This is a genomic window from Streptomyces indicus, assembly GCF_900100315.1.
In the GTDB taxonomy this organism is placed as follows: Bacteria; Actinomycetota; Actinomycetes; order Streptomycetales; family Streptomycetaceae; genus Streptomyces; species Streptomyces indicus.
In genome coordinates this window covers 229,978-404,776 of the sequence record NZ_FNFF01000006.1, presented here as the reverse complement: position 1 = coordinate 404,776, position 174,799 = coordinate 229,978, and the positions used below count along the sequence as shown (strand labels likewise).

Sequence of the window (174,799 nt, the reverse complement as noted above, 5' to 3'; positions counted from 1 at the left end):
GAGGGGTTAAGGCTCCCAGTAGACGACTGGGTTGATAGGCCGGATGTGGAAGCCCTGTAAGGGGTGGAGCTGACCGGTACTAATAGGCCGAGGGCTTGTCCTCAGTTGCTCGCGTCCACTGTGTTGGTTCTGAAACCACGAACAACCCCGCCCAGGTCACGGGTGGTGCGGTTGTCAGTTTCATAGTGTTTCGGTGGTCATAGCGTGAGGGAAACGCCCGGTTACATTCCGAACCCGGAAGCTAAGCCTCACAGCGCCGATGGTACTGCAGGGGGGACCCTGTGGGAGAGTAGGACGCCGCCGAACTAAATTTGATAAGAAGACGCTGGTCCCCGAGTTTCGGCTCGGGGGCCAGCGTCTTTTTGTTTTGTGTCACTTGCCGTTCACGTTGCCCCGGGAGCATCCGCGGCATGGGGACAAGTGCACTGCTCAAGGCCGCAGGGATCGGGCTCGGTGACGAGGTGGTCGTGCCGGCCTACGGAAACGTCGAGCTCGCCGAAGCCGTGGTGTCCGTCGGAGCGCTGCCGGTGTTCGCGGACATCGACCCCGACACGTACTGCCTGGACGGTGATGCCGTCACCGCCGCCATAGGGCCGCACACCGCGGCCATCGTCGCCGTGCGGCGGTTCGGGGGCGCTGCGGGGCTGGACCGGGTGCGTGAAGTCGGCGTCGGCAAGGGGCTGTTGGTGTTGCAGGAGCCCGACCGTGAGGGTGCAGCCGTCGAGCGCGGGGAAGTTGAGGAGCGGCGGGCGCAGGCCGCGTATCTGACCGCCCGGCTCAGGGGTGTGGACACTCCGGTGGACAGCGAGGGGCACACGTATGAGCAGTACGTGGTGCGCGTGCCCGGGAACGGGCGGCCCGACCGGGATGCCTTCGCTCGCGCCGTACGGGCCAAGGGAGTTCGGTGTTCCGTGCCGGTGAAGACGCCGGTGCACCGGCTGCCCGAGTACCGGCGCGACCTTCAGTTGCCGGCCACCGAGCGGGCCGCCGACGAGACGTTGGCGCTGCACATCGGCGGGCTCGGGCGGCGGGATCTTCAGCGGGTCGTGTCCGCGTGCAATGCGCTGGGCGGTCTGCTGGTGCCCGCCTTTTGAAGGGCGCTCAGGGCAGGGCGGCCAGGAACGCGCGGGTCGCGGGCGACGGGTTGAACCTGCTCCAGGCCACGTACTCCACGCGCCGCGGGCCGTCGATCACCGACAGGACGCGGACGCCGGGGTGGGCGCGGGCGAGGGGTGCGGGGAGCAGGGCGACGGCCAGGCCGCGGCTGACGATGCGGAGCATCAGTTCCGCGGACATCAGCTCGTAGGCGACCTCGCGCTCCAACTCCGCGGCTTCGAAGGCCAGATCGCTCTGGGCGCGGCCCTGTGAGCCGACGGGGAAGTCGGCGAACGGGGAGTCGGCGAGGCGGCGGAGCGTGACCTTCTTCTGGTCCGCCAGCGGGTGGTCGGGGGAGACCACCGCGACGAGTTTCTCGCGGGTGAGTTCGCGGGCTTCCACGCCCTGCGGTTCGCGGCTGTCGGGCAGGCCGAGGAAGGCCACGTCGAGCTCGCCGGCCGCCACCTGGGCGCTCATGGCGTCGCTCGCCCCCATGTGCAGGCTGACGCCGACCTGTGGGTGCTGCTCCCGGTAGTGCTGAAGGACGGTGGGGATGTCGACGGCTGTGACGGTCGGGATGATGCCCACCTTGAGGCGGCCGCGGACCTCGCCCACCGCTGCGGCGGCCTCCGCCACGGCGAGCTCGGCGGCCTCGACGCACTGCCGGGCCCGTACGAGGAAAGCCTCGCCCGCCGGGGTCAGTTCCACGCGGCGGCTGGTGCGGGCGAAGAGCTGGACGCCCAACTCCTTTTCCAGGGAGCCGATCTGGTGACTGAGTGCCGACTGGGCGACGAAGCACTGGCGGGCGGCGCGGGTGAAGTTGCGGGTCTCGGCCACGGCGAGTGCGTAGCGGAGTTGTCTGAGCTCCATGGGTTCCATCGTGCCGTAGATCTATCGTGTTGCGCGATCGGTGCGATGAAAACCATGTGTTGGACCGATCGATGGGTGCGGGCCGAGACTCTCCGTATGACCACAGTGATGAGTCCTTCGCCGGTGGAGCCGGCGGCGTCCGCGGCGCGTACCGCGGCGGCGGCCGGCACCTTCGCCCTGATCCTCGCCACCGCGCTCGCGCCCATGGCGTGGGGCACGACCTACGCGGTGACGACCGAGTTCCTGCCCGCCGATCACCCCCTGTTCGCCGCCCTGTTGAGGTCACTGCCCGGTGGGCTGCTGCTTGTGCTGCTCACGCGCGTGCTGCCCAGCGGCGCGTGGTGGTGGAAGGCCGCGGTGCTCGGCGTGCTGAACATCGGGGCCTTCTATCCGCTCCTGTTCCTGACGGCCGAGCTGCTGCCCGGCGGCGTCGCGGCCACGCTCGGCGCGGTGCAGCCGTTGATCGTGGCCGGTCTCGCGGTCGGGGTGATGCGGGAGCGGCCCAGCTTCTGGCGTATCGGATGGGCCGTCGCGGGTGCCGCCGGCGTCGGGATGGTCGTGCTCGGTCCGGCCGCCGGGCTCGGGCTCGCCGGGGTCGCCGCCGGGTTGCTCGGTACGGCGTCCATGGCGCTCGGTGTGGTCCTCACCAAGCACTGGCGGGCGCCTGAAGGGGTCGGGCCCATGGCGATGACCGGCTGGCAGCTCACCGCAGGCGGACTCTTCCTCCTGCCGCTCACCCTCCTGTTCGAGGGTGCGCCGCCGCAGATCGACGGCTCGGCGGTGCTCGGCTACCTGTGGCTCGGGACGGTCGGCGGCTTCATCGCCCACACCCTCTGGCTGCGCGGCATCGGCCGGCTGCCGGTCACCGCGACCGCGCTGCTCATCCTGCTGTCGCCGTTGGTGGCCGCCGTCATCGGAGCCTTCGTGCTCGACGAGTCCTTCACCGCGGTGCAGCTCGTGGGCCTGGTGCTCGCGTTGGGCGCGCTGGTCGCCGGTCAGCTCAGCCCGGGACGCCGTACGGCCCGGGAGCCCGGTCCTGGACGCCGGCCGGCCCGGCAGAGCTGACGCCGGTCCAGGGACATCACCCGCTGAAGAAGGGAACAGACAGATGAAGATCGCAGTCATCGGTGCCACCGGGATGGTCGGCAGCCGGGTCACCGCCGAAGCCGTACGGCGGGGTCACGTCGTCACCGCGGTGTCGCGCAGTGCGCCCGAGGAACTGCCCGCCGGTGCGGAGTGGGTGGGCGCGGATGCCGGGGAGCCCGAGACGCTGCGGCCGGTGGTCTCGTCCGCCGATGCCGCGGTGCTCGCCGTACGGCCGTCGCCCGGAGCCGAGTCGGTGCTCGCGCCCCTCACCGCCAAGCTCCTCGACGTAGCCGTCGGGACGCCGCTCCTGATCGTGGGCGGTGCGGGGCCGCTGCGCAGCCCGGACCCGTCCCGCGGCCTCGTGCTCGACGACCCGGTGTACGTGCCTGCCCAGTACCGGGCCATCGCGCAGGCCAGCACGGATCAACTGCTGGCTTGCACCGGCCACTTCAGCACCGACTGGACCTACCTCAGCCCGCCCGCGCTGCTCGCACCCGGCGAGCGCACCGGCACGTACCGGCGGGGCGGTGACACGCTGCTCGTCGCACCGGACGGGCGTTCGCACATCAGCGCCGAGGACCTGGCCGTCGCGGTGCTCGACGAGCTCGAGGAGCCCTCGGGCACCCGGCACCTGACGGTCGCCTACTGAGCCCGCCAAACCGTAGGGCGCCCGCAGAGCTCCGTAAGGCGACAGGTCGTCAAGTCGTCTTCTTCGGGTGGGACTTGAAGAACTCCCAGATCAGGTCCGTGGCGTTCACCGCTGCCTCGCGCTCGGCCATGTCGGACTTGCCCTGCGGCCAGGCGTGCCCCATCTCCGGCATCCGGTACGCCACCACCTCGGAGCCGTCACCGCAGCCCGCCGTGGTGCGGGTGATCTTCTGCGGCAGCTTCGCGGGCGGCTGCTCCTTGCACTTCAGGCGCTCCTGCCAGATGGTGAGGCCCGCGTTGAAGGTCGGGTACCACTTGTCCTCGGCACCGATGAAGGTGATCACCGAGACAGGGGACTTCGGTACGTACGAGTCCGGGTCGGTGATGCGGCCGCTGTAGCCGCCGCTGACGGGGGCGATGGCGGCGAAGGTGTCCGAGAGCTCGACGGCCAGCTTGAAGGACATGTCGCCGCCGTTGGAGATGCCGGTGGCGTAAGTCCGCTGCGGGTCGGCGCCCCAGGTGTCGACAAGGCTCTTCGTCACTGTACGGATGAAGCCGACGTCGTCCTCGCCGCCGCAGCAGACCAGCGCGTTCATCCCGCCGTTGACGCCCTCGGGGTACACGACGAGGAAGTTCTCCTTGTCGGCCTTCGTCGACATGTCGCTCAGCTTGGCGACGTGGGTGCCGGTGCTCGGGTAGGGGTGCATCACGATCACCAGCGGCAGCTTGGCGCCCTTCTCGTACGAGGGCGGGGCGTGCACGGCGTAGCTGCGGTCCTTGCCCTTCCACTTGACCGTGACGGTGTGGTCGCCGGGGGCCGGCTCGACCCCGGGGGCGCTGGACTTCGGGGACTTCTTCGGGGGAGTGCCGCCCTTTTCGTCGGATCCGGATCCGCAGCCGGCGAGCACCGACGTGAGCGTCAGGAGCGCGGCGGTGACCGCGGCGCGTAAGGAGGGGTTGCCTCGGCTCGACATGGGCGCATGGTGGCAGTGGCGCGGGAGGCGGTCCAGAGGAACGGATGGTTCTGACCAGACCGTGATCCGGGGTATGATTCTTCTCGTTGCCGCGAGGGAAACCTTGCAGGCCAACAGGCCCCTATAGCTCAGTCGGTAGAGCGTCTCCATGGTAAGGAGAAGGTCTGCGGTTCGATTCCGCATGGGGGCTCAGGACAGCAAAGACCCCGCCCGGGTTCGGGCGGGGTCTTTCGCGTGTACGGGGTTCTTTGCGTGTACGGGGTCTGCGGGCCGGTACCGGTACCGGCCCGCAGACTTCAGTCCGTGTGCGGCTCCGGCACCCGCATCGCCAGGATCGCCATGTCGTCGGAGGGCGCGTCGGTCGCGAAGCGCTCCACTGCCCGCATCACCCGCGAGGCGACCGCGCCCGCGGTGAGGCCGGTGCACGTGGTGAGGACGTCCATCAGGCCGTCGTCGCCGAGCATCCGGGTGCCCTCGCGGCGCTCGGTGACCCCGTCCGTGACGCAGAGGAGTACGTCACCGGGCTCGAGCGTCATCGTCTGCTCGTACAGCTCCAGGTCGTCCATCACACCGAGCAGCGGCTGCGGCTCCGCGAACGGTTCGACCGTGCCGTCCTGGCGCAGGCGCAGCGGGAGCGGGTGGCCGGCGCAGACCAGCTTGAGCACCGCCGAGCCGTCCTCCTGCGGCCACAACTCCCCGTAGAGCAGGGTCAGGAAGCGGCTTCGGGCGCCCTCGTCGAGGATGGCCGCATTGAGCCGCTCCAGGACCGCCGGGCCGCCGAAGCCCTCGCGGGCCAGGAGTCTGAGCGCGTGCCGGGCGAGGCCGGTGACCGCGGCGGCCTCCGGGCCCGTGCCGCAGACGTCGCCGATCGCGAAGCCGTACGCGCCGTCGCGGATCGGGAAGAGATCGTAGAAGTCGCCGCCCACCTCATTGCCCTCGCCGGCCGCGCGGTAGATCACCTCGACCTCGACGCCCGGGATCTGCGGGAGGCCGGGCGGGAGCAGGCTGCGCTGGAGGGACTGGCTGATGGCCATGCGCTCCGAGTACAGCCGCGCGTTGTCCAGCGCGAGTGCCGCTCGGCGCGAGAGGTCCTCGGCGAGTTCGAGGATCTCCTGGCGGAAGTGCTCCTCCGAGGGCTTGCCGAGCGTGAGCATGCCGATGACGCGGTTGCGGGCGACCAGGGGCAGGACGACCGTTTCGCCGCCGACCGCGGAGGCCGTCGCCAGCGTCGTGCCGATGCCGGCCGCGAGGCGGGTGGGCTCGCCGAGGCCGAGGCTGCGCATCGAGGTGCGCAGGGCGGCGCGGTGGGCCGCTTCCGACGGCGCGTTCCACACGCGGGCGCCCGGGGTCGGGACCGGGTCCGGCGGATCGATGCGCTGGAGCAGGGCCTTGAGGCCGTCGATCCGGTCCTCGTCCTCGTGCAGGACGTAGGAGAGATACGGCTCCGAGGACTGGTCGGCGATCGTGTAGACCGCGCACCAGGTGGCGAGGGTGGGGACCGTCATTTGGGCCATGAGGGCCAGGGTCTGGTCGCGGTCGAGGGTGCCGGCGAGCAGGTCGGAGGCCTCGACGAGGAAGCTCAACGAGCCGCGGCGCAGGCGCTCCAGCTCGCCGAGGCGCGCGGATTCCACGTTGAGCGCGATGCGGTCGGCGGCGAACTGGAGGCGCAGGGCCTCCTCGTTCGTATAACGGCCCGGCGCTTCTGCCGCGACGCCGAGCGAGCCGGTGAGCCGGCCCTCGACCTTCAGCGGGACGGTGACGACCGAGCGCATCCCCGTGCCGTTCAGCAGGGGAGCGGCGCCCGGGACGACCGTGAGGTCCTCATGGACGGCGGGCATGCGGGCCGATCCGTAGCGTCCCGTGCCGGCCTCGACCGGGACGCGGGCGAACCGCTGGCGGGCGGAGGGCAGTCCGGTCGAGGCGCGGACTTCCAGCTCGGTCTCGTCGTCGGTGGCGAGCAGCAGGAAGGCCGCGTCGCCGTCGAGCATGTCGCGGGCGCGCTCGACCGTGCGCTGAAGGAGGCCGTCGAGGTCGTCGGGCGCGGGGGAGCCGATGAACGAGTCGAAGGGGTCGGCCGTGTTCGCCGTCTCCGGCAGCGAGGCCGCGTCCGGGGCCGGGCCGCGGTGCGGGGTCTGCAGGACGGCGCGCTCCTGGTCCCGTACGAGCAGACAGACCGTGGACGGATCGCCTTCCGAGTCCCGTACGCGCAGATGCGAGGCATAGACGGGGATCACGCGGCCGTCGGAGCCGCGGATGCCGTAACTGCCTTCCCAGCGCGAGAGTTGGAGCGCCTCGGCGATGCCGGTGCCGGTGCCCGGGGTGTGCGGCCAGGCCGCGAAGTCGGTGAGCGGGCGGCCGAGCACCTTCTGCGCCTCGTAGCCGAACAGGCTCTCCGCGTCGTCGCTCCAGGCCGTGATCGCGCCCGCGCTGTCGAGCTGGACGACGGCGACGTGGACGCGCGGGTCGGCGACCGGGAGCAGCTCCACCGGAAGCGCGGGGCCCGCGGTGCGGGTGCCGACCGGGCGCTCGGGCAGGTCGAGCCGGAACCACACCTGCTTGTGCGTGGGCGTGTACTCGACGCCCCAGCGGCTGGCGAGCGCCGCGCACAGCTGGAGGCCGCGGCCGCCCTCGCGGTCCGGACTGCCCAAAGTGCGCAAAGACTGCTGAAGCGGGATCTCCCGCTCCGGATAACGGTCGGCGACCTCGATCCGTACAGCATCTTCACTGCGCAGGCACAGCACGTCTGCGGTGGTGCCGGCGTGCACCACGGCATTGGTGACGAGCTCGCTGGTCAGGACCACCGCGTCGTCGATGATGTCGGTGTGGCCCCAGCCCTGCAGGGTGTCGCGGACGAAGGCGCGGGCACTGGCCACGGAGCGCCCGACGGGCTCGAAGGTGGCGGCCGCTCGCGCGGTGATCACAGCACTCCCTGTCCGCGTATCGGTGTCGGATCCGTCGACGTACACGTTTCCCCTGCCCATCGTGCGGCCGCCCCTCCGGAAGCGCGTCAGCCCGTAGTTTCGTGTGACCACCGCCCAGGCCGGGCGGACCGGGGTGGTTGGACAGCCGGATGCCAGATTACTTACCTTCGCGGTTCATGCGGATGCCGGTTGCCGTGTTTCCGCCCGGAGGGTGCCGACGATGTCTTTCGGCGGTGTACGAAGCTGCCGAAGTGTTATGGCCTGGTTCGGGCAGGGTGAAACACTGGGCAGGCTCTAGGCGACGGCCGGAAGGCCGGTCCGGGTGACCGGAGTGTCCGGCACAGCACGACGAGCAACCGAGCGAGTGGTCGACCCCTGCGGGAGGGACACGGTGGAGTCCGGTACAGCTGCGCGAGGCAAGGCCCCGCGCGCGAAAGGCGCACAGTCCCGTGGCGGCCGCGGCAACGGGACCGTCGAGGTCGACGCCGCGGCCCTGAACAAGCTCGTCGCCGCGCTCGGCGCGATGCGGGACGGCAACTTCCGCAAGCGCCTCACGGTCACGAACGACGGCGTGATGGGCGAGATCGCGGCGCTCTACAACGATGTCGCGGACCGCAATCTGCACCTGACCGGCGAGCTCTCGCGGGTGCGGCGCATGGTCGGCCGTGAGGGCAAGCTCACGGAGCGTCTGGAGAGCGGCGCCTACGAGGGGTCGTGGGCGGCGGCGATCGACGCGTCCAACGCCCTCGTCGACGATCTCGTGCGGCCGGTCTCCGAGGTCGGCCGGGTGCTCTCCGCGGTCGCCGAGGGCGACCTGGAGCAGCGCATGGAACTGCGCGCGCCCGGGCCCGACGGCTCGGTGCATCCGCTGCGCGGCGAGTTCCTGAAGGTCGGCCGTACGGTCAACAACCTGGTCGACCAGCTCTCGCGGTTCACCGACGAGGTCACGCGCGTGGCCAGCGAGGTCGGTACGGAGGGCAAGCTCGGCGGGCAGGCCCGGGTGCGCGGAATGTCCGGTTCATGGAAAGATCTCACGGATTCCGTCAATACCATGGCGTACCGGCTCACCGCGCAGGTGCGTGACATTGCTCTCGTCACCACCGCGGTCGCCAAGGGCGATCTGTCACGCAAGGTGACGGTGCATGTCGCGGGCGAGATGCTCGAGCTCAAAGAGACCGTGAACACCATGGTCGACCAGCTCTCCTCCTTCTCCTCCGAGGTCACGCGCGTGGCCCGCGAGGTGGGTACGGAGGGCGAGCTCGGTGGCCAGGCGCAGGTGCCGGGTGTGGCCGGCGTGTGGAAGGACCTCACCGACTCGGTGAACCTGATGGCCGGCAACCTCACCGCGCAGGTGCGCGGGATCGCCGAGGTCACCACGGCCGTCGCGAACGGTGACCTGTCCCGCAAGGTCACGGTGAGCGCGCGCGGCGAGGTGGCCCAACTCGCCGAGACCATCAACCAGATGACCGAGACGCTCCGCACGTTCGCGGACGAGGTCACACGCGTGGCGCGCGAGGTCGGCTTCGACGGGCAGCTCGGCGGGCAGGCACTGGTGCCGGGCGCGGCGGGCACGTGGAAGGACCTCACCGACTCGGTGAACACAGTCTTCCGCAACCTCACGACCCAGGTACGCGACATCGCGACCGTGACGACCGCGGTTGCCAGCGGTGATCTCTCGCAGAAGGTCACGGTCGACGTGGCCGGCGAGATGCTGGAACTCAAGAACACCGTGAACACGATGGTGGACCAGCTCTCGGCCTTCGGCTCCGAAGTCACGCGCGTGGCACGGGAGATCGGTGTCGAGGGCGAGCTCGGCGGCCAGGCCGAGGTGCCGGGCGCGGCCGGTACGTGGAAGGACCTCACCGACTCGGTGAACACCGCCTTCCGCAACCTCACCGGCCAGGTGCGCAACATCGCCCAGGTCACGACGGCGGTGGCGAACGGAGACCTGTCGCAGAAGGTCACGGTCGACGTCTCCGGCGAGATGCTCCAGCTGAAGAACACCGTGAACACGATGGTGGACCAGCTCTCGAGCTTCGCCGACCAGGTGACCCGTATGGCCAGGGACGTGGGTACGGAGGGCCGGCTCGGCGGTCAGGCACGGGTCGATGGCGTCTCCGGTACGTGGAAGGACCTCACCGACTCCGTCAACTTCATGGCGGGGAACCTGACTTCACAGGTGCGGCAGATCGCCCAGGTCACCACGGCCGTGGCCCGCGGCGACCTCTCGCAGAAGATCGAGGTCGACGCGCGCGGCGAGATCCTGGAGCTCAAGAACACCATCAACACGATGGTCGACCAGCTCTCCGCCTTCGCCGACCAGGTGACGCGCGTGGCCCGCGACGTGGGTACGGAGGGCCGGCTCGGCGGTCAGGCGCAGGTGCCCGGCGTCGCCGGTGTGTGGCGCGATCTGACCGACTCCGTGAACGGCATGGCCGGCAACCTCACCGCCCAGGTCCGCAACATCGCGCAGGTCGCGACCGCGGTGGCCCGCGGTGACCTGTCGCAGAAGATCACGGTGGACGCGCGCGGCGAGATCCTGGAGCTGAAGAACACCCTCAACACGATGGTGGACCAGCTCTCCTCGTTCGCCGAGCAGGTCACGCGGGTGGCCCGCGAGGTGGGCACCGAGGGCATCCTCGGCGGACAGGCCGAGGTCCAGGGTGTGGCAGGCACCTGGAAGGACCTCACGCAGTCCGTGAACTTCATGGCGAACAACCTGACGTCGCAGGTGCGCAACATCGCCGAGGTCACGACCGCGGTCGCCATGGGCGACCTGTCGAAGAAGATCACCGTCGACGCGAAGGGCGAGATCCTCGAACTCGTCACCACCGTCAACACCATGGTCGACCAGCTCTCCAACTTCGCCGAGCAGGTCACGCGGGTGGCCCGCGAGGTGGGCACGGAGGGCCAGCTGGGCGGTCAGGCCCGGGTGCCGGGAGTCACCGGCATCTGGAAGGACCTCAGCGACAACGTGAACCTGATGGCCTCCAACCTGACCAGCCAGGTGCGCAACATCTCGCAGGTCGCGATGGCGGTCGCCAACGGTGACCTGACCCGTACGGTGACGATCGAGGCGCGCGGCGAGGTCGCGCAGCTCGCCGACACCTTCAACACCATGGTGCGGACGCTGAGTTCGTTCGCGGACCAGGTCACCAAGGTGGCGCGCGAGGTGGGCACCGACGGCATCCTGGGCGGCCAGGCCCGCGTACCCGGCGTCGCCGGCACGTGGAAGGACCTCACCGAGTCCGTGAACCAGATGGCCTCCAACCTGACCGGCCAGGTGCGCAACATCGCGATGGTCACGACGGCCATCGCCAAGGGCGATCTCACCAAGAAGATCGACATCGAGGCGCGCGGCGAGATCCTGGAGCTCAAGACCACCATCAACACCATGGTCGACCGGCTCTCCTCCTTCGCCGAGGAGGTCACCCGAGTCGCCCGCGAGGTGGGCACGGAAGGCCAGTTGGGCGGCCAGGCGCGCGTGCGCGACGTGGACGGCACCTGGCGCGACCTCACCGAATCGGTGAACGAGATGGCCGGGAACCTGACCCGGCAGGTGCGCGCGATCGCCGCGGTCGCCACCGCGGTGACCCGCGGTGACCTCAACCTGAAGATCGACGTGGACGCGGCCGGTGAGATCCAGGTCCTGCAGGACAACATCAACACGATGATCGCCAACCTGCGCGACACCACCATCGCCAACAAGGAACAGGACTGGCTCAAGGGCAACCTGGCCCGCATCTCGGGTCTGATGCAGGGCCGCCGCGACCTCGCGGACGTGGCCGGCCTCATCATGAGCGAGCTGACCCCGGTGGTCTCGGCCCAGCACGGCGCGTTCTTCCTGGCCACGCCCACGGACGAGCTGGGCGCGGGCGCGGATGAGGACGCGTACGAGCTGCGCATGATGGGCAGTTACGGCTACTCGATGGGCTCGATGCCCACTTCCTTCAAGCCGGGCGAGACCCTGATCGGCACGGCGGCGAAGGAGAAGCGCACGATCCTCGTCGAGAACGCGCCCTCCGGCTACCTCAAGATCGCCTCCGGGCTCGGGGACGCGCCGCCGGCGCAGGTGATCGTGCTCCCGGTGCTCTTCGAGGGGCAGGTCCTCGGTGTGATCGAGCTGGCGTCCTTCCAGCCGTTCACGCAGATCCAGCGGGACTTCCTCAGCCAGATCGCCGAGATGATCGCGACCAGCGTCAACACCATCTCCGTGAACACCAAGACGGAGGTCCTGCTGAAGCAGTCGCAGGAGCTGACCGAGCAACTGCGCGACCGCTCCGAGGAGTTGGAGAACCGGCAGAAGGCGCTCCAGGCCTCCAACGCCGAGCTGGAGGAGAAGGCCGAGCTGCTCGCCCAGCAGAACCGCGACATCGAGGTCAAGAACACCGAGATCGAAGAGGCCCGCCAGGTCCTCGAGGAGCGCGCCGAGCAGCTCGCCGTCTCGATGCGCTACAAGAGCGAGTTCCTCGCGAACATGTCGCACGAGCTGCGCACCCCGCTCAACTCGCTCCTGATCCTCGCCAAGCTGCTCGCCGACAACGCGGAGGGCAACCTCTCCCCGAAGCAGGTCGAGTTCGCGGAAACGATCCACGGCGCCGGCTCCGACCTGCTCCAGCTGATCAACGACATCCTCGACCTCTCCAAGGTCGAGGCGGGCAAGATGGACGTCTCGCCGACGCGGATCGCGCTCGTGCAGCTCGTGGACTACGTCGAGGCGACGTTCCGGCCGCTCACCGCGGAGAAGGGCCTCGACTTCTCCGTACGGGTCTCTCCGGAGCTGCCCGCGACCCTGCACACGGACGAGCAGCGCCTGCTCCAGGTGCTGCGCAATCTCCTGTCGAACGCGGTGAAGTTCACCGACTCCGGCGCCGTCGAGCTGGTCATCCGGCCCGCGGGCGCCGAGGTCCCGGACGAGATCCGCACCCAGCTCCTGGAGATGGGCACGCTGCGCAGCCCGGACGCGGACATGATCGCGTTCTCGGTCACGGACACCGGTATCGGTATCCCGGGCAGCAAGATGCGGGTCATCTTCGAGGCCTTCAAGCAGGCCGACGGCACCACCAGCCGCAAGTACGGCGGCACGGGCCTCGGTCTGTCGATCAGCCGGCTCATCGCGCGGCTGCTCGGCGGCGAGATCCATGCGGCGAGCGAACCGGGCCGCGGGTCCACGTTCACGCTGTACCTGCCGCTGCACCCCAACGAGCTGCCGCCGCAGGAATACGCCCAACTCGCCACCGCCATCGAGCCGGAGAGCCAGACGGGTCTCCAGGCGCTGCCTCCCGCGCCGGTGGACGAGCCCTTCACCACGAGCGACAACGGCAAGGCCGAGCTGAGCGATCCGGAGCCGGCCGCGACCCAGGGCACGCTGTTCCGGCGCAGGCGCCGCTCGGTGCAGGCCGCCGAGCCGCGGCCCGCGCTGCCCGGCCAGACCGCGGGGCAGAGCGGCCAGGAGCAGTGGGCGGGCGAGGAGCAGCCGGCGCCGCAGCCGCGGCCCAGCTACCGCTTCGGCGGCGAGAAGGTGCTGATCGTCGACGACGACATCCGCAATGTGTTCGCGCTGACCAGCGTGCTCGAACAGCACGGTCTCGCGGTCCTGTACGCGGAGAACGGCCGCGAGGGCATCGAAGTCCTGGAGCAGCACGACGATGTGACGCTCGTTCTGATGGACATCATGATGCCGGAGATGGACGGGTACGCGACGACCACGGCGATCCGGCGGATGCCGCAGTTCGCGGGGCTGCCGATCATCGCGCTCACCGCGAAGGCGATGAAGGGCGACCGCGAGAAGGCGATCGAGTCCGGCGCATCGGACTACGTCACGAAGCCGGTCGACCCCGACCACCTGCTTTCGGTGATGGAGAGCTGGATGGGCGAGGACTGACCGGAAGAGGGCGGTGTCTGTCCGTGCGCGGTGTCCGGCTTGACCGGCAGAGGTGTCTGCCTTGACCGGTCGCGGTGTCCGGCTTGACCGGCCGCGCACGGAAACCGCCCGGAACGGGCGGATGTGGCGGGCGCGACGTGCTGACGGAACGTGTCCGAAGCCGTGTAGAAGTGCGGGATTCGGGGAACCTTCTGGTCTCCCGCTGCGTTTCTGCTACGTGCACAGTGACATCGCGGTGACAGGGTGTGGCGACAGGCGGGGTGCGGCTACCATGACCGGCACAAGGACGGGCGGCGTGACGGAGTCGTCCCCTGGGGCGGCGACCGGTGCTTCCCCGAGCTCACTGAGCAGGGGAGGCCCCAAGCCGGGGCGAGGAGGAGGGGTCATGGTGCAGAAGGCCAAGATCCTCCTGGTCGATGACCGGCCGGAGAATCTGCTGGCGCTCGAGGCCATCCTCTCTGCGCTCGATCAGACCCTGGTGCGGGCATCGTCCGGGGAGGAAGCGCTCAAAGCACTGCTCACGGACGATTTCGCGGTCATTCTGCTGGACGTCCAGATGCCTGGAATGGACGGTTTCGAAACCGCGGCGCACATCAAGCGCCGGGAACGGACCCGGGACATCCCGATCATCTTCCTCACGGCGATCAACCACGGTCCGCACCACACCTTCCGCGGTTACGCGGCGGGCGCGGTGGACTACATCTCCAAGCCGTTCGACCCGTGGGTCCTGCGCGCCAAGGTGTCGGTGTTCGTCGAGCTGTACATGAAGAACTGCCAACTGCGCGAGCAGGCCGCCCTGCTGCGGCTCCAGCTCGAAGGCGGCGGCAAGACGCCCGTCGGCGACAAGGGCGAGCCCGCGGGACTGCTGGCCGAGCTGTCGGCCCGTCTCGCGGCCGTCGAGGAGCAGGCCGAGGCCCTGTCCAAGCAGCTCGACGACGAGTCGGCGGACGCCGCGGCGGTGGCCACGGCGGCCCACCTGGAGCGCAAACTGACCGGACTCCGCCGGGCACTTGACGCCCTGGAGCCGGGCGCGGGACCGGGCACGCCTTCGGTGCCCTCGCAGAACTGAGCGACGCCTCCCTTCCGCACGTCCCGTCACCCGGCACCCGTATGCCTCCGTACCTGCACAGTTGAGCCGGCGTCAGTTCCGCGCCTTTCTGCGCCGACACGAACGGGTGAAGCAGTGGGCACACGTGTCCGCAGGGGTCCGCACCGGTAACCTCACCCCCATGGCCTCACGTCCCTCCGCAGCCAAGAAGCCGCCCGCCAAGAAGGCGGCCGCGCCCAAGAAGGCTCCGGCGAAGAAGGCCGCAGCATCCAAGGCGCCGGCCAAGAAGGCACCCGCCAAGAAGGCGGCGGCCAAGCCGGCCCCGAAGCCCGCGCCGAACCCGACCGGTGGCGTCTACAAGCTCGCCCGCGCCGTCTGGCTCGGCCTCGCGCACGCGGTGGGGGCGACCTTCCGCGGCATAGGGCGTGGCGCCAAGGGACTCGACCCGGCCCACCGCAAGGACGGGCTCGCGCTGCTGCTGCTCGGCCTCGCGCTGATCGTCGCGGCCGGTACGTGGTCCCAACTCCGCGGTCCCGTGGGCGATCTGGTCGAGCTCCTGGTCACCGGTGCGTTCGGCCGGCTCGACCTGCTGGTGCCGCTGCTGCTCGGCGGCATGGCCGTACGGCTCATCCGCCACCCCGAGCAGCCCGAGGCCAACGGCCGTATCGTCATCGGGCTTTCGGCCCTCGTCATCGGCGTGCTCGGACAGGTGCACATCGCGTGCGGGGCGCCCGGGCGCGGTGAGGGCACCGAGGCCATAAGGGACGCCGGAGGGCTCATCGGCTGGGGTGCGTCCCGGCCGCTGATCTTCACCATGGGCGAGGTGCTCGCCGTACCGATGCTCGTGCTGCTCACGGTGTTCGGACTCCTGGTGGTCACCGCGACACCGGTGAACGCGATCCCGCAGCGGCTCAGGCTGCTCGGCCAGAAGCTCGGCATCATCCAGCCCGACCCCGTCGCCGCCGAGTTCGCCGAGGGCACCGAGGACGACGCGCGCTACGACGAGCAGTGGCGCGAGGCCGTGCCCGCGTCCCGCGGCCGCCGCAGGCAGGCGCCCGCCCCCGAGTCGTACGACCCGGACAAGGCCGAGGAGGAGGCGCTCACCAAGCGCCGCCGGCCGCGCCGCACCACCGTGCAGCCCGAGATGGAGCCCTCGCTCGACGCGATCGACGTGGCGGCCGCCGCGGCCGCCGCCCTCGACGGCGCCGTCCTGCACGGCATGCCGCCCTCGCCGATCGTCGCCGACCTCACCCAGGGCGTCACCGTGGAGCGCCCCGAGCCCACGCCGACGCCGCTGCCGGGCGCGCGGATCCAGGGCACGGGCCGGACTCCGGACCCGGCTCCGGCCGCTGCCCCGGCTCAGGCTCCGGCCGGGGAGAAGAGCACGGGAATCTCCGTGCCCGACCTCACCAAGCCCGCCCGCGAAGAGCCCCGCGATCTGCCGCCGCGCGCCGAGCAGCTCCAGCTCTCCGGCGACATCACGTACGCGCTGCCCTCGCTCGACCTCCTGGAGCGCGGCGGCCCCGGCAAGTCGCGCAGCGCCGCGAACGACGCCGTGGTGGCCTCGCTCTCCAACGTCTTCACCGAGTTCAAGGTCGACGCCGAAGTCACCGGCTTCACGCGCGGCCCGACGGTCACGCGCTACGAGGTGGAGCTCGGCCCGGCCGTGAAGGTCGAGAAGATCACCGCCCTGGCCAAGAACATCGCGTACGCCGTGGCCTCGCCGGACGTCCGGATCATCAGCCCGATCCCCGGCAAGTCCGCGGTCGGTATCGAGATCCCGAACACCGACCGCGAGATGGTGAACGTCGGCGACGTGCTGCGCCTCGCGGACGCCGCCGAGGACGACCATCCGATGCTGGTCGCGCTCGGCAAGGACGTCGAGGGCGGCTACGTCATGGCGAACATCGCCAAGATGCCGCACGTCCTCGTCGCCGGCGCCACCGGCTCCGGCAAGTCCTCCTGCATCAACTGCCTGATCACCTCGATCATGATGCGGGCGACCCCCGAGGACGTCCGGATGGTGCTCGTCGACCCCAAGCGCGTGGAGCTCACCGCGTACGAGGGCATCCCGCACCTGATCACGCCGATCATCACCAACCCGAAGCGGGCCGCCGAGGCGCTGCAGTGGGTCGTGCGCGAGATGGACCTGCGCTACGACGACCTCGCGGCGTACGGCTTCCGGCACATCGACGACTTCAACGAGGCCGTACGGAACGGGAAGGTCACCCCGCCGCTCGGCAGCGAGCGGGAGCTCCAGCCGTACCCGTACCTCCTGGTGATCGTCGACGAGCTCGCGGACCTGATGATGGTCGCGCCGCGCGACGTCGAGGACGCGATCGTGCGTATCACCCAGCTGGCCCGCGCCGCCGGCATCCACCTGGTGCTCGCCACCCAGCGGCCCTCGGTGGACGTCGTCACCGGTCTGATCAAGGCCAACGTGCCCTCGCGGCTCGCGTTCGCCACCTCCTCGCTCGCCGACAGCCGCGTCATCCTCGACCAGCCGGGCGCCGAGAAGCTGATCGGCAAGGGCGACGGGCTCTTCCTGCCGATGGGCGCGAACAAGCCGACCCGTATGCAGGGCGCCTTCGTCACCGAGGCCGAGATCGCCGCGGTCGTCCAGCACTGCAAGGACCAGATGGCGCCGGTCTTCCGGGACGACGTCACGGTGGGCACCAAGCAGAAGAAGGAGATCGACGAGGAGATCGGCGACGACCTGGACCTGCTGTGCCAGGCGGCCGAGCTGGTCGTCTCGACCCAGTTCGGGTCCACGTCGATGCTCCAGCGCAAGCTCCGGGTCGGGTTCGCGAAGGCGGGGCGCCTGATGGACCTGATGGAGTCGCGGAACATCGTCGGGCCCAGCGAGGGCTCGAAGGCGCGGGACGTTCTGGTCAAGCCGGACGAACTGGATGGAGTGCTCGCGGTGATCCGCGGGGAGGCTCACCCGTAAGGGATCGGGAAGCAACCGTTTCTCTTCCGGCCACGTCAAGTTGGAAGGGGGGAAGGCAACCTGTCCCACCATCAGGATGTCCGGTCATGGCGAATGTCCGGCCAGCCTGATGGCGTACAAAGTGCTCCCGCCCGGTTGCCCCACCCTTTCGCACCCCCCCTAGACTGAACGTCCAGCAGGTGGCTACACGCTCGAAAGGCGCCCCCGTGTCCATCGGCAACTCCCCAGAAGACGACCGTCCTTCGTTCGCGGACGACGACGACCGTCCCTCGATCGGCCGAGCCCTGCAGCTCGCCCGCATCGAGGCGCGACTCACGGTCGACGAGGTCAGCGCGGCGACCCGCGTCCGCGTTCCGATCGTGCACGCGATCGAACAGGACGACTTCTCGCGCTGCGGTGGCGATGTCTACGCACGAGGGCATATCCGCACCATCGCGCGGGCCGTCGGCGTCGACCCCGCCCCGCTGCTCGCGCAGTTCACCGAGGAGCGCGGCGGCCGTCCCGCCCCCACTCCCGCAGCGCCGCTGTTCGAGGCCGAGCGCATCCGGCCCGAGCCGCGCCGGCCCAACTGGACCGCGGCCATGGTCGCCGCCATCGTCGCCGTGATCGGCTTCGTCGGCTTCACCATGTTCAGCGACTCCGACAAGGGCACCAAGACCTCCGTCGCCGAGGGCACCGCCACGCCCCCGGCCACCAAGCCGGAGTCGAAGCCCTCGCCCACCAAGCCCGCCGACCCCAAGCCGGACCCGGCCGACAGCGCCATCGCCGGTGCGCCCAAGGACAAGGTCACCGTCCTGATCAGCGCCGACGAGGGCAAGAGCTGGATCTCCGTCAAGGACCACAGCGGCCAGACGATGTTCGACGGCCTGGTCGAAGAGGGCCAGACCAAGACCTTCACCGACGACGAGCGCATCGACCTGGTGCTCGGCAACGCGGGAGCCATAAAGCTCTTCGTGAACGGCAAGGAGGTCAAGGACGACTTCCAGCAGGGCCAGGTCGAGCGTCTCTCCTACACCAAGGAGGACAAGGGAGCCGACCCCGAGGTCGGCTGACCTTCCTGCCTCTGACGCCCCGCCGGGTACGGAACCGGCGGGGCGTCGTGCTGTGTGGACGCGGGTCTTCGGCCTCGCGGGAAGCGGTGCCCGGCCTCACGGGAAGCGGTGCCCGGCCTCGCGGCGAGGGGTGTCAGAGGAACCAGATACTCTGGACGTTATGCCCGAACGCCGTACCGTCGCCCTTGTCACTCTTGGCTGCGCCCGTAACGAGGTGGACTCGGAGGAGCTCGCAGGCCGCTTGGAGGCGGACGGCTGGGAGCTCGTCGAGGACGCCTCGGACGCCGACGTCGCCGTCGTCAACACCTGCGGATTCGTCGACGCCGCCAAGAAGGACTCCGTCGACGCCCTCCTCGAGGCCAACGACCTCAAGGACCACGGAAAGACCCAGGCCGTCGTCGCGGTCGGCTGCATGGCCGAGCGGTACGGCAAGGAGCTCGCCGAGGCCCTGCCCGAGGCCGACGGTGTGCTCGGCTTCGACGACTACGCGGACATCTCCAACCGTCTGAACGTCATCCTGAGCGGCGGCAGCGTCGAGGCGCACACCCCGCGCGACCGCCGCAAGCTGCTGCCCATCACTCCCGCCGAGCGCCAAGCCGCCGCCGAGGGCACCGCCCTGCCCGGGCACGACCAGGCCCCCGAGGACCTGCCGGACGGGCTCGCTCCGGCCTCCGGTCCGCGCGCGCCCCTGCGCCGCCGCATGGGCACGTCCCCCGTCGCCTCCGTGAAGTTGGCCTCGGGCTGCGACCGCCGCTGCTCGTTCTGCGCGATCCCGTCCTTCCGCGGCTCCTTCATCTCGCGCCGCCCCAGCGATGTCCTGAACGAGACGCGCTGGCTGGCCGAGCAGGGCGTCAAGGAGATCATGCTGGTCTCCGAGAACAACACCTCGTACGGCAAGGACCTCGGCGACATCCGGCTCCTGGAGTCGCTGCTGCCCGAGCTCGCCGGCGTCGACGGGATCGAGCGGGTGCGCGTCAGCTACCTGCAGCCCGCCGAGATGCGCCCCGGCCTGATCGACGTGCTGACCTCCACCGAGAAGGTCGCCCCGTACTTCGACCTCTCCTTCCAGCACTCCGCGCCGAACGTGCTGCGCGCGATGCGCCGCTTCGGCGACACCGACCGCTTCCTTGAGCTGCTCGACCAGATCCGCTCCAAGGCGCCGACGGCCGGTGTCCGGTCCAACTTCATCGTCGGCTTCCCCGGCGAGACCGAGGCCGATGTGGACGAGCTGGAGCGTTTCCTCACCGGTGCGCGCCTGGACGCCATCGGTGTGTTCGGGTACTCCGACGAGGAGGGCACCGAGGCCGCCACGTACGAGAACAAGCTGGACGAGGACGTCGTCGCCCAGCGTCTCGCGCGGATCTCGCAGCTGGCCGAGGAGCTCACTCACCAGCGCGCCGACGAGCGCATGGGGGAGACCCTGCGCGTCCTCGTCGAATCCGTCGACGACGAGGACGGTGCGACCGGCCGCGGTGCGCACCAGGCCCCGGAGACCGACGGACAGGTGGTGTTCACCTCGAATCAAGGCTTGACTGTCGGTCGTATGGTCGAAGCGAAGGTCGTCGGCACCGAAGGCGTCGACCTGGTGGTCGAAAGTCTTGAGGAGGCGGGCAGATGACGGGAGTCCCGGCATCCGCGGCGGGCGGGGCCGGCGGTAAGCCGGTGCCCGGCGGCAAGCTGGGTGCTGCGGCCGTCAATCAGGCCAGCCTCTGGAACATCGCCAACATCCTCACCATGATCCGGCTCCTTCTCGTGCCGGGCTTCGTCGTGCTGATGCTGGCCGACGGCGGATACGACCCCGCCTGGCGCTCGCTGGCCTGGGCGGCCTTCGCGATCGCCATGATCACGGACCTGTTCGACGGGCACCTGGCCCGTACGTACAACCTCGTCACCGACTTCGGGAAGATCGCCGACCCGATCGCCGACAAGGCGATCATGGGCGCCGCGCTGATCTGCCTCTCCTCGCTCGGCGATCTGCCGTGGTGGGTGACCGGCGTGATCCTCGGCCGGGAACTCGGCATCACGCTCCTTCGTTTCATCGTCATCCGGTACGGGGTCATCCCCGCAAGCCGCGGCGGCAAGATGAAGACGCTCGCGCAGGGCACGGCCGTGGGCATGTACGTGCTCGCGCTGACCGGGCCGCTGGCCACGCTGCGGTTCTGGGTGATGGCCATAGCCGTCGTGCTCACCGTGGTGACCGGACTCGACTACGTGCGGCAGGCGATCGTGCTGCGGCGCGAAGGCCTCGCCAAGGAGCGGGCCGAGGCGCCGGCGCGGGAGCGGACCGGGTCGTGACGTCCGGGGCTGCCGCGCGTGCCGTGGCGGTCGAGGCCGCCTTGCTGGCCGCAGAGCTGCAACAGCTGCTCGTCTCACGGAATGAAACGGTGGCGGTCGCGGAATCGCTGACCGGCGGTATGGTCGCGGCAGAGCTCACGGCCGTGCCGGGCGCCTCCAAGGTCCTGCGCGGCTCCGTCACCGCGTATGCCACCGAGATCAAGCACTCGGTGCTCGGGGTGGACGGGACTCTGCTTGCCGAGCGCGGCGCGGTCGATCCCGAGGTCGCACGGCAGATGGCCCTCGGGGTGCGCCGGCTGCTCGGCGCGGACTGGGGGATCGCCACCACGGGCGTCGCCGGACCCGATCCCCAGGACGGGCAGCCGGTGGGCACGGTGTTCGTGGCCGTCGCCGGACCGGGCGGCGGGACGCCCCTCGGGCCCGGGCGACAGAGCTTCGCCGGACCGGGCGAAGAGATCACGGAACCGGACGAACCCACCGGGCGCACCGGTCCGGAACATGGGAAAGTCGCTGCTCTGAGGTTGAACGGCGACCGTACGGAAATTCGTATGGAGAGTGTACGCAGCGTGCTCGGACTGCTCGTGAGCGAACTGACCGGGAATGCGCGGGCACAGGATACGGAACAGAACGGGGGGAATTGATGTTTGCAGCCCTGAGTGAACACGACATCGCTCCCCGCACGGCCGCCCCGCGAGGCGGTACGGTGGGGCGTGAAGGATGCGGCTACGCGGTCCGAGGAGGGAGCCACCGATGATTCTGCTCCGTCGCCTGCTGGGTGACGTGCTGCGTCGGCAGCGCCAGCGCCAGGGCCGTACTCTGCGCGAAGTCTCCTCGTCCGCCCGAGTCTCGCTCGGCTATCTCTCCGAGGTGGAGCGGGGGCAGAAGGAGGCTTCCTCCGAGCTGCTGTCCGCGATCTGCGACGCGTTGGACGTACGGATGTCCGAGCTCATGCGCGAGGTCAGCGACGAGCTGTCCCTCGCCGAGCTGGCCGAGTCGGCCGCCGCGGGGGAGACCGCGCGCGAGCCGGTGCCTGCGGGAGTGCGTCCCATGCTGGGTTCCGTATCCGTGGCCGGTGTGCCGCCGGAACGGGTCACCATCAAGGCGCCCGCCGAGGCGGTGGACGTGGTCGCCGCCTGACGAGCTGTCGCTGAACCCCGGCCGGGGTTACCGGCCGGGGTTTTTGCGTGCGCCGGGGTACTCGTGCGCCCGGGTACTGGTGAGCACGCGTGGTGTGAGGACTTTGGTCCCGGGTAGGCGGGACCTTCGAAATGCCCTCATTTGTTACCGCGTGCCAAGGTGGAGGGTGCTGGACTTCCGTACCGAGAGGTGGCGAGCAAACGCATGTACGTCGTGAAGAGCCCGTTGTCCGATGCCGATCTCAAGGTCGTCTCCGAAGCGCTCCAGGGTGCGCTGGTGGACCTGGTGGACCTGTCGCTCGTGGCCAAGCAGATCCACTGGAACGTGGTCGGACCGCGCTTCCGCTCCGTCCATCTGCAGCTCGACGAGGTCGTGGACACCGCCCGGCTGCACTCCGACACGGTGGCCGAGCGCGCCTCGACCCTCGGCGTCTCGCCCGACGGGCGGGCCGCGACCGTGGCGCAGACCAGTGGCATCAGCGGGGTGCCCGAGGGCTGGGTCAAGGACGTCGACGCCGTACGCACGCTGGTGGACGCGCTCGGCGCCGTGATCACGCGCATGCGCGAGCGGGTGGAGGCGACGGGTGAGGCGGACCCGGTCAGCCAGGACATCTTCATCGGGATCACCGCGGATCTGGAGAAGCACCACTGGATGTTCCAGGCGGAGAACGGCTGAGTCGGATCCGCTCGGCGGTGGGAGGCCCTGGACCGGATGGTCCGGGGCCTCCTGCTTGTCCAGGGGGTACTCGTTTCCGGCTGTCCGGGTGCGTGGGGGTGCGGCGTGGGATCGTCGATGCATGGGTTCTGGGCTTTCGGCGCGGCTTGCGGCGGTCGTGGATGCGTTGCCGATCGAGGCGGGGATGAGGGTGCTCGAGATCGGGTGCGGGCCGGGGGCTGCCGCGCGGGAGGTGGCCCGGCGGGTCGGCGCGAAGGGGAGCGTGCTCGCGATCGACCGGTCCGCCACCGCTGTCGCGCAGGCCGAGGCCGCCTGTGCCGCGGAGATCGCCGCGGGGTGGCTGAGGGTGCGGCAGGCGGCCGTCGAGGAGTTCGAGGCGGCCGAGGGCGAGGGGCCGTTCGATCTGGTCTTCGCGGTACGTGTGGGGGCGTTGGACGGGCGGTATCCCGAGGCCGGGCGGCGGGCTCTGGAGCGGATCGCCGCGGTGCTCGCGCCCGGTGGGCGGGTGTTCGTGGACGGCGGGGATCCCTTGCGGGAGCTGGTCGTACGGGAGTGAGGCGGGCGGTCCGTAGGGGACGGGTGCGGGCGGCGCGTGCGGCAGGGCGCGGGCGGTCCGGCAGGGTCCTGGATGCGGGGCGGGGGCGGGCGGCGGAGACTGGGGCGGAGGGAGCGGTGGCTTCGGCTCCGCGTGCGCCCGCGCACGTCCGGGGCGCCGATGCGCCCTCCCGGCGGGTGATCGTCGGTGCATACCGTCGAGGTGGACGCCCGGGTCGGGAGGTGGTGCGGTGGCCGCTGGGTTCGTGTCGAGGATTCCGCGCGGTGTGCTCATGGCGGCGGCCGTCGCCGGGGGCGTGCTGTGGTGGTGGGCGGTGGGCCGCCTGGTGTTCGCCCCGGGCCGGGCCGGCGTGGTGGAGGCGTCCATAGCCGCCGGCGGATGGGGGCTGAGTCTGCTGCCGGTGCACACCGTGCCGTGGGCGCGTGCGGTGGGGCCGCGGCGGGTGCGGGCCGCCTATAGGGCGAGGGCGCGGCGCGAGGCGGCCTGGCGCAGGGCCGCGGGGGCGGTACGGGAAGGGCGGGGCAGGGTCACCAAGGCATGGCGACGCCGCCGTTCGGGCGGAGGATCTGGCCCGTCGTGAACGAGGCCGCGTCCGAGGCCAGGTGCAGCACCGCGTGGGCGATCTCCTCGGGCAGACCGACCCGGCCGAGCGGGGACATCTTCGACATCAGGGCCTCGGTGTGGGCCTGGACCTCGCTGTTGTTGTGGCGCAGGGTCATCGGGGTGCGGATCCAGCCGGGGGCGACGGCGTTGACCCGGATGCCGTGCCGGCCGATCTCGGTCGCGAGCGTCTTGGTCAGCTGGACCACCGCGGCCTTCGCGGCTCCGTAGCAGAGCAGGCCGGGGCCGCCGGTGTCGACGGCGCCCGAGGCCATCGTGATGATGCTGCCCTTCGTGCCGTTCGCGATCATCACGCGGGCGGCCTCCTGGCAGGCGTACAGGATGCCCTTGAAGTTGATGGCGAGGACGCGGTCGAGGTCCTCGTCGCTGGTCTCCAGGACCGGGCTGCTGTGCATGACGCCGGCGACCGCGGCCAGGATGTCGGGCTGTGCCTCGACGATCGCCGCCCTGACCTGGGTGCGGTCCGTGACGTCGAGGACGTGGACATGGGCCGTGCCGCCCTCGGCTTTGACGGCCGTCGCGGTCTCGTGCAGGCCGTCCGCGTCACGGTCGGCGCCGTGTACGACGGCGCCCGCGCGGGCGAGCAGCAGCGCGCTTTCGCGGCCGATTCCGCTGGCGGCTCCCGTGACGAACGCGGTGCGGCCGGTGAGGTCGTACGCCTGGATGACGGGCATGGAAGGACCGTACGGAGGTTTCTGACGGGTCGTCAATTAGTCGTACGGGATTGGCTTCGGGCCGCGGTGGTACGAGGTGCGCTCAGGGGGTCGGGCCCGACTGGCAGCGCGGGCACCAGTACGTGGGGCGGTCGCGGCTGCCGTCGCCCTGCTGTGCGGTGCGGATCGGGGTGCCGCAGCGCAGGCAGGGGCGCGGGGCGCGGCCGTAGACGTAGAGGCGCTGGTCCTGGCGGTTGGTCGTGGTGCGCATCGGCCGGTCGCGGTTGGCGTCGAGCACGCGGTGGGCGGCGGCGACCAGGCGGGGTGTGAGGTCCGCGGGGAGGTCTCCCACGGGGGTCCAGGGCGTCACGGACGCCATGAAGCACAGCTCGCTCTTGTAGATGTTGCCGATGCCGGCGAGATTGCGCTGGTCGAGCAGGGCCTCGCCGAGTTCGCGGGCGGGGTCCGCGAGGAGGTTGGCCAGCGCCTTGTCCGGGTCCCAGTCGGGGCCGAGCAGGTCGGGTCCCAGGTGGCCGACGGCCTTGTCCTCGTCGGCGGTGCGCAGGAGCTCGAGGACGGGCAGGCGGTAGCCGACGGCGGTGTGGTGCTCGTTGCCGAGGATTGCGCGGATCTGGTGGGCGGCGCCGCCGCTCCAGCGTTCACCGGCTCGGAAGACCCGCCACGAACCGTCCATGCGCAGGTGGGAGTGGAGGGTGAGACCGCCCTCGATGCGCGTGAGGAGATGCTTGCCGCGGGGCGTGACGTCCAGGACCTCGCGGCCGGTGAGGTCGGCCGTGGCGTACTTCGGGACGCGCAGGTCGCTGCGGGTCAGTGCGCTGCCGGCCAGGGCCGTGTGCAGACGCTTGGCTGCTTGGTGGACGGTGTCGCCTTCGGGCATGGGTCAATTGTGGGGTGGCGGGGGAACCTGTGCTGTGTTCCCCCGCCACCCCGCCACCCCGGCGGTCGTGGCTCACAGGCTCCGGGCGGTGATGTTCCCGTACGAGGTGGTGGCCTGGACGGTCAGGTCCGGGGTGTCGGCGGTGTTCTTCAGCGCATTGTCGATCCGTCCGTAGCCCGTGCCCGCGTCGAGCGTGGCGGAGCTGCCCTGGGCCGCGGTGAGCGTGATGTCACCGTGTTCCGTGCGGAGTTCGAAGGCGCCGGCGACCGCTTCCGCGATCTCGATGTGACCCTTCTGTGTACTGATCTGTGCAGGCCCGCCGAGGCGGCCGACCGTCACGTCGCCGGCCTGGAGGGTGATCCGGGCGGCCGCGGTCTCGTCGAGCTTGACGGTGCCGTGGGCGCCCTCGAAGGTGACGTCGCCGAGCCGGCCGACGCCGCGGAGCTCCGAGCTGGCGGCCTTCGCGTCGATGCGGGACCCGGCGGGCAGCTGGACGGTCACCTCGACCGAGCCGGAGTTGCCGATGACCCGATTCTGCGCGGGCTCGGCCTCGATGCGCAGGACGCCGTCCTCGAAGGAGACGGTGGTCTGCTCGGCGGCCTTGGTGTCGCGGCTGTTGGAGGGGTTCGCCGGGCGGACCTCGACCGTGGTGTCGGTGCGGTCGGCGGCGATGAACTGGACGCGGCCCGCGGGGATGTCGAGGACGGCGGAGATCGGGGCGGGGGTGTCGAACGTGTTCATCGTGGTCTCCCGTGGTGAGGGCCGCCGCCTCGGCGGCCGGCTGCTGATTCCGGCTTCCTTGTTTCTGACGGGAGAAACGCTACGTTGCGTTCGAGGGGGTGGCAATGATCTGTTCTCGCTCAACTGGCGTTATCGCAGGTGGGAGTTGGGAAATTGTTGCAATGAATGAGGATCGAATGCAACGTGCGAAGCGATGGGCGTTGCAATGAACTTAAGGTGAACGCTATGGTCGGCCACAAGGCGGTTGCCGCGTAAGGAAGTTGGGTGCGAAGGAGGGCGCGATGCCGGGCGGAAGGCTCTCGCAGCAGGAGCGGCAGCAGATCGCGGCCGGTCTCGCCGGAGGGCTCGCGTACGCGGAGATCGCCCGGCGGCTGCAGCGGCCCACCTCGACGGTGACGCGCGAAGTGCTGCGCAACGGCGGACCCGCGGCCTACCGCGCCGAGACCGCCCACCGGGCCACCGAGCGCCGGGCCAGCAGACGGCGGGAGCCTGCGCCGCAGGGCGCGGTGCCCGCGCAGGGCCGGGGGCCGGGGCGCGGTCCGGACCATGCCGGCGGGGCGGTGCGGGCGTACGAGGAGGCGTTCGCCGCGCTGCTGATGCAGCAGGGTCTGCCGAGGATGGCGGCCCGCGTCCTGACCTGCCTGTACACCGCCGACGAGGGCGGTCTCACCGCGGCCCAGCTCGTACGGCGGCTCCAGGTCAGTGCGGCGTCGGTCTCGAAGGCGGTCGCCTTTCTGGAGGGGCAGGGGCTGGTCCGGCGCGAGCGTGCGGAGGGCCGGCGCGAGCGGTACAGCGCCGACGACGACGTCTGGTACCAGTCGACCCTCGCCGCGGCCCGCTCCAGCCTCCAACTCGCGGAAACGGCACGGCAGGGCGTGCACATCCTCGGCCCCGGCAGCCCGGCCGCGGTGCGCCTGGAGAACATCGCGCGGTTCGTCGACTTCATCGGCGAGAGCATCCAGCGCGCGGCCGAGCAGGCCAAGGATGTCCTGCGCACGAGCCCGCGCGGGGCAGGGGAGGCGACGCCCGGGCCCTCACCGCAGGGACCGAGGCGCAGGGGGTGAGGGCTTCAGGCTTAGGCCTGGACATGTAGAGGGGTGCCTCCCGTTGAGCCCCGGGGCGCGGCTCGTCAGGCGCGCAGGCACAGCCCCCGAGGTGTGGCCACGAAACCGGCCTCCTCAGGCGCGCAGGCGCAGCCCCCGAGGTGTGGCCACGAAACCGGCCTCCTCCAGGAGGCGGCCCAGCGGGGAGGTCAGCGACGAAGCGCCGTTGATCCGCTCCACGGTGACCGTGCCCAGCGTGCCCGCCTTCGCCGCGTCCGCGAGGGCGGCAGCGGCGGACTGGAGGCGGGTGTCGTCGGGGGCCGGTGGCTGCTCCGGATCGGTGGGCCAGGCGAGCAGGGTCTTGCCGCCGCGCTCCATGTAGAGCGTCAGCTCCCCGTCGACCAGGACGACCATGGAGCCCGCCTTGCGGCCCGGCTTGTGGCCCGCGCCGGTGGGCGGCTCGGGCCAACTCAGCGCCGCACCATAGGCGTTCGCCGGGTCGGCCGCCGCGAGGACCACCGCCTGCCCGGTCTCGGACTCCAGGCCGCGCTCACGCGCCGTGGCCACCGCGCGCAGCCGGTCCACCGCACCGTCCATCGCGAACTGGGCCGCGCCGAGCCCCTCCACCACGTACCCCCTGCGCGCCTGCCCGCTGTCCTCGAAGGCGGACAGGATGCGGTAGACCGCGGAGAAGCCGCCCTCCACCCCCTCGGCGGCGACCGCGCCGCGGGTCACGACGCCGTGGCGGTCCAGGAGCGTACGGGCCAGGGCATGCGCGCGGACCGTCGGGTCGGGCTCGCGGGCCGGGATCAGGGACCAGCGTCCCGCGACCGTGGGCGGGCCGGTACGGGAGACGGCCCGCGCCCCGCCGACGAGCGCCCCGCCCGCCAGCGCTCCGTAACGGCCGCGCGGGACCGCGCGCTTGGCGCGGTGGGCGGTGGCACCGGCGGTGCGGCCCGAGCCGAGCAGGGCGCGCAGCGGGGCCAGCGTGTCGTTCGTCAGCCGGCCCGACCAGGCCAGCTCCCAGAGGGCGTCGGCCAGTTGGGGGTCGGTGGCCTCGGGGTGGGTGGTGGCCCGCACCTGGTCGGCGATCTGGCGGAAGAACAGCCCGTAGCCACCGGAGAGGGCGGTCATGACGGACTCCTGGAGCGCGGTGAGCTCCATGGGGTGCGGGTCGGGGAGCAGCAGCGGGGCCGCGTCCGCGAGGTAGAGGGAGATCCAGCCGTCCTTGCCGGGCAGCGCGCCCGCGCCCGCCCACACCACCTCGCCGGTGGTGGTGAGCTCGTCGAGGAGGGCGGGGTGGTAGCCCTGGACGCGGGAGGGCAGGACCAGCTTCTCCAGGGCGGAGGCCGGGACCGAGGCGCCCTGGAGCTGCTCGATCGCGCGGACGAGGCCGTCCGTGCCGCGCAGGCCGTGCCCGCCGAGGTGCTGCCACTGCGGCAGGAAGCCGGCGAGGGCCGCGGGCGGCACCGGTTCGAGCTCCTGGCGCAGGGCGGCCAGGGAGCGGCGGCGCAGGCGGCGCAGAACGGTGGCGTCGCACCACTCCTGGCCGATTCCGGCCGGGTGGAACTCGCCTTGTACGACACGGCCGTTCGCCGCGAGCCGGTGCAGCGCGCCCTCGGTGACCGCGATGCCCAGACCGAAGCGCGCGGCCGCCGTGGCGGAGGTGAACGGGCCGTGGGTGCGGGCGTATCGGGCGAGGAGGTCGCCGAGCGGGTCCTTGACGGGCTCGGTGAAGGCCTCCGGTACGCCGACGGGCAGCGCGGTGCCGAGGGCGTCGCGCAGGCGGCCCGCGTCCTCGACGGCGGCCCAGTGGTCGGCTCCCGCGATACGGACGCGGATCGCGCGGCGGGCGGCGGCCAGGTCCTCGGGCCAGGCGGGGTCGGCCCCGCGCTCGGCCAGCTCCTCGGTCGTCAGCGGTCCTAGCAGCCGCAGCAGGTCGGCCACGCCTTCGGCGTCCTTGACCCGCCGGTCCTCCGTGCGCCACTGGAGCTCCTGCTCGAGCTCGGCGAGCACCTCGGCGTCCAGGAGCTCGCGCAGCTCGGCCTGGCCGAGCAGTTCGGCGAGCAGCCGGGAGTCCAGGGACAGGGCCGCCGCGCGCCGCTCGGCGAGGGGGGAGTCCCCCTCGTACAGGAACTGCGCCACGTATCCGAACAGCAGCGAGCGCGCGAACGGGGAGGGCTCGGGCGTGGTGACCTCGACCAGGCGGACCCGGCGGGACTCGATGTCGCCCATCAGCTCGGTGAGGCCCGGCACGTCGAACACGTCCTGGAGGCATTCGCGCACGGCTTCGAGGACAATCGGGAAGGAGCCGAACTCGCTCGCGACTTCGAGGAGTTGGGCCGCGCGCTGGCGCTGCTGCCACAGCGGGGTGCGGCGGCCGGGGTTGCGGCGGGGCAGGAGCAGCGCGCGGGCGGCGCACTCGCGGAAGCGCGAGGCGAACAGGGCCGAGCCGCCGACCTGGTCCGTCACCACCTGGTTGACCTCGCCCTTGTCGAAGGCGACATCGGCGGCGCCGACCGGGGCCTGCTCGCTGTCGAACTCCGTGCCGAGCTTCGTCGGCTCCTGGTCGAGCAGGTCCATGCCCATCAGGTCGGCGTCGGGCAGGCGAAGCACGATGCCGTCGTCGGCGTGCATGACCTGGGCGTCCATGCCGTACTTCTCGGTGAGCTTGGCGCCCAGCGCGAGCGCCCAGGGGGCGTGCACCTGAGCGCCGAAGGGGGAGTGGACGACCACGCGCCAGTCGCCGAGCTCGTCGCGGAAGCGCTCGACCACGATGGTGCGGTCGTCGGGGACATGGCCGCAGGCCTTGCGCTGTTCGTCGAGGTACGCCAGCACATTGCCCGCGGCCCACTGGTCGAGGCCCGCTTCGGCGAGCCGGGCGCGGGCGTCGTCGGCGCTCAGCCCGCCGATCTCGCGCAGGAACGCGCCCACCGCACGCCCGAGTTCGAGCGGGCGGCCCAGCTGGTCGCCCTTCCAGAACGGGAGCCGGCCGGGGACCCCGGGGGCGGGGGAGACCAGGACCCGGTCGCGGGTGATGTCCTCGATGCGCCACGAACTGGTGCCGAGCGTGAACACATCGCCCACGCGCGACTCGTAGACCATCTCCTCGTCGAGCTCGCCGACCCGGCCGCCGCCCTTCTTCGGGTCGGAACCGGCGAGGAAGACGCCGAAGAGCCCGCGGTCGGGGATGGTGCCGCCGGAGGTCACGGCGAGGCGCTGGGCTCCGGGGCGGCCCGTCACCGTACCGGCCACGCGGTCCCAGACCACGCGGGGTCGGAGCTCGGCGAAGGCATCCGAGGGGTAGCGGCCCGCGAGCATGTCGAGGACGGCCGTGAAGGCCGACTCCGGGAGCGAGGCGAAGGGGGCCGCGCGGCGGACGACCGCAAGGAGGTCGTCCACCTGCCAGGTGTCCAACGCGACCATGGCGACGAGCTGTTGGGCCAGCACGTCCAGCGGGTTGGCGGGGACGCGCAGGGACTCGATGCCGCCGGTGCGCATCCGCTCGGTGACCACGGCGGCCTGCACGAGGTCGCCGCGGTACTTCGGGAAGACCACGCCGGTGGAGACGGCACCCACCTGGTGGCCCGCGCGGCCGACGCGCTGGAGCCCGGAGGCGACGGAGGGCGGGGACTCGACCTGGACGACGAGATCCACCGCGCCCATGTCGATGCCGAGTTCGAGGGATGAGGTCGCGACCACGGCGGGCAGGCGGCCGGCTTTGAGGTCCTCCTCGACCAGGGCGCGCTGTTCCTTCGATACGGAGCCGTGGTGGGCGCGGGCGAGGATCGGCGGGGCGCCCTGTGCAGCCCCCGAGCCGCCCATCAGCTCGGCCGGGGAATGCGCCTCGGGGATGGTCTCGCCGGTGGCCCTCTCGTACGCGATCTCGTTCAGCCGGTTGCACAGGCGCTCGGCGAGGCGGCGGGAGTTGGCGAACACGATCGTGGACCGGTGGGCCTGGACGAGGTCGGCGATCTTCTCCTCGACATGCGGCCAGATGGAGGGGCGGTCGGCCTGGCCGCCGCCGTCCGTGTCGGTGACCGGTGAGCCCGCGAGCTCGCCCATGTCCTCGACGGGGACGACCACCGAGAGGTCGAACTCCTTGCCGGAGGGCGGCTGCACGATCTCCACGCGGCGCTGCGGGGAGAGGTAACGGGCCACCTCGTCCACCGGCCGTACGGTCGCGGAGAGCCCGATACGGCGGGCCGGACGCGGCAGCAGCTCGTCCAACCGCTCCAGGGACAGGGCGAGATGGGCGCCGCGCTTGGTGCCGGCCACCGCGTGCACCTCGTCGAGGATGACGGTCTCGATGCCGGTCAGGGCCTCGCGGGTGGCCGAGGTGAGCATGAGGAACAGGGACTCAGGGGTGGTGATCAGGATGTCCGGCGGACGGGTGGTGAGCGCGCGGCGCTCGGCGGCCGGGGTGTCCCCGGAGCGGATCCCGACCTTGATCTCCGGCTCGGGCAGGCCGAGGCGCACGGACTCCTGGCGGATGCCGGTGAGCGGGCTGCGCAGATTGCGCTCGACGTCGACGGCCAGGGCCTTGAGCGGGGACACGTACAGGACCCGGCAGCGCTTCTTCGTGTCGGCGGGCGGCGGGGTGCTGGCCAGGGAGTCGAGGGCGGAGAGGAAGGCGGCGAGCGTCTTGCCGGAACCGGTCGGCGCGACCACGAGCACGTCCGAGCCCTCCGCGATGGCCCGCCAGGCGCCCTCCTGGGCGGCCGTGGGCGCGGAGAAGGCCCCCGTGAACCAGCTGCGGGTCGCGGGGGAGAACGAGTCGAGCGCTTTCCCGGTCATGCAGCCATCGTGCACCGTGGCACTGACAATCGGCGGCGGGGTGCGTGCGCGGGCGGGGTTCGGGTGCGATGCGGGTGCTGGATTCGGGCCGTGGACGCGGGTGCCGATGGGGTGAGCTGTCGGGGTGCGGTCACCAGCCAGGGCCTGGCCAGTGGCCTGTCGGGGTGCGGTCACCAGCCAGGGCCTGGCCAGTGCCCTGTCGGGGTGCGGTCACCACCCCGCCAGGGCCTGGCCAGTGCTCGGTCAGGGCCCGGCCAAGGCCCTGTCACGTGCGTTCTGGTTGCGGCGTGGATTCGGGTGCGGGGTCGCGCGCCGGGTGCGGTGCGGGGTGCCGCGGCTTCGTGCCGCGTCCGCGGTCCATCTCGCGCCATTCCGGCCGCAGTCCGGCCAGGTTCGTGGTCAGGAAGTACGCGGCGCCGCAGACGATCAGGACCGGCGCGAGGCCGGTCGCCCCGACCGCCGCGCCGGCGAGCAGTCCGCCGAGCGGGATGCCGGCCCAGGCCAGTGAATCGCCCAGCGCATTGACCCGGCCGAGCATGCGGCGCGGCACGCGCTCGATGAGGAGGGCGCCGAGCACCGGGTTGATGAACCCCGCGCCGAAACCGCTGATGGCGAACACGGCCAGGACCGCGCCCAGCGGGGCGTCGAAGGCAAGGATCAGGAAGCGCGGAGCGCCCACGAGCAGGAAGCCGACGACGATGGTCACCCGGCGCCGCAGCCGGTGCGCGGCCATCGCGGCGATCAGGCTCCCGGCCACCGCAGTGGCCCCCATGACGCTGCCCACCAGGCCGATCGCCGTCGGCCCGCGCCCCGACTCCTCGGCCCAGACGGGGATGAGCACCGTACTGATCGCCGCGTCGAAGAGGTTGGTGATGCTCACCATGACGATGAGGCTCAGCATCAGGCGGTCGCCGCGGAGGAAGGCCAGGCCCTCGCCGAAGCGGCCCCAGTAGCCCGGCTCCGCCGCTGCCTGGCCCTCGCCTGCCCGGGCGGGGTCCACCGCGGGCGCGCGCCCCATCCCGCGGGGCAGCGCGAGGCCGATGATCACCGATCCGAGCGCGAAGCAGACCGCGTTGACGGCGAGCCCGGTGAGCGGGCCGAGCAGGGCCACGACCGCGCCGCCGGCCGCCGGGCCGATCGTGGAGGCCAGCCGTTCGATCACGCCGGACAGGCCGGTGGCCCGTTCCATCGGTACCGCGGCGCGCTCGGCGGCCTCCGGCACCATGACCTCCTTCGCGAGATCCCCCGGTCCGCGGGCGGCCCCGATCAGCGCCACCAGGGCCAGCAGCACCGGGAACGACAGCAGACCGAGGGCGTGCAGGAGGGGCACGAGAGCCGCTGCGGCGGCGCTGGCGAGGTCCGTGGTCCAGGACACGGCCCGGGGTCCGATGCGGTCCACCAGCGGTCCGGTGAACGCCTTGACCAGCACGTACGGCAGCATTTCGCAGAACGCGACCAGGCCGGTGCGCGTCGCGCTGCCGGTCGTCACGAGCACGAACCAGGGCAGGGCCACGACCGAGATACGGGTCCCCGTCAGCGATACGGCCATGGCGGCGAGGACTCCGGCGAGCGGGCGCACGGACGGGCGGGCGGGTATGTCGCCGTCGGTGTCCGGGGCGGCCGGGGTGTTCGAGGCGCCCGGGGTGTCCGGGGTGTCCGAGGCGCCCAGGGTGTCCGGGGTCTCTGGCGCGCCCGGGGCGCTCGGGGCGTCTGGGGTGACCGTGCCAGGCCGAGTGCCGTCCCGGGCTTCTCCCCGGCCGCGGCCCCTCACGACTCCTCCACCGGCGCCGCCGTGTCCAGCTCCGGCAGGATCTGCGTGATCACGCTGACCCGCTCCGCGCCTTCCGGCGCGCTCGCGGCCTGCTCGGGGTCGTCCCGCCGGTAGCGGCCGAGGACCTCCTCCAACTCCCGGCGCAATGTGCTGGTTTCCTCGGGGGTCAGCCGCAGGATCCAGTCGCTCATGTCGAAGGTGCCCCGCCAGGCGTGCGGCATCGTGTGCAGCTCGTTCAGCGTCTGCTGGGTGCGCAGGGTATAGGTGGCCGTGATCGCCTGCAGATAGGCGAGGGCCGCTTCGGGTTCCCGGTCCGCGAGCCCCCGGTCGTTCAGGACGGTCGTCCGGTGGACCGCCCGCCACCAGCGCTCCCGCGCATTGCCCCGGGCGGTGTCCTCCTCGACGAAGCCGGCCGCGCCGAGCTGGCGCAGGTGGTAGCTGGCGGTGCCGGAGTTGACGCCGAGGCGCTCCGCGAGACGCGTGGCCGTCGACGGCCCGTGCTTGCGCAGCAGCCCGACCAGCTGCACGCGTACGGGGTGGGCGAGGGCGCGCAGGCCCTTCGCGTCCAGGACGACCGTGCCCTCCTCGCCTGCACGGCCGGCCAGGGTCTTGGTCGCTTCGTTCGCCTGCTGCTTCGCGTCCGTCATAGGACCACCGTAGACCGCAAAGAGTTCTTCGCAAAGAGTTCTTCGCGAAGGAATGTTTGCGAAGGGTTCTTCGTGGTCTTGCCGTGGACGCCGCCGCGCCGACCGGACCTGCGAGAATGGCGGCATGGCCGAGGGGGAGTGGGCGAGGTTCTGGCAGCACGAGCATCTGCCCGGGGTCGACCTGCTCAAGGCGCGCTACGTGCGCCACACCTTCACCCGGCACAGCCATGAGGGCTATGTGTTCGGGGCGGTCAGCGGCGGGGTCGAGGACGTGTTCATGCCCGACGGGACCGTGCACGCCGGCCCCGGCAGCGTCATCCTGATCAACCCCGAAGTGCCGCACTCCGCGCGGGCCGGGGTGCCCGAGGGGTGGGTCTACTCGACGCTCTACCCCTCCGCCGAAGTCGTCGCGAGGATCGCCGAGGAGACGACCACCTTGCGCGGGACGCCGGGTTTCGGCGAGGTGGACGTGCACGATCCGGAAGGCGCCCATCTCATACGGGAGGTGCACCGCGCCGCCGAGGAGGGCAACGCCCTCGCCGCGGACACCGTCCTCAAGGTCCTGGTCGCCCGGCTGCTGCGGCGGCACGGCAGCGCGCTGCCCGCCCGCGCCAGGCGCTCGGCGGGGGCGCGCAACGCGCTGCGCGCCCGGGCCGTCCTCGAGGAGCGGATGACCGAGCCGCCCACGCTCGAAGCGCTGGCGGCCGAGCTCGGGACCAGCCCGTTCGCGCTGCTCCGTGCCTTCAAGCAGCAGTACGGGATGCCGCCGCACAGCTGGCTCACCAACGCGCGGGTGCGCCGGGCCCGTGAGCTGCTCGACACGGGGACGGCGCCCGCCGAGGCCGCCGCCGCCGTCGGGTTCACGGACCAGCCGCACCTCAACCGGCACTTCAGCCGGATCGTGGGGGTGCCGCCGGGGGCGTACCAGCGAGGCCGCGGAGCTCCGTACGAGATCGGCCGTCCGGTCCGCGAGGCCGGGGGCGCGCGCGGTGCCGAGGTCGGGCGAGCCAGCGGCGTCGAGCCGGGCCGCGGCGCCGACGGTACGGGCTCCGCCGCCCGCAAGAACGTACAAGACCGGAGCGAAACCCTCCACGTACCGTCGAGGACGTGGCAGAACAGCAGACATCCGCACCATCCGCACCTATACGTGCCGAAGGAAGAGCCCCCGAGGGGGTGACGCCGGCCGCCGCGAAAGCCGACTCCGCCGTCGTACGCGACGCGCTGGGCGTCGGCTTCGCCGTCGGGCTCTCCGGCTTCGCCTTCGGCGTGACCTCGGCGAGCAACGGCCTGAGCCTGCTCCAGACCTGCGCGCTCAGCCTTCTCGTGTTCACCGGCGCCTCGCAGTTCGCGCTCGTCGGCGCGCTCGCGGGCGGCGGGAACCCGTTGACCGCCGCGGCGGGTGCCTTCTTCCTCGGCGTACGCAACGCGTTCTACGGGCTCCGGCTGTCGCAGCTGCTGCAACTTCCGCGCTGGGTCCGCCCGTTCGCGGCCCAGTGGGTGATCGACGAGACCACCGCGGTGACGCTCGCGCAGCCCACGCGGCGGGCGCGCCGGATCGGCTTCGTCGTCACCGGCCTCACCCTGTACGTGCTGTGGAACCTCACCACACTGCTCGGTGCCGTCGGCGCGGAAGCCATCGGCGACACCGACGCGTGGGGCCTGGACGCGGCCGGCCCGGCCACCTTCCTCGCCCTGCTCGCGCCCATGCTGCGCACGGCGACCGAGCGGGCCGTCGCCGCCCTCGCGGTGGTGCTCGGCCTCGGACTCCTTCCGGTGCTGCCCAACGGGGTGCCCGTGCTGGTGGCCGCCCTGGCGGCGCCGCTGGTGCTGTTCGTGCAGGGGCGGCGCAAGGACGATGTGCCTGGCGGCTCCGCATCCCGCAACTCCCAGGAAGGAACCGACCGTTGAACATCTGGATCGCGATCGCGGTGACCGCGGTCGGCTGCTACGCCGTCAAGCTGCTCGGACTGCTCGTCCCCGTCGGCGTGCTCGAGAAGCCCCTGGTGAAGAAGATGGCCGCGCTGCTGCCCGTGGCGCTGCTCGCGGCGCTCACGGCGCAGCAGACCTTCGCCGAGGGGCAGGAGCTGATCCTCGACGCGAAGGCGGCGGGCCTCCTCGCGGCGGCGGTGGCCTTCGTGCTGCGGGCCCCGTTCCTGCTGATCATCGGCGCCGCGGTGATCGTGACGGCGGGGGTGCGGGCGATCGGGGGCTGACGCGGGCGACCGAGGGCTGGCGCGGGGGACGCCATGGTCCGGGCTGGGCCCGTCAGTCCAGCGATCTCCCATGCGCCCGCAGCGTCCGCAGCGCCTCGATCGTCACGATCGGGCGCCACTCCAGGGCCGTGCCCGGGGCCCACTGCTTCCAGGAGACCGGCCAGCCGCCGTCCGCCTCCTGCTCACTCGCGAGGTGGTCGAGCGAGCGCTCCATCTCCTCGTCGGTGAACCAGGCGCGCGCGAGCGAGTTCGGCACCCGCGCGTAGTCGTGCGGGAAGTGGTGCTCGCCCGGCGCGTACCCGGCCGCCACCGGGTAGTCGTCCTTGCGGCGCGGATCGAGGACCGCGAGGCGCTGTTCGCGCACGAGCCGGCCCAGCCGGTCCGCCGCGGCCTGGGCGCGCGAGCGGTCGGGTGCGCCGTCCAGGAACGCGACGGCCGCGTGGATCTCGTACGGATGCGACTTGTCGAGGGCTTCGACGGCCGCCCAGCAGTAGTCGGTGGCCCGGAACAGCCAGGCGTGCCAGACCTGGTTGCGGTGCAGCAGACCCACCACGGGGCCGGTGGCGAGCAGGTCGCTCGGCGGGTTGTCGATCACCGGCACGAACGGGGCGTACGGGTAACCGCGTTGGCTCGGGTGGATCGCGGGCAGCGCGCCCTCGGGGGTCGAGACCGCGGACAGGTAGCGGCAGACCCGCTCCACGCGCTGGCCGCCGCAGCGGCCGATCGCGTCCAGGACGCGCAGCGCGTGGGCGGTGTGCAGGGGCTGGCTCACGGGGCCGCGCAGGTCGGGTTCGAGCGCGTGGCCGTAGCCGTCGTCGTCCGTCCGGTAGGCGGCGAGCGCGGCCTCGACGGGTTCGGCGGCGGCGCCGAGGAAGTGGTACGCGAAGCGGCGCTGCTCCAGGACCCGCGCCGTGAGCCAGATGAACTGCTCGGCGCGGGCGAGTGCGGACCGGTGCGGTGACGGTTCTGCGGCGGAACGCTGTGACGGTTCTGCGGCGGAACGGCCGGTGCGGGAACGGTCCGCGGGCGAGGGGGCGGGGGCCTGCCCCGGGGCTACGGATTCAGCCATGCACGGCACCGTAGGCCGGAAAGCGCTCCCCGCAAGGAGTTCGGGCCAAGGCCCACCCGCACGGGCTGGATACTGGAGTCATGCGGTTGACGGTCTTCTGGGAGCGGATGGCGGAGCATTTCGGTGCGGGGTACGCCGAGACGTTCGCGCGCGATCATGTGATGTCCGAGCTCGGCGGGCGGACGGTGCACGAGGCACTGGACGCGGGCTGGGAGGCGAAGGACGTGTGGCGGGCCGTCTGCACGGCGATGGGGGTGCCGGCGGAGTCGCGCTGAGCGAGGCCGGCCGACGCCCGCAGGGGCGTGCCGGGTCGAACCCCGTTCCGTCCGTCTGTACTGTCGCGGCTCACACCCGGGGAGCGCGCATGTGGTGGCAGATTCCGCTCGGCGTCGCCGCCGGGCTCCTCGTGTGCTGGCTGCTGCTCCTGGCCGCCCTCGCGTCCGCGCGTCCCAGGGGCGGTCTCCTGACCGAGGCCGTACGCCTGCTGCCCGACCTGCTGCGCCTGGTGTCCCGCCTGGCACGGGACAGCAGACTGCCGCCGGGAACGCGCCGGCTGCTGTGGCTGCTGGCCGCCTATCTCGCCTTCCCCGTCGACCTGGTGCCCGACTTCATCCCCGTCCTCGGCTACGCGGACGACGCCCTCGCCATCGCCCTCGTCCTGCGCGCGGTCGTCCGCAGGGCGGGGGACGAAGCACTGCGGCGGCACTGGCCCGGCACCCCGGACGGCCTGGACGTCGTCCGGCGGCTGTGCCGTAGGTGACGCGAGGGTCGGCGTGCGGCGCTGCATGTGACGCGAGGCGCCACCGGGCGCTGTGCCGAATGTGACACGGGCGTCACCCGCCCACCTGCCCGAACGAGCCGCAGGTAGGCAAGACTGACCCCGTGGCAGCCACCGAAGACACCGCAGCAGCGCAGGACTCTGGACCGCCCGCGACCGTGCCGCCCGAGGCACCGTCGGGGCGGGGCGAGCGCATGCCGCGCTGGCTGCCGCGCGCGATGGTGCTCGCCCTGGCCCTCATCGCCGTGTTCCAGCTGGGCAGTTGGGCCTTCCACCAGCTCACCGGGCTGCTGATCAACGTCCTGATCGCGTTCTTCCTCGCGCTCGCCGTCGAGCCCGCGGTCAGCTGGATGGCGCACCACGGCATGCGCCGGGGCGCCGCGACCGGTGTGGTCTTCCTCGGCGTGATCGTGGCCGGCGCCGGGTTCATCACCCTGCTCGGTTCGATGCTCGCCGGCCAGATCGTCGACATGGTCGAGGACTTCCCCAAGTACCTCGACTCGGTGATCAGCTGGATCAACACCACGTTCCACACCGAGCTCTCACGCGTCGAACTCCAGGACAGCCTCGTCCACTCGGACTGGCTGCAGAAGTACGTGCAGAACAGCGCGACGGGCGTGCTCGACGTCTCCGCCCAGGTGCTCGGCGGCCTCTTCCGGCTCCTGACGATCCTGCTGTTCTCGTTCTACTTCGCCGCCGACGGACCGCGCCTGCGCCGTGCGCTGTGCTCGGTGCTCCCGCCCGCCAAGCAGGCGGAGGTGCTGCGCGCCTGGGAGATCGCCGTCGACAAGACCGGCGGCTACCTCTACTCGCGCGGTCTGATGGCGCTGATCTCCGGCGTCGCGCACTACATCCTGCTCGTCTTCCTCGACGTGCCCTACGCACCGGCGCTCGCGGTGTGGGTGGGTGTGATCTCGCAGTTCATCCCCACCATCGGCACGTATCTGGCCGGCGCCCTGCCGATGCTGATCGCGTTCACCGTGGACCCCTGGTACGCGCTGTGGGTGCTCATCTTCGTCGTGGTCTACCAGCAGTTCGAGAACTATCTGCTCCAGCCCAAGCTCACCGCCAAGACCGTGGACATCCACCCGGCGGTCGCGTTCGGCTCGGTGGTGGCGGGCACCGCGCTGCTCGGTGCGGTCGGCGCCCTGATCGCCATCCCCGCGGTCGCCACGTTGCAGGCCTTCCTCGGCGCGTACGTGAAGCGGTACGACGTGACGGACGACCCGCGCGTGCACGGCCACCGGCGCCGGGGCGGGCCGCCGCTGGCCCGGCTGCGCAAGGCGCTGCGCGGGGAGCACACCGGGACGCCCGTGGACCGTACGGACACCGGCAACGAGGCCGCGGCCAAGGCCGCCGGGCCCTCGGGCGCGGCGGCCGGGGACGAGGCGGGTCCGGCCGGGGACGAGCCGGGTCCGGCCGCCGGGAACTCCGACGACCGGACCTGACCTGACCTGACCCAGCTGCACCTGACCCGACCGGACCGACCTGACCGGACCCGATGAGTCCGGTCGGACCCGGCCCGCGCACCATCCGCCCTCAGCGCCGCTCCAGCTCCACCCGCGGCAGCACCCGGCGCAGCCAGACCGGCAGCCACCACGCCCGCCTGCCGAAGAGCTGCATCACGGCCGGCACGATCAGGCAGCGGATCACCACCGCGTCGAGCAGGATCGCGACCGCGAGCCCGAGCCCGAACTGCTGGAGCATCCGGTCGGGGCTCAGCATGAACGCCGCGAAGACCACGATCATGATGGCCGCCGCGGCCGTGATCACCTTGCCGGTCGCGGCGAGGCCCTCGCGTACGGCCGCCTGCGGGTCCTTCGTGCGCTCCCACTCCTCGTGGATCCGGGAGAGCAGGAACACCTCGTAGTCCATCGACAGACCGAAGACGATCGCGAAGATCATCACGGGGATGAAGGCCTCGATCGGCCCCGGCTCGACGCCGAACCAGCCGTGCTGGAAGACCAGCGTGATCGCGCCCAGCGCCGCACCGATGCTCACCAGGTTGAGCAGCGCGGCCTTGAGCGGGATCAGGACGCTGCGGAAGACGACCAGGAGCAGCAGCGCAGACAGGCCCACCACGATCGCGACGAACAGTGGCATCCGGTCGGACACCGTGGACGCGAAGTCCTCGGTGGCGGCGGTCGATCCGCCGACCAGGAGCCGCGCCCCGGTCTCGTCCTCCAGCGGCGGCAGTACGTCGCCGCGCAACTCCTTCACCAGGGCCGAGGTGGCCTCGTCCTGAGGGGCCGACTCGGGGAAGACAAGCAGCGTGCCCGCCTCGCCGTCCTCGGACGGGATCGGCGCGCTGACGGCGGCCACGCCCGGGGTGTCCGCGAGCGCGGTGCGCACGGGGCCGAGGTCCGCGGCGCCCTCGGACACCACGAACAGCGGCCCGTTGAAGCCCGGTCCGAAACCGTCGGCGAGCATGTCGTACGCCTGGCGGCTGGAGGTGGTCTCCGCGTCGTTGCCCGCGTCGGCGAAACCGAGCCGCATGCCGGCGGCCGGTGCCGCGAGCGCGCCGAGCGCGACCACGGAGACGAGCAGCGCCGTCCACGGCCTGCGCTGCACACCCGTGGCCCAGCGCCGCCAGGCCGCACCCTCCACGCGCTGCGACTTCTCCGCACGCTTGGCGACCTGACGCCGGATCCGGGCGCCGAACACACCGAGCAGCGCGGGCAGCAGGGTCAGGGACGCGGCCATCGTCACCAGGACAGTCAGAGCCACCGCGAGCGCGACGCCCTGCAAGGACCCGAGGCCGAGCGCGACCAGACCCATCAGCGCGATGATCACCGTGCAACCGGCGAAGAAGACCGTACGGCCGGCCGCGTCCAGGGCGGAGCGCGTGGCCTGCTCGGGGCCGGCGCCGCGCAGCAGTTCGGAGCGGTAGCGCGAGAAGATCAGCAGGGCGTAGTCGATGCCGACGCCGAGACCGACCAGCATCATGATCGGCGGCGTGAAGTCGGCGACGTTCGCGAAGTGCGAGGCGAGCGCGATCAGTCCGATCGAGGAGCCCACCGCGAACAGTGCGGTCACCACCGGCAGGCTCGCCGCGACCAGCGACCCGAACAGGAACACCAGGATCACCAGCGCGCCGAGAATCCCCGCACCCTCGGCCGCACCGCCGCCCGCCTCCTCGGCGCCGCGCGCGGCATCCCCGCCGACGGCGGCCCGGATCCCGTCCCCGTCAAGGGACTTGGCGGCGTCGATGATCGCGGCGACATGCTCCTTCGGTACGTTCTCGGCCGCGCCGTCGAGCGTGACGGTCGCGTAGCCGACGGTGCCGTCACGGGAGACGGCCGAGGTGTCCTCGTACGGCGAGAGCACACCGGTCACGCTCGGCAGGTCCTCCACCGTGCCGAGCACCTCCTCGACCCGGTCGCGTACGCCGCTCCCGCGGATGCCCTCGCCGCCCTCGGACTCGACCACGATCTGCACGGACGCGTCGGCCTGCGCGGCGCCGTGCCGCTCCAGGACGCTCTGCGCGGCCTGGGAATCGGTGCCGGGCAGCGAGAAGTCGTTGTGGTACGCGCTGCCCACCGCCGTGGAGAGGCCGGTGATGCCGGCGACGAGCACGACCCAGAGGATCAGGGCCCGCCACCGGTGACGGTACGAGAAGGCGGCGAGCCGCTCGAAGACGCTCGACCGCCTGGCCGGGCGGGCGCGGGGGCCGGTGGACGTATCGGTGGACATGGCGTCACTCCTGTAGGGGTTCGGAACTCCGGCCTGTGGCAGCGGAGTTCCGGTCGGAATCGGCGACAGGTATCAGGGGTCGAAATCGGCGGCCGGAATCAGAGATACGAGGGGCGTGTCACGCGGCCCCGGAACGTGCGCCACATCCACGCCTGGACGACCACGAGCAGCGGCGTCACGACGAGCAGCGCGGGCACGAGCACATCGACGGAGGTGCCGGCCGACTCCGTGAGGGGCAGACCGAGACCGGCGAGCAGGGGCAGGGCCGCCATCAGGGCGGCCGTCAGCGCGAAGGAGTGCCAGGGGCGGGCCGCGCGGCCGACGAGGACCCGGGCGCGGGCGTACGGGTCGCCGGTCAGGCGCAGCACCGCGAACCCGAGCCCGTGCACGGCGAAGAGACCGGCCACCGCCAGCGCCGTGAGCACCGCGACGGGACCGCTCGCGGGGGTGTCCGGCGAGCCGCTGAACAGTCCGGCGAGCAGCCAGCCCCAGGACAGGGCGAGGACCCAACTGCCGCCGGTCACCGCCGTATCGCAGACGAGACGCCAGCCGCGCCCGCCCCCGCTCCCGTCCGGACCCGGACCGCTGCGGACGTCACCGCCCTGTCCTGGACCGCCGCCCACCCGGCCGCGCATCCACAGGCCCATGTCGCGCACGATCCAGCCCGCGAGCAGGGCCACGACGACCGGGAACTGGCCGCTCAGGAGCTCGCCCTCCAGGTCGGGGAAGCAGCCGATGAGCAGCCCGGCCGTGGCGACCAGCCAGACCTCGTTGCCGAGGAAGAACGGCGCGAACGAGGCGATCACCAGGCGCCGTTCGCGGTCCGAACGGCCCAGGTAGGGGGCGAGCATGCCGGTGCCGATGTCGGAGCCGGCGAGCACGAAGTAGGCGGCGGCGAAGAAGCCGAGCAGAGCGATGGCGAGGGTGTCCACGGCGGGTCTCCAGGGCCTCTAGTAGCGGGCGGCGGGCAGGGCGTCGGCGGGGTTCGAGGCCTCGCGTTCGTCCAGGCCCAGGTCGGTCTCGACGGGGCCGCGGCGGGCGTGGCGCACGATCAGCCAGAAGTTGAGGGCGGCGAGCAGCGCGAAGAGCGAGGTGAAGACGATCAGGGAGATCCGCATCGAGCCCGGCGAGACCTGCGAGACGGCGTCCTCGGTCTTCAACAGGCCGTACACGACCCAGGGTTGGCGCCCGGCCTCGCGGAACACCCAGCCGCTGATCATCGCGAGGTACGGCAGCGGCACGGCGGCCATCAGGACCACATGCCAGAGCCGGAAACGGAAGACGACCTTGCGGAACGCGGCGAGTACCGCGCCGGCGATGCAGAGGTACATCATCAGCGCGAAGGCGAGCAGCATCAGGATTCCGGCAGTGCGCGTGAGCGCCTCGGAGGGCACGTAGTCACCGGGCCCGAAACGCTCCACCATGTCGGCCTGGAGCTTGGCGATCTCAGCGGCCTTCGCGCTGAACACGGCCTCCTTCATCGGCTGCATCCCGACGAACTGAAGCCCGCCGAACGTCGCGGTCACGAACAGCGCGGGCAGCGACAGGAACACCCCGATGCGCAGGCTCTTGCCGAAGAACTCCCACTCGGCCGAGCGCTTGAAGAGGTGGTACGCGGAGACGCCCGCCATGAAGAACCCGGCCGTGAGCAGGGCGCCGCCCATCACGTGCCCGAAGGCGAGCAGGGCGGACGGGTTGGTGAACACCTCGACCGTGTTGTCGAGGACGAGCCGGCCGTTCTCCTCGCGGTGGCCGACGGGGTTGTTGAGGAACCCGTTGGCGACGAGGATCCAGTACGCCGAGGCGTACGCGGTGAGCGTGACGCCCCAGATCAGCGCCAGGTGCACCCACTTGTTGAAGCGGTGCCAGCCGAAGATCCACAGTCCCAGGAACGTGGACTCGACGAAGAAGGCGATGACGGTCTCGAGGGCGAGCGAGGAGCCGAACACGTCTCCCGCGTGATGCGTGAGCCCGCTCCAGCTGAGCCCGAACTGGAACTCCATGACCAGGCCGGTCACGATCCCGACCGCGTAGTTGATCACGTACAGCTGGCCCCAGAAGCGCACCATGCGCGCGTACAGGGGCTTGCCGCTCGCGGTCGCGGCGGTCTGGAGGCAGGCCACGACCGTCGCGAGGCCCAGGGTGAGCGCGACGAACAGGAAGTGGCCGCCTGCGGTCAGCGCGAACTGGAGGCGGGCGAGATCGAGGGTTTCCGGGTTCACGCTGCCAGAGTCGGCGTACGACTACGGGCGGGGCGTCGGCCCGGGGTGGTCAGTGGGTGTACATCCTGGGTTGTGGGGTGGGGGGAGGGTGTACTACGGGAGTTGTGGCGGGGGACGGCGTCCTACGGGCGTCGCGGCGGGGAGGGTGTCCTATGGGGACCACGGCGGGGGCGGGGTGGCGGCGGAGGTGTTCGTGGGCGGCTCGGGGGTGGGCGGTGTCGGCGGCGTTGTCAGTGGGGGCCGATAGCCTTGGCAGGGCCGGTGGGCCCCCGGGAGGGAGGGGTCTGTCCGGGCGGTACGTACCGTGGCGCGCGGCTCGCGACCGCGGCCGCCGCCTCAGGCCAGCCACCCCGGCGTGATCATCCCCGACTCATAGGCCAGGATCACCAGTTGGGCCCGGTCCCGTACATCCAGCTTGGTCATGATCCGGCTGACGTGCGTCTTGGCCGTGGCCGGGGACAGGACCAGCCGCTGGGCGATCTCGTCGTTGGACAGGCCCGCGCCGACCAGACCCATCACCTCGCGCTCGCGGTCGGTGAGCGCGTTCAGGCGCGGGCTCGGGTCGGGCTGCTTGGTGCGGCCCGCGAACTCCGCGATCAGACGGCGCGTCACCGCCGGCGCGATCAGCGCGTCGCCGCGCGCCACCACGCGTACCCCGTGCAGCAGCTCCATCGGCTCGGTGTCCTTGACCAGGAAGCCCGAGGCGCCCGCACGCAGCGCCCCGTACACGTAGTCGTCCATGTCGAAGGTCGTCAGGATCACCACCCGCACCCCTTCGAGCGCGGGATCGGCGGTGATCCGCGCGGTCGCCTCCAGACCGTCGAGCACGGGCATACGGATGTCCATGAGGACGACGTCCGGGCGCAGCCGGCGGGCGAGCGCGCAGGCCTGCTCGCCGTCCGAGGCCTCGCCGACGACCTCGATGTCCTCCTCGTCGTCGAGCATCGAGCGGAAGCCCGCGCGCACCAGCGTCTGGTCGTCGGCGAGCAGGACGCGGATCGCGTCGGGCGCCGCCGGGAACGCGTCGGATGCCGCCGGGTCCGGTGCCTGGTTCATGCCGCCCCTCCCTTTGCCTCGTTCATTCCGCCCCCTGGTGCCTCGTACGGCAGCCGGGCCGTGACCCGGAAGCCGTCCGCTGTGTTCTCGGTGGCCAGTTCGCCGCCGAAGGCCCTGGCCCGCTCGGCCATCCCCCGGATCCCGCTGCCCTCGCCGATCCCGTCGGGCGCGCCCACGCCGTCGTCCTCGACCGACAGGCGCAGCGCGTCCTCGCCGTAGTCGAGCGTGACGGCCGCGGAGGCCGCCTGTGCGTGGCGGGTCACGTTGGTGAGCGACTCCTGCACGATCCGGTACGCGGCCAGGTCGAGCGGTGGGGGCAGCGGGCGCGGGGCGCCCTGCGTCTTCGCCGCCACGTCGAGCCCGGCGCTCCTTGCGCGGTCGAGGAGTTCGGGCAGCTGAGCCAGGCCCGAGGCCGGCGCCGTCGGGGCCGCCTCGCCCGCGCCGCGCAGCATCCCCAGCGTGGAGCGCAGCTCGCGCAGCGCGTCCTTGCTGGTGGACTTCACGGCTTCGAGGGCTTCCTGCGCGGATACGAGGGCGGCCGCGGGGTCGTCGCCGGCCTGCTTCTTGCTCAGCCGGTGCAGTGCGGCGCTGGACTGGACGTTGATCAGGGAGATGCTGTGCCCGAGCACGTCGTGCACCTCACGCGCGATCCGCAGCCGCTCCTCGGTCGCGCTCTGCTGCGCCCGCGCCTCCTGTTCGCGTTCGGCGGCCAGGGCACGGGCGCGCACCTCCTCCAGGTAGGCGGCGCGGGTGCGCTGCGCGCGGGCGAGCACCAGGATGCTGAGCAGCCAGCCCGCCAGCATCATGAACTGGGCGTCGTCCACGTGCCGTCCGGACTGCCGCCCGTGCACCTCCCCGTACACGATCATCAGCATCACGCCGATGCCGAAGGCGACCGCCGTGGCGAACCTGCCCTCGGCCGCGGTGGTGTACAGCGCGATCACGAACACGACGAGCAGCGGGCCGTCGTACACGCTGATCGGGTAGTACACGGCGCAGACGGCGAGGGTGAACAGCGCGACGGCGACGGGCCAGCGGCGCCGGAAGTACAGCGCACCGCAGCCGACCGCGATCAGCGCCCAGCCGAGTGCGGTCTGCCAGGGCGTCTCGCTCCTGTCCCGCATCGACCAGAGCGTCCCCCCGACCACGACCAGGGCGACCGCCACCACGACGGCGACGTCCTTGCCGCGCTCCGACAGGCGGTCGGTGGTGAGCCGGGGCGGGGAGTGGGCCATGGGTCGAGGATATTCGGGTGGCGCGGGGGCGGGGGGGTCGCGGGGGACGGCCCGGTCCGCCGCAGCTCGCGGAAGGGCTCGGGGCGGGGTGGTCCCGGGCCAGGGCGGCTCAGGGCTGGGAAGCGGCGACCTTGATGCCGAATCCGATCAGGACGACACCCGTGACCCGGTCCATGGCGCGCCGCACCGCGGGCCTCTCGAAGAACGCGCGGGCCTTGGCCAGGACCAGGACGTAGCCGCCGAGCCAGGTGAGGGTGAGGGCCGCGTGGACGAGGACCAGGAGGGCCATGCCCAGGTGCGGCGGCAGGCCGGCCGGCGCGAGGGTGGGCAGCAGGCCGGTGTAGAAGACGGCGATCTTCGGGTTGAAGAGGTTGCTGACCAGGCCGGTGCGCCACGGGTTGCCCGCCGGGGCCGGGGAGTTCACCGCCGCCGGGTCGGTCGTGGAGCGTCCGCGGCGGCTCTGCAGCAGGGCCTGGACCCCCAGGTACCCGAGGTAGACCGCACCGGCGAGCTTGACGATCGTGTACGCGGTCGCGGACGCCGCGAGCACCGCGGCCAGGCCCACCACGGCGAGCGCGCCCCAGACGAGCAGCCCCGCCGTGATGCCCCCGACCGTGCGCAGACCGTCCCGCCAGCCCGACACCAGGGACCGCCGTGTCACCACCGCCATGTCGGGGCCGGGCACCATCGTCAGGACGGCGAGCACACCGGTGGCCGCGAGCAGCTGAACGAACATGGCGCCAGTCTGACACCCGGACGGACCCTGCCCTTTCGGGTTCGCACTCGCGGCCTCGGACCGGGTTCCGCAAGAGCCCGGCGTGCCGCGTGGTGCGCTTGACATGAAAATCGAACATCCATTCTCATGGATGTCCTGGCCTCTCTGCAGGCCCGTGATTCCGGGGATTTCCTGGGGTTTCCCCGGGAGGGCCCGGCGATCCGGGCGAGGTCGCCCCCGGAGTTATCCACAGGCTGGACGGGCGTCGGGGCGGATTGTCAGTGGCAGGCGATAGCGTCTTTGACGTGAAGCGATCGACTCAAGCAAATCGGGTGGAACCCATGGCAGGAACCGACCGCGAGAAGGCGCTCGACGCCGCGCTCGCACAGATTGAACGCCAATTCGGCAAGGGCGCAGTGATGCGCATGGGCGAGCGTTCGCAGGAGCCCATCGAGGTCATCCCGACCGGGTCGACCGCGCTGGACGTGGCCCTCGGCGTGGGCGGTCTCCCGCGCGGCCGCGTCGTGGAGATCTACGGGCCGGAGTCCTCCGGTAAGACCACGCTGACCCTGCACGCGGTGGCGAATGCGCAGAAGGCCGGCGGCCAGGTCGCGTTCGTGGACGCGGAGCACGCCCTCGACCCCGAGTACGCGAAGAAGCTCGGCGTCGACATCGACAACCTCATCCTGTCCCAGCCGGACAACGGTGAGCAGGCCCTCGAGATCGTCGACATGCTGGTCCGCTCCGGCGCGCTCGACCTGATCGTCATCGACTCCGTCGCCGCCCTCGTGCCGCGCGCGGAGATCGAGGGCGAGATGGGCGACAGCCACGTGGGTCTGCAGGCCCGCCTCATGTCGCAGGCGCTCCGGAAGATCACCTCGGCGCTCAACCAGTCCAAGACCACCGCCATCTTCATCAACCAGCTCCGCGAGAAGATCGGCGTCATGTTCGGCTCGCCGGAGACCACGACCGGTGGCCGTGCGCTGAAGTTCTACGCCTCGGTGCGTATCGACATCCGCCGCATCGAGACCCTGAAGGACGGCACGGACGCGGTGGGCAACCGCACCCGCTGCAAGGTCGTCAAGAACAAGGTCGCGCCGCCGTTCAAGCAGGCCGAGTTCGACATCCTCTACGGCCAGGGCATCTCCCGCGAGGGCGGCCTGATCGACATGGGCGTGGAGCACGGCTTCGTGCGCAAGGCCGGCGCCTGGTACACGTACGAGGGCGACCAGCTCGGCCAGGGCAAGGAGAATGCGCGCAACTTCCTGAAGGACAACCCCGACCTCGCCAACGAGATCGAGAAGAAGATCAAGGAGAAGCTCGGCGTCGGTGTGCGGCCGGCCCCGGAGGCCGAGCCCGGCGCGGACGCCGCCGGTCCGGCCGCGGATGCCGACAAGGACGCGGCCGCCAAGACGGTCCCCGCCCCGGCGGCCAAGGCCAAGGCGACCAAGGCCGCGGCGGCCAAGAGCTGATCCGTGGTACGTCGCACCGAGTGGCCCGAGGAGTCGGGCGACGCGTGGTCCGGGGGAGCGGGCGGCGCCGACTCCGGGCCGCCGCCTGAACCTCGGGGGCGCGGGCGCCGCGGGGGCGGACGCCGGCGCGGGTTCGGGGACGCGAGCGAGCCCCGGGAGGCCTTCGGGGACGGGGGCGGGTCTCCCGACGGGTTCGGTGACGAGGACAGCGGTTCCCCCGCTCCGTCGAGGGCCGGGGAGGGGGAGCCGCGTGCGCAGGGCCGCAGGCGGCGGGGGGCCGGCTCCGGTGCCGAGAGCCGGCCGCCGGAGCGGGAGGCCGACCCGGCCGAGCGGGCGCGCAACATCTGCCTGCGGCTGCTCACCGGCACCCCGCGCACCCGCAAGCAGCTCGCCGATGCCCTGCGCAAGAAGGAGATCCCCGACGAGGTGGCGGACGAGGTCCTTTCCCGCTTCGAAGAGGTCGGGCTGATCAATGACTCGGCGTTCGCCGACGCCTGGGTGGAGTCACGGCACCACGGCCGCGGCCTCGCCCGGCGCGCGCTGGCGCGCGAGCTGCGCACGCGCGGGGTCGACTCCGTGACGATCGACGAGGCGGTCGGGCAGCTCGACTCCGAGCAGGAGGAGGAGACGGCCCGCGAACTGGTCGCCCGCAAGCTGCGCGCGACCCGTGGTCTCGACCGCGACAAGCGCATCCGCCGCCTCGCGGGGATGCTCGCCCGCAAGGGCTATCCGGAAGGGATGGCGTTGCGGGTGGTGCGGCGGGCGCTGGAGGAAGAGGGGGAGGACGTGGACGAGTTGGGGTTCGGGGCGTTCTGACGGGCGGGGCCGGCCCCCGGTCCCGGCCCAACCCGGGGCGGTCGGCCCGTGTCCGAGCACGGGCCGGACCTAGTGCCCGATCGGTTTCGTCACCGGATCGGGGACCGTGGACGCGTCGACCACCGGGAGGCCCGCCGCACGCCATGCCTGGAAGCCGCCGATCAGATCGGCGGCCCGGTGCAGGCCCAGGTGGAGCAGGGAGTGGACGGCGAGGCTGGAGGCGTAGCCCTCGTTGCAGAAGATCACAAGGCGCTGGTCGTGGCCGGTGACGGCCTCGGCACGGTGCGAGCCCTGGGGGTCGAGGCGCCATTCGAGTTCGTTGCGCTCGATCACCAGGGCGCCGGGGACCAGGCCGTCGCGCTCGCGCAGCTCCGCGTAGCGGGTGTCCACGAGCAGCAACTCGCCCGCCCGGAAACCCTCGTAGGCCTCCTGCGGCGTGATCCGCTCCAGTCCCGCGCGCACGCGGGCCAGCCGGTCGTCGATGGAGACAGGCCCGAGGGTCTCCGGGCGGCCGGGCTCCTGCGGCAGTCCGGCGCTCACTGCCAGTCCTCCGGCTGCTCGACGTCCTCCAGGCGCAGCACCGGCCCGGTGCGGCTGTAGCGGCGGATCAGCGGGAGCGGCGGGTAGTAGGCGTGCACCGAGACGGCGTGCTGCGCGGTGGACTCGTTGAGCACCTCGTGGACGTGGTGCTGCCCGAAGGCGCGGCCCTCGCCCGCCGCCAACACCCGTTCCCTGTCGAGGTCTTCGGCCAGTTCCAGGGACTTCCAGGCGGAGGTGGGGATGCGGGCCGCGAGGGAGTTCTCCTTGAGCGTGCCCGCCGCCGTGGCGAAGGCGCCGATCGACTCGGCATGGTCGTGCCAGCCGGTGCCGGTGCCGGGCGGCCAGCCGATCAGCCAGGCCTCGCTGCCGCCGGGGCCTTCGAGCCGCAGCCAGGTGCGGCCCTCGGGGTCGAGCGGGAGCGAGGCGATCAGCTCGGCGTCGGCGGCGCTGCGCGTGACGAAGTCGAGCAGTTGGGCCGCGGTCGGTGCCGGGGCGGTCTCGGGTTCGGCGTCGGTGGCAGGGGCTGCCTGAGGAGAGGCAGGGGCCGCCTGAGCAGAGGCAGGTGTGGGTGCGGGTGCAGACACGGGTACCGTCCTGAAGGTTCGCGAGGGTGCGCGCCGACACCGCCTTCAGGCGGGGCGCGCGGGGAAGAGGCGAATCAGCAGGTTCCGGTACAGACGCAGCCTGCATAGCGGACCAGGTCCAGATGGACCCTCCGCCAGGTTGCAGACCACGTTCCGTCATGGCCGGAGTACACCATGGCTCCGGCGGAGGGTCAATCGCCGTCCGCAGCGCGGACGGCCGGGTGCGCATCGGCCGCGGACCCGCCCCGCTCGTCCGCGGTCAAAGCCTCCGCACCCTCCGCGCCCACCGCACCCTCCGCCGCGCGCCGCGCACCCGAAGGCGGGGCGGGCTTGCCGCCGCGCGCCGCGTCCGCCGCTGCGTACAACTCGGCGGGACGTACGCCACTGAGCGCCGTCACCAGATGTCCGTCCGGGCGGACGAGCAGCACGGTGTGCGCGACCGCGCCGGGATAGCCCTCCGCGACGAGCAGTTCGGCCGGCGCCGGCAGCGCCGTGACCGCGGCCGCGAGCCGCGGCATGACCCCCGCGGTCAGCCAGTGCCGCCGGTCCCACACCCCGGTGCCGGGCGCGACCAGGACGACCAGCATCCGGCCGCGCCCCAGCCGGTCCCGCAGCGCGGCCAGGGAACCGTCCGGCGCGGTCACCGGCACGTCCGCGACCGGCGCCCCCGGCTCCGTGCCCACGGACACCTGGGAGTCGGAGGGTTCCTCGGGTGCGAGCGGGGAGCGGTCGTAGGAGGGCAGCGAGCCCAGCGGTCCGCGCCCGAGGTGCCCGTCCGTGAGCAGCGCGTCGTGCCCGCGCGCCGTCCCCGGCACGTACGCCCTGAGCCCACCGCCGCCGCGCAGTATCGGCAGCGCCTGGTCCGCGGCGCGCAGCCGGGCCGCGACCGCCGTGCGCCGCTCGGCCTGGTAGCTGTCGAGCAGCAGCTCGGACTCGCCGTGGTCACGGCACAGGGCCAGCTTCCAGGCGAGGTTGTCCGCGTCCCGCAGTCCCTCGTCCACCCCCTGCGTACCGAGCGCGCCCAGCAGATGCGCCGCGTCTCCGGCGAGGAAGCAGCGGCCCGCGCGCCAGCGCCGCGCCAGGCGGTGGTGCACGGTGTGCACGCCGGTGTCGAGCAGCTCGTACGGAGGTGTCGTACCGCACCAGCCCGCCAAGGTGTCCCGTACGAGCGTCACCAGGCGTTCCGGTGTGACCAGTTCGCTGCGGGCGGGCAGCAGCCAGTCGAGGCGCCAGACCCCGTCCGGCAGCGGGCGTGCCGTGATCTCGGCCGGGGCGCCGCGCCACGGGGCCATCCGGTGCAGCAAGGCCTCGCCGGGCCAGGGCAGTTCGGCGCGCAGGGCAGCGACCGCGTGCCGTTCCACTGCCGTACGGCCCGGGAAGCGGATGTCGAGCAGCTTGCGCACGGTGGAACGCGGACCGTCGCAGCCGATCAGATAACTGCCGCGCCACCACGTGCCCTTGGGGCCGCGGGTGTGCGCGGTGACCCCGCCGGCGTCCTGCTCGATCGAGTCGAGCCGGCTGTCGGTGGCCACCCTGACCAGGCGCTCCTCCTCGACGGCGGCGCGCAGCGCGCCGGTGAGGGTGTGCTGGGCCAGGTGCACCGGGCCGGGCGCGGACTCGTCGAAGGCGACATGCCGCAGCTCCTGCTTGCGGCGCAGCGAACGCCATCCGGTCCACCGGTCGTCGCTGAGCGTGATCCCCGTCAGCCGTTCGGTGAGGGCGGCCGTGTCCGGGCGCAGGACCACGGTGCGGGCGGGGCGCTGCTCGTCCTTGCCCGGGCCCTCGTCCAGGACGACGCACGGAACTCCGTGCCGGGCCAGGGCCAGGGCCGACGTCAGGCCCACGGGCCCGGCACCGACGATGATCACCGGGTCCACGGTGCGGCGCCTCCTGCCGTGCGGGTGCTGTGCGACGTACAAGACAGGGCAGTTGGCGCAGGGTGCACGATCACAGAACGTATGCAACCGACTGCATGCCTTCCTAGTCAAGCTGCCGCCCGCGGGGGCGCGGAACGCTTCCCTTCGGCGCCCCGCTCGTGTACGCGGCCGGGCCTGCCCGGTGTGACATCGGCCCTGGTGCTCACAGCGCGTGACCTGGCAGGATCGCGCCCATGCCACGCACACTCCCGCGCATCAGCAGGCGCCGCGCCCTTCAGGGGGCGGCCGCCGGCCTCGTGGTGTTCGGGCTCCTGCTGTGGTGGCTCGTGCCCTTCGGCGAGGACAGGCCCGGCGGGCGGATCGTCTTCAGCACGGGCGGGCGCGGCGGCGTCTACGAGGACTACGGCAACCTGCTCCAGCGGGCGGCCGCCGACGACCTGCCCGACCTGGACATCGACCTGCGCACCAGCAAGGGCTCCAAGGAGAACGTCGAGCGCGTGGCGGCCGGCCGGGCCGACTTCACCATCGCGGCGGCCGACGCGGTGGAGCAGTACAAGCTGAGCGGCCGGCCGGGCGCGGACCGGCTGCGCGGCTGCGCACGGCTCTACGACGACTACGTCCATCTCGTCGTCGCGGCCGGGTCGGGGATCGACAAGGCCTCCGACCTGAAGGGCAAGCGGGTCGTGGTCGGACCCGAGGGCTCCGGCGTACGGATCATCGCGGACCGCGTCCTGGAAGCCGCGGGACTCGACCCCGACAAGGACATCGAGCCCTTCGAGGTCGCCTCGCAGGAAGGGGACGACCTGCTGGAGAAGGGCGACGTCGACGCGTTCTTCTGGTCGGGGGGCCTGACCACGCCGTTCGTCAAGGAACTGTCCGAGCGGACGGGCATCCGCCTGGTGCCGCTCGGCGACGTCGTCGGCGCCCTGCACGCGCGCGGCGGCCCCTCGGACTACTACCGGGCCTCGGTGATGCCCGCCGACGCCTACCCGGCCGCCCAGCACGGTCCGGTCGAGACGATCGCCGTGGCGAACCTGCTGGTCACGACCGACCGCACGGACGACAGCCTCACGGAGTGGCTGACCCGGGTCGTCATAGACCACCGGGACGGCATCGGCAGCTCGGTGCACGCGGCCCAAGTCGTGGACCTGCGCACGGCGTTGTACACGGATCCGCTCGCGCTGCACGACGGGGCGCGCAGGTACTACCGCTCCGTGAAGCCCTGAGCTCCGTACAGCCCTGAGCTCAGTGAAGCCCTGAGCCCGGCTCGGCACCCGTACGTCTCCCGTACGTGTCCTGTACGTCTCAGGCCTCCGGCCCGGTGCGCGGCACCGTCACCGTCACCTTCAGGCCGTGGGGTTCGTTCGGCGCGTACGAGAGGGCACCGCCGCACGACGTGAGCAGCGCCTTGGTGATCGAGAGGCCGAGGCCCGAGCCCTTGATGTTCTGGTGGCGGTTGCTGCGCCAGAAGCGGTCCCCGATCCGGTTCAGCTCCTCGTCCGTGAGGCCCGGCCCGCCGTCCGCGACCTCGACCGTCGTCGTGCTGCCGTTGGCGGCGACCGTGACCGTGACCTGTTCGCCGGCGGGCGTGAACTTCAGGGCGTTGTCGATCACCGCGTCCAGCGCGCTGGAGAGCGTCACGGGGTCCGCCCAGGCCGTCGCGGCCCGCAGCCCCTCGGTGCGTAGCGCCACGCCCTTGTCCTCGGCCAGCGGACCCCAGGCCGCGACCCGTTCCGCGACCAGGTCGCCGATGTCCGTCAGGGCGGGCTCCGCGCCCGCGTGCTCGGCCAGGGCGAGGTCGAGCAGGTCGTCGAGGACCTGGGCGAGCCGCTTGCCCTCCGTCCGTACGGAGGCGATCTCCTCGTTGCCCTCCGGGAGTTCGAGCGCGAGCAGCTCGATGCGCAGCAGGAGCGCGGACAGCGGGTTGCGGAGCTGGTGCGAGGCGTCCGCGACGAACGCGCGCTGCTGTTCGAGCACGTCCTCGACGTTGTCCGCCATCTCGTTGAACGAGCGTGCGAGGCGCCGCAGTTCGGGCGGCCCGCCGGCCACGGCGACCCGTGACTTGAGGCGGCCCGTGGCGATGTCGTGGGTGGTCGCGTCGAGTTCCCGTACGGGGCGCAGCACCCAGCCCGTCAGGCGCAGGGCCGCGCCGATCGCCAGGAACATCGCCGCCGCCTCGCCGACCGCGATGAGCAGCCAGCCGCGCAGGATCTCCGAACGCATCTTGCCGGTGGGGGAGTCGGTGAGGACCACGGCGATCACGTCACCGTCGCGCACGACCGGGGCGGCGACGTACAGGCGGCGGTCCTGCCAGGGCCAGATCTGCTCGGGGTCCTGGTTGCTGTGGCTGTAGAGCGCGTCCTCGAAGGCCTCACGGCCCTCGCCCTGACCGGGCACGTTCCAGTCGTTCGACCGGGCCATGACGTCGTGGTCGCGGTAGAACACGCCGGCCCGAATCCCGTAGACCTCGTGGTAACGCCTGAGGTCGCGCTCCAGGGTCTTCTGGCGCTCGCCCTGCACACCGGACTCCGGTGAGCGTTCCGTGACGAACTGGGCGAGTCCGGCGAAGCGGGTGGCGTCCTCGATCCGGTCCACGACCACTTTCTGCTGCTGTGCCGCCGCGAGGCTCACCGCGAGCGGGAACCCCAGGGCGAGCAGGATCGCCGCCATGAGCACGATGAGCAGCGGCAGCAGACGCGTACGCACGAACCGGTCCTACGCGGCGGGGGCGACGAGCCGGTACCCGACGCCGCGCACCGTCTCGATCAGCGAGGGCATCCGCAGCTTCGAGCGCAGCGAGGCCACATGCACCTCCAGGGTGCGGCCCGTGCCCTCCCAGCTGGTCTGCCAGACCTCGCTGATGATCTGCTCCCGGCGGAAGACCACACCGGGGCGCTGCGCGAGCAGCGCGAGCAGGTCGAACTCCTTGCGGGTCAGCTGCACCGCCTCGCCCAGGACCGTGACCGTGCGCGTCGGCAGCTCCACGTGGACGTCGCCGAGCGTGATGCGGGTCTCGATCGGACCGGTCGAGTCCTCCTGGTTGGTGCGCCGGCTCACCGCGTGGATCCGGGCGAGCAACTCCCCGGTGTCGTACGGCTTCACGACATAGTCGTCCGCGCCGAGGTTGAGGCCGTGGATGCGGCTCCTTATGTCGCCACGGGCCGTCACCATGATCACCGGGGTCGCGCTGCGCTTGCGGATCTTCCCGCAGACCTCGTAGCCGTCCTGGTCGGGGAGGCCGAGGTCGAGCAGGACCACCCCGAAGGGCGGTCTGTCCGTGGGCAGCAGGGCGCGCAGCGCCTCCTCGCCGTTGCGGGCGTGGGTCACGTCGAAGCCGTGGCGGGCGAGCACGGCGGACAGCGCCGCGGCGACGTGGTCGTCGTCCTCGACGAGCAACAGCCTCATTCGGTCCACCTCCTCTTCACCCGGTGCTTATGCACTCAGGCAGTCACGCCGATACACGGTGACGGCGTCAAGGCGGTTCCTGTTACATGCGGGTTCCGTTATCCAGCCGGTACGCGCAAGGGGCGTCCCCTTCACGCAGAGTGTCCGGTTGCGGCCGGATCGTTATGCTCAATTTCCCCTCAGATGTAATGACGCTGGTCTTACGGCGTTACTACTGTCCTCCCAACCGAGGAGGACGGAGCAAGAACCCCCATGGCCGAAGTATCGGTGACCAAGGACGCCGCACCGGCGGCGGACGAACTGGTCGTGCTGAAGAACGTCAACAAGCACTTCGGCGCGTTGCATGTGCTCCAGGACATCGACCTGACCATCGCCCGCGGTGAGGTCGTCGTCGTGATCGGGCCCTCGGGCTCGGGCAAGTCGACGCTGTGCCGGGCCATCAACCGCCTGGAGGGCATCGACTCGGGGAGCATCACGCTCGACGGCAAGCCGCTGCCCGCCGAGGGCAAGGAGCTCGCACGCCTGCGCGCCGACGTCGGCATGGTCTTCCAGTCCTTCAACCTCTTCGCCCACAAGACCGTTCTGGAGAACGTCACGCTGGGCCAGATCAAGGTCCGCAAGAAGTCGAAGGCCGAGGCCGAGGAGAAGGCCCGCGCCCTGCTCGACCGCGTCGGCGTCGGCACCCAGGCGGACAAGTACCCGGCCCAGCTCTCCGGCGGCCAGCAGCAGCGTGTGGCGATCGCCCGCGCCCTGGCCATGGAGCCGAAGGTGATGCTCTTCGACGAGCCGACCTCCGCGCTCGACCCGGAGATGATCAACGAGGTGCTCGAGGTCATGCAGCAGCTCGCGCGGGACGGCATGACCATGGTCGTCGTCACGCACGAGATGGGCTTCGCCCGCTCGGCCGCGAACCGCGTCGTGTTCATGGCGGACGGACAGATCGTCGAGCAGGCGACCCCGGACAAGTTCTTCACCGCACCCAAGAGCGACCGCGCCAAGGACTTCCTGTCGAAGATCCTGCACCACTGAGCTCTTGCATCACGGGCTGCTGCAACTCACCGAAAAGCAAAGGATGTTCATCATGAAGCTCCGTAAAGCCGGTATCGCCACCGTCTCCGTCCTCGCGCTCGCGCTGACCGCCACCGCCTGTGGCGACGACAAGAAGGAAGGCGGCTCGGGCTCCGAGGGCGGCGGGAAGTCGATCAAGATCGGCATCAAGTTCGACCAGCCGGGCATCGGCCAGAAGACGCCGGACGGGTTCGCCGGCTTCGATGTCGACGTCGCCACGTTCGTCGCCAAGGAGCTCGGTTACTCCGAGGACCAGATCGAGTTCGTCCAGACGCCGAGCGCCGACCGCGAGAACGCGCTCAAGAACGGGGATGTCGAGTTCATCGCCGCCTCGTACTCGATCAACGACGAGCGCGAGAAGCTCGTCGACTTCGCCGGTCCCTACCTGCTGGCCCACCAGGATCTGCTCGTCAAGGCCGACTCCGACATCGCCGAGGGCACCGACCTCAACGGCAAGAAGCTGTGCTCGGTGGCCGGTTCGACCTCCGCGCAGAACGTGAAGAAGGAGATCGCCCCGAAGGCGCAGCTCCAGGAGCGCGGCACGTACTCCGAGTGCCTCGAGGGTCTGGCAGGTGGCTCCATCGACGCCCTCACCACCGACGACTCGATCCTCGCGGGCTACGCCGCGCAGGACCAGTACAAGGGCAAGTTCAAGCTCGCCGGCCTCAAGCTGAGCAACGAGAACTACGGCATCGGTGTCAAGGAAGGCAACAAGGACCTCAAGGACAAGATCAACAAGGCCCTCGAGAAGATGGTCGCCGACGGTGCCTGGGAAGAGGCCGTCAAGAAGAACCTCGGCCCTGCCGGCTACAAGAACGAGCCGGCCCCGAAGATCGGCGTCATCGTCAAGTAACCCTTGACCAGCGGCCTTTGAGGACCTGACCGGGTGTTGGCCCGGATCCCGCGGCCGCGGCTCTTCGATGGCGCGCCACCTGGTTTCCGGGTGGCGCGCCAGGCCAACGACACGCGGAAGCGCGGGAGATCGTGTTCGACTTTCTTGAAGGCTACGACCTGCTCGGGGCGTTCTGGACGACGGTCCAACTGACCGTATTCTCCGGAATCATCGCCTTGGTATGGGGCACCATCCTGGCCGGTATGCGGGTCAGTCCCGTACCGCTCATGCGCGGTTTCGGAACCGCCTATGTCAACGTGGTGCGGAACATTCCACTGACCGTCATCATCGTTTTCTGCTCGCTCGGGCTCGCCGAGATCTTCGGCATCACGCTGGGCGCCCCGAACGACTTCAAGCTTCAGGGATTCCGTCTCGCGGTACTCGGCCTGAGCGCCTACACGGCCGCGTTCGTCTGTGAGGCACTGCGCTCCGGCATCAACACCGTGCCGATCGGGCAGGCGGAGGCAGCGCGTGCCATCGGTCTGAACTTCCGGCAGGTGCTCACGCTGGTGGTGCTTCCGCAGGCGTTCCGTTCCGTGGTGGGCCCGCTCGCCAACGTTCTGATCGCCCTGACGAAGAACACCACGGTCGCGGCCGCGATCGGTGTGGCCGAGGCCGGGCTCCTGATGAAGGAGATCGTCGAGACGGAGGCGCAGCTCTATGCGACCGCCGCGATCATCGCGCTCGGGTTCGTGATTCTCACCCTGCCGACGGGTCTCTTCCTCGGCTGGATAGGCAAGCGTGTGGCGGTGAAGCGATGAGCTCCGTTCTGTACGACATCCCCGGCCCGAAGGCCAAGCGCCGCAACCTCCTGTTCTCGGTCGTCTTCCTGGTCCTGCTCGGTCTGCTCGCCTGGTGGGCGATCGACCTCATGGGCGACAAGGACCAGTGGGTGTGGGCCAAGTGGAAGCCGTTCATCACGGCCGAGCCCTGGACCACCTATCTGCTGCCGGCTCTGGCCAACACGCTCAAGGCCGCCGGCCTCTCGATGGTCATCGCCCTGCCGCTCGGCGCGCTGCTCGGCATCGCGCGTCTCTCCGACCACCGCTGGGTGCGGATCCCCGTCGGAGCGGTCGTCGAGTTCTTCCGGGCCATCCCGGTCCTGATCATGATGGTCTTCGCCTCCGCGTTCTACGTGCAGTCGACGGACATCAGCTCCGACGACCGCCCGATGTACGCGGTCATCACCGGCCTGGTCCTGTACAACGCTTCGGTGCTCGCGGAGATCGTCCGGGCCGGCATCCTGTCCTTGCCGAAGGGGCAGACGGAAGCGGCCAAGGCGATCGGGCTGCGCAAGGGCCAGACCATGCGGACCATCCTGCTGCCGCAGGCGGTGACCGCGATGCTCCCGGCGATCGTCAGCCAGCTCGTGGTGATCCTGAAGGACACGGCACTCGGTGGCGCCGTGCTCAACTTCACCGAGCTCCTGAACTCCCGGGGAACCATCGCCGGGTACTACGGCAACCCGATCCAGACCTTCGCCGTCATCGCGGTGATCTACGTGCTCCTCAACTTCACCCTGACCACGTTCGCGTCCTGGCTCGAGAAGCGCCTGCGCCGCGGCAAGCGGAGCACCGGTGCGGTGCTCGGGGCGGGTGCGGTCGAGGACGTCGCCGGGGCCGGTGCGGGCACGGCCGGCATTCCCGCCGCGAAGGTCCGCGGCTCGTTCTCGGACGGCAGTGGCGGGACCGTATAGCCGACAGCACGCTCACGGAACGGAGGGCAGCGGTCACCACCGCTGCCCTCCGTTCTGTTACCACTGAGGCGCAGGCCCCCCGCCCAGCCTCGTAAACTGGATGACCGGCCGTCGTCCGCAGGTGGCGGCCGACGCAGCCCCCGGACCCCTCCGGCCCCGGTTCCGGACCTGTCCGGAGTCGGCTCAGGACCCCCGTAGACCCTCGTTTGGACTGATCTCTGGCATGTCGGCAACCCCGCGCACGTACGAAGTGAAGACCTACGGCTGTCAGATGAACGTGCACGACAGCGAGCGGCTCTCCGGGCTCCTGGAGGACGCCGGCTACGTGCGCGCGCCCGAGGGCGGTGACGGGGACGCGGACGTCGTCGTGTTCAACACGTGTGCGGTACGGGAGAACGCCGACAACCGCCTCTACGGCAACCTCGGCCGCCTCGCCCCGAAGAAGGCCTCGCGCCCCGGCATGCAGATCGCCGTCGGCGGCTGCCTCGCGCAGAAGGACCGCGACACCATCGTCCAGCGGGCCCCGTGGGTCGACGTGGTCTTCGGCACGCACAACATCGGCAAGCTGCCGGTCCTCCTGGAGCGCGCCCGCGTCCAGGAAGAGGCGCAGGTCGAGATCGCCGAGTCGCTCGAAGCCTTCCCGTCCACGCTGCCCACCCGCCGTGAGAGCGCGTACGCGGCCTGGGTGTCGATCTCCGTGGGCTGCAACAACACCTGCACGTTCTGCATCGTCCCGGCCCTGCGCGGCAAGGAGAAGGACCGCAGGACCGGCGACATCCTCGCGGAGATCGAGGCCCTGGTCGCCGAGGGCGTCTCGGAGATCACGCTGCTCGGGCAGAACGTCAACGCGTACGGGTCCGACATCGGCGACCGCGAGGCGTTCAGCAAGCTCCTGCGCGCCTGCGGGAACATCGAGGGCCTGGAGCGCGTCCGGTTCACCTCGCCGCACCCGCGCGACTTCACGGACGACGTGATCGCGGCGATGGCCGAGACGCCGAACGTGATGCCGCAGCTGCACATGCCGCTCCAGTCGGGCTCGGACCCGATCCTCAAGGCGATGCGCCGCTCGTACCGCCAGGAGCGCTTCCTCGGGATCATCGAGAAGGTGCGGGCCGCGATGCCGGACGCCGCGATCTCCACGGACATCATCGTGGGCTTCCCCGGCGAGACCGAGGAGGACTTCGAGCAGACGATGCACGTGGTGCGCGAGGCGCGGTTCACGAACGCGTTCACGTTCCAGTACTCCAAGCGACCCGGGACGCCCGCCGCCGAGATGGAGGGGCAGGTCCCGAAGGAGGTCGTCCAGGAGCGCTACATGCGGCTGGTCGCGCTCCAGGACGAGATCTCGTGGGACGAGAACAAGAAGCAGGTCGGGCGCACCCTCGACCTGATGGTGGCCGAGGGCGAGGGCCGCAAGGACGACGCCACGCACCGTCTGTCGGGCCGTGCGCCCGACAACCGGCTCGTGCACTTCACGAAGCCGGACGAGGAGGTCCGTCCCGGCGACGTGGTGACGGTCGAGATCACGTACGCGGCCCCGCACCACCTGCTGGCCGAGGGGCCGGCGCTCAAGGTGCGCCGTACGCGGGCGGGCGACGCGTGGGAGAAGCGGAACGCGGCGCCGGCGGCGAAGCCGGCGGGTGTGATGCTGGGGCTGCCGACGATCGGCGCCCCGGCGCCGTCGGCTGCTCCCGCGGGGTCGGGGTGCGGCTGCGACTGAGGGTGCCTTTGTCTGGCCCCTGCGGGTGGGCACCCCAGTGGGGCTGCGCCCCCTGTGCGTAGGCGGGGGCTTTGCCCTCCGTACCCAGGTGGGCGCTGTCCCTCCTGCACCTAGGCGGGGGCTTCGCCCCCCCCTGCACCCCCCCTTTGGGGCTTCGCCCCTTGCCCCCGATCGCGCCTGAACGGCGCTCGTCCTCAAACGCCGGACGGGCTGGAGGGTGCTCCACGCCCTGACAGGTGCCGGACGGGCTGGGGAGCGCACGCTCTGGCAGGTGCCGGACGGGCTGGAGGGTGCCCACGCTCTGGCAGGTGCCGCACGGCTTGGAGCCCCATCGGCTGAACTTAGAGCCGAGTCAGCCGGTACCCTGCCGATCATGCTCGTCGCCGCAGCCGTCTGTCCCTGTCCGCCTCTGCTCGTGCCCGCCGTGGCGGCCGGGGCGGCCCATGAGCTCGATGCGGTGCGGGCCGCCTGCGCGGACGCGCTCGGCGTGCTGGCCGCCGCGCGGCCGGACCGTCTGATCGTCGTCGGCCCGGCCGAACAGAGCGGGCGCGGGCCGCACCCGCAGGGGAGCACCGGGACCTTCGAGGGCTTCGGCGTGGACGTCGCCGTGCAGCTGGGGAGCGGCGCGGCCGGGGACGGGCGGCTGCCGGTCTCGCTGTCCGTGGCCGCCTGGCTCCTGGAGCAGGCGCGGTGGGCCGGGCCCGTCGAGGGGCTCGGCGTCGGCGAGCCGCTCGCGCCCGAGCGCTGCTTCGAGGTCGGTGCCGAACTGGCCGTCCAGGCCGAGCGCGTGTCACTGCTCGTGATGGGGGACGGCAGCGCGTGCCGGACGCTGAAGGCGCCGGGGTATCTGGACGAGCGCGCCGAGCCCTTCGACGCCGCGGTGGCCCGGGCGCTGGGCGCGGCGGACGTGCAGGCACTCAAGGATCTGGACGCGGAGCTCGCGTACGAACTGAAGGCCGCGGGCCGCGCGCCCTGGCAGGTGCTCGCGGGCGCCGCGGAGGGCGCGGGCCTGAGCGGCACACTGCTCCACGACGAGGCGCCGTACGGCGTGGGATACCTGGTCGCGGCCTGGTCCTGAACGCGCACTTGCTGCCTTACGCGCGCCACTTCCCGTACGAGCCCCGCTTCCCGCACGCACGCCATGACCCGTACGCGTGCCCATCCCGTACGCACGCACCCTCGTAACCGCCCGCACCGGCGGTCCACCGCTCCGCACGAGGACGGCCGTGAGGCATCCGCCCCACGGCCGTCCGTCCGGTCCTCGCCTCGTCAGGAGGCCGGCGGCGTCGGCGTCCCGCCGGCAGCCGGAGGCGTACCGGGACCTTGCCCGCCTGAGCCGGGACCTTGCCCACCCGAACCGGGACCCTGACCGCCCGAAGCCGGTGCCTGACCCTGAGGTCCGGAACCCTGGCCCTGGGGCCCGGGACCCTGACCCTGCGCGGGCCCCGGCCCCGTGTCCGATTCCGCGGCCAGCCGGCCCAAGGCGTCCTTCGCCTTGCCGGTGCCCGTCTGGATCTTGTCGCTGTACTTGCCCTTGGTCTTCTCGTCCACGGCCTTCGCGGCCTTGTCGAGTCCCTGCTCGATCTTGTCCCCGTGCTCCTTGGCAAGGTCGTTGACCTTGCCCTTCGCCGGGGCGAGCTTGGCCTTCAGCGTGTCAAGGAGGCCCATGGCGCACCTTCTTCTTCGGACCGCCGCGGCGGTCGGCTACTTGCGGGCGCTGTCCCCGGCCTCGTTGTCCGCCGCCTGGTCGGCCGACTGCTGCTTCGGGATCTCCACCGACTCGGCGGCGGTCTCCTCGGCCTTCGGCTCAGCCGGCTCCGGCGCGGCCTCGGCGCTCGCCTCGGCCTCGGGCTCGGCCGTCAGGGTGGCCGTGGAACCCTCGGCCGTTGACGCGGTCTCGGTCTCCTTGCCCTTGCGACGGAACCGTGCAAAAACGCCCATTTCCACTCCAAAAGTACTCGTGTGAGCGAAATTCCGCGCCGCCCGGTGCGTCTCCTTGCGACTCCCGGGTCTCCAGTCCTCGAAAACCGGCGGCCGAAACCTCGCAACAGGCAACGAAGGGGGGCCCGATGTGTCACTGCGGCTTCCCGTAGCTCGTTCGAGGACTTGTCCGGCGCCTGCGAGACTGGTCGGGTGAGTAGCGCAGCAGCCACGCCCAGTTCAGGGCCCCGTGTCATCGCCGTCGTCGGGCCCACCGCGGCCGGCAAGTCGGACCTCGGGGTCTTCCTCGCACGCGAACTCGGCGGCGAAGTCGTCAACGCGGACTCGATGCAGCTCTACCGTGGGATGGACATCGGCACCGCCAAGCTGACGCTCGAGGAGCGCGCGGGCATCCCGCACCACCTCCTGGACATCTGGGACGTGACCGAGGCGGCCAGCGTCGCCGAGTACCAGAAGCTGGCCCGCGCCGAGATCGACCGGCTGCTCGCCGAGGGCCGCTGGCCCGTCCTCGTCGGCGGGTCCGGCCTCTACGTGCGCGGCGCCGTGGACCAGCTCGAGTTCCCCGGTACGGACCCGGCGGTCCGCGCCCGCCTGGAGGAGGAGCTCGCCCTGCGCGGCTCCGGCGCCCTGCACGCCCGGCTCGCCGCCGCCGACCCCGAGGCCGGGAAGGCGATCCTGCCCAGCAACGGCCGGCGCATCGTGCGCGCCCTGGAGGTCATCGAGATCACCGGACAGCCGTTCACCGCGAACCTGCCCGGGCATGACTCGGTCTACGACACGATCCAGATCGGCGTGGACGTGGCCCGGCCCGAGCTGGACGAGCGGATCGCGCTGCGCGTGGACCGCATGTGGGAGGCGGGTCTCGTCGAGGAGGTGCGCGCCCTGGAGGCCCAAGGCCTGCGGGAAGGCCGTACGGCTTCGCGGGCGCTGGGCTACCAGCAGGTGCTCGCCGCCTTCGCGGGGGAGTGCACCGAGGAGGAGGCCCGCGCCGAGACGGTGCGCGCCACCAAGCGCTTCGCGCGCCGCCAGGACTCCTGGTTCCGCCGGGACCCGCGCGTGACCTGGCTCAGCGGTGCCGCCGCCGACCGCGGGGAACTCCCGGACCGGGCAATGGCGTTGGTCGAACGAGCGGTTACAGCCTGATCACGTGATGGCATCGGGACGCTCCGGCGGTCATCGGGGCCTCGGCGCCCGTGCCATCATCGAGCTTCGATCGACCGTGGAGTCCAGTTGGGAGGGCGCGTGGCGATGGAGGCCGGCCCTCGCGACACCGCACATGAGGAGCAGGGGCAGCTGAGCCCCGAGGGTCATGCCGGGCTGCCCGGACAGGGCGGCGACGACCTGCCCGGCCCGGGTGCGGACGAGCCCGCGGACCGCGCGGCGGAACTGCACGCCGAGGACGGCGTGGTGGTCCCCGACGGCCCCGACCCCGAGGAGGAGGCCGCCGCCCTGGCCGGCTCCGAGGTCGAGGTCGAGCTGCGCCCCCAGCGCAAGCTGCGCATCTGGCAGATCGCCCCGATCGTGGTCCTCGCCACGCTCGGTTCGCTGATGTTCGCCTTCCCCCTCGCCTTCGAGTTCGGCGACGGCGGCGCGGTGGTCGCCATGCTCGGACTGCTGATCAGCTGCTGCGCCGCGGGCTGGGGCGTGATGGCCGCCCGCCGGGTCGGGCACACGTGGCCCGGCCTGCCGGCCCGGGGTTCCGGCCACCGCCCGGACTGGCGGGTCGTCCTTGCGTACACCGCCGTGGTCGGGGTGCTCGCCGTCCTCGCCGTGTGGCGGGTCGCCCGGCTGCGCTGACGCGGCCGTGGACACAGGTGGCCACCCGTGCCCGCAAGGACAAACGGCCCACCCCGTACGATCGAGGAATGAGCATCGCCTTCCTCAAGGGCCACGGCACGCAGAACGACTTCGTGATCGTGCCCGACCCGGACAATGCCGTGCAGCTGAGCCCGAGCGCGGTCGCCGTGCTCTGCGACCGGCGGGCCGGGCTCGGCGGCGACGGCCTGCTGCACGTGGTGCGCTCGGCCGCGCACCCCGAGGCCGCGCACATGGCGGGCGAGGCCGAGTGGTTCATGGACTACCGCAACGGTGACGGGTCCGTCGCCGAGATGTGCGGCAACGGCGTCCGCGTCTTCGCCCACTACCTCCAGCGCGCGGGCCACGTGGAGGCCGGCGACCTCGCCGTCGCCACCCGCGGGGGCGTCAAGCGCGTGCACATCGACAAGTCCGGCGACATCACCGTGTCCATGGGCAAGGCGGTCCTCCCGGAGGACCGGGCCACGGTCACCGTCGGCGAGCACAGCTGGCCCACGTACAACGTGAACATGGGCAACCCGCACGCGGTCGCCTTCGTCGACGACCTGGACCAGGCCGGCGATCTGTTCACGGCCCCCGCCACCGCACCCGCCGGGGTCTACCCCGAGGGCGTGAACGTGGAGTTCGTCGTGGACCGCGGCGAGCGCCACGTCGCGATGCGCGTGCACGAGCGCGGGGTCGGCGAGACACGCTCCTGCGGTACGGGGGCCTGCGCGGTGGCCGTCGCCACGGCGCGGCGCGACGGGCTCGACCCGGCCAGGACCGGTTCCCCCGTGACGTACACGATCGACCTGCCCGGCGGCCGTCTGGCCATCACCGAGCGGGCCGACGGAGAGATCGAGATGACAGGGCCGGCGGTGATCGTGGCCGAAGGTGAGATCAGTTCCGAATGGTTCGAAACCCTTGATGCGTGAACCTTCGCTCGAATGGGTGATCCGTTTCACGCTCGGCGAGAGCCGGTGAGCAGCGCGTGATGGGGTCGGTAGCATCAAGCACCGGCTCGGACGACGCGATACCGGGATCAGCGTCCACACCAAGGATGCGTCGTCCCGCTCACGAGGGTGCCGGTCGACGCAGCCGGAGGTGGCGAGGATGAGTGCAGAGGCGACAGGCCCCACGAATCCGGGATTGCCCCGCAGGCGTGGCAGGTCCCGGCTCGATCTGCGCCGCCTCGGCCGGGCCGCCCTGCGCGGCTCCGCCTCCCGCGACCGCCTCCCCGACGCCATCGGCCACGTGGTGGAGGCGCACCGCGCCCACCACCCCGACGCCTCGCAGGAGCAGCTGGACGCGCTGCGCCGCGCGTATGTGCTCGCCGAGTCCTCGCACCGCGGACAGATGCGCAAGAGCGGCGAGCCGTACATCACGCACCCGCTCGCGGTGACCCTGATCCTCGCCCAACTCGGCGCGGAGACCACCACGTTGGTGGCCTCGCTGCTGCACGACACGGTCGAGGACACCGAGGTCACGCTCGACCAGGTGCGCACCGAGTTCGGCGACGAGGTCTGCTATCTCGTCGACGGCGTCACCAAGCTGGAGAAGGTGGACTACGGGGCCGCCGCCGAGCCCGAGACCTTCCGCAAGATGCTCGTCGCGACGGGCAACGACGTGCGGGTCATGTCCATCAAGCTTGCCGACCGCCTGCACAACATGCGCACCCTCGGCGTGATGCGCCCCGAGAAGCAGGCCCGTATCGCCAAGGTCACGCGGGACGTGCTGATCCCGCTCGCCGAACGGCTGGGCGTCCAGGCCCTCAAGACCGAGCTCGAAGACCTCGTCTTCGCGATCCTGCACCCCGAGGAGTACGCGAAGACCAAGGCGCTGATCGCCGAGAACGAGCGCGGGTCCGACCCCCTCGCGGCCATCGCCGAGGACGTACGGGGCGTGCTGCGCGAGGCCGACATCGAGGCCGAAGTCCTCATCAGGCCACGCCACTTCGTCTCCGTGCACCGCGTACGGATGAAACGCGGCGAGCTGCGCGGCGCCGACTTCGGGCGCCTCCTCGTGCTCGTGAACGAGGACGCGGACTGCTACGGGGTGCTCGGCGAGCTGCACACCTGTTTCACGCCCGTGGTCTCGGAGTTCAAGGACTTCATCGCCGTACCGAAGTTCAACCTGTACCAGTCCCTGCACACCGCCGTGGTCGGACGCGACGGCGGCCAGGTGGCCGAAGTCCTCATCCGTACGCACCAGATGCACAAGGTCGCCGAGGCCGGCGTCGTGGCGCTCGGCAACCCCTACGCCCAGGCCGCCTCGGAGGAGCCCGCCCCCGACGGCGAGCGCGCCGACCCGACCCGGCCCGGCTGGCTCTCCCGGCTGCTCGACTGGCAGCAGGCCGCACCCGACCCCGACACCTTCTGGTCCTCGCTGCGCGAAGAGCTCGCCCAGGACCGCGAGATCACCGTCTACCGCGCCGCCGGCGGCACTTTGGGGCTGCCCGCGGGCGCCAGCTGCATCGACGCCGCCTACGCGCAGCACGGCGAGGGAGCGCACCACTGCATCGGCGCGCGGGTCAACGACCGGCTGGTCGCGCTCAGTACGGTCCTGCGCGACGGCGACACCGTGCAGATCCTGCTCGCGCCCCCCGAGGCCGGCACCGGGCCCGACGCCGAGTGGCTCGACCACGCCCGCACCCCGGCGGCCCGTATCGCGATCAAGGGCTGGCTCGCCGCCCACCCCGACGGGCCCGCCGTCAGCGAGCAGACCGCGCCCCGGCCCGGACTCACCGTCGCGGGCGCCCGGCACAGCGCCGCCAACGCCGTGGTGGACCTGCCCGGCGCCGCCGTGCGCCTGGCCGGGTGCTGTACGCCCGTGCCGCCCGACGCCGTCACGGGGTTCGCCGTACGCGGCAACGTCGTGACGGTGCACCGCGTCGGCTGCCCCGCCGTGGGCCGGATGGCCGCGCTCGGACGCGGGCCCGTGGGGGTGCGCTGGGTGGAGGTGGACTCGGCGCAGTGCCGCGTGACGCTCACCGCCGAGTCCTTCGGCCGGCCGCACCTGCTCGCCGACCTCACCGAGGCCATCGCGATCGAGGGCGTGGCGATCGTCTCGGCCACCGTCGAGCCGCCCACCGAGGGCCGCGTACGCCACACGTACACCCTCCAACTCCCCGACGCGGCACGCCTGCCGGGCCTGATGCGGGCCATGCGCAAGGTCGCGGGTGTGTACGACGTGAGCCGGGCCCAGCACCGGGCCGCCGCCACCTCCTGAACCGCGGGAGCCCGCGGACTCGTACGGCACAACCTCGTTCGGGTGGGTGCGGCGCGCGCCGTCGACGCCGGGCGGCGCCGCGCTGATAGCCGTAATCCATGCTGCTCAAGCCCCGTCTCAAGGCCGCGCTCCTGGCCGCCGCCTCGCTGTCCCTGCTCGCCGCGAGCGCCCCGTCGCCCGCCGCACCGCTCGGCATCGGCGACCCGCTCTTCCCGCACCTCGGCAACCCCGGCTACGACGTCCGCTCGTACGACATCTCCTTCACCTACCGCGGCTCCAACACCGAGCCGCTCGACGCCGTCACCAAGATCGACGCGCTGGCCACCGAGCGTCTGGACCGGATCAACCTGGACTTCGCGCAGGGCGAGGTCCGCGGGGTGGAGGTCAACGGCCGGCCGGCGCGGTTCGTGAGCATGGGCGAGGACCTGGTGGTCACGCCCCGCACCGCCCTGCCGGCCGGCAGCCGGATGCGCGTCACCGTGCGGCACACCAGCGACCCGACGCCGGACGAGAAGTACGAGGGCGGCTGGGTGCGCACCGGCGACGGGCTCGTCATGGCCAACCAGGCCGACGCCGCCCACCTGGTGTTCCCGTGCAACGACCACCCGTCCGACAAGGCGCAGTTCACCTTCCGCGTGACCGCCCCGCGTGAGTACACCGCGGTGGCCAACGGACTCGCAGCGGGCCGCGAGCGCGCCGGCGCCGACACCTCCTGGACCTACCGCACCGTGCACCCCATGGCCACCGAGTTGGCCCAGGTCGCCATCGGACGCTCCACCGTCGTGCACCGCAAGGGCCCGCACGGGCTGCCCGTGCGCGATGTCGTGCCCACCGAGGACCGCGAGACGATGGAGCGCTGGCTGCGCAAGACGCCCGACCAGATCGCCTGGATGGAGCGGAAGGTCGGGCGCTACCCGTTCGAGGCGTACGGGGTGCTCGTCGCCGACGCCGAGACGGGCTTCGAGCTGGAGACGCAGACCCTGTCGCTCTTCGAGCGCTCGCTGTTCACGCGGACCGAGTTCCCCGAGTGGTACGTGGACTCGATCATGGTGCATGAGCTCGCCCACCAGTGGTTCGGCAACAGCGTCAGCCCGCGCACCTGGTCCGACCTGTGGCTGAACGAGGGGCACGCCACCTGGTACGAGGCCCTGTACGCCGAGGAGAAGGCCGGCCAGCCGCTGGCGGACCGGATGCGGGACGCCTACCGGCAGTCCGACCAGTGGCGGGCCATGGGCGGCCCGCCGGCCTCGCCGAAGCGGCCCGCACCGGGACAGAAGATCAGCATCTTCCGGCCGGTGGTGTACGACGGCAGCGCGCTCGTCCTGTACGCGCTGAGGCAGGAGATCGGCAGGGCCGCTTTCGAGCGCCTGGAGCGGCAGTGGGTGGCGCGGCACGCGGACGGCGTGGCCACGACGGCGGACTTCGTGGCGCTGGCGTCGCGGGTGGCGGACCGGGACCTGAGCGGGTTCTTCCAGGCATGGCTGTACGGCGAGAAGACGCCGAAGATGCCCGGGCACCCGCAGTGGCGGGCCGTCACGGCGGGCTGACCTGCGGCGGGGTTGCACGGTGCGGGGCGGGGGAGAATCCGGATGCCGGGGCGGGGGAGCAGCATGGCGCCGGGGTGGGAAAAGCCGGATGACGAGACGTCCCGTGCCGTGCGACCATCGATGCCGTCGACGCCGCACGGCGGACCCGGGAATCCTGGGGCGCCGGGAAGCGTTGACTCCAGCACGGGGACCCGCACAGGACGGGCTTCCGTATCCATTTCGACGTAGAGGATCCAATTGACCTTCTCTTCCCCTTCCCAGGACGCGCAGGACCCGCAGCACGACCACGGCAAGCCCCTCGCGCCGAGCCTCCCCGAAGGACTTCGGGCCGAAGCCCTGATGGAAGAGGACGTCGCCTGGAGCCAGGAGATCGACTCGGAGCGCGACGGTGAGCAGTACGACCGTTCCGAGCGAGCCGCCCTGCGTCGTGTGGCGGGCCTGTCCACCGAGCTCGAGGACGTCACCGAGGTCGAGTACCGCCAGCTCCGCCTGGAGCGCGTGGTCCTCGTCGGCGTGTGGACGTCCGGCACGCTCCAGGACGCGGAGAACTCCCTCGCGGAGCTCGCCGCCCTCGCCGAGACGGCGGGTGCCCTGGTGCTCGACGGTGTCTTCCAGCGGCGCGACAAGCCCGACCCGGCGACCTACATCGGTTCCGGCAAGGCCATGGAGCTGCGCGACATCGTCCTCGAAACCGGAGCCGACACCGTCGTGTGCGACGGTGAGCTCAGCCCCGGCCAGCTCATCCACCTCGAAGACGTCGTCAAGGTCAAGGTGGTCGACCGGACCGCCCTGATCCTCGACATCTTCGCCCAGCACGCCAAGTCCCGAGAGGGCAAGGCGCAGGTCGCGCTCGCGCAGATGCAGTACATGCTGCCGCGGCTGCGCGGCTGGGGTCAGTCGCTGTCCCGTCAGATGGGTGGCGGCGGCGGTGGCGGCATGGCCACGCGTGGTCCCGGTGAGACCAAGATCGAGACGGATCGTCGGCGGATCCGCGAGAAGATGGCGAAGATGCGCCGTGAGATCGCGGAGATGAAGACGGGCCGCGACATCAAGCGCCAGGAGCGCAAGCGCAACAAGGTGCCTTCGGTGGCCATCGCCGGCTACACCAACGCGGGCAAGTCCTCGCTGCTCAACCGTCTGACGGGCGCGGGTGTGCTGGTGGAGAACGCGCTGTTCGCCACCCTCGACCCGACCGTCCGCAAGGCGGAGACGCCGAGCGGCCGGGTGTACACGCTCGCGGACACGGTCGGTTTCGTCCGGCACCTGCCGCACCACCTCGTCGAGGCGTTCCGCTCCACGATGGAGGAGGTCGGCGAGTCCGACCTGATCCTGCACGTGGTGGACGGTTCGCACCCGGCGCCGGAGGAGCAGCTCGCGGCCGTACGCGAAGTGATCCGCGATGTCGGCGCCACCGACGTACCGGAGATCGTCGTCGTCAACAAGGCGGACGCGGCGGACCCGCTGGTGCTCCAGCGCCTGCTGCGCACCGAGCGGCACGCGCTCGCGGTCTCGGCCCGTACGGGCGAGGGCATCGACAAGCTGCTCGCGCTCATCGACGCCGAACTGCCGCGCCCGTCGGTCGAGATCGAGGCCCTGGTGCCTTACACGCAGGGCGCCCTCGTGGCCCGCGCCCACTCCGAGGGCGAGGTCCTCTCCGAGGAACACACGGGCGAGGGCACGCTGCTCAGGGCACTGGTGCACGAGGAGCTGGCGGCGGAACTGTCGACATTCGTCCCGGCCAAGGGCTGAACGCCCGCTTCAATACGCCGATGGCCCGCCTCCCTCGGGGGAGGCGGGCCATCGCCGTATGGGTGGGCTTGTGCGGGGCGAGCTTTTGAGCGAAGGGCGCGCCGGCCGGGGGTCCAGGGGGCGGAGCTCCCGGGTGGGGGCCTTGGGGCGGAGCCCCAAAACACCCCCCCCGCCGCGGAGCGGCGGAGCAGGGTGCCGTCCGGCACAGCGGCACCCTGCTCCCCGTACCCCTAACTGCTGCCGTACTTCTCGCTCATCTGCAAGAACAACTCCTCAGCCCCCGCCCCGAGCTGCGGACCCGCGAGCCAGCCCGCGCTGCCCGCCGGGCCGATCGAGGTGTTCGAGACGAGGTAGGTCTTCTTGTCGGGCTTCACGTGGAACCAGCCGCCCCCGGAGGACCCGGCCGTCATGGTGCAGCCGATGCGGAACATCGTCGGCGCCGAGGGAGTCAGCGACAGACGGACCGGCTTGTCCAGGCACTTGAACATCTGCACACCGTTGAACGGCGGCGCCTGCGGGTAACCCCACGCCCCCATCGTGCCGATCTCCGTCGCGGACGGAGCGTCGAAGTCGACCGGCAGCGCCGCGCCCACGGTCTCCTCCAGGGACTTGCCGCCCTTCTCGGGCTTCACGTGCATCACGGCGTAGTCGTACTCGTACGAGGCACCGGAGGTCGCCGCCGTCGTCCCGTTGATCCACTCACCGGAGGTGGATACCCAGTCGGCCCAGAACTGGCCGTACGGGGCGACCTCGTCCGCCGTCGCGTTCTGCAGCTCGGCCGGCGACTTGCCCTCACGGTTGTACGCGGGGATGAAGGCGATGTTGCGGAACCAGCCGCCCTCCGCGCCCGCGTGCACACAGTGGCCCGCGGTCCACACCAGGTTCGACTTACCAGGGTTGTTGGGGTCCTTGACGATCGTGCCCGAGCAGACCGCCGCGCCCTCGGGGGTGTCGAAGAAGATCTTGCCGACCGGAGCCGCGTGCTTCCAGTACGGCTTCTTCTCCTCCTGCGCCTCGACCGGCGCCGGGTCCGGGTCGGTCACGCCCGCGTCGGAGTCCGTGGCGGCCTTGGTGTCGATCGTCTGGACCGGGTCCTTGGCCTCCTCCATGCGCTCGGGCTTCCAGAGGTCCTTGATGACCGGGTTGACGAAGTCCTCGGCCTCACGCAGCCACTTGTCCTTGTCCCAGTTCTTCCAGCCCCCCTTCTCCCACTCGTCCAGGTCGATGCCGTGCTCCTTGAGCCGGTCGGTGAGGTCGGCGGGGAGCTCAGGCAGCTCGCTGAGACCGCTGTCGCCCTTGTCGGCACCCTGGGACGTGGCCGGCTTGTCGGCCGCCTTCGGGTCCTCCTCGCTGCCGCAGGCCGTCAGGGCCAGGGCCGAGACGAGGCCTATCGCGCCCAGGCGCAAGGCGGTTGGTCGTATCGAACGCATGGTGGTGTGACCCCCGTTGATGTCCGTAGTGCTGTCATGGATGCGCCAGCTGTCATGAATACGTCAGGCTGACGCGCGAAGGTGCCGGTCTCCGGGCACGAGAACCCACTATGCACGGTGAGTTGTGGGTGCCCGACGGCGGGTGCGTGAAGATATCGGCAGGGCGTGCCCGGTGCGAACGCGCCCTGCCGGGACGTCAGTTCGCGAACTTCTCGCTCACCGCGTCGTAGATCCCCTTGGCCTCGTCGCCGAGCCGCGGACCGGCGAGCCAGCCCGCCGTCACCGGGCCGATCGAGGTGTTGGACACCAGGGCGGGCTTGCCGTCCTTGCCGGTCGCGACCCAGCCGCCGCCGGAGGAACCGCCGGTCATGGTGCAGCCGATGCGGTACATCGTCGGGTCCTCGGTGTTCAGCGAGAGCCGGCCCGGCTTGTCGGCGCAGGCGAGCTGGCGCTGGCCGTCGAAGGGCGGGGCGGCCGGGTAGCCGGTGGCGGTCATCGAGTCGATGCCGGACACCGCCGGAGCGTTGAACTCGACCGGCAGGGCGGCGCCCACGGTCTCCTCGAGGGACTTGCCGTTGTCCTTCTCGGGCTTCACGTGCAGCACCGCGAAGTCGTACGGAGCGCCGGCGCCGCCCGTCGGGCCGCCGGTCTCGATCCACTGCTGCGAGGTCTGTGCCCAGTCCGCCCAATAGAGGCCGTGCGGGGCGATCTCCTCACGCGGCGCGCCTTCGAGCTCGGCCGCCGACTTGCCCGCGTTGTTGTACGAGGGCACGAAGGTGATGTTGCGGTACCAGCCGCCCGCCGCGCCCGCGTGCACGCAGTGGCCGGCCGTCCACACCATGTTGGACTTGCCGGGGTTGGCCGGGTCGGTGACGACCGTCGCCGAGCAGACCATGGAGCCCTCGGGGCCGTCGAAGAAGAGCTTGCCGGAGGCGGGGGAGGACTCGGTGTACGGGGTGCTCAGCGCGGCCGCCTCGACCGGCGCCGGGGTCGGGTCCGTCTTGCCCTGATCACCCGAGATGTCGTCCTCGACCGGCTTCGCGGGCTGCTTGTCCGCGTCGCGCATCCGGTCCTCGTCCCACAGATCCTCGATGATCGGATTGACGAAGTCCTCGGCCTCGCGCAGCCAGTCGTCCTTGTTCCACTCCTTCCAGGCCCCGTCCTTCCACTCGTCGAGGTCGATCCCGTGCTCCTTGAGCCGGTCCTTGACGCCGTCGGGGATCTGGATGCCGTCCTGGGCGCTGGAGGACGGAGGCTTGTCGGCCGCGTCGGCTCCGCCGTCGTCGCCGTTGCAGGCGGTGGCGGTCAGCGCGACGGCGGCACAGAGCGCGAGCGCGGACAGGGGAGTGCGACGGCGTGCGGCTCTGCTGCCCGCGCCCCTCCTCGCGCGTACGGCGTGCAGCGGGCGTATGGGTCGCATATCCGGATCTCCCCCTGGTCGGAAGCTGTTCTTGTCGTTCGCTCGGGCCGCGAAGCGGGCGGCATCGGGCGGCAACCACCCTATGCCGGTGCCGTAGGGGACTTCCGACGGATGGGCAACGGTTCCGTCACGGCAAGGATCTTCCGCGCGGCCGTGATCCCCCGCTCGCCGCGTCGTTGGTACGTACGGGGGACTCGCGACAAGCGTTCAACTCCCCTTCTGTCCGCGGACATCTGCGCCTTCCGTGGTACGGGGCCGTCCCGCGATGCGGGGCTGTCCCCTCGTACGGGCAACTCGTCGCCGGGACCCTCCCGTCGTACGGGCACCCGGTGCCGGACCTTCCGGTACCGGGACTTCCCGGTGCCGGGGCCTTCCCGGTCATGGGGCGGTGCACGCGTCCGCGTCCGCACACCGCCGTACCAGGGGAGGACCGAACGCCGTGGCCGTGACCGAGCCGACGGTGAGCGCCGACGCGCCGCCATGGAAGACCGGGGGAGGGCTGCCGCCCGCGCGGCAGGGCTCCTTCGGTGAAGGGGCCGCGGCCCACGGGGCCGAGGGGATCCTGCGGCGGCAGTCGTCGCGGGAGTCCGCGGCGCGTACCTATGCGCGGTCGCTGCCCATCGTGCCGGTGCGGGCCCGCGGCCTGACCATCGAGGGCGCGGACGGCCGGCGGTACCTCGACTGCCTGTCCGGAGCGGGCACCCTGGCGCTCGGGCACAACCACCCCGTGGTGCTCGAGGCGATCCGCGAGGTGCTCGACTCGGGGGCGCCGCTGCACGTCCTCGACCTGGCGACGCCCGTCAAGGACGCCTTCACCACCGAGCTGTTCGCCACGCTGCCGAAGGTGCTGGCCGACCGCGGACGCGTGCAGTTCTGCGGCCCGGCGGGCACCGACGCGGTCGAGGCCGCGCTGAAACTGGTGCGTACGGCGACCGGGCGCAGCGGCATGCTCGCGTTCACCGGCGCCTATCACGGGATGACCGCGGGCGCGCTGGAAGCGTCGGGCGGTGCTCAGGATGTACGGGTCACCAGGCTGCCGTTCCCGCAGGACTACCGCTGCCCCTTCGGCACCGGCGGGGAGCGCGGGGCCGAACTGGCCGCGCGCTGGACCGAGTCGCTGCTCGACGATCCCAAGTCGGGGGTGCCGCTGCCGGCCGGGATGATCGTCGAACCCGTGCAGGGCGAGGGCGGTGTGCTGCCCGCTCCGGACGGCTGGCTGCGGCGGATGCGGGACCTCACCGCCGAGCGGGGGATCCCGCTGATCGCCGACGAGGTGCAGACGGGGGTCGGCCGCACCGGGGCCTTCTGGGCCGTGGAGCACAGCGGGGTCGTGCCCGATGTGATGGTGCTCTCCAAGGCCATCGGCGGCAGCCTCCCGCTCGCCGTCCTCGTCTACCGCGACGACCTCGACGTATGGGAACCGGGCGCCCACGCGGGCACGTTCCGCGGCAACCAGCTGGCGATGGCCGCCGGCGCGGCCACCCTCGCCTACGTACGCGAGAACCAACTCGCCGATCGCGCCGCCTCATTGGGGGAGCGGATGCTCGCGCAACTGGCGGAGCTCGCCCGGTCGTATCCGTGCGTGGGGGACGTGCGCGGGCGGGGGCTGATGATCGGGGTGGAGTTCGTGGACCCCGAGGCGGGGGACGGGGCCGCGGGCGCCGTTCGGGCAGGCGCGAGTGGCGGCGGTGGCGTGAGTGCCGAAGGCGGTGCGGGCGCAGGTACGGGAGGGCCGCTGCCCGCTGCGCCGGGGCTTGCTGCGGCCGTGCAGCGGGCCTGCCTGGAGCGCGGGCTGATCGTCGAACTCGGCGGCCGCCACTCCAGTGTCGTCCGGCTGCTGCCCCCGCTCACCCTCACCGACGAGCAGGCCGTCGCCGTCATGGACCGGCTCGCGGACGCGGTCGGTTCGGTCCGGTCCGGGCACCGCTCGGGTGGCACGGCTGCTCCACCGGTACGGATCGACCTCGGCTCCGCCCGTACGACAGGCGGAGCCGCCACCGGCGCCGTCCGATGACCACCAAGCTTCCACCACCGCACAAGGAAACCCTCGTGAACCGCACACCGACACCAGACGGCCACCCGCACCCCGCCGACCGCGCACCTGGCGCCGCCCCCTGCTCGCTGACGGCGGACCCGGGGGCGCTGCCGCGTCAGAAGTCGGGGCAGGCCGGTGCGGCGGCCGGCGTAACTGGCGCAACCGGCGCGACCGGCGGGGCTGCGGCGACCACTCCGACTGGCGCGGCTACGGCGACCGCCTCGACCGCCCCGACCGCTGTCGCTGCCCCGAGCGCTGCGGCCGCTGCTGCCGCCGTGGCCGAGCGGCCGTGGTCGGTCGACGAGGCCGGACGGCCGGTCCAGGCGCCGCAGCAGACGGAACCGGCCGCCTTCGCCGACGAGTTGGAGCACCCCGACCCGGCCGCCGCGGCGAACGCGGCCGGTGTGGAGAACCTGCTCCGGTGCTGGATCCGCGAACGGGACCTCACGCCGGACCCGAGCGGCCGCGTGCTGCGGATCGCCCTGCCCGCGAGCGGCCTGACCCTGCTCGTCCCCGTCCACTACTGGTCGCCCACCGGCTGGCACCGCCTCGGCGCACCCGCCTTCGCGACCGCCCCCACGGCCGCACCGCCGCTCGACGCCGTGACCTTGGCGGCACTGCTGAGCCGGGAGACGGGGACGGAGGCCGAGCAGGGGCCGGCCGAGGGCGGTACGCCGGCCTCGGGCGGTGCGCCGGATGCGTCCGGCACACCCAGTACACGCGGCACAACCCGCACGTCCGGCGCACTCCTCGCACCCCTCGCACCCAGCACATCCGGCGCGGATGACCGAGCCCCAAGTGCCCCTGCCTGGCGCCCCGTTGGAGACGGCAGCGACCTCGTCGGGCGCGTCGCCGACTCCGTGCGGCGTACGGCGGAATTCCTGAGTGTGCGCCGCCGCGCCGTCTCGGCGGCCCGCACCCCGGAGATCCCCGCACATCCCGACGCGGCCGACCTCTTCCTCCGAGCCGAACAGTCGCTCGTCCTCGGACACCCCCTGCACCCGACGCCCAAGAGCCGCGAAGGGCTCTCCGAAGCGGAGGCCGCGCGCTACTCGCCGGAAGCGCACGGCTCGTTCGCCCTGCACTGGATGGCCGTGGCCCCCTCGGCCCTCGCCGCCGACTCTGCCTGGACCGAGCGCGGTCGCACGGTCCCGGCCGAACAGCTCCTGACCCGTCTCGCCGGACCCGCCGCCAAGCGCGCCGCCTCCGCGCACGCCGCCGAACCTGCCGACGGATACGCACTGTTGCCGCTGCACCCCTGGCAGGCCGGCGAACTGGCGCACCGGCCCGAGGTCGCCGAACTCCTGGAACGCGGCCTGATCAAGGACCTCGGCCCGCTGGGCGACTCCTGGTACCCCACCTCCTCCGTCCGCACCGTCTACCAGCCCGGCGCCCCCGCCATGCTGAAGCTCTCCCTCGGCCTGCGCATCACCAACTCCCGTCGCGAGAACCTGCACAAGGAACTCCACCGGGGCGTGGAGGTCCACCGACTGCTGCGGGCCGGCCTCGCCGCCGAGTGGCAGGCGGCCCACCCCGGGTTCGACATCGTCCGCGACCCCGCCTGGCTGGCGGTGGTCGACGCCGACGGCGCTCCCGTCCCCGGCCTGGACACCGTGGTCCGCAACAACCCCTTCGCCCCCGGCGACGACGTGACCTGCATCGCCGCCCTGGTCTCACCGCGCCCCGTACGCGCCGCGGACCCGCCCGGGCGCCGCACGGCACCCGGAGCCGCCCCCGACGCCGGTGCTCCCATGCGCTCCCGCCTCGCCGAACTCGTCGGCGCCCTCGCCGCACGCACCGGACGCCCCCGCGGCGCCGTGGCCGCCGAGTGGTTCCTGCGCTACCTCGAACAGGTCGTACGCCCCGTCCTCTGGCTCGACGGCGCAGCGGGCATCGCGCTCGAAGCCCACCAGCAGAACACCCTCGTGGTCCTCGACCCCGACGGCTGGCCCGTCGGCGGCCGCTACCGCGACAACCAGGGCTACTACTTCCGAGAGTCCCGCCGTACCGAACTCTCCACCCGCCTCCCCGGAATCGGTGTGCACAGCGACACCTTCGTCTCCGACACCGTCACCGACGAACGGTTCGCCTACTACCTCGGCATCAACAACGTCCTGGGCCTGATCGGCGCCTTCGGCTCACAGCAGCTCGCCGACGAACGGCTGCTGCTCGCCGCCTTCCGCCGCTTCCTCGGCGAGTGCGCGACCGGCCCGGCCGCCCTGCGCAGCCCGCTGCCGGCCCAACTCCTGGAGACCCCGGTGCTGCGCTGCAAGGCCAACCTCCTCACCCGGCTGCACGGCCTCGACGAGCTCGTCGGCCCCGTGGACACCCAGTCCGTCTACGTCACCATCGCCAACCCCCTTCATTCACCCCGTACATGACTCATCGCCTGTGAGAGGAGCGTCACCGTGCCGCCCAGCGACGCGAGCACCAACTCCCAGCCCTCCGCGGCCGGGACCGACTCGGGCTCCGCATCCGAGGACACCCTCGACCTGCGCCTGCCTCCCGAATTCCTCGCCCTCTTCGCTGACGGGAGGGCGGGGTCACGGGACGCGAAGCAGGAGCCGAGCGTCTCGTCCGCCCAGGCGCAGCACCGCGCCGCCCAGGGGAGCGCCCGCCCGCGCCTCACCGACCCCGTGCACGGCTACCCGCCCCTCGAAGACCTCCTCGACGGCGTCTCCGGCTGGGGACCCACTGCCACGCCCGTCGGCGTGTTCCAGCTGGTGCCCGTCCGGATCGAGCGTGATCTCCCGCTGATCAGCCGCTGGATGAACGACCCCGCCGTGGCCGAATTCTGGGAGCTCGACGGCGACGCGTCCGTGACCGCGGACCACCTGCGCCCCCAACTCGACGGCGACGGACGCAGCGTGCCCTGCATGGGCCTGCTCGACGGCACCCCGATGAGCTACTGGGAGATCTACCGGGCCGACCTCGACCCTCTCGCCCGGCACTATCCGGCGCGCCCGCACGACACCGGAATCCATCTGCTCATCGGGGGCGTCACCGACCGGGGCCGGGGCCTGGGCACGTCCCTCCTGCGCGCCGTCGCCGACCTCGTACTCGACCGGCGCCCCTCGTGCACCCGAGTGGTCGCCGAACCGGACCTGCGCAACACCCCTTCTGTGTCAGCCTTCTTGAGCGCAGGATTCCGCCTCGGTGCCGAGATGGAGCTCCCCGGCAAGCGGGCCGCGCTCATGATCCGCGACCGCGCGCTGCGCGACCGGCTCTGACCCCCGCCGCACCGACCTCACCCACCGCACCGTGGCTGCAGCCGACCCGCACCGGCTCCCGCAGCACCACTCCCGAACACATCCCGACACCTCCCGACCGGCCGGATTCCCACCGGCTTTCGTGGATTTCACTTCTGGTACACCGCCCGGGCCGAGGAGGTTCCGCTTCTCGGCCCACGAGATTCCACGAACTTCCTTCACCCGCCCCGGCTCTCCCCACCTCACCCCACCCCGCCCTCCCCGCTTCCGCCCCACCCGAGCCCCACCCCAGGCCCGCACCCGCTTGATTCCGGAGACCCCGTGCAGAATTCCGCCGCCGCCCCCGATTCGGCAGAGCGCCCCTCGCTCTACGACCCGCCGGAGCTGGACCGGGCGGCCTGGCACCTGGCAGGCCGCCGCCTCCTCGCCAAGATGCTGGGCGAGTTCGCGTATGAAGAGATCGTCCAGCCGTCCCCGACCCCGTCCCCGTCCCCCGATCCGGTCCCTTCCGGGGAGCACACGCCCGGCGCCCCGCGCCGCCACACCCTCCGTCTGGACGACGGCCGCCGACTGGCCTTCCGCGCAAGCAGAGGCGCGTACGACTCCTGGCGCGTCGACCCCGACAGCATCGTCCTGACAGGGGAAGCCGACGCCTCCCACAGCAGCGCCCCCGACACCGACACGCCGCACACCCGCGCCTCCGAAGTCCCGTACACCGACCCGATCCGCTTCGTCACCGAAGCCCGCCGCACCCTCGGACTCGACGGTTCCACGCTCGGCCACCTCATCCGCGAGCTGAACGCCACCCTCGCCGCCGACACGCGCCTCGACCACTCCGCGCTGAGCGCCGCCGAGCTCGCCGACCTCGACTACGCCGCGCTCGAAGGCCACCAGACCGGGCATCCGTGGCTCGTCCTCAACAAGGGGCGGCTCGGCTTCTCGGCACGGGACTGCGCCCATTGGGCCCCCGAAGCGCGCCGGACCGCACCGCTGCCATGGCTCGCCGTGAGCCGGGACCTCGCCTCGTACCGCGGCGTCCGCGGCCTGGACACCCCCGACCAGCTCTACACACGCGAACTGGACGCGACCACCCGGGCCGCCTTCGACGAGGTCCTGCGCGGCCGTGGCCTCGACCCGGCGCGCTATCTGCTGCTCCCCGTGCACCCCTGGCAGTGGGACGAGATCGTGCTACCCCTGTTCGCCTCCTCGGTCGCGGCCGGTGACATCGTGCCGCTGCCGGGCGACGGCGACCTGCGGCTGCCCCAGCAGTCGATCCGCACCTTCCTCAACCTGTCGCGCCCCGAGCGCCACACCGTGAAGCTGCCCCTGTCGATCCTCAACACCCTGGTGTGGCGCGGCCTGCCGACCGAGCGCACCGCCGCCGCCCCTGCGGTCACCGCATGGGTGCACGCGCTGCGGGACGGGGACCCCTTCCTGCGCGACGAGACACGCGCCGTCCTGCTCGGCGAGGTCGCCTCCGTCACCGTCGAGCACCCCGTGTACGACGGCCTGGCGGAGGTCCCGTACCAGTACAAGGAGCTCCTCGGAGCCATCTGGCGCGAGCCCCTCGGCCGCCACCTGGACCCGGGCGAACGTGCCCGCACCCTCGCCTCCCTGCTCCACGTCGACCCGCAGGGCCGGGCCTTCACGGCGGAACTCGTCGCGCGCTCGGGGCTCACCCCCGAGGCCTGGCTGCGCCGGCTCCTCGGCGCGCTGCTCCCGCCGCTGCTGCACTTCCTCTACCGCTACGGCACGGTGTTCTCACCGCACGGCGAGAACACGATCGTGGTCTTCGACGAGCGGGACATCCCTGTCCGGCTCGCGGTGAAGGACTTCGTCGACGACGTGAACGTCAGCGCCGAGCCGCTGCCCGAGCACGCCTCGATGCCCGAGGACGTACGCGAGGTGCTGCTCACCGAGCCGCCGGAGTTCCTCACCCAGTTCATCCATTCGGGGCTCTTCATCGGGGTCTTCCGCTATCTCGCGCCGTTGTACGAGCAGCAACTCGGCCTGTCCGAGGGCGACTTCTGGGCTCTCGTACGCGCCGAGATCCTGCGCTACCAGGCACGGTTCCCGCAGCTCAAGGACCGCTTCGAGACCTTCGACCTGCTCGGGGAGCGGATCGCGCGGCTCTGCCTCAACCGCAACCGCCTCCACCTCGACGGCTACCGCGACCGGCCCGAACGCCCGCACGCCGCGGTGCACGGCACGGTGCCCAATCCCCTCCACCGGCCGTAGAGCGGCGGCCCGGCGATGAATGTCAGTGGACCCGTCTAGGGTGGTCGGCCTATGACGAAACCCTCACTCCCCGAACTTCTGCATGCCGCCGTCACAGCTGTCGGCGGCACGGAGCGCCCTGGCCAGGTGGCCATGGCCGAGGCGGTGGCCGAGGCCATCGACGGCGGCTCGCATCTCCTCGTCCAGGCCGGCACCGGCACCGGAAAGTCGCTCGGCTATCTGGTGCCGGCCCTGGCCCACGGGGAGCGCGTGGTCGTGGCGACGGCCACGCTCGCGTTGCAGCGCCAGCTGGTCGAGCGCGATCTGCCGCGCACGGTGGAGGCGCTGCACCCGCTGCTGCGCCGCCAGCCGCAGTACGCGATGCTCAAGGGCCGCTCCAACTACCTGTGTCTGCACCGCCTCCACGAGGGCGCGCCGCAGGACGAGGAGGAGGGTCTCTTCGACCAGTTCGAGGCGGCCGCGCCCACCAGCAAGCTGGGCCAGGACCTGCTGCGGATGCGGGACTGGGCGGACGAGACCGAGACCGGCGACCGCGACGATCTGACCCCGGGCGTGTCCGACCGCGCCTGGAGCCAGGTGTCGGTCTCCTCGCGCGAGTGCCTGGGCGCCACGAAGTGTGCGTACGGGGCGGAGTGCTTCGCGGAGATGGCGCGCGAGCGCGCCAAGCTCGCCGACGTGGTCGTCACCAACCACGCGCTGCTCGCCATCGACGCCATCGAGGGTGCGCCGGTGCTGCCGCAGCACGAGGTCCTGATCGTGGACGAGGCCCATGAGCTGGTCTCGCGGGTCACCGGCGTCGCCACCGGGGAGCTCACGCCGGGCCAGGTGAACCGCGCGGTCAAGCGCGCCGCCAAGCTGGTCGACGAGAAGGTGGCGGACCAGCTGCAGACCGCGGCCGAGGGCTTCGAGCGGCTGATGGAGCTGGCGCTGCCCGGCCGGCTGGAGGAGATCCCCGAGGACCTCGGCTATGCGCTGCTCGCGCTCCGCGACGCCGCGCGCAATGTGATCTCCGCGCTCGGCACGACCCGCGACCGCTCGGTGCAGGACGAGGACGCCGTACGCAAGCAGGCGCTCGCCTCGGTGGAGTCCGTGCACGATGTGGCGGAGCGGATCACCAACGGGTCGGAGTGGGACGTCGTCTGGTACGAGCGGCACGAGCGCTTCGGGGCCTCCCTGCGCGTCGCCCCCATGTCCGTGTCCGGGCTGCTGCGCGAGAAGCTCTTCACCGACCGCTCGGTGACGCTGACCTCGGCCACGCTGAAGCTGGGCGGCGACTTCAACGGGGTGGGCGCCTCGCTCGGCCTCGCCCCCGAGGGCCTGGCGGGCACCGCGGGCTCGGAGTCCGAGGACATGCCGGTCTGGAAGGGCGTGGACGTCGGCTCGCCCTTCGACTACCGCAAGCAGGGAATCCTGTACGTGGCCAAGCACCTCTCACGCCCGGCGCGCGACGGTGACCGGGCCGACATGCTCGACGAGCTCACCGAGCTGATCCAGGCCGCCGGCGGCCGCACGCTCGGGCTGTTCTCCTCGATGCGCGGCGCCCAGCAGGCGGCAGAGGAGCTGCGGACGCGCATCCCCGAGTTCCCGATTCTCCTCCAGGGCGAGGAGACGCTCGGCGAGCTGATCAAGAACTTCGCGGCGGACCCGAAGACCTGCCTGTTCGGCACGCTGTCGCTCTGGCAGGGCGTGGATGTGCCCGGCACGGGCTGCCAGCTGGTGGTCATGGACAAGATCCCGTTCCCGCGGCCCGACGACCCGCTGATGAGTGCGCGGCAGAAGGCGGTGGAGGAGAACGGGGGCAACGGCTTCATGGCCGTGGCCGCCACGCATGCGGCGCTCCTGATGGCGCAGGGCGCGGGGCGCCTCGTGCGCGCCACGGGGGACAAGGGGGTGGTGGCGGTGCTCGACCCGCGCCTGGCCACGGCTCGCTACGGCAGCTATCTCAAGGCGTCGCTGCCGGATTTCTGGTACACGACGGATCGCAATCAGGTGCGGAGGTCGTTGGCGGCGATTGATGCGGCGGCGAAGGTGGTGGAGGCTGCGGAGGAGTAGGGGGTGCGGGGCGGGTCGGGCTGAGGTGGGGCGCCGGCGGGGCTGAAGGGCTGCTCAACACCGGAGGGGCTGAAATGACAGCACAGGGCCCCGGAACCGGCGCAGGTGGTTCCGGGGCCCGGTCTTGGGCGGACGGGGAGACCCGTCGCGGCGGTCAGACGCGGCGGAGCACCGCCACGACCTTGCCGAGGATCGTCGCCTCGTCACCGGGGATCGGCTGGTACGCCGCATTGTGCGGGAGCAGCCAGACGTGCCCGTCCTCGCGCTTGAAGCGCTTCACCGTGGCCTCGCCGTCGAGCATGGCGGCGACGATGTCACCGTTCTCCGCCACGGGCTGGCGGCGGACCGTGACCCAGTCGCCGTCGCAGATCGCGGCCTCGATCATCGAGTCGCCGACGACCTTGAGGACGAACAGCTCACCGTCGCCGACGAGCTGCCGCGGCAGCGGGAAGACGTCCTCGACCGACTCCTCGGCGAGGATCGGGCCACCGGCCGCGATCCGGCCGACCAGCGGGACATAGGACGCGGCCGGCTTGCCCGTGGTGTCCGTGGGCTGGCTGCTGCCCTGGTCGGAGCCGCGCACCTCGTACGCACGCGGACGGTGCGGGTCGCGGCGCAGGAAGCCCTTGCGCTCCAGGGCCATCAGCTGGTGGGCCACCGAGGACGTGCTGGACAGGCCTACGGCCTGGCCGATCTCGCGCATCGACGGCGGGTAGCCACGCCGCTGCACGGAGTCCCTGATCACCTCGATGACCCGGCGCTGGCGGTCGGTGAGGCCCGAACTGTCGGCCCGGATGCCTGGAGGTCGGCCGGGAAGCGAGCGGGCGGGCTTCTGCCCCTCCGGGATCATGCCGGAGTCATTCATGGCGTGCACCGCCTCGAGTCGGCCCTGGGAGCGGTCCTGGGCGGTGATGCTGGCACTGTCTGCGGTGGTGGTCACGGCGGCCCCTTCCGAGATGGTCTCCCTAGTCGGACAACGGTAGTTGCTTTCGAAAGGTTGCGCCAAACACACGTTCGAGTGAAAAACTTTGGATTGCCTGACGCGATCATGTGCTCGGGTGTAATGCCGAGGCTCGAACAAGTGGCAATTCGGCCCATCACGGGAGAATCCACCGCGCGGGCGGGCGTGCCAGGAGTTGTGCACACGCTAGGCGCCCGCGGGATGCCCGCGAGGTATCCGCGAGACGCCCGTGCGGTACCCGCCCGCTACCCGTGAGGGTCACAGTCTGCCATCGGTTGCCGGGTGCGATGCGCTCGGAGTGCGATCGAGTTTTCCGTGGGTGGAGATCGGCCCCTCGTGTCCCCGGGCCTGGATTCCGGGTGTCCCGGGGTGCATCCCGGGTCCTGTTCGACCCGCCTCGAACCGTCGCGTCGGACTGCCCGCCTCGTCGGTCCGCCTGCCCCGTCACGTACCCTCTTCAAGGCCTTCCGTGGAGGACGCGCGGGCGACGCACCGGCGACACTCCGAACGACACGCGATAGTGCCGATATTGCGGCCAAACCCCAGATCTAGTGGTTGGATTGGCGCAGCCGCCCAGAAGTTGTGGTCCCAGGTTCTGTGAGCCTCGGCCATCGCCTATGCTGGGGGTCGCTTCGAGCGGGGCAGCGGTGACCAACCGCGCCTTGTGAGAGGCCGTTCAGTCGTGCTGTGAAGGAGGGTTGGGAGCGATGCACTGTCCCTTCTGCAGGCACCCCGACAGCCGGGTCGTCGACTCTCGTACGACCGACGACGGCACGTCGATCCGCAGGCGCCGGCAGTGCCCGGACTGCACCCGCCGTTTCACCACCGTCGAGACCTGCTCGCTGATGGTGGTCAAGCGCAGCGGCGTGACCGAGCCCTTCAGCCGTACCAAGGTCATCAATGGCGTGCGCAAGGCATGCCAGGGACGGCCCGTCACGGAGGACGCACTCGCCCAGCTCGGCCAGCGGGTCGAGGAGGCGGTGCGCGCCACCGGCAGTGCCGAGCTGACCACCCATGACGTGGGTCTGGCCATACTCGGCCCGTTGCAGGAGCTCGACCTCGTCGCGTACCTGCGCTTCGCGTCCGTCTACCGGGCGTTCGACTCGCTCGAGGACTTCGAGGCCGCCATCACCGAGCTGCGGCATGCGCAGGAGTTTGCCGCCGACGCCGAGGGCGCACCCGAAGCCGAACACGAAGGGCCTCCGGGGGCCGAGATCCCCGTGCCCACCACCGCCGCCGACTGACCGGCGGGCCGGACCTCGGACCCCACCACGGGCCCGGGCCGGCGGCCGATCGGCGGCCAGAAGACCTGTTGCGGGTGGCAGCGCTGCGCTCGCGGCACCAGACACACACCACAGCCTCGGGAAGAACGGGGCACTTTAGGGCGTTTTAGCCCGATATAGGGAGGCGGCATGACCGAGACGACGAGCGGCCCGGCACGAGGTTCCCGCGCCAAGGGATCCAAGGCCAGCAAGGGTCTGCGTATCGAGCGCATCCACACCACCCCCGGCGTGCATCCGTACGACGAGGTCCAGTGGGAGCGCCGTGACGTCGTCATGACCAACTGGCGCGACGGCTCGGTCAACTTCGAGCAGCGTGGCGTCGAGTTCCCCGACTTCTGGTCGGTGAACGCGGTCAACATCGTCACCAGCAAGTACTTCCGCGGCGCCGTCGGCACCCCGCAGCGCGAGACCGGTCTGAAGCAGCTGATCGACCGGATCGTGAAGACGTACCGCAAGGCCGGCGAGGACTACAACTACTTCGCGTCCCCCGCCGACGCCGAGATCTTCGAGCACGAGCTGGCCTACGCCCTCCTGCACCAGATCTTCAGCTTCAACTCCCCGGTGTGGTTCAACGTCGGTACGCCGCAGCCGCAGCAGGTCTCCGCGTGCTTCATCCTGTCCGTCGACGACTCCATGGAGTCGATCCTCGACTGGTACAAGGAAGAGGGCATGATCTTCAAGGGCGGCTCCGGCGCCGGCCTGAACCTCTCCCGTATCCGCTCCTCCAAGGAGCTCCTGTCCAGCGGCGGCAACGCCTCCGGCCCGGTCTCCTTCATGCGCGGCGCCGACGCCTCCGCCGGCACCATCAAGTCCGGTGGCGCCACCCGCCGCGCGGCCAAGATGGTCATCCTCGACGTCGACCACCCCGACATCGAGTCCTTCATCGAGACCAAGGTGAAGGAGGAGGAGAAGATCCGCGCGCTGCGCGACGCGGGCTTCGACATGGACCTGGGCGGCGACGACATCACGTCTGTCCAGTACCAGAACGCCAACAACTCGGTCCGTGTGAACGACGAGTTCATGAAGGCGGTCGAGACCGGCGGCAAGTTCGGCCTGCGCGCCCGCATGACCGGCGAGGTCATCGAGGAGGTCGACGCCAAGTCGCTCTTCCGCAAGATGGCCGAGGCCGCCTGGGCCTGCGCCGACCCCGGCATCCAGTACGACGACACCATCAACGCGTGGCACACCTGCCCGGAGTCCGGCCGTATCAACGGCTCGAACCCGTGCTCCGAGTACATGCACCTGGACAACACCAGCTGCAACCTCGCCTCGCTGAACCTGATGAAGTTCCTCAAGGACGACGGCAAGGGCAACCAGTCCTTCGACTCCGAGCGCTTCGCCAAGGTCGTCGAGCTGGTCATCACCGCGATGGACATCTCCATCTGCTTCGCGGACTTCCCGACGCAGAAGATCGGTGAGAACACCCGCGCCTTCCGCCAGCTGGGCATCGGCTACGCCAACCTCGGCGCCCTGCTCATGGCCACGGGTCACGCGTACGACAGCGACGGCGGCCGCGCCCTCGCCGGTGCCATCACCTCCCTGATGACCGGCACCTCGTACAAGCGCTCCGCCGAGCTGGCCGCGGTCGTCGGCCCGTACGACGGCTACGCCCGCAACGCCACCCCGCACAAGCGCGTCATGAAGCAGCACGCCGACGCCAACGCCAAGGCCGTCCGCATGGACGACCTGGACACCCCGATCTGGGCCGCCGCCACGGAGGCCTGGCAGGACGTGATCCGCCTCGGCGAGAAGAACGGCTTCCGCAACGCGCAGGCCTCCGTCATCGCCCCGACCGGCACCATCGGTCTCGCGATGTCCTGCGACACCACCGGCCTCGAGCCCGACCTCGCGCTGGTCAAGTTCAAGAAGCTGGTCGGCGGCGGCTCGATGCAGATCGTCAACGGCACCGTGCCGCAGGCCCTGCGCCGCCTGGGCTACCAGGAGGAGCAGATCGAGGCGATCGTCGCCCACATCGCCGAGCACGGCAATGTCGTCGACGCCCCGGGCCTCAAGCACGAGCACTACGAGGTGTTCGACTGCGCCATGGGCGAGCGCTCCATCTCCGCGATGGGCCACGTCCGCATGATGGCCGCGATCCAGCCGTGGATCTCCGGTGCGCTCTCCAAGACGGTCAACCTGCCGGAGACGGCGACCGTCGAGGACGTCGAAGAGGTCTACTTCGAGGCCTGGAAGATGGGCGTCAAGGCGCTCGCGATCTACCGCGACAACTGCAAGGTGGGCCAGCCCCTCTCCGCCAAGAAGAAGGACGCCACCGAGGCGGAGAAGGCCGAGGTCACCGAGAAGGCCGAGGAGACCATCCGCGCCGCGGTCGAGAAGGTCGTCGAGTACCGCCCGGTCCGCAAGCGTCTGCCCAAGGGCCGTCCGGGCATCACCACCTCGTTCACGGTCGGTGGCGCCGAGGGCTACATGACCGCCAACTCCTACCCGGACGACGGTCTCGGCGAGGTCTTCCTGAAGATGTCGAAGCAGGGCTCGACCCTCGCCGGCATGATGGACGCCTTCTCGATCGCCGTCTCGGTCGGCCTCCAGTACGGCGTGCCGCTGGAGACGTACGTCTCGAAGTTCACCAACATGCGCTTCGAGCCGGCCGGCATGACGGACGACCCGGACGTGCGGATGGCGCAGTCGATCGTCGACTACATCTTCCGCCGCCTGGCGCTGGACTTCCTGCCGTTCGAGACCCGTTCGGCGCTCGGCATCCACTCGGCCGAGGAGCGTCAGCGTCACCTGGAGACCGGTTCGTACGAGCCGACCGACGACGAGGTGGACGTCGAGGGCCTGGCCCAGTCGGCGCCGCGCGCCCAGGAGCTGAAGGCCGTCGAGACCCCGAAGGCGGCCGAGGTCCCGGCCCCGAAGCAGGCGCACACCAGCGCCGAGCTGGTCGAGATGCAGCTGGGCATCCAGGCCGACGCCCCGCTCTGCTTCTCCTGCGGTACGAAGATGCAGCGCGCCGGCTCGTGCTACATCTGCGAGGGCTGCGGCTCCACCAGCGGCTGCAGCTGAAATCAGGCGGAATTGCATCGGATGCAACATCCGACGTAGTCCGCGCACGTAGCTGACCAGCAGCTCACGAAGGGGACCGACCTTGGGTCGGTCCCCTTCGTCATGCTCGCTACCTGGGGTGCGTAACCAACTCAACGATGTTGCGTTAGATGCAACATGAGCGGAGGGGCGGATCTGCCAGGTGCTGCGCACCTGGTTCTTGCAGATGGAGTGGCGCATCTCGACCTCGAGACGGCCGTGTTCAACGCGATGTTGGAGGGCTGGGCAAGGCAACAGGCAACCAGGTTCCTGAGCTCCGATGGAACCATCCAGCCAAGAATCTCCCTGGTCAGACGGTTCGCTTCGTTCACCAACGAGTATCCATGGCAATGGGATTCTGCGGACGTTGAGGAATTCATTAACCACCTACGAGCGCGAAGGCCGTCATTCGCTGTCTCCACTGGTCGCGGGTACCAGAACATCCTTCGGCTTTTCTGTGAGTACGTGACAGACGCTCGCTATGGGTGGCCGAGAAAATGCTATGAGCACTTCGGGGAGGCTCCGGTTCAGATCCTCCATGAGTGGAACACTGTTACGCACTCAAGCGACTACGAAGGATCGCCTGGACGTCGACCGTTGACATACGATGAAGTGCAGGGGTTGTTCGATGCCGCCGATGGTCGTGTCGAAGAAATTCGCAAGCGGAGACGCAAGGGCGCCCTGGCTGCGATGAGGGACTCGATCCTCCTCAAGTCCGTGTACGCATACGGCTTGCGCAGGCGAGAGGCCGCGGGCCTGGATGTGGCCGATCTGCGACGTAACGCGAGGATGCCGGACTACGGCCGATTCGGAGCCCTGTTTGTGCGCTACGGAAAATCGAGCAAGGGCGGTCCTCCCAAAAGGCGAACTGTCCTAACTGTTCCGGAGTTTGACTGGATCGTAGACGCTTTGGATCAGTACGTAGATGAAGTTCGGCCTCTCTTTCAACCAGGAAAGCATCCTGCGCTATGGATTACGGAGAGGAGGGGCAGAATCTCATTGAGACGTGTGGATGAGGCCTTCGAAACCGCCCGGAAGGTTGCCGGCATTCCGGAGGAACTTGACTTGCATTGTCTACGGCACAGCTATGTCACGCATTTGCTGGAATTCGACTACCCCGAGAGATTCGTTCAGGACCAGGTCGGGCACGAGTACGCCTCGACCACAGCAATCTACTCGGGAGTTTCAGACGAATATCGAAATCGACTACTGCACAGGTCGCTCAAGGGACGGCATTCAGCTCTCTGGGGGCATTGCTTTGATTAAGAAGATGGGTATCCAGTGGAACCTTCGCCGACTGATGGCCTCTCAAGACATGTTCCAAACCTCGGACTTGGTGCCACTGTTAGCCGAGCGAGGAATCCATCTTTCTAGAGAGCAAGTGTTCCGCCTGGTAACGCAGCCTCCTCAGAGGCTGTCCATGGATACGCTCGCGGCGCTCTGTGACGTCCTTTCTTGTACCCCAAACGACCTGATTGAGGTCCAAGCGACTTACACGGAAGTCCGTAAGACGGTGAGCGAACAGACTGGAGCTATTCCTCCGCCGGTTCGCCGTACCAACATCCGTAGGCCTGGTAGCTGATGTCCAGGCGGTCCAGGTCGGCTGCATTGGATCGAGTAGTCACGGTGATGGTGAGGCAACTTCCCGGGCTGGACAAAGACGCCGCATTGGAAGCGCTGGTGGCGTCGAGATGCCATGGTTGGCGCGGCTTGAAGGAGCTAGATGAGCATCTGGCGGAGCATCCAGGGGCTTTGAAGGACGGCTCCTCACGAGTTCCCAAAGCCGTGTTCCGCCTGACGCGCACTCTGCATGCGGGCGGACGGCGAGATGTGGTGCTTACTCCTTGCGGGAGTTGCGGCACCACGACTCGTGTCTTGCCGCACCTGGATCAAAGTCGGGCTCGGATCTGCGAGCCGTGCTACACCCGCGCTAATCCCCGGGAATGTATCCGCTGTGGCAACTGGGGGCGGATTATGGCCCGTCGGCCCGACGGCGAGATCTGTCACAACTGCTACAACGCAGACACGGCGAATCTCAAGGCATGTGCCACCTGTGGGCACCGCCGGCCGGCAGCGCGCCGACTCCCTGACGGAAAAGTCCTTTGTCAGCGCTGTGCGCCAATGCCTCTCCATACATGCTCGGTTTGCGGTACCACGGCCCCAGCGTGGGCGATTACCCAGGACGGGGCGATGTGTAGAAAGTGCTACCGAACCCCGGGACGGCTATGTGGAAAGTGCGAGCGGGTTCTCCCTGTTGCACGTCGCGCCACGGCCAACTCTCCGGACATCTGCATCAACTGTTACAGGGGCCCCACCCGAGTGTGCTCGGTATGCGCAAGGCGCCGACCGTGCAATCTCGATCGTACTACCAGGCAACCCACGTGTGCCGGCTGCCATGCGCGTCCGAGAAGGGGATGCGCGCGCTGCGGTCGAACGCGGGAGGTGCAAGCGCTCTGGCCCCTCGGGCCCGTATGCAATACGTGCTACCAGTGGGTGCGAAAGAATCCAGGTTCCTGTTCAACTTGTGGCACTTACCGGGCGCTGGTTGGTGTAACCGAAGAGGGCGCTGCTGCGTGCGGGCCATGCTCGGGAGAGGACATTGAATACACTTGTCGCACGTGCGGCCGAGCTGGTTATCTCTATGTCCAGGGAAGTTGTGACCGTTGTGTCTTACGTGTCCGAGTTCGAGATCTCCTCGCGAGGCCGGATGGAACGCTAAGTGAACAGCTGCGCGGAGTTGTTGCCGCCCTCGACGGGGTACCGCACCCAGATCGAACCCTCCGCTGGCTACGTGGCAGTCGAGCAGCGGAATTGCTCATCTCGATTGCCCAGAACGAGGGTGAGGTTACTCACCACCTCCTGGATGGGATGACTCCCGGACCCGCGCTGAACTTCCTTCGCGGACTTCTAGTTCACGCCGGTGCTCTACCGGAGCGGGACGAGTACCTTGAGCGCATCGGCCCATGGCTCAATGGCGTCCTTGAAGATTGCCCGGTACATCACGTACGTCTCGTCCGCCCCTTCGTGCAGTGGCACGTCTTACTCCGGGCGCGGAGAAACTCGAATCGGCATGGCTTCACGGATGCTGCGGGCGCCGCGACGCGGTACCGAATCCGCGTGGCTCTCCGCTTCCTGCAGTGGCTAGACGAGCGATCTGTGCCGTTCGAAGAGTTGAGTCAGGCGGTTCTCGATGAGTGGCTGCATTCCAACGGTAGTCGGCGGTCCGTAAATGAAGTGCGACACTTCTTGGGGTGGGCAGCAAGTCGCAGGCTGGTTGGTCAGATAACTGTTCCGACGGTTCCGCAAAGGCAGCCCGAGAATTTTCTCCATGAAGCGGATTACGCTGACCAGTTACGCCGCTGTGTGAGCGATTCCGAGATCCCGATCGACGTTCGCGTCCTCGGATCACTTGTTCTGCTATTTGGTGTCCCGATCAAGAATGTTTTGAGCCTGTCGACCGAAGACGTGATGCGTAAGGTTGATGGAACTTACGTCAAACTCGGTGGGAAGCCGCTCCTCTTGCCGCCCCGGCTGGCGATCCTGTTGCATGGGCTGGCTGGTTCGGACCTACGTCGCGCATCGATTGGTCGAGCAGAAAGCGAGCGGTACCTGTTTCCTGGCATGGTCCCAGGACGTCCCGCCACAGCCACGTCCTATGTTCGGAGATTGAATAGCTACGGGGTGCGTATCAGGCCGGCTCGCAACTCCGCTCGATTGGCGTTGGCGACAGACCTGCCGGCGTCGGTGATCGCGGACCTATTTGGCATGCATATCGGAACGGCCGTGAGGTGGGTGCAGTACGCGAAGAGGGACTGGCTGGACTACGTAGCAGAACGTGCAGGTGCGAGGGACGGTAAGGCTAGCGCCCACGAGATAGTGGCACCGAATGAGTTGCCGCCTCAGGCGGGGTAGCCGATCTCTGATACGTCTTCAGCCAGGCGGAAAGCAGATGACAACGCCCGCCCCCCTGGTCGAACATCGTTCTGTGATCCCAGACCTGCAGAGCTTCGCCCTCCGTGTCGTTGTCCCCGACCAGGTGGTCCCCGGAAGCGCAGTGGAAGTACGCCCCCACATTGGAGGGCGGGACGTAGTGGCTGAGGTATTCGACGAAGGACCGGGCTCAGACCCCCACTACCTCCTCTTCCCTGGAGGACCGCTTCATGCCCACCCGTCTCCGCGCGAGGTTCGTTTGGCAGAGGCAACGTGCACTGAAGGGTGCTGTGGTGCCCTGTATGTCACGATCCGCCGTGATGGCGACCAGGTCATTTGGGGTCCATGGCGAAATCCCGATGAAGATGAGGTCGGTCTGCCGGAGTTCAGATTTGACGCTGGGCGCTACCAAGCAGAGGTTGAGCGCGCAACGCTGGACCGCTCCTGGGAATGGCCGGCCAGGACTGTCGCCCGTCTCCTCGAAGAACAGCTTCGGCAGTGCACTGCCTGGCTCGAGCGCTGGGAGTGTGAACTCGGCAGCGTGTCTGCCTGGCTCTGGGAGCCGGATCAGATCAATCTCTTCCTATTCCACCCGGGCCGAGATGCCGTCAAGGATGGCCGTCCGTGGCTCCAGTTTCAGCTGACCTTGGACGTTTCCGGGGACGAACCGGCGGTCCAGGCTGATGAGTTGGTGGCAGAGCTCACGGCGTTCGACCCGCGAGCGGTCGCTGATGTCTGCGGTGGTTCAAAGGAGTTTGCCCGTCAGCTCGGCTACCCCTGGCCGCCAGGGCGCAGGCCGTGAGCTCGGGGAATACAACGCTCCAGGAATAAGTGCCCTCCGCCAGTACGAGGCACCGCTGAGCGGTACTTGAGCAGTAAGTGACTGAAGGGGACCGGCTATGGGCCGGTCCCCTTCGGCATGTGCGGGGAAACTCCTTGCGGCAGCCCGGCCGCCCTGTCAGGCTGCCGGGCATGATCAAGAGAAACGAGCTCCTCTTCCGCCGGTGAGCGAGACGACCGGGAGGGAAGCTCCCGGAGCACGCGTCCCGCTGTACGAGCGCATCCTGGCCCTGCATCTGGAGGAGCCGGACGGACCGCTTCCGCGTCCCATGCGCCGCGCTCTCGAACGACGCCATCCCCGCCACCCGGAGCCGGAGGCCCCCGAGGCGGGCCACCGCAGGACCGGCGCGGATGTGGCCGTGCTGCTCGACGAGCACTTCGCCCGACCAGGGGCCCGCCCCGGCGACCTGCTGCACGCGTTGCACACGCGGTACCTCCCGATCCATCCCGACGAGCACATCCGCGCGGCGGCCGAGCGCGCCGACCCGGAGCTGGTGCGTGCCACGGCGCGGTGGCTGGTCCGGCGCGGGGGCGACCACTGCGCGCTCGCCGTCGGCCTCGCGCTCCTCGCCGTGGCGGGGACCGAGGACGACACCTCGCTGATCAGGACCTGCGGCCTGCTCTCCAGCTGGTACGGGGCCCTGGCGGCCCACGCGTTGGAGCGGCTGCCCGGCAGCGCCGAGCACCTGCTCTGGCTGGCGGAACGGGTCGAGGAGTGGGGCCATGTCTACGTGGTCGAAGCGCTCTGCGGCCTGGGCGAGGACCCGGTGGTCCGGCCGTGGCTGCTGCGCCGAGCCTGCCGCGGCGACGTACTCGACGGTTACATCGTCGGTCCCGTCGCCCGTGCCGCCCGTATCCACGAGGTGATCACCCGGCCGGACGCGGACGCCGAAGTCGTCGAGCACACAGGGCAGTTGCTCCAGACGATGACCGAGTGCGCCGGCATGGGCATGACCCTGAGCCACTATCCCCACGCCGAGACGGTGCTGGCCGCGCACCTGCGGCACCTGGAGCGCGCGCGGCCCGGTGCCCGGGCCTTCACCACCGTCGCCTGGCTGGTGAGAGGTCTCGCCGGAGCGCTGGACGCGGAGGCGGTACGGCCCGTGGAGCGCTGGCGGCCGTATGCGCAGGGGTATGCCGCGCTGCTCGACCGCGCGGACTGGTGCGAGGCGGCCAGGCAGGCGCGTATCGCCCAAGACCCGGAGATCACCTGGCTGTTGGAGAGGGAATGGGGGCGGCGGCTGCGGGCGTTCGCCAGCCTGTGAGGCGGCGAGGGGCCGACCGATGGCCGGCCCCTCGCCGCCTGCCCTCAGACCGCGGCCCCCATCGCCAGCGCGAACGCCGCCGGGTCGAGGTCGAACCCCTTGAAGGACGGGCGGAGTTGCCAGGTGTGGTTCCCGCCGTCGCGGGTGAACTCGGCGAGCACCGCGGAGGTGCAGCGCGGGATGGCGGCGAAGTCGAAATGGGCCAGGTCGGTGTGGCCCTCGCGCAGCCGGACCGCCGCATTGAGCGTCTCGCCGAACGTGAGGTCGCCCTGGGTCTGCTGGATGGCCACCCCCAGGACCACCCGGACATACGTCTCGCTGAGGCGGTCCAGCTCCAGGACCATCACCTCGTCGTAGCCGAAGCCCTGCCCGGTCTTGCTGTCGCGGTTGAGCGTGATGGTGCCGTCGGGGGAGCGGCTGCCGAAGTGGACCAGATAGGCGGGCTTCCCCTGCGGATCCGACGCGTCGTAGACCGCGGTCACCAGGTCGAGGTCGTGCTGCGGGCGGCCCGCCGGCGCCGGGTCCCACTTGAGGCCGGCCTCCACCTTGGTCAGGCCCTTGCTGAAACTGCTGCTCATGAGCGCTCCCCTGAAATATTCCGCTGGGGACACGCTACGACGTGCCGGTGACAACTGGCGCGCCGGTGAGCCCAGTTGGGCCGCCGGACCGTGCTCAGTGCGGAATCCTGCGGGGCGGCCGGGTCTGCGTGAGCTCGTCCCTGAAGCGGCCGATCTCGGAGTGCACCTGGCGCATGAGATGCGTGTGCTCGATGCGGTCCAAGTAGAGGCAGCGACGGGCCAGGCCTTCGAGTCCGAAGACGAAGCAGAGGGCCATCAGCGGGTTGATGAACAGCTCGCTGCCCCGCGTGCGTTCGGTGAAGTGCACATTGCCGAACACCCCTTGGACTGCGGCCGCGATCGAGCCGTTGACGATGCTGGGGTGGTCGGGGGTGTGGTCGTGGGCGTGCACGGCGGCGTCGACGAAGAGGGCGCCCTCCCGTGTCGTACGGGAAAGGGAGAACGCACCGTAATAGGCGCCGTCGCGCTCCAGGGCCGCGATGTTCTCCAGGACCAGGCCGTGGCTGACGCCGTGATACGCGTCCACGCCGAAGCCGACCGACACGACGAGGCGCTCGACCTCCGCGATGCCGGCGAGGGCGGCCACGCTGGTCATGTCCTCCTCGGGCGTGCCGAGTCCGGCCTCGTCGCCACGCATGAGGATGTCCGTACCGCCGTCGACGAGGACGACCGTGTCGATCCCGTACGCGTCGATGACCGCGCGGTACGCGGCGCGCAGGGGCTGGACTCCCGTGCGCTCGAAGGCATGCACCGTGCTGGGAAAGCCGTGCAGGTCGAGCCAGGAGGCCAGGGTGCGTTCGGGGAAGTACGTGTGGTGCGGGGCGGATTCCGGGGTCACGCGCACCACGTCGTCCGCGAGCCAGTCGTCCGCCGGCAGACCGGCGAGGGAGCTGAACGTCAGGTTGGCCAGGTGGACTTGGCGGCCCTGGGCGAGCAGCGACAGGGCGATCGGCAGGCCCGCGTAGATGTCGAACCCGCCGCCGGCGCCCGCGACCAGGATGCGCTCCGCGTTCTCCAGGCGGCCGAACAGCGGGTGATCATGCAGTGCGGTCATGGCGGTCATTGTGCGGGTGACTCCCGTGTGAGTGCTCCTTCGCGGAGAGTGACCCGTGCCACGCCGGGCGCCGTACTATGGCGCGGTGCTGGTCAAGTGGATGCGCTGCACCGTGACGGACCGCAGGGGGTTCGAGCAGGGGCAGCGGCGGTGGGCGGGGCTTCTGGGGGAGCCGGGGTTTCGGGGACAGGGCGGGGGATGGAGCACACGGCGGGGCGATGTCGTGCACCTCTTCGCGTTCTGGGAGAGCCGGTCGTTCTACGACTCGTTCATGGCCCGCTCCCATGACCGGCTCGCCTCCGCGCAGGCCGGCACGTACACAGACCTGCGCGTCAAGCTGTTCGACTACCGCTTCGACGTGAAGACCGGCTTCGAACCGCGGTTCACCGACGCGGACTTGGTGCGGATCGCGCACTGCCGGGTGCGCGAGGAGTCCATGGACCACTTCGCGCTCATGCAGCAGAAGGTGTGGAATCCGGCGATGGCCGGATCGCCCGGCATGGTGCGCGGGCTGTTCGCCGAGGCGCCGGGCAGCGAGGTCCTGGTCCTGTCGATGTGGCAGTCCGAGGCCGAGCACGGCAAGTACCGGGTGGAGCGGGTGGAGCGCCTCTCGCTGCGGGCGCAGACCGAGAAGGATCTGATCGGGCTCGACGGGGACATCGTCAAGCTGCTGCCGCAGTGGACGGTCTGAGGGCGCGCCCCTGCGTGGTCCGAGGTGGCCGGGTCGGGTGAGTAGGCGACCCAGAGTCACCCCACCCCGTTGGCCCGCGCCCGCTCCCTCAACGTGCCCGGCTCCAGGCCGAGTTGGAGCTCGGCCGTCTCGATGATCAGCTCCCCGAGTTCCACGTCCTCGGGCAGCGCCGCGCCGTCCTCGGCGTCGGTGTTGGCGTAGGAGCCCATGCCATCGATGGCGACGAGCAGGTGCACCGCCGCCCGCAGCGGACCCGCGGCGGTGGTGAAGCCGCCCTCCTCGATGAGGCCGGTCAGCGCCGTGCGCGTGACGGTCTCCTGCTCGGCCACCGCCCGGCGCAGCGGCTGCTTGAAACGGCTGAGGTGGCGTGCGTTGAGCCACAGCCGGCTGAGGTCGATGTGCTCGCCGCCCGTCAGGCGTACGACGAAGAGCGCGATGCGGTCGACCGGGGCGAGGGTCTTCTCGTCCTCCGGCAGCAGCGCCGCGCGCTCCTGCGCCGCCGCGTACGCGAAGGCCTCGGCGACGAGGTCGTCCGCCGCCGGGAAGTAGTGGCCGATCAGGCCCGGACGCACGCCGAGCTCGTCGGCGACCCGGCGCAGCGTCACCAGCTCCAGGCCGAAGGCCAGGGCGATGTGCGCTGCCGTGCGGACGATTTCCAGGCGCCGCTCCTGCGGAGGCTTGCGGATCCGCTTCGGCCGTTCCGCCGGGGGTCTTGACGTCATACCGCGAACCCTATTGGATGAGCGCTCAACAGCTATTGGGTGTGCGACCAATAAAGGTCGGTGTGCCGCCGCAGAGCTGGACCTGCCGTACTCCCGAGAGGCCGAGATGACCAGAGAGCACCACGAACGTGCAGGTCAGCCCGAGAAGCGGGGCATCGACCTGGTCGCCGACGAGGAGCGCACCGGGCGCCCGCGGCAGCTCTTCGCCGTCTGGGCCGCCCCGAACGTGAGCTATCTCAGCTTCGCCGTGGGCGCCACGCTGATCCTCATGGGCCTGTCCCTGCCGCAGGCGACCGGCGTGATCCTCGCCGGGAACCTGCTGTGGATCGTCACCGGAGTCGTGGCGGCGAGCGGCCCGGCGGCCGGGACCAGCGGTTCGGTGATCTCGCGTGCGTTCTACGGGGTGATCGGCAACAAACTGGTCCTGATCGTGACCGGCTGGCTGATCGCCTCCGCGTATCTCGCCCTGAACTGGTCCGCGGCCTCGGTCGCCGGCATCGGCCTGACCCGGCAGTGGGGGATACCCGGCTCCGCCGCCGTGGACGCCGTCGTCATCTGCCTGATCGCGGCCGTCACGCTGCTCGTCGCGATCTACGGGTACGCCACCATCGTCCGCCTCTACGCCGCGCTCAGCGTGCTGCTCACCCTGGTCTTCGTGGTGGTCACGGGGTACGTGCTCGGCGCGGTGGACTGGTCGTACGCCCCCGAGGCCCCGCTGCACGGCACCGCGCTCGCCGCCGCACTCGGCGCCGGGTTCACCCTCATCGGGTCCACCGCCCTCTCGTACAGCAACAGCCCCGACCTCGCCCGCTATCTGCCGCGCACCAGCTCGCTCCCCGCCATCGCGGGCTGGACGGCCTTCGGCGCGTACCTGCCGAGCGTGGTCTTCACCTCCGTGGGCGCCCTCGCCGCCACCACCCTCGACATGGCCGACCCGCAGGCGGCCCTGGAGTCGGTGCTGCCCGGCTGGTTCATCCCGGTCTTCGTGATCGCCGTCGTCCTCAACACCGTGGCGAACAACGGCATGACGGCCTACAGCGCGAGTCTGTCCATCCAGTCGGTGGGGGTGCGCCTCGCCCGTATCCCGGCCGTCCTGGTGATCGGCGCCATCGGCACCGCGATGACGCTCTACGCGATCCTCGTCTTCGACTTCTTGACCAGCGTCAACACCATGCTCCAGCTGGTGGTCGCCCTCACGGGACCGGCGATGGCGATCGCGGTCACGGACCTCGCCCTGCGCCGCAACCGCTACCGCGGGGAACTGCTGCTCCGGCAGGAGCGCGGCGGCCCGTACTGGTATCGCGGCGGTCTGCACTGGGCCGGTCTGCTCGCACTTCTCGCGGGCTGCCTCGCCTCGGTGATGTGGGTCGGCACGACCTTCTGGACCGGGCCGCTCGCGATGGCCATGGGCGGGGTCGACCTGGCGATTCCGGCGGGGATGGGGGTCGCCGCGCTCGTCTACTGGGGCGTCGCCCGGGCCCTCGGGAGCATTCCCCGGGCGGGGGACGGGGGTTCCGCGTCCGAAGGCTCACCGGATGACCGTCCGCACCACAGCACCTCGCACGACAGCAACGGGAAAGGCAGCAACCTGTGTACGCCGACGTCATCCTGACGGCCGCCCGCATCGAGCCCCTCACCGAGCCGTGCGGCGGCGGGAGTTCCGGGTCGCCGGCCGCCGACGCGCTCGCGATCAGCGCCGGGCGGATCACCCGGGTCGGCACCGCCGAGGAGCTCGCGGACCTGCGCGGTCCCGCCACCGAGGTGCACGAGTTCCCCGGCGCCACCGTGCTGCCCGGCCTCGTCGACGTGCACACGCACCCGGTCTGGGGGGCCGTCGAGACCGGACGCAGTGTCGATCTGTCGACCGCGTACACCGTCGAGGCCGTGCTCGACCGGCTCGCCGAAGCCGTGGACCGTACGCCGGCGGACGGCTGGGTCACCGGCATCGACCTGGACCTCGCGGTCTTCGACGAGCTCGGCGGCGAGCCGAGCGGTGCGTTCCTCGGCGAGCGTTTCCCCGGCCGTCCGGTCTCGCTGATGACCAAGGACGCGCACGCGCTGGTGATCAGCCCGCGGGCCGTCGAACGCGCGGGCCTGACCGGCGCGGAGACCTTCTCCGACGCCTCGTGCGTGGTCGTCGGATCCGACGGCCGGCCCACCGGGTACATCCTCGAACTCCAGGCGATGGACCGGGTGTTCGCGCACTACCCGGAGGTGCCCCTGGCCACCGCGGCGCGCTATGTACGCGAGCAGTTGGAGCGCTTCGCCCGCAGCGGGCTCACCGGAGTGCACGCCCTCGACTTCACCGAACCCTCGGAGGACGTGTACCGCCTCATCGAGGAAGAGGGCGACCTGCCCGTACGGGTGCGCTGCTCCCCGCTCGTACCCGCCGACTCCACCCCCGACGTGTGGCAGCGCATCGCCGACCAGCAGCAGTTGCGGGGGCGGCGCTGGCACGTCGAGGGAGCCAAGTTCATGCTCGACGGGACCGCGGACAACGGCACCGCGTGGTTCGACCGCCCCGACTGCCACGGCGAGAACCGCGAACCGCTCTGGCGCGACCTCGACGCCTACCGCGCGGCCGTCCGCTTCTTCACCGCACGCGGCATCCCCACCGCCACGCACGCGATCGGGGACCAGGCGGTACGGCATGCGCTCGACGTCCTGGAGGAGGCGGGCCCGGCGGGCCGCGCCCCGCACCGGATCGAGCATCTGGAGTCCCTGCCGGACGATCTCGTCGGGCGGTTCGCGCGGCTCGGTGTGGTGGCGAGCCTGCAGCCCGTGCACGGCACGCGGCACACCCGCGCCGACGGCACCGACACCTGGTCGCGCCGCATCGGACCGGACCGCGCGGCACGCGGCTGGCGCACCCGCGATCTGCTGGCGGCCGGTGCCGTCGTGGCGCTCGGCTCGGACTGGCCGATCGGACCGGGGGACCCGCGGACCGGGCTGGCCGACTGCCAGTTGCGCCGGCCCGTGGAGGAGCCGGACACCGCTCCCGTACAGCCGGAACAGGCGCTCACCGCGCGTGCCGCGTACACCGGGATGACGTGGGCGGCGGCCGAGGCCGCGGGCGCGCGGCACGAACTCGGCCGCATCGCGCCCGGTTACCTCGCGGACCTCACCGTGTTCGCGGCCGATCCGCTCGCCCTCGACCCCGAGGCGCAGGCCGGCAACGCCGTGCTCGCGACGGTGGTCGGCGGGTGTGTGCGGTCGTACGTCTGAGGCAGGCCGTGCCCGCCCCCTTGCCGACGCCCCCCCGTGCCGGCCGGTACCCCTTTGTCGCCGCCCCAGTGCCGACGCCCTTCTTTCCGACCCGACACCCCGCCCGAGGAAGTTCCGATGGAAGCCCCGATGACCGTCATCCCGCGTCCGGCCCACCGTCTCCACATCGCCCTGCACGAGTCCGACCCGCACGCGCGGGGCGTGGCCCGGGGTGAGCAGTTGAGGGCGGGCATCCCTGCCGCGCTCGACGTGTACGCCCGTCTCTTCGCGCTCGGCGGGATCACTTGGGAGGGCATCCGGCAGGACGCCGAGCGCGCCCTCGACGTCATCGGGGCCTTCCGCCCCGAGGCGCGCGCGGAGATCGCCGGCATCGCGCACGGGGCCGGCGTGGAGGAGTGGCAGCTCGGGGCGCTCAACGCCCGGACCGAGATCCTCGCCCGCTCCACGGCCGTGCCGCCCGGCGAGTGCTCGACGCTCGTCCGCCGCACCCCGGGCGCCGCCTTCGGCGCACAGACCTGGGACTGGCACGTCGAACTGTCCGCGTACTGGCACACGCTGGAGTCCCCGGGGACCCACCACGCGTTCGCGGGCCTCACCGAGCACGGCATCCTCGCCAAGATCGGCATCAACAGCGCGGGACTCGCCCTGCACTTCAACATTCTCGGCCACATACGCGACGGCATCGGCGGCGTGCCCATGCACGTGCTGGCCGCCGTCGTCCTGTCCGAGGCGGGCAGCGTCGCCGAGGCCGTCGAGCTCGTGCGCTCCGCGCCGCTCGCCTCCTCCGGCTCCTTCGCGCTGTTCGACGCCGCCGGGGACGCGGTGCTCCTGGACATCAGCCCGGCCGGCGTCCACGAGATCGGGCCCGACGGTCAGGGCATGCTGCTGCGCACGAACCACTTCCTCACCCCGTCCCTCACGTCCGGCGAGAAGACCTGGCTCTACCAGCCCGACTCGGAGCAGCGGCGCGCCTTCCTCGCGGCGCGGTGCGAGCGGGCCGGCCGCATGCCCGGCCAACTGCCCGCCGACACCGACGCATTGGCGTCCCTTCTCGTCACCGGCGAGGGCGAACCGCCCGTCACGTGTGTGCCCGACCTGTCCCTGCCGCTGGGGCAGCGGTGGGCGAGCCTGGCCACGGTCACCCTGGACCCGGCGACGCGCACGGCGCGCGTCCTGGACGGCACTCCCGCCGACATCGGCGCGGTGCGGTGGCGCACGCTGACGGCGGAACCGGCCGCCCGCTGACAGCCGGGCCAGCCGCCCGCTGTCCGTCGGTCCCGTCGCCCGCTGACCGCGTGCGTGGTCGTCCACTGACCGTCCGCGCGGTCGTCCGTCGGTCATCCGCGCGTCTGCCCGGAGGCTCATCCGACCGTCCGGCAGGCGTGCTGATCGCGCGGTTGTCAGTGCGGCGATCTAGGGTTTCGGCATGGCACGACCTCGGCGCATCGTTCTCGTCCGGCACGGCGAATCGGAGGGCAATGCCGACGACACGGTGTACGAGCGCGAGCCCGACCATGCGCTGATGCTCACCGAGCGGGGGTGGCGGCAGGCCGAGGAGACGGGGGAGCGGCTGCGCGAGCTGTTCGGCGAGGAGCGCGTGAGCGTGTACGTCTCGCCGTACCGCCGTACGCACGAGACCTTCGCCGCCTTCGGCCTCGACCCCGCGCGCGTCCGGGTGCGCGAGGAGCCGCGGCTGCGCGAACAGGACTGGGGGAACTGGCAGGACAGGGACGACGTCAGGCTGCAGAAGGCATACCGCGACGCGTACGGACACTTCTTCTACCGGTTCGCGCAGGGCGAGTCCGGGGCGGATGTGTACGACCGGGTGGGCGCCTTCCTGGAGAGCCTCTACCGCAGCTTCGAGGACCCGGAGCACCCGCCGAACGTGCTGCTGGTGACGCACGGGCTGACCATGCGGCTGTTCTGCATGCGCTGGTTCCACTGGTCGGTCGCCGAGTTCGAGGCGCTGTGCAATCCGGGCAACGCGGAGATGCGGATCCTGACGCTGGGGGAGGACGGGAAGTACAGCCTGGACCGGCCGTTCGAGCGGTGGCGCGAGCCGGAGTCGTACGACCGGGGGCGGCCGCGCCGGTGCCCGTGAGCTGGGGTGGCCGGAGGGGTGAGCCGGGCCCCATTTGTGCTCGCCAATTTATTCGAGGCGTATGACCGGATTCGTTAGAGTGGGGGCGCGATGATCGCTGAATCCTCCTCACTTGCCGCGGAGTCCGCCGCCCCCCGCCTCGCCCGCGCGCTCGCCAGCCTGCGGGGCCTGACCGTGGGAGACGCCCTCGGTTCGCAGTACTTCGTGCCCGACAACTATCCGCTGCTCAAGCACCGCGAGGTCCCCGCAGGACCCTGGCAGTGGACCGACGACACCGAGATGGCCTGCTCCGTCGTGGCCGTCCTGGCCGCGCACCAGCGCATCGACCAGGACGCGCTCGCGCAGTCCTTCGCCCACCACCACGACTTCGACCGCGGCTACGGGCCCGCGGTGAACCGCATGCTGCGCCTGATCCGCGAGGGCGGCGACTGGCGCGAGCTCGCCTCCGGCCTGTTCCAGGGACAGGGGTCCTGGGGCAACGGAGCGGCGATGCGGATCGCCCCGCTCGGCGCCTGGTACGCCGACGACCCCGAGCAGGCCACGCACCAGGCCGAGATCTCCTCGTACACCACGCATCAGCACCGCGAAGCGGTCGTCGGCGCGATGGCCGTGGCCGCGGCCGCCGCCCTCGTGGCCGGGGCGAAGGAGCCGCTGACCGGCGAGGCGCTGCTCGACGGAGTGATCGCCCTGGTGCCCCGCAGCGCGGTCGGGGCCGGGCTGCGGCGGGCCCGCGACATGCTCGACTACAGCGACGCGAGCACCGTCGCCGCGGTGCTCGGCAGCGGCCGGCGCACCTCGGCGCACGACACGGTGCCGTTCGCGCTGTGGTCGGCGGCCCGTGGGCTCGGCGACTTCGCGACGACGTTCTGGACCACGGCCCAGGTCGGCGGCGATGTGGACACCACCTGCGCCATCGCGGGCGGCGTCGTGGCGGCCGCGCCGGCGGGTGCGCCGCCGGCGGACTGGGACGGGCAGACGGAGGGCTGGCCGGACTGGATGCCGACGGCTGTCTGAGGCGGCCGGGTGAGGTGGCCAGGCGTGGCGGCCGCTTCGCGGCTGAGCGGGCGACAAGTCGACAGACCGACCTCGCGTCCGGCCCCCGGCGAGTGGCTTCCGCGGCCGTCTGTCACGGTCCTGCCACAGAGCCCCCGCATCTGGCGTCCGGCAGGCAGACGTGTGCTGCCCTGGGGCTACTCTGACGGCCCACACCGCCCGATGATCTTCGGCTTCGCGCCGGACTCCTGAGCTCGTGATGCTCGACGGGCGGGTGCCGACGAGACACCGGTCCAGGGCCTCACGTCAGGTCAAGACCGGTCGGGAGGGGGTCCCGTGTCCGATACACCGTCCACGTCCGAAGCGCCCGAGCCGGAGCCTGATCCGGAGCCGGGGAAGCAGGGAGAGCCGGGGAAGCAGGGGAAGAAGGAGCCTGAGCCGCACGCGGCAGGCCGGCCGACCGCCGCCGAGCAGGGCACACCAGGCCGGCCGCAAGAGCCGCCCCGCCCCGCAGCACACGGCGCCGATGACGTCGTACGGGAAGAGGCCCGCGCCGGCGGGACCGGCGGGACCGGCGGGAGCGAACCGCAGGATGCCGTGCCGCCGCCGCGCACGATCGCCGAGGCCGCCACCGCCTGGGGCCACCCCGCACCGTCGCGCGCCGGCGCGACTGCGGGCACCGCCACGGCGACCCGCGGCGCCACCGCGCACCGCACCGGGCCGCGCGCCGGCTCGTCCGCCCGCGTACACCCGAACCACTGGGCCACGCACGAACGTCCGCCCTCGGTCTTCGACGGCATCACCGCCCCCGACCCCGCCCCCGTCCGCACCGCGACCCTCGTCGCCGCGCTCGCCGCCGGAGTCCTGAGCGCCCTGCTGCTGGCCGACGGCGTGGGCGTGAACCTGCTGATCGTCGCCGTACCGCTAGCCCTCGCCGCGTACTTCGCCGCGCAGGCCGCGGGCCGGCTGCCCCGCGGATGGACGCTGGCGTGGGCGGCCGGGGGCGTGGCGCTGCTCGCCGTACCGGCGTTGCGCGACGCGGGCTGGCCCTCGTTCCTGGCCATGGCCGCCGCCTTCGGCCTCGGCTCGCTCGCGCTGCACGGCGCGCGCCGCTGGCCGGGCGTGCTGCTCAACCCGTTCGGCCTCGTCGGCGCCGTCGGGCCCGGCACCGTCTGGGCCTGGCGCGGCATCCGGGCGCGGGCCGGCGGTTCGCGCGGGTCGCTCGCGCCGATCGTGCGCGCGGTCGCCGTGGCGGCCGTGCTCCTGCTCGTGTTCGGCGGGCTGTTCGCCGCCGCCGACTCGACGTTCGCCGACCTGCTCGGCAGCCTCATTCCCGATGCGGAGATGGCGGACGGGCCGCTGCGCTTCCTGTTCTTCCTGCTCGGTGTGCTCGGCGCCGTCGCGGCCGCCTACACCGCGGCCGCCCCGCTGCGCTGGGACAAGATCGAGGTCAGGCCGGGACGCGCCCGCGGCCGGGTGGAATGGGCCCTTCCGCTGGTCGTGCTCACTCTGCTCTTCGCCGTCTTCAACGCCATCCAGCTCACCGTCCTGTTCGGCGGGTACGAAGCCGCGCTCAAGGACGGCCTGACCTACTCCGAGTACGCGCGGCAGGGTTTCTGGCAGCTCCTGTTCGCCACCCTGCTCACGCTCGGCGTGATCGCCCTGGCGCTGCGCTGGGCGCCGCGCGAGGGGCCGCGCGACCGTGCGCTGGTGCGGGCCGTGCTCGGGACGCTGTGCGTCATGACGCTGATCGTCGTGGCGTCCGCGCTGCGCCGGATGCAGATGTACGTGGACGCGTACGGCATGACGCGGCTGCGGATCTCGGTCACGGCCATGGAGCTGTGGCTCGGCCTGGTGATCGTCCTGATCATGGCCGCGGGCGTGTGGGGCGCCCGCTGGCTGCCGCGCGCCGTCGTGGCGAGCGCGGCCGGAGGAGTTCTGGTCTTCGGCCTGCTGTCGCCGGACGGCATGGTCGCCGAGCAGAACGTCCAGCGCTACCTCGACACCAGGCACCTGGACCTCGACTACGCCTCAGGGCTCTCCGCCGACGCGGTCCCCGCGCTCGACCGACTGCCCGAGCCCGTGCGCAGTTGTGTGCTCGCGCCCCTGGCGGACGCGCTGGGCGAGGACAAGGCGCCCTGGTACGCGACGAGTTACGGGGAGGCGAAGGCCCGCTCGACCCTCGAGGAGCGGCCGCCGCGCGAGGACGTGGACTGCTCCGACCTGGACGTGATCGACACGGGCGGTACGGACCGCCTGGGGTACTAGGGGTACTAGATCACTAGGGGTACTGAGCGGTGCAGCTGCTGTATTGAACGGCGCACCTGCCGTGCTGAACGGTGCGTACGAGGCCGGGGTGCCCTTGTCGACAAGGGCACCCCGGCCTCGTACGAGAAGAAGCCCTGCGGCCTCGACGGTTGCGTCAGTGGGCCATGGGTGTGCCCGTGCCGCTCAGGGCCTCCAGGTCGCTCTTGCGGACCCTGATCACCACGATCGCCGTGATCAGCGCGAGCACCGCCATGGCGACCGCCGGGATGAATCCGGTGGCGATGCCCTCCGCGAGGATCTCCTTGGCCCAGGGCGAATCCTTGGGCAGCTCACCGGTCTTGGCGAAGGCGGCCTGCTGCTCGGGGGTCGCGTGGGCCATGAAGTCGGCCATCTGCTCCTTGCCCTCCTCGCGGCTCGCCGTGCCGAAGACGGTGGTGAGGATCGCGAGGCCGAGGGAACCGCCCACCTGCTGCGTGGCGTTGAGCAGACCGGAGGCCGCGCCCGCCTCGTGCTGGGCGACACCGGAGACGGCGGTCAGGGTGAGGGTGACGAAGTTGAGCCCCATGCCGAAGCCGAAGAGCAGCATCGGGCCGAGGACCCCGCCGAGATACGAGCTGTCGGTGTCGATCAGCGTCAGCCAGCCGAGGCCCACGATCACGAAGGACGAACCCACGACCATGAAGGGCTTCGGGCCCAACTTGGGGAGCAGCGCCTGCGACAGACCGGCGCCGAACACGATGGCCACCGTCACGGGCAGGAACTTCAGACCGGCCTCGATGGGGGTGTCCCCGAGCACGTTCTGCACGAAGAGCACGATGTAGAAGAACATGCCGAACATCGCCGCCGCGAGGCTGAGCATGATCACGTACGTGCCCGAGCGGTTGCGGTCGCGGAACATCTTCAGCGGTGTGATCGGGTCCTTGGCCTTCGTCTCGATGAAGATGAAGAGCGCGAGCAGGACCACGGCGGCGCCGAACGAGGCGATGGTCAGGCCGTCCTTCCAGCCGTCGCCGGCCGCGCGGATGAAGCCGTAGACGAGCGCGGCCATGCCGAGGGTCGAGGTGATCGCGCCGGCGATGTCGAAGCGGCCGGGGTGGCGCTCCGACTCCTGGATGTACTTCGGCGTGAGCACCGCGATCAGGACACCGATCGGCACGTTGACGAACAGCACCCAGCGCCAGTCCAGCCACTCGGTGAGCATGCCGCCGGCGAGCAGGCCGACCGCGCCACCGCCTGCGGAGACCGCGGCGAAGACGCCGAACGCCTTGTTGCGCTCGGGGCCTTCGGGGAACGTGCTCGTGATCAGCGCGAGCGAGGTGGGCGAGGCGATCGCGCCGCCGACGCCCTGCAGGGCACGGGCCGCGAGCAGCTGCCAGGGCTCCTGGGCGAAGCCGCCGAGCAGGGAGGCGAGCGTGAACAGCACGATGCCGCACATGAACACCCGGCGGCGGCCGAGGATGTCGCCCGCGCGCCCGCCGAGCAGCAGCAGACCGCCGAAGGTGAGGGTGTAGGCGCTGACGACCCAGGTCAGGTCGGTGGTCGAGAACTTCAGCGCGTCCTGGATGTGGGGGAGCGCGATGTTCACGATGGTGGCATCGAGGACGACCATCAGCTGGCAGGCCGCGATGATGAAGAGGGCGATCCCGGCGTGGGGTGACTTGGCGGTGGGAGCGCCGGGGCCCGGATCCGGTTCCGCGACGCGTAGGTCCTCGTGTGGCTGTGTCACTGATGCTCCCGTGGGCTTCTTAGTGAACGGCACCGTTCACTAGGGCGACCCTAGCGATCCCGACTTCTTGAACACAAGGAAATTCTTGGGGAGTTGAGGCAAAGCGCAGGCAATGGCGGTCGGTGCCGGGCGAGTAGTTGAACGCGGCGCGGATTGGTGACGTTCGGCCCGTCGCGGCCCGGGCGCTCGCCTGCGATGCTGGAGAGACCCCCGCTGTACCGGAAGTGGAGATTCCCCCTCGGTGCGCCCCCACGCGCCGACTCCGCTCCCCGGTGCGACGCGACCGGTCTCAACGGAGAGATGAACATGGCTACTTCGCGCTGGACGGCCGCTCCCGCCCAGTCCTCCGTCCCCGCCCCGGCCTCGCTGCGCACCCAGGTGGTGGCCCCGCGCCGCCGTGGTGCCGTACTCGAGCGCGCCATCCTGGACGCCGCGCTCGAACAGCTCAGCACGGTCGGCTGGAACGGCCTCACGATGGAGGGCGTCGCCGCCGGCGCCCAGACCGGCAAGGCCGCTGTGTACCGGCGCTGGCCCTCGAAGGAGGACCTGGTCGCCGACGCGCTGGAGGCGGGCATGCCCCCGATGTCGCAGGCGCCCGACACGGGCAGCGTCCGCGAGGACCTGCTCACGCTGTGCCTGACGATGCGCGACGCGATGTACTCGCGCCCCGGCCACGCCCTTCGCGCGGTCCTTCACGAATGCGACGGCACAGTGGCCGAGCGCTTCCAGTCGGTGATCTTCGGGCGCGTGGTGCAGCCCGCCATCGATGCCATAAGGGAGGTCCTCAGTCGAGGTGTGGGCAGGGGAGAGGTGCGCCGAGGGGCCGTCAACGATCATGTCTGCGAGGCCGTTCCGGCGATGATGATGTACCGCGCCAAGGTGTACGGCAGCGAATGGCCGCCCGCCGAGATCGCCCGGATGATCGACGAACTGATGGTTCCGCTGGTGCGCCGCGAGGCGTGAGCGGGGCGGTCCTGGGTGGGTGACGGTTGTGGTCCCGGGCGGGTGAGGGCTGCGGTCCCGGGTGGGTGACGGTTGAGGTCTCGTCCGGGAGGGCGGGGCGGGGCTGTCGCCCCGGGCCCTGGCAGGCGTACGCTGGCACCGCCATGCCGTACGAAGCACCCACCCACACCGTAGAGCGCTCGATCCGGGCGAAGACCGGCGCGAAGATCATCGCCGGGATCGATGAGGTAGGACGCGGTGCCTGGGCGGGTCCCGTCACGGTCTGCGCCGCGATCACCGGACTGCGCCGCCCGCCCGAGGGCCTCACCGACTCCAAGCTGCTCACCGTCAAGCGCCGCGGCGAACTCGCCGAGGAGCTCAGCGGCTGGGTCACCGCCCACGCGCTCGGCCACTCCTCACCGCAGGAGATCGACGACCTGGGCATGACGGCCGCGCTGCGGCTGGCCGCCGTCCGGGCGCTCGACGCTCTTCCGGTACGGCCCGACGCGGTGATCCTCGACGGCAAGCACGACTACCTCGGTGCGCCCTGGCAGGTCCGCACGGTCATCAAGGGCGACCAGTCCTGTGTGGCCGTGGCCGCCGCGTCCGTGCTCGCCAAGGTGGAACGCGACGCGCTGATGGCCGAACTGGGCGCGGCCTGCGCCGAGTTCGGCTTCGAGGCGAACGCGGGCTATCCCTCGCCGGTGCACAAGGCGGCCCTGGAGGAGCAGGGGCCGACCGAGCACCACCGCCTGTCGTGGTCGTATCTCGACGCGCTGCCCAAGTGGCGGCACCTCAAGAAACACCGGGTCCCCGTGCTCGGCGTCCCCGTACAGGAAATCGAGGGGCAACTCGGGTTCGATTTCTGACACCATGCCGCTCGCCCGTGCGATCGCCGCGTCGGCCGGTTTGACCGGTTGCCTCGCTGGTCGCACTTATGTGCCACCCGCCGTTACGGTTCGTACCGGCGTTTGATAGACATCCAGTCATGCCTCTCCTTCCCGAGGAGCCTCAGATTCACGAGAGTGTCCAGGGTCCCCGCGCTACGTCGGCCGCCGGCCGCACCGCGCCGACCCCTCGTCCCGTACCCGGTCCGCGTCCCGCGGCCGCCCCGCGCCCCGGACGTCCGGGCCCCGGCCCCGCCCGGCCCGCCCCGCCCGCGCAGCGCACCCCGCGCGAGCCGGCCAAGCCCGCCCCCGCGCCGGCCGCCGCCGCTTCGGCGCCGCAGATCCAGCTGATCCCGGCCTCTGTCGAGGGTGCTCTCGACGCGGCCGAGGAGGCGGTGGACCTGCTGCTCGACTCGGGCCGCGCGCCCGGCGACGTGCTGGTTCTGACCACCGGTGAGCAGCACCCGTGGGCCGCCCACGAGTTGAGCTTCGGCGACGCCGCCTACTGGGCCCAGCACGATGCGGGCGACGACGTGTTCTACGCCGCGTCCGCCGACGCCGGCCGCGCCGCGGTCCGCCCCGTCGTGGTCGTCGCGCTCAACGGCGGCACCGACGAGCAGGCAGCCACGGCACTGCCGCTGGCGCTGAGCCGCGCGGGCACGCTGCTGATCGTGTGCGGCGACCCGCAGCGGATCAACTCGGCGCTGGGCGCCGGGGTCTGAGCCGGATCCGGGCTTCAGACCCGGACACCGGCCCGCTCGCTGCTCCCGGCTGCTGCGGACTTCGGTCCCGGTGCTGGTTCCGTGATCTCCCCGCGAAGTGAAGGGCCCACCCCTGAGGGTGGGCCCGGCAATCCGGTGGGGACAGGGCGCGAAGCGGGGCGGCTTCGGTCAGAGTGAAGCCGCCCGGCGCAGGAACTCCACGCCGCCATGGCCGTTGGCCGTGTACGCGGTCTCGGCGCCGTTGGCCGAGTGGGGCCCGTGTCCGCCGTTGACCACGGAGTTCACGGCGCTCGCCCGGCCGGCGTTCGGCTGACGGCCCCCGCGGCCCTCGCCGAGCACCTGCCAGCCGCAGGCCGTCAGCGTGATGTACGCGCCGCAGCGCAGCCCGTGCAGGGTGCAGGCGTCGCGCAGCCCCCACATCCAGGCGCCGTCCTCCTCGGTCCAGCCCTCGCCGCCGTCCCGGCAGTAGAGGAGCACCGCGGTGTGCACCGGCGTACGGCGGCGCAGGTCGTGCGGGATCACGCGGCGCAGCTGGGCCAGGAGCGCGTTGCGGAACACCCAGCCGTCGACCGGCGTGGAGCGGCGGGCGAACGATGCGCTCGCCCTGACCCGTTCCTCCTGGTCGAGCACGGCGACCACGGCGGTCTCACGGGTGGGCCGGTGCCGTTCGTACAAGCCTCGAACGACATCGCGCGGATCGCGCAGCAGCGGGATGCCCGCGGCGGCCCACTCGGCGGGCTCGAGCAGCCGCCCCAAGGGGCTTGACGCGTCGGCGGGCGGTGACACTGACGCGAGTCTCGTCGGATCGGTGGACGGAGCGAATCCGAAGGTCACGGTCCTCCCTTCGGCTGTGCACCCGCAAGGGCGGGCGACGTCGGACGTGCGGGAGCGCACCGCGGCACAGCACTGCCGGATACAAAGGAGCCGTGCGGGAGCGCTCCAATTCTCGCCGCCCCATCGGCCGCTAGGCAACGAGCAATTGACGATGCTGACCGAAATCAGCGGGTCCGCCGTCAATATCCCTTCCCCTCTCGGCGCACCCCGATGCCCCCGCCGACGCTTACCGCAGGTAAGGCGGATGAGGTGGCCGATTGTCAGTGGTGTCCGGTTGCATGGAGGGATGCACGACGAAGAGCGCGACCCGACCGAAGCGGCCCCGACGTCCGCCGCCCCGCCCGCCGGCTCCCCGGACGAGGGTGAACGGGCGTCCCAGGGCCCGGCGTCCCAGGACTCGGCCTCCCAGGACTCAGCCTCCCAGGACCCGGAGAGTCTGCGCGCCGAGGCCGACGCCGTCCTCGCCGAACTCGTCGGCGACCGCGGCAGATCCGCCCGCCTGCGCGAGGACCAGTGGCAGGCGGTGGCGGCCCTGGTCAGGGACCGGCGCCGGGCCCTCGTCGTGCAGCGCACCGGCTGGGGCAAGTCCGCCGTCTACTTCGTCGCCACCGCACTTCTGCGGCGGCGCGGCGCAGGTCCGACGGTGATCATCTCGCCGCTGCTCGCCCTGATGCGCAACCAGGTGGAGGCCGCGGCCCGCGCGGGCATCCGCGCCCACACGATCAACTCCGCCAATCCGGAGGAGTGGGAGGCCATCTACGGCGAGGTGGAGCGCGGCGAGACCGACGTCCTCCTCGTCAGTCCGGAGCGGCTCAATGCGGTGGACTTCCGCGAGCAGGTCCTGCCCCGCCTGGCCGCCACCACGGGCCTGCTCGTGGTCGACGAGGCGCACTGCATCTCCGACTGGGGCCACGACTTCCGCCCCGACTACCGCCGGCTGCGCGCGATGCTCACCGAACTGCCCGCGGGCGTACCGGTCCTGGCCACGACCGCCACGGCCAACGCGCGCGTGACGGCCGATGTGGCCGAGCAGTTGGGCACGGGCGGCGGCGAGGCCCTCGTGCTGCGCGGACCGCTCGACCGCGAGAGCCTGCGCCTGGGGGTGGTCCGGCTGCCGGACGCCGCGCACCGCCTGGCCTGGCTGGCCGAGCACCTCGACGAGCTGCCGGGTTCCGGCATCGTCTACTGCCTCACCGTCGCCGCCGCCGAGGAGGCCACGGCCTTCCTGCGGGCCCGCGGCTTCGCGGTCTCCTCGTACACCGGCCGTACGGAGAACGCGGACCGGCTCCAGGCCGAGGACGACCTCCTGAAGAACCGCGTCAAGGCCCTCGTCGCCACCTCGGCGCTCGGCATGGGCTTCGACAAGCCGGACCTGGGCTTCGTGGTGCACCTCGGCTCGCCCTCCTCGCCCATCGCGTACTACCAGCAGGTCGGCCGCGCGGGCCGCGGCGTCGACCACGCCGACGTGCTGCTGCTGCCCGGCAAGGAGGACGAGGCGATCTGGCGCTACTTCGCCGATACGGCCTTTCCGCCCGAGGAGCAGGTGCGGCAGACGCTGGGCGCACTCGCCGCGGCGGGCCGCCCCCTGTCCGTGCCCGCCCTGGAAGCCGTCGTCGACCTGCGGCGCACCCGGCTCGAGACGATGCTCAAGGTGCTCGACGTGGACGGTGCCGTGCGGCGCGTGAAGGGCGGCTGGACCGCCACGGGCGCCGACTGGATGTACGACGCGGAGCGGTACGCGTGGGTCGCGAAGCAGCGCGCGGCCGAGCAGCAGGCGATGCGGGACTACGTGACCACGTCGATGTGCCGCATGGAGTTCCTGCGCCGCCAGCTCGACGACGAGGGCGCGGCCTCCTGCGGGCGGTGCGACAACTGCGCGGGGCCGTGGGTGGATTCGGCCGTCTCCGGGGACGCGCTCGCGGGCGCGGCCAAGGAACTGGACCGTCCGGGCGTGGAGGTCGAGCCGCGCAAGATGTGGCCCACGGGCATGGCGGCGCTCGGCGTCGATCTCAAGGGCCGGATTCCCGCAGGGGAGCAGTGCTCCACCGGGCGCGCCCTGGGCCGGCTCTCCGACATCGGCTGGGGCAACCGGCTGCGCCCGCTCCTCTCCGAGCAGGCCGCCGACGGACCGGTGCCGGACGATGTGCTGCGCGCCGCCGTCGCCGTGCTCGCCGACTGGGCGCGCTCGCCCGGAGGTTGGGCCCCCGGCGTCGCGGACGCCGTCGCCCGCCCGGTCGGCATCGTCGCCGTGCCGTCCCTGAGCCGCCCGCAGCTGGTCGGCTCGCTCGCCGAGGGCCTCGCGACGATCGGGCGGCTGCCGCTGCTCGGCACGCTCACGTACACCCGCGGCGAGAACGTCGTACGGCGCAGCAACTCGGCACAGCGCCTCAAGGCGCTCACCGACGCCTTCACGGTGGGCAACGAACTCGCGGCCGCGCTCGCACAGGCCGAAGGCCCCGTGCTGCTCGTGGACGACTACACGGACTCCGGCTGGACGCTCGCCGTCGCGGCGCGCCTGTTGCGGCGTGCGGGGAGCGGGGACGTGTTGCCGTTGGTGTTGGCGACGGCGGGGTGAGGGGGGCTCTGCTGCGGTCGTGACGGGGGGGCGGTCGTGTCCGTGGTCGTGACGGGGGCGGTCGTGTCTGTGGTCGTGACGGGAGGCGGTCGTGTCCGCGGCCGCAGCGGGCCCCGTGGCCGTGTGGGGTGCCGTCGTCTCGTGGTCGTGACGCGATGCCGCGCGCCGGAGTCGTGACGCACCGTCGCGCGCCGAAGTCGTGACGGCAGGCCATCGGGCCGCAGTCGGCCGGCGCTCGGCTCGGCAATTGACATGCTCCTAACCGGAGTTATCCACAGGGAAAACCGGAATCGGTTGATCCGGTGCACTCTCGTCGCATGACGCAACGCAACGAATCAGCTGCAGCCGGTCACATTCCGATGCCCTCCGTCACTCTGCGCAGCCCGGACGAACTGGCAGATGCCCTCCCGTACTTCATGGGTTTCCACCCCTCCGACAGCCTGGTCCTCGTGGCCCTCCAGGGGGACCGCGGACTCTTCGCGGGCCGGGTGCGGCTCGGCATCCCCGAAGCGGAGGAGGACTGGGAGTTCATCGGGCGCGAGCTGCCCCGCTGCCTCGTCCAGGAGGTGGAGCGGCGCACGGGCGGTACGCCGCCCGACGGGGTCGTGGCATATCTGTGCCGCGAACCCGGCCCGGGCGACAGCGGACGCCAGGTCATGGAAGGCCTGCGCCCGCTGGCCGACGCCCTGCTGGCCTCCTGCCGCGACCTGGGGCTGCGCGTCCTGGAAGCGCTCTGCCTCTCCGGCGGCCGCTTCTGGTCCTACGTGTGCACGGGAGCCGGAGAGGCCTGCTGCCCGCCGGACGGACGGCCCATGCTGATGCCCGGCACCTCGGTCATGGCGGCGTCGGCCACCTTCGCGGGGATCCAAGTCCGGGGCACACAGCAGGAGATGGAGGCGCGCCTGACCCCTCCGGCGGGCGCTTCGGCCGCCGCCCAGGAGGAGGCGATCGACGACGCCGTGGCCGAGGCCCTGCCCCGGCTCCTGGACGAGGAGCGGAGGCTGGGCCTCGCGGCCGACACCCTCGTGACCATCGGCGACCTTGTCGCGCGCCTGCGGGAGAACCCGCCGCCGGCGGCGCGCGCACGGAGCGCGGACGAGTGGGACGACCGCCTGCTCACGGACGCCGAGGCGGCCCGCGTCCTCGTCGGCCTTCAGGACCTCCAGACCCGCGACCGGGCCACGCTCTGGATGGAGGGCTCGCAGGCCGCCGCGGCCCTCCGCCTCTGGCGCGCCCTGGCCCGGCGCTGTGCCGGGGTCTACAGGCCGTACGGCGGTGCGGTCCGCACCCTGGCGGGCTGGGCCGCCTGGTCACTGGGGGATGTGACGGAGGCGCGGCTCTCCCTGGAGATGGCGCTGACCGTCGACCCGGACTGCGTCCTGGCCGAGATGCTCTACCAGGCGGCGGGGTCCGGCATGGCGCTGGAGCGGATGCGGGAAGCGCTGCGCAGCGGCGTCGCGGAGTATCCGGCCCTGCGGCTTCCGGCGCGTGTGTGGCCGCCGGTGGACGTGCCCGACGGCGGCACGGACGCGGTGCAGGGGGAGTTGTTCGCGTTGCGGGACGTCGGGGAGGGCGTGGGGGCCGGACCGGCGGCCGAGGGCGAGCGCAGGGCTGAGTCGGCGGTCGACCGGTCTGAACCGGGTGAGCCGGCGCCCGGCGCGGCCCAGCCAGGAGAGGAGGCGGTGGGGCCGGTCACCGACGCGGCGAGCGGGAGCAGCCCTTCAGCGGTGAGCGGTCGGGGTACGGGTGCGTGGGCCGTCGGGCGGCCCGGACCGCGAGGTGGTCGGCCGACGGGCCGGGCGGGCGATGACGGCCGGCCGAAGCCCCGGCCCGCGAAGGCCGTCCCGCGCCAGCGCAGGCGGTCGCCCGGGGAGGCCCCCGAGGTGGGGGAGCGCGGGGCAGGAGGCGAAGCGTGACCGGCGGGTTCGCGACGGTACGGCTGCGCGGGGCGGGCCTGCCGCAGCCCCTCGCGTCCCCCGTCCCGTGCTCCGCCAGGCGCCACCCGGGTGCCCCGGCGCCCCGGATCGGCTCCGTTACCGGGCGGACCGGCCGTGACCCGGGCCGCCGCGGGCCCGTTCACCTGAGTGGCGGGGGTCGTTCGTCCGCCGGCGTCCCCTCGGCCGCGGGTCAACGGCCTTGCCGGGCACGCCGGTTCCGGGGTGCGCCGCCGCTGCCGCGGCAGGCACCGCCCGGTGCCGCCACCGTGCCCCGTGCCGCGCCGGACCGGAGCAAGCGAGGAAGAAGGGCCGTCATGTCCTCATCCGTGCCGTCTGCCACGACACGGGCGGAGCACGTCGCCGCCGCCTCCCGCCGCCCGCATCCGCTGCCGCGCCCGTCGGGCGGAGAAGCCACCGCGCAGCCCGCCGGACGCGCCGTACGGCAACTTCCGCCCGTGCACGCCTCGTTGATCTGCGTCGCCCTGCCCGGCTTGGCCATCTCGGCGGAGCACGGACAGCTGACCGGTCACGGCCTCGAGGGCATCTACCAGGCCGGCCGAAGGCTCCTGTCCCGCTGTCACGTACGGGTCGCGGGCCGGGAACCGCTCGCGGTCCAGGGCCGGTTGATCGCGTCCGGCCGTGCCCGCTTCGTCGCCGTGGTGCGTCATGTCGACCCGTCGAACCCCGACCCGGTCGTCACCGTGGAGCGCATCCGCGACGCCGGCGGCACCGAGCGGATCACCCTGCACAGCGCGGCCACGCGACCCCTGCGGCTTCCCGTCGAGGTGTCGCTCGCCACCGACCTCGCCGAGCTCGGAGCCGTCGCCTCGGGGGCGCCCGGGCCCGAACTGCCCGCGAGCGTCTACGACTCGGGCCTGCGCTGGTCATCGGATACCGGGCAGCACACCGTGGTCGCGGCCGACCCGCCGCCGCAGGACGCGCTGGCCTCCGCCGGGCTGCTGCGCTGGGACGTCGAGCTGCCCGCGGGCGGCAGCCACAGCATCGAGCTGTCCGTACGCCAGGACGGCGCGAGCCCGCTCAGGCCTGCGGGCAGGGGCGCGCACGCCCCGTTCCCACCGGTTCGCGCCGAGGGCGACGACCCGCGCGTGCCCGGCCTCCTGAGCACCTCCCTCGACGATCTCCAGGCGCTGCTCCTGCGCGACCCCGCCCACCCGGCCGACCTCCATCCCGCGGCCGGCGCCCCTTGGCGCTGCGGACTCGCGCCGGCCGAGGCGCTGGCGGTGGCCCGCATGACCCTCCCGCTGGGCACGCGGCTGGCCGCCGGCACCCTGCGCACCCTCGCCCGCACCCAGCTGGGCGGCGACGGACCGGACGCCGGCCTGATCCCCGGTCCGCTGCGGGACGCGGGACCGCACCTGCCGCCGAGCAGCACGGGCGTGGAAGCCACCCTGCTCTTCCCCGTCCTGCTCGCCGAGGCGCGGCGCTGGGGTCTGCCGGACCAGGAGGCGCGCGACCTGCTGCCCACCGCGGAGCGCTGTCTGCGCTGGCTGCGCTCGGCCGTCGGAGGCGGCGGCTATCTCGCCGACCCCGCCCCGGGAGGCCTGCTGCGCTGCGAGACCCAGGCCCACGCGCATCGCGCGGCGCTGCTCGGGGCGGACCTGCTCGAGCTGTACGGGCGGCCCGGTGCGCCGCAATGGCGGGACTGGGCGGGGGAGTTGAGAGCGGCGTTCCGGCGCGAGTTCTGGATCGAGGACCGCGGCGGGGGCCGTCCCGCGGCCGCCCGCACCGCGGACGGACGGCTCGTCCCGCACCTCGGGAGCGCGGCCGCGCACCTCCTCGACACGGGTCTGCTCGGAGGCGGCGCAATGGCTCCCGGGCTGCTTGACCCGGTCCGCACCGAGCAGCTGGCCCGACTCTTCGGCTCACCCGCACTCGACTCGGGGTGGGGGCTGCGCAGCCTCGGGGTGAAGGAGGCGGGCCACAACCCCTTCGGACACCGGGGCGGTGCCGTCCGCGTCCATGATTCGGCGGTGGCCGTCGCCGGACTCGCCGCGGCCGGCTTCGAGAAGGAGGCCGGGGCGCTCATGGCCGGCGTACTCGCCGCGGCCGAGCACTTCGGCGGCCGCCTCCCCGAGATGTACGCCGGTGAGCAGCGGGTGGCGGGCGGCGCACCCCTGCCGCACCCGGCCGCCTGCCGCCCCGCGGCGGCATCCGCGACGGCGGTCATCCACGTGATTCTCACCCAGGTGGGCATCCGCCCCGACGCCGTGGCCGGCACGGTCTCGCTCGTCCCGATGGGCAGCGCACCGTTGGGCGAGCTGAGCCTGACGGGCCTGCGCGTCGCCGAGTCCCCGTTCGCCGTACGCATCAGCCGCCTCGGCCTCGCCATGATCGAGGAGGCGGGGGAGGGACTGCAGCTGGGGGTGAGGACCGGGAGGGGGTGAGGACGGGGAGGGGTGAGGACCGGGAGGGGGTGAGGACGGGGAGGGGTGAGGACCGGGAGGGGGCGAGAGCCCGTTCTGCCTCGGGTCTGCGCTGCACGGCACGGAGAGGGCCCCCGCCCGCCAAGGGCCTGCGCTGTACGGGACGGCGCGGCAGGGCACGGACTGGGCCACCCGCGCTGCACCGCCCGGCCGCGCTGCCCGTCCCGAGCCGCGCTGCGCCCCGAGCCGCGCTGCGCCCCGAGCCGGGCTGCCCGCCCCTCGCGCCGCTGCCTGCGACAGCTCAACGCTGAGGAGGTGGCCTCCGGTCCCGCCCTCGACCACCGCCGCATCTCCGAAGGAGGCGCAGCTGAACCAGCTGTTTATCGTCAGCCAGACGACTATGATCGCGGCATGTCGCCCTACGACCCGTCGGCCTACCCGTCCTTCGCCGTCACCGTCGACCTGGTCGTGCTGACCGTGCGTCGCCACTCGCTGTGCGCGCTGACGGTGCGCCGCGGGGAGCCGCCCTTCCAGGGGCGGTGGGCGCTGCCCGGCGGATTCGTGAAGGCGGACGAGGATCTCGCGGCCGCCGCGGCCCGCGAGCTCGTCGAGGAGACCGGGCTGTGCGTCCACGATCCCGCGGCTTCCGAGGCGCAGGGCAACGGCGCGCACCTCGAGCAGCTCGCCACCTACGGAGACCCGCAGCGCGACCCCCGCATGCGGGTGGTCAGCGTGGCCCACCTCGCGCTCGCCCCCGACCTGCCGGCCCCGCGGGCGGGCGGCGACGCCAACAGCGCACGCTGGTCGCCCGTCGAGACCTTCCTCGGCAAGGACGGCGACCAGGGCGCCCTCGCCTTCGACCACTCGAAGATCCTCGAGGACGGGGTGGAGCGGGCCCGCTCGAAGATCGAGTACTCCTCGCTGGCCACGGCGTTCTGTACGCCGGAGTTCACCGTCGGGGAGCTGCGCCGGGTCTATGAGGCGGTCTGGGGCGTGGCGCTCGACCCGCGCAACTTCCACCGCAAGGTCACCGGCACCCCCGGCTTCCTGGTCCCCACGGGCGGCACCACCACGCGCCAGGGCGGCCGCCCGGCCCAGCTCTTCCGCGCGGGCGGGGCCACGCTCCTCAACCCGCCCATGCTGCGCCCCGAGGTCTGACCACCGGCCCACGACCTCACCGACCCACGACCCCACCGACCCACGACCCTGTCGACTCGCCGAGCCCACCGCCCCATCGAGCCGTCCGCCCCACCCGGCCTTCCGCCCCACCGACCCGTCAACCCAGCCGGGCCGCAGCCGGGCCGACCCGCTGCTCGCCCGTGGCGACGCGCATCGCAGCCCCGTGCGCCGCCCCGCGCGCCCGACGTCCGGCCCACCTCGGCCGCGTATGCGACGCTCCTCAACTCGCCCGCCCGGCCCCCCAGTCCGACCGGACGCTTCTCTCCCCGTATCCGCCCGCCCGTACACGCGAGCGATACGAGCCGTACGCGCGACCGAACTGAGCCGACACCGCTCCCCAACCCTGCCCAAAAACGGCCAATTATCCCGATATCGTGCTGAAGGTACCCAGGGCCACGACCGCCCCCCGCCCCCGCGCGCGAGAGAAGCGATGATCCAGGCCACCGGACTGACCAGCAACGCGAAGAAGGGTCTGCCGCCCACGATCGACGACGTGTCGTTCGAGGCGCGCTCCGGCCGGGTCACGGCGCTGCTCGGCGCCGTGCCCGCCGAGACCACCGAAGTGCTCCGGCTGATGCTCCAACTCCGGCCCGGGCGCGGCGTCACGTACTTCCGCGGCCGCCCGCTCAGCCGCATCGCGCACCCTTCGCGCGAGGTCGGCGTCCTGCTCGGTGATGTCCCCGGCCACCCGGCGCGAACGGTCCGCGGACAGCTCCGGATGCTGTGCGCCGCCGCCGGCGTCCCCGTCACGCGCGCGGACGAAGTCCTCGAAGTGGTCGGCCTGGTGAGCCTGCGCGAAGAACGCCTCGGCACGCTCTCGCGCGGCATGGACCGCCGGCTCGGCCTCGCCTGCGCCCTGCTCGCCGACCCGCACACCCTCGTCCTGAACGCCCCTGCCGAGTCGCTCTCCGCCCGCGAGGCCGCCTGGCTGCACGCGATGCTGCGCGCGCACGCGGAACAGGGCGGCACGGTCCTGTTCACCACGTCGGACCCCAAGGAGGCGGCGCGCGCGGCCGACCGCGTCGTCACACTCGAACAGGGCTGTGTCGTCGCCGACCAGGACGCGGCCGAGTTCGCCCGCACGCGTCTGCGCCCCCGCGTGGCCGTCCGTTCCCCGCACGCCGCCCGCCTCCGGGCGCTCCTCACCAAGGAGGCGCGGGTCGCACGGCGTTCCGTGGAGATCGTCCGCGAGGACGGCAACCGCCTCTCCGTCTACGGCAGCACCACGGCCGCCGTGGGCGAGACCGCGTACAAGCACGGCGTCCTGCTCCACCAACTCGCCGACGAAATGGGCGACTCGGGCCCGCCCGCCCCGCCGCACACCGCCGCCCCGCCGCACACCGCCGACCGGCAGCCGCCCCTGGCCGCGGAACCGCCCGCCAGGGAGCAGCAGCAGCCCGCCGGCGCAGAGCGCCCCGCCGGAGCCGCCCTCGCCGCAGAGACCGACCCCGTACCCCCCGCGGCACGTGGCGCCTCTGCCCACGGCACCACGGCCCGTACTCCCGAAGGCCCCGCCCTCCACTCGACCGACCGAGCCGCGGCACACGGCACCGACGCGTACCCCACCGACGCGAAACCCGCCGACGAACGCCGCCCCGACAAGACGGCCCCCGCCGACGCCACCGGCGTCAACACCGCACCCCAGAAGGCTACTTCACCGCCCCTGCACCCGCTCCCGCCCCCCATCACCGTCCACCCCGGCCGTGCCCCCCTCCGGCCGCTGCGGTACGAACTCCGCCGCGCCTGCGGCATCCCCACCGGCTACCTCACCGTGGCGCTGGTGCTTGCGGTCTCCGCGCTGCTCTCCCTGCTTCTGGCCCGCAGCGGTCACACCCCGCTGCCGCGCCTGCTGGCCGCCTGGCCGTACGAACTCCCGCTGCCTCCCGCCGCCCTGGGCGCGGGCCTGCTCGGTGCGCTGTCGTTCGGCGACGAGTTCAAGCACCCGGCGCTCGCCGCCGACCGCGGCACCGTGCCGCGCCGTCTCGGCCTGCTCCTCGCCAAGCTCGTCGTCAGCGCCGCGACCGCCCTGCTCGTCGCGGCCCTCGTGCTGGCCTCCGACGCCGCGCTCCTGCACGTCGTCTACGGCGAGGAAGTGACCCGCCTGCCCGCCGACTGGCCTTCCGTGACAGCGAGTTGGGTCTGCCTGGTCACCGGCTGCTCCTGGGCCGGACTGCTCGCCGCGGGCGTCTTCCGCTCCACCGCCGCCGGCCTCGCGGCCCTGGTCGCCGTACCGGTGGTGTGCGTGCCCCTCGTGCAGAAGGCCCTGGAGGGCCCCGCCGTGCGCACCACCGCAGGTCTGGCCGGCCGGCTGCGCGATCTCGCCCTGGTCCAGTGGCCGGCCGGCACCGAGCGCTATGTCGCGGGCGCGGTGCGCATGCTCGCCCAACCCATCGCGTTCACGCTGGCGTTGAGCCTGATCGCGCTCATGGCGGCCTACTTGCTCACGTCGATGCGCAGCCGCGTACGCGGCAGTTAGTACGCGGCTCCGGCAGTACGCGGCTCCGACCGTGCCGGACCCCACCCCACCCCACCGAACTGCCGCCTCCAGTAGCAGAACAGAACGGTCTTTCAGCCCGATCGACCTACAACACCCAGGTAATGCCGCTTTCTTTACGATAAGGCGTCAATTGCGGCACCGTAAGCGATCACCCTTTCGTGTGCTTTTCACCAAAGACCTCAAGGGGGTTGGGGACCGCGCCGACAAAGGATCCGTGAGTACCCTTGCGCACACCATGATGACCGCCGCCCGCTCCGCCGACTCAGGCCTCGCAGGACCGGGCGAACTCGACCGCTACCCGTACGCGGAGACCCCCGGCGTCGACCGCGTCCCCGCACCGGCCTGGGAGGGCCACGAGCAGGAGCTCGGACGCGTCGGCCGCCGCGCCGCCGGCAGCCGCGGACGCGGCCTGCACGGCCAACTCGTCCAGCAGCTCGGCCAGATGATCGTCTCCGGCGACCTCGGCGCGGACCGCCCCCTGGTCCCCGAGGAGATCGGCCAGCGCTTCGAGGTGTCCCGCACCGTCGTCCGCGAATCCCTGCGCGTCCTCGAGGCCAAGGGCCTCGTCAGCGCCCGCCCCAACGTCGGCACGCGCGTGCGGCCGGTCAGCGACTGGAACCTGCTCGACCCGGACATCATCGAGTGGCGCGCCTTCGGCCCGCAGCGCGACGACCAGCGCCGCGAGCTGACCGAGCTGCGCTGGACGATCGAGCCGCTCGCCGCCCGCCTCGCCGCGGGCCACGGCCGCGACGAGGTGCAGCAGCGCCTCGCCGACATGGTGGAGATCATGGGCCACGCGCTCGGCCAGGGCGACGCGCTGACGTTCTCGCGCGCCGACGCCGAGTTCCATTCGCTGCTCATCCAGCTCGCGGGCAACCGCATGCTCGAGCACCTGTCCGGCATCGTGTCGGCCGCCCTCCAGGTCTCCGGCGGACCGGTCACCGGGTGCGACCGCCCCTCCGAGGCCTCGCTCGCGCACCACGGCCGGATCGCCGACGCCCTCGCGGCCGGCGACGGAACCGCCGCCGAGAACGCGATGCGGCAGCTGCTCACCGTGCACCCGGACGTGGAGCGCGTGGTGCCCGCACCGCGCGAGCACTGATCCGTAGCGCTGCTTTCTTGCGGCTGTTTCCTCGTGCAGTCGTCGGGCCCGGGCCGGTTCGCACCGGGCCCGGCGACTGGTTTGTGTGGGCCTATGTCCGCTTCTAAGCGTTATCAGTAGTTACGCGGTGTGACTCGGGCCACGAAGATTGGGCGTAACGCTCCTCGTGGCAGCGCGATGACCTAAGAGGTGACTGCCGAGGAGGGAATACAGCAGCCGGTTCCGGCGCTGTGTGAGCTCCGCGGATCGCCCGCCCCGCCGTCGGCCAATCCCCAGCCGGCGGACGTCGGCTCCGCTTCCACCGTGGACGGGGCCGGAAGCCGTTTCCATCGTTCCGAGAGGTTGTTCGTGTCGGCCAGCACATCCCGTACGCTCCCGCCGGAGATCGCCGAGTCCGCATCTGTGATGGCGCTCATCGAGCGGGGAAAGGCTGAGGGGCAGATCGCCGGCGACGACGTGCGTCGGGCCTTCGAAGCTGACCAGATTCCGGCCACTCAGTGGAAGAACGTTCTGCGCAGCCTCAACCAGATCCTCGAGGAAGAGGGTGTGACGCTGATGGTCAGTGCCGCGGAGTCGCCGAAGCGCACCCGCAAGAGCGTCGCAGCGAAGAGTCCGGCCAAGCGCACCGCCACCAAGACCGTCGCCGCCAAGGCCCCGGTGAAGAAGACCACGGCCGCCGCGACCGCGGCCCCGGCCGCCGAGGTCGAGGCCTCCGTCGAGGACGAGACGGCGTCGGCCCCTGCCAAGAAGGCCGCCGCCAAGAAGACGGCCGCGAAGAAGACCGCCGCGAAGAAGACGGCGGCCAAGAAGACCACCGCCAAGAAGACCGCGGCGAAGAAGGACGACGAGCTGCTCGACGGCGACGAGCCGATCGAGGAGCCGACCGCCGGCAAGGGCGAGGACGAGGAGGCCGACGGCGAGGCCAAGGGCTTCGTCCTGTCCGACGAGGACGAGGACGACGCACCGGCCCAGCAGGTCGCCGTCGCCGGCGCCACCGCCGACCCGGTCAAGGACTACCTCAAGCAGATCGGCAAGGTCCCGCTGCTCAACGCCGAGCAGGAGGTCGAGCTCGCCAAGCGCATCGAGGCCGGCCTGTTCGCCGAGGACAAGCTCGCCAACGCGGACAAGCTCGCGCCGAAGCTCAAGCGCGAGCTGGAGATCATCGCCGAGGACGGCCGCCGTGCCAAGAACCACCTGCTCGAGGCCAACCTCCGACTCGTCGTCTCGCTCGCCAAGCGCTACACCGGCCGCGGCATGCTCTTCCTGGACCTGATCCAGGAAGGCAACCTCGGTCTGATCCGCGCGGTCGAGAAGTTCGACTACACCAAGGGCTACAAGTTCTCCACGTACGCCACCTGGTGGATCCGTCAGGCGATCACCCGCGCCATGGCCGACCAGGCCCGCACCATCCGTATCCCGGTGCACATGGTCGAGGTCATCAACAAGCTCGCGCGCGTCCAGCGCCAGATGCTCCAGGACCTGGGCCGCGAGCCCACCCCGGAGGAGCTGGCCAAGGAGCTCGACATGACCCCCGAGAAGGTCATCGAGGTCCAGAAGTACGGTCGCGAGCCCATCTCGCTGCACACGCCGCTCGGCGAGGACGGCGACAGCGAGTTCGGTGACCTCATCGAGGACTCCGAGGCGGTCGTCCCGGCCGACGCGGTCTCCTTCACGCTCCTCCAGGAGCAGCTGCACTCCGTCCTCGACACGCTCTCCGAGCGCGAGGCCGGCGTGGTCTCGATGCGCTTCGGTCTCACCGACGGTCAGCCGAAGACCCTCGACGAGATCGGCAAGGTCTACGGCGTGACGCGTGAGCGCATCCGCCAGATCGAGTCGAAGACCATGTCGAAGCTGCGCCACCCGTCGCGTTCGCAGGTCCTGCGCGACTACCTCGACTAGGCCGCCCGGCCAGGTCGTTTCACGGCAGTACGGCCACGAGCCCGGTACTCCCGCCCAGCGGGGGCTGCCGGGCTCGTCGCATGTCCGGGCCCAGGCCGGTTCCTTGATCGTCCGGGTCGCGGCGTTCGTCGTACTGTCTGACGCTGTGCGTACCCGTGACCACGCAGAGTCAAGGAGCGCGCATGCGTCGACCCCTGAACAGGCGGCTGCGGGCCGCTGCCGTCCTGATCGCCGCGGCCGTGGCCGCGCCGCTGGCCGTACCCTCGCCGGCGGCCGCCGACGGTGTCGTGATCGGCGGCAGTCCCGTCCAGGTGTCGGACAGTCCCTGGGCGGTGGCGCTGGCCAGCCGTGACCGGTTCGGGGGTACGCGTGCGGGTCAGTTCTGCGGGGGTGCCGTGGTCGCGCCGACCATCGTGCTCACGGCCGCGCACTGTCTCAGCATGGAGGTGCTCGGCGCCCCGCTGGAGACGGTCGACGACCTGCACGTCATCGCCGGGCGCAACGACCTCAAGGCGGCCGGCGGCCGCGAGGTGGCGGTGCGCGACGTCTGGGTGAACGAGGAGTACGACTCCTTCACCAACGCGGGCGACCTCGCGATCCTCACGCTCGACAAACCGCTGCCCGCCGACCATGTGATCCCGATGGCCCCGGCGGGCGACCGCGCGTACGACGCGGGCACGGCGGCCCGGGTCTACGGCTGGGGCGACACCACGGGCCAGGGCGACTACGCGCGCTCGCTGCGGGCGGCCCGGGTGCGGGTCCTGTCCGACGCGGCCTGCGAGGCGGCGTATCCCGGAAACGCGGACGGGACGTATCTGCGCGGCGTGATGCTCTGCGCGGGCGAGATGGAGGGCGGCAGAGACGCCTGCCAGGGGGACAGCGGCGGTCCGCTCGTGGCCCGCGGCCGGCTCATCGGACTGGTGTCCTGGGGGAGCGGCTGCGGACAGGCGGGCAGCCCCGGCGTCTATACGCGCATCAGCGAGGTCGTGGCGCGGTTCACGGCCCCCTAGCGGGCCCGGGGCGCGGTGAGGCGCCCCGAGATACGGCGACGGGCGGGCAACCCCTGTGGGGGTTGCCCGCCCGTCGTCATGACCGGCCTGGCCGGCGCTGGCTCGTCGTGGATGCGAGGTGTCAGCGTTCTTCGGTGCAGGATCCTTGCGCGGTCAGCGCAGGAGCGTCAGCGCTCTTCGCTGTCCGCCGTCGCCGGGACGGCCGTGAGCCGCTCCGTCTCATCCTGTATCTCAGCGGCGATCTTCTTGAGTTCCGGCTCGAACTTGCGACCGTGGTGGGCGCAGAAGAGCAGCTCACCGCCGCTCAGGAGTACGACGCGCAGATAGGCCTGGGCGCCGCAGCGGTCGCATCGGTCAGCGGCCGTCAGCGGGGTCGCGGGGGTCAGAACAGTAGTCACGTCGCCTCTTCTCTAGCTCGACGAGCTGTCGTACCAGGGTCAACATCCAACCAGCCCGAAAACGTTCCCGCTCGGGGCTTTTCCTCGAAAATTTCTTCTCGAACTTCTCGGGGAGCGGTTGGCTGCAACCGGGTGGCGGCGAAGGTGCCGTATTGCTGGCTTGCGGCTTACGGGTTCGCTTGTCTGCCGAGTTGCTTGTCGTGTCCTGTAGTCGGTTGTTCGGCTGGCCTGCCTGGTCCTTCCCGGCCTGGCTGGTCGGGTTGTTCATGAGGACGTGCCCGGAGCCTAAATGGTTCATGCCTGGTTGGGAACGTGATATCCGCATCACCCCTTCGAGGGATCGAACAGGTATGCGACTCTGCACTAGTCTGTCGTCAGGCGAGGGTGGCGTGACAACGGCTCTACCAGGCCTCGGTACCCTCTGACGCGGCACCTGGTGCCGGACCCTTGCATCGGGGCCCCAACTGAAATTCAGCGAGGAGCGAAACGCGTGACCGCCGAAACGTCCGTGACGTCCACAGCGCTGCTGAGCGGAGCAGACCGGGACGGATCCAACTACACCGCGCGGCACCTCCTCGTCCTCGAGGGACTCGAAGCGGTCCGCAAGCGCCCCGGCATGTACATCGGCTCCACCGACAGCCGCGGCCTGATGCACTGCCTCTGGGAGATCATCGACAACTCGGTCGACGAGGCCCTCGGCGGCCACTGCGACCGCATCGAGGTGATCCTGCACGGCGACGGGTCCGTGGAGGTCCGGGACAACGGGCGCGGCATCCCGGTCGACGTCGAGCCCAAGACGGGCCTGTCCGGTGTCGAGGTCGTCATGACCAAGCTGCACGCGGGCGGCAAGTTCGGCGGCGGCTCCTACGCGGCCTCCGGCGGTCTGCACGGCGTGGGCGCCTCCGTGGTGAACGCCCTCTCGGCGCGGCTCGACGTCGAGGTCGACCGCTCCACCGTGCACTCGATCAGCTTCCGCCGCGGCGTCCCGGGCGCCTTCGCGGGCGAGGGCCCCGACGCGAAGTTCACCCCTGGCAGCGGTCTGACCAAGGGCAAGCGCGTCCCGAAGGGCCGTACCGGCACCCGTATCCGCTACTGGTCGGACACCCAGATCTTCCTCAAGGACGCCAAGCTCTCCCTGGAGAACCTGCACCAGCGCGCCCGCCAGACCGCCTTCCTCGTCCCCGGCCTGACCATCGTGGTGCGCGACGAGCGCGACCTCGACGGCGTGGGCAAGAGCGAGGAGACCTTCCGCTTCGACGGCGGCATCAGCGAGTTCTGCGAGTTCCTCGCGCCGGACAAGCCGATCTGCGACGTGCTGCGGCTGACCGGCTCGGGCACCTTCAAGGAGACCGTGCCGGTGCTCGACGAGGTCGGGCACATGACGCCGACCGAGGTCACCCGCGAGCTGGGCGTGGACGTCGCGCTGCGCTGGGGCACGGGCTACGACACGACGGTGAAGTCCTTCGTCAACATCATCGCCACCCCCAAGGGCGGCACCCACGTCACCGGCTTCGAGCGCTCGATCACCAAGACGCTCAACGAGGTGCTGCGCTCCGCCAAGCTGCTGCGCGTGGCCGAGGACGACATCGTCAAGGACGACGCCCTGGAGGGCCTGACCGCGGTCGTCACGGTCCGCCTCGCCGAGCCGCAGTTCGAGGGCCAGACCAAGGAGGTGCTCGGCACCTCGGCGGCCAACCGGATCGTGGCCAATGTGGTGGCCAAGGAGCTCAAGGCCTTCCTGACCTCCACCAAGCGCGACGCCAAGGCCCAGGCCCGCGCCGTCATGGACAAGGCCGTGGCCGCCGCCCGTACGCGCATCGCCGCCCGCCAGCACAAGGAGGCGCAGCGCCGTAAGACCGCGCTCGAGTCCTCCTCGCTGCCGGCCAAGCTCGCCGACTGCCGCAGTGACGACGTGGAGCGCAGCGAGCTCTTCATCGTCGAGGGGGACTCGGCGCTCGGCACCGCCAAGCTGGCGCGGAACTCCGAGTTCCAGGCGCTCCTGCCGATCCGCGGCAAGATCCTCAACGTTCAGAAGGCGTCCGTCTCGGACATGCTGAAGAACGCCGAGTGCGGCGCGATCATCCAGGTCATAGGAGCAGGGTCCGGACGGACCTTCGACGTGGACGCCGCGCGCTACGGCAAGATCATCCTGCTCGTCGATGCCGATGTGGACGGCGCGCACATCCGCACGCTGCTGCTGACCCTCTTCCAGCGGTACATGCGGCCGATGGTCGAGGCGGGCCGGATCTTCGCCGCCGTGCCGCCGCTGCACCGGATCGAGCTGATCCAGCCGAAGAAGGGCCAGGACAAGTACGTCTACACGTACTCGGACAACGAGCTGCGGCAGACGATCCTGGAGTTCCAGCGCAAGGGCATCCGCTACAAGGACTCGATCCAGCGCTACAAGGGCCTCGGCGAGATGGACGCGGACCAGCTGGCGGAGACCACGATGGACCCGCGCCACCGCACCCTGCGCCGGATCAACATCGGCGAGCTGGAGGCCGCGGAGCAGGTGTTCGACCTCCTGATGGGCAACGACGTGGCGCCCCGCAAGGAGTTCATCACCAGCTCGGCGGCCACCCTCGACCGGTCCCGTATCGACGCCTGACCGGGACCGGGATGTACGGGATAGCCGAGCGGCTGTGGCGGCTGCTCCGGGGGCCGCTTCAGTGGCGGCTCATGTGGCTCGTGCACGCGAAGTTCACCGTGGGGGTCACCGGTGTGGTGCGCGACGAGCAGGGCCGTGTGCTGCTGCTCCGGCACCGCATGTGGCCCCGCGACCGGTGCTGGGGGCTGCCCACCGGGCACGCGGCCCGCGGTGAGGACTTCCCGGGCACCGTCGTGCGCGAGGTCAAGGAGGAGACCGGCCTCGACGTGCTCCCCGGGCAGCTCGTCATGCTGAACAGCGGCTTCCGGCTGCGGCTCGAAGTGGCGTACGAGGCGGTGCTCGCCGGCGGCACCCTGAAGATCGACTCCTTCGAGATCCTCGAAGCCGGGTGGTTCGAGCCGGAGGCGCTTCCCGACGCGCTCATGCCTCTGCACCGCGACCTGATCCATCGGCGGGTGAGTGTCTGAGCGCGGGGACGGGCGCCTGAGCGCGGCGCCACGCGTGCACCTGTGAGCGGTCTCCAGTGAGCGGCCTCCACCCCAGGGTGGAGGCCGCTTCTCCATCTTGTTTCCACCCCTGCTCCGATCCTCTGACCTGGGCATTTCCCTACCTTCGAAGGCGTAGGGAAGCCCGTCCGGCCAAACTCGGAGGAAACCATGTCGGAGATCGTCAACGGACTGCTGATCGTCGCGGTCGTCGCCGTCCTCGTCCTGCACCAGTTCAAGGCACGGCAGCTGGCCGAGGAGCGGCGCTGGTGGGTGGTGCCCGTGGTGCTCGCTTTCGTGGCCGCGCGCAAGCCGGACCTGCTCGGCGACGGGAACACCACGGCGGCCGCCGCGCTGCTCGCCGTGGAACTGGTCCTGTCGCTGGCCGCCGGCGCGCTGTTCGCCCGTACGACCCGGGTCTGGCGCGCGGAGGACGGTGCCGTGCGGACCAAGGCCACCAAGCTCACGCTCGCCGTGTGGGCGGGCGGGATCGTCGTACGGGTCGCCCTGTACGGCATCTCCGGGGCCTTCGGCGTCCACCAGGGCTCCGCCGCCCTCATGCTCGGGCTGGCCGCGATGCTGCTTGCGCGCGCGGGCGTCCTGCAGTGGCGCACCCGCGCGTACCGTGAGGTGGTCGGCTACCCGCGGCCCGCGTGGAAGGACCACATGTGACCCGGAACGGTTGGCTGCGCTGGCCCTCGCGGGAGGCACTCGCCCGCGAGCGGCCGGGGCGGCAGCGCACCGCCCTCTTCTGGACCGGCCGGGCCGCGCTCGCCGGGCTCGTGCTGTGGAAGGTGATCACCGAAGCGGACCCGGTGACGTGGCGCAGCGCCGCGGACGTGGCCGTGCTCCTGGCGTGCGTGCTCGGCTGGCTGCTGTTGCTGCGCACCACGCGGGACCACCGCCTGGTGCCCTCCCTCGCCCTGCTGGCCGCCCTGTTCGGCGGTGCGGCCGGCGCCCAGGCCGCCGGGCTCACCACCGTCGGCATGGTGGTCTGGTGCGGCGCGATCGTGCTCGCGCTCAAGCGGCTGCCGCTGCTCGCCGGCCTGGTGGCGGCGCTCGCCGGGTACGCCGGGTTCGTCCCCGTCGCCGACGGCTCCTGGGCCGACACCGCGCTCACCGGAGCCACGTTCTGCCTCGTCGGGTACGTGCTGCGGCTGGACGCCGAAGGCCGGGGCAGGGAGCGGCAGTTGATCGAGCAGGAGCGGGCCGCGCTCGCCGCCGAGGCCGAGTCCGCCGCGCTCACCGAGCGCGCCAGGATCGCCCGCGAGATCCACGACGTCCTCGCCCACAGTCTCTCCGCGCAGCTCGTGCACCTGGAGGCCGCCCGGCTGCTGGTCGAACGCGACGCCCCCAAGGACCAGGTGCTCCAGCGGGTGGTCGCGGCCCGCGGGATGGCCCGCGAAGGGCTCGCCGAGACCCGGCAGGCGCTCTCCGCGCTGCGCGGCGACCTCGTGCCCGTGGAGGACTTCCTGCGGGCGCTCGACGGCGTCCAGGTGGAGATCTCAGGCGCCCCGGTCCCGTTGAGCGCCGAGACCTCGCAGACCGTGCGCAGGGTCGCGCAGGAGGCGCTGACCAACGTGCGCAAGCACGCGCCCGGTGCGGCGGTGCGGATGCTCTTCTCGTACGAGGGCGGCGCAGGCGGCACGGACCGCGACGTGCTGCTCGAAGTGCGGGACAGCGGCGGCGTAGGGGCCGAGGGCGAACTGGCCGCGAGCGGCAGCGGCTACGGTCTGCTCGGGATGCGCGAGCGCGCCGAACTGCTCGGCGGCTCCTTGGAGGCGGGACCGGAGGACGACGGAGGATTCGTGGTGCGGTTGCGGGTGCCGGTGTGAGCGGGGCGCGGGGCGGTGCGGCGGGTCGGCCGCAGGGCGGTGCTGAGGATGCGCGGACGGACGGGCCGGTGCCGGCCGGGCAGGGGGAGCGGTGAGCGTGCGGATCGTGGTCGCCGACGACCAGACCGTGGTGCGCGAGGGCATCGTGATGCTGCTCGGGCTGCTGCCGGGCATGGAGGTCGTGGGTGCGGCCGCGGACGGCGAGGAGGCCGTGCGCCTGGCCGCCGAACTCGCCCCGGACGTGGTCCTCATGGACCTGCGGATGCCGCGCTTGGACGGGGTGGAGGCGACCCGCCGTATCCGCTCCGAACACCCCGGCACCCAGGTCGTGGTGCTCACCACCTACGCCGACGACGCCTCGCTGTTCCCCGCCTTGAAGGCCGGCGCGCGCGGCTACCTCACCAAGGACGCGGGCGCGGACGAGATCGTACGGGCCGTCGAAGCGGTGATGTCCGGTGACGCAGGGCTCGCACCGCAGGTCCAACTCCGGCTCTTGGAACGGCTGTCCGAACCGCAGCCCGCGCCGCGGCCTCCCGGCGGACCGCCCGCCGAGCTCCCCGACGGACTCACCGCACGCGAGGCCGAGGTGCTCGCCCACATCGCCGACGGCCTGACGAACACCGAGATCGCCCGCACCCTCCAGGTCTCGACCGCCACCGTGAAGACCCACATCAACAACCTCTTCGCCAAGGCCGGCCTCAAGGACCGTACGCAGGCGGTGCGTTACGCCTACCGGCACGGGCTCGCCGAACCGCCCCGCCGCTGAGGGCCGCCCCGCTGCCGGGCGCCTGCTGTCAGGCATCTGCCGTCGGGCACCTGCCGTCGGGTCGCGCCGACTGCCGGGGCACATCCACCGCGAAGCCGCCCCGGCCACCAGGGCACACCCGGCCCACCAGGGGTCACTTCGCACACGCTTCACCTGATGGAGTGAACAGATCGGGCAGAAGTGTCCGGGATCTTCCCGGTCCGCCCATCCTTGGGCACGCGGCCAAACGGGCGGCGGACAAGGAGAGTTCGGTGGAGAAGCACGACGGGGGGCGGAGCGCACAGATCCGGTTCGACGACCCCTGGTACGACGCACTGGCCTCGGGCTGGGGCGAGCTGGACAGCACCGGCGCCCCCGCTTCCGCGCCCGGACCGCCCGCGCCGAGGGCGGCGGAGCAGCGGGCCGACGCGGCCGGTATCTATCTGGAGGTGCAGCAGAGCGCCGCCTTCCAGGAGGTGCGCAGCCGCTACCGCCGCTTCGTGTTCCCCGCGACGGTCGCCTTCTTCACCTGGTACGTGGCCTATGTCGTCGCCGCCACCATGGCGCCGGACCTGATGGCACAGCCGGTTGCGGGCGCGGTCAACGTCGCGATGGTCGCAGGACTCGGGCAGTTCCTCACCACGTTCGCGCTGACCTGGGCCTACGCCCGCCATGCCCGGCTGCGCAGGGACCGCGCCGCACTCGATCTGCGCTGGGACACCCAGGAGCTCACGCGGGGGGTCGGGCGTTGACCGGCGACCACCAGACTCTGGCGCTGCTGCTGTTCAGCGCGTTCATCGCGGTCACCCTCGGCATCACCACGTGGGTCAGCCGCAACCGGCACGGCAGCGCGGAGGAGTTCTACGCGGGCGGACGGCTGTTCTCGCCGATGGAGAACGGTTTCGCCATCGCGGGCGACTACATGTCCGCCGCCTCCTTCCTCGGCATCTCCGGCCTCATCGCCCTCTACGGCTACGACGGCGTGCTCTACTCCATCGGCTTCCTCGTCGCCTGGCTCGTGGTCCTGCTGCTGGTGGCCGAACTCGTGCGCAACTGCGGCCGGTTCACCCTCGCCGACGTGGTCGCGGCCCGGATGAGCGAGCGGCCCGTACGGATCGCCGCCGGCACCTCCTCCGTCACCGTCTCCGTGCTCTACCTCGTGGCCCAGATGGTCGGCGCGGGCAGCCTCGTCGCGCTGCTGCTCGGCGGCACGAGCGAGGCGGCGCAGTCCTGGACGGTGATCGGCGTGGGCGCGCTCATGGTGGTCTACGTGTCCCTGGGCGGCATGCGCGCCACCACCTGGATCCAGATCGTGAAGGCCGTGCTCCTGATGGGCGGCGCGATCACGCTCACCATCCTCGTGCTGCTGCACTTCCACGGCGACTTCAACCAGATGCTCAACACCGCGGCCGACAAGAGCGGTCACGGCAAGGACTTCCTCGCGCCCGGCCTGCGCTACGGCGGGGACCTGACCTCGCAGCTGGACTTCATCAGCCTCGGCCTGGCGCTGGTCCTCGGCACGGCGGGCCTGCCGCACATCCTGTCGCGCTTCTACACCGTGCCCACCGCGCGGGCCGCCCGCCGGTCCGTCGTCTGGTCCATCGGCCTGATCGGCAGCTTCTACCTGATGACGATCGTCCTGGGCTTCGGCGCCGCGGCCATCGTCGGCACCGACGAGGTCCGGGCCTCCAACGCCTCGGGCAACACGGCGATCCCGCTGCTCTCGCTCATCCTGGGCGGCGGCGCGGGCTCCACGGGGGGAACGGTTCTCTTCGCCTTCGTCGCCGCCATCGCCTTCGCCACGATCCTCGCGGTCGTCGCGGGCATCACCCTCGCCTCCTCGGCCTCGGTCGCGCACGACCTGTACGCCTCGCTGAAGCGCAGGCACGCCAAGCAGCGCAGCGAGGTCGCCGTAGCCCGGATCGCGGCGGTGGGCATCGGCCTCGCAGCCATCGGACTCGGCCTGCTGGCACGGGACTTGAACGTGGCGTTCCTGGTCGGCCTCGCCTTCGCGGTGGCGGCCTCGGCGAACCTTCCGGTGCTCCTGTACTCGCTGTTCTGGCGCGGCTTCACCACCCGGGGCGCCGTCTGGTCCGTCTACGGCGGGCTGATCCCCGCGATGCTCCTGGTGATCTTCTCGCCGGTCGTCTCGGGCTCCCCGACCGCCATGTTCCCGGGCGTGGACTTCCACCTCTTCCCGCTGGAGAACCCCGGGCTGATCTCGATCCCGCTCGGCTTCCTCGCGGGCTGGATCGGCACCGTCACCTCACCGCAGGGCCCGGACCCGGCGAAGCACGCGGAGACGGAGGTGCGGTCCCTGACGGGGGCCGGTGCGGTGTAGCCCGGGGGCCGATCCGCGCTACAGGCCGGCGGCCCACTCGTAGCGGTGCCGCCGACGTGCGCTACAGGCCGGCGGCCCACTCGTAGCGGTGCTCCGGCCGCCCCGTGTCCCCGTACCTGAGGCCGAGACGGACCCGGCCCGCCCGCTCCAGGAGCTTCAGATAGCGCTGGGCGGTCTGGCGGCTCAGACCCGTGCGGTCGGCGAGCTCCTGGGCCGAGAGCGGACCCTCGGCGCCCATCAGCGCACGGCGGACCAGCTCGGCCGTCTCGGGGGAGTGGCCCTTGGGCAGCTGCGGTGCGGTGTCGGCCGACAGGGCACCGAAGATCCGGTCCACCTCGGCCTGTTCGGCCTCGCCCCCGCCGTCCAGGGTGCGCCGCAGCGCCGCGTACGCCTCCAACTTGCCGCGCAGCCCCGCGAACGTGAACGGCTTGACCAGGTATTGCAGCGCACCGAGCCGCATCGCGGCCTGCACCGTGGCCACGTCGCGCGCGGCGGTCACCATGATCACGTCGGTGCGGTCCCCGCGCTCGCGCAGCCTGCGGACCACGGAGAGGCCGGTGTCGTCCGGCAGGTAGTGGTCCATGAGGATCAGGTCGACCGGTCCCGCCGCCTCGATCCGCGCCAGCGCCTCGGCGGCGCTGTGCGCCTGCGCGGCCACCTGGAATCCGGGGACCTTCTCGACGTACGCGGCGTTCACCTTCGCCACGCGGAGGTCGTCGTCCACGACCAGGACTCGGATCATCGTGCATCCCCGATCGCTTGCGAGTGGTCGGCTGGGTCGTGGCTGGTGTGGGTGCGGTGGGTGCCGTCGCGGTGGCCGTCGGTGCCGTGGCCGCCGTGGGCGCCCGGACGCAGCGCCTCCGGCAGGACGACCGTGAACTCGGCGCCCCCGTCGGCCGCTTCGCCGACCGCGGCGCTGCCGCCCTGGCGCTCGGCGAGCCGGCGGACCAGCGCGAGGCCGATGCCGCGCCCGCGGTGGGCCGGGGACTCCTTGGTCGACCAGCCCTCCGTGAAGATCAACTCCCGCTGTTCCGGCGGCACTCCGGGCCCCGAGTCCCGAACGCGCAGCACGACCTCGGACCCGGTGGTCCGCACCTCGACCCCGACCTCGGCGCGCAGACTGCCGGTGGCCGCGTCCAGGGCGTTGTCCACGAGATTGCCCGCGATGGTGACCAGGTCCTGCGGGCCGACAAGGCGGTCCGGGAGCTGCGTGCCCTCGCCGAGCCGCAGGGTGACCCCGCGCTCGGCCGCGACGGTCGCCTTGCCGACGAGCAGCGCGGCGAGCAGCGGGTCGTGGATCTTCTCCGTGATCTGTTCGGCGGTCACGCGCTGGGCCCCGGCCGCCTCGCCCACGAACTCCACGGCGTCCTCGTACATCTCGAGTTCCAGGAGCCCGAGCAGCGTGTGCAGATGGTTGGCGTGCTCGTGGTCCTTCGCGCGCAGGGCGTCGATCAGGCCGCGCGTGGAGTCCAGTTCGCGGCCGAGCTGCTCCAGCTCGGTGCGGTCGCGCAGGGTGGCCACGGCGCCGCCGTCGTGCGTGGGCATCCGGTTGGCGACCAGGACGCGCCGGCCCCGTACCGTGACCAGATCCGTACCGGTCACGCGACCGGCGAGCACATCGGTCGTGCGCCCCTCACCGAGTGCTTCGTCCAGCGGCTTGCCCACCGCCTCGCCGTCGAGCCCGAGCAGCCGCTGCGCCTCGTCGTTGAGCAGCCGGATCCGGCCCGCGCGGTCCAGCGCGACCACGCCCTCGCGGATGCCGTGCAGCATCGCCTCACGTTCGGCAAGCAGCGCCGAGATATCGGAGAACGCCAGGTCACGCGTCTGCTTCTGCACGCGGCGCGCGATCAGGTACGCGGCCAGCGCACCGACCGCGAGGGCCCCGCCCGCGTACGCGAAGAGCCCGGGGATCGCGTTGAGGAGCCGCGCGCGGACACTGTCGTACTCGATGCCGACCGACACCGCGCCGACGATCCGGCCGCTCTCGTCGCGCAGCGGCACCTTGCCGCGGGCCGAGCGCCCGAGTGTGCCGCTGTCGATCTCCATGACGTCGCGGCCGGCGAGGGCGTCGCTGGGGTCGGTCGAGACCACCCCGCCGACCTGCTGCGGATTGGCGTGCGACCAGCGCACCCCGCGCCGGTCCATCACCACGATGTACTCGGCGCCCGTCGCCTTCCGGATCCGCTCGGCCTCCTGCTGCACCGGGCCGTCCGCGGTGGGCCGGGTGTGCTGCAGGTCCTCGGCGATCCGCGGCGCCGCGGCGGTGGCCTCCGCGATGGCCAGCGCCCGGCGCATCGCCTGGTCGTCCATCTCCTTGCCGAGCGGCGCGAGGAACAGACCGGTGGCGAGCACGGCCACTCCGGCGGCGATCCCCAGCTGCATCAGGAGCACCTGCGAGAACACCTTGCGCGGCAGACCGAGGCGCGGTCTGCGCAGGCGCCGACGCGTGCTGCCGGAAGCGGAGGGGGTCATGTCTATGACGGTACGGGGGTGCCCGGCCCGCACCGAAACCCGCCGGGGTGCGCTGTGACCGTCCTCACGTATTGTCCTGGCGCCGGGGGCGGGTTGGGATGGCGTCATGCCGAGCCCCAGCCCCAGCCCCAGCCCCAGCCCCAGCCCCAGCCCCAGCCCCAGCCCCAGCCCCAGCCCCAGCCCCAGCCCCAGCCCGAGTCCAAGTCCGAGTCCGAGTCCGGAGCCGAGCCCTCGACCCGCCCCCGCCGTGGTCAGCTCCGGCCTGCGCTTCGCCGGCCGTGTCGCGGTCGTCACCGGAGCCGCGTCCGGCATCGGTGCCGCCACCGCCGAGCGCCTGGCCGCCGAAGGTGCCGCCGTCGTCCTCGCCGATGTCGCCGAGGAGCGCGGCACCGGTCTCGCCGAGCAGCTGTGCGGCAAGGGCGGACGCGCCGCTTTCGTACGGGCCGACGCCGCCGATCCGGCAGACTGGGAGCGGGTGCTCGACGCCGCGCACGCCTTCGGTCCGGTCGGGGTGCTCGTCTCGAACGCCTTCACGGTCGACATCGCCCCCGCGCACGAACTCCCTCTGGAGTCCTGGCAGCGCCAGCTCTCCGTCAACCTCACCGGCGCCTTCCTGGGCTTCAAGGCCGCGCTCCCCGACCTGCGCGCCGAGCGCGGCGCGGTGGTTCTGACCTCATCCGTCCATGCTCACAAGGGAATTCCGGGCCACCCCGCGTACGCGGCCGCCAAAGGCGCGCTGCTCTCGCTCGGCGGCCAGCTCGCCGTCGAATACGGCCCCGAGGTGCGGGTCAACTGCGTCCTGCCGGGCCCGATCATGACCGCCGCATGGGACCGCGTGAGCGAGGAGGACCGGGCGCGCAGCGTGGCCGAGACGGCGGCGGGGCGGTTCGGGACCCCTGAGGAGGTGGCGGCCGCGATCGCGTTCCTCGCGGCGGACGAGGCGGGCTACATCACCGGGGCGAGCCTGGTGGTGGACGGGGGGTGGAGTGTGGTGAAGGGGTCGGCTTGAGCAGTACGTCTCGTGCGGTCGGGGTGGGCGTCGCGCCTGGTGCGGTCGGGGCGGGGCGTCCCTCTCCGGCTGAGGGGGCGTCCGACTTCGGCTGAGGGCGGGCCCCCGCTCCGGCCGGGATCACACCCCGGCCAGCTCCCGGACCGCCACCACGTCCATCCGCGCCGGAGACCCCAGCGCACCCCCGCAGCTCTCCGGGCGCGGCGGCAGGGCGGCGCCCTGCGCGACGGTTACGGACCAGGCGCGGCCGTCCGTGTGGGCGACGGTGGTCTCCCAGCGCGGGGCGGCGTCCGCGTCGGGCGCGGTGACGGTCTCGCTGCGCAGCACGGAGAGCACCCCGGCCCGCTCCTCGCCCACCGCCGTGCGCACCGCGAGCTCAGCGGCCTGGCCCGGCCGGTCCCAGGCGGAGTTGCCTCGGCAGCCGTCGGTCACGACCCGGCCCTCGCGGACCGCCGCGAGGACCTCCTTGACGGCCGCCGAGTCGAGCCGCCCGTAGGCGTATCCGTACGGCAGGACGAGCAGCGTGGGCGAGAAACGGTGGCCGCCGAGGTGCGTGATCTCCCACGTGCCGTTCGCGCCGGCGGCGGCCAGCTCGGCGGCGAGAGGGCGGCCGAGGAGGGCGCAGCACCGGTCGCGCTTGCCGTTGGTGCAGACGAGGGCCAGCGGCTCACCCGTGTGCGCGCCGCCCGTCAACTCGGCGTCGAAGGAGGCGACTTCACCCCGTCCGAGCGCGGCGAAGTCGAGAGTGAGGAGCCGGGCGGGGTCGGTGATGACGGCGGTGTGCAGCCAGGTGCCGGAGTGGGCGCCGGTTTCGTCGGCGCTGTTCGTGCCGTCGGTGCCGGGGCGGACGTGGGCGGCGTACACCCGGCGCTCGGCGGGGGAGTGGCAGTCGGCGTGCCGGCCGGGGCGGCGGATCAGCGCGACCCGGACGCCGGTGCCCGCGGCGGCGGCTTCGAGCGCCGCGCCGAGCGCGGGGTCGAGGTGGCTGGAGGTGAGCGCCTTGGCACCCCAGGGGCCCGGCTGCTCCAGGAGCAGCCAGGTGGTGGCGGTGGCCGCGGTGCCCGCGAGCGGTTCGTCGAGGTCGCGGGAGGCGGTGGCGCACGTACTCACATAGGTGAGCCTAGCCTGGCCGGGAGGAGGCGATCGAGGCACGGTGCGCAGGGGAGACGAGCGGAACGGACAGCAGCCTCCTGCCGAGGAGTTTGTGCAGGTCTCGGCAGGAGGCTGTGAAAATCTTGCCTGGCGTTCGCAAATCGTCGACACGCTCACGTCATGTCGCGCCAGACCTGACGCTGATCAGGCGCGTACCGCCTGCGCCGTGGAGCCCCGTACGACCAGTTCGGGCTCGAACAGGAGCTCCTCCGGCGGCACCGCACTGCCCGCGATCTGCAGCGAGAGCAGCTCCACGGCGGCGCGGCCCATGGCCTCGATCGGCTGGCGGACCGTGGTGAGCGGGGGCTCGGTGCAGTTCATGAACGCCGAGTCGTCGTAACCGACCACCGAGACCTCGCGCGGCACGTCGAGCCCGCGCCGGCGGGCCGCCCGCACCGCGCCGAGCGCCTGCGGGTCGCTCGCGCAGATGAGGCCCGTGACACCGGCGTCGATCAGCCGGGTGGCCGCGGCCTGGCCGCCCTCAAGGGAGAACATGCCGCGCACCACGTGCTCGTCGGGCAGCGAACCGCCGGCCGCCTTGGCCGCGGCCCGCGCCCCGATCAGCTTGCGCTGCGAGGGCATGTGGTCGGCGGGGCCGAGCACGAGTCCGATGCGCTCGTGGCCGAGCGAGGCGAGGTGGCGCCAGCTCTGCTCCACCGCCGAGGCGTCGTCGCAGGAGACGGCCGGGAAGCCGAGGTCCGCGATGGCCGCGTTGATGAGGACGACCGGGATGTTGCGCGCGGCGAGCTGCTTGTAGTGGTCGTGCGGTGCGTCGGCCTGGGCGTACAGACCGCCCGCGAACACCACGCCGGAGACCTGCTGCTGGAGCAGCAGCTCTACGTAATCGGCCTCGGAAACCCCGCCCTTGGTCTGGGTGCACAGGACCGGGGTCAGGCCCTGTTGGGCGAGGGTGCCGCCGATGACCTCGGCGAACGCGGGGAAGATCGGGTTCTGCAGCTCGGGCAGCACGAGGCCCACGAGGCGGGCGCGCTCGCCGCGCAACTGCGTGGGCCTCTCGTACCCGAGCACGTCGAGTGCGGAGAGCACGGACTGCCGGGTGGCCTCGGAGACTCCGGGCTTGTTGTTGAGCACCCGGCTGACCGTGGCCTCGCTGACCCCGACCTTTTTGGCCACTTGAGCAAGTCGTCGCGTCATGGCCGCAAGATTAGCGCAAACCTTGCATTCTGCTTGCGGTGCGTCGGAGTTGACTGAAACCTGGTGCTCAGGGCGGTGCTGTGGGCCGTGCCAGGCGGCGGGCCCGACGACGTAACCAGCGGGCGCGCTCGTTCGCGCGGTCTCGCGGTCTCGCGGTCTCGCGGTCGCGCGGTCTCCCCGTCTCCCGTGCAGGCTTACGCCGTGGCCCGCGTCGGCAGCGGGAGCGGCTGCGGTGGACGGGCCCCGGTGTACTGGCCGCTCGGCCGCATCCGCAGTGGACGCTCCCCGTACTCCTCCAGTGCGTGCGCGATCCAACCTGCGGTGCGGGCCACGGCGAAGACGGTCTCGCCCGCCTCGGGCGGCATCCCGCTCGCGACGGTCAGCACGGCGAGGGCGAGGTCGACGTTGGCGTACAACTCGGTGTGCCGGGCGGTCGTCCGCACCACGTCACGCGCCGCGGCGAGCGCCTCGTGTGCCTCCGGTACTCGCTCCAGCGCACCGAACAGCGCCTGTGCGCGCGGGTCTTCGCGCGGATAGAGGCGGTGGCCGAGTCCCGGGACCCGTCGTCCCGCCTTCAGATGGTCGGCAACGACCGCGGCGGCGCTGCCCCGGTCGAGCACCTCGGTGAGCATCCGGTGCGCGAGCCCGCTGGCGGCCCCGTGCAACGGGCCCTCCAGGACGCCGAGTCCGGCGGAGACCGCGGCATACGGGTGGGCGTGGGCCGAGGCCGCCACCCGCACCGCGAGGGTGGACGCGGCCAGGTCGTGGTCGATCAGGAGCACAAGTGCCTTGTCCAGCGCGCTCATCCACGGTTCGTCGGGGGCGCGGCGGGTCAGGCGCGGCCACAGCCGGCCGGCGAGGGTGTGCTCGTCGCGCGACCAGTCGCCCACGGTGGGCAGGGCGTCGACCAGGGTGGGCACGAGCGCGCGGGCCGTGCCGAGCACGGCCTGTTCGTCGAGGTCGAAGCGGAGCGGGTCGGCGGCGGCCGCGGCGATGGTGGCCACGCGCAGCCGGTCCATGGGGCCGCTGTGCGCGGGCAGGGCCGCCACGGCCCGGCGCGCGGCGCCGACGATCTCCTCGGGTGCGGTGAAGCGGACGTCCTCGCGCAGGACGCCGGTCCACAGCCATTCGGCCACCGGTTCGTACGCGTAGTGCGCGGCCAGTTCGGTCGCGTCCACGCCGCGGAAGTAGTAGCGGTCCTTCTCGATGAGGGTGATCCGGGTCCGCACGGCGAGCTCCCCGCCGCCCGAACTCGCGGCCGCGGCGCGGGTGTTGCGCCGCGCGAGCGCCTCCACCTCCTCGGCGTCGAAGGTCGACCCGCGCCCGCCCGCGCCCCGCCTGCTGCTCAGCAGCCCGCGGCTCACGTACGCGTACACGGTCTCGGCCTTCACGCCGAGCCGCTCGGCCGCCTCCTTGGTGGACAGCCGCCGGCTGCCGTCCTGCTCACCGCTCATGCCCTCACCGTATCGACTCGACTGGACACCATGGACGCCCTGCGCCCTTATATTGATCCAATCAATATTGACACGTAACAAGTCAAGCATGGACAGTCGACTCAAGTTCAGAAGAGGGGAGCAGCACCCATGTCGTTGACCAGTGAGTTCCCGCGCGGTCTCGCGGGCGTGGTCGTCACGCACACCGCACTCGGGGATGTACGGGGCCGCGAGGGCTTTTACCACTACCGCCAGTACTCGGCCGTCGAGTTGGCCGAGCGCCGCACCTTCGAGGACGTATGGCACCTGATGGTGCTGGGCGAACTGCCGGACGCGGCCGCGCTGCGCGAGTTCACCGCGCGGACGGCGGCCCTGCGCGCCCTGCCCGAGGAGGTGCGCGCGGCGCTCCCCGCGATCGCCCGGGCCTCGGCGCTCTCCGGACCGCTGGCGGGGCTGCGCTCGGCGCTGTCCCTCTTCGGCGCGGCGAAGGGCTTCCGCCCGGTGTACGACATCAGGCCGGAGCAGCGGCTCGCGGACACGCTCGCCGCGAGCGCGGTCGTCCCCACCCTGCTCACCGCGCTGCACCGCCTGGGGCAGGGCCTGGAGCCGGTCGAGCCGCGCGCGGACCTCTCGTACGCCGCCAACTACCTCTACATGCTGACCGGTTCGGAGCCGGACCCCGCGCACACCCGGGCGGTCGAGCGCTACCTGATCTCCACGATCGACCACGGATTCAACGCGTCCACCTTCACGGCCCGCGTTATCACGTCGACCGGCGCGGATGTGGCGGCCTGCCTGGTCGGCGCGGTCGGCGCGCTCTCGGGCCCGCTGCACGGCGGTGCACCCAGCCGGGCCCTCGACACCTTGGACGCGATCGGCACCCCGGACCGCATCGACGCGTGGATCAGGGAACGGGTCCTGGCCGGCGACCGCATCATGGGCTTCGGCCACCCCGTCTACCGCACGGAGGACCCGCGCTCGCGCATGCTGCGCGGCATCGCGCAGGAATTCGGCGGCCCGCTGGTCGAGTTCGCGGTGGAGGTGGAGCGCGAGGTGGAAGCGATCCTGGCGGAACTCAAGCCCCACCGCGAGCTGCACACGAACGTCGAGTTCTACGCGGGCGTGGTCATGGAACTGTGCGGCCTGCCCCGCGACATGTTCACCCCGACGTTCGCCGCGGCGCGGGTGGTCGGCTGGAGCGCGAACATCCTGGAACAGTCCCAGGACTCGAAGATCATCCGCCCGGCGGCTCGGTATGTGGGGGTGGAGGCGCCCCAGTTTGTGCCTGAGCTCGGCTGAGCAGCCACTGCTTCCGCCGGCTCGGGTGACGGGCAGGGCCCCATCTCGGTCGCGCGAGGCGGTGAGATGAGGCCCTGGATCGCGATGTGGACGGGCCTTGGCTGTCTTGGGCCGCGCTTTTCCTCAGAGGTGATCTCGGACTATTCGATAGAGCGTGTAGATCGGCCCGAGCCAGCGAAATCGCTTGTACCAGCGCTCGCGCTTGTCGTCGTCTCCGTTCTTGTGCCCTGCAGGCTGCGAAGCCATGGGGCGCCCCCTTTCCGGTCCACGTTCGTGGGTCCCCGGGTGATCACGACGCGACGGACGTGCAGGGAGAGGGGGAGGGAACGGCAGTGTCAGGCGTCCGGGATGTCGGCCTTGGCCCGTACGAGGGTCTCGCGGCTGACGATCACCACGCGCTCGTAGTCGGCGACACCGGCATCGGAGGGGAGCTTGTCCTTGAGCTCGGCGGTGGCCTCGGTGCCGATCACCGCGAAGTTCCCGTCGCTCAGTTCGAAAACATCGGGGCAAGTGGCGGCCGAGGCGCTTCCGCGGAGCTTGGGGGATACGCCGATGCGCCGAACAATTTCCACAGGTCTGGATCCTTTGTGTGCGTGTCTGCCGGTGCACTCCGTCATGCACTGACGTTAGTGCCGCACACCTTAGAACCTCAGTGGCGCTTCGGGTTGCACGGACCCGTAGCGACTCGCGTATTGCCATGTAGGCCGCTGCGGAAAGGGAGTTGGAGGCTCACCCGTTCGGGTTGCGAAAGATGACGCTGCCTAGTCCGGTGGTGCTCCCACCACGAACCAGTCCCCGTCGCCGTCCTGCAGCTCCTGGTACAGCTCCTCCGCCATCCGCCCGATCTCCGCCTCCTCCGACTCGGGGTCGAGCGCCAGCCGGTGGTGCCGGGTCATCTCCCAGTACTCGCAGATGTACGGGCTCTGGAACAGATCCCGCAGATGTCCGAACAGCTCGCGCTTCGTCAGCAAGCCGGACATGTGCAGATGGAGGGCGTTCACATACCAGAGATTGGCGTACATCATCTGACGCCGCTTCTCCGGGGAGAGCTCGACTCGGTAGGTGTCGATGACTTCGGCGAGAGCCGGGTCGTCGATGGCTTTGCTGAGCAACTCCCAGTGCATGCGCTGCTGGTGGGCGCGTGCCTCGCGGTGCCTCAACTCCTCGTCGAGGGCCGGATGGTGGCATGCGGGAGCGGCGGGGCCGCCCGCGGGGGCGGAGCCGCGTCCGCACAGGAGCCGCAGTGCGGACGTGCCGAAGAAGAAGCCGGCCGCGGCCGCGACCGCGTACCGCATGGGACGGCTACTCTGTGTGGCCATGTCAACCCCCGAGTCAAGGCGACCGTCCGCCGGCCGTCGGGTGCGGGGCGACAGGGAGCGGGACCGGCGAGCGGTGGGCGGCGCTTGCCACCTCCCAGGGTTGCCGAGCGGCTCTGGTCGGCGGGAGGCGGAGAGGAGGCGCACAGAGGCGTACGTATGTCGTGACAACTGGGCGCCGTGACCTGACTGTGCCCCGCATGCGCCGTGAACAATCGTTTACTGCGGCCGATCCGGCAAAAAATCTGCACTCAGTGCCGCCGGTGGTGCGATCGACATGGGCTGGGGGTGACGGGATCAGCACCTCAACCACGCCCACGGAAGAGCAACGTGCTCCGGCTCCCCAAGACGCCGTTCTACCCAGGTGCCCCACCCTCGCCTGACCTTCTAACCTGTGCCGAAGCGGCTGAGCGGGGGGATCTGTGATGAGCATGTACTTCGCCATCGGTGACGAGACGCTGTGGAATCCGGCGCATGGTGCCGGCCGCCTCTTCCTGCGGCAGGTCGAAGTCTTCGAGGCGGAGCTCGAGCTGCCCTCGGGAATCGGCCAGGGCAAGTATTGGGGTGACCCGGACACACTCGAGGTCGATCCGGCTCTGTACGCGGAGTTCGCGCGCAGTCTGGTCGTCTGGCACTGCCGTACGGGGCACTCTGTGATCCTCGCGCTCTCCGAGGGGTTCGTGGCGACGACGCTCGCGCTCGCCTGGCGCGCGGGAATCGAAGTGGGCATTCCTGAACTGGATTCCGGCCATGTGTGTGGCGGCGTCCAGCGCGACGTGCAGGTTCCCGGCAGTCCACGGCCGACGGCAGCCGCTGTCGTCACCGCGCTGCGCACGCGGGCGCGGGAAATGGACCGCTCGATGGCCCGCTGAGGCGGTGCGTCCGAGACCGCCCCGACATGCCGGCCGGAACTCAGGTGAAACGCAGACCGAGTGATCGACTCCGAATCCGCGGAGGTCCGCGGAGCAAGCGGCTGCAATGGGCCGGCGGTGGCTTGAGTGCCTAGGTGAAGGGCCACTTATGCTGGTCCGGTTCCACCGCCATCGCCACACGAAGGACACAGCGTGACCGAGCGGCAGATCCCCGTCCTCGTCCTCGCCGGGTTTCTCGGGGCGGGTAAGACCACCCTGCTCAATCATCTGCTCCGCGGCAGCGGCGGGACCCGGGTCGGGGTCGTCGTGAACGACTTCGGGGCGATCGAGATCGACGCCATGTCCGTGTCCGGGCAGGTGGGTTCCACCGTCTCGCTCGGCAACGGCTGCCTGTGCTGCGCCGTCGACGGCAGTGAGCTGGACACGTATCTGGAGAAGCTCACGCACCCGTCCGTGGGTCTCGACGTCATCGTGATCGAGGCGAGCGGGCTCGCCGAGCCGCAGGAGCTCGTGCGGATGCTGCTCGCCAGCGAGAACCCGTACGCGGTGTACGGAGGTCTGGTCGAGGTGGTCGACGCCGCCGAGTTCGAGGCCACGCGCGAGCGGCATCCGGAGCTCGAACGGCACATCGCGCTGGCCGACTTGATCGTGCTCAACAAGGCCGACCGGGTCGGTGCGGACGAGCTCGCGCGGGTGCGGAAGGCCGTGTCCGGCACGGGTGCGTCGGCCGCCGTGGTCGAGGCCTCGTACGGGCGGATCGATCCGGAGCTGCTCTTCGAGCGGCGGCCGAGCGCCGAGCGGGTCGGGCAGCTGTCCTTCGACGACCTCCGGGAGGAAGCGGAGGGAGACGGCCATGGGCAGGGGCATGGCGATGGGCATGGGCGTCATCTGCATGCCGCTTACGAGACCGTGTCGTTCGTCTCGGCGGCGCCGATGAGTCCGCGGCGGCTTCTGGCGTTTCTGGACGAGCGGCCCGAAGGGCTGTACCGCATCAAGGGGTTCGTCGACTTCGGTGCGCACGACCGGCGCAACCGCTACACCCTGCACGCGGTCGGACGCTTCCTGCGGTTCACGCCCGAGCCCTGGGGTGATCAGGAGGAGCGGCTGACGCAGCTCGTCCTGATCGGTGCCGGGATCGACTCGGAGGCGCTGCTCGCCGGTCTGGAGCGGTGCCGGGACGACGTACCGCAGGATGCGCGGCCCGAGGCGATGTGGGGTGTGCTGCGGTTCGTACGGAAGGACGGCGCCGAGGAGGCCGCCGAGGAGGCCGCCCTGGGGGACTTCGGCGGGTCCGAGGACGCCGACGACGAAGGGCCGGACCCGGCGTACGCCTGAGTCCGGCCCCCGGGGTGCCCGGTGATCGACGGTCCGCCGATCACCGGGCCACCAAGCGCTCTGCGTCACACCACCCCGGACACCGCCGCCACCGTCTTGCCCAGCGCGATGCCCGAGCCGTCGCGGCGCGGGTCGAGCTCCGGGAGTTCGGCCGGTGTCCCGTTCTTCTGGGCCGCCTTCGCCGGCACCGGGCCCGCCCACGCGAAGGACAGGCAGTCCTCGCCCTTCAGGAAGCGCTGGGCGCGGACGCCGCCCGTGGCGCGGCCCTTGCGCGGGTAGAGGTCGAACGGCGTGGCCTTGGCCGTCGTCTGGACCGAGTCGTCCAGCGTGCCGCGCGAGCCCGCGATGGTGAACACCACCGCATCCGCCGCCGGGTCCACCGCCGTGAAGGAGATGACCTTCGCGCCCTCGGCCAGCTTGATGCCGGCCATGCCGCCGGCCGGGCGGCCCTGCGGGCGGACCTGCGAGGCCTGGTAGCGCAGGAGCTGGGCGTCGTCCGTGATGAAGACCAGATCCTCCTCGCCCGTGCGCAGTTCGCAGGCGCCGACGATGCGGTCGCCGTCCTTGAGCGTGATGACCTCCAACTCGTCCTTGTTGGAGGGGTAGTCCGGCACCACCCGCTTCACCACGCCCTGTTCCGTACCGAGGGCGAGACCCGGAGAGGACTCGTCGAGGGTCGTCAGGCAGATCAGCGTCTCGTCGTCCTCAAGGGACAGGAACTCGGAGATCGGCGCACCGCCCGCGAGGTTGGGCGCCGACGCCGTGTCCGGGAGCTGCGGCAGGTCGATGACATTGAGCCGCAGCAGCCGGCCCGAGGAGAGCACCGCGCCCACCTCGCCGCGCTGCGTCGCGGGCACCGCCGAGACGATCACGTCGTGCTTGACGCGCTTGCCGTCGGCGTCGGTGACGACATCGCCGTTGGCCGTACGGGCCAGCAGACCCGTCGAGGAGAGCAGCACCCGGCACGGGTCGTCCGCGACCTCGAGCGGGACCGCGGACACCGGGGCGCCCGCCGACTCCAGGAGCACGGTGCGCCGGTCGGTGCCGAACTTCTTGGCCACCGCGGCCAGTTCGGCCGAGACCAGCTTGCGCAGCTCGGCGTCCGACTCGAGGATCTTCGTGAGCTCCTCGATCTCCGCCTTGAGCTTGTCGCGCTCCGACTCCAGCTCGATGCGGTCGAACTTGGTGAGCCGGCGCAGCGGCGTGTCCAGGATGTACTGGGTCTGCACCTCGCTCAGCGAGAAGCGCTCCATCAGGCGCTCCTTGGCCTGCGCGGAGTTCTCACTGGAGCGGATGAGGCGGATGACCTCGTCGATGTCGAGCAGCGCGACGAGCAGGCCCTCGACCAGGTGGAGGCGGTCCTGCTTCTTGCCGCGGCGGAACTCGCTGCGGCGGCGCACGACCTCGAAGCGGTGGTCGAGGTAGACCTCGAGCAGCTCCTTGAGGCCGAGCGTGAGCGGCTGGCCGTCCACCAGCGCCACATTGTTGATACCGAAGGACTCCTCCATCGGCGTCAGCTTGTAGAGCTGCTCCAGGACCGCCTCCGGCACGAAACCGTTCTTGATCTCGATGACCAGGCGCAGGCCGTGCGCACGATCGGTGAGGTCCTTGACGTCCGCGATGCCCTGGAGCTTCTTCGAGCCGACCAGGTCCTTGATCTTCGAGACCACCTTCTCGGGGCCGACCGTGAAGGGCAGTTCGGTCACGACGATGCCCTTGCGGCGGGCCGTGACCGTCTCGATCGAAGTGGTGGCGCGGATCTTGAAGGTGCCGCGGCCGCTCTCGTACGCATCCTTGATGCCGCCGAGCCCGACGATCCGGCCGCCCGTGGGCAGGTCGGGACCCGGGATGAACCGCATCAGGGTCTCCAGGTCCGCGCCCGGGTGCTTGATGAGGTGGCGGGCCGCGGCGATGACCTCGCCCAGGTTGTGCGGGGGCATGTTGGTCGCCATGCCGACGGCGATGCCGGAGGCACCGTTGACGAGGAGATTGGGATAGGCGGCCGGCAGCGCGACCGGCTCCATCTCCTGGCCGTCGTAGTTGGGCGAGAAGTCCACCGTGTTCTCGTCGATGGACTCGGTCATCAGCGAGGTGGCGTCGGCCATGCGGCACTCGGTGTAGCGCATCGCGGCCGGCGGGTCGTCGTTGCCCAGCGAGCCGAAGTTGCCGTGGCCGTCGACCAGCGGCACCCGCATCGAGAACGGCTGTGCCATGCGCACCAGCGCGTCGTAGATCGACGCGTCGCCGTGCGGGTGCAACTTACCCATGACCTCGCCGACGACGCGGGCGCACTTCACGTAGCCGCGGTCGGGGCGCAGGCCCATCTCGTTCATCTGGTACACGATGCGGCGGTGCACCGGCTTCAGACCGTCGCGGGCGTCCGGCAGGGCGCGGGAGTAGATCACCGAGTACGCGTACTCGAGGAAGGAGCCCTGCATCTCGTCGACGACGTCGATGTCGAGGATCTTCTCCTCGAAATCGTCGTCCGGCGGCGGGGTCTTCGTGCTGCGGCGGGCCATCGCGCTGCGGCTCCTTCACCTACGAATCGGTTCTCTGAACCCAATAATCGGTTCTCTGACGCGGACCATTGTGGACCGCCCCACTGACAACGCGGACGTCGACCCGTCCGCACCCCACCCGATGTGATCGCTGAGGGCTGAGCCGCCGCGGGAACTTCCCCGGATGTCCGCGCGCTTGCATACAGTGACAGAACTCTCTGCCTGTACGTACTCCACTACGTATTCCACGCGATCGAAGGGACCACATGCCCATGGGTCACACGGCCACCGCCGAGGCCGGCTCCGGCGGCCTGACAGCGACCGAGCACCGGCTGGCCAACGGCCTGCGCGTCGTGCTCTCCGAGGACCACCTGACCCCTGTCGCGGCAGTCTGTCTCTGGTACGACGTCGGTTCACGGCACGAGGTGAAGGGGCGCACGGGCCTGGCCCACCTCTTCGAGCACCTCATGTTCCAGGGCTCGGGCCAGGTCAAGGGCAACGGGCACTTCGAACTGGTGCAGGGCGCGGGCGGTTCGCTCAACGGCACGACCAGCTTCGAGCGCACCAACTACTTCGAGACGATGCCCGCCCACCAGCTGGAGCTCGCGCTCTGGCTGGAGGCCGACCGCATGGGCTCGCTGCTGCTCGCCCTCGACGACGAGTCGATGGAGAACCAGCGCGATGTGGTGAAGAACGAGCGCCGCCAGCGCTACGACAACGTGCCGTACGGCACGGCGTTCGAGAAGCTCACCGCCCTGTCGTACCCGGAGGGCCACCCCTACCACCACACGCCGATCGGCTCGATGGCCGACCTGGACGCGGCCACCCTGGAGGACGCGCGGAACTTCTTCCGTACGTACTACGCGCCGAACAATGCGGTGCTCTCGGTCGTCGGCGACATCGACCCCGAGCAGACCCTCGCGTGGATCGAGAAGTACTTCGGCTCGATTCCCTCGCACGACGGCAAGCAGCCGCCGCGCGACGGTGCGCTGCCCGAGATCATCGGCGAGCAGAAGCGCGAGGTGGTCGAGGAGGAGGTGCCGGCCCGCGCGCTGATGGCCGCCTACCGGCTGCCGCACGACGGCACCCGCGAGTGCGATGCCGCCGACCTCGCCCTGACCGTGCTCGGCGGCGGCGAGTCCTCGCGGCTGTACAACCGTCTCGTACGGCGCGACCAGACCGCCGTGGCCGCCGGATTCGGGCTCCTGCGCCTGGCGGGTGCGCCCTCGCTCGGCTGGCTGGACGTGAAGACCTCCGGTGATGTCGAGGTGCCGGTGATCGAGGCCGCCGTCGACGAGGAGCTCGCGCGGTTCGCCGCCGAGGGCCCGACGGCGGAGGAAATGGAGCGCGCCCAGGCCCAGTTGGAGCGCGAGTGGCTGGACCGGCTCGGCACGGTCGCGGGCCGCGCGGACGAACTGTGCCGCTATGCCGTGCTGTTCGGCGACCCGCAGCTCGCCCTCACCGCCGTCGACCGCGTCCTGTCGGTCACGGCAGAGGAGGTCCAAGCGGTGGCGAAGGCCCGCCTGCGCCCCGACAACAGGGCGGTTCTGGTGTACGAGCCCACGCACGCAGAGGTACAGGACGAGGACGAGGAGGCGGGGCAGTGACCGAGCTCTCCACCATGGAATTCCACCCGCAGCCCCAGGCCGGCGAGGCCAAGCCCTGGGCCTTCCCGGCGCCCGAGCGCGGCGCGCTGCCCAACGGTCTGACGGTCCTGCGCTGTCACCGCCCCGGCCAGCAGGTCGTGGCCGTCGAGGTCTTCCTCGCCGCGCCGCTGGACGCCGAGCCCGAGGGCCTCGACGGTGTCGCCACCATCATGGCGCGCGCCTTCTCCGAGGGCACCGACAAGATGAGCGCCGAGGAGTTCGCGGCCGAACTGGAGCGCTGCGGCGCCACGTTGGACGCGCACGCCGACCACCCGGGCGTCCGGATCTCGCTGGAAGTCCCCGTCTCGCGGCTGCCGAAGGCGCTCGGTCTGATCGCCGACGCCCTGCGCGCACCGGCGTTCGCGGAAAGCGAGATCAGCCGCCTGGTCCGCAACCGGCTCGACGAGATCCCGCACGAGCTGGCCAACCCCGCCCGCCGCGCCGCCAAGGAGCTCTACAAGGAGCTGTTCCCGGCCACCGCGCGCATGTCGCGCCCGCGCCAGGGCACCGAGGCCACGGTCTCGGCCATCGACGCGGCGGCCGTGCGCGCCTTCTACGAGCGGTGGGTGCGCCCCTCGACCGCCACCGCCGTGGTCGTCGGCGACCTCGCCGGCACCGACCTCGACGCGCTGCTCGCCGAGACCCTCGGCCAGTGGACCGCCGCGCCCGGCGAGGCCCGCGCGGCCGCGCCGATCACCGCCGACGACACCGGCCGTGTGGTCATCGTCGACCGCCCCGGTGCCGTCCAGACGCAGCTGCTCATCGGCCGCGTCGGCGCGGACCGCCACGACCGAGTGTGGCCGGCGCAGGTGCTCGGCACGTACTGCCTCGGCGGCACCCTGACGTCCCGTCTGGACCGCGTCCTGCGCGAGGAGAAGGGCTACACCTACGGCGTACGGGCCTTCGGGCAGGTGCTGCGCTCCGCCGCCGACGGCACCGGCGCCTCGCTGCTGGCCATCAACGGCTCGGTGGACACGCCCAATACGGGCCCGGCGCTCGACGACCTGTGGAAGGTGCTGCGCACGCTCGCGGCCGAGGGGCTGACCGACGCCGAGCGCGAGACGGCCGTGCAGAACCTCGTGGGCGTGGCCCCGCTGCGCTACGAGACGGCTGCCGCCGTCGCGGGCACCCTCGCCGACCAGGTCGAGCAGCATCTCCCGGACGATTTCCAGGCGCAGTTGTACCGGATGCTCGCCGAGACCGGCACCGTCGAGGCCACGGCCGCGGTGGTCAGCGCGTTCCCGGTGGACCGTCTCGTGACGGTGCTCGTGGGCGACGCCGCCGAGATCGCCGAGCCCGTGAAGGCGCTCGGCATCGGTGAAGTGACGGTTGTCACGGGCTAAGTGCCCGTTGTCACGGGCGAGTAGAGGTCCGGCAGCGGCCACCGCCGGTCGCCGCAGGTGAACAAGGTGAGAGCAGGGACTCCGGAGGCATCCGGGGTCCCTGTTTTCCGTAGATACCCCTGTATGTCCGAATTGATAGGGGGGTTGAGGGTCTGCCCTGTGGCATGCGCTACAAAAGGCCGGTTCCGTTTGTTGATTGAAAGATGTCCCGCTTAGCGTCGGTCCGGCTGTTCGTCCGCTGTACGCCGCACCCGCGGCAACGGGCAGCCATCGCCGAGTCCCCGTCAGGCGCGAGCCTGGGGAGCCGGGGACCCACACGCAGTCCCTGGGGTGAATCGGGAGCCCGTCGCGAGGCGGACCCCCGTAGGAGACCTTCCTGCTCCGAACCCGTCAGCTAACCCGGTAGGCGAGAAGGAAGGAAAGGACACCGCCGCTCCATGGCTTTCTCCCGTGCCACCGGGAAGCACCGTCGTCCCAGCGCGCTCACCCGCCGGACGGCGAGCATCGCGGGCGTCGCCGCCCTCACCACCACCGGCGTGATCGGCTCGCTCGGCTCCACCGCCTTCGCCGCCGACGCGAAGACCGCCCCCGAGGACACCGGCACCCTCACCAAGGCCGTGTCCATCGGTGACACCCTCACCGAGCGCATCGACGCCCAGGCCGCCGCCCAGGAGGAGGCCGCCGAGCGCGCCGCCGCCGAGGAGAAGGCCGAGGCCGAGGCCAAGCGCAAGGCCGAGGCGAAGGCCAAGGCGGAGCGCGAGGCCAAGGAGCGCGCCGCGCGCGAGGCCGAGCGCAAGCGCCTCAACACCTTCATCGCCCCGATCGCCGGCAGCTACGTCTCCACCGCCTACAAGGCTGGCGGCGCCGTCTGGTCCTCCGGCAGCCACACGGGCATCGACTTCCACGCCGCCTCCGGCACCTCCGTCCGCTCGGTCGGCATGGGTACCGTCGTCGAGGCCGGCTGGGGCGGTGCGTACGGCAACAACGTCGTGATCAAGATGAACGACGGCACGTACACGCAGTACGGCCACCTCTCGTCCATCACGGTGACCGTCGGCCAGCAGGTCACCCCCGGCCAGCAGATAGGCCTCTCCGGCGCGACCGGCAACGTCACCGGACCGCACCTGCACTTCGAGGCCCGCACCTCGCCCGACTACGGCTCGGACATCGACCCGGTCGCGTACCTGCGCTCGCACGGCGTCAGCATCTGACCCACCCGGGCCAGGCGTCCCGGCCCCACCGCTCACCCGAAGACCCCGGCACGCGCCGGGGTCTTCGGTGTTTTCCGCCGGACGTGACAGCCGGACATGACCGCCGGCATGACCGTCGGACATGAGCGCGGGACGCGCGTCGCGTCCGGAATGCAACCCCATGAATTCCCGCCACCCTTCGGGAAATTGAGAGATCCTGCAATAGAGTCCCTGACAGGGAAGTAACTTGCGGGCATCAGGGCGGTGGTCACAACATGCGCATTCCCGCGCAGTCGGTATGCACGGCCATTAGGGACGACATCGTCTCCGGGGTGTTCCGGCGCGGCAGCCGGCTCACCGAGGAAGTGCTCGCCCGCCGTTACGGCGTCTCGCGCGTCCCCGTCCGCGAGGCTCTGCGCACCCTGGAGGCCGAGGGCTTCGTCGTCACCCGCCGCCATGCCGGCGCCCACGTCGCCGAGCCCACCGCGCAGGAGGCAGCCGACCTCCTCGAAGTGCGGCTGCTGCTCGAACCGCTCGGCGCCGCACGCGCCGCCCAGCGCCGCACCGAGGCCCACCTCAAGGTGCTCCGCGGCCTGGTCAGGCTGGGGCAGGAGCGCGCAAGGCGCGGTCCCAGCGAGGATCTGCGCAGCCTCGGCGGCTGGTTCCACGAGACCCTCGCCCAGGCCTCCGGCAGCCCCAACCTGATCACGCTGCTCACCCAGCTCCGGCACAAGATCGCGTGGATGTACGCGGTGGAGTCACCGGAGCGGCCCTCCGAGTCCTGGGCCGAACACGGCGCGATCGTCGACGCCGTGGCCCGCGGCGACGCCGAGCGCGCCCGGCTGCTCACCGCTCAGCACGCCGAACGGGCCGCCCGCGCCCACCGGTTGAGAGGCCAGACGCCGACGGCCCGTGTGAGCGGTTCGCAACATCGCGTAAACATGGCGGGCGGGCGCGCTTAACAAGCGGGCCGTATACAAAGAGGTGAATTCGGCGGGGGTCTATTTCGTATGCCCGCACGCTATTTCGCTTCCGGGATTTACGGTACGGAGACCGTGCGGAGCGGTACGGAGCCTTACGGAGTGAAAAGCGGGCGGCGGGCAGTGGGTTCGGGAAATGGCCCCCGTAAACGACCGAGCCGCTGCCACCGGATCGGTGGCAGCGGCTCGGTGCGGGAAATCCCGACGGGTCAGACCGTCTCGGGGAGCTCCTCGAGACCCTCGGCGACCAGCTTCGCCAGGCGGTCGAGCGCGGCGTCCGCGCCCTCGGCCTCGGAAGCGAGCACGACCTCTTCGCCGCCCTGGGCGCCCAGGCCGAGCACCGCGAGCATCGAGGCCGCGTTGACGGGGTTGCCGTCCGCCTTGGCGATCGTCACGGGGACACCGGCGGCCGTGGCCGCACGGACGAAGATGGAGGCGGGACGGGCGTGGAGGCCCTCGGCCCAACCGACGTTGACGCGGCGCTCAGCCATGTGATGCTGCCCTTCAGATTTCACTCAAGCCTTGTCTAGACCAGTCTCTCATGCTGCGGTGGATGGTCCTGCAGGACATTGGTCCGCAGCCCGTCCGACCTAGGGCCTGACGCCCCAGGCCACCCGGACCGGGAGCCCGGGGACACCCGGACCCAGGCCCGAGGTCCTCCTAGACTGCAACGCTCCCGGCGGGCGCGCGACCCGTACCCTGGCCCCATGCAGCAGCCGCCGGAGCCGATGCCGCAGCCGAACGCCGCTCAGGACGCGCGGGACGCGTCCGCCGGGGACGCGCCCTACGCGTATCCCGCGCACTGGGAGGCCGACATCGTGCTGCGCGACGGCGGCACCGCCCGGATCAGGCCCATCACCACCGAGGACGCCGGGCGCCTCGTCAGCTTCTACGAGCAGGTCTCGGACGAGTCGAAGTACTACCGCTTCTTCGCGCCCTACCCGCGCCTGTCCGACAAGGACGTGCACCGCTTCACGCACCACGACTACGTGGACCGGGTGGGACTCGCGGTCACCGTGGGCGGGGAGTTCATCGCGACGGTGCGCTACGACCGGATCGACGAGCACGGGCGGCCCGCGTCCGGGGACGCCGACGAGGCCGAGGTCGCCTTCCTCGTGCAGGACGCCCACCAGGGCAGGGGCGTGGCCTCCGCGCTGCTGGAACACATCGCGGCCGTCGCCCGCGAGCGGGGCATCCGGCGCTTCGCCGCCGAGGTGCTGCCCAACAACAACAAGATGATCAAGGTGTTCACGGACGCCGGCTACACCCAGAAGCGCAGCTTCGAGGACGGCGTCGTCCGCCTGGAGTTCGACCTCGAACCCACCGAGGCCTCGCTCGCCGTGCAGCGCGCCCGCGAACAGCGCGCCGAGGCCCGCTCCGTGCAGCGCATCCTCGAACCCGCGTCCGTCGCCGTGATCGGGGTGGGCCGGCAGCCCGGCGGAGTCGGCCGGACGGTCCTCCAGGACCTGGTCCGCGGCGGGTTCACCGGGCGGGTGTACGCGGTGAACGCCTCCTTCGGCACCGGGACCGGGGAGATCGAGGGCGTGCCCGCCGTCACCTCCGTACGGGCGGTCGAGGAGCCCGTCGACCTCGCCGTGATCGCCGTACCGGCCGAGCGGGTGCCCGCCGTCGTCGCCGAGTGCGGCGAGAAGGGCGTCCGCGGACTCGTCGTCCTGTCCGCCGGGTACGCCGAGTCCGGGCCCGAAGGGCGCGAGCGGCAGCGGGAGTTGGTGCGCCTCACCCGCTCGTACGGCATGCGCCTGATCGGCCCGAACGCGTTCGGTGTCCTGAACACCGCACCCGAGCTGCGCCTCAACGCCTCCCTCGCGCCCGAACTGCCCGCCGCGGGCCGGATCGGGCTCTTCACCCAGTCGGGTGGCATCGGCATCGCGCTGCTCGCCGGACTGCACCGGCGCGGCGCCGGACTCTCCTCCTTCGTCAGCGCCGGCAACCGCTCGGACGTCTCGGGCAACGACGTCCTTCAGTACTGGTACGACGACCCGCGCACCGACGTCGTCCTCATGTACCTGGAGTCGATCGGCAACCCGCGCAAGTTCACCCGCCTCGCCCGCCGCACCGCCCTGGCCAAGCCGCTGGTCGTGGTGCAGGGCGCACGGCACGGCGGGGTCGCGCCTGCGGGCCACGCCGTGCCGGGCACCCGCCTGCCGCACGCCACCGTCTCGGCGCTGCTCCGCCAGGCCGGGGTCATCCGGGTCGACACCGTCACCGAGCTGGTCGACGTGGGCCTGCTGCTCGCCGGCCAGCCGCTGCCGGCCGGGCCGCGCGTGGGCATCCTCGGCAACTCCGAATCGCTCGGCCTGCTCACGTACGACGCCTGCCTGGCCCAGGGCCTGCGCCCGCAGCGCCCCCTGGACCTGACCACCTCCGCCACCCCCGCGGACTTCCGGGCCGCCCTGGCGCGTGCCCTCGCGGACGAGACCTGCGACGCCGTGGTGATCACGGCGATTCCGTGGGTACGGGAGGGTGGCGACGGAGCCGCCGGACGCGAGGCCCTCGCCACGGCCCTGCGCGAGGCCACGGCCGCGGGCCCGGCGAAGCCGGTGGTGGTCGTGGCGGTGGAGCTGGGCGGTCTGGCGGAGGCGCTGTCGGCGGCTACGCGGACGGCGCCCGGGCGTGCGGAGGGTGCGGGGGCGTCCGGGGAGGCGGGGGCTGCGCCGGAAGCGGCCGGTGATTCCGTGCGGGAGGCCGGTCCGTCGGCGGTGACGGGCGGGGTCGGTGCCGCGGTCGCGGCCGCCGCAGCGTGGGCGGCGTCCGCCTCGGAGGCGAGGGGCCGGGCGGCGGGGCCGTCGGCGGGCTCGGGTGCGGAGTCGGGCTCGGGTGCGGAGTCGGGCGCGGCGGAGCAGGCCGGTGAGGAACCGGGGCGCGAGACCTGGGCCATCCCCGCCTACCCCGCCGCCGAGCGGGCCGCCCGCGCCCTCGGTGAGGCCTGGGCCTACGCGCAGTGGCGGCGCGAGGCCACCGAGCCCGGCAAGGTGCCCGAGCTCGAACGGATCGACGAGCAGGCCGCGGACGAACTGATCGAGGCGGCCGGACGCGCCCACACGGAGCCCGGCGGCTTCGAGCTCGCCGCCCCGGACGCGGCCCGGCTCCTCGCGCTCTACGGCATCGAAGTGACCGGATCGCTGGCCGCGACCGACGAGTCCGCCACCGTCGAGGCCGCCGCGCGCATGGGATACCCCGTGGCCCTCAAGGCCACGGCCCCCCACCTGCGGCACCGCCCCGACCTCGGTGCCGTGCGCCTCGACCTCGCGAACGAGGAGCAACTGCGCACTGCATACGCCGAATTGACCAGCATGTACGGCAAGGGCGAGGAGTCGCGGCTGGTCGTGCAGCGCATGGTGCCCAGGGGAGTGGACACCCTCGTACGGGCCTCCGTGGACCCCGGGGTCGGCGCGGTCATGTCCTTCGGACTCGCCGGAGCGCCCTCGCAGCTGCTCGGGGACACCGCCCACCGTCTGATCCCGGTCACGGACCGTGACGCGGGCACGCTGATCCGTTCGATCAGGACCGCGCCGCTGCTCTTCGGCTGGCGCGGCTCGGACCCGGTGGACACGGCGGCCCTGGAGGAGCTGATCCAGCGGCTGTCCCGGCTGCTCGACGACCACCCCCAGGTGGTCACGGTCGACCTGGAGCCGGTGATCGTCGCGCACGAGGGGGCGTATGTGCTGAGCGCCCGGGTGCGGCTGGCTCCGCCGCCGGTCCGCGACGATCTCGGGCCGCGGACGCTGCCGGTGTACTGAGTGCGCAGGTGGGTGGGTGGGGTAGGGCGGGCTCACAGGAGGTGACGGTGCGCTCACACCGGGAGTGAACCGACCGCCCGCATTCCCTGCCCCAGCCCGGTCACCCCTGTCACCTCACCCCCGTAGGATGACCCCATGGCGAAGACCGGTACGACGACCCAGGGCCTGCGCGCGGCGATCGAGCGCAGTGGCTATTACCCGGCCCTTGTGGCCGAGGCGGTGGAGGCCGCCGTCGGCGGGGAGCCGATCGTCTCGTACCTCGTGCACCAGGAGACCACCTTCGACGCCAACGAGGTGCGCCGCCATGTCACGGTCCTCGTCCTGACCGGCACGCGCTTCATCGTCAGCCACACCGACGAGCAGGCCGCCGACAACAGCTCGCCGACGCCGTACGCGACCACGTCCACGGAGTCCGTGAAGCTCGGCCGCATCTCCTCCGTCGTGGTCAGCCGCGTCGTCGCCAACCCTGAGAAGTACCAGCCCGGCACCCTGCCCCGCGAGGTCCTGCTGACCATCGGCTGGGGCGCCGTCTCCCGCATCGACCTGGAGCCCGCCGCCTGCGGCGACCCCAACTGCGAGGCGGACCACGGCTACACGGGCAACTCGACGGCCGACGACCTGAGCCTGCGCGTCAGCGAGGCCGGCGACGGCCCGGAGACCGTGCGCCAGACGCTGGCCTTCGCGCAGGCGCTGTCCGAGGCGACCGCGGCCACGCAGCGCTGATGGCCGAGCCCGCCTGGCAGGAGCCGGAGATCCTCCCGGTCGAGAGCGCCCCCGTCCCCGCGTACGGCAGCGGCTCGCTCGCGGATCTGCTGCCGACCCTCGCGGCCGGCATGGAGGTCCCCGGTTTCGAGGCGCGGATCGCCGAGCTGGAGCCCGCCGACCGCAACTGCGTCTTCCTCATCGACGGCCTCGGCTGGCAGCAGCTGCTCGCCCACCCCGACGAGGCCCCGTATCTGACCTCCCTCATCGCGAGCTCGCGCGGCGGCACCGGCAGCCCGATCACCGTCGGCTTCCCGGCCACCACCGCGACCTCGCTCGCCTCGGTCGGCACGGGTCTGCCGCCGTGCAACCACGGCCTGCCCGGCTACACGGTGCGCAACCCCGAGACCGGCGAGCTGATGAACCAGCTGCGCTGGACCCCCTGGACCTCCCCGCGCGTCTGGCAGCCGTACCCGACGGTCTTCCAGCTCGCCGACGATGCCGGGGTGCACACCGCGCAGGTCTCCTCGCCGCACTTCCAGAACACCCCGCTGACGAAGATCGCCCTGAGCGGCGGCACCTTCCACGGGCGCCTGTCCGGCGAGGACCGCATGGACCTCGCGGCCGAACAACTGGCCGCCGGCGACCGGTCGTTGGTCTACACGTACTACGCGGAGGTCGACGGCAAGGGCCACCGCTACGGCGTGGACTCCGACGCCTGGCGCGGCCAGCTGATGTACGTGGACCGGCTCGTGCAGCGCCTGGCCGAACAGCTCCCGCCGCGCAGCGCCCTCTACGTCACCGCCGACCACGGCATGCTCGACGTCCCCTTCGACGAGGAGCACCGGATCGACTTCGACCACGACTGGGAGCTGCGCGCCGGCGTCGCCCTGCTCGGCGGCGAGGGCCGCGCCCGCCATGTGTACGCCGTGCCCGGCGCCGAGGCCGACGTCCTGGCCTGCTGGCGCGAGGTGCTCGGCGAGCAGTTCTGGGTGGCCTCGCGCGCCGAGGCCCTCGCGGCCGGCTGGTTCGGCCCGCCGGACACGTACGACCCGCGCGTCCACGACCGGCTCGGCGACGTCATCGCCGCGGCCCGCGACGACGTCCTGATCATCGCGACGGAGCGCGAGCCGAAGGAGTCCCTGATGACGGGCAACCACGGCTCGATGACCCCGGTCGAGCAACTGGTCCCGCTCCTCCAGGTCCGCTCGTAACACCCGTTCCCCTTCTTCCCCTCCCTCCCCTTTACGTGAAAGGCGCTCAACCCCCCATGCCCGAGCTGGTGTTCTTCTCCGGAACGATGGACTGCGGAAAGAGCACACTCGCTCTCCAGATCGAGCACAACCGCTCGGCCCGCGGTCTCCAGGGCATGATCTTCACGCGCGACGACCGCGCCGGCGAGGGCAAGCTGTCCTCCCGGCTCGGTCTGGTGACGGACGCGGTGGAGGCCGGGGCGGGCTTCGATCTGTACGCGCACGTGGTGGCCGAGCTGTCGCAGGGCGGCAAGGTGGACTACGTGATCGTGGACGAGGCGCAGTTCCTCGCGCCGGAGCAGATCGACCAACTGGCCCGGATCGTGGACGACTTGGAGCTTGATGTCTTCGCCTTCGGGATCACGACGGACTTCCGCACGAAGCTGTTCCCCGGCTCGCAGCGCCTGATCGAGCTGGCCGACCGCATAGAGACCCTTCAGGTCGAGGCGATGTGCTGGTGCGGGGCGCGGGCCACGCACAACGCGCGGACGGTGGGCGGCGAGATGGTCGTGGACGGCGAGCAGGTCGTGGTCGGCGATGTGAACCGCTCGCCGGAGGAGGTCGGTTACGAGGTGCTGTGCCGGCGCCACCACCGGCGCCGGATGACGGCTGCGGCGGCGCGGGCCGGGGCGTTGTCGCCGGATGTGCTGCCGGTGGCGTCCGGCTGACGGGTACGGGTCGGCCCGGGCGGACGCGTACGGCCGACCGCAACCGGTGCCCTCACACCGTCGCCAGCACGATGGTGAACGTCGTGCCCTCGCCCACCGTGCTCTGCACGTCGATCGTGGCCCGGTGGTCGGTGAGGATCTGGCGGGTGATCGACAGGCCGAGGCCGCTGCCGCCGGTGTCCCGGCCGCGGGCCGCGTCCGCGCGCCAGAAGCGGTCGAAGAGGTGCGGGAGGTGTTCGGGCGGGATGCCCGAGCCCGTGTCCTGGACCTGGAGGGTGGCCAGCTCGCCGTGCGGGACGAGGCGGAGCGTCACCGTGCCGCCGGGCGGGGTGTGGCGCAGGGCGTTGCCGACGAGGTTGCCGAGGGCCTGGCGCAGGCGGTCCGCGTCGGCGAAGACCGTTGCCCTGCCATCGATTTCGGCCCGCAGGGTGATGCCGGCGGTGGTTGCCTGGGCCGCGTGGGCCGCGCGGCAGCTTTCGAGGAGTTCGGCCAGTTCCACCCCCGAGCGGTGGTACGTGAGCGCGCCCGCCTCGGCGAGGGCCAGGTCCTGGAGGTCGTCGACGATGCGCTGCTGGAGCATCGCCTCCTCGTGCAGGGAGTCGAGGAGTTCCGGTGTGGGCTCGACCACGCCGTCCCGTAGCGCCTCCAGATAGCCCCGCAGGTTGGCCAACGGGGTACGCAGCTCGTGTGCGATGTCCCCGGTGAGACGGCGCTGGCTCTCCTCGCCGGACTGGATGGATCCTGCCATCCGGTTGAAGGCACGGCCGAGTTCGGCGATCTCGTCCCGGCCGGAGACGGGGACCCGCTGGCCGAGATCGCCCTCGCCGAGCCGGCGGGCGGCGGCCGTCATCGCCCGGATCGGGCGCAGCACGGCCCGGCTGAGCAGCAGTGCGCCTAGGATCGCGGCGAGTGCGACGCCCGCGGCGACGGCCACGGTCGGGGCGACGTTCAGCGTGGGCGGCGCCTGGTCGCGGACGCCCAGGCTGATCTGGAGCCGGGGCGGCGCGGTGTCGGCGATCCGCTCGTCGAAGACCCGCTGGAGACAGGTCTGGGGGTGCGGATCCTTCGCGCAGGGTTCGAGGGCGGCGACGTCCGCCGCGACGAGCGAGGGGTTCTCGTTCCAGACCCGCCGGCAGCCCGGCGCCTTCCCGTTCGCGGTGACCTCGGGCATCCCCAGCTTGCCGGGCACGGCCGTGACGCCGATACCGGCCGCCGTGAGACAGGCCGCGTACGGGGTGCCGGCACGGTAGTTGAGGATCGCGCTCGACGTGAGCTTGGGCCAGGACTGCGGCCGTACGTCCGCGGGCAGCTCCAGGCGGGGTCGCGCGTCCACGGACAGCGGCGCGCGGCTGCTCACCGGCCGGGGGTCGCGGCCCGCCAGCGCGTCGGAGTCCGCGAGGAGCGCGCCGTCCTCCGTGGCCACCCGGATCCGCTGTCCGGTGTCGCGGGCCAGTGCGGCGACCGTCGCGGAGACACCGTGCCAGGTGCCGTGCGTCCAGCCGTACTGCCGCAGCTCCCCGGTGATCCGGGTCTCCTCCTGCTGGCCGGCGGCCACGGAGTCGCGGACCTGGCGGTTGACCTGGCGCAGCGTGAGCCAGGCGGTCGCGGCCGTGGCCGTCAGGGCCACGAGCATGAGCAGGGCGAGGGCGCGCAGGCGGAAGCTCATCGGGAAGCCTCGCCGGCAGGGCTGTTCGGGAAGGGTGCGGTCACGAGCCTGCCGTCCCGTCCGAGATCCGGTAGCCGCGGCCGTACACCGTCTCCACGTACGCCGTGGTGCCCAGCTTCTTGCGCAGGTTCATCACGTGGGCGTCCACCGTCCGCTCCAGTACGTTCCGGTCGAAGCCGAAGACACGGTCGATGATCTGCGCCCGTGTGAACACCCGGCCGGGCTCCTGGGCCAGGGTGCCGAGGATCTCGAACTCCTTGCCCGTGAGGACCACGGGCTCCCCGGCCACCCGCACCTCGAAGCGTGCGGTGTCGATCTCCAGATCGCCCACCCGCAGCACGGCCGGCGCGGCCGAGGAGGGCTTGGTCCGGCGCAGCAGCGCCCGCACCCTGGCGGTCAGTTCGCGCGGGCTGTACGGCTTGGTGAGGTAGTCGTCCGCGCCCAGGTCCAGGCCGAGCAGCATGTCCTCCTCGGTGGCGCGGGCGGTGAGCAGCAGGATCGGCACCTCGGACTCGGTGCGCAGGATGCGGGTCACGTCCAGGCCGTCGACCTGCGGCATCATCACGTCGAGCACGATCAGGTCGGGCCGCGTGCTGCGGGCCCGCTCCAGGGCGGAGCGGCCGTCGGCGACCACCTGCACCTCGTGGCCCTCGCGCTCCAGGTAGATCCGGATCAGCCGGGCCTGCTTGATGTCGTCCTCGGCGACCAGGATGCGGGCGCTCACGGGTCTCCTCTCCCTGGGTACGTACGTCTCCTGTCTTGGTGGGCAACTTAACCTCCGCTACGGTCCCGCCAGCGCCTGCGTGGGTGCGAGGCGGCCGGCCCGTACCGCCGGATAGAGACCGGCGACCGCCCCGATCACCAGCGTCACGGCGATTCCGGCCGCCGCCGCCCACAGCGGCACGGCGGTGGGCCAGCCGCGCACGGATGCGTATCCGCCGGTGATCGCCGTGCCGAGGAACGTGCCGCCGAGGCCGCCGAGCGCCGACAGGAGCAGGGACTCGGCGACGAACTGGCCGCGGATCTGGCCGCTGGTGGCGCCGAGCGCGCGGCGCAGGCCGATCTCGGGACGGCGTTCCAGGACGGAGATGACCATGGTGTTGCCGACGCCCACGCCGCCGACCAGGAGCGCCACCCCGCCGAGGCCGAGCAGCAGCCCGGTCAGCGCCGACTCGGCGGCCTCCCGGGCGGCCAGCGCGTCGGAGGGCCGGGACACGGCGACCCCGCCGGGCCGCGCCGGGTTGGCGGTCGCCGCCAGGACGTCCCGTACCGCCTGGACCCGGTCCTCGCGGGCCCGTACGTAGACGGTGGAGGCGTGCCCGTCGAAGCGCTGGTACGTGGTGGCCGCCTGCCAGCCGATCAGCGCGGAGGTGTCGATCTCCGGTGCCAGCGGCACCGGGCGCAGCACACCGACCAGGGCGAACCACCTGCCGCCCAGCCACAGCCGCTGCCCCGGCTCGTGCACGTCGAGGCGCTGGGCGGCCTTGGCGCCGAGGACGACGGCCGGGTACTCCGTGGTGGCCGCCGGCAGCCAGCGGCCCGTGCGCACCTCGGCGCCGAGGGCCGTGAGCAGCCCGGCGTCCGCGGCCGCGACCTGGATGCTGCCGGAACGGCCCGCGGGGATGTGCTCGTTGCGGTAGACGCGGGCGTCGGGCAGGACGCCGATGGCGGCGGCCTGCTCGACCGGGCCGACGCGCTCGATCATCGGCACCGCCTCCTTCGGCAGCCGGGTCAGGTCGCCGCCCGCGGTCTCGCCCGGGGCGACCCGGAGCAGGTTGGTGCCCAACTCGTCCAGGCGCCGGTCCACTTCGGCCCGGCTGGAGCTGGAGATCCCCACGACCGCCACCATGGCGGCGACACCGATGGCGATGCCCAGGGCGGAGAGGAAGACCCGCAGCGGGCGGGTGCGCAGGCCCGTACTGCCGAGGCGGAACAGGTCCGCGGGGGTGAGGCGGGCGGGGCGGAGGGTCATCGGAGGAGCTCCTGGGTGTCGGCCGGGGGCTGGTGCGCGACGGCGGACGGCGGGCGGGTGTCCGCCACGATCCGGCCGTCGCGCAGCTCCACCCGCCGGTCGAAGGACCGGGCCATGTCGCGGTCGTGGGTGATGACGACGACCGTGGTGCCGGCCGCGTGCAGCTCGTGGAGCAACTGCACTACGGCGGCGCCGGAGGCCGAGTCGAGGTTGCCGGTCGGCTCGTCGGCGAGCAGCAGCGCCGGCTCGCCGACCACGGCGCGGGCGACGGCGGCGCGCTGGCGTTCTCCGCCGGAGAGCTGGTGCGGGAGATGGCCGAGCCGGTGCCCGAGCCCGACCCGTTCCAGCGCCGCCTCCGCCCGGCGCCGCCGCTCCTTCAACGGCACGCCCGCGTACAGCAGTCCGTCCGCCACGGTGTCGAGGACCCGGACACCGACCGCGAGGTGGAACTGCTGGAACACGAAGCCGATGTGCTGAGCCCGCAGCGCGGAGACCTCGCGGTCGGAGAGCTCGTCGACGGCGTGACCGGCGACCGTGACGCGGCCGCTGGAGGGCCGGTCGAGCGTGCCCATGAGGTGCAGCATCGTTGACTTGCCGGAGCCGGAGTGGCCGACCACGCAGGCCAGTTCACCGTGTTCGATGACCAGGTCGGTGTGGTCGAGGGCGGTGACGCGGCCCGGGTAGGTCTTGGTGACGGACTCGAAGCGGACCACGGGGCCGGTGGCGCCGCGCGGGGAACCCGGGGGCGTTTCAAGGGAGTTGCGGCGGTGGTTGCGGCGTTGCCTCCTCACTCCGGGATCCTCACCTTCATGCCTTCGCGCACGCCGGGTCCGCTCACCTCGACCTTGCCGCCGGCGAAGAGGCCGGTCTCGACCGCCACGAAGCCGCGCCCGTCGGCGCGTTCGAGTCCGTACCCGCCTTCCGCGAGTGCGACCAAGGCGGCCACGGGCACAGCGAGCACCTTCTCGCGCTCCTTCACGACGTAGCGGACGGTGACCGGGCCCGACTGGAGCCGGCCGAGTTCCTTCTGCGCGGCGAAGGTGATCGTGACGGAGACCTCGGCCGCGGACTTGCCGCCGCCCTCCTCCGCGCCGCCGCTCGCCTCGCCGCCCCCGCCGTCCGGCGCGGTCGCGTCCTTGCCCACCGCGCCCACCTCGCCGCGGACCGTGCGTCCGTCGGGCAGTTCGACGTGCACCGCGGTGCCCCGGCGCGCCCAGCCGGTCTCGGCGGCGGAGGCGGCGACGGTCACCATGCGCTTGGTGCTCGTATAGCTGACCGGTGTGCCCGCGGCCTCCGCCCCGACGCGCACCGAGCTGCCGGAGATCCGGACGGCGCCCGGTGCGTAGAGGATGTCCCCGACGCCCACCCGCCCGGTCCGCGGCAGACCGAGGTCCTCCTGCCACTCCTTCACGGCCCGTGCGGTCAGCTCGGAGTAGGTGTCGTCGACCGTGAAGCCGGTGTAACCGAGGGCGGCGAGGTTGCTCTCGAACTGCTTGACGTCCATGCCGCGCAGGGGGGTGGCAGGGGCCTGCCTGCCCGCGGGTGCACCGGTGCTGCCACCGGCTTCGGTACCGCCCTCTGCGGTACCGCTTGCTTCGGTACCGCCGGTGTCCGTATCGCCCCCGTCGCTGCGCGTATCGCCGTCCGCGCCACGGGTTTCCCGCGGAGGTACGACGCCGAGCTCCCGGTACACCGGCAAGGCCCCGTACATCAACACGACCGGCTTGTCGTCGACCCGCAGCACGGCCTGCCCGCGCTTCACCTCGGTGCCGGTCTCGGGCAGCCAGGTCACCGTGCCCGCGGCCTTCACGAGGAAGGGCACCTCAGGGCCGTGCCCCAAGTTCCCTTCCAGCTCGGCCTGGTCGGTGAGCGTGGCGCGGGTCACGGCGACCGTTCTGCCGGTGCGCTGCTGTGCCGCGGCTTCCCCCTCGCCGCCTCCGCCCCCGCCGAGGCCGAGCGCCCCGACACCGCTGGCGGTGGCGACGAGGACGACGCCGATGCCTATCCAGAGCGGGCCGCGCCTGCGCTTCGTCTTCTCCACCGCCGCTCAGCCCTTCGGAACGACGGTGGAGTTGTCGACTCCGTACACGGACTTGTCGCACGTCCGGGCAGCCCGCTTCGCGCCCGCGGAGGCCTGGTCCCAGTTCTCCTCGACGAAGTAGCCGTCATCGCCCACGTCGGGGAAATCGGGTGCGCCGTTCTCCTGCATGCAGGAGGCGTACGCGCGGCGCTTGGCCACCTCCTCCTTGGTGGGCTCGGGCTGCAACGACTTCTCGAGGGTCTCGGGCAGTGGGGGGTGCTGGTCGGAGCAGTTCTTCTGCGCGCCCGTGTACTTCGGGTCGCTCTTCCACTCCTTGGGCGGGATGTCGATCTCGACCTGGCCCTTGGCATCGGGATCGGGCAGATCGACCCCGGCCGCGCGCATGCAGGCCACCCACTCGCGCATCCCCCCGACGTACTCCTCGAGCTCCGACTCGATCTGCTGCGCCGAGGACTCGGCCGAGGGCTTGCCCTCCGACACCTGGGCGACCTCCTCGCCCGCCCCGTCCCCCGAGCCCCCGGAACACCCGGTCACGGCCGCCGCCAGGGCCACCGCCACCACCGTCGTCCGCCCCCATCGCCGTACGCGCATCAACCGGCTCCTTCACGCCACACCGCCCCGCCCGGCCCTTCACCGGGCGGCGGCAGGCTGCGAAGGTAGGCGCGGGCCGTTGAAGAACTGATGAAGAAGCCGTCAAGAACCGTCTCCCATACGGCTCCGGGCCGGCACCGCAGTGGTGCCGGCCCGGAGCCGTCGGTGTCAGCCCGCGTGGTGGGGGCTGCCGTCGGTGGGGGCGGGGTGCTGGGCCGTGGCCGGGGGGCTGTCGGAGGTTGCGGTGTGCGGCGGGGGCGGGGGCGTGTCGGCGGTCGGGGGCAGGGGGCGGGCAGGTGTGCCGGGGGACAGGATCCGGGCCACGTCGAACGGGTCGTGCATGGGACAACCTCCACGGCTGGGGAACTGCGTCGGGGTTGGTGGTGCGTCGACACCATGGCCAGGCGTGAGGGTCGTTTTGGTGATGACATGCGCTTCTACGTATGCATATTTTGATGCTTATCCGATCTGTCGGGTGGGTTCACGTTCGGGCTCAGTAGGGACGAGGGTGGGGCAACGTTTCTTCGGCGCTACTTCGATGGCGCTACTTCGATTCGGCCGCGAGCGATGCGGCGGCCCGTTCGATCTCGGACACGAGGACGTCGACGTGCTCCGTGGTGGTGCGGTAGTTGCACAGGCAGGCGCGCAGCGCCGTCAACGGGCCGTCGGGGCCGGGGATGTCCACCGTCGCGATCAGGGCGCGGCCCGCGGCGGTCACCCGCCGGGCGAGCTCCTTGCTGTCGCAGCCCTCGTACACGAAGCAGACCGTCGACAGCTTCGCGTCCGCGACCAGGCGCATCGACGGATGGGCCGTGACGCTGGCGGCGAGGTGGCGGGCGACGTCCAGGTGGTGCTCCAGGAGGCCGATGACGCCGCGGCGGCCCAGCATGCGCAGGACCGACCACAGTTTGAGGACACGGTTGCCCGAGCGGGTCAGCTCCACGCTGTACTCGTTGAGCCAGGGCCGGTCGTCGTCGTGGTGCAGATACGTCGGCAGCATCGAGAACGCCGCCCGCAGGCCCTGGCCGCGCATCAGCGCGACCCCGCAGTCGATGGGCACGTTGAGCGACTTGTGCGGGTCGACGGTGACCGAGTCCAGCGTGTCCATGCCCGCGAAGAGCGCGCGGGCCCGCGGGACGGCGGACCACAGGGCGCCGTACGAGCCGTCGCCGTGGTGCCACAGGCCGTACTCCGCGCAGATCGCGCCGATCGTGACCAGGTCGTCGACGGCGCCGGTGCCGACCGTGCCGAGCGTGGAGGCGACAACTGCGGGCCGCAGCCCGTCGGCCCGGTCCTTCTCGATCGCCGTCCTCAACTCGTCGGTGTCCAGGGCGAGATCGGGGCCGACGGGGATGGTCCGCAGGGTGCCGCCGAGCATGCGGACGGCGCGGGCGACGCAGGCGTGCGTCTCGCTGCTCTGGTAGAAGACGTACTCGCGCGCGGTCAGGGCGCCCGGCGCGTCCTCGGCCGGCAGTACGGAGCGGAGTGCGGCCGTCAGGCAGAGCAGGTTGGCCATGGAGCCGCCGCTGGTCAGCACGCCCTCGCCGGCGGGGGAGAGTCCGAGCAGGCCGCGCACCTGGCGCAGCGCGCCGCGCTCCAGGCGGCTCAGGGCGTGGTCGCCCACGCCCACATTGGCGTTGACGGCCGAGGCGATCAGGTCGGCCGCGATGCCGATCGGGGCCGGCGGGCTGATCACCCAGCCGAAGAAGGCCGGGTGGCCGTTGCCCAGCGGGTACGGCGCGATCAGATCCAGGATGTCGTCGACCACGGCCTCGGGGCTGCGCGGCGCCTCGTCGAGCGCGCCGGACTCGAGCAACCGGGCCTGCTCCTCCGGGAAATGCGGCCGTACGGGCCCTTCCGGCACGGCGGCGAGGTGGTCGGCGGCCCAGTCGGCGGACCGGCGCAACAGGGCGCGCAGTTCCTCCTGCGGGATCTCCAGGCCGCTGCCGGCGGGGGAGTGCGACATCAGGGGTCCTTCCTGCGACTCACGGTGCGGGCGCGCCGCGGTTCGGCGGGCCCGCGCTGCACACTCACTCCAACGTGGGAGGCGTGGCCGGGAACGGGTCCCTCGCGGGTGTGACCGTTGAACCGGGTTGAACGGGGCACCTGTTGAACTGGGTTGAACGGGGTGCCTGTTGAACCGATTTGAACGGGGCGCCTGTCGAGGCGGGCCGAGAGGGCGACAGTCAGAGCGGGGGAGCCGGGGCCGGGCGCGGCAACCGCCGCAGGACCTCGCGGGCGCGGGCGTGGTGGAGATACGGCGTGAGGTCGCGGCGGGCCGCGTCCAGGGCGGCGCGCGCGGCGGCCGAGTCCACCTGCGGATAGTGCTCGAGGAACGCGCTCCAGTGCCGGCAGGCCGCATCGAGGCCGCCCGTGGCCAGGTGGGACCGGGCGATACGGGCGTGGGTCAGGGCCACGGCGCGGTGTTCGCTCGGCGGGCGCCGGGCGAGCGAGGCGTCGAGCCACGTGATGGCCTCCTCGTGCCGACCGGCCGCGATCCGTACCGCGCCGTGCTGGTATTGCAGGGCCGCGAGCGAGTAATGCGCGAACGGGCCCTCCTGCGGCGGCGCTTCCGCCTGATGCGCGCTCGCCTCGTCGAGCAGGCCGAGCGCCTCGTCGTACCGGCCGCGCCGGCTCAGCACCTCCGCACGCCCCGCGAAGAGGAAGCTGCGCGTGGCGGCGTCACCGCCGGGCCCGAGCGCGCGCAGCCCCGCGTCGATCAGCGCCTGCGCATGGTCGAGATGCCCCCGGCGCAGCGCCTGGACGCTCAGGACGCGCAGCGTGATCGCGTACTGCCGGCTGTCCCCCGCGGCCCGCGCGAGCGCGAGCGCATGCCAGTAGTAGCGCTGCGCGAGCCCGCTGCGGCAGGCGTCCTCGGTGACATCCCCCAGGAGATGGACCAGTTGGGCGGTGGCCACCAGGCGGCAGTGGTCCGCCGCCCCCGAACTCGCCGCCACGAGCAGCCGGCCCGCGCCGTCGACCACCCCGCCGAGGAGCCCGCCGCGCAGATGACCGCCGCCGTGCTGCTGGAGCATCCGCGCGAACCAGTCGACCATCTCCCGCACCGGCGCGGCCGCGAGCGGCGCGTGCGGGGAGGCGCTGTCGGGCGGACTCCACTGCGGCACATGCGTCCATACGTACGGGGTGGCGGGCCCGCCTTCGCCGTACGCGGGCATGTCGTCTCTGCGGCACAGGGCGACCAAGTGCTCCAGGGCGTCCCGCGCGCCCGTGACGGGCCGGGCGGTGGTGTCGTCGCGTCGCCCGCCGCCGAGCCCGGCGTCGGCCGGCGTCACGGTGCGGCCGAGGTGCTCGGTCAGCACGGCGGCCACGAGCTCCGGCACCGGTGGGCGCGGCATGCTGCCCGTGAGCCAGTGCGCCACGGACGTGCGGTCGTAGCGCAGGCGCAGACCGCGGTCGCGGCCACGGCGGTTGACCGCGCGGGCGAGGTCGCCCCCGCTCCAGCCGGCCGCGGCGAGAAGCTCCGTCAGCGGTCGGTTCCGCTCGCGCGTGGGCATTCCCCTCCCGCAGGGATCCAGGCTCAGGGCTGTCGCTCCCAGTGCATCGCGCCGGGGCCCGCGCGGGCCATCGGTGCGCGCACGGAAGGGCGGGCACAGGGCGCGAGTTTGTGCCCTTGTGCGTGCCGACGGTTCGGCGGTCCGGTTCTCCGGCGGGTGCGGACGGACGTGGTCCGGGACTGGCCGAAGATCGTCCCTTGGGCGGACGGGTGCCTGGGCATAGCGCTCATACCCGGCACGAACCGGGGCAATAATGCAGTGCCTTGCACTGCCGCAGGCGGAACTGCCGAAGGGCGCCCCGATGTCCCGCACCCCCAACCACCGCTTACAGGCCCTGCTCGACGAGGCGGGCTGGACCCCCGCCCAGCTCGCACGGGCCGTCCGCGCCCTCGCGTCCGAGCAGGGCATCCGGCTGACCTGTGCGCGGACCACCGCCGTGCGCTGGCTGGCGGGCACCCGCCCCAGGCCGCCGGCTCCCGCACTGATCGTCGAGGCGCTCTCGCGTGCGCTCGGCCGTACGGTCGGAGCGCAGCAGGCCGGGCTCACCGCCGCGCCGGCGCACAGCGCGGTGCCGCACGCCACCGACGCCACCGCCCCTCTCGCCCGGCTCGAACGTCTCGTCGCCGCCGAACACGACCCCGGTGCACGGCGCCGTCTGGCCGCTGCCCCGTTCAGCCTCGGCGCGCTGCCGACGCCCGCGTCCTGCCCCGGCCCCGGTCCAGGCGCAGGTCTCGGCCCCGCGGTGAGGCCCGATCCTTGTTCCGTACGCGCGTCCGCGGGGACGGCCGGACCCTGTCCGGCAGCTTCTTCCGGCCCAACTGCACTGCTGGGAAGCGCGCGTTCGGGCCGGCGCGGGTCGGTGTGCGGTCGTGTGTACGGGGCGGAGTCCTGTCGGGCGTACGGGGCGGAGTCCTGCCGTGCGTACGGTACGGAGCCCTGTCGTGCGTATGGAACGGAGCCCTGTCATGCGTATGGCGCCAGCACCCACCGTACGTACGTTCCGGAGTCGCGTCCTGCGTACGGGCCCGAGCCGGATCCCGGCGTCGGGACGGGAAGTTGCGCTCCGGCCCGGACCTCCGCCGCGCCCGCCGCCGCGCGCCTGCCGTCACCGCGTGCCGCACCCGCCGCGTCCGTACGGCTCGGCGATGTGCAGGCCATGATCCGGCTCTGCGACGACCTGGTGCGCCACCACGGCGGGTCGGCCGCGCGGGCCGTCCTGGCCGCGTATGTCGCCCGTCCCGTCCTCGGCTGGCTCAAGGCGCCCCAGCCGCCCTCGGCCCACCGCGCGCTCCTGTCCGGAACGGCCCAACTGACCCTGCTGCTCGGCATGATGTGCGCCGACGACGGAGCCGACGCCCTGGCACAGCACTACTACCTCACCGCGGCCGGGATGGCGCGCGAGGCGCAGGACGGTGCGACCCTCGCCATCGGGCTGCGCACCCTGGCCGCCCAGGCACACGAGTTGGGGCACCGCACCCCGGCCGTCCGCGCCCTGGCCCGGCACGCCGCCGACCTCGCCGCACAGCACGCGCCGGCGGCGGCCCGCTGCTACACGCTCGCGCTGGTCGCCGTCGTCGAGGCCGGCCACGACCCGCGTGCGGCCCGGCGTGCGCTGAGCGCGGGCGAGCGGCACCTCGACGGCGCCCCCGACGGGGACGGTCCCTTCGGCAGCTACGCCGCGGCCTCCTTCCAGTACCAACGCGGCCAGACCTTCGCCGCCTTGAAGGAGACGGCCCAGGCCACGGCCGCCTTCTCCGCCGCGCTGCGCATGCGCGGCCCCGACGAACTGCTCGCCCGCGCCCTGACCTGCGCCCGGATCGCGGAGACCCTGCTGAGGGACGGGCACCTGGAGCGGTCGCTGTCCCACTGGGGGCAGTTCCTCGACCTCGCGCAGCATCTCCAGTCGGGGCGGGTGCGCCGCCAGAGCGGGGTGATGACCGCGCTGCTGCGGCCGTACGGGGCTCATGCGGGCGCTGCCGAACTGCTGCGCAGGGCACGGCAGTAGGAGGCAGGCCCTTCGGCCGCCGCCCGAGGTGGCGGATCAGGGCGCCGCGTCCCGTACGGCCGGATCGGGATCGTCCCGTACCACCGGATCCGGATCGTCCCGTACGGCCTGCTGCGCTTGGCCGAGGACGTCGCCGAGGCGGCGGCGGGAGGGGATGGCCAGCTTGGCCAGGATGCGCTCCATGTGGACGTCGACCGTGCGCTTCGACAGGACCAGGTGCTCTGCGATCTCCCGGTTGGACAGGCCCTTCGCGGCGAGTTGGGCGACTTCGCGTTCCCGCGAGGTCAGCGGGCGCACCGGCGAGGGCCCGCCCTGCCCCGGGCCGTGGGAGAGCGCGGCGTCCACGGCGTCGTCCAGGGACAGGGCTCCGCCCTTGGCGTGCAGGGCGGTGAAGCGCTCCTGGCCCATGACCTCGCGCACCTGCCGTTCCACGTCCTGGTGGACCGCATCGAACACGGGGCTGCCCAGGAGCCGTGCCCCCATCCGCCGCCACCGGGTGTGCGCGGCGCCGAGCAGCCAGGCCGCGTCCGCCGGGCGCCGGGTGCGGGCGGCGCACCACGCAAGGAGTTCCAACTGGTGGGCGGCGCCCGGCACATCGCCGAGCTCGCGGGTGACGCGCAGGGCCCGCGAGACGTGCTCCGCAGCCGCGGTGAACTCCTGCGCCTGGAACTGCGCCAAGGCCAGGACGTGGTCGAACGCGGCGTGCAGCCAGCCCTGTTCGCGGCCAGCGCCGAGGGTGGACCGTCCGTGCAGGGCGACCCGGCGGGCTTCTTCCGGCCGGTCACCGAGGAGGTGAGCGTACGCGCTCTGCACCCGCAGGACGGACAGGCCGGCGCGGTCGCGCACCTCACGGAGCAAGGGCTCCGCCTCGGCGCCCGCCTTCTGCGCCTCGTCGGCGGAGCCCGCGGCCGCGGCGGCGAACTGCAGCCAGCCACGGATCCGTCCGGCCGCCTGCCTGTCCCCGCTGCCGTCCGCCAGGTCGAGCCCTCGGCGGATCAGGCCGAGGCCGGCGGGGTCGGCCTGGAGGGCACCCAGGTAGCCGCCCAGCCCGAGAGCCCAGGCGCGGGCTGTGGGGGAGGGGGTGCTGTGGCCGTGGGCGCGGTGGCCGTCGCTGTTGCGGTGGCCGCGGCGGGCGTGTCCGTAGTCGCAGGCACTGCCGCTGCCGCGGTCGATGTCGAGGTCGTTGGCGTGGTCACGGTCGCGGTCACGGGTGCAGGCGATGTCGCTGCTGCGGTCAATGAGGGCGTCTCGGGCGCGGTCGATGTCGCCCCTGCGGTCGTGCTCGTGGTCGCTGTCGCGGACGCGGCCATGGTCGCTTTCGGAGCCGGAGCCGGAGCCGGAGCCGGAGCTGGAGCCGGAGTCGGAGCCGGAGCTGGAGCCGGAGTCGGAGTCGGAGTCGGAGCTGGAGTCGGAGTCGGAGCTGGAGTCGGAGTCGGAGTCGGAGTCGGAGCCGGAGTCGGAGCCGGAGCCGGAGCTGGAGCCGGAGTCGGAGCCGGAGTCGGAGCTGGGGACGGAACTCGAGTCGGGGCCGGCGTCGGAACTGAGAGTGGGGGCGGGGGCGGCGTCGGTATCGGCGCCGGTGTCGCCCAGGATGCGGGCGCACCAGGCGCGCCCCTCCGCGTGCAGACCGGCGAGGTGCCAGTAGAGCCACAAGTGCGCGACGAGCCGGGCCGCGTCGTCCGGGCGGCCTGCCCGCAGCGCCGCGTCGAGTGCCAGGCGCAGTTCGGCATGCTGGTGGCGCAGGGCCCGGTAGCGGGCGGTGTGCCCGGGCTCGCCGAGACCGCGGTCGAACGCGGCGGCCAGTTCCGCG

Annotated in this window: 134 protein-coding genes, 1 tRNA gene, 2 rRNA genes and 1 riboswitch (1 of these 138 cut by a window edge); of the genes, 86 read left to right on the top strand and 51 right to left on the bottom strand. The window is 71.7% G+C overall.

Going from position 1 to position 174,799, the window contains the following annotated elements:
- The 3 genes from BLT97_RS18425 to BLT97_RS18415 form a co-directional block, all read left to right on the top strand.
- Positions 1 to 103 (top strand): 23S ribosomal RNA (locus BLT97_RS18425); the annotation flags it as partial.
- Between the two features lie 86 nt (positions 104 to 189).
- Positions 190 to 306: ribosomal RNA gene (gene rrf, locus BLT97_RS18420) — 5S ribosomal RNA — on the top strand.
- Between the two features lie 104 nt (positions 307 to 410).
- Entirely contained in the window at positions 411 to 1,094 is a 684-nt protein-coding gene (locus tag BLT97_RS18415; protein WP_093611488.1) for a DegT/DnrJ/EryC1/StrS family aminotransferase, read from the top strand.
- 7 nt (positions 1,095 to 1,101) lie between these two features.
- Here BLT97_RS18415 and BLT97_RS18410 read toward each other — a convergent pair whose 3' ends face one another.
- Positions 1,102 to 1,965 carry a LysR family transcriptional regulator gene (locus tag BLT97_RS18410; protein WP_093611486.1) on the bottom strand — a complete coding sequence of 288 codons (864 nt, stop codon included), beginning with the start codon at positions 1,963 to 1,965 and terminating at the stop codon, positions 1,102 to 1,104.
- Positions 1,966 to 2,061: 96 nt separating this feature from the next.
- On the opposite strand from BLT97_RS18410, the gene BLT97_RS18405 reads away from it, so the two are divergent.
- Both BLT97_RS18405 and BLT97_RS18400 read left to right on the top strand, forming a co-directional pair.
- A complete protein-coding gene (locus BLT97_RS18405) occupies positions 2,062 to 3,030 on the top strand; it encodes an EamA family transporter (RefSeq protein ID WP_281251135.1) in 969 nt (322 codons plus the stop codon).
- Positions 3,031 to 3,073: 43 nt separating this feature from the next.
- Entirely contained in the window at positions 3,074 to 3,700 is a 627-nt protein-coding gene (locus BLT97_RS18400; RefSeq protein ID WP_093611484.1) for an NAD(P)-dependent oxidoreductase, read from the top strand.
- 49 nt (positions 3,701 to 3,749) lie between these two features.
- Here BLT97_RS18400 and BLT97_RS18395 read toward each other — a convergent pair whose 3' ends face one another.
- Positions 3,750 to 4,673, bottom strand: a complete 924-nt coding sequence (locus tag BLT97_RS18395; protein WP_093611482.1) for a CE1 family esterase — start codon at positions 4,671 to 4,673, stop codon at positions 3,750 to 3,752.
- 117 nt (positions 4,674 to 4,790) lie between these two features.
- Between BLT97_RS18395 and BLT97_RS18390 the strand changes: the two genes are divergently transcribed.
- Positions 4,791 to 4,863, top strand: a tRNA-Thr gene (locus BLT97_RS18390).
- Between the two features lie 106 nt (positions 4,864 to 4,969).
- Here the strand turns inward: BLT97_RS18390 and BLT97_RS18385 are convergent.
- Positions 4,970 to 7,594 carry a SpoIIE family protein phosphatase gene (locus BLT97_RS18385; protein ID WP_093611480.1) on the bottom strand — a complete coding sequence of 875 codons (2,625 nt, stop codon included), beginning with the start codon at positions 7,592 to 7,594 and terminating at the stop codon, positions 4,970 to 4,972.
- 391 nt (positions 7,595 to 7,985) lie between these two features.
- Here BLT97_RS18385 and BLT97_RS18380 point away from each other — a divergent pair, with 391 nt between their 5' ends.
- The 10 genes from BLT97_RS18380 to BLT97_RS18335 all read left to right on the top strand — a co-directional run bounded on the left by BLT97_RS18380 (position 7,986) and on the right by BLT97_RS18335 (position 23,191).
- Complete coding sequence (locus BLT97_RS18380; protein ID WP_176953812.1) at positions 7,986 to 13,478, top strand: HAMP domain-containing protein; 5,493 nt, start codon at positions 7,986 to 7,988, stop codon at positions 13,476 to 13,478.
- A gap of 385 nt (positions 13,479 to 13,863) precedes the next feature.
- Positions 13,864 to 14,547 (top strand): response regulator, encoded by a 684-nt coding sequence (locus BLT97_RS18375; protein ID WP_093611478.1) that lies wholly within the window; start codon positions 13,864 to 13,866, stop codon positions 14,545 to 14,547.
- A 160-nt stretch (positions 14,548 to 14,707) separates the two neighbouring features.
- Positions 14,708 to 17,476: a DNA translocase FtsK gene (locus tag BLT97_RS18370; RefSeq protein ID WP_093611476.1), complete on the top strand. Its 2,769-nt coding sequence runs from the start codon at positions 14,708 to 14,710 to the stop codon at positions 17,474 to 17,476.
- A 206-nt stretch (positions 17,477 to 17,682) separates the two neighbouring features.
- Positions 17,683 to 18,528 (top strand): helix-turn-helix domain-containing protein, encoded by an 846-nt coding sequence (locus BLT97_RS18365; RefSeq protein WP_093611474.1) that lies wholly within the window; start codon positions 17,683 to 17,685, stop codon positions 18,526 to 18,528.
- A 160-nt stretch (positions 18,529 to 18,688) separates the two neighbouring features.
- Positions 18,689 to 20,146, top strand: a complete 1,458-nt coding sequence (gene rimO, locus BLT97_RS18360; protein WP_093611472.1) for a 30S ribosomal protein S12 methylthiotransferase RimO — start codon at positions 18,689 to 18,691, stop codon at positions 20,144 to 20,146.
- Positions 20,143 to 20,823: a CDP-diacylglycerol--glycerol-3-phosphate 3-phosphatidyltransferase gene (gene pgsA / locus BLT97_RS18355; RefSeq protein WP_093611470.1), complete on the top strand. Its 681-nt coding sequence runs from the start codon at positions 20,143 to 20,145 to the stop codon at positions 20,821 to 20,823. Before rimO ends, pgsA begins: the two co-directional genes overlap by 4 nt.
- A gap of 23 nt (positions 20,824 to 20,846) precedes the next feature.
- Positions 20,847 to 21,464 carry a CinA family protein gene (locus BLT97_RS18350; protein WP_245769394.1) on the top strand — a complete coding sequence of 206 codons (618 nt, stop codon included), beginning with the start codon at positions 20,847 to 20,849 and terminating at the stop codon, positions 21,462 to 21,464.
- A gap of 109 nt (positions 21,465 to 21,573) precedes the next feature.
- A complete protein-coding gene (locus BLT97_RS18345) occupies positions 21,574 to 21,960 on the top strand; it encodes a helix-turn-helix domain-containing protein (RefSeq protein ID WP_093611468.1) in 387 nt (128 codons plus the stop codon).
- A 204-nt stretch (positions 21,961 to 22,164) separates the two neighbouring features.
- Positions 22,165 to 22,635: a Dps family protein gene (locus BLT97_RS18340; RefSeq protein ID WP_093611466.1), complete on the top strand. Its 471-nt coding sequence runs from the start codon at positions 22,165 to 22,167 to the stop codon at positions 22,633 to 22,635.
- A 121-nt stretch (positions 22,636 to 22,756) separates the two neighbouring features.
- Entirely contained in the window at positions 22,757 to 23,191 is a 435-nt protein-coding gene (locus BLT97_RS18335; RefSeq protein ID WP_093611464.1) for an SAM-dependent methyltransferase, read from the top strand.
- A 527-nt stretch (positions 23,192 to 23,718) separates the two neighbouring features.
- Here BLT97_RS18335 and BLT97_RS18325 read toward each other — a convergent pair.
- From BLT97_RS18325 to BLT97_RS18315, 3 genes are all read right to left on the bottom strand, one after another.
- Positions 23,719 to 24,486 carry an SDR family NAD(P)-dependent oxidoreductase gene (locus tag BLT97_RS18325; protein ID WP_093611462.1) on the bottom strand — a complete coding sequence of 256 codons (768 nt, stop codon included), beginning with the start codon at positions 24,484 to 24,486 and terminating at the stop codon, positions 23,719 to 23,721.
- An 82-nt stretch (positions 24,487 to 24,568) separates the two neighbouring features.
- The gene (locus tag BLT97_RS18320) at positions 24,569 to 25,363 is read right to left on the bottom strand and encodes an Fpg/Nei family DNA glycosylase (protein WP_093611460.1); all 795 of its coding nucleotides are present in this window, start codon (positions 25,361 to 25,363) and stop codon (positions 24,569 to 24,571) included.
- Positions 25,364 to 25,435: 72 nt separating this feature from the next.
- On the bottom strand, positions 25,436 to 26,104 hold the full coding sequence (locus tag BLT97_RS18315) for a DUF4097 family beta strand repeat-containing protein (protein WP_093611458.1): 669 nt from the start codon (positions 26,102 to 26,104) through the stop codon (positions 25,436 to 25,438).
- 281 nt (positions 26,105 to 26,385) lie between these two features.
- Here BLT97_RS18315 and BLT97_RS18310 point away from each other — a divergent pair, with 281 nt between their 5' ends.
- The gene (locus tag BLT97_RS18310) at positions 26,386 to 27,168 is read left to right on the top strand and encodes a GbsR/MarR family transcriptional regulator (protein ID WP_093611456.1); all 783 of its coding nucleotides are present in this window, start codon (positions 26,386 to 26,388) and stop codon (positions 27,166 to 27,168) included.
- Positions 27,169 to 27,282: 114 nt separating this feature from the next.
- Here the strand turns inward: BLT97_RS18310 and BLT97_RS18305 are convergent, their stop codons facing one another.
- The 3 genes from BLT97_RS18305 to BLT97_RS18295 all read right to left on the bottom strand — a co-directional run bounded on the left by BLT97_RS18305 (position 27,283) and on the right by BLT97_RS18295 (position 34,362).
- A complete protein-coding gene (locus tag BLT97_RS18305; protein WP_093611454.1) occupies positions 27,283 to 31,944 on the bottom strand; it encodes an ATP-dependent helicase in 4,662 nt (1,553 codons plus the stop codon).
- Between the two features lie 265 nt (positions 31,945 to 32,209).
- Positions 32,210 to 33,541: an MFS transporter gene (locus BLT97_RS18300; RefSeq protein WP_245769404.1), complete on the bottom strand. Its 1,332-nt coding sequence runs from the start codon at positions 33,539 to 33,541 to the stop codon at positions 32,210 to 32,212.
- Positions 33,542 to 33,711: 170 nt separating this feature from the next.
- On the bottom strand, positions 33,712 to 34,362 hold the full coding sequence (locus tag BLT97_RS18295; protein WP_093611452.1) for an ArsR/SmtB family transcription factor: 651 nt from the start codon (positions 34,360 to 34,362) through the stop codon (positions 33,712 to 33,714).
- A gap of 124 nt (positions 34,363 to 34,486) precedes the next feature.
- Between BLT97_RS18295 and BLT97_RS18290 the strand changes: the two genes are divergently transcribed.
- The 3 genes from BLT97_RS18290 to BLT97_RS18280 are packed head-to-tail and all read left to right on the top strand — an operon-like array spanning position 34,487 to position 36,575.
- Positions 34,487 to 35,539, top strand: coding sequence for an AraC family transcriptional regulator (locus BLT97_RS18290; RefSeq protein ID WP_143041348.1), 1,053 nt, complete (start codon positions 34,487 to 34,489; stop codon positions 35,537 to 35,539).
- Positions 35,506 to 36,270, top strand: a complete 765-nt coding sequence (locus BLT97_RS18285) for an AzlC family ABC transporter permease (RefSeq protein WP_093611552.1) — start codon at positions 35,506 to 35,508, stop codon at positions 36,268 to 36,270. The genes BLT97_RS18290 and BLT97_RS18285 overlap by 34 nt, the downstream gene beginning before the upstream one ends.
- Positions 36,267 to 36,575 (top strand): AzlD domain-containing protein, encoded by a 309-nt coding sequence (locus BLT97_RS18280; protein WP_093611450.1) that lies wholly within the window; start codon positions 36,267 to 36,269, stop codon positions 36,573 to 36,575. Before BLT97_RS18285 ends, BLT97_RS18280 begins: the two co-directional genes overlap by 4 nt.
- A 52-nt stretch (positions 36,576 to 36,627) precedes the next feature.
- On the opposite strand, the gene BLT97_RS18275 is transcribed toward BLT97_RS18280, so the two are convergent.
- Positions 36,628 to 37,644 carry a hypothetical protein gene (locus BLT97_RS18275; RefSeq protein ID WP_245769393.1) on the bottom strand — a complete coding sequence of 339 codons (1,017 nt, stop codon included), beginning with the start codon at positions 37,642 to 37,644 and terminating at the stop codon, positions 36,628 to 36,630.
- Positions 37,645 to 37,724: 80 nt separating this feature from the next.
- On the opposite strand from BLT97_RS18275, the gene BLT97_RS18270 reads away from it, so the two are divergent.
- From BLT97_RS18270 to BLT97_RS18260, 3 genes are all read left to right on the top strand, one after another.
- A complete protein-coding gene (locus tag BLT97_RS18270; protein WP_093611448.1) occupies positions 37,725 to 37,919 on the top strand; it encodes a DUF3046 domain-containing protein in 195 nt (64 codons plus the stop codon).
- Between the two features lie 89 nt (positions 37,920 to 38,008).
- Positions 38,009 to 38,404, top strand: coding sequence for a YkvA family protein (locus BLT97_RS18265; protein ID WP_093611446.1), 396 nt, complete (start codon positions 38,009 to 38,011; stop codon positions 38,402 to 38,404).
- Between the two features lie 212 nt (positions 38,405 to 38,616).
- Positions 38,617 to 39,870, top strand: coding sequence for an AI-2E family transporter (locus tag BLT97_RS18260; protein WP_093611548.1), 1,254 nt, complete (start codon positions 38,617 to 38,619; stop codon positions 39,868 to 39,870).
- 91 nt (positions 39,871 to 39,961) lie between these two features.
- Here BLT97_RS18260 and BLT97_RS18255 read toward each other — a convergent pair whose 3' ends face one another.
- From BLT97_RS18255 to BLT97_RS18230, 6 genes are all read right to left on the bottom strand, one after another.
- Positions 39,962 to 42,115 (bottom strand): MMPL family transporter, encoded by a 2,154-nt coding sequence (locus BLT97_RS18255; protein ID WP_093611444.1) that lies wholly within the window; start codon positions 42,113 to 42,115, stop codon positions 39,962 to 39,964.
- 98 nt (positions 42,116 to 42,213) lie between these two features.
- Positions 42,214 to 43,047: a cytochrome d ubiquinol oxidase subunit II gene (locus BLT97_RS18250; RefSeq protein WP_093611442.1), complete on the bottom strand. Its 834-nt coding sequence runs from the start codon at positions 43,045 to 43,047 to the stop codon at positions 42,214 to 42,216.
- Positions 43,048 to 43,065: 18 nt separating this feature from the next.
- Entirely contained in the window at positions 43,066 to 44,337 is a 1,272-nt protein-coding gene (locus tag BLT97_RS18245; protein WP_093611440.1) for a cytochrome ubiquinol oxidase subunit I, read from the bottom strand.
- A 336-nt stretch (positions 44,338 to 44,673) separates the two neighbouring features.
- Positions 44,674 to 45,393, bottom strand: a complete 720-nt coding sequence (locus tag BLT97_RS18240; RefSeq protein ID WP_093611438.1) for a response regulator — start codon at positions 45,391 to 45,393, stop codon at positions 44,674 to 44,676.
- Entirely contained in the window at positions 45,390 to 46,628 is a 1,239-nt protein-coding gene (locus BLT97_RS18235; RefSeq protein ID WP_093611436.1) for a sensor histidine kinase, read from the bottom strand. Before BLT97_RS18235 ends, BLT97_RS18240 begins: the two co-directional genes overlap by 4 nt.
- Positions 46,629 to 46,737: 109 nt before the next feature.
- A complete protein-coding gene (locus BLT97_RS18230; protein ID WP_093611434.1) occupies positions 46,738 to 47,364 on the bottom strand; it encodes a LysE family translocator in 627 nt (208 codons plus the stop codon).
- 320 nt (positions 47,365 to 47,684) lie between these two features.
- On the opposite strand from BLT97_RS18230, the gene recA reads away from it, so the two are divergent.
- Together recA and recX are read left to right on the top strand one after the other, a co-directional pair.
- Positions 47,685 to 48,815, top strand: a complete 1,131-nt coding sequence (gene recA, locus BLT97_RS18225) for a recombinase RecA (protein WP_093611432.1) — start codon at positions 47,685 to 47,687, stop codon at positions 48,813 to 48,815.
- Positions 48,816 to 48,818: 3 nt separating this feature from the next.
- Positions 48,819 to 49,631: a recombination regulator RecX gene (gene recX, locus BLT97_RS18220; RefSeq protein WP_245769392.1), complete on the top strand. Its 813-nt coding sequence runs from the start codon at positions 48,819 to 48,821 to the stop codon at positions 49,629 to 49,631.
- A 69-nt stretch (positions 49,632 to 49,700) separates the two neighbouring features.
- Here recX and BLT97_RS18215 read toward each other — a convergent pair whose 3' ends face one another.
- The 3 genes from BLT97_RS18215 to BLT97_RS18205 all read right to left on the bottom strand — a co-directional run bounded on the left by BLT97_RS18215 (position 49,701) and on the right by BLT97_RS18205 (position 52,632).
- Positions 49,701 to 50,171 (bottom strand): rhodanese-like domain-containing protein, encoded by a 471-nt coding sequence (locus tag BLT97_RS18215; RefSeq protein ID WP_176953810.1) that lies wholly within the window; start codon positions 50,169 to 50,171, stop codon positions 49,701 to 49,703.
- Positions 50,168 to 50,755 (bottom strand): cupin domain-containing protein, encoded by a 588-nt coding sequence (locus tag BLT97_RS18210; RefSeq protein WP_093611430.1) that lies wholly within the window; start codon positions 50,753 to 50,755, stop codon positions 50,168 to 50,170. Before BLT97_RS18210 ends, BLT97_RS18215 begins: the two co-directional genes overlap by 4 nt.
- 191 nt (positions 50,756 to 50,946) lie before the next feature.
- The gene (locus BLT97_RS18205; RefSeq protein WP_093611428.1) at positions 50,947 to 52,632 is read right to left on the bottom strand and encodes an FAD-dependent monooxygenase; all 1,686 of its coding nucleotides are present in this window, start codon (positions 52,630 to 52,632) and stop codon (positions 50,947 to 50,949) included.
- Between the two features lie 233 nt (positions 52,633 to 52,865).
- On the opposite strand from BLT97_RS18205, the gene BLT97_RS18200 reads away from it, so the two are divergent.
- On the top strand, positions 52,866 to 53,858 hold the full coding sequence (locus BLT97_RS18200; protein WP_093611426.1) for a TAXI family TRAP transporter solute-binding subunit: 993 nt from the start codon (positions 52,866 to 52,868) through the stop codon (positions 53,856 to 53,858).
- 79 nt (positions 53,859 to 53,937) lie between these two features.
- On the opposite strand, the gene BLT97_RS18195 is transcribed toward BLT97_RS18200, so the two are convergent.
- Positions 53,938 to 55,338: a sensor histidine kinase gene (locus tag BLT97_RS18195; protein ID WP_093611424.1), complete on the bottom strand. Its 1,401-nt coding sequence runs from the start codon at positions 55,336 to 55,338 to the stop codon at positions 53,938 to 53,940.
- A gap of 9 nt (positions 55,339 to 55,347) precedes the next feature.
- Positions 55,348 to 56,037 (bottom strand): response regulator transcription factor, encoded by a 690-nt coding sequence (locus BLT97_RS18190; protein WP_093611422.1) that lies wholly within the window; start codon positions 56,035 to 56,037, stop codon positions 55,348 to 55,350.
- A gap of 252 nt (positions 56,038 to 56,289) precedes the next feature.
- On the opposite strand from BLT97_RS18190, the gene BLT97_RS18185 reads away from it, so the two are divergent.
- The 6 genes from BLT97_RS18185 (at position 56,290) to BLT97_RS18160 (ending at position 62,491) form a co-directional block, all read left to right on the top strand.
- Positions 56,290 to 57,066, top strand: a complete 777-nt coding sequence (locus tag BLT97_RS18185; protein WP_093611420.1) for an amino acid ABC transporter ATP-binding protein — start codon at positions 56,290 to 56,292, stop codon at positions 57,064 to 57,066.
- Between the two features lie 52 nt (positions 57,067 to 57,118).
- Positions 57,119 to 57,958, top strand: a complete 840-nt coding sequence (locus BLT97_RS18180; RefSeq protein ID WP_093611544.1) for a glutamate ABC transporter substrate-binding protein — start codon at positions 57,119 to 57,121, stop codon at positions 57,956 to 57,958.
- A 131-nt stretch (positions 57,959 to 58,089) separates the two neighbouring features.
- On the top strand, positions 58,090 to 58,758 hold the full coding sequence (locus tag BLT97_RS18175) for an amino acid ABC transporter permease (protein WP_093611418.1): 669 nt from the start codon (positions 58,090 to 58,092) through the stop codon (positions 58,756 to 58,758).
- Positions 58,755 to 59,693: an amino acid ABC transporter permease gene (locus BLT97_RS18170; protein ID WP_093611416.1), complete on the top strand. Its 939-nt coding sequence runs from the start codon at positions 58,755 to 58,757 to the stop codon at positions 59,691 to 59,693. The genes BLT97_RS18175 and BLT97_RS18170 overlap by 4 nt, the downstream gene beginning before the upstream one ends.
- A 223-nt stretch (positions 59,694 to 59,916) precedes the next feature.
- Positions 59,917 to 61,413, top strand: coding sequence for a tRNA (N6-isopentenyl adenosine(37)-C2)-methylthiotransferase MiaB (gene miaB / locus BLT97_RS18165; RefSeq protein WP_093611414.1), 1,497 nt, complete (start codon positions 59,917 to 59,919; stop codon positions 61,411 to 61,413).
- A gap of 373 nt (positions 61,414 to 61,786) precedes the next feature.
- Complete coding sequence (locus tag BLT97_RS18160) at positions 61,787 to 62,491, top strand: class III extradiol dioxygenase subunit B-like domain-containing protein (protein WP_093611412.1); 705 nt, start codon at positions 61,787 to 61,789, stop codon at positions 62,489 to 62,491.
- A 191-nt stretch (positions 62,492 to 62,682) separates the two neighbouring features.
- Here the strand turns inward: BLT97_RS18160 and BLT97_RS18155 are convergent, their stop codons facing one another.
- Complete coding sequence (locus BLT97_RS18155; RefSeq protein ID WP_093611410.1) at positions 62,683 to 63,081, bottom strand: antitoxin; 399 nt, start codon at positions 63,079 to 63,081, stop codon at positions 62,683 to 62,685.
- 36 nt (positions 63,082 to 63,117) lie between these two features.
- The gene (locus tag BLT97_RS18150; protein WP_093611408.1) at positions 63,118 to 63,354 is read right to left on the bottom strand and encodes a hypothetical protein; all 237 of its coding nucleotides are present in this window, start codon (positions 63,352 to 63,354) and stop codon (positions 63,118 to 63,120) included.
- Between the two features lie 192 nt (positions 63,355 to 63,546).
- Between BLT97_RS18150 and miaA the strand changes: the two genes are divergently transcribed.
- The 6 genes from miaA to hflX all read left to right on the top strand — a co-directional run bounded on the left by miaA (position 63,547) and on the right by hflX (position 71,672).
- Positions 63,547 to 64,497, top strand: coding sequence for a tRNA (adenosine(37)-N6)-dimethylallyltransferase MiaA (gene miaA, locus BLT97_RS18145; RefSeq protein ID WP_093611406.1), 951 nt, complete (start codon positions 63,547 to 63,549; stop codon positions 64,495 to 64,497).
- 99 nt (positions 64,498 to 64,596) lie between these two features.
- Entirely contained in the window at positions 64,597 to 65,151 is a 555-nt protein-coding gene (locus BLT97_RS18140; RefSeq protein WP_425442726.1) for a hypothetical protein, read from the top strand.
- 68 nt (positions 65,152 to 65,219) lie between these two features.
- Complete coding sequence (gene dapF, locus BLT97_RS18135; protein ID WP_093611402.1) at positions 65,220 to 66,083, top strand: diaminopimelate epimerase; 864 nt, start codon at positions 65,220 to 65,222, stop codon at positions 66,081 to 66,083.
- A 178-nt stretch (positions 66,084 to 66,261) separates the two neighbouring features.
- Complete coding sequence (locus BLT97_RS18130; RefSeq protein WP_093611400.1) at positions 66,262 to 68,376, top strand: RelA/SpoT family protein; 2,115 nt, start codon at positions 66,262 to 66,264, stop codon at positions 68,374 to 68,376.
- A 98-nt stretch (positions 68,377 to 68,474) separates the two neighbouring features.
- On the top strand, positions 68,475 to 69,923 hold the full coding sequence (locus tag BLT97_RS18125) for a M1 family metallopeptidase (protein ID WP_093611398.1): 1,449 nt from the start codon (positions 68,475 to 68,477) through the stop codon (positions 69,921 to 69,923).
- A 237-nt stretch (positions 69,924 to 70,160) separates the two neighbouring features.
- On the top strand, positions 70,161 to 71,672 hold the full coding sequence (gene hflX, locus BLT97_RS18120; RefSeq protein WP_093611396.1) for a GTPase HflX: 1,512 nt from the start codon (positions 70,161 to 70,163) through the stop codon (positions 71,670 to 71,672).
- A gap of 230 nt (positions 71,673 to 71,902) precedes the next feature.
- Here the strand turns inward: hflX and BLT97_RS18115 are convergent, their stop codons facing one another.
- On the bottom strand, positions 71,903 to 73,102 hold the full coding sequence (locus BLT97_RS18115) for a trypsin-like serine peptidase (RefSeq protein ID WP_093611394.1): 1,200 nt from the start codon (positions 73,100 to 73,102) through the stop codon (positions 71,903 to 71,905).
- Between the two features lie 196 nt (positions 73,103 to 73,298).
- Positions 73,299 to 74,522, bottom strand: coding sequence for a trypsin-like serine peptidase (locus BLT97_RS18110; RefSeq protein WP_093611392.1), 1,224 nt, complete (start codon positions 74,520 to 74,522; stop codon positions 73,299 to 73,301).
- 439 nt (positions 74,523 to 74,961) lie between these two features.
- Between BLT97_RS18110 and BLT97_RS18105 the strand changes: the two genes are divergently transcribed.
- The 5 genes from BLT97_RS18105 to BLT97_RS18085 all read left to right on the top strand — a co-directional run bounded on the left by BLT97_RS18105 (position 74,962) and on the right by BLT97_RS18085 (position 84,056).
- Positions 74,962 to 76,536 carry a diaminobutyrate--2-oxoglutarate transaminase family protein gene (locus tag BLT97_RS18105; protein WP_093611390.1) on the top strand — a complete coding sequence of 525 codons (1,575 nt, stop codon included), beginning with the start codon at positions 74,962 to 74,964 and terminating at the stop codon, positions 76,534 to 76,536.
- 296 nt (positions 76,537 to 76,832) lie between these two features.
- Positions 76,833 to 78,938, top strand: coding sequence for an IucA/IucC family protein (locus BLT97_RS18100; protein WP_425442725.1), 2,106 nt, complete (start codon positions 76,833 to 76,835; stop codon positions 78,936 to 78,938).
- A 27-nt stretch (positions 78,939 to 78,965) separates the two neighbouring features.
- The gene (locus BLT97_RS18095; protein WP_093611386.1) at positions 78,966 to 79,787 is read left to right on the top strand and encodes a GNAT family N-acetyltransferase; all 822 of its coding nucleotides are present in this window, start codon (positions 78,966 to 78,968) and stop codon (positions 79,785 to 79,787) included.
- Positions 79,788 to 80,087: 300 nt separating this feature from the next.
- Positions 80,088 to 82,004 (top strand): IucA/IucC family protein, encoded by a 1,917-nt coding sequence (locus tag BLT97_RS18090; RefSeq protein ID WP_093611384.1) that lies wholly within the window; start codon positions 80,088 to 80,090, stop codon positions 82,002 to 82,004.
- A gap of 51 nt (positions 82,005 to 82,055) precedes the next feature.
- Positions 82,056 to 84,056, top strand: coding sequence for an ATP-dependent DNA helicase (locus BLT97_RS18085; RefSeq protein ID WP_093611382.1), 2,001 nt, complete (start codon positions 82,056 to 82,058; stop codon positions 84,054 to 84,056).
- Positions 84,057 to 84,210: 154 nt separating this feature from the next.
- Here the strand turns inward: BLT97_RS18085 and lexA are convergent, their stop codons facing one another.
- The gene (gene lexA, locus BLT97_RS18080; protein ID WP_093611380.1) at positions 84,211 to 84,996 is read right to left on the bottom strand and encodes a transcriptional repressor LexA; all 786 of its coding nucleotides are present in this window, start codon (positions 84,994 to 84,996) and stop codon (positions 84,211 to 84,213) included.
- A gap of 728 nt (positions 84,997 to 85,724) precedes the next feature.
- Between lexA and nrdR the strand changes: the two genes are divergently transcribed.
- The 5 genes from nrdR to BLT97_RS18055 all read left to right on the top strand — a co-directional run bounded on the left by nrdR (position 85,725) and on the right by BLT97_RS18055 (position 95,377).
- A complete protein-coding gene (gene nrdR, locus BLT97_RS18075) occupies positions 85,725 to 86,261 on the top strand; it encodes a transcriptional regulator NrdR (RefSeq protein WP_093611378.1) in 537 nt (178 codons plus the stop codon).
- 168 nt (positions 86,262 to 86,429) lie between these two features.
- Entirely contained in the window at positions 86,430 to 89,324 is a 2,895-nt protein-coding gene (locus BLT97_RS18070) for a vitamin B12-dependent ribonucleotide reductase (RefSeq protein WP_093611376.1), read from the top strand.
- A gap of 156 nt (positions 89,325 to 89,480) precedes the next feature.
- Positions 89,481 to 90,608 carry a tyrosine-type recombinase/integrase gene (locus tag BLT97_RS18065; protein ID WP_093611374.1) on the top strand — a complete coding sequence of 376 codons (1,128 nt, stop codon included), beginning with the start codon at positions 89,481 to 89,483 and terminating at the stop codon, positions 90,606 to 90,608.
- Positions 90,601 to 90,924, top strand: a complete 324-nt coding sequence (locus BLT97_RS18060) for a helix-turn-helix domain-containing protein (protein WP_093611372.1) — start codon at positions 90,601 to 90,603, stop codon at positions 90,922 to 90,924. The genes BLT97_RS18065 and BLT97_RS18060 overlap by 8 nt, the downstream gene beginning before the upstream one ends.
- Positions 90,925 to 94,276: 3,352 nt before the next feature.
- On the top strand, positions 94,277 to 95,377 hold the full coding sequence (locus BLT97_RS18055; protein ID WP_176953809.1) for a hypothetical protein: 1,101 nt from the start codon (positions 94,277 to 94,279) through the stop codon (positions 95,375 to 95,377).
- Between the two features lie 44 nt (positions 95,378 to 95,421).
- Here BLT97_RS18055 and BLT97_RS18050 read toward each other — a convergent pair whose 3' ends face one another.
- The gene (locus tag BLT97_RS18050) at positions 95,422 to 95,955 is read right to left on the bottom strand and encodes a TerD family protein (protein ID WP_093611370.1); all 534 of its coding nucleotides are present in this window, start codon (positions 95,953 to 95,955) and stop codon (positions 95,422 to 95,424) included.
- A 94-nt stretch (positions 95,956 to 96,049) separates the two neighbouring features.
- Positions 96,050 to 97,009 carry a DUF1152 domain-containing protein gene (locus tag BLT97_RS18045; protein ID WP_093611540.1) on the bottom strand — a complete coding sequence of 320 codons (960 nt, stop codon included), beginning with the start codon at positions 97,007 to 97,009 and terminating at the stop codon, positions 96,050 to 96,052.
- An 85-nt stretch (positions 97,010 to 97,094) separates the two neighbouring features.
- On the opposite strand from BLT97_RS18045, the gene BLT97_RS18040 reads away from it, so the two are divergent.
- Complete coding sequence (locus BLT97_RS18040) at positions 97,095 to 97,700, top strand: YdbC family protein (protein ID WP_093611538.1); 606 nt, start codon at positions 97,095 to 97,097, stop codon at positions 97,698 to 97,700.
- 56 nt (positions 97,701 to 97,756) lie between these two features.
- Here the strand turns inward: BLT97_RS18040 and BLT97_RS18035 are convergent, their stop codons facing one another.
- Positions 97,757 to 98,422 carry a TetR family transcriptional regulator gene (locus BLT97_RS18035; RefSeq protein ID WP_093611368.1) on the bottom strand — a complete coding sequence of 222 codons (666 nt, stop codon included), beginning with the start codon at positions 98,420 to 98,422 and terminating at the stop codon, positions 97,757 to 97,759.
- A 106-nt stretch (positions 98,423 to 98,528) separates the two neighbouring features.
- Between BLT97_RS18035 and BLT97_RS18030 the strand changes: the two genes are divergently transcribed.
- The 6 genes from BLT97_RS18030 (at position 98,529) to BLT97_RS18005 (ending at position 107,009) form a co-directional block, all read left to right on the top strand.
- Positions 98,529 to 100,034 carry a purine-cytosine permease family protein gene (locus BLT97_RS18030; RefSeq protein ID WP_093611366.1) on the top strand — a complete coding sequence of 502 codons (1,506 nt, stop codon included), beginning with the start codon at positions 98,529 to 98,531 and terminating at the stop codon, positions 100,032 to 100,034.
- Complete coding sequence (locus BLT97_RS18025) at positions 100,013 to 101,647, top strand: amidohydrolase (protein ID WP_093611364.1); 1,635 nt, start codon at positions 100,013 to 100,015, stop codon at positions 101,645 to 101,647. Before BLT97_RS18030 ends, BLT97_RS18025 begins: the two co-directional genes overlap by 22 nt.
- A 117-nt stretch (positions 101,648 to 101,764) precedes the next feature.
- Positions 101,765 to 102,892: a C45 family autoproteolytic acyltransferase/hydrolase gene (locus tag BLT97_RS18020; protein ID WP_245769391.1), complete on the top strand. Its 1,128-nt coding sequence runs from the start codon at positions 101,765 to 101,767 to the stop codon at positions 102,890 to 102,892.
- Positions 102,893 to 103,073: 181 nt separating this feature from the next.
- On the top strand, positions 103,074 to 103,748 hold the full coding sequence (locus BLT97_RS18015; RefSeq protein ID WP_093611362.1) for a histidine phosphatase family protein: 675 nt from the start codon (positions 103,074 to 103,076) through the stop codon (positions 103,746 to 103,748).
- A 90-nt stretch (positions 103,749 to 103,838) separates the two neighbouring features.
- On the top strand, positions 103,839 to 104,762 hold the full coding sequence (locus BLT97_RS18010; protein WP_093611360.1) for an ADP-ribosylglycohydrolase family protein: 924 nt from the start codon (positions 103,839 to 103,841) through the stop codon (positions 104,760 to 104,762).
- A 315-nt stretch (positions 104,763 to 105,077) separates the two neighbouring features.
- A complete protein-coding gene (locus BLT97_RS18005; RefSeq protein ID WP_425442724.1) occupies positions 105,078 to 107,009 on the top strand; it encodes a DUF4153 domain-containing protein in 1,932 nt (643 codons plus the stop codon).
- Between the two features lie 154 nt (positions 107,010 to 107,163).
- Here the strand turns inward: BLT97_RS18005 and BLT97_RS18000 are convergent, their stop codons facing one another.
- Positions 107,164 to 108,735 carry an MFS transporter gene (locus BLT97_RS18000; RefSeq protein WP_425442723.1) on the bottom strand — a complete coding sequence of 524 codons (1,572 nt, stop codon included), beginning with the start codon at positions 108,733 to 108,735 and terminating at the stop codon, positions 107,164 to 107,166.
- Between the two features lie 306 nt (positions 108,736 to 109,041).
- On the opposite strand from BLT97_RS18000, the gene BLT97_RS17995 reads away from it, so the two are divergent.
- The 3 genes from BLT97_RS17995 to BLT97_RS17985 all read left to right on the top strand — a co-directional run bounded on the left by BLT97_RS17995 (position 109,042) and on the right by BLT97_RS17985 (position 111,286).
- Positions 109,042 to 109,698 carry a TetR/AcrR family transcriptional regulator gene (locus BLT97_RS17995; protein WP_093611530.1) on the top strand — a complete coding sequence of 219 codons (657 nt, stop codon included), beginning with the start codon at positions 109,042 to 109,044 and terminating at the stop codon, positions 109,696 to 109,698.
- Between the two features lie 143 nt (positions 109,699 to 109,841).
- Positions 109,842 to 110,546: a ribonuclease HII gene (locus BLT97_RS17990; RefSeq protein WP_093611358.1), complete on the top strand. Its 705-nt coding sequence runs from the start codon at positions 109,842 to 109,844 to the stop codon at positions 110,544 to 110,546.
- Between the two features lie 119 nt (positions 110,547 to 110,665).
- Positions 110,666 to 111,286: a hypothetical protein gene (locus tag BLT97_RS17985; protein ID WP_093611356.1), complete on the top strand. Its 621-nt coding sequence runs from the start codon at positions 110,666 to 110,668 to the stop codon at positions 111,284 to 111,286.
- A gap of 168 nt (positions 111,287 to 111,454) precedes the next feature.
- On the opposite strand, the gene BLT97_RS17980 is transcribed toward BLT97_RS17985, so the two are convergent.
- A complete protein-coding gene (locus tag BLT97_RS17980; protein WP_093611354.1) occupies positions 111,455 to 112,120 on the bottom strand; it encodes a hypothetical protein in 666 nt (221 codons plus the stop codon).
- A gap of 286 nt (positions 112,121 to 112,406) precedes the next feature.
- On the opposite strand from BLT97_RS17980, the gene BLT97_RS17975 reads away from it, so the two are divergent.
- The 8 genes from BLT97_RS17975 to BLT97_RS17940 all read left to right on the top strand — a co-directional run bounded on the left by BLT97_RS17975 (position 112,407) and on the right by BLT97_RS17940 (position 126,703).
- Entirely contained in the window at positions 112,407 to 114,695 is a 2,289-nt protein-coding gene (locus tag BLT97_RS17975; RefSeq protein WP_093611352.1) for a RecQ family ATP-dependent DNA helicase, read from the top strand.
- Positions 114,696 to 115,012: 317 nt separating this feature from the next.
- Positions 115,013 to 116,611, top strand: a complete 1,599-nt coding sequence (locus BLT97_RS17970) for a DUF4192 domain-containing protein (protein ID WP_093611350.1) — start codon at positions 115,013 to 115,015, stop codon at positions 116,609 to 116,611.
- 335 nt (positions 116,612 to 116,946) lie between these two features.
- On the top strand, positions 116,947 to 119,037 hold the full coding sequence (locus BLT97_RS17965; RefSeq protein ID WP_093611348.1) for a glycogen debranching N-terminal domain-containing protein: 2,091 nt from the start codon (positions 116,947 to 116,949) through the stop codon (positions 119,035 to 119,037).
- Between the two features lie 390 nt (positions 119,038 to 119,427).
- Positions 119,428 to 120,174, top strand: coding sequence for an NUDIX hydrolase (locus BLT97_RS17960; protein ID WP_093611346.1), 747 nt, complete (start codon positions 119,428 to 119,430; stop codon positions 120,172 to 120,174).
- 451 nt (positions 120,175 to 120,625) lie between these two features.
- Positions 120,626 to 122,671, top strand: coding sequence for an ATP-binding cassette domain-containing protein (locus BLT97_RS17955; RefSeq protein WP_093611344.1), 2,046 nt, complete (start codon positions 120,626 to 120,628; stop codon positions 122,669 to 122,671).
- A 235-nt stretch (positions 122,672 to 122,906) separates the two neighbouring features.
- Positions 122,907 to 123,794, top strand: coding sequence for a FadR/GntR family transcriptional regulator (locus tag BLT97_RS17950; protein ID WP_093611342.1), 888 nt, complete (start codon positions 122,907 to 122,909; stop codon positions 123,792 to 123,794).
- A gap of 348 nt (positions 123,795 to 124,142) precedes the next feature.
- Positions 124,143 to 125,693: an RNA polymerase sigma factor gene (locus BLT97_RS17945; protein ID WP_093611528.1), complete on the top strand. Its 1,551-nt coding sequence runs from the start codon at positions 124,143 to 124,145 to the stop codon at positions 125,691 to 125,693.
- Positions 125,694 to 125,875: 182 nt separating this feature from the next.
- A complete protein-coding gene (locus BLT97_RS17940; protein ID WP_093611340.1) occupies positions 125,876 to 126,703 on the top strand; it encodes a S1 family peptidase in 828 nt (275 codons plus the stop codon).
- Between the two features lie 167 nt (positions 126,704 to 126,870).
- Here BLT97_RS17940 and BLT97_RS17935 read toward each other — a convergent pair whose 3' ends face one another.
- Positions 126,871 to 127,101, bottom strand: a complete 231-nt coding sequence (locus BLT97_RS17935; RefSeq protein WP_093611338.1) for a DUF7455 domain-containing protein — start codon at positions 127,099 to 127,101, stop codon at positions 126,871 to 126,873.
- A 490-nt stretch (positions 127,102 to 127,591) separates the two neighbouring features.
- Here BLT97_RS17935 and BLT97_RS17930 point away from each other — a divergent pair, with 490 nt between their 5' ends.
- From BLT97_RS17930 to BLT97_RS17900, 7 genes are all read left to right on the top strand, one after another.
- Complete coding sequence (locus BLT97_RS17930; RefSeq protein WP_093611336.1) at positions 127,592 to 129,709, top strand: DNA gyrase/topoisomerase IV subunit B; 2,118 nt, start codon at positions 127,592 to 127,594, stop codon at positions 129,707 to 129,709.
- A gap of 11 nt (positions 129,710 to 129,720) precedes the next feature.
- Positions 129,721 to 130,176 carry an NUDIX hydrolase gene (locus tag BLT97_RS17925; RefSeq protein WP_176953807.1) on the top strand — a complete coding sequence of 152 codons (456 nt, stop codon included), beginning with the start codon at positions 129,721 to 129,723 and terminating at the stop codon, positions 130,174 to 130,176.
- A 189-nt stretch (positions 130,177 to 130,365) separates the two neighbouring features.
- Positions 130,366 to 130,866, top strand: coding sequence for a DUF1453 family protein (locus tag BLT97_RS17920; RefSeq protein ID WP_093611334.1), 501 nt, complete (start codon positions 130,366 to 130,368; stop codon positions 130,864 to 130,866).
- A complete protein-coding gene (locus BLT97_RS17915; RefSeq protein ID WP_093611332.1) occupies positions 130,863 to 132,029 on the top strand; it encodes a sensor histidine kinase in 1,167 nt (388 codons plus the stop codon). Before BLT97_RS17920 ends, BLT97_RS17915 begins: the two co-directional genes overlap by 4 nt.
- A gap of 91 nt (positions 132,030 to 132,120) precedes the next feature.
- On the top strand, positions 132,121 to 132,795 hold the full coding sequence (locus BLT97_RS17910; protein ID WP_281251134.1) for a response regulator transcription factor: 675 nt from the start codon (positions 132,121 to 132,123) through the stop codon (positions 132,793 to 132,795).
- A gap of 251 nt (positions 132,796 to 133,046) precedes the next feature.
- Positions 133,047 to 133,526: a DUF485 domain-containing protein gene (locus BLT97_RS17905; protein ID WP_245769390.1), complete on the top strand. Its 480-nt coding sequence runs from the start codon at positions 133,047 to 133,049 to the stop codon at positions 133,524 to 133,526.
- Positions 133,523 to 135,115, top strand: coding sequence for a solute symporter family protein (locus BLT97_RS17900; protein WP_093611330.1), 1,593 nt, complete (start codon positions 133,523 to 133,525; stop codon positions 135,113 to 135,115). The genes BLT97_RS17905 and BLT97_RS17900 overlap by 4 nt, the downstream gene beginning before the upstream one ends.
- 61 nt (positions 135,116 to 135,176) lie before the next feature.
- Here the strand turns inward: BLT97_RS17900 and BLT97_RS17895 are convergent, their stop codons facing one another.
- On the bottom strand, positions 135,177 to 135,857 hold the full coding sequence (locus tag BLT97_RS17895; RefSeq protein ID WP_093611328.1) for a response regulator: 681 nt from the start codon (positions 135,855 to 135,857) through the stop codon (positions 135,177 to 135,179).
- Positions 135,854 to 137,587, bottom strand: coding sequence for a sensor histidine kinase (locus BLT97_RS17890; protein WP_093611326.1), 1,734 nt, complete (start codon positions 137,585 to 137,587; stop codon positions 135,854 to 135,856). The genes BLT97_RS17895 and BLT97_RS17890 overlap by 4 nt, the downstream gene beginning before the upstream one ends.
- A 247-nt stretch (positions 137,588 to 137,834) precedes the next feature.
- On the opposite strand from BLT97_RS17890, the gene BLT97_RS17885 reads away from it, so the two are divergent.
- Positions 137,835 to 138,596 carry an SDR family NAD(P)-dependent oxidoreductase gene (locus BLT97_RS17885; protein ID WP_245769397.1) on the top strand — a complete coding sequence of 254 codons (762 nt, stop codon included), beginning with the start codon at positions 137,835 to 137,837 and terminating at the stop codon, positions 138,594 to 138,596.
- Between the two features lie 120 nt (positions 138,597 to 138,716).
- On the opposite strand, the gene BLT97_RS17880 is transcribed toward BLT97_RS17885, so the two are convergent.
- The 3 genes from BLT97_RS17880 to BLT97_RS17870 all read right to left on the bottom strand — a co-directional run bounded on the left by BLT97_RS17880 (position 138,717) and on the right by BLT97_RS17870 (position 142,357).
- The gene (locus BLT97_RS17880) at positions 138,717 to 139,706 is read right to left on the bottom strand and encodes a ferredoxin family protein (protein ID WP_093611322.1); all 990 of its coding nucleotides are present in this window, start codon (positions 139,704 to 139,706) and stop codon (positions 138,717 to 138,719) included.
- 186 nt (positions 139,707 to 139,892) lie between these two features.
- Complete coding sequence (locus BLT97_RS17875; RefSeq protein WP_093611320.1) at positions 139,893 to 140,903, bottom strand: LacI family DNA-binding transcriptional regulator; 1,011 nt, start codon at positions 140,901 to 140,903, stop codon at positions 139,893 to 139,895.
- A gap of 194 nt (positions 140,904 to 141,097) precedes the next feature.
- On the bottom strand, positions 141,098 to 142,357 hold the full coding sequence (locus tag BLT97_RS17870; RefSeq protein WP_093611318.1) for a citrate synthase family protein: 1,260 nt from the start codon (positions 142,355 to 142,357) through the stop codon (positions 141,098 to 141,100).
- A gap of 129 nt (positions 142,358 to 142,486) precedes the next feature.
- Here BLT97_RS17870 and BLT97_RS17865 point away from each other — a divergent pair, with 129 nt between their 5' ends.
- The gene (locus BLT97_RS17865) at positions 142,487 to 143,635 is read left to right on the top strand and encodes a citrate synthase/methylcitrate synthase (protein ID WP_093611316.1); all 1,149 of its coding nucleotides are present in this window, start codon (positions 142,487 to 142,489) and stop codon (positions 143,633 to 143,635) included.
- A 335-nt stretch (positions 143,636 to 143,970) separates the two neighbouring features.
- Here the strand turns inward: BLT97_RS17865 and BLT97_RS17860 are convergent, their stop codons facing one another.
- Positions 143,971 to 144,207, bottom strand: coding sequence for a hypothetical protein (locus BLT97_RS17860; protein WP_176953806.1), 237 nt, complete (start codon positions 144,205 to 144,207; stop codon positions 143,971 to 143,973).
- A gap of 189 nt (positions 144,208 to 144,396) precedes the next feature.
- Positions 144,397 to 144,954, bottom strand: a complete 558-nt coding sequence (locus BLT97_RS17855) for a DUF6082 family protein (protein ID WP_176953805.1) — start codon at positions 144,952 to 144,954, stop codon at positions 144,397 to 144,399.
- A gap of 422 nt (positions 144,955 to 145,376) precedes the next feature.
- Here BLT97_RS17855 and BLT97_RS17850 point away from each other — a divergent pair, with 422 nt between their 5' ends.
- Both BLT97_RS17850 and BLT97_RS17845 read left to right on the top strand, forming a co-directional pair.
- On the top strand, positions 145,377 to 145,823 hold the full coding sequence (locus BLT97_RS17850; protein WP_093611312.1) for a DUF6086 family protein: 447 nt from the start codon (positions 145,377 to 145,379) through the stop codon (positions 145,821 to 145,823).
- 192 nt (positions 145,824 to 146,015) lie between these two features.
- A complete protein-coding gene (locus BLT97_RS17845) occupies positions 146,016 to 147,158 on the top strand; it encodes a CobW family GTP-binding protein (protein ID WP_093611310.1) in 1,143 nt (380 codons plus the stop codon).
- A gap of 65 nt (positions 147,159 to 147,223) precedes the next feature.
- On the opposite strand, the gene BLT97_RS17840 is transcribed toward BLT97_RS17845, so the two are convergent.
- A complete protein-coding gene (locus BLT97_RS17840; RefSeq protein WP_093611308.1) occupies positions 147,224 to 149,677 on the bottom strand; it encodes a DNA gyrase/topoisomerase IV subunit A in 2,454 nt (817 codons plus the stop codon).
- A gap of 251 nt (positions 149,678 to 149,928) precedes the next feature.
- On the opposite strand from BLT97_RS17840, the gene BLT97_RS17835 reads away from it, so the two are divergent.
- The 4 genes from BLT97_RS17835 (at position 149,929) to BLT97_RS17820 (ending at position 154,797) form a co-directional block, all read left to right on the top strand.
- A complete protein-coding gene (locus BLT97_RS17835; protein ID WP_245769389.1) occupies positions 149,929 to 151,263 on the top strand; it encodes a M16 family metallopeptidase in 1,335 nt (444 codons plus the stop codon).
- Positions 151,260 to 152,645: a M16 family metallopeptidase gene (locus BLT97_RS17830; protein WP_093611304.1), complete on the top strand. Its 1,386-nt coding sequence runs from the start codon at positions 151,260 to 151,262 to the stop codon at positions 152,643 to 152,645. Before BLT97_RS17835 ends, BLT97_RS17830 begins: the two co-directional genes overlap by 4 nt.
- Before the next feature lie 261 nt (positions 152,646 to 152,906).
- Positions 152,907 to 153,068, top strand: a riboswitch (cyclic di-AMP (ydaO/yuaA leader).
- A gap of 14 nt (positions 153,069 to 153,082) precedes the next feature.
- Complete coding sequence (locus tag BLT97_RS17825; protein WP_093611302.1) at positions 153,083 to 153,856, top strand: M23 family metallopeptidase; 774 nt, start codon at positions 153,083 to 153,085, stop codon at positions 153,854 to 153,856.
- A 254-nt stretch (positions 153,857 to 154,110) separates the two neighbouring features.
- Entirely contained in the window at positions 154,111 to 154,797 is a 687-nt protein-coding gene (locus BLT97_RS17820) for a GntR family transcriptional regulator (protein ID WP_093611300.1), read from the top strand.
- A 227-nt stretch (positions 154,798 to 155,024) separates the two neighbouring features.
- On the opposite strand, the gene BLT97_RS17815 is transcribed toward BLT97_RS17820, so the two are convergent.
- Positions 155,025 to 155,306 (bottom strand): HPr family phosphocarrier protein, encoded by a 282-nt coding sequence (locus BLT97_RS17815; protein ID WP_093611298.1) that lies wholly within the window; start codon positions 155,304 to 155,306, stop codon positions 155,025 to 155,027.
- A 237-nt stretch (positions 155,307 to 155,543) separates the two neighbouring features.
- Here BLT97_RS17815 and BLT97_RS17810 point away from each other — a divergent pair, with 237 nt between their 5' ends.
- From BLT97_RS17810 to BLT97_RS17795, 4 genes are all read left to right on the top strand, one after another.
- Positions 155,544 to 158,576 (top strand): bifunctional acetate--CoA ligase family protein/GNAT family N-acetyltransferase, encoded by a 3,033-nt coding sequence (locus BLT97_RS17810; protein ID WP_245769396.1) that lies wholly within the window; start codon positions 155,544 to 155,546, stop codon positions 158,574 to 158,576.
- A 135-nt stretch (positions 158,577 to 158,711) separates the two neighbouring features.
- Positions 158,712 to 159,299, top strand: coding sequence for a DUF5998 family protein (locus BLT97_RS17805; protein WP_093611294.1), 588 nt, complete (start codon positions 158,712 to 158,714; stop codon positions 159,297 to 159,299).
- The gene (locus tag BLT97_RS17800) at positions 159,299 to 160,492 is read left to right on the top strand and encodes an alkaline phosphatase family protein (RefSeq protein WP_093611292.1); all 1,194 of its coding nucleotides are present in this window, start codon (positions 159,299 to 159,301) and stop codon (positions 160,490 to 160,492) included. Before BLT97_RS17805 ends, BLT97_RS17800 begins: the two co-directional genes overlap by 1 nt.
- Before the next feature lie 56 nt (positions 160,493 to 160,548).
- Positions 160,549 to 161,199 (top strand): thymidine kinase, encoded by a 651-nt coding sequence (locus BLT97_RS17795; protein WP_093611290.1) that lies wholly within the window; start codon positions 160,549 to 160,551, stop codon positions 161,197 to 161,199.
- 52 nt (positions 161,200 to 161,251) lie between these two features.
- Here the strand turns inward: BLT97_RS17795 and BLT97_RS17790 are convergent, their stop codons facing one another.
- The 9 genes from BLT97_RS17790 to BLT97_RS37305 form a co-directional block, all read right to left on the bottom strand.
- Positions 161,252 to 162,865, bottom strand: a complete 1,614-nt coding sequence (locus BLT97_RS17790; RefSeq protein ID WP_093611288.1) for a sensor histidine kinase — start codon at positions 162,863 to 162,865, stop codon at positions 161,252 to 161,254.
- 40 nt (positions 162,866 to 162,905) lie between these two features.
- The gene (locus BLT97_RS17785) at positions 162,906 to 163,589 is read right to left on the bottom strand and encodes a response regulator transcription factor (RefSeq protein WP_093611286.1); all 684 of its coding nucleotides are present in this window, start codon (positions 163,587 to 163,589) and stop codon (positions 162,906 to 162,908) included.
- Positions 163,590 to 163,646: 57 nt separating this feature from the next.
- Positions 163,647 to 164,837, bottom strand: a complete 1,191-nt coding sequence (locus BLT97_RS17780) for an ABC transporter permease (RefSeq protein ID WP_093611284.1) — start codon at positions 164,835 to 164,837, stop codon at positions 163,647 to 163,649.
- Positions 164,834 to 165,550: an ABC transporter ATP-binding protein gene (locus BLT97_RS17775; protein WP_093611282.1), complete on the bottom strand. Its 717-nt coding sequence runs from the start codon at positions 165,548 to 165,550 to the stop codon at positions 164,834 to 164,836. Before BLT97_RS17775 ends, BLT97_RS17780 begins: the two co-directional genes overlap by 4 nt.
- Before the next feature lie 74 nt (positions 165,551 to 165,624).
- Positions 165,625 to 166,878, bottom strand: coding sequence for a peptidoglycan-binding protein (locus BLT97_RS17770; protein WP_093611280.1), 1,254 nt, complete (start codon positions 166,876 to 166,878; stop codon positions 165,625 to 165,627).
- Between the two features lie 6 nt (positions 166,879 to 166,884).
- The gene (locus BLT97_RS17765; RefSeq protein ID WP_093611278.1) at positions 166,885 to 167,469 is read right to left on the bottom strand and encodes a hypothetical protein; all 585 of its coding nucleotides are present in this window, start codon (positions 167,467 to 167,469) and stop codon (positions 166,885 to 166,887) included.
- Between the two features lie 168 nt (positions 167,470 to 167,637).
- Entirely contained in the window at positions 167,638 to 167,811 is a 174-nt protein-coding gene (locus BLT97_RS37890; protein ID WP_176953804.1) for a hypothetical protein, read from the bottom strand.
- 202 nt (positions 167,812 to 168,013) lie between these two features.
- Positions 168,014 to 169,435, bottom strand: coding sequence for a pyridoxal phosphate-dependent decarboxylase family protein (locus BLT97_RS17760; RefSeq protein ID WP_107407024.1), 1,422 nt, complete (start codon positions 169,433 to 169,435; stop codon positions 168,014 to 168,016).
- A 220-nt stretch (positions 169,436 to 169,655) separates the two neighbouring features.
- On the bottom strand, positions 169,656 to 170,984 hold the full coding sequence (locus BLT97_RS37305; protein ID WP_107407023.1) for a tetratricopeptide repeat protein: 1,329 nt from the start codon (positions 170,982 to 170,984) through the stop codon (positions 169,656 to 169,658).
- A 253-nt stretch (positions 170,985 to 171,237) separates the two neighbouring features.
- Between BLT97_RS37305 and BLT97_RS39170 the strand changes: the two genes are divergently transcribed.
- Positions 171,238 to 172,989 carry an NsdA family TPR-like regulatory protein gene (locus BLT97_RS39170; protein ID WP_483883499.1) on the top strand — a complete coding sequence of 584 codons (1,752 nt, stop codon included), beginning with the start codon at positions 171,238 to 171,240 and terminating at the stop codon, positions 172,987 to 172,989.
- A 36-nt stretch (positions 172,990 to 173,025) separates the two neighbouring features.
- On the opposite strand, the gene BLT97_RS17750 is transcribed toward BLT97_RS39170, so the two are convergent.
- On the bottom strand, positions 173,026 to 174,799 hold the 3' portion of the coding sequence (locus BLT97_RS17750; protein ID WP_176953803.1) for a LuxR C-terminal-related transcriptional regulator. The gene runs 1,487 nt beyond the window's last position; only the last 1,774 of its 3,261 coding nucleotides appear in the window; its start codon lies beyond the right edge, outside the window; the stop codon is at positions 173,026 to 173,028.

Excerpts from the sequence above, each read along its gene's own strand:
- BLT97_RS18265 (WP_093611446.1), top strand. The coding sequence starts at position 38,009 with ATGTGGTGGCAGATTCCGCTCGGCGTCGCCGCCGGGCTCCTCGTGTGC.
- BLT97_RS18150 (WP_093611408.1), bottom strand. The coding sequence starts at position 63,354 with ATGGGCGTTTTTGCACGGTTCCGTCGCAAGGGCAAGGAGACCGAGACC.
- BLT97_RS37305 (WP_107407023.1), bottom strand. The coding sequence starts at position 170,984 with ATGCCCACGCGCGAGCGGAACCGACCGCTGACGGAGCTTCTCGCCGCG.
- BLT97_RS18325 (WP_093611462.1), bottom strand. The coding sequence starts at position 24,486 with ATGCCCGTCATCCAGGCGTACGACCTCACCGGCCGCACCGCGTTCGTC.
- BLT97_RS18240 (WP_093611438.1), bottom strand. The coding sequence starts at position 45,393 with ATGAACCAGGCACCGGACCCGGCGGCATCCGACGCGTTCCCGGCGGCG.
- BLT97_RS17975 (WP_093611352.1), top strand. The coding sequence starts at position 112,407 with ATGCACGACGAAGAGCGCGACCCGACCGAAGCGGCCCCGACGTCCGCC.
- BLT97_RS18410 (WP_093611486.1), bottom strand. The coding sequence starts at position 1,965 with ATGGAGCTCAGACAACTCCGCTACGCACTCGCCGTGGCCGAGACCCGC.
- BLT97_RS37890 (WP_176953804.1), bottom strand. The coding sequence starts at position 167,811 with ATGCACGACCCGTTCGACGTGGCCCGGATCCTGTCCCCCGGCACACCT.
- BLT97_RS18335 (WP_093611464.1), top strand. The coding sequence starts at position 22,757 with ATGGGTTCTGGGCTTTCGGCGCGGCTTGCGGCGGTCGTGGATGCGTTG.
- BLT97_RS18295 (WP_093611452.1), bottom strand. The coding sequence starts at position 34,362 with ATGACGGACGCGAAGCAGCAGGCGAACGAAGCGACCAAGACCCTGGCC.
- BLT97_RS17870 (WP_093611318.1), bottom strand. The coding sequence starts at position 142,357 with ATGAGCGGTGAGCAGGACGGCAGCCGGCGGCTGTCCACCAAGGAGGCG.
- BLT97_RS17990 (WP_093611358.1), top strand. The coding sequence starts at position 109,842 with ATGCCGTACGAAGCACCCACCCACACCGTAGAGCGCTCGATCCGGGCG.
- pgsA (WP_093611470.1), top strand. The coding sequence starts at position 20,143 with ATGACGGGAGTCCCGGCATCCGCGGCGGGCGGGGCCGGCGGTAAGCCG.
- BLT97_RS17805 (WP_093611294.1), top strand. The coding sequence starts at position 158,712 with ATGGCGAAGACCGGTACGACGACCCAGGGCCTGCGCGCGGCGATCGAG.
- BLT97_RS18230 (WP_093611434.1), bottom strand. The coding sequence starts at position 47,364 with ATGTTCGTTCAGCTGCTCGCGGCCACCGGTGTGCTCGCCGTCCTGACG.
- BLT97_RS17800 (WP_093611292.1), top strand. The coding sequence starts at position 159,299 with ATGGCCGAGCCCGCCTGGCAGGAGCCGGAGATCCTCCCGGTCGAGAGC.
- BLT97_RS17960 (WP_093611346.1), top strand. The coding sequence starts at position 119,428 with ATGTCGCCCTACGACCCGTCGGCCTACCCGTCCTTCGCCGTCACCGTC.
- BLT97_RS18340 (WP_093611466.1), top strand. The coding sequence starts at position 22,165 with ATGTACGTCGTGAAGAGCCCGTTGTCCGATGCCGATCTCAAGGTCGTC.
- BLT97_RS17895 (WP_093611328.1), bottom strand. The coding sequence starts at position 135,857 with ATGATCCGAGTCCTGGTCGTGGACGACGACCTCCGCGTGGCGAAGGTG.
- BLT97_RS17965 (WP_093611348.1), top strand. The coding sequence starts at position 116,947 with ATGTCCTCATCCGTGCCGTCTGCCACGACACGGGCGGAGCACGTCGCC.
- BLT97_RS17760 (WP_107407024.1), bottom strand. The coding sequence starts at position 169,435 with ATGTCGCACTCCCCCGCCGGCAGCGGCCTGGAGATCCCGCAGGAGGAA.
- BLT97_RS18045 (WP_093611540.1), bottom strand. The coding sequence starts at position 97,009 with ATGACCGCACTGCATGATCACCCGCTGTTCGGCCGCCTGGAGAACGCG.
- BLT97_RS18395 (WP_093611482.1), bottom strand. The coding sequence starts at position 4,673 with ATGTCGAGCCGAGGCAACCCCTCCTTACGCGCCGCGGTCACCGCCGCG.
- BLT97_RS18030 (WP_093611366.1), top strand. The coding sequence starts at position 98,529 with ATGACCAGAGAGCACCACGAACGTGCAGGTCAGCCCGAGAAGCGGGGC.
- BLT97_RS17825 (WP_093611302.1), top strand. The coding sequence starts at position 153,083 with ATGGCTTTCTCCCGTGCCACCGGGAAGCACCGTCGTCCCAGCGCGCTC.
- BLT97_RS18050 (WP_093611370.1), bottom strand. The coding sequence starts at position 95,955 with ATGAGCAGCAGTTTCAGCAAGGGCCTGACCAAGGTGGAGGCCGGCCTC.
- rimO (WP_093611472.1), top strand. The coding sequence starts at position 18,689 with ATGCCCGAACGCCGTACCGTCGCCCTTGTCACTCTTGGCTGCGCCCGT.
- recA (WP_093611432.1), top strand. The coding sequence starts at position 47,685 with ATGGCAGGAACCGACCGCGAGAAGGCGCTCGACGCCGCGCTCGCACAG.
- BLT97_RS18020 (WP_245769391.1), top strand. The coding sequence starts at position 101,765 with ATGGAAGCCCCGATGACCGTCATCCCGCGTCCGGCCCACCGTCTCCAC.
- BLT97_RS17955 (WP_093611344.1), top strand. The coding sequence starts at position 120,626 with ATGATCCAGGCCACCGGACTGACCAGCAACGCGAAGAAGGGTCTGCCG.
- BLT97_RS18405 (WP_281251135.1), top strand. The coding sequence starts at position 2,062 with ATGACCACAGTGATGAGTCCTTCGCCGGTGGAGCCGGCGGCGTCCGCG.
- BLT97_RS18260 (WP_093611548.1), top strand. The coding sequence starts at position 38,617 with ATGCCGCGCTGGCTGCCGCGCGCGATGGTGCTCGCCCTGGCCCTCATC.
- BLT97_RS17855 (WP_176953805.1), bottom strand. The coding sequence starts at position 144,954 with ATGGCCACACAGAGTAGCCGTCCCATGCGGTACGCGGTCGCGGCCGCG.
- BLT97_RS17780 (WP_093611284.1), bottom strand. The coding sequence starts at position 164,837 with ATGACCCTCCGCCCCGCCCGCCTCACCCCCGCGGACCTGTTCCGCCTC.
- BLT97_RS18125 (WP_093611398.1), top strand. The coding sequence starts at position 68,475 with ATGCTGCTCAAGCCCCGTCTCAAGGCCGCGCTCCTGGCCGCCGCCTCG.
- BLT97_RS18305 (WP_093611454.1), bottom strand. The coding sequence starts at position 31,944 with ATGACCGGGAAAGCGCTCGACTCGTTCTCCCCCGCGACCCGCAGCTGG.
- BLT97_RS17920 (WP_093611334.1), top strand. The coding sequence starts at position 130,366 with ATGTCGGAGATCGTCAACGGACTGCTGATCGTCGCGGTCGTCGCCGTC.
- BLT97_RS17840 (WP_093611308.1), bottom strand. The coding sequence starts at position 149,677 with ATGGCCCGCCGCAGCACGAAGACCCCGCCGCCGGACGACGATTTCGAG.
- BLT97_RS18010 (WP_093611360.1), top strand. The coding sequence starts at position 103,839 with ATGATCGCTGAATCCTCCTCACTTGCCGCGGAGTCCGCCGCCCCCCGC.
- BLT97_RS18415 (WP_093611488.1), top strand. The coding sequence starts at position 411 with ATGGGGACAAGTGCACTGCTCAAGGCCGCAGGGATCGGGCTCGGTGAC.
- BLT97_RS18320 (WP_093611460.1), bottom strand. The coding sequence starts at position 25,363 with ATGCCCGAAGGCGACACCGTCCACCAAGCAGCCAAGCGTCTGCACACG.
- BLT97_RS18035 (WP_093611368.1), bottom strand. The coding sequence starts at position 98,422 with ATGACGTCAAGACCCCCGGCGGAACGGCCGAAGCGGATCCGCAAGCCT.
- dapF (WP_093611402.1), top strand. The coding sequence starts at position 65,220 with ATGAGCATCGCCTTCCTCAAGGGCCACGGCACGCAGAACGACTTCGTG.
- BLT97_RS18235 (WP_093611436.1), bottom strand. The coding sequence starts at position 46,628 with ATGGCCCACTCCCCGCCCCGGCTCACCACCGACCGCCTGTCGGAGCGC.
- BLT97_RS18200 (WP_093611426.1), top strand. The coding sequence starts at position 52,866 with ATGCCACGCACACTCCCGCGCATCAGCAGGCGCCGCGCCCTTCAGGGG.
- BLT97_RS18400 (WP_093611484.1), top strand. The coding sequence starts at position 3,074 with ATGAAGATCGCAGTCATCGGTGCCACCGGGATGGTCGGCAGCCGGGTC.
- BLT97_RS17925 (WP_176953807.1), top strand. The coding sequence starts at position 129,721 with ATGTACGGGATAGCCGAGCGGCTGTGGCGGCTGCTCCGGGGGCCGCTT.
- miaB (WP_093611414.1), top strand. The coding sequence starts at position 59,917 with ATGTCGGCAACCCCGCGCACGTACGAAGTGAAGACCTACGGCTGTCAG.
- BLT97_RS18155 (WP_093611410.1), bottom strand. The coding sequence starts at position 63,081 with ATGGGCCTCCTTGACACGCTGAAGGCCAAGCTCGCCCCGGCGAAGGGC.
- BLT97_RS17790 (WP_093611288.1), bottom strand. The coding sequence starts at position 162,865 with ATGAGCTTCCGCCTGCGCGCCCTCGCCCTGCTCATGCTCGTGGCCCTG.
- BLT97_RS17875 (WP_093611320.1), bottom strand. The coding sequence starts at position 140,903 with ATGACGCGACGACTTGCTCAAGTGGCCAAAAAGGTCGGGGTCAGCGAG.
- BLT97_RS17940 (WP_093611340.1), top strand. The coding sequence starts at position 125,876 with ATGCGTCGACCCCTGAACAGGCGGCTGCGGGCCGCTGCCGTCCTGATC.
- BLT97_RS18180 (WP_093611544.1), top strand. The coding sequence starts at position 57,119 with ATGAAGCTCCGTAAAGCCGGTATCGCCACCGTCTCCGTCCTCGCGCTC.
- BLT97_RS18065 (WP_093611374.1), top strand. The coding sequence starts at position 89,481 with ATGAGCGGAGGGGCGGATCTGCCAGGTGCTGCGCACCTGGTTCTTGCA.
- BLT97_RS17765 (WP_093611278.1), bottom strand. The coding sequence starts at position 167,469 with ATGCGCGTACGGCGATGGGGGCGGACGACGGTGGTGGCGGTGGCCCTG.
- BLT97_RS17995 (WP_093611530.1), top strand. The coding sequence starts at position 109,042 with ATGGCTACTTCGCGCTGGACGGCCGCTCCCGCCCAGTCCTCCGTCCCC.
- BLT97_RS17850 (WP_093611312.1), top strand. The coding sequence starts at position 145,377 with ATGAGCATGTACTTCGCCATCGGTGACGAGACGCTGTGGAATCCGGCG.
- BLT97_RS18375 (WP_093611478.1), top strand. The coding sequence starts at position 13,864 with ATGGTGCAGAAGGCCAAGATCCTCCTGGTCGATGACCGGCCGGAGAAT.
- BLT97_RS17970 (WP_093611350.1), top strand. The coding sequence starts at position 115,013 with ATGACGCAACGCAACGAATCAGCTGCAGCCGGTCACATTCCGATGCCC.
- BLT97_RS18190 (WP_093611422.1), bottom strand. The coding sequence starts at position 56,037 with ATGAGGCTGTTGCTCGTCGAGGACGACGACCACGTCGCCGCGGCGCTG.
- BLT97_RS18110 (WP_093611392.1), bottom strand. The coding sequence starts at position 74,522 with ATGCGACCCATACGCCCGCTGCACGCCGTACGCGCGAGGAGGGGCGCG.
- BLT97_RS18070 (WP_093611376.1), top strand. The coding sequence starts at position 86,430 with ATGACCGAGACGACGAGCGGCCCGGCACGAGGTTCCCGCGCCAAGGGA.
- BLT97_RS18160 (WP_093611412.1), top strand. The coding sequence starts at position 61,787 with ATGCTCGTCGCCGCAGCCGTCTGTCCCTGTCCGCCTCTGCTCGTGCCC.
- BLT97_RS17835 (WP_245769389.1), top strand. The coding sequence starts at position 149,929 with ATGGGTCACACGGCCACCGCCGAGGCCGGCTCCGGCGGCCTGACAGCG.
- BLT97_RS17865 (WP_093611316.1), top strand. The coding sequence starts at position 142,487 with ATGTCGTTGACCAGTGAGTTCCCGCGCGGTCTCGCGGGCGTGGTCGTC.
- nrdR (WP_093611378.1), top strand. The coding sequence starts at position 85,725 with ATGCACTGTCCCTTCTGCAGGCACCCCGACAGCCGGGTCGTCGACTCT.
- BLT97_RS18085 (WP_093611382.1), top strand. The coding sequence starts at position 82,056 with ATGACGAAACCCTCACTCCCCGAACTTCTGCATGCCGCCGTCACAGCT.
- BLT97_RS18345 (WP_093611468.1), top strand. The coding sequence starts at position 21,574 with ATGATTCTGCTCCGTCGCCTGCTGGGTGACGTGCTGCGTCGGCAGCGC.
- BLT97_RS18185 (WP_093611420.1), top strand. The coding sequence starts at position 56,290 with ATGGCCGAAGTATCGGTGACCAAGGACGCCGCACCGGCGGCGGACGAA.
- BLT97_RS18115 (WP_093611394.1), bottom strand. The coding sequence starts at position 73,102 with ATGCGTTCGATACGACCAACCGCCTTGCGCCTGGGCGCGATAGGCCTC.
- BLT97_RS17820 (WP_093611300.1), top strand. The coding sequence starts at position 154,111 with ATGCGCATTCCCGCGCAGTCGGTATGCACGGCCATTAGGGACGACATC.
- BLT97_RS17985 (WP_093611356.1), top strand. The coding sequence starts at position 110,666 with ATGCCTCTCCTTCCCGAGGAGCCTCAGATTCACGAGAGTGTCCAGGGT.
- BLT97_RS18310 (WP_093611456.1), top strand. The coding sequence starts at position 26,386 with ATGCCGGGCGGAAGGCTCTCGCAGCAGGAGCGGCAGCAGATCGCGGCC.
- BLT97_RS18315 (WP_093611458.1), bottom strand. The coding sequence starts at position 26,104 with ATGAACACGTTCGACACCCCCGCCCCGATCTCCGCCGTCCTCGACATC.
- BLT97_RS17815 (WP_093611298.1), bottom strand. The coding sequence starts at position 155,306 with ATGGCTGAGCGCCGCGTCAACGTCGGTTGGGCCGAGGGCCTCCACGCC.
- BLT97_RS18370 (WP_093611476.1), top strand. The coding sequence starts at position 14,708 with ATGGCCTCACGTCCCTCCGCAGCCAAGAAGCCGCCCGCCAAGAAGGCG.
- BLT97_RS18255 (WP_093611444.1), bottom strand. The coding sequence starts at position 42,115 with ATGTCCACCGATACGTCCACCGGCCCCCGCGCCCGCCCGGCCAGGCGG.
- BLT97_RS18290 (WP_143041348.1), top strand. The coding sequence starts at position 34,487 with ATGGCCGAGGGGGAGTGGGCGAGGTTCTGGCAGCACGAGCATCTGCCC.
- BLT97_RS17890 (WP_093611326.1), bottom strand. The coding sequence starts at position 137,587 with ATGACCCCCTCCGCTTCCGGCAGCACGCGTCGGCGCCTGCGCAGACCG.
- BLT97_RS39170 (WP_483883499.1), top strand. The coding sequence starts at position 171,238 with ATGCAGTGCCTTGCACTGCCGCAGGCGGAACTGCCGAAGGGCGCCCCG.
- BLT97_RS18015 (WP_093611362.1), top strand. The coding sequence starts at position 103,074 with ATGGCACGACCTCGGCGCATCGTTCTCGTCCGGCACGGCGAATCGGAG.
- BLT97_RS18170 (WP_093611416.1), top strand. The coding sequence starts at position 58,755 with ATGAGCTCCGTTCTGTACGACATCCCCGGCCCGAAGGCCAAGCGCCGC.
- BLT97_RS17810 (WP_245769396.1), top strand. The coding sequence starts at position 155,544 with ATGCCGCAGCCGAACGCCGCTCAGGACGCGCGGGACGCGTCCGCCGGG.
- BLT97_RS18275 (WP_245769393.1), bottom strand. The coding sequence starts at position 37,644 with ATGGCTGAATCCGTAGCCCCGGGGCAGGCCCCCGCCCCCTCGCCCGCG.
- BLT97_RS18130 (WP_093611400.1), top strand. The coding sequence starts at position 66,262 with ATGAGTGCAGAGGCGACAGGCCCCACGAATCCGGGATTGCCCCGCAGG.
- BLT97_RS17795 (WP_093611290.1), top strand. The coding sequence starts at position 160,549 with ATGCCCGAGCTGGTGTTCTTCTCCGGAACGATGGACTGCGGAAAGAGC.
- BLT97_RS18270 (WP_093611448.1), top strand. The coding sequence starts at position 37,725 with ATGCGGTTGACGGTCTTCTGGGAGCGGATGGCGGAGCATTTCGGTGCG.